The organism is Aeromonas dhakensis, from assembly GCF_002285935.1.
In the GTDB taxonomy this organism is placed as follows: Bacteria; Pseudomonadota; Gammaproteobacteria; order Enterobacterales; family Aeromonadaceae; genus Aeromonas; species Aeromonas dhakensis.
Genome location: NZ_CP023141.1, coordinates 107411 through 334370, shown reverse-complemented (window position 1 = coordinate 334370; position 226960 = coordinate 107411). Strand labels below are relative to the sequence as shown.

General features: G+C 62.1%; 217 protein-coding genes, 16 tRNA genes, 1 other RNA gene and 1 riboswitch (2 of these 235 cut by a window edge). Of the genes, 119 read left to right on the top strand and 115 right to left on the bottom strand.

Annotated elements, in window-relative coordinates:
* The 11 genes from dagF to CK627_RS01780 form a co-directional block, all read right to left on the bottom strand.
* Positions 1-337: the 5' portion of a 2-dehydro-3-deoxy-phosphogluconate aldolase gene (dagF, locus tag CK627_RS01835; protein ID WP_095591557.1), read on the bottom strand. 404 nt of this gene lie to the left of the window's left edge; only the first 337 of its 741 coding nucleotides appear in the window; it begins with the start codon at positions 335-337; its stop codon lies off the left edge, out of view.
* Positions 337-1452 (bottom strand): DgaE family pyridoxal phosphate-dependent ammonia lyase, encoded by a 1116-nt coding sequence (locus CK627_RS01830; protein WP_095591556.1) that lies wholly within the window; start codon positions 1450-1452, stop codon positions 337-339. Before CK627_RS01830 ends, dagF begins: the two co-directional genes overlap by 1 nt.
* Positions 1436-2575, bottom strand: a complete 1140-nt coding sequence (locus CK627_RS01825) for an amidohydrolase/deacetylase family metallohydrolase (protein WP_095591555.1) — start codon at positions 2573-2575, stop codon at positions 1436-1438. Before CK627_RS01825 ends, CK627_RS01830 begins: the two co-directional genes overlap by 17 nt.
* 42 nt (positions 2576-2617) lie before the next feature.
* Complete coding sequence (locus tag CK627_RS01820; RefSeq protein ID WP_005305926.1) at positions 2618-3268, bottom strand: DUF4310 family protein; 651 nt, start codon at positions 3266-3268, stop codon at positions 2618-2620.
* Between the two features lie 11 nt (positions 3269-3279).
* A complete protein-coding gene (locus tag CK627_RS01815; protein WP_005305923.1) occupies positions 3280-4056 on the bottom strand; it encodes a DUF4311 domain-containing protein in 777 nt (258 codons plus the stop codon).
* 40 nt (positions 4057-4096) lie between these two features.
* A complete protein-coding gene (locus CK627_RS01810) occupies positions 4097-4393 on the bottom strand; it encodes a DUF4312 family protein (RefSeq protein ID WP_005305919.1) in 297 nt (98 codons plus the stop codon).
* Complete coding sequence (locus CK627_RS01805) at positions 4393-4758, bottom strand: SFCGS family glycine-rich protein (RefSeq protein WP_017779756.1); 366 nt, start codon at positions 4756-4758, stop codon at positions 4393-4395. The genes CK627_RS01810 and CK627_RS01805 overlap by 1 nt, the downstream gene beginning before the upstream one ends.
* Positions 4759-5121, bottom strand: coding sequence for a PRD domain-containing protein (locus tag CK627_RS01800; RefSeq protein ID WP_005305914.1), 363 nt, complete (start codon positions 5119-5121; stop codon positions 4759-4761).
* A 298-nt stretch (positions 5122-5419) separates the two neighbouring features.
* On the bottom strand, positions 5420-6541 hold the full coding sequence (degS, locus tag CK627_RS01790; protein WP_005305911.1) for an outer membrane-stress sensor serine endopeptidase DegS: 1122 nt from the start codon (positions 6539-6541) through the stop codon (positions 5420-5422).
* A gap of 89 nt (positions 6542-6630) precedes the next feature.
* Positions 6631-7992 (bottom strand): Do family serine endopeptidase, encoded by a 1362-nt coding sequence (locus CK627_RS01785; RefSeq protein ID WP_005305907.1) that lies wholly within the window; start codon positions 7990-7992, stop codon positions 6631-6633.
* Positions 7993-8073: 81 nt separating this feature from the next.
* Complete coding sequence (locus CK627_RS01780; protein WP_005305902.1) at positions 8074-8454, bottom strand: Z-ring associated ZapG family protein; 381 nt, start codon at positions 8452-8454, stop codon at positions 8074-8076.
* A 140-nt stretch (positions 8455-8594) separates the two neighbouring features.
* On the opposite strand from CK627_RS01780, the gene zapE reads away from it, so the two are divergent.
* The 8 genes from zapE to CK627_RS01740 all read left to right on the top strand — a co-directional run bounded on the left by zapE (position 8595) and on the right by CK627_RS01740 (position 14768).
* On the top strand, positions 8595-9689 hold the full coding sequence (gene zapE, locus CK627_RS01775; RefSeq protein WP_095591553.1) for a cell division protein ZapE: 1095 nt from the start codon (positions 8595-8597) through the stop codon (positions 9687-9689).
* 266 nt (positions 9690-9955) lie between these two features.
* Positions 9956-10384, top strand: coding sequence for a 50S ribosomal protein L13 (rplM, locus tag CK627_RS01770; RefSeq protein WP_005305895.1), 429 nt, complete (start codon positions 9956-9958; stop codon positions 10382-10384).
* Between the two features lie 15 nt (positions 10385-10399).
* Positions 10400-10792 (top strand): 30S ribosomal protein S9, encoded by a 393-nt coding sequence (gene rpsI, locus CK627_RS01765; protein WP_005305893.1) that lies wholly within the window; start codon positions 10400-10402, stop codon positions 10790-10792.
* A gap of 295 nt (positions 10793-11087) precedes the next feature.
* Positions 11088-11678 carry a ubiquinol-cytochrome c reductase iron-sulfur subunit gene (petA, locus tag CK627_RS01760; RefSeq protein ID WP_005305890.1) on the top strand — a complete coding sequence of 197 codons (591 nt, stop codon included), beginning with the start codon at positions 11088-11090 and terminating at the stop codon, positions 11676-11678.
* A 2-nt stretch (positions 11679-11680) separates the two neighbouring features.
* Positions 11681-12898, top strand: coding sequence for a cytochrome b (locus tag CK627_RS01755; RefSeq protein WP_005305888.1), 1218 nt, complete (start codon positions 11681-11683; stop codon positions 12896-12898).
* Positions 12895-13629, top strand: coding sequence for a cytochrome c1 (locus CK627_RS01750; protein WP_010635938.1), 735 nt, complete (start codon positions 12895-12897; stop codon positions 13627-13629). Before CK627_RS01755 ends, CK627_RS01750 begins: the two co-directional genes overlap by 4 nt.
* Before the next feature lie 87 nt (positions 13630-13716).
* Positions 13717-14346: a stringent starvation protein SspA gene (gene sspA / locus CK627_RS01745; RefSeq protein WP_005305881.1), complete on the top strand. Its 630-nt coding sequence runs from the start codon at positions 13717-13719 to the stop codon at positions 14344-14346.
* A complete protein-coding gene (locus CK627_RS01740) occupies positions 14343-14768 on the top strand; it encodes a ClpXP protease specificity-enhancing factor (protein ID WP_005305878.1) in 426 nt (141 codons plus the stop codon). The genes sspA and CK627_RS01740 overlap by 4 nt, the downstream gene beginning before the upstream one ends.
* Before the next feature lie 44 nt (positions 14769-14812).
* On the opposite strand, the gene dolP is transcribed toward CK627_RS01740, so the two are convergent.
* Genes dolP through CK627_RS01720 form a run of 4 tightly spaced genes read right to left on the bottom strand, consistent with a single transcriptional unit; the run spans position 14813 to position 18216 of the window.
* Positions 14813-15391 (bottom strand): division/outer membrane stress-associated lipid-binding lipoprotein, encoded by a 579-nt coding sequence (gene dolP, locus CK627_RS01735; RefSeq protein WP_005305875.1) that lies wholly within the window; start codon positions 15389-15391, stop codon positions 14813-14815.
* 4 nt (positions 15392-15395) lie between these two features.
* Positions 15396-15986, bottom strand: a complete 591-nt coding sequence (locus CK627_RS01730) for a D-sedoheptulose-7-phosphate isomerase (RefSeq protein WP_005305871.1) — start codon at positions 15984-15986, stop codon at positions 15396-15398.
* Positions 15987-15995: 9 nt separating this feature from the next.
* Entirely contained in the window at positions 15996-16367 is a 372-nt protein-coding gene (locus CK627_RS01725; protein ID WP_026139282.1) for a YraN family protein, read from the bottom strand.
* Positions 16309-18216: a penicillin-binding protein activator gene (locus tag CK627_RS01720; RefSeq protein WP_095591552.1), complete on the bottom strand. Its 1908-nt coding sequence runs from the start codon at positions 18214-18216 to the stop codon at positions 16309-16311. The genes CK627_RS01725 and CK627_RS01720 overlap by 59 nt, the downstream gene beginning before the upstream one ends.
* A 79-nt stretch (positions 18217-18295) precedes the next feature.
* Here CK627_RS01720 and rsmI point away from each other — a divergent pair, with 79 nt between their 5' ends.
* The 21 genes from rsmI to mutT all read left to right on the top strand — a co-directional run bounded on the left by rsmI (position 18296) and on the right by mutT (position 42186).
* Positions 18296-19129, top strand: coding sequence for a 16S rRNA (cytidine(1402)-2'-O)-methyltransferase (gene rsmI / locus CK627_RS01715; protein WP_005305861.1), 834 nt, complete (start codon positions 18296-18298; stop codon positions 19127-19129).
* A 62-nt stretch (positions 19130-19191) separates the two neighbouring features.
* Positions 19192-19578: RNase P RNA component class A (rnpB, locus tag CK627_RS01710), an RNA gene on the top strand.
* 447 nt (positions 19579-20025) lie between these two features.
* Positions 20026-20484 carry a division/cell wall cluster transcriptional repressor MraZ gene (mraZ, locus tag CK627_RS01705; protein ID WP_005305730.1) on the top strand — a complete coding sequence of 153 codons (459 nt, stop codon included), beginning with the start codon at positions 20026-20028 and terminating at the stop codon, positions 20482-20484.
* Entirely contained in the window at positions 20485-21423 is a 939-nt protein-coding gene (rsmH, locus tag CK627_RS01700; RefSeq protein WP_019839161.1) for a 16S rRNA (cytosine(1402)-N(4))-methyltransferase RsmH, read from the top strand. It begins immediately after the preceding gene.
* A 3-nt stretch (positions 21424-21426) separates the two neighbouring features.
* Positions 21427-21741, top strand: coding sequence for a cell division protein FtsL (gene ftsL / locus CK627_RS01695; protein WP_005305726.1), 315 nt, complete (start codon positions 21427-21429; stop codon positions 21739-21741).
* Positions 21738-23492, top strand: coding sequence for a peptidoglycan glycosyltransferase FtsI (locus CK627_RS01690; protein ID WP_005305719.1), 1755 nt, complete (start codon positions 21738-21740; stop codon positions 23490-23492). Before ftsL ends, CK627_RS01690 begins: the two co-directional genes overlap by 4 nt.
* Positions 23473-24957, top strand: a complete 1485-nt coding sequence (gene murE, locus CK627_RS01685) for a UDP-N-acetylmuramoyl-L-alanyl-D-glutamate--2,6-diaminopimelate ligase (protein ID WP_095591551.1) — start codon at positions 23473-23475, stop codon at positions 24955-24957. The genes CK627_RS01690 and murE overlap by 20 nt, the downstream gene beginning before the upstream one ends.
* Positions 24954-26309, top strand: coding sequence for a UDP-N-acetylmuramoyl-tripeptide--D-alanyl-D-alanine ligase (gene murF / locus CK627_RS01680; RefSeq protein WP_095591550.1), 1356 nt, complete (start codon positions 24954-24956; stop codon positions 26307-26309). The genes murE and murF overlap by 4 nt, the downstream gene beginning before the upstream one ends.
* Positions 26303-27385, top strand: coding sequence for a phospho-N-acetylmuramoyl-pentapeptide-transferase (gene mraY, locus CK627_RS01675; RefSeq protein ID WP_005305710.1), 1083 nt, complete (start codon positions 26303-26305; stop codon positions 27383-27385). Before murF ends, mraY begins: the two co-directional genes overlap by 7 nt.
* 3 nt (positions 27386-27388) lie before the next feature.
* Positions 27389-28672: a UDP-N-acetylmuramoyl-L-alanine--D-glutamate ligase gene (gene murD, locus CK627_RS01670; RefSeq protein WP_005305707.1), complete on the top strand. Its 1284-nt coding sequence runs from the start codon at positions 27389-27391 to the stop codon at positions 28670-28672.
* Entirely contained in the window at positions 28669-29850 is a 1182-nt protein-coding gene (ftsW, locus tag CK627_RS01665; RefSeq protein WP_065017274.1) for a cell division protein FtsW, read from the top strand. The genes murD and ftsW overlap by 4 nt, the downstream gene beginning before the upstream one ends.
* Positions 29850-30929, top strand: coding sequence for an undecaprenyldiphospho-muramoylpentapeptide beta-N-acetylglucosaminyltransferase (murG, locus tag CK627_RS01660; RefSeq protein ID WP_095591549.1), 1080 nt, complete (start codon positions 29850-29852; stop codon positions 30927-30929). The genes ftsW and murG overlap by 1 nt, the downstream gene beginning before the upstream one ends.
* 2 nt (positions 30930-30931) lie before the next feature.
* Positions 30932-32386 (top strand): UDP-N-acetylmuramate--L-alanine ligase, encoded by a 1455-nt coding sequence (gene murC, locus CK627_RS01655; RefSeq protein ID WP_010635950.1) that lies wholly within the window; start codon positions 30932-30934, stop codon positions 32384-32386.
* Between the two features lie 97 nt (positions 32387-32483).
* Positions 32484-33236 carry a cell division protein FtsQ/DivIB gene (locus tag CK627_RS01650; protein ID WP_005305694.1) on the top strand — a complete coding sequence of 251 codons (753 nt, stop codon included), beginning with the start codon at positions 32484-32486 and terminating at the stop codon, positions 33234-33236.
* Complete coding sequence (ftsA, locus tag CK627_RS01645; RefSeq protein ID WP_005305690.1) at positions 33217-34476, top strand: cell division protein FtsA; 1260 nt, start codon at positions 33217-33219, stop codon at positions 34474-34476. Before CK627_RS01650 ends, ftsA begins: the two co-directional genes overlap by 20 nt.
* A 40-nt stretch (positions 34477-34516) precedes the next feature.
* Positions 34517-35668 (top strand): cell division protein FtsZ, encoded by a 1152-nt coding sequence (ftsZ, locus tag CK627_RS01640; protein WP_005305686.1) that lies wholly within the window; start codon positions 34517-34519, stop codon positions 35666-35668.
* A gap of 101 nt (positions 35669-35769) precedes the next feature.
* Positions 35770-36693 (top strand): UDP-3-O-acyl-N-acetylglucosamine deacetylase, encoded by a 924-nt coding sequence (gene lpxC / locus CK627_RS01635; RefSeq protein ID WP_011707578.1) that lies wholly within the window; start codon positions 35770-35772, stop codon positions 36691-36693.
* A gap of 140 nt (positions 36694-36833) precedes the next feature.
* Positions 36834-37739: a M23 family metallopeptidase gene (locus CK627_RS01630; protein WP_005305673.1), complete on the top strand. Its 906-nt coding sequence runs from the start codon at positions 36834-36836 to the stop codon at positions 37737-37739.
* A gap of 59 nt (positions 37740-37798) precedes the next feature.
* The gene (secA, locus tag CK627_RS01625; RefSeq protein WP_024943105.1) at positions 37799-40516 is read left to right on the top strand and encodes a preprotein translocase subunit SecA; all 2718 of its coding nucleotides are present in this window, start codon (positions 37799-37801) and stop codon (positions 40514-40516) included.
* Between the two features lie 69 nt (positions 40517-40585).
* Positions 40586-41764, top strand: coding sequence for a tetratricopeptide repeat protein (locus CK627_RS01620; RefSeq protein WP_095591548.1), 1179 nt, complete (start codon positions 40586-40588; stop codon positions 41762-41764).
* Between the two features lie 8 nt (positions 41765-41772).
* The gene (mutT, locus tag CK627_RS01615; protein ID WP_026141640.1) at positions 41773-42186 is read left to right on the top strand and encodes an 8-oxo-dGTP diphosphatase MutT; all 414 of its coding nucleotides are present in this window, start codon (positions 41773-41775) and stop codon (positions 42184-42186) included.
* 60 nt (positions 42187-42246) lie between these two features.
* On the opposite strand, the gene yacG is transcribed toward mutT, so the two are convergent.
* From yacG to CK627_RS01565, 9 genes are all read right to left on the bottom strand, one after another.
* Positions 42247-42441, bottom strand: a complete 195-nt coding sequence (gene yacG / locus CK627_RS01610; protein ID WP_017782442.1) for a DNA gyrase inhibitor YacG — start codon at positions 42439-42441, stop codon at positions 42247-42249.
* Positions 42442-42450: 9 nt separating this feature from the next.
* Positions 42451-43173, bottom strand: coding sequence for a cell division protein ZapD (zapD, locus tag CK627_RS01605; protein WP_026141277.1), 723 nt, complete (start codon positions 43171-43173; stop codon positions 42451-42453).
* 37 nt (positions 43174-43210) lie between these two features.
* Positions 43211-43825 carry a dephospho-CoA kinase gene (gene coaE / locus CK627_RS01600; protein ID WP_005305656.1) on the bottom strand — a complete coding sequence of 205 codons (615 nt, stop codon included), beginning with the start codon at positions 43823-43825 and terminating at the stop codon, positions 43211-43213.
* 19 nt (positions 43826-43844) lie between these two features.
* Positions 43845-44717: a prepilin peptidase gene (locus CK627_RS01595; protein WP_095591547.1), complete on the bottom strand. Its 873-nt coding sequence runs from the start codon at positions 44715-44717 to the stop codon at positions 43845-43847.
* Positions 44718-44739: 22 nt separating this feature from the next.
* Positions 44740-45981, bottom strand: a complete 1242-nt coding sequence (locus CK627_RS01590; protein WP_005305649.1) for a type II secretion system F family protein — start codon at positions 45979-45981, stop codon at positions 44740-44742.
* A 115-nt stretch (positions 45982-46096) separates the two neighbouring features.
* Positions 46097-47803: a PilB family type IVa pilus assembly ATPase TapB gene (gene tapB, locus CK627_RS01585; RefSeq protein WP_024943110.1), complete on the bottom strand. Its 1707-nt coding sequence runs from the start codon at positions 47801-47803 to the stop codon at positions 46097-46099.
* 6 nt (positions 47804-47809) lie between these two features.
* Entirely contained in the window at positions 47810-48238 is a 429-nt protein-coding gene (tapA, locus tag CK627_RS01580) for a type IVa pilus major pilin TapA (protein WP_041204773.1), read from the bottom strand.
* A gap of 321 nt (positions 48239-48559) precedes the next feature.
* Entirely contained in the window at positions 48560-49417 is an 858-nt protein-coding gene (gene nadC / locus CK627_RS01570; RefSeq protein ID WP_095591546.1) for a carboxylating nicotinate-nucleotide diphosphorylase, read from the bottom strand.
* Between the two features lie 4 nt (positions 49418-49421).
* On the bottom strand, positions 49422-49892 hold the full coding sequence (locus CK627_RS01565; protein ID WP_095591545.1) for a retropepsin-like aspartic protease family protein: 471 nt from the start codon (positions 49890-49892) through the stop codon (positions 49422-49424).
* Positions 49893-50015: 123 nt separating this feature from the next.
* Between CK627_RS01565 and ampD the strand changes: the two genes are divergently transcribed.
* The 5 genes from ampD (at position 50016) to lpdA (ending at position 57945) form a co-directional block, all read left to right on the top strand.
* Positions 50016-50588 carry a 1,6-anhydro-N-acetylmuramyl-L-alanine amidase AmpD gene (ampD, locus tag CK627_RS01560; protein ID WP_095591544.1) on the top strand — a complete coding sequence of 191 codons (573 nt, stop codon included), beginning with the start codon at positions 50016-50018 and terminating at the stop codon, positions 50586-50588.
* Positions 50589-50863: 275 nt separating this feature from the next.
* Entirely contained in the window at positions 50864-51628 is a 765-nt protein-coding gene (gene pdhR, locus CK627_RS01555) for a pyruvate dehydrogenase complex transcriptional repressor PdhR (RefSeq protein WP_005305630.1), read from the top strand.
* A gap of 79 nt (positions 51629-51707) precedes the next feature.
* Positions 51708-54368 (top strand): pyruvate dehydrogenase (acetyl-transferring), homodimeric type, encoded by a 2661-nt coding sequence (gene aceE, locus CK627_RS01550; protein ID WP_010635965.1) that lies wholly within the window; start codon positions 51708-51710, stop codon positions 54366-54368.
* Between the two features lie 113 nt (positions 54369-54481).
* The gene (gene aceF, locus CK627_RS01545) at positions 54482-56368 is read left to right on the top strand and encodes a pyruvate dehydrogenase complex dihydrolipoyllysine-residue acetyltransferase (protein ID WP_005305624.1); all 1887 of its coding nucleotides are present in this window, start codon (positions 54482-54484) and stop codon (positions 56366-56368) included.
* Between the two features lie 149 nt (positions 56369-56517).
* Entirely contained in the window at positions 56518-57945 is a 1428-nt protein-coding gene (gene lpdA / locus CK627_RS01540) for a dihydrolipoyl dehydrogenase (protein WP_005305622.1), read from the top strand.
* A gap of 72 nt (positions 57946-58017) precedes the next feature.
* Here lpdA and CK627_RS01535 read toward each other — a convergent pair whose 3' ends face one another.
* From CK627_RS01535 to CK627_RS01525, 3 genes are all read right to left on the bottom strand, one after another.
* Positions 58018-58200, bottom strand: coding sequence for a hypothetical protein (locus CK627_RS01535; RefSeq protein ID WP_017779057.1), 183 nt, complete (start codon positions 58198-58200; stop codon positions 58018-58020).
* Between the two features lie 144 nt (positions 58201-58344).
* On the bottom strand, positions 58345-59991 hold the full coding sequence (locus CK627_RS01530) for a methyl-accepting chemotaxis protein (protein WP_010635966.1): 1647 nt from the start codon (positions 59989-59991) through the stop codon (positions 58345-58347).
* Positions 59992-60123: 132 nt separating this feature from the next.
* Positions 60124-62031, bottom strand: a complete 1908-nt coding sequence (locus CK627_RS01525) for a methyl-accepting chemotaxis protein (RefSeq protein ID WP_167385238.1) — start codon at positions 62029-62031, stop codon at positions 60124-60126.
* A gap of 247 nt (positions 62032-62278) precedes the next feature.
* On the opposite strand from CK627_RS01525, the gene CK627_RS01520 reads away from it, so the two are divergent.
* The gene (locus CK627_RS01520) at positions 62279-64537 is read left to right on the top strand and encodes a patatin-like phospholipase family protein (protein ID WP_095591542.1); all 2259 of its coding nucleotides are present in this window, start codon (positions 62279-62281) and stop codon (positions 64535-64537) included.
* Positions 64538-64765: 228 nt separating this feature from the next.
* Positions 64766-67363 carry a bifunctional aconitate hydratase 2/2-methylisocitrate dehydratase gene (acnB, locus tag CK627_RS01515; protein ID WP_095591541.1) on the top strand — a complete coding sequence of 866 codons (2598 nt, stop codon included), beginning with the start codon at positions 64766-64768 and terminating at the stop codon, positions 67361-67363.
* A 106-nt stretch (positions 67364-67469) separates the two neighbouring features.
* Here acnB and CK627_RS01510 read toward each other — a convergent pair whose 3' ends face one another.
* Positions 67470-68381 carry a LysR family transcriptional regulator gene (locus CK627_RS01510; protein WP_095591540.1) on the bottom strand — a complete coding sequence of 304 codons (912 nt, stop codon included), beginning with the start codon at positions 68379-68381 and terminating at the stop codon, positions 67470-67472.
* Positions 68382-68457: 76 nt separating this feature from the next.
* Between CK627_RS01510 and CK627_RS01505 the strand changes: the two genes are divergently transcribed.
* The 4 genes from CK627_RS01505 (at position 68458) to mdtD (ending at position 73180) form a co-directional block, all read left to right on the top strand.
* Positions 68458-69075: a LysE family translocator gene (locus CK627_RS01505; RefSeq protein ID WP_042049828.1), complete on the top strand. Its 618-nt coding sequence runs from the start codon at positions 68458-68460 to the stop codon at positions 69073-69075.
* Between the two features lie 123 nt (positions 69076-69198).
* Positions 69199-70593, top strand: a complete 1395-nt coding sequence (locus CK627_RS01500) for a D-arabinono-1,4-lactone oxidase (protein ID WP_095591539.1) — start codon at positions 69199-69201, stop codon at positions 70591-70593.
* A gap of 9 nt (positions 70594-70602) precedes the next feature.
* Positions 70603-71730: a CobW family GTP-binding protein gene (locus CK627_RS01495; protein WP_167385237.1), complete on the top strand. Its 1128-nt coding sequence runs from the start codon at positions 70603-70605 to the stop codon at positions 71728-71730.
* A 61-nt stretch (positions 71731-71791) separates the two neighbouring features.
* A complete protein-coding gene (mdtD, locus tag CK627_RS01490) occupies positions 71792-73180 on the top strand; it encodes a multidrug transporter subunit MdtD (RefSeq protein ID WP_005305583.1) in 1389 nt (462 codons plus the stop codon).
* 9 nt (positions 73181-73189) lie between these two features.
* Here the strand turns inward: mdtD and CK627_RS01485 are convergent, their stop codons facing one another.
* From CK627_RS01485 to folB, 3 genes are all read right to left on the bottom strand, one after another.
* The gene (locus CK627_RS01485; protein ID WP_017788220.1) at positions 73190-73672 is read right to left on the bottom strand and encodes a YbaK/EbsC family protein; all 483 of its coding nucleotides are present in this window, start codon (positions 73670-73672) and stop codon (positions 73190-73192) included.
* Between the two features lie 121 nt (positions 73673-73793).
* Positions 73794-74303, bottom strand: a complete 510-nt coding sequence (gene folK / locus CK627_RS01480; protein WP_095591538.1) for a 2-amino-4-hydroxy-6-hydroxymethyldihydropteridine diphosphokinase — start codon at positions 74301-74303, stop codon at positions 73794-73796.
* Between the two features lie 52 nt (positions 74304-74355).
* A complete protein-coding gene (folB, locus tag CK627_RS01475; RefSeq protein WP_095591537.1) occupies positions 74356-74727 on the bottom strand; it encodes a dihydroneopterin aldolase in 372 nt (123 codons plus the stop codon).
* Positions 74728-74903: 176 nt separating this feature from the next.
* On the opposite strand from folB, the gene plsY reads away from it, so the two are divergent.
* From plsY to CK627_RS01445, 6 genes are all read left to right on the top strand, one after another.
* Complete coding sequence (gene plsY / locus CK627_RS01470) at positions 74904-75566, top strand: glycerol-3-phosphate 1-O-acyltransferase PlsY (protein ID WP_026139285.1); 663 nt, start codon at positions 74904-74906, stop codon at positions 75564-75566.
* 47 nt (positions 75567-75613) lie between these two features.
* A tRNA-Phe gene (locus tag CK627_RS01465) sits at positions 75614-75689 on the top strand.
* 52 nt (positions 75690-75741) lie between these two features.
* Positions 75742-75817, top strand: a tRNA-Thr gene (locus tag CK627_RS01460).
* Positions 75818-75820: 3 nt separating this feature from the next.
* A tRNA-Phe gene (locus tag CK627_RS01455) sits at positions 75821-75896 on the top strand.
* Between the two features lie 8 nt (positions 75897-75904).
* Positions 75905-75980, top strand: a tRNA-Asn gene (locus CK627_RS01450).
* A gap of 255 nt (positions 75981-76235) precedes the next feature.
* A complete protein-coding gene (locus tag CK627_RS01445) occupies positions 76236-77579 on the top strand; it encodes a potassium channel family protein (RefSeq protein WP_065017255.1) in 1344 nt (447 codons plus the stop codon).
* 27 nt (positions 77580-77606) lie between these two features.
* Here the strand turns inward: CK627_RS01445 and CK627_RS01440 are convergent, their stop codons facing one another.
* Positions 77607-77951: a hypothetical protein gene (locus CK627_RS01440; protein WP_095591536.1), complete on the bottom strand. Its 345-nt coding sequence runs from the start codon at positions 77949-77951 to the stop codon at positions 77607-77609.
* Positions 77952-78332: 381 nt separating this feature from the next.
* Between CK627_RS01440 and CK627_RS01435 the strand changes: the two genes are divergently transcribed.
* Positions 78333-79505, top strand: coding sequence for a CD0519/CD1768 family membrane protein (locus tag CK627_RS01435; RefSeq protein ID WP_005305561.1), 1173 nt, complete (start codon positions 78333-78335; stop codon positions 79503-79505).
* Positions 79506-79565: 60 nt separating this feature from the next.
* On the opposite strand, the gene CK627_RS01430 is transcribed toward CK627_RS01435, so the two are convergent.
* The gene (locus CK627_RS01430; protein ID WP_005305558.1) at positions 79566-80579 is read right to left on the bottom strand and encodes a chemotaxis protein CheV; all 1014 of its coding nucleotides are present in this window, start codon (positions 80577-80579) and stop codon (positions 79566-79568) included.
* Between the two features lie 205 nt (positions 80580-80784).
* Between CK627_RS01430 and CK627_RS01425 the strand changes: the two genes are divergently transcribed.
* On the top strand, positions 80785-81504 hold the full coding sequence (locus CK627_RS01425; protein ID WP_095591535.1) for an SDR family NAD(P)-dependent oxidoreductase: 720 nt from the start codon (positions 80785-80787) through the stop codon (positions 81502-81504).
* Here the strand turns inward: CK627_RS01425 and CK627_RS01420 are convergent.
* Both CK627_RS01420 and CK627_RS01415 read right to left on the bottom strand, forming a co-directional pair.
* On the bottom strand, positions 81491-83557 hold the full coding sequence (locus CK627_RS01420; RefSeq protein ID WP_095591534.1) for a tRNA(Met) cytidine acetyltransferase TmcA: 2067 nt from the start codon (positions 83555-83557) through the stop codon (positions 81491-81493). The two genes, CK627_RS01425 and CK627_RS01420, sit on opposite strands and share 14 nt — an antisense overlap.
* Positions 83554-83865, bottom strand: a complete 312-nt coding sequence (locus CK627_RS01415; RefSeq protein WP_017782465.1) for an HlyU family transcriptional regulator — start codon at positions 83863-83865, stop codon at positions 83554-83556. The genes CK627_RS01420 and CK627_RS01415 overlap by 4 nt, the downstream gene beginning before the upstream one ends.
* A gap of 137 nt (positions 83866-84002) precedes the next feature.
* On the opposite strand from CK627_RS01415, the gene CK627_RS01410 reads away from it, so the two are divergent.
* The 4 genes from CK627_RS01410 to CK627_RS01395 all read left to right on the top strand — a co-directional run bounded on the left by CK627_RS01410 (position 84003) and on the right by CK627_RS01395 (position 87686).
* Positions 84003-84209: a bacterioferritin-associated ferredoxin gene (locus CK627_RS01410; RefSeq protein ID WP_010635984.1), complete on the top strand. Its 207-nt coding sequence runs from the start codon at positions 84003-84005 to the stop codon at positions 84207-84209.
* Between the two features lie 142 nt (positions 84210-84351).
* A complete protein-coding gene (gene bfr / locus CK627_RS01405; RefSeq protein ID WP_005314068.1) occupies positions 84352-84831 on the top strand; it encodes a bacterioferritin in 480 nt (159 codons plus the stop codon).
* A gap of 202 nt (positions 84832-85033) precedes the next feature.
* Positions 85034-87139, top strand: a complete 2106-nt coding sequence (locus CK627_RS01400; protein WP_095591533.1) for a DUF885 domain-containing protein — start codon at positions 85034-85036, stop codon at positions 87137-87139.
* An 88-nt stretch (positions 87140-87227) separates the two neighbouring features.
* Positions 87228-87686: a methylglyoxal synthase gene (locus CK627_RS01395; protein ID WP_005305534.1), complete on the top strand. Its 459-nt coding sequence runs from the start codon at positions 87228-87230 to the stop codon at positions 87684-87686.
* A 60-nt stretch (positions 87687-87746) separates the two neighbouring features.
* Here CK627_RS01395 and CK627_RS01390 read toward each other — a convergent pair whose 3' ends face one another.
* Complete coding sequence (locus CK627_RS01390) at positions 87747-88334, bottom strand: superinfection exclusion B family protein (protein ID WP_005305531.1); 588 nt, start codon at positions 88332-88334, stop codon at positions 87747-87749.
* Between the two features lie 194 nt (positions 88335-88528).
* Positions 88529-88636: riboswitch (yybP-ykoY riboswitch) on the top strand.
* Positions 88637-88724: 88 nt separating this feature from the next.
* Between CK627_RS01390 and CK627_RS01385 the strand changes: the two genes are divergently transcribed.
* On the top strand, positions 88725-89711 hold the full coding sequence (locus CK627_RS01385) for a sodium:calcium antiporter (protein ID WP_162512974.1): 987 nt from the start codon (positions 88725-88727) through the stop codon (positions 89709-89711).
* 77 nt (positions 89712-89788) lie between these two features.
* Here the strand turns inward: CK627_RS01385 and ansB are convergent, their stop codons facing one another.
* The 3 genes from ansB to CK627_RS01370 all read right to left on the bottom strand — a co-directional run bounded on the left by ansB (position 89789) and on the right by CK627_RS01370 (position 92224).
* Positions 89789-90847, bottom strand: a complete 1059-nt coding sequence (gene ansB, locus CK627_RS01380) for an L-asparaginase 2 (protein WP_005305526.1) — start codon at positions 90845-90847, stop codon at positions 89789-89791.
* 131 nt (positions 90848-90978) lie between these two features.
* Positions 90979-91173 carry a heavy-metal-associated domain-containing protein gene (locus tag CK627_RS01375; RefSeq protein ID WP_005305523.1) on the bottom strand — a complete coding sequence of 65 codons (195 nt, stop codon included), beginning with the start codon at positions 91171-91173 and terminating at the stop codon, positions 90979-90981.
* Positions 91174-91273: 100 nt separating this feature from the next.
* Positions 91274-92224: an AEC family transporter gene (locus CK627_RS01370; protein ID WP_095591531.1), complete on the bottom strand. Its 951-nt coding sequence runs from the start codon at positions 92222-92224 to the stop codon at positions 91274-91276.
* Between the two features lie 210 nt (positions 92225-92434).
* Between CK627_RS01370 and treR the strand changes: the two genes are divergently transcribed.
* From treR to CK627_RS01340, 6 genes are all read left to right on the top strand, one after another.
* Positions 92435-93382, top strand: a complete 948-nt coding sequence (treR, locus tag CK627_RS01365; protein ID WP_026142034.1) for a trehalose operon repressor TreR — start codon at positions 92435-92437, stop codon at positions 93380-93382.
* Positions 93383-93573: 191 nt separating this feature from the next.
* On the top strand, positions 93574-95004 hold the full coding sequence (gene treB / locus CK627_RS01360) for a PTS trehalose transporter subunit IIBC (RefSeq protein ID WP_019840679.1): 1431 nt from the start codon (positions 93574-93576) through the stop codon (positions 95002-95004).
* A 68-nt stretch (positions 95005-95072) separates the two neighbouring features.
* The gene (gene treC / locus CK627_RS01355; RefSeq protein WP_095591530.1) at positions 95073-96734 is read left to right on the top strand and encodes an alpha,alpha-phosphotrehalase; all 1662 of its coding nucleotides are present in this window, start codon (positions 95073-95075) and stop codon (positions 96732-96734) included.
* Entirely contained in the window at positions 96735-97364 is a 630-nt protein-coding gene (locus CK627_RS01350) for a sugar O-acetyltransferase (protein ID WP_017788206.1), read from the top strand.
* Positions 97365-97706: 342 nt separating this feature from the next.
* Positions 97707-98039 (top strand): hypothetical protein, encoded by a 333-nt coding sequence (locus tag CK627_RS01345; RefSeq protein ID WP_095591529.1) that lies wholly within the window; start codon positions 97707-97709, stop codon positions 98037-98039.
* Between the two features lie 427 nt (positions 98040-98466).
* Positions 98467-99564, top strand: coding sequence for an ABC transporter substrate-binding protein (locus CK627_RS01340; protein ID WP_025201092.1), 1098 nt, complete (start codon positions 98467-98469; stop codon positions 99562-99564).
* Between the two features lie 8 nt (positions 99565-99572).
* Here the strand turns inward: CK627_RS01340 and CK627_RS01335 are convergent, their stop codons facing one another.
* From CK627_RS01335 to nhaC, 9 genes are all read right to left on the bottom strand, one after another.
* The gene (locus CK627_RS01335) at positions 99573-100337 is read right to left on the bottom strand and encodes a hypothetical protein (RefSeq protein WP_095591528.1); all 765 of its coding nucleotides are present in this window, start codon (positions 100335-100337) and stop codon (positions 99573-99575) included.
* Positions 100338-100387: 50 nt separating this feature from the next.
* On the bottom strand, positions 100388-100636 hold the full coding sequence (locus CK627_RS22995; RefSeq protein ID WP_254425340.1) for a hypothetical protein: 249 nt from the start codon (positions 100634-100636) through the stop codon (positions 100388-100390).
* Positions 100637-100887: 251 nt separating this feature from the next.
* Positions 100888-102318 (bottom strand): gamma-aminobutyraldehyde dehydrogenase, encoded by a 1431-nt coding sequence (locus CK627_RS01325; protein ID WP_095591527.1) that lies wholly within the window; start codon positions 102316-102318, stop codon positions 100888-100890.
* 29 nt (positions 102319-102347) lie between these two features.
* On the bottom strand, positions 102348-103166 hold the full coding sequence (locus tag CK627_RS01320; RefSeq protein WP_017779087.1) for an ABC transporter permease: 819 nt from the start codon (positions 103164-103166) through the stop codon (positions 102348-102350).
* Complete coding sequence (locus tag CK627_RS01315) at positions 103156-104124, bottom strand: ABC transporter permease (RefSeq protein WP_095591526.1); 969 nt, start codon at positions 104122-104124, stop codon at positions 103156-103158. Before CK627_RS01315 ends, CK627_RS01320 begins: the two co-directional genes overlap by 11 nt.
* Entirely contained in the window at positions 104121-105134 is a 1014-nt protein-coding gene (locus CK627_RS01310; RefSeq protein ID WP_095591525.1) for an ABC transporter ATP-binding protein, read from the bottom strand. The genes CK627_RS01315 and CK627_RS01310 overlap by 4 nt, the downstream gene beginning before the upstream one ends.
* Positions 105135-105197: 63 nt before the next feature.
* Complete coding sequence (locus CK627_RS01305; RefSeq protein WP_095591524.1) at positions 105198-106343, bottom strand: ABC transporter substrate-binding protein; 1146 nt, start codon at positions 106341-106343, stop codon at positions 105198-105200.
* A 188-nt stretch (positions 106344-106531) separates the two neighbouring features.
* The gene (locus CK627_RS01300; protein ID WP_017779091.1) at positions 106532-107455 is read right to left on the bottom strand and encodes a LysR family transcriptional regulator; all 924 of its coding nucleotides are present in this window, start codon (positions 107453-107455) and stop codon (positions 106532-106534) included.
* A gap of 105 nt (positions 107456-107560) precedes the next feature.
* Entirely contained in the window at positions 107561-108970 is a 1410-nt protein-coding gene (gene nhaC, locus CK627_RS01295; RefSeq protein WP_005305478.1) for a Na+/H+ antiporter NhaC, read from the bottom strand.
* Positions 108971-109269: 299 nt separating this feature from the next.
* Between nhaC and CK627_RS01290 the strand changes: the two genes are divergently transcribed.
* Entirely contained in the window at positions 109270-109479 is a 210-nt protein-coding gene (locus tag CK627_RS01290; RefSeq protein WP_017766456.1) for a hypothetical protein, read from the top strand.
* Here the strand turns inward: CK627_RS01290 and CK627_RS01285 are convergent.
* From CK627_RS01285 to rsmC, 9 genes are all read right to left on the bottom strand, one after another.
* The gene (locus CK627_RS01285; RefSeq protein WP_005305474.1) at positions 109474-109746 is read right to left on the bottom strand and encodes a late competence development ComFB family protein; all 273 of its coding nucleotides are present in this window, start codon (positions 109744-109746) and stop codon (positions 109474-109476) included. The genes CK627_RS01290 and CK627_RS01285 overlap by 6 nt on opposite strands.
* 109 nt (positions 109747-109855) lie before the next feature.
* A tRNA-Leu gene (locus CK627_RS01280) sits at positions 109856-109941 on the bottom strand.
* Positions 109942-110012: 71 nt separating this feature from the next.
* A tRNA-Leu gene (locus tag CK627_RS01275) sits at positions 110013-110098 on the bottom strand.
* A 45-nt stretch (positions 110099-110143) separates the two neighbouring features.
* Positions 110144-110229, bottom strand: a tRNA-Leu gene (locus CK627_RS01270).
* A 45-nt stretch (positions 110230-110274) separates the two neighbouring features.
* Positions 110275-110360, bottom strand: a tRNA-Leu gene (locus CK627_RS01265).
* A gap of 55 nt (positions 110361-110415) precedes the next feature.
* Positions 110416-110501 (bottom strand) — tRNA-Leu (locus CK627_RS01260).
* 116 nt (positions 110502-110617) lie between these two features.
* Positions 110618-112078 carry a glycogen synthase GlgA gene (gene glgA / locus CK627_RS01255; protein ID WP_054543546.1) on the bottom strand — a complete coding sequence of 487 codons (1461 nt, stop codon included), beginning with the start codon at positions 112076-112078 and terminating at the stop codon, positions 110618-110620.
* The gene (gene glgC / locus CK627_RS01250) at positions 112068-113285 is read right to left on the bottom strand and encodes a glucose-1-phosphate adenylyltransferase (RefSeq protein WP_005305468.1); all 1218 of its coding nucleotides are present in this window, start codon (positions 113283-113285) and stop codon (positions 112068-112070) included. The genes glgA and glgC overlap by 11 nt, the downstream gene beginning before the upstream one ends.
* A gap of 149 nt (positions 113286-113434) precedes the next feature.
* Entirely contained in the window at positions 113435-114463 is a 1029-nt protein-coding gene (rsmC, locus tag CK627_RS01245; protein ID WP_095591523.1) for a 16S rRNA (guanine(1207)-N(2))-methyltransferase RsmC, read from the bottom strand.
* A 280-nt stretch (positions 114464-114743) separates the two neighbouring features.
* On the opposite strand from rsmC, the gene dapA reads away from it, so the two are divergent.
* From dapA to CK627_RS01225, 4 genes are all read left to right on the top strand, one after another.
* Positions 114744-115616: a 4-hydroxy-tetrahydrodipicolinate synthase gene (gene dapA / locus CK627_RS01240; protein WP_095591522.1), complete on the top strand. Its 873-nt coding sequence runs from the start codon at positions 114744-114746 to the stop codon at positions 115614-115616.
* 94 nt (positions 115617-115710) lie between these two features.
* Positions 115711-117351, top strand: coding sequence for a GGDEF domain-containing protein (locus CK627_RS01235; protein WP_095591521.1), 1641 nt, complete (start codon positions 115711-115713; stop codon positions 117349-117351).
* 4 nt (positions 117352-117355) lie between these two features.
* Complete coding sequence (locus CK627_RS01230; protein WP_010636011.1) at positions 117356-118459, top strand: EAL and HDOD domain-containing protein; 1104 nt, start codon at positions 117356-117358, stop codon at positions 118457-118459.
* 65 nt (positions 118460-118524) lie between these two features.
* A complete protein-coding gene (locus CK627_RS01225) occupies positions 118525-119115 on the top strand; it encodes an HAD family hydrolase (protein WP_024943147.1) in 591 nt (196 codons plus the stop codon).
* A 146-nt stretch (positions 119116-119261) separates the two neighbouring features.
* On the opposite strand, the gene hfq is transcribed toward CK627_RS01225, so the two are convergent.
* A complete protein-coding gene (gene hfq / locus CK627_RS01220; RefSeq protein ID WP_005305447.1) occupies positions 119262-119621 on the bottom strand; it encodes an RNA chaperone Hfq in 360 nt (119 codons plus the stop codon).
* Positions 119622-119798: 177 nt separating this feature from the next.
* Here hfq and CK627_RS01215 point away from each other — a divergent pair, with 177 nt between their 5' ends.
* The 3 genes from CK627_RS01215 to CK627_RS01205 are packed head-to-tail and all read left to right on the top strand — an operon-like array spanning position 119799 to position 123287.
* Entirely contained in the window at positions 119799-121079 is a 1281-nt protein-coding gene (locus CK627_RS01215; protein WP_095593438.1) for a paraquat-inducible protein A, read from the top strand.
* Positions 121072-122718 carry an intermembrane transport protein PqiB gene (pqiB, locus tag CK627_RS01210; protein ID WP_005305443.1) on the top strand — a complete coding sequence of 549 codons (1647 nt, stop codon included), beginning with the start codon at positions 121072-121074 and terminating at the stop codon, positions 122716-122718. Before CK627_RS01215 ends, pqiB begins: the two co-directional genes overlap by 8 nt.
* A complete protein-coding gene (locus tag CK627_RS01205; RefSeq protein ID WP_017778389.1) occupies positions 122718-123287 on the top strand; it encodes a PqiC family protein in 570 nt (189 codons plus the stop codon). The genes pqiB and CK627_RS01205 overlap by 1 nt, the downstream gene beginning before the upstream one ends.
* 87 nt (positions 123288-123374) lie before the next feature.
* Here CK627_RS01205 and ompA read toward each other — a convergent pair whose 3' ends face one another.
* Positions 123375-124433, bottom strand: a complete 1059-nt coding sequence (gene ompA, locus CK627_RS01200; RefSeq protein WP_026139171.1) for a porin OmpA — start codon at positions 124431-124433, stop codon at positions 123375-123377.
* A gap of 232 nt (positions 124434-124665) precedes the next feature.
* On the opposite strand from ompA, the gene CK627_RS01195 reads away from it, so the two are divergent.
* Positions 124666-125400 (top strand): substrate-binding periplasmic protein, encoded by a 735-nt coding sequence (locus tag CK627_RS01195; RefSeq protein WP_095591519.1) that lies wholly within the window; start codon positions 124666-124668, stop codon positions 125398-125400.
* Positions 125401-125461: 61 nt separating this feature from the next.
* On the opposite strand, the gene CK627_RS01190 is transcribed toward CK627_RS01195, so the two are convergent.
* Positions 125462-126478, bottom strand: a complete 1017-nt coding sequence (locus CK627_RS01190; RefSeq protein ID WP_005305430.1) for an SGNH/GDSL hydrolase family protein — start codon at positions 126476-126478, stop codon at positions 125462-125464.
* Between the two features lie 237 nt (positions 126479-126715).
* On the opposite strand from CK627_RS01190, the gene CK627_RS01185 reads away from it, so the two are divergent.
* Positions 126716-127096: a YgiW/YdeI family stress tolerance OB fold protein gene (locus CK627_RS01185; protein WP_095591518.1), complete on the top strand. Its 381-nt coding sequence runs from the start codon at positions 126716-126718 to the stop codon at positions 127094-127096.
* 72 nt (positions 127097-127168) lie between these two features.
* On the opposite strand, the gene mltC is transcribed toward CK627_RS01185, so the two are convergent.
* From mltC to exeA, 5 genes are all read right to left on the bottom strand, one after another.
* Entirely contained in the window at positions 127169-128269 is a 1101-nt protein-coding gene (gene mltC, locus CK627_RS01180) for a membrane-bound lytic murein transglycosylase MltC (protein ID WP_095591517.1), read from the bottom strand.
* A gap of 93 nt (positions 128270-128362) precedes the next feature.
* Entirely contained in the window at positions 128363-128635 is a 273-nt protein-coding gene (locus CK627_RS01175; protein WP_005305420.1) for an oxidative damage protection protein, read from the bottom strand.
* Positions 128636-128643: 8 nt separating this feature from the next.
* On the bottom strand, positions 128644-129705 hold the full coding sequence (gene mutY, locus CK627_RS01170) for an A/G-specific adenine glycosylase (RefSeq protein WP_095591516.1): 1062 nt from the start codon (positions 129703-129705) through the stop codon (positions 128644-128646).
* 197 nt (positions 129706-129902) lie between these two features.
* On the bottom strand, positions 129903-130586 hold the full coding sequence (gene exeB, locus CK627_RS01165; RefSeq protein WP_095591515.1) for a GspB family T2SS assembly factor variant ExeB: 684 nt from the start codon (positions 130584-130586) through the stop codon (positions 129903-129905).
* A complete protein-coding gene (gene exeA, locus CK627_RS01160; protein ID WP_167385235.1) occupies positions 130586-132229 on the bottom strand; it encodes a type II secretion system protein ExeA in 1644 nt (547 codons plus the stop codon). The genes exeB and exeA overlap by 1 nt, the downstream gene beginning before the upstream one ends.
* 271 nt (positions 132230-132500) lie before the next feature.
* Between exeA and CK627_RS01155 the strand changes: the two genes are divergently transcribed.
* Positions 132501-133739, top strand: coding sequence for a multifunctional CCA addition/repair protein (locus tag CK627_RS01155; protein ID WP_019839014.1), 1239 nt, complete (start codon positions 132501-132503; stop codon positions 133737-133739).
* 87 nt (positions 133740-133826) lie between these two features.
* Here CK627_RS01155 and CK627_RS01150 read toward each other — a convergent pair whose 3' ends face one another.
* From CK627_RS01150 to CK627_RS01135, 4 genes are all read right to left on the bottom strand, one after another.
* Positions 133827-134705: a transporter substrate-binding domain-containing protein gene (locus CK627_RS01150; protein ID WP_095591514.1), complete on the bottom strand. Its 879-nt coding sequence runs from the start codon at positions 134703-134705 to the stop codon at positions 133827-133829.
* A gap of 73 nt (positions 134706-134778) precedes the next feature.
* Positions 134779-135693, bottom strand: coding sequence for a transporter substrate-binding domain-containing protein (locus CK627_RS01145; protein ID WP_095591513.1), 915 nt, complete (start codon positions 135691-135693; stop codon positions 134779-134781).
* Positions 135694-135793: 100 nt separating this feature from the next.
* Positions 135794-136483, bottom strand: coding sequence for an LrgB family protein (locus tag CK627_RS01140; protein WP_095591512.1), 690 nt, complete (start codon positions 136481-136483; stop codon positions 135794-135796).
* Complete coding sequence (locus tag CK627_RS01135; protein WP_005305385.1) at positions 136476-136877, bottom strand: CidA/LrgA family protein; 402 nt, start codon at positions 136875-136877, stop codon at positions 136476-136478. The genes CK627_RS01140 and CK627_RS01135 overlap by 8 nt, the downstream gene beginning before the upstream one ends.
* A 127-nt stretch (positions 136878-137004) precedes the next feature.
* On the opposite strand from CK627_RS01135, the gene CK627_RS01130 reads away from it, so the two are divergent.
* A complete protein-coding gene (locus CK627_RS01130; protein WP_095591511.1) occupies positions 137005-137880 on the top strand; it encodes a LysR family transcriptional regulator in 876 nt (291 codons plus the stop codon).
* Between the two features lie 6 nt (positions 137881-137886).
* Here the strand turns inward: CK627_RS01130 and CK627_RS01125 are convergent, their stop codons facing one another.
* On the bottom strand, positions 137887-138765 hold the full coding sequence (locus tag CK627_RS01125; protein WP_005305379.1) for a transporter substrate-binding domain-containing protein: 879 nt from the start codon (positions 138763-138765) through the stop codon (positions 137887-137889).
* Positions 138766-138819: 54 nt separating this feature from the next.
* On the bottom strand, positions 138820-140256 hold the full coding sequence (gene pdxR / locus CK627_RS01120) for a MocR-like pyridoxine biosynthesis transcription factor PdxR (protein WP_095591510.1): 1437 nt from the start codon (positions 140254-140256) through the stop codon (positions 138820-138822).
* A 131-nt stretch (positions 140257-140387) separates the two neighbouring features.
* Between pdxR and CK627_RS01115 the strand changes: the two genes are divergently transcribed.
* From CK627_RS01115 to CK627_RS01105, 3 genes are read left to right on the top strand one after another with little or no spacing between them, the layout of a single operon-like run.
* The gene (locus tag CK627_RS01115) at positions 140388-140855 is read left to right on the top strand and encodes an OsmC family protein (RefSeq protein WP_095591509.1); all 468 of its coding nucleotides are present in this window, start codon (positions 140388-140390) and stop codon (positions 140853-140855) included.
* Between the two features lie 17 nt (positions 140856-140872).
* Complete coding sequence (locus CK627_RS01110) at positions 140873-141310, top strand: rhodanese-like domain-containing protein (protein ID WP_095591508.1); 438 nt, start codon at positions 140873-140875, stop codon at positions 141308-141310.
* Complete coding sequence (locus tag CK627_RS01105) at positions 141300-142034, top strand: GNAT family N-acetyltransferase (RefSeq protein ID WP_095591507.1); 735 nt, start codon at positions 141300-141302, stop codon at positions 142032-142034. The genes CK627_RS01110 and CK627_RS01105 overlap by 11 nt, the downstream gene beginning before the upstream one ends.
* A gap of 46 nt (positions 142035-142080) precedes the next feature.
* Here CK627_RS01105 and ybaK read toward each other — a convergent pair whose 3' ends face one another.
* From ybaK to CK627_RS01090, 3 genes are all read right to left on the bottom strand, one after another.
* Positions 142081-142551, bottom strand: coding sequence for a Cys-tRNA(Pro) deacylase (ybaK, locus tag CK627_RS01100; protein WP_005305363.1), 471 nt, complete (start codon positions 142549-142551; stop codon positions 142081-142083).
* 145 nt (positions 142552-142696) lie between these two features.
* Positions 142697-143962: an inorganic phosphate transporter gene (locus CK627_RS01095; protein WP_005305360.1), complete on the bottom strand. Its 1266-nt coding sequence runs from the start codon at positions 143960-143962 to the stop codon at positions 142697-142699.
* Between the two features lie 24 nt (positions 143963-143986).
* The gene (locus CK627_RS01090) at positions 143987-144667 is read right to left on the bottom strand and encodes a TIGR00153 family protein (protein ID WP_005305357.1); all 681 of its coding nucleotides are present in this window, start codon (positions 144665-144667) and stop codon (positions 143987-143989) included.
* A gap of 169 nt (positions 144668-144836) precedes the next feature.
* On the opposite strand from CK627_RS01090, the gene CK627_RS01085 reads away from it, so the two are divergent.
* Positions 144837-145796 carry a CYTH domain-containing protein gene (locus tag CK627_RS01085; protein ID WP_095591506.1) on the top strand — a complete coding sequence of 320 codons (960 nt, stop codon included), beginning with the start codon at positions 144837-144839 and terminating at the stop codon, positions 145794-145796.
* 103 nt (positions 145797-145899) lie between these two features.
* Here CK627_RS01085 and CK627_RS01080 read toward each other — a convergent pair whose 3' ends face one another.
* Positions 145900-146367 carry an energy transducer TonB gene (locus CK627_RS01080; RefSeq protein WP_095591505.1) on the bottom strand — a complete coding sequence of 156 codons (468 nt, stop codon included), beginning with the start codon at positions 146365-146367 and terminating at the stop codon, positions 145900-145902.
* A 150-nt stretch (positions 146368-146517) separates the two neighbouring features.
* The gene (lpxL, locus tag CK627_RS01075) at positions 146518-147441 is read right to left on the bottom strand and encodes an LpxL/LpxP family Kdo(2)-lipid IV(A) lauroyl/palmitoleoyl acyltransferase (RefSeq protein WP_095591504.1); all 924 of its coding nucleotides are present in this window, start codon (positions 147439-147441) and stop codon (positions 146518-146520) included.
* A gap of 263 nt (positions 147442-147704) precedes the next feature.
* Here lpxL and hldE point away from each other — a divergent pair, with 263 nt between their 5' ends.
* Complete coding sequence (gene hldE / locus CK627_RS01070) at positions 147705-149132, top strand: bifunctional D-glycero-beta-D-manno-heptose-7-phosphate kinase/D-glycero-beta-D-manno-heptose 1-phosphate adenylyltransferase HldE (protein ID WP_010636035.1); 1428 nt, start codon at positions 147705-147707, stop codon at positions 149130-149132.
* 134 nt (positions 149133-149266) lie between these two features.
* Here hldE and tolC read toward each other — a convergent pair whose 3' ends face one another.
* A complete protein-coding gene (tolC, locus tag CK627_RS01065) occupies positions 149267-150592 on the bottom strand; it encodes an outer membrane channel protein TolC (RefSeq protein ID WP_026139169.1) in 1326 nt (441 codons plus the stop codon).
* A gap of 305 nt (positions 150593-150897) precedes the next feature.
* On the opposite strand from tolC, the gene nudF reads away from it, so the two are divergent.
* From nudF to CK627_RS01005, 12 genes are all read left to right on the top strand, one after another.
* Positions 150898-151539 carry an ADP-ribose diphosphatase gene (gene nudF, locus CK627_RS01060; RefSeq protein ID WP_026139168.1) on the top strand — a complete coding sequence of 214 codons (642 nt, stop codon included), beginning with the start codon at positions 150898-150900 and terminating at the stop codon, positions 151537-151539.
* Between the two features lie 46 nt (positions 151540-151585).
* Positions 151586-151987, top strand: a complete 402-nt coding sequence (locus CK627_RS01055; protein WP_198426826.1) for a DUF1249 domain-containing protein — start codon at positions 151586-151588, stop codon at positions 151985-151987.
* A gap of 26 nt (positions 151988-152013) precedes the next feature.
* Complete coding sequence (cpdA, locus tag CK627_RS01050; RefSeq protein ID WP_011707475.1) at positions 152014-152832, top strand: 3',5'-cyclic-AMP phosphodiesterase; 819 nt, start codon at positions 152014-152016, stop codon at positions 152830-152832.
* A 9-nt stretch (positions 152833-152841) separates the two neighbouring features.
* The gene (locus CK627_RS01045; RefSeq protein ID WP_095591503.1) at positions 152842-153429 is read left to right on the top strand and encodes a YqiA/YcfP family alpha/beta fold hydrolase; all 588 of its coding nucleotides are present in this window, start codon (positions 152842-152844) and stop codon (positions 153427-153429) included.
* A gap of 2 nt (positions 153430-153431) precedes the next feature.
* Positions 153432-154055, top strand: a complete 624-nt coding sequence (locus CK627_RS01040) for an NUDIX hydrolase (RefSeq protein WP_095591502.1) — start codon at positions 153432-153434, stop codon at positions 154053-154055.
* 37 nt (positions 154056-154092) lie between these two features.
* On the top strand, positions 154093-154494 hold the full coding sequence (locus CK627_RS01035) for a GFA family protein (protein WP_010636042.1): 402 nt from the start codon (positions 154093-154095) through the stop codon (positions 154492-154494).
* A 117-nt stretch (positions 154495-154611) separates the two neighbouring features.
* Entirely contained in the window at positions 154612-154830 is a 219-nt protein-coding gene (locus CK627_RS01030) for a DUF1656 domain-containing protein (RefSeq protein WP_005305321.1), read from the top strand.
* Positions 154823-155689 (top strand): efflux RND transporter periplasmic adaptor subunit, encoded by an 867-nt coding sequence (locus CK627_RS01025; protein ID WP_042050207.1) that lies wholly within the window; start codon positions 154823-154825, stop codon positions 155687-155689. The genes CK627_RS01030 and CK627_RS01025 overlap by 8 nt, the downstream gene beginning before the upstream one ends.
* Position 155690: 1 nt before the next feature.
* A complete protein-coding gene (locus CK627_RS01020; protein WP_095591501.1) occupies positions 155691-157700 on the top strand; it encodes an FUSC family protein in 2010 nt (669 codons plus the stop codon).
* Positions 157701-157814: 114 nt separating this feature from the next.
* Positions 157815-159713: a DNA topoisomerase IV subunit B gene (gene parE, locus CK627_RS01015; RefSeq protein WP_010636044.1), complete on the top strand. Its 1899-nt coding sequence runs from the start codon at positions 157815-157817 to the stop codon at positions 159711-159713.
* Positions 159714-159822: 109 nt separating this feature from the next.
* Positions 159823-162117 (top strand): DNA topoisomerase IV subunit A, encoded by a 2295-nt coding sequence (parC, locus tag CK627_RS01010; protein WP_095591500.1) that lies wholly within the window; start codon positions 159823-159825, stop codon positions 162115-162117.
* A 122-nt stretch (positions 162118-162239) separates the two neighbouring features.
* Positions 162240-163256, top strand: coding sequence for an alpha/beta hydrolase family protein (locus tag CK627_RS01005; RefSeq protein WP_167385234.1), 1017 nt, complete (start codon positions 162240-162242; stop codon positions 163254-163256).
* A gap of 403 nt (positions 163257-163659) precedes the next feature.
* Here the strand turns inward: CK627_RS01005 and CK627_RS01000 are convergent, their stop codons facing one another.
* Positions 163660-164568, bottom strand: a complete 909-nt coding sequence (locus tag CK627_RS01000) for a LysR family transcriptional regulator (RefSeq protein WP_095591498.1) — start codon at positions 164566-164568, stop codon at positions 163660-163662.
* A gap of 87 nt (positions 164569-164655) precedes the next feature.
* On the opposite strand from CK627_RS01000, the gene CK627_RS00995 reads away from it, so the two are divergent.
* On the top strand, positions 164656-165900 hold the full coding sequence (locus tag CK627_RS00995; RefSeq protein ID WP_095591497.1) for an MFS transporter: 1245 nt from the start codon (positions 164656-164658) through the stop codon (positions 165898-165900).
* A 156-nt stretch (positions 165901-166056) separates the two neighbouring features.
* Here CK627_RS00995 and CK627_RS00990 read toward each other — a convergent pair whose 3' ends face one another.
* Positions 166057-166632 carry a disulfide bond formation protein B gene (locus tag CK627_RS00990; RefSeq protein WP_095591496.1) on the bottom strand — a complete coding sequence of 192 codons (576 nt, stop codon included), beginning with the start codon at positions 166630-166632 and terminating at the stop codon, positions 166057-166059.
* Positions 166633-166641: 9 nt separating this feature from the next.
* Positions 166642-166800, bottom strand: a complete 159-nt coding sequence (locus CK627_RS22780) for a DUF5993 family protein (RefSeq protein WP_005305296.1) — start codon at positions 166798-166800, stop codon at positions 166642-166644.
* A 132-nt stretch (positions 166801-166932) separates the two neighbouring features.
* On the opposite strand from CK627_RS22780, the gene CK627_RS00980 reads away from it, so the two are divergent.
* Positions 166933-167145, top strand: a complete 213-nt coding sequence (locus CK627_RS00980; protein ID WP_017765356.1) for a hypothetical protein — start codon at positions 166933-166935, stop codon at positions 167143-167145.
* Positions 167146-167273: 128 nt separating this feature from the next.
* Here the strand turns inward: CK627_RS00980 and CK627_RS00975 are convergent, their stop codons facing one another.
* The 6 genes from CK627_RS00975 to atcJ form a co-directional block, all read right to left on the bottom strand.
* Entirely contained in the window at positions 167274-167648 is a 375-nt protein-coding gene (locus CK627_RS00975) for a hypothetical protein (RefSeq protein WP_095591495.1), read from the bottom strand.
* A gap of 58 nt (positions 167649-167706) precedes the next feature.
* Complete coding sequence (locus CK627_RS00970; RefSeq protein WP_167385233.1) at positions 167707-167958, bottom strand: hypothetical protein; 252 nt, start codon at positions 167956-167958, stop codon at positions 167707-167709.
* Between the two features lie 224 nt (positions 167959-168182).
* Positions 168183-169085, bottom strand: coding sequence for a cold adaptation protein AtcC (gene atcC, locus CK627_RS00965; RefSeq protein ID WP_095591494.1), 903 nt, complete (start codon positions 169083-169085; stop codon positions 168183-168185).
* An 11-nt stretch (positions 169086-169096) separates the two neighbouring features.
* On the bottom strand, positions 169097-169864 hold the full coding sequence (atcB, locus tag CK627_RS00960; RefSeq protein WP_005343119.1) for a cold adaptation protein AtcB: 768 nt from the start codon (positions 169862-169864) through the stop codon (positions 169097-169099).
* A 12-nt stretch (positions 169865-169876) separates the two neighbouring features.
* Complete coding sequence (gene atcA, locus CK627_RS00955; protein WP_095591493.1) at positions 169877-170419, bottom strand: cold adaptation protein AtcA; 543 nt, start codon at positions 170417-170419, stop codon at positions 169877-169879.
* A 23-nt stretch (positions 170420-170442) separates the two neighbouring features.
* On the bottom strand, positions 170443-170727 hold the full coding sequence (gene atcJ / locus CK627_RS00950; protein WP_167385232.1) for a cold adaptation protein ActJcold adaptation protein ActJ: 285 nt from the start codon (positions 170725-170727) through the stop codon (positions 170443-170445).
* Positions 170728-171015: 288 nt separating this feature from the next.
* Between atcJ and CK627_RS00945 the strand changes: the two genes are divergently transcribed.
* Positions 171016-171444 carry an EF-hand domain-containing protein gene (locus CK627_RS00945; RefSeq protein WP_095591491.1) on the top strand — a complete coding sequence of 143 codons (429 nt, stop codon included), beginning with the start codon at positions 171016-171018 and terminating at the stop codon, positions 171442-171444.
* A gap of 75 nt (positions 171445-171519) precedes the next feature.
* Here CK627_RS00945 and CK627_RS00940 read toward each other — a convergent pair whose 3' ends face one another.
* The 4 genes from CK627_RS00940 to CK627_RS00925 are packed head-to-tail and all read right to left on the bottom strand — an operon-like array spanning position 171520 to position 175303.
* The gene (locus CK627_RS00940) at positions 171520-172044 is read right to left on the bottom strand and encodes a redoxin domain-containing protein (RefSeq protein ID WP_095591490.1); all 525 of its coding nucleotides are present in this window, start codon (positions 172042-172044) and stop codon (positions 171520-171522) included.
* Between the two features lie 3 nt (positions 172045-172047).
* Positions 172048-172803 carry a DsbA family protein gene (locus tag CK627_RS00935; RefSeq protein ID WP_095591489.1) on the bottom strand — a complete coding sequence of 252 codons (756 nt, stop codon included), beginning with the start codon at positions 172801-172803 and terminating at the stop codon, positions 172048-172050.
* A 10-nt stretch (positions 172804-172813) separates the two neighbouring features.
* Entirely contained in the window at positions 172814-174868 is a 2055-nt protein-coding gene (locus CK627_RS00930) for a protein-disulfide reductase DsbD family protein (protein WP_095591488.1), read from the bottom strand.
* Positions 174869-174922: 54 nt separating this feature from the next.
* The gene (locus CK627_RS00925; RefSeq protein ID WP_095593435.1) at positions 174923-175303 is read right to left on the bottom strand and encodes a hypothetical protein; all 381 of its coding nucleotides are present in this window, start codon (positions 175301-175303) and stop codon (positions 174923-174925) included.
* 177 nt (positions 175304-175480) lie between these two features.
* Here CK627_RS00925 and CK627_RS00920 point away from each other — a divergent pair, with 177 nt between their 5' ends.
* From CK627_RS00920 to pspG, 4 genes are all read left to right on the top strand, one after another.
* A complete protein-coding gene (locus tag CK627_RS00920) occupies positions 175481-176209 on the top strand; it encodes a 1-acylglycerol-3-phosphate O-acyltransferase (protein ID WP_005305253.1) in 729 nt (242 codons plus the stop codon).
* A gap of 206 nt (positions 176210-176415) precedes the next feature.
* Entirely contained in the window at positions 176416-177078 is a 663-nt protein-coding gene (gene pspA, locus CK627_RS00915; RefSeq protein WP_095591487.1) for a phage shock protein PspA, read from the top strand.
* A 2-nt stretch (positions 177079-177080) separates the two neighbouring features.
* The gene (locus tag CK627_RS00910) at positions 177081-177287 is read left to right on the top strand and encodes a PspC domain-containing protein (RefSeq protein WP_095591486.1); all 207 of its coding nucleotides are present in this window, start codon (positions 177081-177083) and stop codon (positions 177285-177287) included.
* A 42-nt stretch (positions 177288-177329) separates the two neighbouring features.
* Positions 177330-177548: an envelope stress response protein PspG gene (gene pspG / locus CK627_RS00905; protein WP_010636066.1), complete on the top strand. Its 219-nt coding sequence runs from the start codon at positions 177330-177332 to the stop codon at positions 177546-177548.
* 95 nt (positions 177549-177643) lie between these two features.
* Here pspG and CK627_RS00900 read toward each other — a convergent pair whose 3' ends face one another.
* Positions 177644-178045 (bottom strand): GIY-YIG nuclease family protein, encoded by a 402-nt coding sequence (locus tag CK627_RS00900; protein WP_095591485.1) that lies wholly within the window; start codon positions 178043-178045, stop codon positions 177644-177646.
* Positions 178046-178089: 44 nt separating this feature from the next.
* On the opposite strand from CK627_RS00900, the gene CK627_RS00895 reads away from it, so the two are divergent.
* On the top strand, positions 178090-178824 hold the full coding sequence (locus tag CK627_RS00895; RefSeq protein ID WP_005305238.1) for a substrate-binding periplasmic protein: 735 nt from the start codon (positions 178090-178092) through the stop codon (positions 178822-178824).
* Here the strand turns inward: CK627_RS00895 and rarD are convergent.
* Positions 178806-179714: an EamA family transporter RarD gene (gene rarD, locus CK627_RS00890; RefSeq protein WP_017778344.1), complete on the bottom strand. Its 909-nt coding sequence runs from the start codon at positions 179712-179714 to the stop codon at positions 178806-178808. The two genes, CK627_RS00895 and rarD, sit on opposite strands and share 19 nt — an antisense overlap.
* Before the next feature lie 102 nt (positions 179715-179816).
* Here rarD and CK627_RS00885 point away from each other — a divergent pair, with 102 nt between their 5' ends.
* A complete protein-coding gene (locus tag CK627_RS00885) occupies positions 179817-180398 on the top strand; it encodes a uracil-DNA glycosylase family protein (RefSeq protein ID WP_095591484.1) in 582 nt (193 codons plus the stop codon).
* A 10-nt stretch (positions 180399-180408) separates the two neighbouring features.
* Here the strand turns inward: CK627_RS00885 and CK627_RS00880 are convergent, their stop codons facing one another.
* On the bottom strand, positions 180409-181266 hold the full coding sequence (locus CK627_RS00880) for a DMT family transporter (protein ID WP_005305226.1): 858 nt from the start codon (positions 181264-181266) through the stop codon (positions 180409-180411).
* A gap of 91 nt (positions 181267-181357) precedes the next feature.
* Here CK627_RS00880 and CK627_RS00875 point away from each other — a divergent pair, with 91 nt between their 5' ends.
* A complete protein-coding gene (locus tag CK627_RS00875) occupies positions 181358-182248 on the top strand; it encodes a LysR substrate-binding domain-containing protein (RefSeq protein WP_095591483.1) in 891 nt (296 codons plus the stop codon).
* Positions 182249-182250: 2 nt separating this feature from the next.
* On the opposite strand, the gene znuB is transcribed toward CK627_RS00875, so the two are convergent.
* Both znuB and znuC read right to left on the bottom strand, forming a co-directional pair.
* The gene (gene znuB, locus CK627_RS00870) at positions 182251-183030 is read right to left on the bottom strand and encodes a zinc ABC transporter permease subunit ZnuB (protein ID WP_010636072.1); all 780 of its coding nucleotides are present in this window, start codon (positions 183028-183030) and stop codon (positions 182251-182253) included.
* Between the two features lie 21 nt (positions 183031-183051).
* Positions 183052-183816: a zinc ABC transporter ATP-binding protein ZnuC gene (gene znuC / locus CK627_RS00865; protein WP_019838979.1), complete on the bottom strand. Its 765-nt coding sequence runs from the start codon at positions 183814-183816 to the stop codon at positions 183052-183054.
* Between the two features lie 94 nt (positions 183817-183910).
* On the opposite strand from znuC, the gene znuA reads away from it, so the two are divergent.
* The gene (gene znuA / locus CK627_RS00860) at positions 183911-184825 is read left to right on the top strand and encodes a zinc ABC transporter substrate-binding protein ZnuA (RefSeq protein WP_019838978.1); all 915 of its coding nucleotides are present in this window, start codon (positions 183911-183913) and stop codon (positions 184823-184825) included.
* A gap of 85 nt (positions 184826-184910) precedes the next feature.
* Positions 184911-185585, top strand: a complete 675-nt coding sequence (locus CK627_RS00855; RefSeq protein WP_095591482.1) for a transglutaminase-like cysteine peptidase — start codon at positions 184911-184913, stop codon at positions 185583-185585.
* Here the strand turns inward: CK627_RS00855 and CK627_RS00850 are convergent.
* Complete coding sequence (locus CK627_RS00850) at positions 185580-186521, bottom strand: TAXI family TRAP transporter solute-binding subunit (RefSeq protein WP_005305209.1); 942 nt, start codon at positions 186519-186521, stop codon at positions 185580-185582. The two genes, CK627_RS00855 and CK627_RS00850, sit on opposite strands and share 6 nt — an antisense overlap.
* Complete coding sequence (locus tag CK627_RS00845; RefSeq protein WP_095591481.1) at positions 186521-187813, bottom strand: LapD/MoxY N-terminal periplasmic domain-containing protein; 1293 nt, start codon at positions 187811-187813, stop codon at positions 186521-186523. Before CK627_RS00845 ends, CK627_RS00850 begins: the two co-directional genes overlap by 1 nt.
* Positions 187814-188072: 259 nt before the next feature.
* Here CK627_RS00845 and mepM point away from each other — a divergent pair, with 259 nt between their 5' ends.
* A complete protein-coding gene (gene mepM / locus CK627_RS00840) occupies positions 188073-189410 on the top strand; it encodes a murein DD-endopeptidase MepM (protein WP_095591480.1) in 1338 nt (445 codons plus the stop codon).
* 66 nt (positions 189411-189476) lie between these two features.
* Here mepM and CK627_RS00835 read toward each other — a convergent pair whose 3' ends face one another.
* On the bottom strand, positions 189477-190421 hold the full coding sequence (locus CK627_RS00835) for a D-2-hydroxyacid dehydrogenase (protein WP_095591479.1): 945 nt from the start codon (positions 190419-190421) through the stop codon (positions 189477-189479).
* A 162-nt stretch (positions 190422-190583) separates the two neighbouring features.
* Here CK627_RS00835 and CK627_RS00830 point away from each other — a divergent pair, with 162 nt between their 5' ends.
* Positions 190584-191165 (top strand): YjaG family protein, encoded by a 582-nt coding sequence (locus tag CK627_RS00830; protein ID WP_005305197.1) that lies wholly within the window; start codon positions 190584-190586, stop codon positions 191163-191165.
* A gap of 48 nt (positions 191166-191213) precedes the next feature.
* Here CK627_RS00830 and CK627_RS00825 read toward each other — a convergent pair whose 3' ends face one another.
* Positions 191214-191693, bottom strand: a complete 480-nt coding sequence (locus CK627_RS00825; protein WP_005305194.1) for a MarR family winged helix-turn-helix transcriptional regulator — start codon at positions 191691-191693, stop codon at positions 191214-191216.
* Positions 191694-191857: 164 nt separating this feature from the next.
* On the opposite strand from CK627_RS00825, the gene CK627_RS00820 reads away from it, so the two are divergent.
* Together CK627_RS00820 and CK627_RS00815 are read left to right on the top strand one after the other, a co-directional pair.
* Complete coding sequence (locus tag CK627_RS00820) at positions 191858-192385, top strand: hypothetical protein (RefSeq protein WP_005305191.1); 528 nt, start codon at positions 191858-191860, stop codon at positions 192383-192385.
* A gap of 9 nt (positions 192386-192394) precedes the next feature.
* Positions 192395-193993, top strand: a complete 1599-nt coding sequence (locus CK627_RS00815) for a BCCT family transporter (protein WP_010636079.1) — start codon at positions 192395-192397, stop codon at positions 193991-193993.
* A gap of 72 nt (positions 193994-194065) precedes the next feature.
* Here CK627_RS00815 and mutS read toward each other — a convergent pair whose 3' ends face one another.
* Positions 194066-196648 (bottom strand): DNA mismatch repair protein MutS, encoded by a 2583-nt coding sequence (gene mutS, locus CK627_RS00810; protein ID WP_095591478.1) that lies wholly within the window; start codon positions 196646-196648, stop codon positions 194066-194068.
* Positions 196649-196885: 237 nt separating this feature from the next.
* On the opposite strand from mutS, the gene pncC reads away from it, so the two are divergent.
* From pncC to CK627_RS00750, 12 genes are all read left to right on the top strand, one after another.
* Positions 196886-197377, top strand: a complete 492-nt coding sequence (pncC, locus tag CK627_RS00805) for a nicotinamide-nucleotide amidase (protein ID WP_010636081.1) — start codon at positions 196886-196888, stop codon at positions 197375-197377.
* Positions 197378-197456: 79 nt separating this feature from the next.
* Positions 197457-198521: a recombinase RecA gene (gene recA / locus CK627_RS00800; RefSeq protein ID WP_005305178.1), complete on the top strand. Its 1065-nt coding sequence runs from the start codon at positions 197457-197459 to the stop codon at positions 198519-198521.
* Positions 198522-198562: 41 nt separating this feature from the next.
* Positions 198563-199072, top strand: coding sequence for a regulatory protein RecX (locus CK627_RS00795; protein WP_095591477.1), 510 nt, complete (start codon positions 198563-198565; stop codon positions 199070-199072).
* 396 nt (positions 199073-199468) lie between these two features.
* Positions 199469-202093, top strand: coding sequence for an alanine--tRNA ligase (gene alaS / locus CK627_RS00790; RefSeq protein WP_019838968.1), 2625 nt, complete (start codon positions 199469-199471; stop codon positions 202091-202093).
* Between the two features lie 16 nt (positions 202094-202109).
* Positions 202110-203357, top strand: a complete 1248-nt coding sequence (locus CK627_RS00785; RefSeq protein ID WP_095591476.1) for an aspartate kinase — start codon at positions 202110-202112, stop codon at positions 203355-203357.
* A 93-nt stretch (positions 203358-203450) separates the two neighbouring features.
* Positions 203451-203639 carry a carbon storage regulator CsrA gene (csrA, locus tag CK627_RS00780; RefSeq protein ID WP_005305164.1) on the top strand — a complete coding sequence of 63 codons (189 nt, stop codon included), beginning with the start codon at positions 203451-203453 and terminating at the stop codon, positions 203637-203639.
* A gap of 214 nt (positions 203640-203853) precedes the next feature.
* Positions 203854-203946, top strand: a tRNA-Ser gene (locus CK627_RS00775).
* Positions 203947-203949: 3 nt separating this feature from the next.
* A tRNA-Arg gene (locus CK627_RS00770) sits at positions 203950-204026 on the top strand.
* Positions 204027-204125: 99 nt separating this feature from the next.
* Positions 204126-204202 (top strand) — tRNA-Arg (locus CK627_RS00765).
* Positions 204203-204228: 26 nt separating this feature from the next.
* A tRNA-Arg gene (locus CK627_RS00760) sits at positions 204229-204305 on the top strand.
* A gap of 29 nt (positions 204306-204334) precedes the next feature.
* A tRNA-Arg gene (locus CK627_RS00755) sits at positions 204335-204411 on the top strand.
* A gap of 28 nt (positions 204412-204439) precedes the next feature.
* Positions 204440-204516, top strand: a tRNA-Arg gene (locus CK627_RS00750).
* 440 nt (positions 204517-204956) lie between these two features.
* Here CK627_RS00750 and pbpG read toward each other — a convergent pair.
* The 6 genes from pbpG to pepA form a co-directional block, all read right to left on the bottom strand.
* Positions 204957-205784 carry a D-alanyl-D-alanine endopeptidase gene (gene pbpG, locus CK627_RS00745; protein WP_094698346.1) on the bottom strand — a complete coding sequence of 276 codons (828 nt, stop codon included), beginning with the start codon at positions 205782-205784 and terminating at the stop codon, positions 204957-204959.
* Positions 205785-205922: 138 nt separating this feature from the next.
* Positions 205923-206588: a DedA family protein gene (locus CK627_RS00740; RefSeq protein WP_005305157.1), complete on the bottom strand. Its 666-nt coding sequence runs from the start codon at positions 206586-206588 to the stop codon at positions 205923-205925.
* An 18-nt stretch (positions 206589-206606) separates the two neighbouring features.
* Positions 206607-207899, bottom strand: coding sequence for a hemolysin family protein (locus CK627_RS00735; RefSeq protein WP_025201157.1), 1293 nt, complete (start codon positions 207897-207899; stop codon positions 206607-206609).
* Positions 207900-208085: 186 nt separating this feature from the next.
* Positions 208086-210938 (bottom strand): valine--tRNA ligase, encoded by a 2853-nt coding sequence (locus CK627_RS00730; RefSeq protein ID WP_095591475.1) that lies wholly within the window; start codon positions 210936-210938, stop codon positions 208086-208088.
* A 65-nt stretch (positions 210939-211003) separates the two neighbouring features.
* The gene (locus CK627_RS00725; protein WP_095591474.1) at positions 211004-211459 is read right to left on the bottom strand and encodes a DNA polymerase III subunit chi; all 456 of its coding nucleotides are present in this window, start codon (positions 211457-211459) and stop codon (positions 211004-211006) included.
* A 162-nt stretch (positions 211460-211621) separates the two neighbouring features.
* Positions 211622-213130, bottom strand: a complete 1509-nt coding sequence (gene pepA, locus CK627_RS00720) for a leucyl aminopeptidase (protein WP_005305141.1) — start codon at positions 213128-213130, stop codon at positions 211622-211624.
* Between the two features lie 172 nt (positions 213131-213302).
* Between pepA and lptF the strand changes: the two genes are divergently transcribed.
* Entirely contained in the window at positions 213303-214415 is a 1113-nt protein-coding gene (lptF, locus tag CK627_RS00715) for an LPS export ABC transporter permease LptF (protein WP_017765325.1), read from the top strand.
* 141 nt (positions 214416-214556) lie between these two features.
* A complete protein-coding gene (gene lptG, locus CK627_RS00710) occupies positions 214557-215627 on the top strand; it encodes an LPS export ABC transporter permease LptG (RefSeq protein WP_010636091.1) in 1071 nt (356 codons plus the stop codon).
* A gap of 169 nt (positions 215628-215796) precedes the next feature.
* Here lptG and CK627_RS00705 read toward each other — a convergent pair whose 3' ends face one another.
* Complete coding sequence (locus CK627_RS00705) at positions 215797-216318, bottom strand: RDD family protein (protein WP_005305129.1); 522 nt, start codon at positions 216316-216318, stop codon at positions 215797-215799.
* 143 nt (positions 216319-216461) lie between these two features.
* Here CK627_RS00705 and CK627_RS00700 point away from each other — a divergent pair.
* Positions 216462-216546, top strand: a tRNA-Leu gene (locus CK627_RS00700).
* Positions 216547-217299: 753 nt separating this feature from the next.
* On the opposite strand, the gene CK627_RS00695 is transcribed toward CK627_RS00700, so the two are convergent.
* The 8 genes in view from CK627_RS00695 to CK627_RS00660 are tightly spaced (at most 38 nt apart) and all read right to left on the bottom strand, a layout consistent with a single transcriptional unit that may run on beyond the window.
* Positions 217300-218910, bottom strand: a complete 1611-nt coding sequence (locus CK627_RS00695; RefSeq protein ID WP_095591473.1) for a hypothetical protein — start codon at positions 218908-218910, stop codon at positions 217300-217302.
* Positions 218907-219467, bottom strand: coding sequence for a baseplate complex protein (locus CK627_RS00690; RefSeq protein WP_095591472.1), 561 nt, complete (start codon positions 219465-219467; stop codon positions 218907-218909). The genes CK627_RS00695 and CK627_RS00690 overlap by 4 nt, the downstream gene beginning before the upstream one ends.
* Positions 219464-220141, bottom strand: coding sequence for a hypothetical protein (locus tag CK627_RS00685; RefSeq protein WP_254425339.1), 678 nt, complete (start codon positions 220139-220141; stop codon positions 219464-219466). Before CK627_RS00685 ends, CK627_RS00690 begins: the two co-directional genes overlap by 4 nt.
* A gap of 38 nt (positions 220142-220179) precedes the next feature.
* Positions 220180-223182: a phage tail-collar fiber domain-containing protein gene (locus CK627_RS00680; RefSeq protein WP_095591471.1), complete on the bottom strand. Its 3003-nt coding sequence runs from the start codon at positions 223180-223182 to the stop codon at positions 220180-220182.
* On the bottom strand, positions 223182-223862 hold the full coding sequence (locus CK627_RS00675; RefSeq protein ID WP_095591470.1) for a phage tail protein: 681 nt from the start codon (positions 223860-223862) through the stop codon (positions 223182-223184). The genes CK627_RS00680 and CK627_RS00675 overlap by 1 nt, the downstream gene beginning before the upstream one ends.
* Positions 223855-225042 carry a baseplate J/gp47 family protein gene (locus tag CK627_RS00670; protein ID WP_095591469.1) on the bottom strand — a complete coding sequence of 396 codons (1188 nt, stop codon included), beginning with the start codon at positions 225040-225042 and terminating at the stop codon, positions 223855-223857. The genes CK627_RS00675 and CK627_RS00670 overlap by 8 nt, the downstream gene beginning before the upstream one ends.
* Positions 225039-225362, bottom strand: coding sequence for a DUF2590 family protein (locus tag CK627_RS00665; RefSeq protein WP_095591468.1), 324 nt, complete (start codon positions 225360-225362; stop codon positions 225039-225041). Before CK627_RS00665 ends, CK627_RS00670 begins: the two co-directional genes overlap by 4 nt.
* A protein-coding gene (locus CK627_RS00660) for a phage tail tape measure protein (RefSeq protein WP_254425338.1) crosses the window boundary here: on the bottom strand, positions 225362-226960 show its 3' portion. The gene runs 162 nt beyond the window's last position; only the last 1599 of its 1761 coding nucleotides appear in the window; its start codon lies off the right edge, out of view; it ends in the stop codon at positions 225362-225364. The genes CK627_RS00665 and CK627_RS00660 overlap by 1 nt, the downstream gene beginning before the upstream one ends.

Genomic DNA, 226960 nt, shown 5'->3' with positions numbered 1-226960 from the left:
CGAGGGTGTCAGACTGGCCGAGCAGCGCCCGGCTGGCGCCGACCCCGGTGAACACCTGGTTGACGTGCTGGGGCTGCAGCTGGCTCGCCAGCTCGGCCACCATGGCGGACTGGCGCGGATCGCCGGCCCCCAGCCCGATGGAGAGGGCGTTGTCGATAAGCTTGGCGTAGGCCTGCATGTCAGCGACGGCGGAGGGCACATCCGGGTAGTTCTTGGAGAGCACACCGACCAGCACGTGGCCCTCGGCGGCCTCATAAATGTCGACGGCATTCTGTCGGGAGCCGGCCAGCACGTTGAGGCAGACCCGATCGCGGTAGTAATTGGGAGTAAGAGACATCAGTTGTTCTCCTGAACGAGGTGGGCAATGGCGGCATGGATCTGGTCGAGCTGGGGCAGGGTGACGCTGCGCACGTCGATCTCGATATGCCCCTCGTTGGCCTTGTAGCCGCGGCAGTAGATGGCAGGCGTGCCCTGTTGCAGACGGGCGACGACCTGCACTGTGGTCATGCCGATCTGCTGGTGGTCGAAGGCGATATCGGTGCGGGCGATGTCGCGCCCCGCGCTGTCCCACACCACCTTGGCGCTGACGCCGGGCAGCTGGTTGAGGCGCTCGATGAAGGGGGTCATCTTGGCGACCATGGCGGCGCCGCTCTCCTTCTCTTTGATCAGGTAGCGCTCGATGGCGTGGGTGAGGCCGAGGATCCCCTCTTTGCCCACCTTCATGGCACGGCCGATGCCGTTGGCCTGCTGCTTGACCCACTCCACGTACTGACGCTTGCCGAGTACCAGCCCGCTGGTGGGCCCTTCGATGGCCTTGGCGCCGCTGTAGATGACCAGGTCGGCCCCCAGGTTGTAGTAGAGACGCAGATCCTCCTCGGCCGCCGCATCGACGATGAGCGGGAGCCCGTGGGCCTTGGCCACCTCGGCTGCCTCGGCCACCGACAGGATGCTCTTCTGCACGCAGTGGTGAGACTTGATGTAGAGGATGGCTGCGGTATTGGCATTGATGGCGGCGGCCAGCTGGGCGGCAGAGCACTCGTTGGCGTAGCCGGCCTCCACCACCTTGCCGCCACCCAGGTTGACCATGGTGCCGACCGGGGCGCCGAAGTTGACGTTGTGTCCCTTGGGCAGCACGATTTCGCTCGGCACATTGTGGGCATGGGCGTGCAACTGCTCGAGGCGGTAGGGGTCGCCGCGCACGATCACGGCGGCCACCGACTGGGCGATGCCGGCGCTGGCACAAGAGACTACCACCGCATCTTCCACATCCAGCAAGCCGGCCAGGTAGGCGCCGGTCTTGTTGACCAGATCCTTCACCTCGAAGTAGTGGCCAAGGCCGAAGTTGACCGCGTCGACCACCTCCTGTTCGGGGGTGGAGACGCCGAGAATGGTCATGCGCCCGGAGGCGTTGATCACCGGTTTGAGCTGATATTTCTCATACACAGAAGACATGGTGTGATTTCCCATAGTGAGTCAGAACCAGTTCACCACCGACCAGGGCGGCGAGGGGCAGCAACTGCCGATCGCCATTGCGGGCGCCGGCTTCGGTATCGGTAAAGAGGGTAGGGCCGCTCATCACCTCGAACAGGGTCAGATCGGCAGCGGCGCCCACCTCGAGTCGCCCCTTGCCGGACAGGCGCAGGGCATCGGCAGCATGGTGGGTGACGCAGGCCAGCACCTGCTCCAGGGTCATGCCGATGGCGAGAAACTTCGACATCACGTGGGCCAGGCTGTAGACCGGCCCCTTGATGCGGTTCTTGCAGTAGATATCGGAGCTGATGGTGCGGGGCAGGATCCCCTGAGCAATGGCCAATTCCGCCACCTCGAAGCTGAAGCTGGCGCCGCCGTGGCCGATGTCGAGCAAGAGGCCCCGCCGCATCGCCTCACGCACCGCCTGGCGCAGTTTGCCGGCCGGGGTCAGGATGCGGTTGGGCTTGCCGTTGAAGCAGTGGGTCAGCAGATCGCCATCCCCCAGCAGGGCGACGATCTCGTCCAGATCCGGCGGCGTGTTGCCCACGTGTACCATCAGCGGCAGCTGGCCGTGGGCCTGTTGCAGTGCCTTGGCCATGCGCAGCGGCTGCAGGCCGTTCTCACCCACCACGCTGCCGCTCATCCGCGCCTTGATGCCGACGATGAAGCCGGGATGGCGGGCAATGGCCGCCGAGGCGAGATCCATATCGAGGTCCCGGCTGTCGGCCAGCTCGTTCTGGCGCAGCAGGCCGATGCGGGAGATGTTGAGCAGGGCGTGTACCCGGGTCTTGCAGCCGGCGGCGAGACGCTGGAAGTCATCCACGTCGTCGGCCCCGGTGCTGCCGGCATCGATGACGGTGGTGACGCCGGACTCCACGCCCACCTTGTCCGGCTCATCGTGATAGAGGGGGGAAGCGGGGTAGCAGTGGGTGTGGCCGTCGATCCAGCCGGCGCTCACATGCACCCGGCCGCCGAGATCCAGGGTCTGCTGCGCCATGGCCGTCTCCGGCAGGGTGCCAAGCGCGGCGATTTTGCCTTGCTGGATGGCGATATCGACGAGCCGGCCATCTCCCTGGCGCCCCGCTCTGATGATGATGTCGTACATGCTGATGGCCTCTAGCGTGCCGCCCCGCAGGGCGGCTGATGGTTATGCAAGCGCAACCGGGAAGAAGGTACCCAGCAGCATGGCCCCCAGGATGGCGCCACCGGTGATGGGCTTTCCCCATACGTAGAACAGCAGCGCACCCAGCAGGGAGCCGATGCCGATGGGGATGGAGGCACCCATGGCGGAGAGGATGATGAGGGGGCCGAGGAAGCGGCCCGAGCTGTTGCCAGCCCCCATCATCACATCCGCCCCGTAGGTGGAGTTGCTCTGGTTGATGGTGAACTTGCGCGCCAGGATGATCACATAGCCGATGGCCAGACCAATCACCATGCCGGTCACCAGCGAGGCGGGGAAGTTCTCCACCGGATAGACGATGCCGGCCCCCAGCAGCAGGGCGGGCACGCCGAGGCCCACCCCGGTCTGGATGGCACCGCCGATGTCCAGGATCCCCACCAGAGAGCCCTCGATGATGCGGGCAAACAGGAAGCTGGCGCCGAAAGCCGCCACCGCACCGTAGGCTCCCGTGTCCATTCCGGCTTTCAACATGGCGACGAAGGCTACCTCGTTGAAGGCGCCGACCCCGTACAGATAGAACATGTGGGTACCGGCAAAGACCCCGGCCGAGAGCAGGCCGACGAAGATGGGGAAGGACCAGTCGGCATACCAGAAGTTGTTTTTCAGTTTCTCATCCATGGCGTGACCCCTTATTTGCCGCTCAGCAGGTTATGGACGTTTTCCAGCCACAGGGGAATGCCCAGATGGAAGGACTCGATGAGTTTCATGTCGAAGCCGCGGAAGAAGCCGCTCAGCACGAACAGCAGGACGATGGCCGCCATCATCACCTTGGTGACGTGGTTCCAGCCACTCTCTTCCACCCCCTTGCCGATCAGGATGCCGAGCACCAGACCCGGTACCGCGTTGCCCATGATGAGCTGGGCCAGACCGCCGAAGATAGTGGCCCAGAAGCCGGACTTCTTGCCCGCCTCGATGGCGGCCAGCCAGAAGATCACCGGCATGACGGTGTTGACCAGCAGGTTGGCGGCCGGCACCAGTACCTTGACCGCGGTGACCTGCAGGGCGGCCGGCACGGCGGCGGCGGTACTGTTGAGGAAGGCGACCACGATGGCACCTATGATGCCGCAAGCGATGGCCATCTTCTTCGGGTCATGCAGGGTGGTGGCGAGATCCCGGTTCTTGATCATCAGGGCTGCCGCGCCCCAGTTCGGCAAGATGCGGTGATCCACGTCCTGGGTGAAGGCGCCGGCTGCGACCGTGGAGGCCCAGGCGTTGAAGAAGAAGCCCAGACCAAACGAGAAATGGGAGGCGGGATCCCCTTCGCAGGAGTTGAGCTCGCCCAAGGTACGGAAGGCGCCCATCCCTTGCACGGTCGGGGCGTGGAACATCCGTGCCGCGCCGGCCCCCACACCGACGCCAACCAGGCCGCCAATGATGAGTGACTTGATAAATATGATTAGAAACATCCCATGTATCCTTCTTGTGGCGGTGTTGCCGCGGGTGGCGTCACACCCGGGTAAAGGTCACCTTGTCGGTGTCCAGGCTGGTGACCCTGACCGTGATGGCGAGCCGAACCCGGTATTCGTGGCGCTGGCGCGGCAGGAAGAAGAACAGGAACTTCTCCACCCGGACCGACTCCTCGGCCTCGATCACCTCGACCTCGACCGGTTCGATGCGCAGCAGCACCCGCGGGTTGTCCTTGAGCAGCGTGGATTGCACCTGGCTGAGGGCGGCGGCGAACGCCTGCTGACGGGTCGCGCCCTTGCCGTTGACGGTGACCCGGGTGGTGAAGTCCTCTTTCATCATGCGCGTCCGTGTTTCTTGGCAAACGCCTCGATCAGCTTCTGGCCCAGTTCTTCCTTGTCCATGAAGCCGAAGCCGAGCACCACGCACCCCTCGTTGATGGCGGTGACGCCCTCCTCGATGGATCGCATGCCGTAGCGGCACTTGTAGCCGTACTTGGTCTGGGCCGTGATGGCGCCGGCACCGCCGCTGCCGCAGAAGGAGATGCCGAGATCCGCCTGCTCCTTGTTCATCACGTCGCCGAGCTTCATGTCGGCGGCCATGCCGGGGATGACGGTCACGCTGGCACCGGCGGCTTCCGCGCCTGCACCGACTTTCTGGCCCTTGCCGAGGCGATCACCGATCACGAGTTTGATGGCTGTCATTTAGCATTCTCCTTTGACTGAACTGAGTTCGTTTTCTTTGGCTACTTCGAAATGGACGGACAAGAGGTGCGCCTCTTCATAGGCGAGCCGCTCCAGCCAGCTGACGACCTGCTCGGCCAGACGCAGGGAGAGGGGGGAGATCTCCTCGAACAGGCTGAGGTCGACCTCCGGCAGCGGCTCGCCACTGTGGGAGCGCCACACCATGGCTTTGACGTGAGAGGCCAGCATCTGCTGCTGTACCTCGTTGGGGCGGATGCCCTGTTCGGCCAGCAGGATATGGATGCGCGCCAGGATCTGGTCGGTTTGGCGCAACAGGGCAGGGCTGTCCGGGGTCAGGGGCTGGTCATGGGTCTCTGTGTGCAATGTCTGCTCTCCAAGGCTGGCAGAAGGGATAGCGTTACCCTAAGCCGGTCATGTTCGGGAGAGGAGGCACCGTTTTTCCGATTCGAAGCGGAAATTCGCGCGTCAATTGGCCAATTGAAGCCGCTTTTGCGGCATCAAGCGGAAAAGAGTGCTCATTGGCGCCCGTTTTGTGTGATCAGGGGCGCACTTGGCGTTGGATGAAGGGCTGGTGACCCTTGGCTGAAACTGTGAGTCGCCTCACGGCCGGGAGGGGAAAAGGGAGGAGAAGGGGCGACTCGTCGCCCCGACCATGGGGATGTCAGCTGGCGGTGGCCGCGCTCGCGCTGGCCCGGTTCTGGTAGCGCAGATCCTCTTCGATGGTGACCTCCACCTCCAGCGGTTTGCCGTCGCGGATCACCGAGATGGTGAGTTTGGTGCCGGGCCGGCTCTCGACGATCTTGTCCATGGCGGCCCGCACGCCGCTGATGGCCTCGCCGTTGATCTTGAGCAGCACGTCGCCCCGCTTCAGCCCGCCCTTGGTGGCCGGCCCGTTGGGATCCAGGCTCTCCACCACCAGACCGCGCAGGTCACCCAGATTCATCATGCGGGCGACGATGGGATTGATCTCGACGCTGGAGATGCCGAGGTAGCCGCGGATCACCCGGCCGTTGGCGATCAGCTCGTCCATGATGCGCTTGGCCAGCTTGTAGGGGATGGCGAAGCTGATGCCGTAGCTCTCCTGATTGCCGTTGAGGTGGTAGGCGGCGGTGTTGATGCCCACCAGATCGCCGCGGGCATTGACCAGGGCGCCCCCCGAGTTGCCCTCGTTGATGGCGGCGTCGGTCTGCAGCAGATCCTGCCGGCCGTTGCTGTCCGGCCCCATGCTGGAGAGGCCGATGCGGCCGGTGGCGCTGATGATGCCCTGGGTGATGGTCTGGCCGACGTTGTAGGGGTTGCCGATGGCGAGCACCACGTCGCCCACGTCGGGCAACCGCTCCGGATCCTGCGGGATCACCGGCAGGTTGTCCGATTCTATGTAGAGCACTGCCAGGTCGGTGAGCTGGTCGGTGCCGACCAGTTCGGCGCTGAACACCCGTCCGTCCTGCAGCGCGACTATGATCTGGTCCGCATCGGCGATGACGTGGTAGTTGGTCAGCACGTGGCCGCGCTGGTTCATGATGACGCCAGAGCCCAGCCCCTGGGGCCTGAGTTCGGTCTGGTTGCCCTGATTGCGGGCGAAGCTGCGTGTATAGATGTTGACGACGGCAGGGCCGGCGCGGTGCGCCGCGTAGGAGAAGCTCAGTTCACGGGCATTGGTGATGAGGCCGGGCAGTTGGGCCCCGCCCCGAAAATTGGGAAACAGCAGCAACAGTAGCGCCGCCACGGTGAGACCGAAGCCGACAGACTTGCCCAAGTAACTGACTATAGGGGGGATTTTCATGTCATTCTCATCCGTACATAGAGCGGGCAGAGAATAACACTATCGGTGGATAAAAATCACCCGCGGCAGGCACCGCGGGTGAGAGGAGATTAACGAATTACCAGGTAGAGCGAAGAGTCGCCGCGCTGGATGTTGAGGGCCAGCACATCCGGCTTGTTCTTCAGTGCCTTGCTCAGCTCTTCCAGCGAGTTGATGCGCAGGCGGTTGACGCCGATGATGACGTCGCCCTTCTGCAGACCGGAGGCGGCGGCAGGGGAGCGCGGATCGATCTCGGAGACGGCCACGCCGCTCACCGGCTCGCTGGTGGTGCTCAGCTTGGCCCCTTCCAGTGCCGGGTGCAGCGCACTGGCCAGGATTTCGCTGTCATCCGCCTTCTTCAGGGTGACCTTGACGGTCTGCTCCTTGCCATCGCGGATCAGGCCCAGTGCCACCTGCTTGTCGGCCCCCATGGTGGCAATCTTGGCCCGCAGCTCGCCGAAGGAGCGGATGGCCTTGCCGTCGATGCTGACGATGATGTCGCCCGGCTTGATGCCGGCTTTGGCGGCCGCGGAGTCAGGCATGACCTGGTTGACGAAGGCGCCGTCCTTCTTGTTGTAGCCGAAAGTCTTGGCCACTTCGGAGGTGAGCTCGGTTCCTATGATGCCCAGCTGGCCGCGACGGACTTCACCGTATTTCACGATCTGTTCGGACAGGTCGCGCACCATGTTGGACGGAATGGCAAAGCCAATGCCGATGTTGCCGCCGTTGGGGCCCAGGATGGCGGTGTTGATGCCGATCAGCTCGCCGCGCAGGTTGAGCAGGGCGCCACCCGAGTTGCCCGAGTTGATGGCCGCATCGGTCTGGATGAAGTTTTCCAGGTTCTCGATGTTGAGGCCGCTGCGACCGAGCGCACTGACGATGCCGGAGGTGACGGTCTGGCCGAGACCGAACGGGTTGCCGATGGCCAGCGCATAGTCACCGACCCGTAGCTCGTCAGAGTCGGCGAATTTGATTTGAACCAGATCCTCGGCCTTGATTTGCAGCAGAGCGATGTCGGACTGCTTGTCTTCGCCGATCTTCTTGGCGGCGTATTCACGGCCATCCTTCAGGTTGACCTTGATCTCGTCCGCCTCGTGCACCACGTGGGCGTTGGTGATCACGTAGCCCTTCTTGGCGTCGATGATGACGCCGGAACCGAGCGCCTGGAAGGGCTGCTCGCTTACCTGTTCGTCAGGCATGTTGGGGCCGAAGAAGAAGCGGAACTGTTCCGGCAGACGCTGGCGGGTGATCTTCTTGCCGGAGACGGAGATGTTGACCACGGCAGGGGTGACTTGTTCGAGCACCGGCGCCAGGCTCGGCATCTCCTGATTGTTCGCCAAAAGGGAGGGCAGTGCAGCCTGCACGGGGGCCGCAGACATGGCGATACCGACACTGAGGGCTAACACACTGAGCACAGAAAGAGGTTTACGCATATGAAAAACAGCTCCCAGAAAAAGTTGCAATGCAATCGTGAAGGTCTGACCACGATACAGCGCAATTAGTTCCGCGGGGAACTAACTGGACTGCTTGAGCAGACCGGAGGCCCCTGCATAGTCACGGGGCGGTACACCCGGTTCTTCATTGGCCGGGACATCGCTGCTCTCGTCGAGCAGAGTTTCACGGAACAGCGGCTCCTGGGCCTTGGCCAGGAATTTGCTCTGCTCCGCCATATGGCGATAAAGGGTCTGGTACTGCTCGGCCAACTGCTCCATCAGGGCGGCACTGTCGGCGAAGTGGGTATTGATCTGACCCTGGTAGCTTTCCAGTTCCTTGTGAGCCTTCTTCAGTTCTTGTTCCAGACGGCCGGCATCCCGGCTGCGCACTGTGAAGCGACCGATGATGATACCGATAATCAAGGCGGCGACAGCCAGCAGGATCCCGTTTAACAGACTCATAGATGCTCCTTGTTACAGCTAAACCAATGTATGTTAATGCGGCCTGAACGGCCGCTACGCCTTGATGGCACTATACCGTGCACCCCGAGGGCGTGATACCATTTCGTCCTTCATTCAGGGACTTGAAGGCAATTGACAGGATGACCCCGCAGCAAAAATACCAGCAGGATTTGCAGCGCCCCGGCTTCGTGGCCGACCCCGCTCAGGCGATGGCCGTGGCCCGTCTGGAGCGACTCTATCAGGATTTGTGCCAAACCCCGACTCCGACCAGATCCCGCGGTCTGTTGGGCTGGCTGCAAAAGCCGAAGCCCCGTACGCCTATCCTGGGGTTATATATGTGGGGTGGAGTGGGCAGAGGCAAGACCTGGTTGATGGATACTTTTTTCGACAGCCTGCCTGGGGAGCGCAAACTGCGTATCCACTTCCACCGTTTCATGCACCGGGTGCACGATGAGCTCAAGGGACTGACCGGTCAGGCCGATCCGCTCAAACTGATCGCCCGCAAGCTGGCCGACGAGACCGATGTCATCTGCTTCGACGAATTTTTCGTCTCCGACATTACCGATGCCATGCTGCTGGGGACCCTGTTCCAGGAGCTGTTCGGCCATGGGGTCGTGCTGGTGGCGACCTCGAACATACCGCCGCAGGATTTGTATCGAAATGGTTTGCAACGTGCCCGTTTTCTACCGGCCATTGCCCTCATAGAGCGTCATTGCGAGATACTTAACGTGGATGGCGGTACCGATTATCGCCTGCGCACGCTGGAGCAGGCGGAGATTTATCACTTCCCGTTGGACCGGCAGGCAAAATCCAATCTCGAGCTCTATTTTCAACAATTAACCGGGCTTCAGCAGGCCCTGGCGGGCCAGGTCGAGATCAATCACCGTCAGCTGGCGTCGCTGGGGATGGGGGAGGGTGTGCTCTATATGGAGTTCGAGCAACTTTGCTGCACACCCCGTTCCCAGGGCGACTATATCGAGCTGGCACGGCTGTTTCACACCGTCCTGCTGGCCAATGTGCAGCCCATGGGGGCAGGCACGGATGACGCGGCGCGCCGCTTCATCGCCATGGTGGACGAGTTCTATGAGCGGCACGTCAAGCTCATCATGTCGGCGGCGGTGCCCATGCAGGAACTCTACGGTCACGGGCTGCTGGATTTCGAATTCCAACGTTGTCTTTCACGGCTTCAGGAAATGCAATCGCACGAATACCTTGCCAGAGTGCACCTTCCTTAGTCACAATACCGCGCCTGCCAGTCGGATGGGCATCTGCGGCAGGTAGGGCCGGGCGACATTTGCTAGCTTCATGGCAGTGAAATTAGCAGGTGATATTTAAGGCAACTTCACTTATAATCGCCCGGCCCACGTTACAGCTGTCGATAAGACAGCAACACTTTAAGCTTTACTTGTATTCGAAGGGGTACAGGTAGGCCATCGTTTGTTGTTTGTGGGAGAGCCCCCATAAGCAATTGGGTCTGTAACAGGTAATTGGGTTTAACTTAATGAAAACTTTCGTTGCCAAGCCAGAAACCGTAAAACGTGACTGGTACATTGTGGACGCAGAAGGTAAAACTCTGGGTCGTATCGCAACCGAGATCGCTGCTCGTCTGCGTGGTAAGCACAAAGCCGAGTACACTCCGCACGTTGACACCGGTGATTACATCATCGTTGTAAACGCCGAGAAGGTACACGTAACCGGTAAGAAATCTACCGACAAAATGTACCACGCTCACTCCGGTTTCCCGGGTGGTATCAAGTCCATCAGCTTCGACAAGCTGATTCAGCGTAAACCGGAAATGGTAATCGAAGCTGCTGTCAAAGGCATGCTGCCGAAGGGTCCGCTGGGCCGTGCCATGTTCCGTAAACTGAAAGTTTACGCAGGCGCCGAGCATGCTCATGCTGCTCAGCAACCTCAAGTACTGGATATCTAATCGGGAACTGGCAACATGGCAGAAAATCAATACTACGGTACTGGCCGTCGCAAAAGCTCCACTGCTCGCGTATTCATCAAAGCGGGTAGCGGTAAAATCGTAATCAACCAGCGCTCTCTGGAGCAGTACTTCGGCCGTCCGACTGCCCGCATGGTAGTTCGTCAGCCGCTGGAACTGGTTGAGATGACCGAGAAACTGGATCTGTTCATCACCGTTAACGGTGGCGGCATCTCCGGTCAAGCTGGTGCGATCCGTCACGGTATCACTCGTGCTCTGATGCAGTACGATGAAACCCTGCGTTCCGAACTGCGTAAAGCTGGCTTTGTTACTCGTGATGCCCGTAAGGTTGAGCGTAAGAAAGTCGGTCTGCACAAAGCTCGTAAGCGTCCGCAGTACTCCAAGCGTTAATTCGCTTTTTGTACGCACTCTCGCGAGTGTCAAAAAAGCCTGGCCATGTGCCAGGCTTTTTTTATTGGTAATATTACGAACGGTATTGCTAACACCACGTCACAAAAGACAAAAAATTGTGTATTTATTGTTTTTGACCTTCGCTTCTCTTTCTTGTCAAGTTGTTATCTTTTCTTTAAAATTCCCTCGGTTTTTCTGTGACAATTGTAACTCCGCTTCCGCCGCTGTTGTCACGGAAGAAAGGGGAACAGGGACACAATAAGAATGTGCGGAGTCCACATGGGAGAGTTTTTGGATGAGCAATGCGCCAGTTGATACCGGTCGCCGCAGATTTCTTACCTGGTCAACGGTCGCCGTTGGTGGGGTAGGAGCTGCTTTTACCGCAGTGCCGTTTATTAAGTCATGGAACCCGAGTGCCAAAGCCAAAGCGGCGGGTGCTCCGGTTGAAGTGGATATCAGTAAGTTGGAACCAGGCCAGCTCATCCGTGTTGAGTGGCGAGGCAAGCCGGTCTGGGTGGTGAAACGCACCAAACAGACGCTGGATGCCCTGGCCGCGCATGACGACAAGCTGCGCGACCCGGCTTCTGACGAGCCCCAACAACCCGACTATGCCCACAATGGCTACAGATCCATCAAGCCGGAGATCTTCGTGGCCGTCGGTATCTGTACCCACCTGGGCTGCTCTCCCTCCTACCTGCCGGACAACTTCGGCGAACAGGTGCAGGGGGTGACTTCCGGTTTCTTCTGCCCGTGCCATGGCTCCAAGTTCGACATGGCTGGTCGAGTGTTCCAGGGGGTGCCTGCGCCCTTGAACCTGGTCATTCCGCCGTACCAATATCTTAGCGACACCACCATCCTGGTCGGTGCCGATGGCAAGGAGGCCTGACCATGTTTGCCAAACTGATGGGCTGGATTGACTATCGCTTTCCGCTCACCGCCATGTACAACGACCACATGGCCAAGTATCCGGCGCCCAAGAACCTGAACTTCTGGTACTTCTTCGGCTCGCTCGCCATGCTGGTGCTGGTCAACCAGATCATCACGGGCATCTGGCTGACCATGAACTACAACCCCTCCGCCGAAGGTGCCTTCGCCTCCGTGGAGTACATCATGCGGGATGTGGATTACGGCTGGCTGCTGCGCTACATGCACTCCACCGGCGCGTCCGCCTTCTTCATCGTGGTCTACCTGCACATGTTCCGCGGCATGATCTACGGCTCCTACCAGAAGCCGCGCGAGCTGCTGTGGATCTTCGGCATGCTGATCTTCCTCTGCCTGATGGCGGAAGCCTTCATGGGCTACCTGCTGCCGTGGGGCCAGATGTCCTTCTGGGGCGCGCAAGTCATCATCTCGCTGTTCGGTGCCATTCCGGTCATCGGCGACGATCTGACCCTGTGGATCCGCGGTGACTACGTCATCTCTGGCGCTACCCTCAACCGCTTCTTCGCGCTGCACGTCATCGCCCTGCCGCTGGTGCTGGTGATGCTGGTTGCCATGCACATCCTGGCGCTGCACGAAGTGGGTTCGAACAACCCGGACGGCATCGACATCAAGAAGCACAAGGATGAGAACGGCTGGCCGCTGGATGCGGTGGCATTCCACCCCTACTTCACCGTCAAGGACATGATTGGCGTAGCCGGTTTCCTGTTCTTCTTCTGCGCCATCATCTTCTTCAAGCCGGACATGTGGGGTTACTTCCTCGAGAAGCCGAACTTTGAAGTGGCCAACGGCCTGAAGACCCCGGCACACATCGCGCCTGTATGGTACTTCACCCCCTTCTACGCCATTTTGCGGGCGGTACCGGACAAGCTGCTGGGCGTCATCATGATGGGCCTCTCCATCGTGGTGCTGTTCCTGCTGCCCTGGCTGGATCGCTGCAAGGTGCGTTCGGTGCGCTATCGTAGCACCCTGCACAAGCTGAACATCGCCCAGTTCGTGGTCTGCTTCATCATTCTCGGGGTACTCGGCGTGCTGCCATCGACCCCGACCCTGACGCTGATCGCCCAGATCTGTACCCTGGGTTATTTCGGGTTCTTCGTCCTGTTGTTCTTCTACAGCAAGAATGAAAGCACCAAGCCGCTGCCGGAAAGGGTGACATTCAAATGAAAAAAATAATATTTGCAGTGCTGACCCTGCTGCCGTCACTGGTGTTTGCCAACACCGGGGCCGTGCATCTGGACAAGGCTCACTATGATCTGAACGACAAGGCGTCCCTGCAGCGTGGTGCCGCCACCTTCATGAACTACTGCTTTGGCTGTCACAGCACCCAGTACCAGCGTTACAACCGGGTGGCGGCAGACATCGGTATCCCGGAAGACCTGATGGCGGCCAACCTGATCGTCAATGGCGCCAAGATCGGTGATCTGATGGAAAACTCGGTGCCGGACAAGGATGCGGCCAAGTGGTTCGGTGCACCGCCCCCCGATCTGACGCTGGTCGCCCGGGTGCGTGGTGCGGACTGGATCTACACCTACCTGCGTTCCTTCTACGTGGACGAGACCCGTCCATTCGGGGTGAACAACGCCGTGTTCCCGTCCGTGGGCATGCCTCACGTGCTGGAGCCGCTGCAGGGGACTCCCCGCGCCGAGTTTGCGACCCACCAGGTCGATGGTGTCGACGTTCAGCAGGTTGTCAGCATCAAATCTGACGGCAACGGTGAAATGAATAACGAAGAGTATGATCAGACGGTGCTGGATCTGGTAAACTTCTTGGTCTACTCGGCTGAACCGGTACAACAGGAGCGCGAACGCATGGGCTTCTGGGTGCTGGGTTTCATCGTGATCTTCTTCATCTTCACTGTGCTGTTGAAGAAGGAATTCTGGCGCGACGTTCACTAAGCGACCAGATCCGGGTAATATAATGCACGGCAATGAAGTCCAAGATGCTTCATTGCCGTTTCTGCTTTTTAATGACGGGAGGGTTCAATGGCTGTAGCTGCCAATAAGCGTTCGGTAATGACGCTGTTTTCCGGTGCCAACGACATGTTCAGCCATCAGGTGCGCATTGTCCTGGCGGAGAAGGGTGTTAGCGTAGATATTTGCCAGGTAGACCCTGCCAATCTGCCGGATGAGCTGGCCGAGCTGAACCCGTACAACACTGTACCGACCCTGGTTGATCGGGAGCTGGCGCTCTATACCTCGCGCATCATCATGGAATATCTGGACGAGCGTTTCCCGCACCCGCCCCTGATGCCGGTATACCCGGTGGCGCGCGGCAACAGCCGTCTGATGATGCATCGCATCGAGCTGGACTGGTACTCCCTGGCCGACAAGATCATGGCGGGTAACGACGTGGATGCGGCGCGTGCCGAGCTGCGGGACAACCTGCTGGCCATCGCCCCCATCTTCGGTGAGATGCCCTATTTCATGAGTGAAGAGTTCGGTCTGGTCGACTGCTACATGGCCCCGCTGCTGTGGCGTCTGCCGAGTCTGGGCATCGACTTCACCGGTCGTGGCGCCAAAGAGCTGAAGGCCTATATGGTTCGTCTGTTCGAACGTGAATCCTTCCAGGCTTCCCTGACCGAAGCCGAGCGCGAGATCCGCGCTGGCGTATGAGCATGGAACCGACGATGACGCCCAGTCGCCCGTATCTGTTGCGGGCGTTCTTTGACTGGTTGCTGGACAATGACCTGACCCCTCACCTGGTGGTCAACGTCAACATCCCCCATGTGATGGTGCCGATGCAGTTCGTCCAGGATGGACAGATAGTGCTGAACATCGCACCTCGTGCGGTTGGGCAGTTCCACATGGACAATGATGCCATCAGCTTCAGCGCCCGCTTTGGTGGAGTTTCCCAGCAGGTCTACATCCCGATGGCGGCCGTGTTGGCCATTCATGCCCGGGAAAATGGCGTGGGCACCATGTTCCCACCCGAGCCTGGGTATGATCTCTGGCTGGAGCAGGCCGAAGCGCCGGTGGAGCCCGAGCCGGAACCGCCGCGCCCGAGCGGCCGTCCGACCCTGAAGGTCATCAAATAAAAACGCAGCCAATTGGCTGCGTTTTTTTATGGCGATCAACAGGGTCAGTTCTGGGCAAACTCGAAGGCCTTGATCACGCGCTTCACGCCGCTGACGTGGCGGGCGATCTCGACGGCCTGATCTCCCTCCTGGCGGGTCACCAGGCCGATCAGGAACACCTCGCCATTCTCGGTGACCACCTTGACCTTGGCGCTGTCGAAGTTCTTGGCGCCCAGCATGTCAGCCCGCACCTTGGAGGTGATCCAGGTGTCGTTGCTGCGTACCCCTATGCTGACCGGCTGGCCGAGGCGCAGCTCGTTGTAGACGTGGCGCACACCCTCGATACGGGCCACTATCTTGCCAGCCTCGAGCTTGTAAGCGTCAGAAGGTGTCTGACCGACCAGCAGTACCCGGCCGTTGTTGCTGTAGACGCTGATCTTGCTGGCCGCGCTTAGCGGCTTGTTGTCGGCCAGCAGATTGGCCGCCTTCAGTTCGATGGCCTGATCGTCCCATTGGGCGCCCAGGGTGCGGCGATCGCCGGAAGCCTTGGCGGTACCGGCGGCACCACCGACCACCACGGCCGCACAACCTTGCAGCAGCAGGGTGCCGGCCAGCAGGCCGAGCAGGAGCGTTTGCTTCTTCATGGTTTCAATCTTCCTGTTGCGGGAAAAGAGTCTGGTCGATGAGATCACACAGGCAGTGCAGGGTCAACAGGTTCACTTCCAGAATGCGGGGGCGGCGGGCAGACGGCACCCGGATCTCCACATCGTTGGGACCGAGCAGACCGGCGATCTCGCCGCCATCACCGCCACCCAGCACCACTATGGTCATGTCGCGGGAGAGGGCGGCCTCGGCGGCTTTGATCAGGCTGCGGCTGTTACCCGTGGTGGTGATGACCACCAGGATGTCGCCGGGCTGACCGAGTGCACGGATCTGCTTGGCATACACCTCTTCAAAGCCGTGATCGGTGGCGATGGCACTGATGGTCGCCATGTCCGGGGTCAGCGCCATGCCGGGCAGGGAGGGGCGCTCGGTTTCGTAGCAGTTGACCAGTTCAGAGATGAACAGCTGGGCCAGTGCTGCGGAGGGACCATTGCCGCATGCCATCACCTTGTGGCCATTGAGCAGACAGATGGTCAGCATCTGGGCTGCAGTATGGATGGCATCCGGCAGCGCCTCGGCGGCGGCTATCTTGGTCTGGATGCTCTCGGTGTAGTTTTCTTTGATGCGGTCAGTCATGGGGTCCTCTTAAAATGCGTTCTGGATCCAGTCCGGCTGGTCGCCTTCGAACGCGATCACATCGAATCGGCAGGCCTGGTTGGCCTCGTTGATGGCATGTTGCTTGAAATAGTGGCGTGCCGCCAGCACGATCTTGTGCTGTTTGCGTCGGGTGACGGAGCTGGCGGCGCCGCCGTGGCTAGCCTGGGCGCGATAACGGACTTCAACAAACACCAGGGTCTCCCCCTGGCGCATGATGAGATCGATCTCGCCGCCCCGGCAGCGATAGTTGCGGGTCACGGGTTGCAGGCCGCGGGCCTGCAACCAGCGCTCCGCTACCTGCTCAAAGTGCTGTCCCTTGCTCGTTGGTGACGGGAACAGGTTCTGTAACTGCCGGCGCATCCGTGCCAGAAGTACCTTCATGGGGGACTCCCTCGAGCTGGGGCATGGCGCTGTCACTGACCAGCTTGCCATTCTGGTAGGTGGCCCAGTCCAGTACCCGTACTATGTTGCCGCCGGCATCCACGCTCAGCTGACCGCTCATGCCGGGCTGCTGCATGGCGTTGACCTTGCGCATCTGCTGCAGGTTCTCTGCCAGGCTGACGGCGTCATAGCCCAGCGCAAACAGGCGCAACAGGTCGCCCTGGGTCTGCGGCCAGAGCAGGGCAATCTGCTCGCGCTGCTTCTCGTAACCGCCAAGCAGCAGCGGCATGTCGGAGATGTGCATGCCGTTGAGCTCGGAGGCAACCTCGGTGGTGGCGCTGTCGTAGCTGCGCGAGCTGCTGTAGATCGGCAGGCTGCCCATCGGATTGACCGAGATGTCGACGTAGGGCTTGATCATCCGGGTCTCCAGGCTGTTGGCGACCACATAGACCACGTCGATGCTGCGCGGGGCGGCAGCGGAGAGCTGAACCACTTCGCCAGCCCGTGCGGTGGAGCGGCCGCTCAACGCATTCTTGACCATACCCTGGACTTCGTTGCGGGCACCGAAGGTAGCCACGACTGGCTTGTCCTGGCTCACGGTCGCCCAGGCCTGTTCAAACGCCTTGATGCTGCTGTAGCCGATCCGCCCCTGGGCGGCGATGAGCAGGGGTTTGCGATAACCCTGGCCATAGAGGTATTGGGCGGCCTGCGTTGCATCGGCGGCGGCTGAGAGGGAGAAGTAATAGGTGGTGTCGTTGACGATCGGCTTGTCCAGCTCGTTGAGCGCCAGTACCGGTACGGTCGGATTGGCCTTGAGCAGCTCCTCGACCCGGTCTTTGAGCAGCGGGCCGATGATCATGTTGGCCCCTTCCTGAATGGCCTGCTTGTAGAGATCCGCCGTCGACTTGGTCTGGGTATCGTAGAAGTTCAGGGTGAACTGGCTCTGATTTTCCTTGTAAGACATCAGCATGCCGTTGCGGATTGCCGCACCCTGCGGTTCCAGGTTGCCGGACAGCGGCAGGAAGACGGCGATCTGCTGCAGGGCGCTGATGTTGCTGGTGGCTAGGTCACCGAGTCCGGCCGGCATGTCTTTCTGGGCCGGGTGGTTCGGGAAGGCCTGTTTCCAGCCGGCCAGCTGGCGAGCCAGCTGATTGGGCTGGGCACCGAATTCATTCACCAGCGCCGCCAGCCGCAGCCAGCCGGTGGTGACATCGGGAGCCGGTGCCTCTTCCAGCGCCTGCAGGGTAGAAGGGGTCATGCTCTTGAGCAGTGACCAGATCTGCTGGTGGTTGGTGGAAAGCTCATTCTGGGCCAGGTAGGGCTCCAGCAGGATCAGCGACTTGGCGGCACCAAACTTGTTGTTTATGTCGAGCTGCAGCACCACGCGCTGGCGGTACCAGTCCTTCTGGGTATCAGCATCCAGCGCCACATCGGGCTTGCCTTCCAGCAGGATCAGCGCCTGGTTGGCGTTGCCCTGGGCGAGCAGCAGGTGAGCCTGCAGCAGTTGCAGCTGGGCCTTCTGCTCGGCGCTCTGGGCCTGCTTCTGCAATTGCTGGAACAGGGCCGCGGCCGGCTTGGCCTGACCGAGCGCCAGATAGCTGCGCGCCGCCATCACCTGCCAGGTGAAGGCTTCGGCTGGTTTAGCCGGGTCCACCTGGGCCAGATACCACTGGGCATTCTTGGTGAGATCCGAGAAGGCCGACGGCATGCCGGACTGGCCAGCGGGTTGATTGGGCTCCGACGCACAGGCGGCGAGCAGGACTGCCGCGAGTAGGATGCCGAAGAGTCGTGATACACTTAGCTGCTTTATAACCCGGTTCAAGTTCATTCCCCGACCAGTGTTGAAATTCTCCATAGTGTAAACGGGCCAATATGGCGACACAATTGTCGGGACACTCGGAGCTCCCATGAGTGACATCCCAACCCTGTATATAGTCCCCACTCCGATCGGCAATCTGGCCGACATCACCCAGCGAGCACTGGATGTGCTGCGCAGCGTCGATCTGGTGGCCGCCGAGGATACCCGCCATACTGGCATCCTGCTCAGCCACTACCAGATCTCGGTACCGACCTTTGCGCTGCATGATCACAATGAACAGCAGAAAGCCGACGTGCTGATCGGCCGTATCAAGGAGGGCAAGAGCGTGGCTCTGGTCTCCGACGCGGGCACGCCGCTCATCAGCGACCCCGGTTATCACCTGGTCACCCGTTGTCGCGAAGCCGGGGTCAAGGTAGTGCCGCTGCCCGGCCCCTGCGCCGCCATCACGGCGCTCTCCGCCGCCGGGTTGCCCACCGACCGGTTTGCCTTCGAGGGTTTTCTGCCGGCCAAAGCCAAGGGGCGCGACGATCGTCTGCAGGCCGTGATTGAGGACACCCGCTCGCTGGTGTTCTATGAATCGCCGCGCCGAGTGCAGGAGACGGTGGAAGCGATCGCCCGCATTCTGGGTGAGCGCCAGGTGGTGGTCTGCCGCGAGCTGACCAAGACCTTCGAGTCGATCCACGGTCTGCCAGCCTCCGAGATGCTGACCTGGCTCGGCGAAGATGAAAATCGCTGCCGCGGCGAGATTGTGCTGGTGGTGGCGGGGGCGAGCAAGGACGAAGAGGCCTTGCCGGCTGAGGCGATCCGCACCCTGGGGCTGCTGGTGGCCGAGCTGCCGCTGAAAAAAGCGGCGGCGCTGACCGCCGAGATCCACGGCGTGAAGAAGAATGCCCTCTACAAGTACGGCCTCGAGCACTATTAATTGCCGTAAACGGGAATTGCCGGTTTACCCCGCCGGCATCACGAGGCTATAATCCGCGCCTCGGAGTTGGCTGGGCAATCGCTGCTTCGTCGTTGTGTCCCTCGGGACAGACGGGCGGAGGGGAGGAAAGTCCGGGCTTCACAGGGCAGGGTGCCAGGTAACGCCTGGGGGGCGCGAGCCTACGACCAGTGCAACAGAGAGCAGACCGCCGATGGCCCGCAAGGGATCAGGTAAGGGTGAAAGGGTGCGGTAAGAGCGCACCGCGCGACTGGCAACAGTTCGTGGCACGGTAAACTCCACCCGAAGCAAGACCAAATAGGCCCCTATTGGCGCGGCCCGCGTTGGGGGCGGGTAGGTTGCTTGAGCCAGCGAGCGATTGCTGGCCTAGAGGAATGATTGCTACCCGGGGCAACCCGGTACAGAACCCGGCTTACAGGCCGACTCCGACCTCTTTCCTGAAGAGCCTTGCGATTTATCGCAAGGCTCTTTTTATTAACCGAAAATACTGTCTCGGTTGACTCGGAATATTTACTACCGGGCTGGCCATGTTTAACAAATGTGCTTTATATCAGTATGTTATGTGGTTTTTGTCAATGATGTCAGTATTGTGATGGCGCTGGAGAAACGTGACCTTCATGGCTGATGTTTATTCGCGCAACTCGTCAGTTTTTTAATTGCCGAAAATTAATCGAATTGCGGCTAACACAAATAACTTGTGGAAAATCAACTCATTTAATCCTAGCTGCGAAAATGCTGCGTCAATATGTTCCCCATGCCCGAGATCCTCGCTTGAAAAGCCCTCAGCACGTCCTTAAACTTCAAGGTGGGGAAAAGTGGATCAAAGTGGTTTTTATCGGGCGGTTTGCCCCCTTTAACTCATTTTCAGGGACTGCAATTTGTTGCGTGGTGCGCATGCCATCAGCCTGGACAGCAAGGGGCGATTGGCGATTCCGACCAAGTACCGTGATTGGCTGCGCGACGAGAGCGAGGGCCAGCTGGTCTGCACCATCGATATTGCCCACCCCTGTCTGCTGCTTTACCCCCTGAACGAATGGGAAGAGATCGAGCGCAAGCTCAAGACCCTCTCCAGCATGAATCCCCTTGAGCGCCGCCTGCAGCGGTTGTTGCTCGGGCATGCGACCGAATGCGAGCTGGACGGCAATGGCCGTCTGCTGCTCAGCCAGCCACTGCGCAGCCACGCGGGGCTGGACAAGAAAATCATGCTGGTGGGCCAGCTCAACAAATTTGAGCTGTGGGATGAAGCCCGCTGGCAACAACAGGTCAATGACGACATTCAGGGCCTGCCCGAGGATGACTGGGCAAGCTCGCCACGACTACAGGATTTCTCTTTATAAATGACCCAAGCCGCTGAACACATCACAGTGCTGCTGCACGAAGCCGTCGAAGGGCTGGCCATCAAGCCGGACGGCATCTACGTCGACGGTACGTTTGGCCGGGGCGGTCACTCGCGCCTTATCCTGCAGCAGCTGGGCCCCAATGGCCGTCTGATTGCCATCGATCGGGATCCCCAGGCCATCGCCGAAGCGGCCAAGATCCAGGATCCGCGCTTCGAGATCGTGCACGGCCCGTTTTCCGGCATCACCACCTACCTGAGTGAGCGCGGCCTGCTGGGCAAGGTCGACGGTTTCCTGCTGGATCTGGGTGTATCTTCCCCCCAGCTGGACGATGCCGAGCGCGGTTTCAGCTTCATGAAGGACGGTCCGCTCGACATGCGGATGGATCCCACTTCCGGTCAGAGCGCCGCCGAATGGCTGGCCAGGGCCGATGTGGACGACATCGCCTGGGTACTGAAGACCTTCGGTGAGGAGCGCTTTGCCAAGAAGATTGCCCGCGCCATCGTGCATGACCGGGTCACCGAGCCCTATGTTCGCACCCGCCAGCTGGCGGAGATGATCGCCCGGGTCAATCCGAGCAAGGAAAAGGGCAAGCACGCTGCCACCCGCAGCTTCCAGGCCATCCGCATCTACATCAACAGCGAACTGGACGAGATCGAGACCGCACTCAACGGGGCCCTGGAAGTGCTGGCCCCCCACGGCCGCCTCTCCGTCATCAGCTTCCACTCGCTGGAAGATCGGCTGGTGAAGCATTTCATCCGCAAGCACGAGAAAGGCCCGGAAGTGCCGCACGGCATTCCGCTGACCGAGGCCCAGCTGGCCGGTGGTCGCAAACTGAAATCGGTCGGCAAGGCGCTCAAGCCTTCCGAGCATGAAGTCAACGAAAACAGCCGGTCACGCAGCTCGGTGCTGCGGGTGGCCCAGCGGCTGGCGGAGTAAGCCATGAGCGAGGTGCGTGTTCATCTGGCCAGGGAGATCCTCGGCGATCTCTGGCGGCACAAGCTGCAGGTGGTGCTGGCCATCGCCGTGCTGATCACCGCCTTTGCCGTGATCCTGGTGACCAACATGACCCGCGGCCTGACCGCCAAGCAGAATGACCTGATGGCGGAGGAGGATCGCCTCAACATCGAGTGGCGCCACCTGCTGCTGGAGCAGGGCACGCTGGCAGAGCACTCCCGGGTCGCGAGTCTGGCCATGGACAAGTTGCAGATGGCTCGCCCGCTGGTGACCACCGAGAAGGTAATTACACAACCATGAAACGCAAGGCATCCGCCAAGGCCCAACCCAAGGTCAAAGCTCCGTCACTCTATCCGTGGCGCTTTCGCACGCTGGTGTTTTTCATCGGCATTGCGTTTGCCGGCTTGATCCTGCGGCTGGCCTGGATCCAGGTGATCGACCCGGACAGGCTGCGTCAGGAGGGGGACATGCGCTCGCTGCGCACCACCTCCACCCAGGCGGTGCGTGGCATGATCACCGATCGCAACGGCGAACAGCTGGCGGTGTCGGTACCGGTCGAAGCGGTGTGGGCCGATCCCAAGACGGTGCATGAATCCGGTGCCATCCACAACGAACGGGCCTGGATGGCGCTCTCCGCCGTGCTCAAGCTCGACATCAATACCCTCAAGCACCGCATATCCAACCCGAGCAAGCGCTTCGTCTACCTGCAGCGGCAGGTGACGCCGGCGGTGTCCGAGTACATCAAGGGGCTCAAGCTGGGCGGCATCTACCTACGTCCGGAGTCGCGCCGTTTCTATCCGACCGGCGAGATCAGCGCCCATCTGGTGGGGGTGACCAACATCGATGGGCATGGCATCGAGGGAATCGAGCGCAGCTATGACGAATGGCTGACCGCGACCCCGGGCGAGATGCGGGTGCGCAAGGACCGGCAGGGTCGGGTCATCGAGCGGCTCGGGCTGGTGAAAGAGGGCAAGAACGCCAACGATCTGCAGCTGAGCATCGATCAGCGGGTACAGGCGCTGGCCTACCGGGCACTCAAGCGGGCCACCGACGAGAACAAGGCGACCTCCGGCTCCATGGTGATGCTGGACGTGAAGACCGGCGAGGTGCTCGCCATGGTCAATACCCCCTCCTACAACCCCAACAACCGCGGTCAGTACCAGAGTTTCCGGGTGCGCAACCGGGTGGTGACCGACACCTATGAACCGGGCTCCACCGTCAAACCCCTGATCCTGCTGAGTGCCCTGCAGGCCGGCGTCACCAGCTGGAAGGACACCATCCAGGGCGGCCCCCTGTTCATCGGGGCCAAGCAGATCCGCGACGTGAGTATTCACAAAGCGACCAACCTGTACGACATCCTGCGCTACTCCTCCAACATCGGCATGTCGCGCATCGCACTGCGGATGCCGGCCCAGGAGATGATCAACACCCTCAGCATGGTGGGCTTCGGGATGGATACCGGCAGCGGCCTGATGGGCGAGAGCAGCGGCATGCTGCCCCAGCGCCGGCGCTGGTCCGATATCGAACGGGCCACTCTGTCGTTCGGCTATGGCCTGCGGGTGACCCCGCTGCAGCTGGCCTCCGCCTATGCCACCCTGGCCAACAAGGGCAAGCGGGTGCCCATCTCCATCGTCAAGGTGAGCGAGCCGCCCAAGGGTGAGCAAGTCATCGACCACAACAACGCCACCGCCATGCTGCAGGCGCTGGAGTATGTGGTCGACAATGCCATTCCGAAAGCCAAGATCCCGGGCTACCGGGTCGGCGGCAAGAGTGGTACCGCCAAGGTCGCCGTGGCCGGCGGCTACGGCAAGGATTACATGGCCTGGTTCGCCGGCTTCGCCCCGGCCAGCAACCCGCGCTTCGTCATGGTGGTGGTGATCAACGAGCCCAAGGGCGATGCCTACTACGGTGGCGCCGTGGCGACCCCGCCGTTTGCCGAAGCCATGGGCGGGGTGCTGCAACTCTTCAATATTCGTCCCGACGCGGTGCCGCCAGCGGTACCCACCAAACTTGCCCGTACGGAGGCTTCCAATGTTGTCCCGCGCACTTGATCAGCTGATGCGCCCTTTTGGCATTACTGCCCCGGCGCTCGCACTCACCGACATCCAGCTGGACAGTCGGCGCGTCGGGCCCGGTTGTCTCTTCGTGGCGATTCGCGGGCATCAGGTGGATGGCAGACGGTTTATCGAACAGGCGGTGGCTCAGGGAGCGACCGCCGTACTGTTTGAAGAGGACGGGGAATTCGTGGCACCAACGCTGGCCGTGCCCTGCATCGGCGTGCCCAATCTACCGGCCCGCCTCTCCGAGCTGGCCGGCTATTTCTACGACCAGCCGGCCAGCAAGCTGGCGCTGGTGGGTATCACAGGCACCAACGGCAAGAGCACCACGGCACTGCTGGTCGCCAACTGGCGAACCCTGCTGGGAGGCAAGGCCGGGGTGATGGGCACGATCGGCAACGGCCTGTTCGGCGATCTTATCGAAGCGGAGAACACCACCGGCAGCGCGCTGCAGGTGCAGGCCAATCTGGCCGCCCTGCAGGCGCAGGGGGCGGATCTGGTGGCGATGGAGGTTTCCAGCCACGGTCTGGTGCAGCATCGCGTGGCAGCCCTGCCGTTTGCCGCTGCCGTGTTCACCAACCTGAGCCGGGATCATCTGGACTATCACGGCACCATGGAGGCCTATGGCGCCGCCAAGGAAGAGCTGCTGAAACTGGTGGCCGAACCTTGCGCCGTGCTCAATGCCGATGACCGCCTGGGTCGCCAGTGGCTGGCCGCTTATCCGGCCGCGGTGGCGTTCAGCGTGCACGGCCCGGTGGCCAATCACCCGGGGCGACAGCTGACGGCGCAAGATCCCCATTTCCACCAGCAAGGTTTTCGCACGCAGATTAACTCCAGTTGGGGGAATGGTGTATTATCCGCCCCCTTGCTCGGGCGCTTCAACGTCAGCAATGTGCTGGCCGCGATGGGCGCCATGCTGGTGCTCGGCTATGACTTCGACGAGTTGCTGGCCACCGCGCCGCAACTGCAGCCGGTGACCGGTCGCATGGAGTGTTTCGGTGGCGGCAAGGCGCCGCTCGCCGTGGTCGACTATGCCCACACGCCGGATGCGCTGGAGAAGGCGCTGCAGGCCCTACGGGTGCACTGTGAAGGACGGCTCTGGTGCCTGGTGGGATGTGGTGGCGACAGGGATCGCGGCAAGCGCCCCATGATGGCCGCCATGGCCGAGCTGCATGCGGATCGCGTGATCCTGACCGACGACAACCCCCGTACCGAGGAGCCGGCCCGGATCATGGCCGACATGGTGGCGGGTCTTCGCGATCCTGGCGCCGTGCAGATCGAGCACGACAGGGTCAAGGCGATCCAGCTGGCGCTGAGTCAGGCGAGCAAACAGGACATCATCCTGGTGGCAGGTAAAGGCCACGAGGATTATCAGATCATTGGAACCGACAAGCGGCACTACAGCGACCGGGAAACCGTCGCGGCCGCCTTGCACACATTATTGGAGTCATTCGCATGATGACCCTCAGGCTTGCCGAGCTGGCACAGGTACTCGATGCCCGTCTGATTGGTGAAGACGAAGCGATCACGGCTGTCAGCACCGACACCCGAACCCTGGGCGCCGGCGCGCTGTTCGTGGCGCTGCGCGGCGAGCGTTTCGATGCCCACGATTTCTGCGACCAGGCTGTGGCCGCCGGTGCCTCCGCCCTGCTGGTGGAGCGTGAATTGCCGCTGGCGATCCCCCAGCTGGTGGTGGCCGATACCCTCAAGGGGCTGGGTCGCCTCGGTCGGCTGGTGCGCGAGCGCATCAACCCGAAAGTGCTGGCCATCACCGGCAGCTGCGGCAAGACCACGGTGAAGGAGATGGCGACTGCCATTCTGCGCCAGGAAGGGGAAGTGCTGGCCACCGCCGGCAACTTCAACAACGAGGTGGGGGTGCCGCTCACCCTGCTGCGCCTCGAGCCGCAACACCGGTTCGCGGTGATGGAGCTGGGGGCTAACCACCCGGGCGAGATCGCCTGGACCACCTCGCTGGCCAGACCCGATGCCGCCATCATCAACAATGTGGCGGCCGCCCATCTGGAGGGCTTCGGCTCGCTGGAAGGGGTGTTCCACGCCAAGAGCGAGATTTTTGAAGGCCTGTGCGAAGGTGGCACCGCCATCGTCAACGCCGACAACGAGTTCTGGCCCAAATGGCAGGCCCGCGGCATTCACTGCGCCTTCTCCATCGAAGATCAGCGTCAGCCGTTCCATGCCAGAAATGTGGTGATCAATCAGCAGGGCTGTGCCGAGTTCGTCATGGTGACCCCGCAGGGTGAGGTGAGCCTGACCCTGGCCATTCCGGGCCGCCACAACGTGGCAAACGCGCTGGCCGCTGCCGCTGGCACGCTGGCGCTCGGCGCTTCGCTCGCCTCGGTCAAGGCCGGGCTCGAGCAGATGGCGCCGGTCAAGGGCCGCTTCTGCGTCCAGCGTTGGGGTGGTCTCACCCTGGTGGACGACACCTACAACGCCAGCGTGGAGTCCGTGCTGGCGGGCATCGATACCTTGACTGCCATGAACGGCTACAAGGTGCTGGTGTTCGGTGACATGAAGGAGCTGGGTGAGGAGTCCGCCGAGCAGCACGCCCGAGTCGGTCGCCACGCCCGTGAGCGCGGTCTGGATGCCGTGCTGACCGTAGGAGAACAGAGTCGCCACACCGCAGATGCCGCGGCTGGCCGACATTTCGATAACAAGGCGTCGTTGTTTGAAGTGCTTGCGCAAATGATAAAAACACATCAAGAAATTTCGATTCTGGTCAAAGGTGCCCGCGGCTCCCGCATGGAAGATATCGTCGAGATGGTCAAAGACCATCAGGAGTCGGCCACATGCTAGTCTGGCTGGCGGAACTGCTCACCCCGCACTTCACCTTCTTCAACGTCTTCTCCTACCTGACGTTTCGGGCCATCTTGTCGATCATCACCGGTCTGGTGGTGGCGCTCTGGATGGGGCCGCGCCTCATCCGCCGCCTGCAGATCCTCAAATTCGGCCAGGTGATCCGCAATGACGGCCCCGAGTCACACCTGAGCAAGAAAGGCACCCCGACCATGGGCGGCCTGATGATCATCGCCGCCATCTTCATCTCTGTGCTGCTCTGGTGCCGTCTCGACAACCCCTATGTGTGGCTGGTGCTGTTCGTGCTGGGTGCCTACGGTGCCATCGGCTTCGCCGATGACTACCTCAAGGTGGTGCGCAAGAACACCGACGGCCTGATCGCCCGCTGGAAGTACTTCTGGCAATCCGCCGTTGCGCTGGGGGTGGCTGTGTTCCTCTACGCCACCGCCACTCACGACGGTCAGACCCAGCTGGTAGTGCCCTTCCTCAAGGACGTGATGCCGCAGCTCGGCCTGATGTTCATCGTACTGACCTATTTCGTCATCGTCGGCACCTCCAACGCGGTCAATCTCACGGATGGTCTGGATGGTCTGGCCATCATGCCGACCGTGATGGTGGCGGGGGGCTTCGCCTTCATCGCCTGGGCGACCGGCAACGTCAACTTCGCCAGCTACCTGCACATTCCCTATGTGCCCTATACCTCCGAGCTGGTGATCGTCTGTACCGCCATCGTCGGCGCTGGTCTGGGGTTCCTCTGGTTCAACACCTATCCGGCCCAGGTGTTCATGGGGGACGTGGGTTCCCTGGCGCTGGGCGGCGCGCTCGGCACCATCGCCGTGCTGGTACGCCAGGAGTTCCTGCTGGTGATCATGGGCGGGGTCTTCGTGATGGAGACCGTCTCGGTGATTCTGCAGGTGGGGTCCTACAAGCTGCGCGGCGTGCGCATCTTCCGCATGGCGCCGATCCATCACCACTATGAGAAGAAGGGCTGGCCTGAGCCGCGCGTCATCGTGCGCTTCTGGATCATCACCCTCATGCTGGTGCTGCTCGGCCTTGCCACCCTGAAGGTGAGGTAAGCCATGGTCATCATCATCGGACTCGGCAAAACCGGACTCTCCTGCGTCGACTACTTCCTCGGCCGTGGCGTCACGCCGCTGGTGATGGACACCCGCGCCAACCCGCCCGGCAAGGATCAGCTGCCGCCCGAGGTGGAGCTCATTCACGGGCTGGACGGCGAGCGCCTCAAGCAGGCGCACATGATAGTGGCGAGCCCGGGCATCGCGCTGGCCACCCCCGAGCTGAAAGCCGCCGCCGAGTGCGGGGTGCAGATCGTCGGTGACATCGAGCTGTTCGTGCGCGATACCGAAGTGCCGGTCATCGCCATCACCGGCTCCAACGGCAAGAGCACTGTGACTACCCTGGTGGGCGAGATGATCGCCGAAGCCGGCCTCAAGGTCGGGGTGGGTGGCAACATAGGCACGCCGGCGTTGGAGCTGCTCAAGCAGCCGATGGATCTCTGCGTGCTGGAGCTCTCCAGCTTCCAGCTGGAGACCACCCACAGCCTGCGCGCCGCCGCTTCCGTGGTATTGAACCTCAGTGAAGATCATATGGATCGCTATCAGGGCATGGCCGACTACCGCGCCGCCAAGATGGAGATCCATCAGCACTCCCAGCACATTCTGGTCAATCGTGACGATGCCCAGACCCTGCCCGATGTGGGTCAGGTGTGGCAGAGCTTCGGCCTTGACTGCAACGGTTACGGCCGCTGTGAATTGGAGGGTCGCCAGTGGCTGACCCTGCACGGTGAGCCGCTCTTGGCGGTGGACGAGATGAAGATCGTCGGTGCCCACAACCAGGCCAACGCCCTGGCCGCCATGGCTCTGTGCGATGCGGTGGGCATTCCGCGCGAGCCCCAGCTCGCCGTGCTGCGCCGCTTCGAGGGGTTGCCGCACCGCGCCCGCTTCGTGCGCGAGGTGAACGGGGTGCGCTGGATCAACGACTCCAAGGCCACCAACGTGGGGGCTACCCTGGCCGCCGTGGCCGGGGTGCGTGAATCGGTGAAAGGCCGTCTGCTGCTGCTGGCCGGCGGTCAGGGCAAGGGGCAGGATTTCGGCCCGGTGCAGGCCCTGCTCGGCAGCCAGATCGATCACATGTACTGTTTCGGCCAGGATGCCGAGGTGCTGCTGGCACTGGGTGAGCAAACCGAGCGGGTTGCCGATCTCGACGCCGCGGTCGCCAAGGCGGCTGCCGATGCCAGGCCCGGCGACTGGGTGCTGCTGGCACCCGCCTGCGCCAGCCTGGACCAGTTCAAGTCTTTCGAAGCGCGCGGTGATCGTTTCACCGAGCTGGTGATGGCCTTATGAACGCCCTGCGCACAGTAGCGGGCTTCCTGCAGCGCTGGCTGTTGCCGGCACGCCCTGGCGGTCTCTATGACCGGCAGCTGGTGGTGCTGGCGTTGGCGCTGATGGCGGTGGGTCTGGTGATAGTTGCGTCCGCCTCCATTCCGGAGGGGATCGCCATCAACAACGATCCCTTCATGTTCGTGAAGCGCCATGGCCTGTTCTTGCTGATGGCGCTCGGCGTCTCCTGGTTCGTACTGCAGGTGCCCATGGCCCGCTGGCAACACTACAACGGCCCCATGCTGCTGCTGGCCATCGTCATGCTGGTGCTGGTGCTGCTGGTGGGGCGCAGCGTCAACGGCTCGGTGCGCTGGTTGCCACTCGGTCCCTTCAACTTGCAGCCTGCCGAGTTTGGCAAGCTGGCATTGTTTGTCTATCTGGCCGGCTACCTGGTGCGCCGCCAGAGCGAGGTACGCGAGCGCTTCATCGGCTTCATGAAGCCGATGGCGGTGCTGTTTGTGGTAGCCATCCTGCTGCTGGCACAGCCTGACCTGGGTTCTGTGGTGGTGATGTTCGTGACGTCGCTGGGCATGCTGTTCCTGGCCGGCGCCCGCCTGGTGCAGTTCATCGGCCTCATCCTGGTGGGGGTGAGCGCGGTAGTGACCCTGATCATCGCCGAGCCCTACCGGATGCGGCGGGTCACCTCCTTCCTCGACCCCTGGGCCGATCCGTTCGGCAGCGGCTACCAGCTGACCCAGTCGCTGATGGCCTTCGGTCGTGGCAGCTGGTTTGGCGAGGGGCTCGGCAACTCCATCCAGAAGATGGAGTACCTGCCGGAGGCGCACACCGACTTCGTGTTTGCGATCCTGGGTGAAGAGCTGGGGTATGTGGGCGTGCTGGGCGCGCTCTTCCTCATCTTCGCGCTCTCGGTCAAGGCGCTCAAGCTGGGCCACCAGGCGCTGGTGGCGGAGCGACTGTATGAAGGCTATCTGGCCATCGGCATCGGCATCTGGTTCAGTTTCCAGACCTTCGTCAACGTCGGCGCCGCCAGTGGCATGATGCCGACCAAGGGTCTGACCCTGCCGCTGGTCAGTTATGGTGGTTCGAGCCTCATCATCATGATGGTGGCGGTGAGCATGTTGATTCGTATCGATTTCGAGTTGCGTCAGGCCAGTGCCCAGGCGCGCGTGCGGGAGGTTTAGTGAGCAAGACGCTGTTGGTGATGGCAGGCGGTACCGGGGGCCATGTGTTCCCCGGTCTGGCCGTGGCCGATCGCCTCAAGGCCCAGGGCTGGACCATTCACTGGCTCGGCACCGCCGACCGGATGGAGGCGGAGCTGGTGCCTGCCCATGGTTATCCCATCTCCTTCATCGATATCCAGGGGGTGCGTGGCAATGGCATCAAGCGGCTGCTGGCGGCCCCCTATCGCATCGTCAAATCCGTGCTGCAGGCGCGCCGGGTGCTCAAGGCCATTCGCCCCGACGTGGTGCTCGGCATGGGCGGCTTTGCCTCCGGTCCGGGTGGCGTGGCCGCCTGGCTGTCCGGCATCCCGTTGCTGCTGCATGAGCAGAATGCCGCGGCCGGCATGACCAACAAGCTGCTGGCTCGCCTCGCCAAGCGGGTGCTGATGGCCTTCCCGGGCGCCTTTGCGCCGAGCCGTCGCACCGCCGTGGTGGGCAACCCGGTGCGTCCCGAGGTGGTGGCTCTGCCGGATCCGCAACTGCGCAGCAGTGCAGAGCCGCTGCGGCTGCTGATCGTCGGTGGCAGCCTGGGGGCCCGGGTGCTCAACGAGCAGGTGCCGCCGGCGGTGGCGGCGGCCGGGGTGCCCATCGAGGTGCGTCACCAGTGCGGCAAGGGCAATCGCGATGCCGTGGCCGAGGCCTACGCCAAGCAGGGCGTTGCGGCCGAGGTGAGTGAATTTATCAAGGACATGGCCGGTGCCTATGCCTGGGCAGACCTGGTGGTGTGCCGGGCCGGGGCGCTGACCGTCTCCGAAGTCGCCGCCGCCGGGGTTGCCGCCATTTTTGTGCCGCTGCCCCACGCGGTGGATGATCACCAGACCCGCAACGCCCTGACTCTGGTCGACGGCGGTGCGGCTGAATTCCTGCCCCAATCCGAGCTGACCACGGCCTCGCTGGCCGCGCGTCTCTCCTGGCTTGCCGGGCGCAGGGAAACCCTATTGAACATGGCCCAGGCCGCCCGTCGCGTCGCCATCATCGATGCCGCCGAGCGGGTCGCCGATGAGTGCAAACGCCTGGCGACCGGGCAGAGCGAGAGATGATTATGACCAAGGTTGAACTGGCAAAACTGCGTACCGTTATCCCTGAAATGCGCCGGGTGCGTCGCATTCACTTCATCGGCATCGGTGGGGCCGGGATGGGCGGTATCGCTGAAGTCCTTGCCAACGAAGGGTATCAGGTGACCGGCTCGGATCTGGCCCGCAATGCGGTGACCGAACGGCTCGAGTCCCTCGGTGCTCACATCTTCGTGGGCCACAGTGCCGAGCACGTGAACGAGGCGAGCGTGGTGGTGGTCTCTACCGCCATCAAACAGGACAACCCCGAGCTGCTGGCTGCCCGCGAGCTGCGCATTCCTGTGGTGCGCCGTGCCGAGATGCTGGCCGAGCTGATGCGTTTCCGCCACGGCATCGCCATCGCCGGCACCCACGGCAAGACCACCACCACCAGTCTGGTGGCGAGCATTTATGCCGAAGCGGACCGGGATCCGACCTTCGTCATCGGTGGCCTGCTCAACAGCGCCGGCACCAATGCCCGCCTGGGCAGCAGCCGCTATCTGATTGCCGAAGCGGACGAGAGCGACGCCTCCTTCCTGCATCTGCAGCCGATGGTTTCCATCGTGACCAACATCGAAGCGGATCACATGGACACCTATGGTGGCGACTTCTCCAAGCTGAAGGCCACCTTCATCGACTTCCTGCACAACCTGCCGTTCTACGGGCTGGCCGTGGTGTGCGTGGATGACCCGGTGATCCGCGGCATGCTGCCGGAGATCGCCCGTCCCACCATCACCTATGGCCTGAGTGATGATGCCGACGTACAGGTGCTGGACTTCGTGCAGACCAGCAACCGCAGCCGTTTCCGGGTCCGTCGCAAGGATGCCGGCGAGCTGGAGGTGACCCTCAATCTGCCGGGCATCCACAACGCCCTCAATGCCGCCGCGGCGATTGCGGTCGCCACCGAGGACGGGATCGGCGATGATGCCATCATCCGGGCGCTGGCCAAGTTTGAAGGGGTGGGTCGCCGCTTCCAGCAATATGGCGAGTTCGAGACCGGCCGCGGCAAGGCCATGCTGGTGGACGACTACGGTCACCATCCGAGCGAGGTCAAGGTCACCATCAACGCCGCCCGCGCCGGCTGGCCCGAGAAGCGACTGGTGATGGTGTTCCAGCCGCACCGCTACACCCGTACCCGCGATCTCTATGAAGATTTCGCTGACGTGCTCTCCAAGGTGGACGTGCTGGTGATGCTGGAGGTCTATGCCGCCGGTGAGGAGCCTATTCCGGGCGCCGATGGTCGCGCCCTGTGCCGCTCCATCCGCTCCCGCGGCAGTCTGGAACCCATCTTTGTCGCGACGCCGGACGATGTGCCGGCGGTACTGGCCGGCCTGGTCGGCGAGGGCGATCTAGTGCTGACCCAGGGGGCAGGGAACGTCGGGGCGCTGGCACGGCGTCTCGGCGAGATGAAATTGAGCATCGAGAGCATGAAATCCGGCGCCTGAGGGCCCAATGAGTATTTTGACCGCCAAGCCGGGGCCTATATAATGGCGAACCGGCCTGCAAAGGGCCGGCATGGCGCGTTAAACGGGGATCGATCGGGTGGAGGCAAGGGCACAAGGGCGCACCAAGGGAGGCTTCATCGCCGGGGTGGGATTTTTCCTCCTGGTCATGTGGGGCCTCTACCAGACCGCGCTGGATGTTAAAGATTGGCTGACGGATGCCAATCGGTTGCCCATGAGCGAGCTGTTGCTGCAGGGGCAACACCAGTATTTGCAAACCGATGAACTGCGCAGCGCCGTGCTGGATGGCGCCGAACTGCGCAACTTCTTCGAGTTGGACGTGAACGAATTGCAGGCGCGGTTGAACGCCTTGCCTTGGGTGGCCCAGGTCTCGGTACGCAAGAAGTGGCCCAACAAGATCAAGGTCTACCTCACCGAACAGGCGGTAGCGGCACGCTGGAACGGCAACCGCTTCGTCAACACCAAGGGTGAGGTGTTCAGTGCGCCGGACAGGGTGAAGACCCCCCTGATGCAGCTGTCCGGGCCGGAAGATCAGGCCGTCAAGGTGCTGGAGGCCAGCCGTCAGTACGAGGCGCAGCTGGCGGCCAGAGGATACAAGCTGCTGGGGGTGAATCTGACCCCTCGCCATGCCTGGGAACTGACCCTGGATGGCAACATTCAGCTGTTTTTGGGGCGCTCGGATATCGCGCTTCGACTGCAGCGGTTTATCGATGCCTTTCCGGTCATCGAACCCCGTGAGCGGGTTGCTTACGTGGATCTTCGATACGACACCGGGATGGCAGTTGGCTGGAAGAAGAACGAAGAGAAAGTGAATGACCAAAACCGCAGATAGAAATCTGATTGTCGGACTGGATATCGGCACAACCAAGGTGGCGGTTCTGGTTGGCGAAGTGCTGCCAGACGGTGAGCTCAATGTCATCGGCATGGGCAGTCACGCCTCTCGTGGCATGGACAAGGGCGGGGTCAACGATCTCGATTCCGTGGTCAAGTCCCTGCGCCGTGCGGTGGAAGAGGCCGAGATGATGGCCGACTGCCAGATCAGCTCCGTCTATCTGGGGCTTTCTGGCAAGCATATCGACTGTCGCAACGAAACCGGCATGGTGCCCATCTCCGATGAAGAGGTGACCCAGGAAGACGTGGACAACGTCATCCACACCGCCAAGTCGGTTCGGTTGTCCGATGAGCTGCGGGTGTTGCACGTGCTGCCCCAGGAGTTCGCCATCGACTACCAGGAAGGGATCAAGAACCCGGTCGGTCTGTCCGGCGTGCGGATGGCCGCCAAGGTGCACCTGATCACCTGCCACAACGACATGGCTCGCAACATCGAGAAGTGCGTTGAGAAGGTGGGTCTGCGGGTGGATCAGCTGATCTTCTCCGCCCTGGCGTCCAGCTACGCCGTGCTGACCGAAGACGAGAAAGAGCTGGGTGTCTGCGTGGTGGACATCGGTGGTGGCACCATGGACATGTCGCTGTTTACTGGCGGCGCCCTGCGTCACACCAAGGTGATCCCGTACGCCGGCAGCACGGTGACCAGCGACATTGCCTACGCCTTCGGCACTCCGCCGCTGGATGCGGAGGCGATCAAGGTGCGCTACGGCTGCGCCCTGGGCCGGCTGGTCAGCAAGGAAGACAATATTGAAGTACCCAGTGTCGGCGGTCGTCCGGCGCGCAGCCTGCAACGGCAGACACTGGCCGAAGTGATCGAGCCCCGTTACACCGAGTTGCTCTCCATGGTGAATGATGAGTTGGTGCGGGTACAAAGCGAATTGAAAGCGCAGGGGGTCAAGCATCAGCTTGCAGCCGGTGTGGTCTTGACCGGCGGCGCTGCCCAGATCGAAGGCATTGTGGAGTGCGCAGAGCAGATCTTCCAGAGCCAGGTCCGGGTAGGGGAGCCCATGAATATCCGGGGATTGAGTGATTACGTGCAGGCGCCTGTGTACTCGACTGCGGTCGGGTTGCTGCAGTATGGCCGCACCCATCAATCCACCGGCAGTAGCAAGGAATATGCCGCCAAGGCAAGCGTAGGTGGGCTGGTCAAACGGGTCAGCAACTGGTTGCGTGGCGAGTTCTAAAAGATTTTGCTGAGTCAGGCAAATAAAGCGGAGAGACAACATGTTTGAATTTATGGATAGCCACACTGACGAAGCCGTCATCAAAGTGATTGGTGTGGGTGGCGGCGGCGGCAACGCGGTCGAACACATGGTTCGTCAAAACATCGAAGGTGTCGAGTTCATTACCGTCAACACCGACGCCCAGGCGCTGCGCAACTCCAGTGCCAACACAACCCTGCAGATCGGCGGTGGTATCACCAAGGGTCTGGGTGCCGGGGCCAACCCGGAAGTGGGTCGTGACGCGGCCATGGAAGATCGGGAAGCGCTGCGCGAGCTGCTGACCGGCTCCGACATGGTGTTCATCGCCGCCGGCATGGGCGGTGGTACCGGTACCGGTGCTGCCCCGATCGTGGCCGAAGTGGCCCGCGAGATGGGTATCCTGACAGTTGCTGTCGTAACCAAGCCGTTCTCCTTCGAGGGGAAAAAACGGATGGGCTTTGCCGCCCACGGTATCGAAGAGCTGTCCAAGAACGTCGACTCCCTGATCACCATCCCCAACGACAAGTTGCTGAAGGTGCTGGGTCGTGGCATCTCCCTGCTGGACGCCTTCAAGGCGGCCAACGATGTGCTGCTGGGTGCGGTACAGGGCATTGCCGAGCTGATCACCCGTCCGGGTCTGATCAACGTCGACTTCGCGGACGTGCGTACCGTGATGCGCGAGATGGGTACCGCCATGATGGGTACCGGTTCCGCCTCCGGTGATGACCGTGCCGAAGAAGCGGCCGAGAAGGCTATCTCCAGCCCGCTGCTGGAAGACGTGGATCTGGCCGGTGCCCGCGGCATCCTGGTCAACATCACTGCCGGCATGGACATGACCATCGAAGAGTTCGAAACCGTCGGTAACGCGGTCAAGGCCTTCGCTTCCGAGAACGCCACCGTGGTGGTGGGTACCGTAATCGACCCGGAAATGCACGACGAACTGCGCGTGACCGTGGTTGCCACCGGTATCGGTGCCGAGCGCAAGCCCGACATCACCCTGGTGAAGAACAACATGGTCCAGGAACGTCCGGCTCGTCAGCCCCTGATCAGCGAAGCCCTGCAGTCTCGCGTGATGGAAGAGGCGCCGGCCAAGGTGGTGAACGCCGAGCCGCAAGCTCGTCGCGAACCGGATTATCTCGATATTCCTGCGTTCCTGCGCAAGCAAGCTGACTAAGCCTCTAATGACGCTGGTTTGTTTGTTGCTTAAGGAATGTGCTAAGATGGCCTGCCCACGACCATCTGGTCAGGAATTTGAGCTGTTAAGCGGATACGCCCATGATTAGACAAAGAACCTTGAAAACGAGTGTCCAGGCCACCGGTGTCGGCCTGCATTCGGGCCGGAAAGTCACAATGACGTTCCGTCCGGCGCCTGTTAACACAGGGATCGTTTACTTGCGTACCGATCTGAATCCTGTGGTAGAGCTGCCAGCCAATGCCGATCAGGTGCGTGATACCGTGCTTTGTACCGCTCTGGTGAACGAAGCCGGTGTCCGTGTCTCTACCATTGAGCACCTCTCTGCCGCGCTGGCCGGGATGGGCATCGACAACCTCTATGTCGAGGTCGATGCGCCCGAGATCCCGGTAATGGACGGCAGTGCGCACCCCTTTATCTACCTGCTGCAAGAAGTCGGTATCCGTGAACAGAATGCCCCCAAGCAGTTTGTGCGGATCAAGCAGAGCATTCGGGTTGAAGACGGTGACAAGTGGGCGGAATTCCACCCCTATCGCAACGGCTTCAAGATGGATCTCGAGATCGACTTCCAGCATCCGGTATTTGAAGGACGCAATCAGCGTTGCGTGCTGGATTTCTCCGGTGCCTCTTTCGTAAAAGAGATCAGCCGTGCCCGTACCTTCGGCTTCATGCGTGACATCGAGTATCTGCGTTCCCAGAACCTGGCGCTGGGCGGCAGCCTGGAAAACGCCGTGGTGCTGGATGACTACCGGGTACTGAACGAAGATGGTCTGCGCTACGAAGACGAATTCGTCAAACACAAGATGCTGGATGCGATTGGCGATCTGTACATGTGCAATCGCAGCATCATTGGCGAATTCCGTGCCTACAAGACCGGCCATGCCCTGAACAACAAACTGCTGCGTGCCTTGCTGGCCAAGCAGGAGGCCTGGGAACTGGTGACCTTCGAGGGTGAGGGCGACAAAGCGCCTATCGCTTACTACGATAACGGTCTGGTTCTGGCCTGATAGCCGTGCAACGGAACGTCGGTCCTCTCTCCGCACCGACGTTCCGTCATTTGTTTACTCCATTCTGTAATACCGATTATCTCCCGGTTTTATTTTCCGTGTCGGCCCATGGCCACACTTGACCGAGCAGACTGATTTCTATGAGCATTACCCTGATCCTCCACGGTAAGCAGCGACGCAGGTTGCACTTGCCCAAACAACGTCTGGCCTGGGTCGGCGGTATCCTCTTCACTGTATTGGCCCTGGGGGGCGGCTGGCTCTGGCAGAGCTGGCAGCAAAAGATGGACGCGCTGGAAGTGGCGCTGGCCATGGCCGAACAGCAAAAATCCACGCAAGGGGCTGACGAAGCCCGCGAACAGCTTGCCATGCTGGCTGCCCAGGTGGGCACCATGCAGGGGCAGCTGGGTCGACTCAATGCACTCGGAGAGCGGCTGACCGAAAAAGCCGACCTCGACCCCGAGGAGTTCAATTTCAAGGAGCTGCCCCCCATGGGCGGTCCCTCCTATGATGCGGATCTGGAAGTCAGCCTCAACGAGCTGCAGGACTCCATGAAGCATCTCAGCCAACAGCTCAGCAGTCGTGAAGAGCAGCTGTCGGTACTTGAATCTTTCATCATGAATCACCATATAACCGATGCCGGTTTCATCTCCGGGACACCGGTCAAGCAGGAGCGAGTTTGGGTCTCCTCTGGCTTCGGTGGCCGGGTCGATCCGTTCAATGGTCGTGCCAAGATGCACAAAGGGGTGGATTTCCGTGGCAAGCCCGGCACCCCCATCCTGGCAACGGGCCCAGGCGTTGTAAGCTGGGCGGGCCGTCATCCGGAATTTGGCAACATGGTGGAGATCAACCACGGCAATGGTCTGGTGACCCGTTATGCCCACAACTCCAAGTTGCTGGTCGAAGTGGGCACCCTGGTCGATGAGGGCCAGAAAATTGCCTTGATGGGACGCACCGGTCGCGCGACCGGGGTCCATTTGCATTACGAAGTATTGAAAGATGGTCGTCAGGTGGACCCCGCGCGTTTTCTCAATGCCAGACGGGGTTAGGTTTTTTTCTCCAGGTTCCAGTGACGGAACGCTTATATAACCAGAAATAGTTGGTACCCATGATTAGCACACTGCTTACCAAGATTATCGGCAGCCGGAACGACAGAACGCTCAAGGCTTTGCGTAAAATTGTAAAACAGATCAACGCGATGGAGCCACAGTTCGAAGCTCTGTCCGATGCACAGCTGCAGGCCAAGACGGCCGAGTATCGTCAGCGTCTGGAGCAGGGTGAGACGCTGGAGCAGCTGCTGCCGGAGGCCTTTGCCACCGTGCGTGAAGCCTCCCGTCGGGTGTTCGGCATGCGTCATTTCGACGTGCAGCTGATCGGCGGCATGGTGCTGAACTCCAACCGCATCGCCGAAATGAAGACGGGTGAAGGTAAAACCCTCACCGCCACCCTGCCGGCCTACCTGAATGCCCTGAGCGGCCGCGGCGTGCACGTGGTGACGGTGAACGACTATCTGGCCAAGCGTGACGCCGAGGCGAACCGCCCGCTGTTCGCATTCCTCGGCATGACCGTCGACTGCAACGTGCCCGGCATGGATGCGTCCCAGAAGCGCGACGCCTACGCCGCCGACATCACCTACGGTACCAACAACGAATTCGGTTTCGACTACCTGCGCGACAACATGGCGTTCTCGCCCGAGCAGCGCGTGCAGCGTCCGCTCAACTACGCGCTGGTGGATGAGGTGGACTCGGTGCTCATCGATGAAGCCCGGACCCCGCTCATCATCTCCGGCCCGGCCGAAGACAGTTCCGAGCTCTACATCCGCGTCAACAAGCTGATCCCGCTGCTGGTCAAGCAGGACAAGGAAGATTCCGAAGAGTACACCGGCGACGGCCACTACACGGTGGACGAGAAGAACCGCCAGGCGCTGCTGACCGAGAACGGCCAGATCTTCGTCGAAGAGCTGCTCAAGAAAGAGGGGCTGCTGGCCGAGGACGACTCCCTGTTCTCCGCCACCAACATCAGCCTGCTGCACCACGTCAACGCCGGCCTGCGTGCCCACACCCTGTTTGAGCGCAACGTGGACTACATAGTCCAGAAGGACGAGATCGTCATCGTCGACGAGCACACCGGCCGTACCATGCCGGGTCGTCGCTGGTCCGACGGTCTGCACCAGGCGGTCGAGGCGAAGGAAGGGGTCAAGATCCAGAACGAGAACCAGACACTGGCCTCCATCACCTTCCAGAACTACTTCCGTCTGTACGACAAGCTGGCGGGCATGACGGGTACTGCCGATACTGAAGCCTTTGAATTCCAGCAGATTTATGGCCTGGATACCGTGGTTATCCCGACCAACAAGCCGATGGTGCGCAAGGACATGGGCGATCTGGTCTACCTGACCGCCAACGAGAAGTATGCCGCCATCATCGAAGACATTCGCGGTTGCGTCGAACGCGGCCAGCCGGTGCTGGTCGGTACCGTCTCCATCGAGAACTCCGAGCTGCTCTCCGGCATCCTGACCAAGGAGAAGATCCCGCACAAGGTGCTGAACGCCAAGTTCCACGCCATGGAAGCTGAGATCGTCGCCCAGGCCGGTCAGACCGGCGCCGTCACCATCGCCACCAACATGGCCGGTCGTGGTACCGACATAGTGCTGGGTGGCAACTGGCAAGCGGAAATCGCCCAGCTGGAGAACCCGACCGAAGAGCAGATCGCCGAGCTGAAGGCCGCCTGGCAGGTGCGTCACGATGCGGTGCTGGCCGCCGGTGGTCTGCACATTATCGGTACCGAGCGTCACGAGTCCCGTCGTATCGACAACCAGCTGCGCGGCCGTTCCGGTCGTCAGGGTGACCCGGGCTCCTCCCGCTTCTACCTCTCCATGGAAGATACCCTGATGCGGATCTTCGCCTCCGATCGCGTGACCGGCATGATGAAGAAGCTGGGCATGGAAGAGGGTGAAGCCATCGAGCACCCCTGGGTGACCAAGGCCATCGAGAACGCCCAGCGCAAGGTGGAAGGTCGCAACTTCGACATCCGCAAGAGCCTGCTGGAGTTTGACGACGTGGCCAACGACCAGCGCAAGGTGGTCTATGAGCAGCGCAACGAGCTGCTGGACACCAGCGACATCTCCGAGACCATCCACGTCATCCGTGACGACGTCTACGGCGCCATCATCGACGAGTACATTCCGCCCCAGTCTCTGGAAGAGATGTGGGACGTGCCGGGTCTGGAAGCCCGCCTGAAGTCCGACTTCGCCCTCGATCTGCCGCTGCAGCAGTGGCTGGCGGAAGACGACAAGCTGTATGAAGAGAAGCTGCGCGAGCGCATTCTGGATGAAGCCACCAAGCTCTATGCCCACAAGGAAGAGCTGGTCGGTAAAGAGGTGCTGCGCAACTTCGAGAAGGCGGTCATGCTGCAGACCCTGGACGGCCTGTGGAAAGAGCATCTGGCGGCCATGGATCACCTGCGTCAGGGCATCCATCTGCGCGGTTACGCCCAGAAGAACCCCAAGCAGGAGTACAAGCGCGAATCCTTCGATCTGTTCACCCAGATGCTGGAGACCCTCAAACGCGACGTGGTCAGCATCCTGAGCCGGGTACAGGTACAGGAGCGCGACGTGGAGGCGATGGAAGAGCAGCAGCGCCAGCAGGCCGAGGCCGCTCCCCGTACCTACACCCACGCGACGGCCGACAACCAGCTGGCCGATGAAGAGCAGGCCGAAGCGGGCCCGGTCACCTTCGTGCGGGACGAGCAGAAGGTGGGGCGCAACGATCCCTGCCCCTGCGGCTCCGGCAAGAAATACAAGCACTGCCACGGTCAGTTGACCTGATAGCGCCATGACCATGAATGCACCGCCTCCGGGCGGTGCATTCATTTCTGGCAAGGGAGGAGAAGCGTCATGAGCAAGATGCCGACGGGCTGGGATGCCGCGGCCCACACCAGCTGGCTGGCCGGCCAGCGTCAGGTTGCCATCCAGCAACTGCTGGCGAGGCTCAATGCCAGCGCGGTCAAGCCGGTGGCTCTGCAGCTGCAGTTTGCCTATTACCTCTTTTTGTGCGGTGACCCGGCGTCGGCGGCCCAGGTACTGGAGATGGCTCACAAGGCCGAACCTGGCAACGACGAGGTGCTGCGCAACCTCTGCTCTTGTCTGTCACGGTCCGGTCAATATGAACAGGCGGTGGCGCGGCTGCAGACCCTGTTGCAGCGTCTCCCCGACGACTTCCATGCGCTGGATGCCCTCTGCGCCTCGCTGGCCAAGTTGGAGCGCCACGCCGAGGCTGCCCTGGCGGGAACCCGCTCGCTGGAGCTAAAGGCACGGGTGAGCGACAAGGCGCCGTCAGACTGGACTCTGCCGGCAGTCGCACCGTCGGCCTGGCTGTCGGCAGACAAACAGGATGTCATCGCCTTCTCGCTGTGGGGTAGTGCCCCTCGCTACCTGCGGGGCGCCATCGACAATGTGCTGGCGGCCGCCTATCTCTATCCGGGTTGGCGGGTGCGTTTCTACGTGGATGAGAGCGTGCCTGCCGAGCTGCTCGCTGCGCTGCGCGAACTGGGGGCCGAGCTGTTGCTGCAACCCGCCGGTCAATCTTTGCGTCGGCGCCTCTGCTGGCGCTTTCAGGTAGCCAACGATCCGCGGGTGGGACGCTTTCTGGTGCGGGATGTGGATTCGGTACCGGGTGTACGCGAGCGGCTGGCGGTACAGGAGTGGCTTGCATCGACGCGCTGGTTTCATATCATGCGCGACTGGTGGAGTCATACCGATCTGGTGCTGGCGGGTATGTGGGGTGGGGTGGCTGGTGTGTTGCCGCCACTGGCGCCCCTGCTCGAAGCCTATCAGCCGGACGTCATGGAGACGCCGAATATCGACCAGTGGTTTTTGCGCGACCGACTCTGGGGTTATCTCTCGCAGAGCTGTCTGGTGCATGACCGCTGCTTCACGCCGTCTGGCGCCGCCCCCTGGCCGCAGCCTGTCCCTGACGGGAGCGAGCATGTGGGGCAGGATATCTTTACGGCACAAGGGGAGTTGCAGGCCCGCCGGCTGGCACCCTGGATTGCCCGTTTGCCATGTTTACGCTGAGGACAATGATGGAACAGAAGAAACGGATCTGGGTGGCGGTTGGCGTCATCGAGAACGAACGGGGCGACATCTTCATCGCCAGACGCTCCGCCGATCGTCATCAGGGGGATCGCTGGGAATTCCCCGGCGGCAAGGTGGAGGCCGGAGAGGATCTGCTCACCGCGTTGGACAGGGAGCTGTGGGAAGAGATCGGGATCCGGGTACAGGATTGTGCTCCCTTCATGGAGCTGCATCACGACTACCCGGACAAGCAGGTACTGCTGGATATCTGGAGGGTGACCCGCTTCAGCGGCGAGCCGTTTGGCAAGGAGGGGCAGGAGTGTCGCTGGGTGCCGCTGGCCTCGCTGCATGAGTATCACTTCCCCGACGCCAATGGCCCGATCGTGACGCGCCTGCAGGCATCGCTGGCCGCACAGGGCTGATGTGAGCCGCAGTGCATACCAAAATAAAAAGGGCCGTATCGGCCCTTTTTGCTTGTTGGCTTACTGCCACTGCTCCCCTTCTTCGGGATAGGGCAGCAGCTCGGGATCCACTTCACCCGGGATGCACTTCTGCTCGTCGGCCCACTCGCCGAGATCGATCAGCTGGCAGCGCTTGCTGCAAAACGGGCGAAACGGGCTCTGCGGGCCCCACTCCAGCTCGGTCTGGCAGGTCGGACACTTTACCTTGGTCACCATGGATGCTCCTTAGCAGCAGGCCAGCTGGAAGGGCACGTCACCGATTTGCTGCTCTGCGGTCGGCAAAAAGCGCAGGGCAAACCGGTTCTTGTGGCCGCTCAGGGTCGGGTAGCACTGTTGGGTGCCGCTCAGGCGAATGCGGATCAGCTCGGCACTCTCGGCGGTATCCTGGAAGAAGCCGTTGACGGCCACCTGTTCGCTGAAGTTGCCGGATTCACGCCACAGGCGCAGCAGCAGGGAGATGGCGTTCATCAACAGGTTGATGTCGCTCAGCCACAGCTGCATCTGCTGATGGCGCGTGATGGCCGGGGTGGCGAGCCAGTGGTGTAGTTGCGGCACGTCGAAGGCACAGAGCCCACCCGGGATGGAGAAGCGCTGGCGGATGGAGCCAAGCAGCCGGTCTTCTTTCAGGCGGGCACCGGGACGCGGTGCACTCAGCAAGTTGCGGGAGAGCTGGGTGCTCTCCTGCTGCATCAGGTTGATCTGCTCCAGGTCGACGTCTGGCAGGCTGGCCCAGTGGCTCAGGCGCTGGCTGAGGCGCTCCAGGTCTTTAATCAGGTCGGCACGCAGGTCACCGCGTTCCAGCAACTCCTGCAGGTCGAACAGGCCCTTGAAAAAGGCGATGTGTGCCCAGGGCTGGTCGCTCTCCAGATTGTCGCGGATCTGGGAAAACAGGGACTCCAGACGAAGATAGGTCCGGCTTTTTTCATTGAGGGGAAAATCGTAAATCATGCCTAATCCTGGCCAGCCATAAACCGGCCTAGTGTACTCACAGTTGGCGGGCTTGTTGAGAGGCAAATGCCAGATATGTCTCGTGCAGCGCGAAAATTCGGCTCTTTATTGCCTCGGGCGTGCCGTTCTGGTTGTCCAGCACATCGTCGGCTGCCGCCAGCCGCTCGGTCCGGCTCGCCTGGGCGGCCAGGATGGCCTCAGCCTGCTCCCTGCTCACGCCGTCCCGGCGACAGGTGCGCTCAATCTGGGTCGCTTCGTCCACGTCGATCACCAGTACCCGGTTGGCCAGTGCGGTGAGCCGGTTTTCCACCAGCAGGGGCACCACCAGCAGGCAATAGGGGGAGCGCGCGGCCGCGCACTGGCGCTGCATCTCGCTGCGAATGAGGGGATGGAGCAGGGCGTTGAGCCAGCCCTTGGCCTGCGGGTCAGTGAAGACCCGCTCACGCAGCTGGCGGCGATCGAGCCGGCCATCCGAGGCGATGACGTCTGCGCCAAAATGGGCGGCAATGGCCGCCAGGGCCGGGGAACCGGGCTCCACTACCTCGCGGGCAATGATGTCCGCATCCACTACTTCGATGCCCAGCTCGGCAAACTGATTGGCAACCGTGGTCTTGCCGCTGCCAATCCCGCCGGTAATTGCGACTACATACATGGGTCAGTGCTGCCTTTGATCAGAGAAACGTCGTGAGGTACCAGCGGGTGATGGTATCGCCCCACAGCAGCGCGATCCAGCCGGCGATCGCCAGGTAGGGCCCGAAGGGGATGGGTTTGCCCTGATGATGGTTGCGCAGCAGGATGAGACTTATCCCTATGATGGCGCCGACCAGGGAGGAAAGCAGCAGCACGATGGGCAGGGCCTGCCAGCCCAGCCAGGCCCCCAGCGCCGCCAGCAGCTTGAAGTCGCCGTAGCCCATCCCTTCCTTGCCGGTCAGCAGCTTGAAGGCCCAGTAGAGGCTCCAGAGCACCAGATAGCCCGCCATGGCACCGATCACCGCATCGGCCAGCGGAACGAATCCCCCTGCCAGATTGAACAGCAGGCCGCCCCACAGCAATGGCAGGGTCAGCTGATCCGGCAGCAGCATCTTGTCCAGATCGATGAAAGTGAGCGCCACCAGCCCCCAGGTGAGCAGCAGGGCGGCCAGCAAAGCCCAGCCCGGTGGGAATGTTGCGGCGACGACCAGCGAGAGCAGGGCTGTCAGCAGCTCCACCAGCGGATAACGGGCCGAGATGGGGGCCTGACATTCACGGCAGCGACCCTTGAGCCAGAGCCAGCTGAGTAGGGGGATATTCTCCATGGCCGTGATGGCGTGGCCGCAATGGGGGCAGGCAGAACGCGGCACCATCAGGTTGTAGCGTTCTTCCTGCTGCAGTTGTGTCTCTGGGTTGAAATAGCTGAGGTATTCGGCCTGCCACTCCCGTTCCAGCATGATGGGCAGGCGATGGATCACCACGTTGAGAAAACTGCCGATCATCAGGGAGAAGAGGAATACCAGCGAAAAATAGAGCCAGGGCAGGCTGTGAAAAACGTCAGTGATCAGCAACATCGGGTTCCGGATTGGTTGGGGGTCAGTGGATGACCGACCCCAGTTTGAAGATGGGCAGGTACATGGCGACCACCATGCCGCCGACCAGTACCCCCAGCACCACCATGATGAGAGGTTCCAGCAGGCTGGTGAGGCCGTCGACCAGATCGTCCACCTCCTGTTCGAAGATGGTGGCGACCTTGGAGAGCATATCATCGATGGCGCCTGACTCCTCGCCAATCATCACCATCTGAATCACCATGTCGGGGAAGAGATCGACGGTGCGCATGGCCACGTTGATCTGCATGCCAGCCACCACCTCGTTACGAATGGCCATGACGGCGGTGCGATAGACATAGTTGCCGGAGGCACCAGCGGCGGAGATCAGGGCATCCACCAGCGGGATACCGGCAGAAAAGGTGGTGGAGAGGGTGCGGGCGAAGCGGGCCATGGCGGCCTTGTGCAATATCATGCCGACCACCGGGATGGTCAGAATGAACTTGTCGGTGTTGTCTCTGACTTTCTGCGAGGCACGCCAGGCTCGCACGTAGAGGAAGATGGCGAGTGCAACCCCGCCAAAGATCATATACCACCAGTTCTGCATGAAGCGGGAGATGCCGATGACGAACTGGGTAAAGGCGGGCAGTTCGGCGCCGAAGCTCTTGAAGATGTCCTCAAACTGCGGAATGACGAACAGCAGCAGAATGGAGGTGACGACAATGGCGACCAAGATGACCATGGTGGGGTAGAACATGGCCTTCTTGATCTTGGATTTGAGCGCTTCGGACTTTTCGCGATAAGTCGCGATGCGGTCGTAGATGGTCTCCAGGGCGCCGGACTGCTCGCCCGCCTCGACCAGGTCGCAATAGAGATCATCGAAGTGGCGGGGATGGCGGCGCAGCGCCTCGGACATGGGGGTACCGGTCTCCACATCGGCGGCTATCTGACCCATCAGCTCGCGCATGGCCGCTTTCTCGTGGCTGCGAGCGATGATCTGCAGGCTCTGGACCAGAGGTACGCCGGCTGACAGCATGGTGGTGATCTGGCGGGAGACGACGGCAATGTCCATCGGCTTGATCTTGGCGCCGCCCTTGGAGAAGAGTCCCTGGCTCTTCTTGCTCACCTTGGTGACGTTGACGCCCTGCTTGCGCAGCTCGGCCTTGACCGTATTGATGCTGTCGGCCTGCAGCTCGCCTGAGACCTTCTGGCCCTTGCGGTTCACCCCGCTCCAGCGAAAGGCGAAGACTTTCTTGGGGGCATTCTGTTTCTGGGTTAGCGTTGCCATCACTGCGTCCTGCAATGGGGCCCGGTTTGCTCGTCGCTAAGAGAAGCAACCTCGGCCTGATGGAAATCGCCAGGGCCGGCGGCACCTGGATGAATCGGCTGAGCGATAGACTCTGTCAGTTGGTTGTTACCCGGTTTATCTCGGCCAGGCTGGTCACCCCCAGTCGGGCCTTCTCAAGACCGGAGGTGCGCAAGGTCCGCATGCCCTCCTTCTGGGCAATGGCCGCAATCTGCATGGAATTGGCTCCCTGCATGATCAATTTTGCAATATTTTCTGACATCAACAGGATCTCGTAGATGCCGACCCGTCCCTTGTAGCCGCCAGAACACTCCTTGCAGCCAACCGGCTTGAACAGCCGCAAGCCTGCTGCCAGTTGCTGTTGGGTGAACCCCAACTCCAGCAGTTCAGCCTCCGGCACCACCTCGGGGGCCTTGCAGTGGTCGCACAGCTTGCGTGCCAGTCGCTGGGCCATGATCAGGGTAACCGAGGAGGCGATGTTGAAGGCGGGTACTCCCATGTTCATCATCCGGGTCAGCGTCTCGGCCGCCGAGTTGGTGTGCAATGTGGAGAGCACCAGGTGGCCGGTTTGCGCCGCCTTGATGGCGATCTCGGCGGTTTCAAGATCCCGTATTTCCCCGACCATCACCACATCGGGATCCTGGCGCAGAAAGGAGCGCAGGGCACTGGCGAAGGTCAGCCCAGCCTTGGGGTTGACCTGCACCTGATTGACCCCAGGCAGGTTGATTTCCACCGGGTCTTCGGCGGTCGAAATATTCACTTCTGTGGTGTTGAGAATGTTCAGGCCGGTGTAGAGCGACACCGTCTTGCCCGAGCCGGTCGGGCCGGTCACCAGGATCATGCCCTGAGGCTTCGAGAGCGCACGCAGATATTGCGCCTTCTGCCGATCGTCGAAGCCGAGCTGCTCGATATTGAGGCGCGCAGCGGAAGAGTCGAGCAGACGGATAACGATCTTCTCGCCCCACATGGTGGGCAGAGTGTTGACCCGCATATCCATCGACTTGTTGCGCGACATCTTCAATTTGATGCGGCCATCCTGGGGCAGCCGTCGTTCGGCGATGTCCAGGCGCGCCATCACCTTGAGGCGGGCCGAGAAGCGGTTGGCCAGATTGACCGGCGGCGTCGCTACCTCATGCAGGATCCCGTCTATCCGAAAGCGAATACGGTACTTGGTCTCATAGGGCTCGAAGTGGAGGTCGGATGCACCGCGCTTGATGGCATCCATCATGATCTTGTTGATGTATTTGACGATGGGGGCGTCATCGTCCGCCGTGTTGACGCTCTCGTCGAGTCGTGACCCCTCGTCAGACACCTCCAGCTCGGAGATCTCGGATTCGTCGATGTCCTCCATGCCGAGGGCGTCCTGATCGCTCTCCATCAGCTTGCTGATGGCGGCGGTCAGCTTGTTCTCTTCGACCAGCAGGGCCTCGGTGTGCAGCCCGAAGCTGAAACCAAAATCCTCCAGTGCCGACACATTGGTCGGGTCGGACATGGCGATATAGAGGGTGTGGCCCTGGGTGTAGATGGGCAGTACATGGTGTTTCTCAATCAGCTTCTGATTGAGGTACTTCTGCGGGATCTCGGCCAGGTCGAAGGCGGCAAGATCCAGCAGAGGTACCCCATATTCCAGCTCGCAGAAGTCGGCCAGCGCCTTGCTGTCGAGGATTTCGTTCTCGATCAGAAAGGTCACAAAGGGCTTGCGCTGCGCCTTGGCCTGGCTCAGATAGCGCTGTGAGTCGGACTCACTGAGCAGGGAAGAAGCGGCCAGGCTTAACGCCAGGCCGCTATGGGGGCTAGAGGTCATACCGATTTAGCAAATACCGTCAGCAACACAGGTGCCAGTTTTCGCCCACGTTAGCTTGCCCGATGCTTGTAAAGTGGGAGTAAGGATATACGTATATGCAGCAGGTGTAGCTTGGTTATCTAGAATACCATTAGCTGTTGCAGTGATTGCTGCTGTTGTTGCATCTAAAGCAATACTACCAACGAAACCTTCGTTGGCAGCTGGTAATGCTGGAATACCATTGGTACTAGCAGTACCACACTGTGCAATCGTATTACCATTTTGTACGCAGAGTTCAATGGCGGTTTTGTATGGCCCTGTAGCCGCAACAACCTCTGAGAATCTGGCTTTTTTGGTATAAGTCTGATACGCCGGCAGCGCAATGGCGGCCAAGATGGCGACGATCGCGACCACGATCATCAATTCGATAAGGGTAAAGCCTGATTGTTTCTTCATTTCAAATATCCTTTTTGTCCTTGGTTCCTGGGAAGTGCCGGTGGAAAACTATCCACACGTCAGTATCTTATCCGAGCTGTCCGACTTGGCAACAGAGGTCGGGGTCTTTGTTAACAATCTTTCTGTCATTTGCGAAAAATTTGATATAAATCATGGATGAAGAGCCCCTATCGACTCTTTTTAGCTGGCGGGGATGGGTCCATCTCACACTCCTTTGCCGAGGGATCCTGCCTTAAAGAAAAGGCGCCCATGGCGCCTTTTGCAAGTCCTTCATCTTGTTATATGTCACCGGCCCGACGGGGCATGGTGAACGCCCTTCGGTTAGATAAAACGCATCGAGAGGTCCAGGGCTCGCACATGTTTGGTCAGGGCACCGACCGAGATGAAGTCGACACCGGTAGCCGCATATTCGGCCAGGGTGTCCAGCGTGACGTTGCCGGAGACCTCCAGCTTGGCCCGCTCCTGATTAAGAGCAACGGCCTCGCGCATCATGGGTACGTCGAAGTTGTCCAGCATTACTATGTCTGCCTGGGCTGCCAGTGCCTGTTCCAGTTCTACCAGCGATTCGACCTCGACTTCCACCGGTTTGCCAGGATTGAGCCGGCGAGCCTCGGCAATAGCCTGCGCTATGCCACCACAGGCGAGAATATGGTTCTCCTTGATGAGATAGGCGTCATAGAGGCCGATGCGGTGATTCTTGCCACCGCCGCAGGTGACCGCATACTTCTGGGCGCTGCGAAGGCCGGGCAGGGTCTTGCGGGTGTCGAGCAGGCGGCAATCTGTGCCTGCCAGCTCGGCCACGTAGCGGGCGGTGAGGGTGGCGACGCCGGAGAGGGTCTGCACGAAGTTCAGCGCATTGCGCTCGCCGGTCAGCAGGGTGCGAGCCGGGCCGTGCAGACGGAACAGCTCCTGATTGGGGGTGAGCACTTCACCATCCTGCACCAGCCACTCCACCTGCACATCGCCACCAAGCTGGGTGAATACCTCGTCTACCCAGGGTTGGCCGCAGAAGACGCCGGCTTCGCGGGTGATGACTCGGGCCGTCGAGATGCGATCCGCCGGGATCAGCTGGGCCGTGATATCGGCGCTGGCATCCGGTTGGTCCAGCGCGGTGAGGGCGTCGCCCAAGTCTTCGAGTAATGCGGCGCGCACGGCGCGACGGATGTCCTGTTGTAGCATGCCTTTATTCCTGCAAAGGTCTGAGCAGCAACTGCCGCTCCTTTTGAACCAGCTCCAGCCGGCCGAGGGCATTCATGCCTACCAGCACCTCGTCGCCAGCCGCCGCCGGGTTGATAAAGATGGCCAGATCGTACAAGGTCAATGGTCCCATCGCCAGCGTTTCGATGGTGCCGTTGCCGACCCGGATAAACCCGGCTGCCGTATTCACCTGGCTGCTGCCGTGGGCGGTCAGGCCGAGCCGCTCGGCGACCCGTTGTGGCACTGTGATGCGCGTTGCGCCGGTATCGAGCAGCAGTTGCACCGGCTGGCCGTTGATGGCACCCTCCAGTCGATAGTGGCCGCTCTGGTCGGCCCTCAGCAGGAGTTCGCCGCTGGCGGTGACGCTCTGTTGGGTGCGGGAGTGGAAGTAGAGGGTCAGCAGGCCCATCAAAGAGAGCCAGGCCAGTAGCCAGAACCAGCGCGCCGTTTGCTGCATACCTCATCCATATCGAGCCAAAGATGACCCAGCCTAACACACAATTTTCCACTGATTCAGCGGCTTGGTGACAAGATGCCGGCCCGGATCGCGCTTTTCCCCTCAACTCGTATCGAGTAGCCGATGACCCATCCTGACCCCATGTTTTCCATCGACGCCGCCGGCTGGTGCCGGGAGGCTCGCCGGGTGCCCTCTCCCCACCACAACGAGCGGGCCAGCCCGAGCGACATCTCTCTGCTGGTGGTGCATGGCATCAGCCTGCCGCCAGGAGAGTTCGGCGGCCCCTTCATCGACGATCTCTTTATGGGCAGGTTGGATCCCGCGGCGCACCCCTACTTTGTCGACATTCATCAACTGCGGGTCTCGGCGCACTGTCTGATCCGGCGCGATGGTGAACTGGTGCAGTATGTGCCGTTTGGTGCCAGAGCCTGGCATGCCGGGGTCTCGAGCTGGCAGGGGAGGGAGGCGTGCAACGACTTCTCCATCGGCATCGAGCTGGAAGGGACCGACGAACTGCCCTACACGGACGCACAGTATGAGGTATTGGTTGGGCTCAGCCGAACCTTGTCGAGTCATTATCCCGCCATCACGGCGGATCGTATCGTCGGCCATTGCGACATAGCGCCGGGGCGCAAGACGGATCCGGGTGAGAGTTTCGAATGGCAGCGATATCGCCAGGCACTCAACTTTAAGTAAATATTCTAAAAATAAGTTTGTGTTTTTAAAACAATGGCTTGCCTCTATGGCAGGCCATTTTTATTCGCTGTTGATCAAATGTTGCCTGTGAGCCATGTCAAAAATATTGGTCTGACCAATTTCTATGAGCCAAATCATAAATCCCTCTATTTACCCCTTAAGTGGCAAGGTTGATTCTTGATTCAGATCATCTTTTGGGTGGACTTTTCCCATGCCCTCTGCTAATTTTCGCCCCATTCATGAAATTGGTAATACCAATTTAACAAAGCAGCCTCATGCCCTATCTCAAGATTACTCAACCCAAGTTGGCAGACGCCATTGTCGCCGAGCTGGAACAGATGATTCTGGAAGGCAGTTTGCAGCCGGGCCAGAAGTTGCCGCCCGAGCGGGAACTGGCCATCCAGTTTCAGGTTTCGCGCCCTTCGCTGCGCGAAGCCATCCAGCGTCTCGAGGCAAGAGGACTCTTGTATCGTCGTCAGGGCGGCGGCACTTACGTACAGAATGCCTTGAGCAAAGGGATCGCCGATCCCCTGTTCGAGCTGCTCAGCACCCACCCGGAAGCCCAGTACGACCTGCTGGAGTTTCGCCATGCGCTGGAAGGCATCTGTGCCTACTATGCTGCATTGCGGGGAACGGAAGCCGATTTCGAGCGGATCCGTCAGGTGCAGTCCGCCATCGAGGAGGCTGGCCAGCAAGGCTCGCTGGTAGCCGAATCTGCTGCCGTCACCCAGTTCTATCTGGCGGTGGCCGAAGCGTCCCACAACGTGGTGCTGCTGCATCTGCTGCGGGCCATGGGCCCCATGCTTGAGCAGAACATTTTACGCAATAACGAAATTCTGAATCGCCGTCCGGGAGTGGTCGCCAAGATCCGTCGCCATCGCGCGCATCTGATCGAGGCTATCCTGTCGGGGGCTCCGGAGCGGGCCAGGGCAGCTTGTCATGAGCACCTGGCCTTTATCGAGGACACCTTGTTGGATATGCAGAGGGAAGACAGCCGGATCCAGCGATCCATGCGTCGGATCCGTCAGCAGGAAAACTAATCCCACAAGGCTTTATTGTCGAATGCTTGCGCCCTTCGCCGTGCAATGCCGTGCAATCACAACATAATAGGAACCAGCCATGTCTGATATCCTGAAGAACGATGTGGACCCGATAGAAACGCTGGAGTGGCTTGCCTCTCTGGAATCCCTGCTGCGTGAAGAGGGTCCGCAACGCGCTCAGTTCATCCTTGAACAGTTGGCCGAGAAAGCCCGCGCAAGCGGTGTGGACGTGGCTGCCAAGGCAAATCGCGACTACATCAACACCATCCCGTCCAGCGACGAGCCGGCTTACCCGGGCGACCTGGAGATGGAGCGTCGCATTCGCGCCATCATCCGCTGGAACGCCATGATGATCGTGCTGCGCGCCTCCAAGAAAGACCTGGACCTGGGCGGTCACATGTCTTCCTTCGCCTCTTCCGCGACCATCTACGAAGTCTGCTACAACCACTTCTTCCGTGCCCGCAACGAGAAGGACGGTGGCGACCTGGTTTACTTCCAGGGTCACATCTCCCCGGGCATCTACGCCCGTGCATTTGCCGAAGGTCGTCTGACCGAAGAGCAGCTGGACAACTTCCGTCAGGAAGTGGATGGCAAGGGTATCCCTTCCTACCCGCACCCGAAACTGATGCCGGACTTCTGGCAGTTCCCGACCGTCTCCATGGGTCTGGGCCCCATCGCCGCCATCTATCAGGCCCGCTTCCTGAAGTACCTGACCGACCGTGGCATCAAGGATTGCTCCGAGCAGACCGTTTACGCCTTCCTGGGTGACGGCGAGATGGACGAGCCGGAAGCCAAGGGCGCCCTGACCGTTGCCGTGCGTGAAAAGCTCGACAACCTGGTGTTCGTGGTCAACTGCAACCTGCAGCGTCTGGATGGCCCGGTTGTCGGCAACGGCAAGGTCATCAACGAGCTGGAAGGCCTGTTCGCTGGCGCCGGCTGGGACGTCACCAAGGTTATCTGGGGTCGCAAGTGGGATGAGCTGCTGAAGAAAGACACTTCCGGAAAGCTGATCCAGCTGATGAACGAGACCGTGGATGGTGACTACCAGACCATGAAGTCCCGCGATGGCGGCTACGTGCGCGAGCACTTCTTCAACCGTTACCCGGAAACCGCCGCGCTGGTCAAAGACATGACTGACGAGGAGATCTTCGCCCTGAACCGCGGTGGTCACGATCCTCGCAAACTGTTTGCCGCTTTCTCCAAAGCCGCACAGACCAAGGGCAAGCCGACCGTGATCCTGGCCAAGACCATCAAGGGCTATGGCATGGGCGAAGCGGCCGAAGGCAAGAATATCGCTCACCAGGTCAAGAAGATGGATCTGGGCTCAGTGCGTCACCTGCGCGATCGTTTCAACCTGCCGGTCACCGACGAGCAGCTGGAAAACCTGCCGTACCTGAAGATCGAAGAGGGTACCGAAGAGCACAAGTACCTGCACGCCCGTCGTGCCGCGCTGAAGGGTTATGTACCGACCCGTCTGCGCGAGAGCACCACCAAGCTGGAAATTCCGGCACTGGATGCCTTTGGTCCGCTGCTGGGTGAACAGGCGCGTGAAATCTCCACCACCATGGCGTTCGTGCGCTCCCTGAACGTGATGCTGAAAGACAAGTCCATCGGCAAGCGCATCGTGCCGATCCTGGCTGACGAAGCCCGTACCTTCGGTATGGAAGGCCTGTTCCGCCAGATCGGTATCTACAGCCCGCACGGTCAGCAGTACACCCCGCAAGACCGCGACATCGTCTCCTACTACAAGGAAGACAAGCAGGGTCAGGTTCTGCAAGACGGTATCAACGAGCTGGGTGCCATGTCCTCCTGGCTGGCTGCTGCGACCTCTTACAGCACCAACGATTGCCCGATGATCCCGTTCTACATCTACTACTCCATGTTCGGCTTCCAGCGGATCGGCGACATGGCGTGGGCAGCCGGTGACCAGCAAGCCCGTGGCTTCCTGCTGGGTGCGACCTCCGGTCGTACTACCCTGAACGGCGAAGGTCTGCAGCACGAAGATGGTCACAGCCACATCCTGGCCAACACCATCCCGAACTGCGTCTCCTACGACCCGTCCTACGCCTACGAAGTGGCGGTGATCGTACAGGACGGTCTGCGCCGTATGTACGGTGAGAACCCGGAGAACGTGTTCTACTACATCACCACTCTGAACGAGAACTACGCCATGCCGGCCATGCCGGAAGGCGCCGAGGAAGGCATCCGCAAGGGTATCTACAAGCTGGAAACCGTGGCAGGCACCAAGGCCAAGGTACAGCTGCTGGGTTGTGGCTCCATCCTGGGTCACGTGCGCACCGCCGCGCAGATCCTGGCCAGCGAATACGGCATCGGTTCCGACGTGTTCAGCGTCACCTCCTTCAACGAGCTGGCTCGTGACGGTCAGGACGCGGATCGCTGGAACATGCTGCACCCGACTGCCGAGGCTCGTGTTCCCTACATCGCTCAGGTACTGGGCAGCGAAGCCACCATCGCCGCGACCGACTACATGAAGTCCTTCGCCGATCAGGTGCGTGCCTTCGTGCCGACCGAAAACTACCGCGTGCTGGGTACCGACGGTTACGGCCGTTCCGACAGCCGTGCCAACCTGCGTCGTCACTTCGAAGTGAACGAGTTCTACGTAGTGGTTGCTGCCCTGACCGAACTGGCCAAGCGCGGCGAGGTAGACAAGCAGGTTGTGGCCGAGGCCATCGCCAAGTACGGCATCGATGCCGACAAGGTCAACCCGCTGTACGCGTAAGAGGATCAAGTGTCGTGCCGGGACTCGCTGCCCGGCACGACCTTGCAAAGGTTAACGCGAGAGACGCGTGACAGCAGTCGGTCACGCGGATGCACGCAAGAGGATAAAGCACAATGTCCAAACAGATTATGGTGCCGGATATCGGCGCCGATGAAGTTGAAGTCACCGAGATCATGGTGGCCGTGGGTGACAAGGTCGAACTCGATCAGTCCATCATCGCGGTAGAAGGCGACAAGGCCTCCATGGAAGTCCCGGCCCCGTCCGCCGGTATCGTCAAAGAGATCCTGATCAAGGTGGGCGACAAGGTTGCCACCGGTTCCCAGATCATGATCTTCGAAGCCGAGGGTGCTGCCGCACCGGCGCCGGCCCAGGCCGCTGCACCGGTTGCAGCCGCACCGGCCGCCGCTCCTGCTGCTGCCGCTCGCAAAGACGTGCACGTGCCGGACATCGGTGACGACGAAGTGGACGTGACCGAGATCATGGTTGCCGTGGGCGACATGGTTGAAGCCGACCAGTCCATCATCGCCGTGGAAGGTGACAAGGCCTCCATGGAAGTGCCGGCACCGTTCGCGGGCCGCGTGGTCGAGATCAAGGTTGCCGCTGGCGCCAAGGTCTCTACCGGTTCTCTGGTGATGGTGTTCGAAGTGGCTGGCGCCGCTCCTGCCGTTGCTGCTGCACCGGCCCAGGCTGCCGCTCCCGTGGCTGCTGCCCCGGTTGCCGCTGCTGCCAAAGAGGTCAATGTACCAGATATCGGTGGCGACGAAGTCGAAGTCACCGAGATCATGGTCGCCGTGGGTGACAAGGTTGAAGCCGACCAGTCCCTGATCGCCGTGGAAGGTGACAAGGCCTCCATGGAAGTGCCTGCGCCGTTCGCCGGTGTGGTCAAGGAGATCAAGGTGAAGGCGGGTGACAAGGTCTCCACCGGTTCCCTGATCATGGTATTCGAAGTGGCTGGTGCCGCTCCGGCTGCCGTGGCGGCTCCGGCTCCTGCCGCTGCACCTGTTGCTGCCGCTGCTCCTGCTCCGGTTGCCCAGGCTGCTGCCGCCTCCGACTTCGTTGCCAACGATGCCTACGTACACGCCTCTCCGGCGGTACGCCGTCTGGCTCGCGAGTTTGGTGTCAACCTGGCCAAGGTGAAAGCCTCCGGTCGCAAGGGTCGCATCGTCAAAGAAGACGTGCAGGCCTACGTGAAGGATGCGGTCAAGCGCGCCGAGTCCGCTCCGGCTGCAGGTCAAGGCACTGGTAACGGCAACGGCATGAGTGTGCTGGCGTGGCCGAAGGTCGATTTCAGCAAGTTCGGTGATGTGGAAGAGGTCGATCTGACCCGCATCCAGAAGATCTCCGGTCCGAACCTGCACCGCAACTGGGTCATGATCCCCCATGTCACCCAGTTCGACGAAGCCGATACCACCGAGCTGGAAGCGTTCCGCAAAGAGCAGAACGCGATGCTCGAGAAGCAGAAGGCAGACGTGAAGATCACCCCGCTGGTGTTCATCCTGAAAGCCGCCGCCAAGGCGCTGGAAGCCCATCCGCGCTTCTGCAGCTCCCTGTCCGAAGATGGCAGCAAGCTGATCATGAAGAAGTACATCCACATCGGTGTGGCGGTGGATACCCCCAACGGTCTGGTTGTGCCCGTGGTGCGCGACGTCAACAAGAAGGGCATCATGGAGCTGTCTCGCGATCTGGCCGAGATCTCCAAGAAGGCCCGTGCCGGCAAGCTGACCGCTGCCGACATGCAGGGCGGTTGCTTCACCATCTCCAGCCTGGGTGGCATCGGTGGTACCAGCTTTACCCCGATCGTCAACGCACCGGAAGTGGCCATCTTGGGCGTCTCCAAGTCCGAGATGAAGCCGAAGTGGAACGGCAAAGAGTTCGCGCCACGCCTGATGCTGCCGCTGGCCCTGAGCTACGACCACCGCGTCATCGATGGTGCCGATGGAGCCCGCTTCATCACCACCATGAACGGCGTGCTGTCCGACATCCGTCGACTGGTCCTGTAAGTGAGAGGGCGGGCCCAGAGCCTGCCCTTTTTACTTCTCATTTCGTTAACAGGATTGTAAACTTGCCCCGTTTTTTTCACGGCTGCAGCCGCCTTGTCCTGGCTTAAGACTGCGCTGTCCGGGGATATAAGAACGACAAAGAGGTCATGATGAGTAAAGAAATCAAAACCCAGGTCGTAGTACTGGGTGCTGGCCCTGCCGGTTATTCCGCTGCTTTCCGTGCGGCTGACTTGGGTCTGGATACCATTATCGTCGAGCGTTACTCCACCCTGGGGGGCGTCTGCCTGAACGTGGGCTGCATCCCGTCCAAGGCGCTGCTGCACGTCGCCAAAGTCATTGAAGAAGCCAAGGCGCTGGCCGAGCACGGCATCGTCTTCGGTGCCCCGCAGACCGACATCGACAAGGTGCGTCTGTGGAAAGAGAAAGTCATCAACCAGCTGACCGGCGGTCTGGCCGGCATGGCCAAGATGCGTAAAGTCCAGGTTGTGAACGGCTTCGGCAAGTTCACCGGCCCGAACACCCTGGAAGTGGAAGGCGCCGACGGCAAGACCACCGTCACCTTCGACAACGCCATCATCGCCGCCGGTTCCCGTCCGGTTAAGCTGCCGTTCATCCCCCATGACGACCCCCGTGTATGGGACTCTACCGATGCTCTGGAACTGACTACCGTTCCGGGCAAGCTGCTGGTCATCGGTGGCGGCATCATCGGTCTGGAGATGGGTACCGTGTACTCCTCCCTGGGCTCCGAGATCGACGTGGTGGAATTCGCCGACCAGCTGGTACCGGCTGCCGACAAAGACATCGTCAAGATCTACACCAAGCGCGTCGCCAAGAAATTCAACATCATGCTGGAGACCAAGGTCACCGCAGTTGAAGCCCGTGAAGACGGCCTGTACGTCTCCTACGAAGGCAAGCACGCCCCGGCCGAGCCGGTTCGTTACGACAACGTGCTGGTTGCCGTAGGTCGTGTGCCGAACGGCAAGATGCTGGATGCCGAGAAGGCCGGCGTTGCCGTGACCGAGCGCGGTTTCATCGAGGTGGACAAGCAGCTGCGTACCAACGTGGCGCACATCCACGCCATCGGCGACATCGTCGGTCAGCCGATGCTGGCTCACAAGGGTGTACACGAAGGCCACGTGGCGGCCGAAGTCATCGCCGGCAAGAAGCACTACTTCGACCCGAAAGTGATCCCGTCTATCGCCTACACCGAGCCGGAGATGGCCTGGGTGGGTCTGACCGAGAAGGAAGCCAAGCAACAGGGCCTGAACTTCGAAGTCGCCACCTTCCCGTGGGCTGCTTCCGGTCGCGCCATCGCGTCCGACTGCTCCGACGGCATGACCAAGCTGATCTTCGACAAGGAGAGCGGCCGCGTCATCGGTGGTGCCATCGTGGGTACCAACGGTGGTGAACTGCTGGGTGAAATCGGTCTGGCCATCGAGATGGGTGCCGACGCCGAAGACATCGCGCTGACCATCCACGCTCACCCGACTCTGCACGAGTCCGTGGGTTTGGCTGCCGAAGTGTTCGAAGGCTCCATCACCGACCTGCCGAACGCCAAGGCCAAGAAGAAGAAGTAATTCTCTTCCCGCCTCATGAAAAAGCCGCTCAATCGAGCGGCTTTTTGTTTTTCAGCGGCAGGAGGCAGGTTGTCAGCAGCGCCCCTTCTTCGCCTGGCCGGGCGGGCAGAAGGTGCCGTAGCCCCCCCGATCCCCGTCGCTGACCCGGATCCGGGTATCGTCCACGCTCACGTCGGCACCGTGCACCCGTACCGGTCCGCTGCTACAGGCGCTGAGCAGCCCCCCCAGCACTATCATCACTACCAGCTTGCCCATAACTCCTCCTCTCATTTTCCTGATTATGGGGCATTTTCAGAAGCCGGTGGAGGCGGCGCAAAAGCGCCTGCGTCACGGCTTGCCGTGGTGGCGACAGAGGGCGCCGCAGCACCCTCTGTCGGGTGATGAAGTGAGCGCCAAAAGTTACAGACGGAAGTTGCCGACCAGCTTGTCCAGCTCGCCGGAGAGGTGCTGCAGGCTGCGGCTCGACTCGGTGAGCTGGTGGGCGATGTCGGCGGTCTCCATGGTGAGCTGGTTGATGTCTTCCACGTTGCGGTTGATCTCGCCCACCACGCTGGACTGCTCCTCGGTGGCGGTGGCGACCTGGATGTTCATGTCGCTGATCTGGGTGATGTGGGCGGTGATCTGGCCGAGGGCGCCGTTGGCGGCATCGGCCTGGGTGACCACTTCCAGGCTCTGGTTGCGGCCCTGGGTCATGGCGTTGACCGCGCGGGCGCTCTGCTCCTGCAGCCGGTTGATCATGCCCTGGATCTCGGCGGTGGAGGCGGCGGAGCGGCTGGCGAGGTTGCGCACCTCGTCGGCCACCACCGCGAAGCCGCGGCCCTGCTCGCCGGCGCGGGCGGCCTCGATGGCGGCGTTGAGCGCCAGCAGGTTGGTCTGCTCCGAGATGCTGCGGATGGTGTCGAGGATGCTGCCGATGGAGTCGGTCTGGCTGGCCAGCGACTCGATGACCCCGGCCACCCCTTCAATCTCGCCGGAGAGGCCGACGATGCCGTGGCGGGCCTGAGCAACCACGCCGGCCCCCGCATCCGCCTGCTCATTGGCCTGTCTCGCCACCTCTGCGGCGAGGGAGGCATTGCCGGCGATTTCGCTTACAGTGGCCCCCATCTCATGGATGGCGGTGGCCACCTGCACGGTGCGATCCCGCTGGGCGGTGCAGTTGTGCTGGGTGAGCTGGGCCTTGGCGGCCACCTCGTCGGCGGTGGCGGCCAGTTGATGGGAGTTGCGGGCTACCTGCTCGATGGCGCTGTGGATCTTGCTGACGAAGTGATTGAAGCTCACCGTGATCTCCGCCAGCTCGTCATTGCCCTTCAGCTGGGCACGGGAATCCAGCGCCAGGTGTTCGGCGGCATAGCCAATGTACTGCTGCAGGAAGCTGACGCGATTGCGCAGGCCACGCAGTACCAGAAAGGAGACCAGCAGGCAGATGACGAGTGCGCCTCCTATGATGGCGAGCATCTGGCTTTCGCCCCGTGCGAAGCTCTGCTGACTGATGGCGTGACGCTGCTGGGCCAGCTTCATCAGTTCGTCGAGCTGGGTATTGGCACTCTTGCGCATGGTGCCGTAGGTCACCGCGTAGCGCTCCTTGTAGATGCGCCGTGCACTCTCCATGTCACCCTGCTCCATGGCGGCCAGCATGGGCTGCAACTCACTCTTTTCCATCGCCTCGAATTGTTCGAACAGCTGCTGGGCATTTTGCCGCGCGGCAGGATCGACCTGGGCGTTGACCGCTAGCTGCATGGCCTGGCGCATCTCGGGGATGTCCTCTTCCCGTGTCTCCTTGACCCGGGTCAACACCCCTTTTTCATCCTTGAGCGAGGTTTCTTGCAGCAGCATCATGTCGAGCCCCACCCGCATGCGGGGGATGCGCGACACTACCTCTGCCATGGCCCGCATCGGGGTGGCGGTGTTCTCGTAGAGCTCGGTGGCCTGTCGTTCGATAGCGCCCATGCTGCGAAGGCTGGCGGCGCCCACCAGCAGCAGCGCCAGACAGGGCACGGCGACAGCCAGTATCAACTGGCTCTTGATTGTCAGTTTACCCTCTAGCATGGGCTCTCCTCGCTGATCATGACGATGTGAATTATCACAGTATAAATCGACGGATCTGGCGCCAACTTGAGCCTTTGTTAACAAACGGCCAACAAAAAGGGGCGCCATGCGCCCCTTGTGATGTCAAAAGCCTCAAAGTCGGAAGTTGCCGACCAGCTTGTCCAGCTCGCCGGAGAGGTGCTGCAGGCTGCGGCTCGACTCGGTCAGCTGGTGGGCGATGTCGGCGGTCTCCATGGTGAGCTGGTTGATGTCCTCTACGTTGCGATTGATCTCGCCCACCACGCTGGACTGCTCCTCGGTGGCGGTGGCGACCTGGATGTTCATGTCGCTGATCTGGGTGATGTGGGCGGTGATCTGGCCGAGGGCGCCGTTGGCGGCATCGGCCTGGGTGACCACTTCCAGGCTCTGGTTGCGGCCCTGGGCCATGGCGCTGACGGCACGGGCGCTCTGCTCCTGCAGCCGGTTGATCATGCCCTGGATCTCGGCGGTGGAGGCGGCGGAGCGGCTGGCGAGGTTGCGCACCTCGTCGGCCACCACCGCGAAGCCGCGGCCCTGCTCGCCGGCACGGGCCGCCTCGATGGCGGCGTTGAGCGCCAGCAGGTTGGTCTGCTCCGAGATGCTGCGGATGGTGTCGAGGATGCTGCCGATGGAGTCGGTCTGGCTGGCCAGCGACTCGATGACCCCGGCCACCCCTTCAATCTCGCCGGAGAGGCCGACGATGCCGTGACGGGCCTGGGCTACCACCACGGCGCCGGCATCGGCCTGCTCGTTGGCCTGCTTGGCCACGTCAGCCGCCAGCGAGGCATTGCCGGCGATTTCACTCACGGTGGCCCCCATCTCGTGGATGGCGGTGGCCACCTGCACGGTGCGATCCCGCTGGGCGGTGCAGTTGTGCTGGGTGAGCTGGGCCTTGGCGGCCACCTCGTTGGCGGTGACGGCGAGCTGGCGGGAGTTGTCGGCCACCTGCTCGATGGAGCCGTGGATCTTGGCGACGAAGTTGTTGAAACCGGTAGCCACCTGGGCCAGTTCATCCCGCCCTTCCACCTTGAGGCGCTGGGTCAGGTCGCCGTCGCCGCTGCCGAGTTCGCGGAACAGGCGGGCCAGCTGGTTGAGCGGGCGGCTCACCGAGCCGGCCAGCAGCATGCCGAGCAGGCCCATGCCGGCGGCGATGGCCAGGCTCACCAGCAGGATGTGCAGGCGGGCGCGGTCCAGTTCGGCATAGATCTCCGCTTCCGGTACCTGGGCCACCAGGTACCAGTCGAGCAGGGGGATGTAGCTGCTGGCCAGCACCACCGGCTGACCATCCACCTCGGCGTGGGTGGCGGCAAAGGGTTGCTTGGCCAGCAGGTTGCCGCTGCCGCTTGCCAGCTGGGTCAGGCTGTCCCGGTCGATGCGGCTGGCGTCGGGGTGCAGCTTCACCTTGCCGCTGCCATCGGTCATGAAGACGAAGCCGCTGTCACCGATGCGGAAGTTGGCGAGCATGCTGACCATGCTGTCGAGGGACTTGGCGAGACCGGCGAGGCCGCGGCCATTGAGTTGCTGGAAGTTGACGAACAGCTTAACCTCGCCGTTGCTCTCACGAAAGATGCTGAGCATCAGGTCTTGCTGGCTCTTGGTGTAGCCGTAGAACCAGGCGTCCTGCTCCGGGGTGAGGTTGCGCAGGAAGCCATCCTGGTTGTAGTAGGCGGCGCTCTGGCGATCGGCGAAGGAGGCGGTGACCAGACCATACTGGCTCGTCATATCCTTGAGCTGGTTGATGAGGATGGACTCCTGCTCCTTGGGCATGCCGCGCTCGACCCAGTCCAGCACGAAGCGATCGTTGGCCAGCTGTCTGGCGGCGCCGGCGACCGAGGTGAGATCCTTCTCGATCTCCTTGCCGATGCGCTGGGTCAGGTTGGGCAGCTCCTGCTCGAACATGCGGGTTTCGATCAGTTGCTGGGCCGAACGCTGGCTGAAGTAGCCTACCAGCAGGCAGGAGAGCACCACGGCGAGGGTGACCGTGGCCAGGATTTTCTGTTTGAGTGTCAGGCTTGCAAGCATAAGAGTGACTCGGATGGATGAACGCGGGATTGAGCACATATTAGCGGCAGCCCGGTGCCACCCTTGATAGGCCGGCCCACTTTATTGATGGATTACGTTTGCGCTCACATCGCCACCAGACCGGGCCGTACCCGCTTGCGTCGGAATGCGCGTCGATAACCCGTGCCAACTGTTGCGGTTCGCTTTACGCACCTTATAGTAGGCTTCACTGCCTAACTGGCTCGCCCTGGATTCAATGGAAAATCATATGCGCATCTTTCGTCGAGGATGGAACCCCCTGTTCCTGATGTTGCTGGCCTGTCTGCCGCTGATGGCGGCGGCCCAGTCCGAGCGGCCCAAAATTGCCCTGGTACTCAGCGGCGGCGGCGCCAAGGGGTCGGCCCACATCGGCATCCTCAAGGTGCTGGAAGAGAAGCGCATCCCGGTCGACATCATAGTGGGCACCAGCATGGGCTCCTACGTGGCGGGCATGTACGCCATGGGGCTGAGCGCCGAAGAGGTGGAGCGCACCACCCTGGCCATCGACTGGAACAAGGGCTATCAGGACAAGGTAGGGCGCGACGAACTCTCCCTGCGCAAGAAGCAGCAGAGCGAGCAGTACCAGCTGCGCACCGACATCGGCATCAACGGCGACTCGGTCCAGTTCCCCGACGGCTTCTTCCAGGGCCAGTCCATGGCCAGCCTGCTGCGCCACGCCACCTCCAACCTGCCGGTACAGAAGAGCTTCAACGATCTGCCCATTCCCTACCGCGCCATGGCCACCGACATGGAGACGGTGACCCCCTTCGTGCTGGACCACGGCAGCCTGGCCAAGGCGATGCAGGCCTCCATGTCCATTCCCGGCGCCCTCAAGCCGGTGGAGTGGGAGGGGCACATCCTGGCCGATGGCGGCACCGTCAACAACATGCCGGTGGACGTGGCCAAGGCGATGGGGGCTGACGTGGTGATCGCGGTGGACATCAGCGCCAGGCTGCGTACCCGCGAGTCCCTGAAGTCGGGGCTCGCCATGATCGATCAGCTCACCACCTACATGACCCAGGTCGGCACCGAGAAACAGAAGGCGCTGATGGGGCCAGACGACATTCTGCTGACGCCCGAGTTCGGCAACATGGGCATCGCCGACTTCGCCCTGATGCCGGAGGGGATCAAGCTCGGGGAGGAGGTGGCCAACCGCGCCTCGGCCAGACTCGACAAGCTCTCCCTCTCGCCGGCCGCCTATGCCGCCTATCGCAACCAGAAGCTGAGCCGGCGTGCCGAGCGCAGCGGCCAGCCCGCCTACTACATCGACAAGGTGGAGATCATCAACAAGTCCCGTCTCTCCGACGAGACGGTGCGCGCCATGCTGAAGGTGCGTCCCGACAAGATCCAGACCAACGAGAGCCTAGAGGCGGGCATTCGCCGGCTCTATGCACTGGAGTCGTTCGATCGCATCACCTACGAGGTGGTGGAGCGGGGTGGCGAGAACGTGCTGGTGGTCGACGCCAGCGAGAAGAACTGGGGGCCGGGCTACCTCAACTTCCAGTTCGGCTTCTCCGATGATTTCGAGAGCAGCTCCAACTACAACGTGGGCATGTCCTACACCCTCACCAACGTCAACGACTGGGGGGGCGAGTGGCTGACCGAGGCATCGCTCGGTACCGCCAAGCACTTCAAGACCGACTTCTATACCCCGCTGGAGCCCTCCCAGACCTTCTTCGGCGAGGCGAGTCTGGCCTATGACAAGACCCAGCGCCGCATCTTCATGCCCGAGGAGACGCGGGCGGCCGATGGGGTGAGCTATGTCGATTCCGAATACAGCTTCACCAGCGTCGATCTGGCGGTGGGCTGGAATCGTCAGCCCTGGAGCCGTCTCTCGCTCGGGCTGGAGGGAAAAATGGGGGACATCGACATTCGCAACGTGGCGGATGCCAAGGTGGATGCCTCCTCCTGGGGCCCCTATGTCCGCTTCGAGCACGACACACTCGACAGCCGCTACTTCCCCTATCAGGGCGCCTACTGGGACATCAAGGGGGGTTACTCCGCCGTCCGGCTGGATGACAGCAGTGACATCAATGATCGCTACGAGGGGGTCAACTACCACCTGGCGATGATCAAGCCCTGGTCCTGGGACAGACACAGCCTCAACCTGCTGCTGGAAGGAGGGGGCTCCACCTCCCAGGAGGAGTACCCGCTGTTCGTGCAGGATCTTGGCGGACTGTTCCGCATGTCCGGCTTCCAGCGCTACCAGCTGAGCGGCCGCTACAGCCTGTTTGGCGGGCTGCGTTACATCTATCGGGTGGCTGACAACGACTTCGGCGCGCTGCGGGCCCCGCTCTATCTGGGGGGCTCCATCGAGCAGGGTGGGGTGTGGAACAGCGGCAGGGATATCAGCGTGGAGAGCTCCTTCACCGCCGGCTCCGTCTACGTCGGGGTGGAGAGCTTCCTCGGCCCCATCTTCCTCGGCTACGGCATGGCGGAGGGGGGCAACGACATGTTCTATCTGCAATTGGGCAGCACGTTCGAATAACGGGAAAATGATGCCTTTTTGTTAACTTATTTCTGGTGTGCCATTTATCCGCTTGTAAAACATCAGCAAGTTTAGATGGTTATGTTGTTTTGATGAATATCTGTACAGGCTTTGGATTTTAATTAGTCGTTAAAACTTATATAGTGGGGGGCACCCTACGGGTGTCCCGCAAGGACGATCGCCGCGAGCGTGGGCGAACCCCAAAAAAAGACCAAAGAGGAATTAGTCGTGCTTGAAACATACCGTAAACACGTCGCAGAACGTGCCGCCGAAGGCGTGGTTGCCAAACCTTTGGACGCAGAGCAGGTCGCCGCCCTGGTTGAACTGCTCAAGAACCCGCCCGCCGGTGAACAAGACTTTCTGAAAGAGCTGTTGTCCTCCCGTATTCCCCCAGGCGTTGATGAAGCGGCCTATGTCAAAGCCGGTTTCCTCACCGCCGTTGCCAAGGGCGAAGCCCACTCTCCCATCCTCACCGCTGCCGAAGCCGTCGAGCTGCTCGGTACCATGCAGGGTGGTTACAACATTCAGCCGCTGATCGACCTGCTGGACGACGCGACCCTGGCTCCTCTTGCCGCCAAGGGCCTCTGCCACACCCTGCTGATGTTCGACTCCTTCCACGACGTGGAAGAGAAGGCCAAGGCCGGCAATGCCCACGCCAAGCAGGTGATGCAATCCTGGGCCGACGCCGAGTGGTTCCTCTCCCGCCCCGAATTGGCCGAGAAGATCACCGTCACCGTGTTCAAGGTGACCGGCGAAACCAACACCGACGATCTGTCACCGGCGCCGGACGCATGGTCCCGCCCGGACATTCCGCTGCACGCGCTGGCCATGCTGAAGAACGCCCGTCCCGGCATCACCCCGGACAAGGATGGCGTCATCGGCCCCATCAAGACCATCGATGCCCTGAAAGAGAAAGGTTTCCCGCTGGCTTACGTGGGTGACGTGGTCGGTACCGGCTCTTCCCGTAAATCCGCCACCAACTCTGTGCTCTGGTTCATGGGCGACGACATTCCGTTCGTGCCGAACAAGCGCGCCGGCGGCGTTTGCCTGGGCGGCAAGATTGCCCCCATCTTCTTCAACACCATGGAAGATGCCGGCGCCCTGCCCATCGAAGTGGACGTCTCCAAGCTGGAAATGGGCGATGTGATCGACATCTACCCGTACCAGGGCAAGATCTGCAAGCACGGCACCGACCAGGTGCTGGCCCAGTTTGAACTGAAAACCGACGTGCTGATCGACGAAGTGCGCGCCGGTGGCCGGATTCCGCTGATCATCGGCCGTGGCCTGACCGACAAGGCCCGCGAGGCGCTGGGTCTGCCGTTTTCCACCGTGTTCCGTCGTCCGCAGCCTGTCGCCGACACCGGCAAGGGCTTCACCCTGGCCCAGAAGATGGTGGGCAAGGCGTGCGGCGTGAAGGGCATCCGTCCGGGCACCTACTGCGAACCCAAGATGACCACGGTCGGTTCCCAGGACACCACGGGCCCCATGACCCGCGACGAGCTCAAAGACCTGGCCTGCCTCGGCTTCTCCGCCGATCTGACCATGCAGTCCTTCTGCCACACCGCGGCTTATCCCAAGCCCATCGACGTGCAGACCCACCACACCCTGCCGGACTTCATCATGAACCGCGGCGGTGTCTCTCTGCGTCCGGGTGACGGCGTCATCCACTCCTGGCTGAACCGCATGCTGCTGCCGGATACCGTGGGTACCGGTGGTGACTCCCACACCCGTTTCCCCATCGGCATCTCCTTCCCGGCGGGCTCCGGTCTGGTGGCCTTCGCCGCCGCCACCGGCGTGATGCCGCTGGACATGCCGGAATCCGTGCTGGTGCGCTTCAAGGGCGAACTGCAGCCGGGCATCACCTTGCGTGACCTGGTCCATGCCATCCCCTACGCCGCCATCCAGAAAGGGCTGCTGACCGTCGAGAAAGCGGGCAAGAAGAACATCTTCTCCGGCCGCATCCTCGAGATCGAAGGTCTGCCGACCCTGAAGGTGGAGCAGGCGTTCGAGCTGGCGGACGCCAGCGCCGAGCGCTCCGCCGCCGGTTGCACCATCAAGCTGGATAAAGAGCCGATCATCGAGTATCTGAAGTCCAACATCGTAATGCTGAAGTGGATGCTCTCAGAAGGTTACGGCGACGTGCGCACCATCACCCGCCGCATCAAGGGGATGGAAGAGTGGCTGGCCAACCCGGTGCTGATGGAAGCGGACAAGGACGCCGAGTACGCCGAGATCATCGAGATCGATCTGGCCACCATCAAGGAGCCGATCCTGTGTGCGCCGAACGATCCGGACGATGCCCGCCTGCTGAGCAGCGTGGCCGGCGACCAGATCGACGAGGTGTTCATCGGTTCCTGCATGACCAACATCGGCCACTTCCGTGCCGCCGGCAAACTGCTCGAGAAGTACCAGGGCGAGCTGCCGACCCGCATGTGGATCGCCCCGCCCACCAAGATGGACAAGGATCAGCTGACCGAAGAGGGCTACTACGGCATCTTCGGCCGGGTCGGTGCCCGCATCGAGATCCCGGGCTGCTCCCTCTGCATGGGCAACCAGGCTCGGGTAGCGGAAGGAGCCTCCGTGGTTTCCACCTCCACCCGCAACTTCCCGAACCGTCTGGGCAAGGGTGCCAACGTCTATCTGGCTTCTGCCGAACTGGCTGCGGTTGCCGCCATCCTCGGCAAGATCCCGACCGTGGCCGAGTACCTGCAGTATGCCAAGTCGCTGGATGCCACTGCCGCCGACACCTATCGCTACCTCAACTTCAACGAGATCGCCTCCTACACCAAGAAGGCCGATGCGGTGATCCTGCAGCAAGCGGTATAAGGGCCGGCGCCATCATGGCGCAGACAGTCCAATAAAAAGCCCCGGCTCATGCCGGGGCTTTTGTTTGGCCGAGCGTCGCGTCAGCTTCTATCTCGCCTGCCAAGGTTCAGGCATGGAGGGCGTGCAGCCACTCCGCCAACCTGGCGTGGGCACTGCCGGGGGCGGGAGGCGCGGGGGCGAGCAGGTGATAGCCGGTGCCATCCGCAATGAAGCCGAGCGGCGCCACCAGCAGGCCGGCTTCAATGTCGTCGCACACCTGCCGGTAGGGGCCGATGGCGACTCCCAGCCCGGCAACCGCCGCCTGCAGGCTGAAGTAGAAGTGCTCGAAGGTCTGCCCCGGTGCCTCCTCGCCGGCGGGTTGGCCGGCGTGCTGCAACCACTCCTGCCAGGCCCCCGGCCGGGTCTTGGTGTGCAGGCGAGGGGCGCCAGGGCGCAGGGCCGGGCCGTTTGCCCCCGTCTCGAAGAACTGCGCCACCTTGCCCGGCTGGCAGACCGGCCCGGTCAGCTCTTCGAACAGCGGCTGGCTGTAGAGCTCGGCGGGCCACTGGAAGTCGTTGCGCCGGATGGCGAGATCGATGCCGCTGCCGAAGTTGAGGGCGCCGCCACCGGCCATCAGGTGTACGTCCAACTCGGGGTGCAGGGCCTGGAAGGCGGGCCAGCGCGGGATCAGCCAGCGCATCAGCAGGGTCGGTTCGCAGGAGATGACCAGCGACGTCGGCCGTCCCTGCTGGCGCAGTGCCTGCGCCGTCTGGCGGATGCCGCCCAGCCCCTCCCTGACCGCCTGATAGAGCCGTTCGCCCGCCTCGGTCAGAAAGACCCGGCGCTGGCGCCGCTCGAACAGCATGACCCCCAGATCCTCCTCCAGCAGCCGCACCGCCCGGCTGACGGCGCCGTGGGTGAGGTGCAGCTCGTCGGCGGCGCGGCTGAAGTGTTCGGTGCGGGCCGCCACCTCGAAACAGCGCAGCGCGGTCAGGGCGGGCAGCGACAGGCTTTTATGTGAATTATTCTCACCGTTCATGTCAGAAGTTATCGTTCGTTATTGGTATCATGGCCAAATAAAATAGCCGATATTCCATCTAATCAGGACTATTTTCATGACCGAACTGTTAGCCGTAGTAGCCATTACCTTCTTTGCCGTCATCAGCCCCGGGCCCGACTTCGCCATGGTGTCGCGCAACAGCCTGCTGCTCTCGCGCCGCAGCGGTGTGCTGACGGCGCTCGGCATAGGTGCCGGGGTCTGCGTGCACGTCACCTACACCCTGCTCGGGGTAGGGCTGCTGATCCAGCAGTCGCTCTGGCTGTTCAACCTCATCAAGCTGGCGGGGGCCGCCTACCTCATCTTCCTCGGCATCAAGATGCTGCGGGCCAAACCGGCAACCGACGAGATGTTGGCCGAGCAGCCCGCCCTCTCCAGCCTGGGGGCGCTGCGCACCGGTTTCCTGACCAATGTGCTCAACCCCAAGACCACCATCTTCATCGTCAGCCTGTTCATGCAGGTGGTGCAGCCGCAGACACCGCTGGCGGTCCAGCTCGGTTACGGCGCCTTCATCGTGCTGGCCCACGCCGTCTGGTTCAGCGCGGTGGCGATCTTCTTCTCCACCGACTCGGTACGGGGTCGGCTGCTGGCGGTGCGCCACTGGATTGATCGGGTGTTTGGCGCTCTGCTGGTGGGATTTGGCATGCTGCTGGCACTGACCCAGCAGACGCGCTGAGGCGGGGGGAGAGGCTATCTCCCCTATCCACCCCCGACTGTAGGGGCTTGTTTTTCATGCCTTGTGGTCCGCTTTTCGGTAGAATTGGCGCTCATTTTGACGTCAATAAAGATGAGGGGCGGTATGACGGTCAGGTTCCAGGCATTTCACAGCATCAAGGCGATAGGTCAGCGGGAGGTGCTGTTCAACTGGTCCAGGACCAATCCCCTCGGCGCACTGGAGCAGGTGTGGCGTCCGAAGAATCGCGACGAACTGCAGCAACTGCTGCGGGAAAACCCCGAGCGCAAGCTGCGCCTCATCGGCTCCGGCCTCTCCTTCGAACCCATCCACAGCGTCTATGCCGAGGGCAGCCAGGCGCTGCTGGTGGACTTGCACCACCTGCGCGGTCAGCTAGGGCAGACCGCCGACACCGTCACCTATCAGGCGGGCACCCCGCTCGACACCGTCTACGCCGATCTCATCGCCATGGAGCGTATGCTGCCGGCTTCCCCCGGCGTCATCGGCATCCAGACCTTGGGCGGTGCGCTCAGCACCGGCACCCACGGCCAGGGGCTGCACCAGTCCGCCCTCTGTGATGCGGTGGCGGCCCTGACCGTGATGCTGGCCAGTGGCGACATCATCCGGGTGGATCGCACCGACCCCCGCTTCGGTGCCTTCGTGATGGGGATGGGCATGCTCGGCATCCTGCTCGACGTCACCCTGCAGACCGTGCCCAACCGCATCATGCGCTGCACCAAGTTCACCACCGACTACCCCTTCCTGCTGGAACACAACGAGCGGCTCAACCGCGAGCACGCCTTCGTGAAAAGCTGGTGGTTCGCCTGGACCGGCGAGAGCCACATCTGGCTGGTGGATCCCGCCTCCGATGAGGAGGTGGCCCGCTACCGCGCCGGTGGCAGCGAGCCGCTGCTGCTGGAGGGCGACATCGACGCCCGCATGAATGCCACCATAGATGCGACTCTGCAGAAGATGGCCAAGGACACCAAGGATGAGGCGCTGGCCGGAGAGCACTTCGAGACGGTGCGCCGCTTCAAGGATGCCTCCGATCTGGTGGGCAACGTCTACCAGATCCTCTGCAAGGGGATCCCGGCGCCCCAGATCAACTGCGAGGTAGCGGTGCCGCTTAATCGCATGAACGAGGCGCTGGAGACCCTGCAGGCGTGGCAGCAGGCCAACCCCGGCGTGCTGCACTACCCCTTTATCCTGCGCTGCACCGGCCCCTCCAAGGCCTGGCTCAGCGCCGCCTATGATCAGTCGGTGTGCTGGATCGGGTTCCTGGTCTATCTGGCGGCGGACGGTACCTTCGTCAACGGCTCCATGGAGCAGATGCGCGAGCTGCAGCAACTGCTGGTGCCGCTCGGCGGCATCCCGCACTTTGGCAAGCACCTGGCGATGGATCTCTACGACTTCCCGGCCCTGCTGCCGCGCTGGCACGACTTCCTGGCCCTCAAGGGCGAGCTCGACCCCCACGGCCGCTTCGAAAACCGCTGGCTCGCCGACCTGTTTGCCAACCGGTAAGGATTTGACATGACCGATATGCAAGATACCCGCATCCCCGTGACCCTGCTGACCGGCTTTCTCGGCAGCGGCAAGACCACCTTGCTCAACCACTGGGTCAAGCAGCCCGAGCTTGGCGAATGCGCTGTGCTGATCAACGAGTTCGGCTCGGTGGGGCTGGATCACCACCTGGTGCAGCAGGTGGACGAGCAGGTGGTGCTGCTCGATTCCGGCTGCATCTGCTGCTCGGTGCAGGGCTCCCTGGTGGAGGCGCTGCAGGGGCTGTTTATGAAGGCCATTCAGCGCAAGATCAAACCGTTCAAGCGACTCATCATCGAGACCACTGGCCTCGCCGATCCGGCCCCCGTGCTGTTCACGCTGAGGGAGGAGGGCTTTATCGCCCAGCGTTACCGCTTCGACGGCACCGTCACAGTGGTGGATGCCGGTCATATCGAGCAGCAGCTGGCGGCTCAGTATGAAGCGGTGAAACAGGTGGCGTTGGCGGATCTGCTGGTGGTGAGCAAGGGCGACCTGGTGGATGAGGAGACGCTGGCACGGGTCGAAGCCCAGCTGGCGACCCTCAACCCGGCGGCCCCCATCGAGCGGGTCAGCAACGGGGTGCTCTCGCCCGCCGTGCTGGAGAAGCTGGGGGCCTACAACGAGGCGGCCGGACGCGACGTGCGCCAGCTGCTGGCCTGGCTGCGCACCGAATCCCCCAGGCAGGGGCTGGCCTCGCCGATGCAGCCGAAGATGAAGCCGTTCGCCGCCAAGGTGGGCACGGCCGCGCCGACCCACTTCGAGCACGGCAATATCGAGAGTTTCTCCCTGCGCATCGGCGAGCCGCTCAAGCCCTCCCGCCTGCTGGCCGCCATCGACGCGGTTCAGGCGCAATACGGCGATGCGCTGCTGCGGCTCAAGGGCATCTTGCAGCTGGAAGGGGAGAGCCAGCCGGTGGTGATCCACGGCGTCCACGGTCAGCTCTATCCGCTGCAGGCGCTGGGGGAGTGGCCGGAGGGCAAGGCCCAGTCCCGACTGGTGTTCATCGTGAAGAGTCAGGACAAGGCGGGCATAGAGCGGTTGTTCCTGGATACCCTCAAGGCGCCCGAGCCCAGCCTGGAAGAGCAGCTCAGAGCCATGCTCGGCCAGCCTGATGCCTGATGTAATGAGATGACCCGCGCTTGTGCGGGTCTTTTTTTGTCTGAAGAGGAGGTGGCTGCAGATGCCCGATAGCACACACATGGTGACCCCTGCCCAGCGCAAATGGCTGCCGCCGCTCACGGCGGTCGGTTTCTTCATGCAGACGCTGGATGGCACCATCCTCAACACCGCCCTGCCGAGCATGGCCGAGACCCTGGGCGAGAGCCCGCTGCAGATGCAGTCGGTGATCATCGCCTACATGCTGACGGTGGCGCTGCTTATTCCCGCCTCCGGCTGGCTGGCGGACAGATTCGGCACCCGGCGCATCTATCTGGCCGCCATCCTGCTGTTTACCCTGGGCTCTCTGGCCTGCGCGGCCGCCAACTCCCTGCCGGTGCTGGTGGCCGCCCGGGTACTGCAGGGGATCGGTGGTGCCCTGCTGATGCCGGTCGGCAGGCTGGCGGTACTGCGGGTCTACAGCAAGCACGAGCTGCTGCGGGTGATGTCGTTCGTCACCATCCCCGGCCTGGTGGGGCCGCTGATCGGCCCGGCACTGGGTGGCTGGCTGGTGGAAGTGGCGAGCTGGCACTGGGTGTTTCTCATCAACCTGCCGGTGGGGTTGCTCGGCTTCATCGCCAGCTGGTACTTCATGCCGGACTTGCGCCAGAGCACGGCCAAGTTCGACTGGCAGGGATTCGTGATGTTCAGCGCCGGCATGGTGCTGGTGTCGGTGGGCCTGCAGGGGCTGGGGGAGCACAGCATCTCCACCGGCTGGGCGCTGTTTGCCCTGCTGTTCGGGCTGGCCGCCATGGCGAGCTACTGGCTCTACGCCGCCAATGCCGAGGAGCCGCTGTTCGGGCTGGGGCTGTTCAAGACCAGCACCTTCGCCATCGGCATCTGGGGCAACCTGTTCGCCCGCCTCGGCAGCGGCGCCATGCCGTTTCTCACCCCGCTGTTTCTGCAACTGGGGCTTGGTTTCTCGCCGAGCAAGGCGGGGATGACCATGATCCCCACCGTGCTGGGGGCCATGCTGACCAAGACGCTGGTGAACAAGCTCATTCCGCGCATCGGCTATCGCCGCATCCTGATCGGCAACACCCTGGCGCTCGGGGTGATGATCGCCAGCTTCTCCCTCATCGACAACCAGCTCCCCTACGGGGTGCTGCTGGGCTGGCTGATGGTGTTCGGCGCCATCAACTCGCTGCAGTTCTCCGCCATGAACACCCTGACCCTGCAGGATCTCAGCCCGGAGTTCGCCAGCAGCGGCAACGGCCTGCTGTCGGTGGTGATGCAGCTCTCCATGAGCCTGGGGGTGGCCATCGCCGCCAGCCTGCTGGGGCTCTTCTCTGCCGGCTCGTCGGCGGCGGATGGCCAGTGGCTGGGAGGCTTTCACCTCACCTACCTCTGCATCGGCCTGATGTCGATGCTGGCGGCGCTGATCTTCGCCCAGCTGGCGCGGGACAAGCGCTGAGTCGCGGGCTCAGGGGGCCGGCAGGTAGCTTACCTGGCAGGGCAGCTGGGCCAGCAGTCCGGCCAGGTGGGCGGTTTCCAGCAGGAAGGTCTGCTCGGGGTGGCCCGGCGTCCAGGTAAAGGCGTGGTGGGTCATGAGCACAGGATCCACCAGCAGCGGGATGTCGGCGCGGGGCAGGAAGGGGCAGACCGCGCCCGGCAGGCAGCCGATTTCGGCCTGCATCTCGTCGGCGGTGCAGATGGAGGGCTTGGCGCCGAGCGCCGCCTTGACCGCCTTGTTGTCGAGCCGGCCGTCCCTGTGGGTCAGCAGCAGCGCAAAGCGGCCATCCTTGAACTTGAGAAACAGGGTCTTGCTGAACTCGGCCTGCCAGCCGAGGCGGGCTCTCACCTTTTCATCGGTGGCGTAGTCGAGGATGGGCTCGTGCTCGAAACGCTGATGGGGCAGTTCGGCCAGCAGCCGGCAGTTGAAGTCGTGAATGGTATCGAGTGGCATGGGGTCCTCCTGTGATGGCTGCCATCCTGCCACTTGCCGTGGCACAGGCCCAATCACGGTTTCTTATCCGTTATCAGCTCTGTCCATCAACAACAAGGGCACCCGTGGGTGCCCTTGTCGTTCAGTGGTGCTGCAATGCGCCCGCTTCCCAGTGAAAGGGGATGGGGCAGAGCCGTTGGGAGGCCTTGTCGTAGCACGCCCACAGCTCGCCGATGGTGCGGCCATCGATGGGGTGGCAGAACTTGGGCGCCAGCTCTGCCAGTGGCCAGAGCACGAAGGCGTTGGTGAGGATCTCGCCGCGCGGCAGCACCAGCGGCGTCTCGCAGACCAGCTCGCCGTAGAGCAGCAGATCGAGATCCAGGGTGCGCGGGGCGAACTTCTTGGCGTCCGGCTCGCGGCCGTGGGCGAACTCCATGGCGCGCAGCCGTTGGCACAGGGTCGCCAGCGGCAGCTCGGTGTCGGCACCCACCACCAGGTTGTAGAAGGGGCGGCCGTTGAAGCCCACCGCCTCGCTCTCGAACACCCGGGAGACCTGCAGTTCGCCAAACTCGGCCTGCAGGGCATCGAGGCCGGCGCGAATATGGCGTTCCCGCTCGATGTTGGATCCCAGGCTGATATAGACACGAGTCATGCGGTGCTCCCTGTCATCTGGCTGGAACCCAGGCTGATATAGATGCGGGTCATCAGTTGGCGCTCGCGGCCGGGGTGCGGTGACGCAGGATCTCGACGCCGACACCGGCGGCATTGGGGACGGCACCCGGCTTGATCAGAGTGACCTTGACCCACTGCACCCGTTCGTCGGCCAGCACCAGCATGGCGACCTGTTCGGCCATGGTTTCGACCAGCTCCACCACCTTGCTGGCGACGTGATCACAGATCTTGCGAGAGAGGGTGGCGTAATCCAGTGCCAGATTGATATCGTCGGTTGCGGCGGCGGGGCGGTTGTCGAACCCCATCTCGAGGTCGAAACAGAGCTTCTGGCGAATGCCTTTCTCCCACTCGTATACACCGATAGTGGTCAAAACCTCGAGTCCGCGAATAAACACCTTGTCCATGACAGTACTTCTTCTTTACTCTTGATGGGCTGTGATGACAGCGCAGGGATGCAGGCCTGGCCAGCGGATGAGTGCCGGCGGCCGGTTTGGGCGACACGCGGTGGGCAACCCCACGCAGGCGCCAGAGAATGTGGCCCGCATCATACCCCATTCATATCGTGGTAAAAACGACCAAGATGACGGCCCTGACGATTTTGATGATTATTCTGGCCTACCTGGGCGGCTCGCTGTCCAGTGCTGTGCTGGTTTCCCGCATCACGGGTCTGCCGGATCCCCGTGATCACGGCTCCCACAACCCGGGGGCCACCAATGTGCTGCGCCTCGGCGGTCGGCTGGCGGCCGTGGTGGTGCTGCTGCTCGATGTGCTCAAGGGCACTGCTCCCGTCTATCTCGCCTGGTATCTGCAAATCAAACCCGTCTACCTCGGCTTTATCGGGGTGGCAGCCTGTCTCGGCCACATGTACCCCATCTTCTTCCACTTTCGTGGTGGCAAGGGGGTAGCCACGGCGCTCGGCACCATGATGCCCATCGGCTTCACCATGGGGGGCGCGGTGATCGGCACCTGGCTGCTGGTGCTGCTGGTGAGCGGCTATTCGTCGCTGGCCTCCATCATTACCGTGTTGCTGACCCCGCTCTTTACCTACCTGCTCAAGCCGGAATACACGCTGCCGGTTTCGCTGCTCTCCTGCCTCATTCTGATCCGCCATCACGAGAACATCGCCCGCCTGCTGAAAGGGGAGGAGCCCAGAGTCTGGGGCCGCCAGAACCGCAGTGAGCAGGAAGAAGTGCTGGAAATGGATGATCCTGAGCAAAAAAGAGACGAACGAGACAAAAAGTGAAATTTCCCGTTGACCACCTGCCTTAAAATCCGTTTAATAGCGCCCACGCCCAGATAGCTCAGTCGGTAGAGCAGGGGATTGAAAATCCCCGTGTCGGCGGTTCGATTCCGTCTCTGGGCACCAAATTTTGGTGTCGTGAAAGAAAAACTTGTTCATGCACAATGGTTTAAAGTGTGCCGGCTTAGCTCAGTAGGTAGAGCAACTGACTTGTAATCAGTAGGTCACCAGTTCGATTCCGGTAGCCGGCACCATTTGCCCAGATAGCTCAGTCGGTAGAGCAGGGGATTGAAAATCCCCGTGTCGGCGGTTCGATTCCGTCTCTGGGCACCACTTATAATTCCTCCTTAGCTCAGTCGGTAGAGCGACGGACTGTTAATCCGCAGGTCGCTGGTTCGAGCCCAGCAGGAGGAGCCAATTCAAAAGCCCAGCAGCAATGCTGGGCTTTTTCTTTGTCCGTTTTCCGGCATCCGGTGTCCCATAGAGCAAGATCTCTCCATCTTGGCGGCAAGTTGTCGCAGCACCCCTGCCGTACCGCTCCCGCCAGTGACTTCCCCAGCCCGCCTAGTATGATGGCGTGATGAGTCCCTATTCTGCCCATCTTGCCCTGGCGGCCTCTGTCGCATCGGTGGGCGCAGGAGAACGGGACCGCTTTCTTGAGTGAGGTCATCCATGAATGCAACAGAGCTTTGGCAGCTTTCCCCCGAACAGTTCAACGAGTGGCGCCGGGCCAACGACTACCCCCTGATCTGGGATCTGCTGGTGGCGTCGCTGCCCCATTTTGACGACTGGATGACGGAGCAGAAGATCGACAAGCAGGTGATCTTCCAGATCGGCATCGCCCGCTTCATCAGCTCCCGCTGCGTGCTGAGCCTGTGCCTCTACATGAGCGACGACAAGATCAGACTCTATGAGACCGCCTCGAGCGCGCTGGAGTCCCTGCGCAAGAGCGGGCTGATCCGCGCCGAGACGCGCTTTGAACCCTATTGCATGTGGCTGGCCGGCAAACACGGCAAGGACGAGGTGAAGCGGGTACAGAGCCTGCTCTCGGTCTCCGAGAACAACAAGGGGGAGGCCCAGGTGCTGGGCAGGCACCGGTTGCTCAACATCGGCGGTGTCGAGCTCAAAAGCCCCATCATCTCCGGCCGGCTGCTCGACTTCACCTGCCTGGACGAGCTCTCGCTGGATGGCGCCGTCAACAACTCCAAGGTCTATCTGTGGCACTGCTCGGCCAAGGGGGTGAGGGTCAACGGCGGGGTGATCGGGCTCGATCTGTTCGACTCCCTGCTGTGGGACCACAGGGCCTGGGCCAAGAAGCGGGAGCTGGCGCTGGAGGACGGGGTGTTTCAGGACTTCACCATAGAGTGCGAGGAGATCCGCTTTCACTCCTCCCGGGCGGTGCTGAAAAACTTCAACGTGCGGGCCAAGAACTTCGACGCCACCATGGAGCACACCAACCTGGACAAGGTGCAGGTGGCCTACAACGAGAATGGCCGGGTCGATCACAGCGAGGCCAGCAAGCTCTATCGCAACGCCAAGCGGCTCTTCTCCAGCGTGGGCGATACCGTCGATGCCGGCGAGTGCTACTACAAGGAGAAGCTGCACGAGATGAAGTCGCTGGCGAGCCCCAGGGAGCTGTTCAAGGAGTGCTGGCTGCGCAGCGGCTGGCTCAAGAAAGGCTGGCTCACCCTGCTGTGCTACCTGAAATGCGCCGCCAAGTTCATCAGCTTCATCACCTGGGGCTTCGGGGAGCGGCCGATCCGCAGCCTGCTGCTGTCGATGGGGGTTATCCTGCTGGCGACCCTGACCTATTATCTGGCGCCGGGATCGGTCACCCATGACCATCTTGGGCGCTCGCTCTATTTCAGCATCGTCACTTTCGTGACCCTGGGCTATGGCGACATCTCCCAGACCTCCTCCCCGCTCCAGCTGCTGTCGGCCATCGAGGCCTTCTGCGGCATGTTTCTGACCGGTCTGTTCCTGGCGGGGTTTGCCGCCAAGACCAAGCAGTATTGACGGCGCGCCGGCCACTGGTCGAGCGGGTCAGCCGGCCGGCGTGATCTCCTGCATCTTGAGCCAGAAGGCCTCCTGGCAGGGGTTGTGGAACAGCTTGCGCACAGGGGTGATGGGGATGGGGCTGGCGACCACCCGGTAGCTGATCCAGCACTCCGGGCAGACTTGTGGGGAGGGCTCTTCGTCCAGCTCCAGCTGGTGGCAGATGACCACGCCGTTGGCAAACCAATAATGGGTCTGCCGGTGGTGGGTCAGGGTGCCGCTCTCGTCCTGCTCGCTGTGTTGTTCGCTCTGCTGGCGGACGAGTATCGCCGGTCCTGCCTGGCGATGGATGGCCCTGATATAGGTCGCGAGGTCGTTCATGGTGCTGCCCATGTTGCTGCCGGATGGTGAATGACGGAGTCGATTGCCGATGGGGAAGCTTACCCGTGCAGGCGCTGGGCGGCAATCCGCTCCGGTTGTCCCCTTGTTTCGCCGACCGGCCCCAGTTGCTATACTGCCGCCCCGTTTCGTCGCCGGGCAGGCCGTGGTGCCGGTGCGCTGGCGCGAGACGGGCAGACTGGACAGGATCGTCCGGCTACCCGTTTTCTCCTCCCCGGTTCAGTCGCCAGCGTGGTGGACAGTCAGTCCGCATGGCACAGTTCGAGTCCGGCAGAAGAATCAATGCAAGGAGCCCTTGTTGCAAGACAAGGGCTCCTGCTTTATGGGTGCCATAACAACAATACTCACCACACAGCGACAGATTTCAGGATTGGTATGGAAAATCAAGCAGTTAAGGATTCTCACCAGGGTGCGGCCTCCCTTCGCCGCTGGCTGGAGCCGGTATTGGTGCTGGCCATCCTCGGCAGCCTGTTTGGCTACCTCGGCAGCCAGATGGGCCTCTCCGCCCTGGTCAACACCCTGTTCAACACCGCCCACCAGCTGCTGCTCAATACCGTGCTCTTCATCATGGGCATTACCGTGCTGTCTGGCGCGCTCAGCCAGCTGCTCAGCGAATTCGGGGTGATCCGCCTGCTGGAGGTGTTGCTGGCGCCGCTGATGAAGCCGGTGTTCCGGCTGCCGGGTCGCACCGCACTGGCGGCCCTGATGACCTTCTTCTCCGACAACCCGGCGGTGATCAGCCTCGCCAGGGACAGCCGCTTTCGCAAGGGTTTCACCCCCTGGCAGCTGGTCTCGCTCACCAACTTTGGCACCGCCTTCGGTATGGGGTTGATCGTGGTGACCTTCATGGCCACCCTGCAGCTGCCGGGAGGCGAGTCCACCGCCAGCGCGGCGCTGATCGGCCTGCTCGGCGCCCTCATTGGCTCCGTGGTGTCGACCCGCTTGATGCAGCGGATGATCCGCCCGCTGGTGGGGGAGACCCCGATCGCCGACGAGGTGGCGAGCGTGGGGGCCAAACCCGGCCTGAGCCGGGAGGCGGCGCCTACCTGGCTGCGGGTGCTCAATGCCCTGCTGGACGGCGGCAAATCCGGGGTGGAGCTGGGGATGGCGGTGATCCCCGGGGTGCTCATCATCAGCACCTTCGTGATGCTGCTGACCTTCGGCCCGGGTGAGAAGGGGTATACCGGCGAAGCCTTCCAGGGGGTGGCGCTGCTGCCGGTGCTGGCGGCCAAGGTGGGCTGGCTGTTCGAGCTGCTGTTCGGCTTCACCCACGCCGAGCTGGTGGCCTTCCCGGTCACCTCGCTGGGGGCGGTCGGGGCCGCCATGTCGCTGGTGCCCCCTTTCATCGGCAAGGGCTGGATCACCGGCAACGAGGTGGCGGTGTTCACCGCCATGGGCATGTGCTGGAGCGGTTTCTTGAGCACCCACACCGCCATGCTGGATGCGCTCGGCTATCGTCATCTCACCTCCCGCGCCATCGTGGCCCACACCGTCGGTGGCCTGTGCGCCGGGGTGGCGGCTCACCAGCTCTACCTCTGGCTGGGCTGATCCATCACGCAGCAAAAGGGCGCCGAGGCGCCCTTTTGCTTGCGTGGCCGACCGGCGGCCTCACAGGTTGCCCGGTTTGGGAATGGGGATACCGAGCAGGAAGTTGTCCATCATGCCGACCATGCGGCCCAGCTCCGGTTTGGTGATGGTGTCGTTGGCCCCCAGCTGCAGCGCCTTCTGGCGGTTGTCATCGCTCATCAGCGACGAGAACATGACGATGGGGATGGTCTTGAAGGCGGGGGTGTCGCGCAGCCGCTTGAGCAGGTGCATGCCGTCCATGCGGGGCATCTCCACGTCGGTGATGATGCCGCTGACGAACTCGGCCACCGGGATCTTCTCCTCCTGCGACAGGCGATCGAACTCCATCAGCATCTCCAGCCCGTCGCCCCCGTCCTTGGCGGTCACCACGTTGTAGCCCGCGGTGCGCAGAGTGGTCTCGATCATCTTGCGGATGAAGGCGGAGTCGTCCACCACCAGGATGGTTTTGGCCTGGCGCATGGCCATCATGCGATCGTCGATGATGACCTTGCGATCCTGGGTCACATCGTACTTCTCCATGCTGAGCTCTGGGTTGATGTCGGCGATGATCTTCTCGAAGTCGAGGATCATGATGAGGTTGCCGTCGCGCCTGACCACCGCCACCACGCAGTCATTCTCGCCCGCCTCCAGGAACTGGCTGGGGGACTCCACATCCTCCCAGGAGACCCGGTGGATCCTGCTGACGCTGTCGATGAGGAAGCCGTTCGCCATCTTGTTGAAATCGGTGACGATGACCACCTTGTTGCTGTTGTCCGGGTTGGTTTTGATACCAAGCCAGCCGGCCAGATCCACCAGCGGGATCAGCCGCTCGCGCAGGGAGAAAACCCCCACCATGTGACGCTGGGCGTTGGGGTAGTCGGTGGTTTCCGGCACCCGGATCACCTCGCGCACCTTGGCGACGTTGATGCCGTAGTAGGCTATTTTCTCGCGGCCATCGGGCAGCTGCTTCTTGAGGTGGAATTCGATGATCTCGAGCTCGTTGGTGCCGCTCTCGGTCAGAATGGATTTACGCTCTTCCCCGTCTTTGGCCATCATGGTCACTCTCGTGCTTCTGGTTGCGCTGGCAGCAGCCGCTGCGGTTTTCCCTCAGTATAGGAATGGATCCGCCGCTGACGGCGGGATCCACACAAGATCGCCTCCATAACCGCTTGATCCCGCAGGCTGGAAGGCGCGTATCAGCCTATCAGGAAAAGCGCGGGGCGATGGAGAAGGCCATCACACTCGCCGCAAGGGGGGAGTCATGGAAGAGAGCGTCGTGGTGATCGGCGCCGGCGGTGGGCTGGGAAGCGCCCTGGTGGCGCACTGGCTGGCGGTGGACACTGCGCCTGTCATCGCCGTCAGTCGCCAGCCGCAACCGGCGGGGCTCGACAGCAGCAAGCTGCACTGGCTGCGCTGCGATTACAGTGATGAACAGCTGGCAGAGGCGGTGGCCCGCATCGGTGAGCTGGCGCCGAGGCCGCGCTGGCTGGTGATCTGCAACGGCTTGCTGCAGCAGGGAAGCATCCGGCCGGAGAAACGGCTCGAGGCGCTCAACCTCGAGGCCATGACCCAGCTCTATCAGACCAACGCCCTGCTGCCGCTGCGTTGGATCAGCCAGCTGCTGCCCCTGCTGGGGTCGAGCCCCTGTACCCTGGCGGTGCTCAGTGCCCGGGTCGGCAGCATTGGCGACAACCGCACCGGGGGCTGGTATGGCTATCGCGCCGCCAAGGCAGCCCTCAACATGCTGCTCAAGTGCGCCGCCATCGAGCTCGCCAGACGGGCGCCCGGCGTCAAGCTGCTGGCGTTTCATCCGGGCACGGTGGACACCCCGCTCTCGCGGCCGTTTCACGGCAACCTGGCCGCCGGCAGCCTGCACAGCCCGCAGCAGGCTGCCGCGGATCTGGTGACGCTGATGGCGCGGCTGACGCCGGATGGCGAGCTGAGCTACCTCGACTGGCGAGGCGAGCCTATCGAGTGGTAGCGGGCGGCAGCAGCCGGGCCAGCAAGCTGCGCAGCGCCTTGATGACCGCCGGCTTGCCTGCCAGTTGCAGCCTGGCCGCCAGCGCTCCCCAGTCGGCATATTGCCAGATGGTGGTGATCAGCAGTTGCCGCTCGGCGGGGTCAAGCTTTGCCAGTTTCGTCAGGTTGCCCGCCAGCCAGCGCTGCAGGCTGGGCTGGCACAGCTCGAACGGCTTGTGGTGGTGGGCAAAGCAGGCCAGCTCATCCTGATCAAAGCCATCGAGCGTGCTCGAGCTGGCCTCCGCATCCTGCAGGCACTGCCACACCAGTTCGGATTCAAGGGTTTTCAGCTCGCCTGCCAGCAGGGTGGGCAGCTGGCGCACGAAGCGTTGGTGCCACTCGGCCAGCTCGGCGGCGCGGGCCGGTTGCAGCGCCTTGAGCAGCAGGGCGGCGTGGCTGCCGCTGGCGGCATCCCGCTGCAGGCCGATGCGCAGCACCCTGAGCCCGGCCTTGCGCCAGAAAGGCAGCAGCTCGGCGCTGGCCGAGAAGGCCGAGCCCAGATAGTCGAACCCTGCCGCCTGATAATGCTGTTCGAGGTGGACCAGCAGGAGCGACCCCAGCCCGCTGCGATGCAGCGCCGGATGGATGGCGATGCGCATCACCCTGGCGTAGCTGCGCGCACCTGCGGTCTTGAAGCCGGCGTGCGCCAGCAGCGACTGGGGCAGCAGATGACCGCGCGGACGCCGGCGCCCGGCCCAGATCGCCTCGGCCAGCTCAGGATCTATCTCTCCTTCCCGGGCGACCAGCGCCACCCCGAGCAGATGCGAGCCCTGTTCCAGCAGGTGGATGTCGAGGGCGGGACTCTCCAGCAGGTAGCGCAGATCGCTCGGCGTGGTCTGGTAGTGGGCCAGCACCAGCAGGCCGAACACCCGATGGAGCAGCCCTTCATTGGCAGCCAATGCATCCTGCTCGAGCCGGCGCCAGCCAGGCTGGGTGGGCGCTGGCGGCGTCTCGACCTCGGCGTTGAGGCCGAGCAGCCGGAACACCAGCGGCTCCAGCGGATCCCGGCTGCTCCAGCGGATCGGCTCGGCCAGGTGGATCTCCTGCCAGCCGGGCGTCTCGCGATCGAGCACCCGCTTGAAGCGCAGGTGAAAACCGCGACCCGTGCCCTCGTAGCCATGTTCTGTGGTGGCGAAGACGATGCGGCCGTGCCGGGCCAGCATGGCCTCCAGCAGTGGGGTCGGAATGGCGGCCGCTTCGTCCACCAGCAACAAGTCGGGCTGCAGCGGTTCGTGCACCAGCCGATCCGGCGAGCAGTAGCTGAGCCCTGTCAGCAGTTGCGGCGCGTCTTCAAGGGCAAGGGCTGCGTGGGCAAACAGGGTGGCGACCGTGGCTTGGGAGGGCGCCGTCACCACGATCTGAAGATCGGGTTGTTGGCGCAGCAGCTCGGCGGCGGCCAGCCCCAGCAGGCTGCTCTTGCCGCGGCCCCGATCCGCACTCAACACCAGCGGGCGGCGGCGGTGACCGTGCAACACCTTGTGGATGGCGGGCAGGGCGCGCGCCTGATCGCAGCTCAATGGCCGCGCCGGCCCAACCGGCTGCCACTGGGTTGCCGTTGCAGGAGGGGCTAGTTCGAGGGCAGGGTCGCCCGCAAGCTGCCGCACCAGCCGGGCGAGAAAGCCGTGGCCCGCCAGCGCCATATCTTCCGGTTGTGCCACCAGCCGCACCCGGTCCGGATCCGGCCAGGCAGGCCATTGGGCTCGCGGCGGGGTCAGCAGCAACAGCAGGCCGCCCGCCCGCAAGGTGCCCGCCAGCGCCCCGAACGCATCGGGGTGAAAACCGCTGAACGCATTGAATACAAGCGTGTCGCACTCCTGACCGAGTCGCTGCAGCGCCTTGGCCGCCGGCTGCGGGTGGTGCTCGCTCGGGCCATCTCCCAGCCAGTAGCTGACGCCGCTTAGCAGCGCCTCGGCCCGGGCGATGCAATCGGCTTCATCACCTTCCAGCCAGATCAGCCGCCGTTCGCCGGCGCGGGCCAGTGCCTGGCGCAGCTCGTCGAGTGGAGCCGGCATCATGAGGCTGCGTTGTCGGCCGGTTTGCGGGGCTCGAACATGCGATCCCCCATCTGGTCGATGAAGGTGTGTGCCTTCTGCACCATGAAGCGCTCCGCATCGGCGGGGTTGGCAAACAGATCGGAGCGGATGAAGCGGTGGGTCTGCAGCACGCCGTCCAGCTCCTTGGTGATGCGGCCCGCCAGCCGATACTGACCCCCTTCGGCCATGGGCTCGGGATAGATGAGGTAGCCGGCATATTCGGTGGGGGTGACTTCGGCGATCGGAGCGGGCTGGCCGCCAAACAGGGCAGTGAACAGTTTCTTGAGCATGATGTTTCCCTCAGTGACAGGGCATTGTCACCAAGGGGTTGATGGCTGGCAAGCGGGGGATCTTATTACCAATCGTTATTTGCACTACGAACCATTCTCATTTAGATTTCATGGCAATCCAGCATGAGGTAAACACTATGTACGTCTGTTTGTGCCGCGGCATCACAGATTCCCAGATCCGCAAGGCGGTACAGGCAGGCAAGACCGAGTTTCGCCAGCTCAAGCAGTCGCTCGACGTCGGCGCCCAGTGTGGCAAATGCGTGCGCATGACCATGGAGATCATCGCCGCCGAACTCGACAAGGCCGAGCTGGAGCAGGCGCCGCTCTACTACGAGGTGGCCTGAGCAGAGCCCGTCGCCGGCAAAACCGACCCGTCTTTTCAATCCCTTCCCGCTGGCGAGCAAGCTCGCCGGACCTCTTGTTGTAATCTTTCTGGACTAAGCTCTAAGGATCTAAGCCTCAGGCACGAACCAAGGAGCACTGTCGATGAAAGGAGATCCCAAGATCATTGCCCACCTCAACAAGGTGCTGGCCAATGAGCTGATAGCCATCAACCAATATTTTCTGCATGCCCGCATCTATGATGACTGGGGTCTCAAGGCGCTCGGTCACAAGGAGTATCACGAGTCCATCGATGAGATGAAACACGCCGACGAGCTGGTCAAGCGGGTGCTGTTTCTGGAAGGGCTGCCCAACTTGCAGGATCTGGGCAAGCTGCGCATCGGTGAGACGGTGGAGGAGATGCTGCGCTGCGACTTGTCGCTGGAGATGGATGCCATCCCGGATCTGAAGGTGGCCATCGCCTATGCCGAGTCGGTGCAGGACTACATCAGCCGCGACCTGTTCCAGGATATCCTGGAAGACGAGGAGGAGCACGTGGACTGGCTGGAGACCCAGCTCGATCTCATCGATCGCATCGGGCTGGAGAACTATCAGCAGTCCCAGCTGCATCACGGCTCGTCCTGAATAGTTATGGCATGAAAAAACGATTAAAAAACCCGCTAAGGCGGGTTTTTTAATGTCCGTCTGCATAGCTTTTCACGGGTCTTATCATCATGAAAAGTAAGCTTATTTTTGTTAATCATGTCGCAAAAAAGCGAGCAAGGGAGGTGCACTATTGGAACCCCTTTTCGGGGGCAAACAATAACAACGGTTAAAGGACTACACCATGCACTTCTTGCCCAACAAACTGGCGCTGGCTTGTGCCATCGCACTCTCGCTTACTGCCTGCAATGACAACAGCTCCAACGCGCCGGCGGATCCCGCCGCCACCAAGACCTCCCTGATGCAGACCATGGACGAGGCCCTGCGCGAGAGCCAGGCGCTCGACCCCTACGGTTTTGCCATCGATGCCGCCAGCATCGCCAAGCTCAAGGCCCTCGACAGCGCCCTGCTCAAGCGGCTGGATGCCCTGGACGCGAGCGTGCTGAGCGAACGGGACCGGTTGTTCTACGACATGATCCGCTGGGATCTGCAGATCAACCTGACCGGTTACGATCTGCCCCAGTCCCAGATCCCGATCCACCACTTCAGCAACCGGGTGGTGGATCTGGCTGATGAGGTGGGGGCCTCCCCGGCCAGCGGCAAAGCTGCCCGCACCGTCGAGCCCGGCTTCGACTACTTCGAGCAGAGCTCGGCCGATCGGGTCGCGCCGGGGGATGCCACCTGGCGGCGCGACATCGATCGCCCGGCAGCGGCACCGGTTGTGGCCAGCAAGGCGAGGGTCGCCACCGCACCACTGGCCTGGTATCAGGAGCACCTCAGCTGGCTCAAGGCCTATGGCGGCTACCTTGCCGAGGTGAAGCACCAGTTCGAACTGGGCAGCGCCCAGGGCAATACCCTGCCAGACGAGCTGGTGGACCGGCTGCTGGCCCAGCTCGACAGCAAGCTGGAGGGCGAGGCGATCGCCGGTTCTTACCTCGGCTGGCAGCAGCTGCCGGGAGAGGCGGACGAGGCGCTGCGCAGCGAGTACAAGGGGGTGCTGGACAGCATCAACGGCCGCTATCTGGCGCTGCGCGACTACCTGGATTACCAGCACGGCGGTGCCTATGCGGTGCGCCTTGGCAGCGGCGAGTGTGACGACGGCTTCTGCGGCATGACCAACGGACGTGACTGGTATCGCTGGCTGCTGAAGAAGCACACCACCACCGACATGACGCCGGAGCAGGTGCATGAGCTGGGGCTGAGCGAGGTGGCGCGGATCTTCGGCGCCATGGTCAAGGTGTGCCATACCGTCGGCAAGTGCGACAGCGACGACGTGGCCCAGAGCAAGCAGAGCGGTCAGATCTACGCCTTCTTCCGCTACCTGAACGAACCGGCCTTCTTCTATCAGAACCCGCTGGCGGTCTGGTCGGCCGGCCTCAACCCCGGCAACGCCGCCGGTGCGACCCTGAGCGGGCCGCAGCAGCAGGCGCTGGCCGAGCACGAGCGGGCGCTGCAGGAGTACAACGCCTTCAAGAGCAAGGCCGCGCTGGTGCTGCCGGACTTCTTCGATGCCGAGCGCACCATTCCCAAGCTGGATTACGAGGTGGTGCCCGTCTCCTACAAGGACGCGCCATACGGCGGGGTGGCCTGGTATCAGGACGGCAACCCGCAGACCGGCCGCAAGGGGCGCTTCTTCCTCAACACCTACTACCCCTATGGCCTGCAGAGCTGGAACATCAGCACCCTGCTGGCCCACGAGGCAGCGCCGGGCCACCACTTCCAGATCACCATCGCCCAGGAGCTGGCCGCCAAGGATCCCGACTTCCCGCAGTACGTGGCGAACGCCTCCTACACCGCCTATGCGGAGGGCTGGGCGCTCTACACCGAATACCTGGCGGATCACGACATGGGGCTCTATCAGGGGCGCGGTCTCTACGATCCGGCGGTGGGGGACGTGAAGGTCGAGGGATCGTCTGCCTTCAACAACCAGCTACAGTACTTCGGTCGCCTCAACGAGGAGATGCTGAGGGCGATGCGGCTGGTGGTGGATACCGGCATCCACTGGTATGGCTGGAACCACGACCAGGCCGCCAACTACATGAAGGAGAACTCGGCGCTGGGGGACGGGGACATCAGCTCCGAGGTGCCCCGCTACATGGCCTACACCGGCCAGGCGACCTCCTACAAGGCGGGCCAGCTGGCGCTGATCCGGATGCGGGAGTCGGCCGAGCAGGCGCTGGGCGGAGGTTTTGACCTCAAGGCGTTCCACCACCATGTACTGGAATACGGCATGCTGCCCATCTCGGTGCTGGAGCAGAAGAACAGGCAGTGGATTGAACAGTCGAAGTGATCACAGTTACGGCGCCCGGCAAGGCAACGGGCGCCGCTTTCGATTAGGATACGGCTCTATTCAAACAACACTGCTACGGATGATGTCCATGGAACAGATCGCCCGTGAGATGGCGCCCCACAAGCGAGTGGCGCTGGTGGCTCACGACAACATGAAGACCCCTCTGCTGAACTGGGTGATGCGGCGCAAGGAGGAGCTCAAGCTCCACCACCTCTACGCCACCGGCACCACAGGCACCATGCTCGGCAAGCAGGCACAGCTGCCCATCACCTGTCTCTTCTCCGGCCCCATGGGGGGCGACCAGCAGCTTGGCGCCCTGATCGCCGAGGGCAAGATCGACGTGCTGATCTTCTTCTGGGATCCCCTCAATGCGGTGCCCCACGATCCGGACGTGAAGGCCTTGCTGCGCCTCGCGGCAGTCTGGAACATCCCGGTCGCCACCAACGAGGCGACTGCCGATTTCATCATGGACAGCCCCCACATGCGCCAGGCGTTCAGCGTGCAGATCCCCGACTACGCCGGGTATCTCAAGGCCAGAACCCAGTAACGGGGCAGAAACGACAGAGCCGGCCACAGGGCCGGCTCTTTTTATTGGCGGGAACGACGATCAGCGCTGGAAGCTTTTCTGCGCGAACTTGGGTCTGGCGTTCATGATCTGCTCCACCTGTTCGTCACTCATCTTGCCGCGCGACAGCCCCAGCACCTTGTAGGTGAGCAGCGGTCGGGCGGGCAGGGCGATCATCAGGGCGCGGATCTGGTTCTCGTCCTCTTTCTCCCGGGCCGGCTTGCCGTAGGCGTAGGTGAGCACGCCGGCATCCATCAGGTTTTTGACGGCGGGCTCGGTGATCGGCAAGTTTATGACGCTTTTACGTTGCAGCACGAACTCCCGCAGCACCGCCTTCTCGTTGAAGTCGAGAAAGGAGATCATCTGGGCCAGCTGATCCTGCTGACGGCGCGACTGCCACTCGTCACAGGCCCACTCCCAGGCGATCAGGAAGCCCTGACTGCAGAAGTAGGAGATGGCGATCAGCATGCCGACCCCGAGCCAGGCGGCGTGTGTGGCGGCCCACTGGCTGACGGCCCCCTGCATCAAACCGGCCGGAAACAGCAGAATGATGCTGCAGCAGAGCAGCAGCCAGACCATCAGCCAGTTGAGGCGGTTCAGTTGATAGAAATGTTGGATCCACCGTTTCATCGTTCACCCTTCCCAAATCAGTGTGGACAGTAGTCATCTCATAGCAAACGGTGTGCCAAGGCGAGGAACTCACCGGCATTGGAGTGGATCCGGATGGCAAAGCCGATGGGTGGACGGTTACATTCCCTTACAACTTGTTGAGTCAATGATCATTAGTTTGCCTTGTGGGGTGGCGGTCAACTTGGTAAAAAGCCCGCACTGTCATAGGGGAGTAGCAACCCGCCCGTGATCCGGGCAGGGCTCATGTCAACATTCTTGGATCCTCAGATCCATGGCATGGGCGGCGATGGCATCCATCGCTCTGCAAGACCTTTGGCCTCGATATGCAAGCCAGCCGGGCGAGCCATATCGGGTCCATTGGTTGTTCTGCTCGCCTGGCGGTTACTCATCATGCTGATCACCCTGCTGTTATTTCTGCTCTCTGCCGTCACCATCTATCTGGCCTGCGAATATTTCGTCAATGGCATCGAATGGACCGGCCACCACTTCAAGTTATCCCAGAGTGCCACCGGCTCCCTGCTGGCGGCCCTCGGCACGGCCCTGCCCGAATGCATCGTCACCCTGACCGCCTTGCTGATGGGGGATGCCCCCGCTCAGCAGCAGATAGGCATAGGTGCCGCCCTCGGCGGCCCGCTGGTGTTGGCCACCATAGGTTATGCCGCCGTCGGCGTGACCCTGCTGTTGTGCATGAGCCGGGAGCACAGGGCCATCGATGGCGAGGTGCAGCGCGAGATAGGCCGTGATCAGGCCTGGTTCGTCGGCATCTTCCTGGTGGCGGTGGCCCTCGGGATGGTGGCCTTTACCGGCAAGGCCTGGCTGGCCCCGTTGTTCGTACTGGTTTATCTGGTCTATGTGCGGCGCGAGCTGAAACAGACCGACAGCCACGAGGTCGAGCTGCCAGAGCCCCTCAAGCTGGATCCGGGCGCCGAGATCCCGGCGCTCGGCAAGGTGTTGCTGCAAACCCTGGTGGCGCTGGTGGTGGTGGCGCTGGCGGCCCAGTTGTTCGTTCACCAGCTGGAGAGCATGGGCGAGCTGTTCGGTCTCTCGCCGGTGCTGGCAGCCCTGTTGCTGAGCCCGGTGGCGACCGAGATGCCCGAGCTGATGAACGTGCTGATCTGGGTGCGACAGGGCAAGCACCGGCTGGCGCTGGCCAATATCTCAGGGGCCATGATGATCCAGGGCACCATTCCCAAGGCGTTCTGCCTGTTGTTCACCCCCTGGCTGCTGGACAGCACCATGATGGTTTCCTCGCTGGTGACCCTGCTGGCGGTGGCGCTGCTGTGGTGGGGGTTCAGTCGGGAGCGGATGACGGCGGGCAGGCTCGCCTGGGTGGGGTTGATCTATCTTGGCTTCTGCGGCTGGCTGGTCATGGGCTGATGTGCCACGAACAAGGGCGGGATAGTATCCCGCCCTTTTTTATTCATTCCCTCTGCCGGCGGAGGCCGGCAGGGAGATCAGAACTGCTGGAACCAGCGCTGGATCTGGGCCGGATCCTTGCTCTGGGTCAGGGCAAGCATCAGCAGCACCCGCGCCTTCTGCGGGTTGAGGGTCTCGGCGGCGACGAAGCCGTACTTGGCGTCATCGATCTCGGCATCCAGAGTGGTGGAGCCGGTCGGCACGCGGGCGGAGCGCACTACGCGGATGCCGTCCTTGCTCGCCTTGGCCAGGGTGTCGAACAGGGTGTGGTAGAGGTTGCCGTTGCCCACCCCGGCGCTGACGATGCCGTCGAACTTGGCATCCACCAGGGCCTTGGCCGGCAGATCCGAGGCGTTGGCGTAGCTGTAGACGATGCCGACCTGGGGCAGCTTGTCGAGCTTGCTCACGTCAAACGGGGTCTTGCTGGTGTGCTGGCGGGCCGGGCTGCGTTGATAGTCGATCTTGCCGTTGTGGATGTAGCCGAGCGGGCCGAAGTTGGGGGAGGCGAAGGTCTGTACCCCTGTGGTGTTGGTCTTGGTGACGTCGCGGGCATCGAGCACGGTATCGTTCATCGCCACCATGACGCCACGCCCCTTGGAGGCGGGGTCGGAGGCGGTCACCACGGCGTTGTAGAGGTTCATCGGGCCATCGGCGCTCATGGCGGTGGAGGGGCGCATGGCACCGACCAGCACCACCGGCTTGTCGCTCTTGACGGTCAGATTGAGGAAATAGGCGGTCTCTTCCATGGTGTCGGTGCCGTGGGTGATGACGATGCCATCCACGTCATCCCTGGCCAGCAGCTCGTTGACCCGCTTGGCAAGCTTGAGCCACACCTCGTCGTTCATGTCCTGGGAGCCGATCTTCACCACCTGCTCACCCTGCACGTCGGCCACGTTCTTCATCTCGGGCACGGCGGCGATCAGCGTCTCGATGGCCACCTTGCCGGCCTCATAGTTGGACTGGGTAGCGGACTGCCCCGCCCCGGCAATGGTGCCGCCGGTGGCCAGGATATGGACGTTGGGCAGGGCCATGGCCATCGGGGAGAGGGTCAGGCCGAGGACGGCTGCGAGCAGGGTCTTGCGGATCGGGAGAGTCATGCTGCAATTCCTTCTGGGTGATAAAAATTGCAGCAAGTTTGCGCTTTCTGTTGCAGGGGTTTGTGATGACTCTCACCAAAAAACAGCTGGGTACAGAATTTTAACCTGTTTTATACCTATATGGAGATAATTTAACTCGCCGAGAAGCCTTTGGTTTCGATCAGGGCGATCAGCTCGGCTTTGCTCAGTTCGCTCTCGATGATGGCCTTGCTGCTGGCAAAGTCGACACTGGCGCTGCTGACGGCAGGCTGGGCCAGCAGGGCTTTTTGCAGGCTGGCGGCGCAGCCACCGCAGGACATGCCGGAGACGGTGAGTTCGATGGTCATGGGATATCTCCTCTGTTGATTGAGAGTCAGCGTAAAGCTGCCGCCCGCGGCAAGGTCAAGGGGGTGATGAAGGGGTGAGGGCCTGCAGGTTTGCTGCTGGCTAGCCCATCAGCCCCAGGTAGTTCATCAAGGTGGCGCCCAGACTGGTGGTGACGAGCGAGCCAAGGGTGGTGGTGGCGATGATGTTGGCCGCCAGGGCGCTGTCGCCCCCCATGGCGCGGGTCATCACATAGCTGGCGGCGGCGGTGGGGGTGGAGCTGATGAGAAACAGGATGCCGAGGGCCTGCGGGCTGAAACCCAGCGCCCAGGCGCCCATCACCAGCAGCAGCGGGATGCACAGCAGCCGGTTGGCGGTGGCCCAGCCGGTCAGCAGGGCGCCGCCGCGCAGGGCCTTGAGGTTGAGGCTGGCGCCGGTGCAGAGCAGCGCCAGCGGCAGGGTCATGTTGGCGAAGTAGTTGCCCGTGGTGATCACCAGCTGGGGCAGCTCGATGCCGAGCAGGCCGAACGGCAGGGCCGCCAGGATGGCGATGATCAACGGGTTTTTGGCGATCCCCCTGAGGATCGGCTTGATCCCCTTGCTGCCCCCCAGGCTGCGGGTCAGGGTGATCACCGCAAGCACGTTGTAGAGCACGGTGACCGAGCCCACCAGCAGGGCGGCGGCGCCGATCCCCTCGGCGCCGTAGGCATTCTGCACATAGGCCAGTCCCATGATCCCCATGTTGCCGCGAAAGCTCCCTTGCACGAAGATGCCGCGCTGGCGCCGCTCGGGGATGAAGCGGGCCGCCAGCAGCTCCAGCACCAGAAAACCGGTGAGGGTGCCGAGCAGGCCGTAGACGATGAGCCAGGGGCTCGGCATGGTGGAGAAATCGGTGCGCACCATGCTGAGAAACAGGAGTGCCGGCAGGGTGACCTGAAACACCAGACGGGAGGCGGACTCGACGAAGCTGTCCGGCAGCAGGCCCAGCTGCTTGAGCCAGATGCCGAGCAGCAGCACCACGCAGATGGGGCCCGTGATGGAGAGGGAGAAGTGCAGACTGGCCAACAGAGTCATGATGGATCTCCTGTGCGATAGGCGGGGCCCGTGACGGAGAGAGATTGAAGCAGACTGGCGAATAGACCCATGATGCGCGTCCTGTGCGATGGCGGGTGGCACGGCATGCGCCGGCGCCAAAAGGGCATTCTAACGCCATGGGCTTGTATTCACAGGGGTTAATCACAACAATGTGGGCAATTCCACCGCCGAGCCCCTGTGAGCCACTTCATGGACAAAAAACTGACCATCCTCGATATCGCCCGACTCAGTGGTGTCGGCAAGTCGACCGTCTCCCGGGTGCTCAACCAGGATCCCAAGGTGAAGCAGGCGACCCGCGAGCGGGTGGAGCAGATCATCGCCGAGCACGGCTTCGTGCCGAGCAAGTCGGCGCGGGCCATGCGCAGCCAGAGCCAGCAGGTGGTGGGGATCATCGTCTCGCGGCTCGACTCCAGCTCGGAAAATCAGGCGGTGCGCGGCATGCTGGAGACCCTCTATCGGCGCGGCTACGACGCCGTGCTGATGGAGAGCAAGTTCTCCCCCGCCAAGGTGCAGGAGCATCTGGCGGTGCTGGAGCGGCGCGGGGTGGATGGCATCATTCTGTTCGCCTTCAACGATCTGGACTATGCCGCCATGGCGCCGCTCAGGGAGAAGCTGGTGCTGGTGGCCCGCGACCATCCCGGCTTCTCCTCGGTCTGTTTCGACGATGCCGGTGCGGTGCGCACCATGCTGGACCAGCTCGCTAACCGCGGCATTCGCGAAATTGCTTACCTGGGGGTGGACACCGCCGATCTCACCACCGGCCAGCGCCGACTCGATGCCTACCTCGGCTACTGCGCCGAACAGGGGCTGACGGCGCGCAGCGCCCTCGGCGATCTCAGTCTGCAGAGCGGCTACCGGCTGGCTGCTGAGCTGCTCACCCCGACCACGGGCGCCCTGGTCTGCGCCAGCGACACCCTGGCCATAGGTGCCGCCAAGTACCTGCAGGAGCAGGGGCGCAGCGAGGTGCTGGTGACCGGCCTTGGCAACAACCCCATGCTCACCTTTCTCTTCCCCAACGCCCTCAGCCTGGATCTCGGCTACAAGGGGGCGGGGGAGCAGGCCGCGCGCCAGCTGCTCGGCCAGATCGAGCAGGATCAGCGCCCGCTGGCGACCATAGCTCCCTGCCACTCTTTGTGAACGCCATCACCTAGCACCGCACAAAAAATGCGCTTTTTGTGACCTCGGCCACGAATTGGGAACGTTCCCATTTTGATCGGGACCAATTGGCGGCATGCTAAATGGGAACGATACCAAAAACGCTCGGGCCCACAGACTGGCCCAAAAGGGCGACGCAGACCAATATCAATGGAGTCACAGAGGGAAGGCTCATGTCCAAGATCAACGCACAACATCTGGCCACGCTCATCGACAAGATCGGTGGCAAGGAGAACATCGCAACCGTCAGCCACTGCCTGACCCGGCTGCGCTTCGTCCTCAACGATCCGGCCAAGGCCGACAGCAAGGCCATCGAAACCATACCGGCGGTGAAGGGAAGCTTCACTCAGGGCGGCCAGTTCCAGGTGGTCATCGGCAACGAGGTGGAGCAGTGGTACAAGGCGCTGACCGAAGAGATCGGCGTCAGCGGCGGCAGCAAGGAGGCCGCCAAGCAGGCGGCGCGCCAGAACATGAACCCGCTGGAGCGGGGCATCTCCCACCTGGCGGAGATCTTCGTGCCCCTGCTGCCGGCCATCATCACCGGCGGTCTGATCCTGGGCTTTCGCAACGTCATCGGCGACATCAAGATGTTCGACGATGGCACCCACACCCTCACCGAGATCAGCCAGTTCTGGGCTCAGGTGCACGCCTTCCTCTGGCTGCTGGGCGAGGCGATCTTCCACTTCTTGCCGGTGGGCGTCTGCTGGTCGGCGGTGAAGAAGATGGGCGGCTCCGAGATCCTGGGTATCGTGCTCGGTATCACCCTGGTGTCGCCCCAGCTGATGAACGCCTACGGCATCGGCCAGCAGACTCCCGAGGTGTGGGACTTCGGTCTGTTCGTGATCCAGAAGGTGGGTTATCAGGCGCAGGTCATCCCGGCCCTGCTGGCTGGTGTCTTCCTCGCCTGGGTGGAGACCAATCTGAAGCGGATCATCCCGGCCTACCTCTACCTGGTCATAGTTCCCTTCATCTCCCTGTTGCTGGCGGTGATCGTGGCCCACGCCTTTATCGGCCCGTTCGGTCGCTGGCTGGGTGACGGCGTCGGTTTCGCTGCCAAGGCGGCCATGACAGGTTCGTTTGCCCCCATTGGTGCCGCCCTGTTCGGCTTCCTCTACGCGCCCCTGGTCATCACCGGTATCCACCACACCACCAACGCGGTGGATCTGCAACTGATGCAGAGCATGGGTGGCACCCCGATCTGGCCGCTGATCGCCCTCTCCAACATCGCCCAGGCCTCTGCGGTGGTCGGCATCATTCTGATCAGCCGCAAGGAGAACGAGCGGGAGATCTCGGTGCCTGCCGCCATCTCCGCCTATCTGGGGGTGACCGAGCCGGCCATGTACGGCATCAACCTCAAGTACAAGTTCCCCATGCTGTGCGCCATGGTGGGCTCGAGCCTTGCGGCCCTCATCTGCGGCTTCGCCGGGGTGATGGCCAACGGCATCGGGGTAGGGGGCCTGCCGGGCATCCTCTCCATCCAGCCGCAATACTGGGCCGTCTATGCCATCGCCATGCTGGTGGCCATCGTTGTGCCTATCGTGCTGACTCTGCTGGTTTACCAGCGCCAGCAGGCAGCCGGCAAGCTGGCTCAGGCCAGCGCCTGATCCCACGCATCAGGGCGACCCGCAGGGGTCGCCCTCTCCCTTTTTCATTCGAGACAAGAGCAAGACCCATGAGCCAAACACCCTGGTGGCAGAGCGCCGTGATTTACCAGATCTACCCCAAGAGCTTTCAGGACAGTGGCGCGCGCGGCACTGGCGATCTCAAGGGGATCATGGCCCGCCTCGACTATCTCAAGACCCTCGGCGTCGACGCCCTCTGGCTGACTCCGGTGTACGTCTCGCCGCAGGTGGACAACGGCTACGACATCGCCGACTACCTGAATATTGATCCCGCCTACGGCACCATGGCCGACTTCGAGGCGCTCTTGGCCGCCGCCCACGCGCGCGACATTCGGATCGTGATGGACATCGTGGTCAACCACACCTCCACCGAGCACGCCTGGTTCAAGTCGGCGCTGGGGGACAAGAACAGCCCCTACCGCGACTACTACATCTGGAAAGACCCGGTGGAGGGTGGTGTGCCGAACAACTGGCAATCCAAGTTTGGCGGCAGCGCCTGGGAGCTGGATAAGGCCACCGGCCAGTACTACCTGCATCTCTTTGCCCGCGAGCAGGCGGATCTCAACTGGGAGAACCCGGCCGTGCGCGCCGAGGTGAAGAAGATCATCCACTTCTGGGCCAAGAAGGGAGTGGACGGTTTCCGCCTCGACGTCATCAACCTCATCTCCAAGGATCAGCGCTTCCCGAGCGACGACAGTGGCGATGGCCGCCGCTTCTACACCGACGGGCCGCGCATCCACGAATTTTTGCAGGACGTGAGTCGTGACGTGTTCGCCCCGGTGGGCGCCATGACGGTGGGGGAGATGTCCTCCACCAGCCTGGAGCACTGCCAGCGCTATGGCGCGCTGGACTGCTCCGAGCTCTCCATGGTGTTCAACTTCCACCACCTCAAGGTGGATTATCCCAATGGCGACAAGTGGACCAAGGCGCCGTTCGATTTCCTCGAACTCAAGCGCATCTTCAACCACTGGCAGAGCGGCATGCACGGCAAGGGGTGGTCGGCCCTGTTCTGGTGCAACCACGATCAGCCGCGCATCGTCTCCCGCTTCGGTGACGAGGGCGAGCATAGGGTGGTTGCCGCCAAGATGCTGGCCAGCACACTGCACGGCCTGCAGGGTACCCCCTACATCTATCAGGGGGAGGAGATCGGCATGACCAACCCCGGCTATCAGTGCATCGATGACTATCAGGATGTGGAGAGCCGCAACATCTTCGCCATCAAGCAGGCCGAGGGGATGGGTGAGGCCGAGATCCTGGCCATTCTCGGCGCCAAGTCCCGTGACAACTCGCGTACCCCGATGCAGTGGAGCGCTGCGGCCAATGCCGGCTTCACCAGTGGTACCCCCTGGCTCAAGCCCGCCGCCAACTATCCCGAGATCAATGCCGAGGCGGCGCTGGCCGACACCGACTCGGTGTTCTGGCACTACCGGGATCTAATCCGCCTGCGCAAGGCCCATCCTATCTTCACTCACGGGGATTATCAGGAGCTGCTGGCGGGGCATCCGCAGATCTGGGCCTATGCCCGCCGCGCCGACGGTCAGACCCTGCTGGTGGTGAGCAACTTCTACGGCGAGCCGATCAGCTTCGCACTGCCGGAGGAGCTGGCCACCGGCAAGGGGCGTCTGCTGCTTGGCAACTACCCGGATAGCCCGGCCCGGCCGCAATCCTGTATGCTGCGCCCTTATGAATCCCTGATCTGGTTGGTGGAATAGATGACTGACGCAACGACAACGACCCAGCCGGGCTTCCCGGCGCCGCAGCTGGTGCGCGGCCCCGAGTGGCAGAAGATGGTGGCGGGGGAGCCCTATGATGCGGGCGACCCCGAGCTCAAGGCGGCGCGCGAGCGCTGCCGCAGGCTCTATCACACCTTCAACACCAGCTGGCAGGAGAAACCGGCGCGCGATGCCCTGCTCCATGAACTGCTGGGCAGCCGCGGCAAGGAGTGCGCCATCAACCCGCCCTTCTTTTGCGACTACGGGGCCAACATCTTCGTGGGCGAGAACTTCTACGCCAACGTTAACTGCACCATCCTCGACGTGTGCGAGGTGCACATCGGCGACAACGTGCTGCTGGCGCCCGGTGTGCAGATCTACACGGCCGCTCACCCGGTGGCGGTGGCGCCGCGCATCAAGGGGGTGGAGTTCGGCAAGCCGGTGCGGATCGGCCACAACGTCTGGATCGGTGGCAGCGTCGTCATCTGCCCCGGCGTCACCATAGGGGACAACAGCGTGATCGGCGCGGGCTCCGTGGTGACCAAGGATGTGCCGGCGGGCGTGGTGGCGGCCGGCAATCCCTGCAAGGTGCTGCGACCCATGACGGCAGCAGAGCTGGCTGGTGGCTAGTGGTACCGGCCTGCGCGCACTTTCCAACACCAAGGGCAGGTTATCCTGCCCTTTTTCTTGCCCGTCATTGGCTGAACCTGGGATGTACAGCCACTTCAGATTTTTTGAACATCTAGGCCAGTTTATCTCGCTAACAATGGCAAGTCTGGATGTTTAATATTCACTCAACGCTTAGGCAGGAACGCCAAGCGGCCAAATAACTGGTCGTTCAAGGCTGTGAGACCTTCAAATAGGAGGTCTGATGTTGGTGAAAGAACTACACACTATTTGAATAACCTCTTGCATGGATGCATTGATTCGGGGCCGACGGCCCAGGCAATGACATAGAAACCAAGAGAGTGAATGAACATGAAAAACGTAATCAAGATGCTGACCGTTGCAAGCCTTATGACCGCAGGTTTTGCCCAGGCTTCCGTTCCGGCTGACTTCAACGCCGCCCCGGGTGTGCTGTTTGTGAACTGGCACGCCACCGCTGCCGTCGAAGGCAAGGCCAACCCCATGCTGGAAGTGCGTGACGAGTCTGGTGATGTGGTTGCCTCCGTGCACGCCAACCTGATGGGCAGCCAGCAGGTGCAGATCCCGAGCCGCACCCAGGGCAACCTGACCGTGAGCCTGGGTGAGCAGAGCAGCGACTACCGCATTCCGTTCGGTATCGGCAGCGGGCGTCAGCGCTAAGGGATCCCCGGGCAACCGGACACCCATGCGAGACAGACAGGGAGGCCGAGGCCTCCCTGTCGTCGTTGGCAAGAATATGCCCCAGCTCTGGCTACCGAGCTCAAAGGTGCAAGCCAGCCGTCGATCGCCATACGGCAGATCCTCGGCGCGGCCAGCTCGCTCCGCACTCTCGCGCCGCGAAGCGCGACAGGTCCTCTCTTCCGATAGACCGCCTTTCATTTCCCTGCCCGACCATGTCGTCGGTGCCGTGCTGCTTGCACACATTCTGCCTGTTCAACGCATTGCGCGGGTCTGCTTGGCGACATCCGTCCGCTGGCAGCATCCTGCCGCCTGCCGTTTTCTCGTTCCACAGAAGCCTATACTCCCTGAAGAACCAGTTGTGGGAGTAGTGATCATGCGTAGTCTCGTCTTGTTGGCCTGCTGTTGTATGGGGTCGGCCCTGGCTGCCCCGGTGCAGCTCAGGCTGCTGGAGTGGGGGTATCTGCCCGCCGGATATGAACAGCAATTTGCCGAGTACGCCAAGCGCGAGGGAGTGGAGGCGACGGTGACCCGGATCGAGCCGCTGCTCACCGACTTTGACAGCGTCTATCGTGCTCTGCGTACCCGCAGTGCCGACGTGGTGATGCCGACCAGCTACTTCTACAAGGCGCATCATCAACCCCTCTTCAAGCTGCTGCTGCCCATCGACTTTGGCCGTTTGCGCCATTACCAGGAGGTGAGGCCGGCGCTCAAGAATACCGAGTATGACAAGTTGGGGGAGCGCAACTATTCCGTGCCCTTCTCCTATGCCATGTTCAGTCTGGCTTACGACAGCAAGCAGGAGAACACCCCGCCCACCAGCTGGCAGGCGTTGGCCGAGCCGACGCGGCAGGGGCAATTTGCGGTTTTCTGCGATCAGTTTGAGCCCTTGCTCTTCTCCGTGCTGCTCTCCCTTGGCAAGTCACCCGCCCTCTTTGCCAGCGGTGAAATGCTGGCCGATAGCCCGTTGCAGAACGAGGTTGAAGGGCAACTGACCCGGCGGCTAAAGGCGAGCCGGGGCTTCTGGTTCAATCAGGCCAATCGGTGCGAGGATCTGCGCCATCAGCGCCTGGCCACCACCTGGGGGCTGGAGCTGGTGGAGTGCAATCGGCAAAACGGTCAGCAGTGGCGCATCGCCATGGTAAGGGAAGGGGCCATCTATGCCCTTGATGCCCTCTCGATTGCGCGGGATGTCGGGGATGATCCGGCCAGGCTCAAGGCGGCCTACCTGCTGATCGACTTTCTGTTGAGCGAACCCCTGCAGAGCCGCATGTTGATGGGCACACCGACGGTTTCCGGCAGCAATGGATCGGCCCGCCCCCCGCTGACCCCGGAGGAGCAGGCCGTGTTGCCGCCGCAGGCCCTGCCTGAATTTGACGAACGCCTGCTGGTGCCGGCCCTGCCTGCGCACATCAAGAATCGCTACAAGCGGATGGTGCAGCAGGCGCTGGCCAGCAGTGGCAAGGAGGGGCTGGCCAAGGTGTGTCCCTGGGATCTGGCGAACTGATGCCGGCGCTAGCGAGGTGTAAGGACGGGGCGATCGGAGAGGAGCTCCTGCACCAGCTGCACGGCCAGCGGGATGTTTGTATCCATGGTATCGCCATCTTGTGCTTCGGCTTTCCAGCTGTCGGGGGCTTCCGGATGGGGCCCGGAGACGGCCACTTTTCCTTTACCATAGGCGCCGATTAAGGCGGCGAGCCGGCCATCGTCGAAGTAGGCAAGCTCACGCACCGGTTCGGTACCTGGCTGCAGGGCGAAGGTAGGGCCGGCCTGGTAGTACATGCGGCGTACCTCGCCGAGCCAGCGAATCTCATGGATCTTGGGAGAGAAGTCACCGTCGTAGTCGTCAGACTCTGCCGGCACCAAACCGAGCGCCTTCACATAATTGCCCTCGTCGGCCCAACCCAGAGAAGCGACAAAGGCACCGCCGCAGATCCCCAGATAGCGCCCGCCTTGACTCAGATAGCGTTTGAGTGACCCGGTGATGGCAGGGGTGAACCGATGAACCAGGGGCTCTACGTCATCTTCGGTGCCGCCGATGATAAACAGACGGGCGCCCGCCAGCTTGGCCGGGAGCTCGCTCAGGTTGTCGAGATAAACCACGGGGAGCCCGGCCTGTTTGACCACGGCGGCGATCGCCTCGTTGCTGTCCGGGTCTGAGATGGGGCCGGTATAGAGCAGGGCGTAGCCTGTCGGATTGGTGTCTATCTGTGGCTGGCTCTGGGCCTCGCCTGCGAGGCAGCAGAGCATCACAAGGCTGGACCACAGCAGCCAGCGCACTGGTCGGCTCGCTGATGACCTCAACGCGTGAAAGTCAAAGTGTCGGTTGCTCAACATATCATCTTCCTGTGTGGGTCATCACTGTGGGTGTCAGGCCAGCTTATCGCCCTGACCGTAATGGATATGGGATGAGCGGCTCGCAGCCTGAGTTGCGGACGCCTTGTCACCATGATGAAGAGACCATCCTCCTCGCTATAGAAGTGCTGATAGTGTTCGTCTTGGGTGGTGGCCACGAAGGCCGCCTCGTTGTCGAGGCGCATATCGCGCAGCCTCAGGCGTTCGGTCTCAAGGATAAACATGCAGGCCTCCTCCAATGAGCGGCCATTATGGGGCCTGGGATAAGGGAAGGGACAATCCCCAACCGGGGGGCGTCTCGGTGGTTGGTCGCACACCTCGCCTCGGCGAGGGTCAGGGGAGTCAATAGCGTGCCCCCATTACAGCCGCATCTTCCTTACCCGGTGTATTTCCAAGACGAATGAGCCCTCCCGGCCAGGGAGGGCTCATGCTTGCCACAGGCCAGGCGCTCGGTCGAGCGCCTCCTGATACGCCTCTACAACTTCACCATGATATGCCGCGGCACCGTGTAGTCCTCCAGGGCGTAGAGGGAGAGATCCTTGCCGTAGCCGGACATCTTCATGCCGCCGTGGGGCATCTCGGAGGTGAGCATGAAGTGGGTGTTGATCCAGGTGCAGCCGTACTGCAGGTGGCTGGCCACCTTGCTGGCAAGGCCGAGATCCCGGGTCCAGACCGAGCTGGCGAGGCCGTAGTCCGAGTCGTTGGCCCACTGCACCACCTGCTCGGCGTCGCTGAAGCGGGTCACCGACACCACCGGGCCGAACACCTCCCGGCGCACGATTTCATCCTCCTGACGGGCGTGGGCGATCAGGGTCGGCTCGAAGAAGAAGCCGTTGCCGGGGCGGATCTTGCCCCCCGCCGTCACCTCCACGTGACCGCTGCTCTGGGCTCGCTCCACGAAGCTGGCGACCCGGTTGCGTTGCCTGTCCGAGATGAGCGGCCCCATCTCCACCCCTTCCTCGCGCGGACCGCCGACCTTGATGGAGGCCACCGCATCCGTCATGGCGGCGACAAACTTGTCGTAGATCTTGCCCTGGGCATAGATGCGGCAGGCGGCGGTGCAATCCTGGCCGGCGTTGTAGAAGCCGAAGGTGCGAATGCCCGCCACCACGGCCTCCAGATCCGCGTCGTCGAAGATGATGACCGGGGCCTTACCCCCCAGCTCAAGGTGGGTGCGCTTCATGGTGCGGGCGGCGCTCTGCAGGATCTTCTGGCCGGTGGCTATGTCACCGGTCAGCGACACCATGCGCACCAGGGGGTGCTCCACCAGCGGTGCCCCCACGCTCTCGCCCCGGCCGCAGACGATGTTGATGACGCCGCGGGGGAAGAACTCGCTGGCGAGCTCCGCCAGGCGCAGGGCGGTGAGGGGGGTCTGCTCGGAGGGTTTGAGCACCACCGTATTGCCGGCGGCGAGCACCGGGGCCATCTTCCAGGCCGCCATCATCAGCGGATAGTTCCAGGGGGCGATACTGCCCACCACGCCGATGGGGTCGCGGCGGATCATGCTGGTGTGCCCCTCGATGTACTCCCCGGCGAGCGGCCCCTGCAGGCAGCGGGCGGCGCCGGCGAAGAAGCGGAAGCAGTCCACCACCGCGGGCAGCTCGTCATTGAGCACCGCCAGATAGGGCTTGCCGCAGTTGAGGGATTCCAGCGCCGCAAACTCCTCGGCGTGGCGCTCGATGGCATCGGCCAGGCGCAGCAGCAGGGTACTGCGCTGGGCTGGAGTGGTGCGGCTCCACTGGGCGAAGGCGCGCTGGGCGCCGTTCACCGCCCGGTTCACCTGCTCGAACGAGGCTTCGGGCACCGAGGCGAGAAGCTCACCGGTGGCCGGGTTGAGGATGGGCTCGGCCTGGCCGTCACCGGTGACGAACTGGCCGTCGATCAAGAGTTGGGTAGAGAGTTTCATGGTTGCATCCTTGCGCACGCGTTGAGTCGTTATTTGCCACTGCCGGCGACGTCCTGGCCGTCGCGGGTGAGGTAGTAGGCAAGCAGAATGGGAATGGTGGTGAAGGCCACTATGATGAGCGCCACCACGTTGGTGACCGGCCTGTCCCGTGGCCGGATCAGCTCCTGATACATCCAGATCGGCAGCGTGGTCTGCTGGCCGGCGGTGAAGGTGGTGACGATCACCTCGTCAAAGCTCAGCGCGAACGCCAGCATGCCCCCCGCCAGCAGGGCGGTGGCGAGGTTGGGCAGGATCACGTAGCGCAGAGTCTGGAAGCCGTCGGCACCGAGATCCATCGACGCCTCGATAAGGCTCTGGTTGGTGCGGCGAAAGCGCGCCAGAGCATTGTTGTAGACCACCACCACGCAGAAGGTGGCGTGACCGATGACGATGGTCCAGAAGCTGAAGGGGATCTCCATCACTCCATAGGCGGAGCGCAGCGCGATGCCGGTGACGATGCCGGGCAGGGCGATGGGCAACACTAGCAGCAGTGACACTACCTCCTGGCCGAAGAAGCGGCTGCGGGCAATGGCACCAGCCGCCAGGGTGCCGAGCACCATGGCCACCAAGGTGGCGAGCCCGGCCACCTCCAGCGACAGCTGGATGGCGCGCCACACGTCGGGGCGGTTGAGGGTCACCTCGAACCACTTGAGGGTGAGCCCGGGGGGCGGGAACTGGTAGCTCTTGCTCTCGCTGGTGAAGGCGTAGAGGAAGATGAACAGGATCGGGAAGTGCAGGAACAGCAAGCCGCCGATAGCCGCGTACTTGAGCAGGCCGGAGGGCTGGTTCGTAGAAGGATTAGAGCGCATCGAAGGCCCCCAGGCGTTTCGCGATGGTGAGGTAGATGGCGATGATGAGGATCGGCACCAGCGAGAAGGCGGCGGCGAAGGGCAGGTTGCCCGCTGTGCCCTGCTGCATGTAGACCACCTGACCTATGTACATGGTCGAGTTACCTATGATGCCTGGGATGATGTAGTCCCCCAGCGTCAGGGAGAAGGTGAAGATGGATCCCGCCACCACACCGGGCAGGGCCAGCGGCAGGATCAGGGTGCGAAAGGTCTGGGCCGGGGTGGCGCCGAGATCGCCGCTCGCCTCAAGCAAAGAGCGCGGGATCCGCTCCACCGCCGCCTGGATGGGCAGGATCATGAAGGGCAGCCAGACGTAGACGAACACGATGAAGGTGCCGATGCGCGAGAACGACAGCGACGGCCCGCCGATCACCGGTAGCGAGAGGATGGCGTCGAGCAGCCAGTCCAGTCCCAGGGTGTCCGCCAGCCAGCTGACGACCCCCTCCTTGGCCAGGATCAGCTTCCAGGCGTAGACCCGCACCAGATAGCTGGACCAGAGCGGCAGCATGATGCCGACGTAGAACAGGGCCCGGGTCTTGCCGCTGGTGTAGCGCGCCATGTAGTAGGCGACGGGGAAACCGAGCAGGGCGCAGGCCAGAGTCACCAGCAGGGACATGCCGACGGTGCGCAGGATCACGTCCAGGTTTTCTGCTCGCAGCAGGGCGACGAAGTTCTGCAGCCCCAGCTCGTGGCGGATCTGGCCGCTGAACTCGTCCAGCCCGAAGAAGGCGTTGGAAAGCAGCATCAGCAGGGAGCCGACGTAGATGATGCCGAGCCAGAGCAGGGGCGGCCCCAGCAGGATGGCCAGCAGCAGGCCGGAGCGACCGTAGAGCAGGGTGGAGAGGCGCCGCAGCGGCCTGACGCGAACGGAGTCGGTAGCGTGGCTCATGGCAAGGCTCGCACTGTGGGGGGCGCTCATGGTTGAGCTCCCTGGTGGGCGGTGTGCAAGCGATGGATCGCCTGCTCCGGCCAGCTGAGGCTGACCCGGGTGCCACGGGGCAGGCGGGCCTGGCCCTCGTTGGGGTGGTTGACGATGAGCTCGAGTTGTTCGCCGAGATCGACCCGGTAGCGCACGAAGGGGCCGAGATACTCCACCTCGCGCACCTCCCCGGACCAGCCGGGCGTACCGGCCTCGGCGAGGTGGATCCGCTCCGGGCGCACCATCATCTGGCGCGCATCGCCGCACAGGCGGCGGGCCTGCTCCCCCTCGAACAGGTTGACGGTGCCGACGAAGCGGGCGACGAAGGGGGTGGCGGGGGCGTCGTAGATGGTGTCCGGCGCGGCGATCTGCTCGATCTTGCCCTGATTGAAGATGCAGATGCGGTCGCTCATGGAGAGCGCCTCCTGCTGGTCGTGGGTGACGAAGATGAAGGTGATGCCGAGCTGGCGCTGCAAGGCCTTGAGCTCGAGCTGCATCTGCTCGCGCAGCTTGAGGTCGAGCGCCCCCAGCGGCTCGTCCAGCAAGAGGATGCGCGGCTGGTTGATCAGCGCGCGGGCGATGGCGATGCGCTGGCGCTGGCCGCCGGAGAGCTGACCGGGCTTTCGGTTGCCGACGCCGGGCAGGCACACCAGCTCCAGCATCTCGTCTACCTTGCGGTAACGCTCCGCCTTGGCCACGCCCTTGAGCATCAGGCCGTAGCCTATGTTGTCGCGCACATCCATGTTGGGAAACAGGGCATAGTCCTGAAACACGGTATTGAGGTTGCGATCGTAGGGGGGGGCGGTAGAACAGGGTTCGCCGAACAGCCGGATCTCCCCCTCGCTCGGGTATTCGAAGCCCGCGATCATCCGCAGGCAGGTGGTCTTGCCGGAACCGCTCGGCCCCAGCAGGGTGAAAAACTCGCCGGCCGGGATCTGGAAGGAGATGTCGTCGACCGCCTTCACCTCGCCATAGTGGCGGCTGACCCGGTCAAATTGTACGGCGTTCATGGGACGTCCTTGTCTGTGTGGGAAGCGGGCCGGACTCCTGTCCGGCCCTGTGGTTAGCCGGCCTTAGCGACCACCCAGGATGGCGATATAGTCCGAGACCCAGCGGTAGTAAGGAACGCAGGTTCCCTGGCTCTTGCACTGGGAGACGGGAGTACGCCAGAAGCGCACCCGATCGAAGTTGTCGATGCCGTTGGTCTTGCACCCCTCTTTCCCGAGCAGGGCATTGCCCTCGCAGGCGGCCGGCACCACGGGCACGGAGCCGAACCAGGAGGCGAGATCCCCCTGCAACTTGTTGTTGAGGGAGTGCTCCAGCCACTTATAGGCACAGGTGAGGTTCTTCGCCTCGCTGTGCACCATGCTGGTGTCGGCCCAGCCGGTGACCCCTTCCTTGGGCACGGTAGTGGCGATGGGCTGTTTGTCGGCGATCAGGGTATTGGCCTGGAACGGCCAGGAGCCTGAGGCCACCACCCCCTCGTTCTTGAAGTCGTCGATCTGGACGAAGGCGTCGTGCCAGTAGCGCCCCACCAGCTGACGCTGCTGGCGCAACAGGTCGAGGGCGGCCTTGTACTGATCTTCGTTCAGCTCGTAAGGATCCTTGATGCCGAGCGCCGGCTGGTGGCTCATCAGATAGAGGGCGGCATCGGCGATGTGGATGGGGCCGTCGAACGCCTGCACCCGTCCCTTGTTGGACTTGCCGTCCGGCAGGGTCTGCACCTCGAACACCACGCTCCAGGAGTCAGGTGCCTTGGGGAACACCTTGGTGTTGTACATCAAGATGTTGCCGCCCCACTGGTAGGGCACGCCGTAGTGCTTGCCATCCACCGTGTGCCAGGGAGCATTCTGCAGGCGGGGGTCTATCTTGCCGTAGCTCGGGATGAGCGCCAGATTGAGTGCCTGCACCTTGCCACCGGCGATGAGGCGCAGGCTGGCGTCACCGGAGGCGGTCACCAGATCGAAGCCCCCCTCGTTCATCAGGGCCACCATCTCGTCCGAAGTGGCGGCCGTCTTGACGTTGACCTTGCAGCCGGTCTCTTTCTCGAAGCCGGTCACCCAGTCGTAGTTCTTGTCGGTCTCGCCGCGCTCCACGTAGCCGGCCCAGGCCACTATGTTGAGCTGGCCTTCACCCTTGCCGAGGGTGGTGGGGGCTGCCTGGGTCTGGCCTGCCAGCAGGGCGGGGATCAGGGCCAGGGTGAGGGGGGTCAGTTTCATCTTGCTCTCCTTGCTGGGGCGGGCACTGTGGTGATGCCACGTTGACAATTAACATCCTGTTAACCAGTCATGAGCGTAGGAGAAGCGCTGAGCAATGAGAATTTCAATTTTTAACGCCAGAGGTATCTGCTAAATCGATATCGAGTGCAGATGAATCTGAATTTTAGTGGTCGCTCCGCAAGAGATGGTTAGCGAGGCAGCGCTTGACGGGCCCGTAGCCGGCTCTGATCCCGCACTATGTCGATGAACTCGCGGGCTGTCCACTCCAGCCGTGAACCGCGCCGCCACACCAGGCCTATGTCGATGGCGGGGATGGGCTCCTTGATGGCGCGGGCCTCGACCCGCTCCTGCTCCAGCGACCAGGGGCGATAGGCAAAGTCCGGCAGCAGGGCGAGCCCGAGCTGGCTGGCCACCAGGCTGCGCACCGCTTCCACCGAGGCGGTCCGCAGCACGATGCGCGGCGCTATGCCGTAACGGCGCAGGCCGCCGCCAATGATCTGATCCAGCTGGTCGGCGGTCAGCGAGATCATGGGCTCTTCGCCGAGCGCCTTGAGAGAGAGGGTCGACTCGGCGCAGAGCGGGTGGTTGGCGGCGAGCCAGAGCCGCAACGGCGAGCGGGTCAGCAGCTCGGTATCGAACGCCTCCTGGCGGATGGTGCGGTTGGTCATCAGGATCCCCACGTCCACCTCGCCGTTGACGATCTGGTGCTCGAGATAGGGCTGCTCGTCCTCCTTCACCTCGATCTGTACCGCCGGGAAGGCGCGGCGAAAGCGGCCGAGCGCCTCCGACAGGTAGTAACCGGCCACCAGGGTCGTCACACCGATAGTGAGCCGCCCCTGATCCTGCTGGGCTACCGCCTTGAGGGAGTGGCTCGCCTCGGTCATGGCGCCGAGGATGCGACGGGCATGGAGCAGAAACTGGTGGCCCTGGGTGGTGAGGCTGACCCCGCGCGGGTTGCGATCGAACAGGGGGGCGCCGAGCTCGCTCTCCAGCTCGCGGATGGCGCTGGTGACTGCCGACTGGGAGATGTGCAGCTCGGCAGCGGCGCGGCTGACCGAGAAGCTGTCGGCCACCGCTACGAAATAGCGGATCTGGCGAAAGGTGAAGTTCATCTGGGCGTCCTGCCGCGTGCGATCAAGGTGAGTGCCAGCTTAACCTCGAATCGCGCCCAGACAAAAGGCGCCGTGCTGGCGCCTTTGTCATGGTTTTTCCGGCGGTTAGCGGGAGCTGGCCGCCTCGATCACCGGGATCCGGTTCACCGCCTTGCCCAGATAGGCGAGGGTGATGGTCACAATGATGCAGGTGAAGCTGAGCCACATGTAGGGCAGGTAGTCGAGGGTGGCCACCCCGAGGACCCCGGCCATGAAGATGCCGTTGTCGCTCCAGGGCACCATGCCGCAGGTGAGGGTGCCGCCAAACTCGGCGTTGCGGGAGAGGTTCTTGCGCGCCAGTCCCAGCCGGTCGTAGTTCTTGGCCATGATCTTGGGGGTCAGGATCAGCGACACATACATGGCCGAGCCGAACACGTTGGCCAGGAAGGCGGTGCCTATGGTGTGGGTAGTCAGGCTGCCGGCACCCTTGATACGCTTCTCGAAGGCGCTGGCAATCACTTCCAGGATGCCGACCTTCTCCAGCAGGCCGCCAAAGCCCAGACCGAAGATGATGACCGCCACCGAGCCCAGCATGGACTCCATGCCACCGCGGCCCAGGATGTTGTCGATGAAGTCGACGCCGGAGGTGATGGCAAACGGGCTGTAGGCGGAGTGCATCGCCTTCACCGGATCCATGTCCTGGAACAGGATGGCCCAGACAAGGCCCAGCAGGGCGCCGAAGCTGATCACGGGGAAGGCGGGCTTGCGGTTGGCCAACAGGCCCAGCACCAGCACCACGGGCACTATGGCCAGCGGGGTGATGTTGAACTGCTTGTCGAGCGCCTCCATCACCAGGTTGACCTGCTCCAGGCTGACGTTGCCGGAGTACTGCATGCCGACCACGGTGAACAGGGCGGCGGTGATGACGTAGGAGAACAGGCTGATGGGCAGCATCCCCTTGATGTGCTCCATCACGTCGACGTTGGACATGGTCGAGGCCAGCACCACGGAGTCGGAGAGCGGAGAGAGCTTGTCACCGAAGTAGACACCGGAGAGCACGGCACCGGCTACCAGCGGCGCTGGCACCCCCAGGCTGTGGCCTATGCCCATCATGGCGATGCCGGCGGTGGCGGCCGAGCCCCAGGAGGTACCGGTGGCCAGCGAGGTGAGGGAGCAGATGATCAGGGTCGCCAGCAGGAAGATGGACGGGTGAATCACCTTGAGGCCGAAGTAGATGATGCTGGGGACTATGCCGCCGGCAATCCAGGTGCCGACCAGGGCACCGACGGAGACCAGGATCAGGATGGCCCCCATCCCCTTGGCGACACCGTCGACGGCCGCCTGCTCCAGGGATTTGTAATCATGGCCGAGCTTGATGCCGAGCCCCATGATGACAAACCAGGCGATGAACAGTGCCAACTGGATTGGCAGGTCGAGCACGCTGGTGAAGGAGAAGGCCAGGGCCAGGAAAATGGCCAGACAGGCAAACACCTGCGACATGCCCGGCAATCGGATGTGGTTGTGTTGGTTTTGCATAGATACTTCCTAAACTCTTGCTCGCCAAGGTCGGTCCCTCTCGTCCTGTGGATATACGTATCCCGAGGGGCCCACCCAAAAAGAGGCCGCAATCTACCACAAACCAGGGGGGACAAATCCCAACTGATTTGGCAAAAATGCAATTTTGATTGAAAAACTTACAATTTAGTTGATCTCATAACCCGTTTTTGAGTGCTCTGTCTGCCCCGATGGGACATTCGACTCCGATAGGAAAATCCGATTGCACACTCCAAAAATACAAATGATAATTGTTATCAGTTGTTGAAAGGGAGTGTGTCATGAGATGGATAGTGAGGGCCATGCTGTTGATCGGGCTGCTGGCCATCCTGATCTGGGGTCAGGAGAGGGAGTACGGGGTATGGAGTCTGGGCTTCTTGCTGGCCGCCTGGGTCATGTTCGAACCCAGGCTGAGACCAGCGCTGATCCTGCTGCCGGTGGCCGGCATGACCGGTGTGGCGGCCCTTGTCTGGCAGCAGCCCTGGTTATGACGAGGTGGCCGGTGCGCTCTGCACCTTTTCCAGCGCCTGTTTGAGGGAGGTGATGACGTTCTTTTCCATCTCGTTGCGCTTGGCATCGGTCAGGAAGTAGATCATGTCGACGTCGTGGCGAATATAGTGGGAGGGGAGCTGGTTCAGGGTCAGGCAGCAGAGATCGGCCATCTGGTTGGCGCTCAGCGTCTGGCTGAGCCCCTGCTTCTCAATCTCCTTGAGCACCAGATGCTCGTAGAAGTTGTGAATGTCGGTATCCAGTATCATATGCATTCCTTGGCATGACGATGGGCGGTGAGTCGTCAAAAGCATAGTCATAACAAGGGGTAAAAACAAAAGGCCCGTCACTTTCGTGATGGGCCTTTTGCATGATGAATGGTGCGAAGAGAGGGACTCGAACCCTCACATCCGTGGGACACTAACACCTGAAGCTAGCGCGTCTACCAATTCCGCCACCTTCGCACACTGATTTTCTCCAGCTGGTTTTTAAATGCGGTTGGAGCGCATTTTCTGCGTTTTACATGCCAGAAGCATGGTGCGAAGAGAGGGACTCGAACCCTCACACCCGGGGGGCACTAACACCTGAAGCTAGCGCGTCTACCAATTCCGCCACCTTCGCACATCGGGTTATCAGTCTGGATTTACATGCTGTCTGATAAAAGCATGGTGCGAAGAGAGGGACTCGAACCCTCACACCCGGGGGGCACTAACACCTGAAGCTAGCGCGTCTACCAATTCCGCCACCTTCGCACATCGGGTTATCAGTCTGGATTTACATGCTGTCTGATAAAAGCATGGTGCGAAGAGAGGGACTCGAACCCTCACACCCGGGGGGCACTAACACCTGAAGCTAGCGCGTCTACCAATTCCGCCACCTTCGCACATCGGGTTATCAGTCTGAATTTACATGCCGTCTGATAAGAGCATGTTGCAGTATGGTGCGAAGAGAGGGACTCGAACCCTCACATCCGTGGGACACTAACACCTGAAGCTAGCGCGTCTACCAATTCCGCCACCTTCGCATCACTGCGGTGGGGGATTCTATAGAGTTTTGGGGGGGCGTCAACAGCCAGAAGGTACTTTTTTCGCTGTTGACGCCCAAAGCAGCATCAAGGGGACAAAACTTCAGCAATTAGCGTCACTGGCGAGCCAGGGCGTCCCGATACATCTGTTCGTACTGGATGACCGAATCGGGCCAGTTGAAACGGGTGTTCATGGCATTGCGCTGAACCCGGGCAAACTGCTCGGGGTCCTGCAGGTAATAGAGCAGGCTGCGGCGCATGGCATCGAGCAGTATGTTGGCGGTCGGATCGTTGAAGCAGAAGCCGGTCGCATGTGCCGGATCGGCATCCCAGTCCACCACCGTATCCTTCAGGCCGCCGACCGCCCGTACCAGCGGCAGGGTACCGTAGGCCAGGCTGTACATCTGGTTGAGACCGCACGGCTCGAACAGGGAGGGCATCAGGAAGAAGTCGGCACCGGCCTCCACCAGGTGGGCGAGCCGATCGTCATAGGTATTGATGAAGGCGAGCCTGTCCGGGAATTGCTGGGCCAGGGTGTGCAGCTGGGTGGCGAGGGAGGGATCTCCCGAGCCGACGATCACCACCTGCACCTTGTGATGGAGAAACTTGTCCAGCACCGGCAGCAGCAGATGCACGCCTTTTTGTTCGGTCAGCCGGCACACCATGCCGTAGATGGGCAGGTCCACCACCGGCAGGCCCAGCTCCTGCTGCAGGCTCTGCTTGCAGACGCCCTTGCCGGCCAGGTTGTCGACGTCATAGGTGGCCGGCAGAAAGTCGTCGAAGGCCGGATCCCAGTCCTGATAGTCGCAGCCGTTGAGGATGCCACGCAGATCCGCCGCCCGCTGCTGGAAGACGCTGGCCATGCCGTGGGCCCCCAGGTGGGTCAGCAATTCGCTGGCATAGTTGGGGCTGACCGCGTTGATCTTGTCGGCATAGAGCACCCCGCACTTGAGCAGGTTGACGTGGCCGTAGTCATAGCTGATGCGCTGTTCGTAGTCGGCAATCTCGGGCACGGCCCAGAACTGCTGGCGCTCGAACACCCCCTGGAACGCCGCGTTGTGAATGCTGATCACGCTGCGAGTGTGCTGGAAAAAGGGGTTGTGGGAGTGTCGGGTTTTCAGCAGCAGCGGCAGCAGGCCGGTGTGCCAGTCGTTGCAGTGCACTATGTCGGGGGCAAAGGCGAGCTGCTCGCAGGCGTGCAGCGCGGCGGCGGCCAGGAAGGCGAAACGCTCGCCGTTGTCCGGATAGGCCTGGTTGTTTTCGGCATAGAGCTGGGGGCGATCGAAGTACTGCGGGCAATCGAGCAGGTAGACACAGACCCCTTCGAGATCCATTTGATAGATGCGATAGCCGATATCCGGCAGGCCCGGGTGGGTTGGCAACCAGCGCGAGACCAGCAGTTTGGCCTCATCCCGTCGCTTTATCGTCTTGTAGAAGGGGAGCATGATCCTGACATCATGTCCCTTCTGGGCCAGGTACAGCGGCAGGGCTCTGGCCACGTCCGCCAGGCCTCCGGTCTTCACAAGCCCCTCAACTTCCGAGGCAACGAACAGGATTTTCAGTGGGTTAATAGCCAACTCTTGCTCCCTTAGGTACCACGACGATACCGCCTTCGGACACGGTAAATCGCTCTCTGTCATGGTCCAGATTTTCACCGATCACGGTGCCGGGCGCAATTTCAACGTTCTTGTCGATGATGGCGCGGCGGATGGAGCAGCCCTCGCCAATCTTCACGTCACCGAGCAGAACCGATTCGCTGATGTGGCTGCAAGGGCCTATGTTGCAGCGAAAACCCAGGATGGATCGCTGGATCTGGCTGCCCTGGATGAAGCAGCCACCGGAGATCAAGGAGTTGGCGATCTTCACCTTGCAGTCGTCGGTGTCGACGAAGGTGGCGGGCGGCAGCGGCGGATAGTGGGTATGCAGCGGCCACTTGCGGTTGTAGAGGGAGAAGGGGGCATCGTCGGCCACCAGGTCCATGTGCGCCTGCCAGTAGGAGTCCAGCGTCCCCACGTCGCGCCAGTAGACGTTGGGCTTCTCGCCCGGGATCACGTTGGTGCTGTAGTCGTAGACATAGACGGGGGCACGCGGGAACAGGCTGGGAATGATGTCCTTGCCGAAGTCGTGGCTGGAGTTCTCCTCGGCGGCGTCGCGCTTGAGTTCGCGATAGAGCGACTCGGTCTCGAAGATGTAGTTGCCCATGGAGACCAGTGCCTGGGTGGGATCGCCGGGGATGTGCTTGGGTCGTTTGGGTTTTTCCTCGAAGCCGATCATCCGGCCCTCCTGATCCACCTCGATCACCCCGAAGGCGCTCGCCTCCTCGATGGGCATGCGCAGGGCGGCGACGGTCAGAGCGGCGGCCTTCTGCTTGTGGAAGCTTACCATCTGGCTCACGTCCATCTTGTAGATGTGGTCGGAGCCGAAGATGCAGACGTGCTCGGGGTCGGAGATCTCGATGAAGCGCAGGTTCTGGTAGATGGCGTCGGCGGTGCCGTCATACCAGCGTTTGCCCATCCGCATCTGGGCCGGAATCGGGTCGATGAAGCGATCCGTGATGCCGACGATGTTCCAGCCCTTCTTCATGTGCAGATAGAGGGACTGGGACTTGAACTGGGTGAGCACGTAGATGCGCAGGAAGTCGGCGTTGACGAAGTTGTTGAGCACGAAGTCGATCAGTCGGTAGCTGCCACCAAAGGGAACCGAGGGCTTGCTGCGGGTGGTGGTGAGTGGCTGGAGGCGAGTACCTTCGCCGCCCGCCAGGATCATGGTGAGTATGCCTGCCATCGTATTTCTCTCCCTGAATTCATACTATGAAAAGGTTTTCAGCTTGCTGCAAAAAAACACCCCTAAAGGGGTGGTTTGAGGTGTGTCAATTACCTTATCAGATCCCGTATGGGGCTCTCTACCTGTTTCCGGTGACTGCTTACACTTATTTACACTTTGCTCAGATAGACCTTGAATTTGGCATCGCTGCTGATCACTTCCGTTCGTTTGAAGTGCGTCTCCAGTATAGGCTGATATCGCAGAAAGGCGTTGGCAACTATGGTGAGGGTGCCTTGCGGCGACAGATGCTCCGGTGCCTTGGCCAGGAAGGTCTCGGTGGCCGCGTAGAAGGTCTTGAGACCGGCGTGGAACGGCGGGTTGGAGACGATGCGGTCAAATTTTTCCTGGATGTCGGAATAGACGTCGGACGCCCGCACCGCGCCCTGCAGACCGTTGATGGCCAGGGTACGGCGGCTGGATTCCAGCGCCAGCGCATTGATGTCCACCATGGTGACCCTGAGTTCAGGATTGCGCTTGGCCAGCACCGAGCCGATCACCCCGGCGCCGCAACCGAAATCGAGCAGCGATCCCTGCATGGCCGGCAGGCTGGCCAGCAGCATCTGGCTGCCCAGATCCAGCTCGGATGCACTGAACACGCCGGGCAGGGCCAGCACGGTCAGCTCGGTATCGCCAGCCTGGCACTGGTAGCGGCCAAACCAGGCGTCCAGCTCGAACGGGGCCACTGGTTTGCTCAGTTCGCCGTGATAGAGGGAGCAGCGACGGGCCGAGTCACGTTTGACCGGCTTCTCGCCATAGGGAGCCAGCAGCTTGTCGGCCCCGTTGATGCCGCCGCGGTTCTCGCCGGCGAGGAACAGCTCGGCACCTGCTTCCAGCAGCGGGGTCATCATGGCCAGCAGGTATTGGGCCTCGGCCTTGGCCTTGGGCATCAGCAGTAGCAGGGCATCGAAGCGGGAGGAGCCACCCAGCTGGTGATCGAACAGGATGGCGTCGCCCAGCGCGGCCTGCTGGCTGCGGTAATAGCAGTAATCCGTGGTAAACACGGTGAGGGAGTGGGTCAGGGTTGCCAGCTGGCGCGGATAGTCATCCTCCAGGGCGCCGCACACCAGCAGCCGCTTGCCGACAAAGAGGGCTTGGTTTCGTTCCAGCATCTGGCTGACGGCACTGATCGGGCTGCTCATCGGGTCTCTCCACGCAATTTTGGGCGGCCATTATACATAGCCGCTTTCGCCTTGACATTTATGCCGTGTTCCCGAAATATGCCCAGACACCATTTTTTGAGCAGAGATGACGCAATGCGGTTCAACGGGTTGAAACGAAAGCATAAAAAAAGCCTGACATTCGGGCCTGCCGACGTTCGCGCGTAACCTCTCATCCCTGAGCAGATTCAAACCCCGGTTGCGCACATCGTACCGGGGTTTTTTATTGCCACATTCATGAGTCAACGGAGAAGGAAATTCCATGTTCAAAGGTTCAATCGTCGCCCTGATCACCCCCTTTCGACAGGGCAAGCTGGATGAAGAGGCGTTGGCGCGTCTGGTGGAGTGGCATATCGAACAGGGTACCCACGGCATAGTGCCGGTGGGCACTACGGGGGAGAGTCCGACCCTGACCCACGACGAGCATTGCCGGGTGGTGGAGCTGGTGGTCAAACTGGTGGCGGGCCGCATCCCGGTGATCGCCGGGGCCGGTTCCAACAACCCGGTTGAAGCCATCGAATACACCCGCTATGCCGAGCAGATGGGGGCCGATGCCACCCTGCACGTGGCCGGTTACTACAACCGCCCCAATCAGGAGGGGCTCTATCACCACTTCAAGGCGGTGCACGACGCCACCAGCAAGCCCATCATCGTCTACAATATCCCGCCGCGCGCCATCGTCGACGTGCAGCCGGCGACCCTGGCCCGCCTGGCCGAGCTGCCGCGCATCGCCGGGGTGAAGGATGCGACCGGCGATCTGGCCCGCCCCTGGGTCGAGCGTCAGCTGATCAAGAAGCCGTTCGCCTGGCTCTCCGGCGAAGATGCCACCGCCGTGGCCTACAACATCGGCGGCGGTCAGGGTTGTATCTCGGTGACGGCCAACGTGGCCCCTAGGCTGGTGGCCGAGGTGCAGAGCCTGGCGCTGGCCGGCCAGTGGCAAGCTGCGCGTGAACTGCAAGACAAACTCATTCCGCTGCATCAGGCGATGTTTGCCGAGCCGAGCCCGGCCGGTGCCAAATATGCCGTCTCCCTGCTGGGCTTTTGCAGCGAGGAGTGCCGCCTGCCGGTGATGCCGCTCTCCGAGGCAACGCGTACCCGCATCCGCGAGGCGATGCACGCCTTGAATTTGTTATAAAAAATGGGCTCTGGATCGCGCTTTTGACTGGCCAGTCAATTAAAGTGCAGGCTTTGCCGATATACTCGCTTGGATACAACCAAGGATGGCAGGCATGCAGGAATGGGATCCAGAGCACTTCACCAGCTTTGAACACCTCTGTGAAGTGACACTGGCGGCAATCAGGGAAAAAACCGAAGCCGAACAGATCTATTTGTGGCTGCGCGCCCCCGAGTCGCAGCTCTACAGCTTCCAGCTCGATCAGGGACTGGTCAGCCTGACGGCCGATGCCGTCGCCCCCCTCAAGTTGCCGATCCTCTTCATCGAACACGCCCTCGACAAGGGACAACTGATGGTGGAGCCGCTCGCCCAGCACAACGAGCTCTGGGAAACGGTCGAACCACAGACGGTGCGCCTGCGCGCCTGTTTCCCGCTCAAGCGCCACAAGGGGTTGGAGGCCGTGGTCTACCTGGAGACCCGCCGCCGTATCGATCGCCTGCCCCGGCGCCAGCAACAGGGCATCCAGCTGTTGATGCACTATCTTGCCGCCGAGCTCGAGAGCCGGCTGCTGGCCAGCCAGGTCGATCTGGAGCGGGATCAGCGGTTGCATACCCAGGCCGACCTCATCCGCAGCCAGGCGCTGCAAGGCTCCTTCCTCAGCATGCTGCAGGCGCTGCACCAGGTGGGAGTCAAGCTGGCGCGTTGTGACAGTGAACACCAGCTGCTGCACGATGCGGTGGCGCTGGCTCGTCAGGAGCTGCAGTTCGACCGCATCGCCATCTTCCTGGTGGATGCCGAGTTCAAGACCATGCACGGCACCTGGGGCACCAACGAGGTGGGCGAGCTGATCGACGAGCACCACTTCATCAGCCCGATCCCTGATCACCCCACGGTGCTGGAGGCGCTGCGCCGCAAGGATTATGTGCTGGTGCTGGAGGATGCGCCGCTCTACTACGAAAAGCAGGAGGTGGGGCGTGGCTGGAATGCCATGGTCTCGCTGTGGGACGGGGCCACCCCCATCGGCTGGATCGCCGCCGACAACCTGCTGTGGCGCCGGCCGCTCAAGGCTTATCAGAGCGAGATCTTCAAACAGTATGCCGCCATGCTCTCCCAGTTGCTGATCCGCCAGCGTACCCAGGCGGCGCTTGAACGTTTCAACCGCGAGCTGGAGCAGAGGGTCAGCGAGCGCACCATGCAGCTGGCGGAGAGCAATCGGGCGCTGGCGGAAGCCAACAAACGGCTCTCCATGCTGTCGCTGGAAGATCCCCTCACCGGCATCGCCAACCGCCGTCAGTGGGATCTCACCATGCAGCGGGAGTGGGAGTGGGCACGCCGGCACCAGAGTCTGCTGGCGGTGCTGATGATCGACGTGGACGAATTCAAGTCCTACAACGACCACTTCGGCCATGCCAAGGGGGATCAGTGTCTGCAGCAGGTGGCCGCCCTGCTGCAGGATGCGGAACGGCGGCGTACCAACCTGGTGGCGCGTTACGGCGGCGAAGAGTTCGTGATCCTGCTGTGCGGTCCGCAACCCGGTGAGGCGGAGCGGCTGGCGGAACAGATTCACCAGGGGCTCAGTGAATTAAAAATCCCGCATCCGGCCTCCCGAGTTGCTGATTTCATTACGGTTAGCATAGGCTTTAGCTATCTGGTTCCCTCGCTGGATGGAACATGGCAGAGCCTGACCGAACAGGCCGATCAGGCGCTCTATCATGCCAAATCGCAGGGGAGGGCGTGTACGCTAGCCTATCGGTGAGCCCATGTTGTTACGTCGTTATCCCATCTTCAACCGTCGTCTCGCTCTCGTGGCCTATGGCATTGACTATCAGCTTGCCGACCCTGCCGAATGGCCCCTGCTGGCCGCCCAGTGCCGGTTGCTGGCTCAGGGGCGCCAATATCTGTTGCCCTTCACCCACGAACAGCTCGATGAGCTGCGCCCCCTGCTGTTCGATCAGGACACCATTCCGCTGGTAGAGGCTTCGGCCGAACGGTTGCCCACCTCTTTTCCCGTATTGGAGCAGTGGCGCGACTATCGGCGCCGGCTGGCGGTGCACGGTGCCCAGCGCGAGCAGCGCTGGCTCAGCGCCTCCCGTCTGCTGGTGTTCTGGATGGGGGAGGAGGGGATCCGTCAGCCGACCGAACACAAGCGGATGGCCCTCGGCATCGAGAGCTGGGGGGATTTTCTGCCGCTCAAGGAGGCAGGGGTCGATTTCTTCGCCGGCGGCTTCCTGGCGCGCCCCGAGCTGGTGAACCAGCGCGCCGCCCAGCCGGACATGAAGCTGGTGCAGGAGATACTGCAGCTCATCTGTCACGAGGAGTTCTCCTTCGCCCGGGTGGCGACCCTGCTGCAGCAGGATGCCTGGCTGCCGGGGCAGCTGTTGAGCTACGTCAACGCCCCCGGTTTCGATCACGCCAGCCCCATCGTTTCGGTTAATCGGGCGCTCTCCTATCTGGGAGAGCAGGAGATCCGCAAGTTCGTGCTCATCTACGGGTTGGCCAGGGTCAGCCAGCACATTCCGGAGGCCTGCACCCGCATGGCCATCGCCCGCGGCCGCTTCTGCGAGCTGATCGCCCTGAGCGCGCTTGGCAAGTCTGCCGCCAGCTGGGCCTTCCTGGTGGGGCTGGTGCTGGACGGCTCGCTGCTCTCCGAACAGCTCAAGGCCCATCTGCCCAAGGACGTGAAGCGAGCGCTGGAGTCTCGCGAGGGGCCGCTGTTTCATCTGTTTCAGCTGGTGAAGTGCTATGAACAGGGTGACTGGCCACTGCTGGCCCAGCTGGCGCCTACTTATCAGCTGGATCCCGCCAAACTGACTCCCATCTATTTTCAGGCACAAATGTGGGGGCAAGCGTTTCTCGCCACCTAGGCCGTGGCGAGGGAGAGGGGCTCTGGCTAGAATGGGGGCCCTTTTTCAGACACGGATCCCGCACCATGACCCTCTCCGGCTTTCAAGGCCTGGTATTCGACCTCGACGGCACCCTGGTGGACTCCATGCCGCTGCACCTCGCCGCCTGGGCGCACACGGCCCGGGAGTTTGGCTTTCACTTCGACCCCGACTGGTTCTATGAGCTGGGTGGCATGCCGAGCCGCAAGATAGCCCTGCTGGTGGCCGAGCAGCAGCAGATCGCGCTGGATCCGCTCATCGTGACCCGTTGCAAGACCGAGCACTACGTGGCCAACCTGCACAAGGCAACCGTCTTCCCGGCCATGCAGACACTGGTCGAGCGTTACCATGGTCGCATCCCCATGGGGATAGGCACCGGTTCACCGCGGGTCAATGCCGCCGCCGTGTTGCGCAATACCGGGCTGGATCGCTACTTCTCCGTGGTGGTGACGGCCGATGATGTCGAGCTGCACAAACCCCACCCGGACACCTTCCTGCTGGTGGCCAGCAAGCTGGGGGTCGATCCGGCGGGTTGTCTGGTGTTCGAGGACACGGGGATTGGCGTACAGGCCGGTCAGGCTGCGGGGATGCAGACCTGCATGGTCAGGGAGGGCAGACCGGTCGGCTTGCAGTATTGAAGCTGCCGCATTGAATCCGGGCAGAGATCGTCATCATGGGCGCTGAGGTAGAAAGTCCATTCCCATACGGGACTGTCATGACAAATGGGAATGGACTCGGTCACCCTCTGACGCAGCGATGGTCGCGGGGTGACATGGGCATGGCCTTACTGGTCGCTGTTGCCGCCCTGGTTGTCGTCGTAACGACCGGGTGCGCCGTGGGGGCGCGGCGCCATGGAGACGCGAGGCTTGCGAGCACGCTGGATGTTGACCTGCGGCCGGCCGGAGTGCATGGCGATGGTGGAAATCTTGGCCTTGTAGACCAGCTGCTGGTTGCCATGGGCATCGGTCAGCAGCACGCTGTACTGGTCGAAACCGCTGATGGTCCCCTCCAGCTTGATGCCGCTCACCAGGAAGATGGCGACCTGACTGCGGTTCTTGCGCAACCAGTTGAGGGCAGAATCTTGCCCGTTCCCGAGGGAGAAGGCTTGCTCGATCGTGGAGTAGCTTGGGGATTCAGTTGTCATAAATTATTGTCCCGCGGAAAAAAAGTGGCGTTTGATTGTGCTAAATGGTCACTTGCTTGTCAAAGTCATTCTCACGCCCGGTCGGGGTGGTGCAATGAGAGGGCTGGTCGGCACGGGCCGCTGCTGTAATAATTGGCGGTTCTGGCCCCGTGGCGGGCCTCACGCTGGGGTCTCAATTTGCATCCGGTTTCACACCAACATCAACCCACCTATACCCATGACGCCACCGCGTGCGAAGAGTGCGACTTGCTGGTGCCGGCCACCACGCTGGCCGTGGGGGAGGCGAGCAGCTGTCCGCGCTGCGGCCATACCCTGAGCCGCCATCTGCCGGAGCAGGAGCGCAGGCCCATCGCCTACGGCTTTGCGGCCATCATCATGTTCGTGCTCTCCAACGCCTTTACCTTCATGTCCTTCTCCGCCAAGGGGGTGGGGCAGGAGATGACCTTCCTGCAATGCATCACCACCTTGGTGGATCAGGGCTACCTGTTCCTCGGGGCCGTGCTGAGCCTGACCCTGATCGGCCTGCCGCTGGTCTATATCGGTTCCATCATGCTGGTGCTGTGGCGGGTCGACAAGGATCTGCACAGCAACGCCCTGCGCTCCCTCGGCCGGCTGCTGTGTCGGATCAAGCCCTGGCTAATGGTGGATGTGTTCCTCATCGGGGTGCTCATCTCGCTGGTCAAGCTGATGGGGATGGCCGACATCAAGATGGGTCTGTCGTTCTGGGCGTTCGTCGGCTACACGGTGCTGCTGATCAAGATGATCTCGTCACTGGACCGGATGTGGCTGTGGCAACGATTGTTCGGGCCGAGCGAGCTGCACGGGCTGACGGTGGAGGATGACGAGGCCAGCGCCATGAGCGCCGGCCTGGTGGGTTGCCACATCTGCGGCGCCCTGAGCGAAGCCGGTGCCGACAGCTGCAAACGCTGCGGCGAGCATCTGCACAGCCGCAAGCCGGGCGGACTGAACAGGACCTGGGCCCTGCTCTTTACCTCCATCATCCTCTACGTGCCGGCCAACCTTTATCCCATCATGGATACCGTCTTCCTCGGGGATGACAGCCCCTCCACCATTCTGGGCGGGGTGCTGGTGCTGTGGGCCATGGGCTCCTATCCCATCGCGGCGGTGATCTTCTTCGCCAGCGTGGTGGTGCCGCTGGTGAAGATCCTTGCGCTGTTGTGGCTCTGCTACATGGTGCAGCGCGGGCAGGGCACCTCGCCGCTCGGCAAGCTCAAGCTCTATCGCATGACTGAATTTGTGGGGCGCTGGTCGATGATCGACGTCTTCGTGGTGGCCATCCTGGCGGGTCTGATCCGGCTTGACAACCTGATGACCATCTATCCGGGCCCTGCGGCCGTCGCTTTTGCGGGTGTGGTGCTGGTGACCATGGTGGCTGCCATGAGTTTCGATTCCCGCCTGATCTGGGATTTACAACAAGGAGAACGCGAACGTGAGTGAGCGTAAGAAGAGGTGGAAACCCGGCTCGGACTTTCTGAGCTCGGCCGCCGCAATCTGGATGGTGCCGCTGCTGGCGCTGTTCATCGGGATCTGGATGCTGTTCCAGCACTGGTATTCGCAAGGTCCCAGCTTCACCCTGACGGTGGCAACGGCCGAAGGCATAGTGGCGGGCAAGACAATGATCCGCTCCCGCGAGGTGGAGGTGGGTCGCATCGAGGCGGTGGAGCTCAGCGATGACTACAGCCACGCGGTGCTGAAGGCCCGCCTGACCAATGCCGCCGCCGGCATGCTCAAGAAGGACAGCCAGTTCTGGGTGGTCAAGCCGCGGGTGGGACGCGAAGGGGTGTCGGGCCTAGGCACCCTGCTCTCCGGCGCCTATATCGAGCTGGCCCCCGGCAAGAAGGGCAAGGCGCGCGATGAGTACGCCATGCTGGACAAACCGCCGCTGGCCTCGCAGGACGCCAAGGGGTTGCGGTTATCGCTGAGCAGCCGGGATACCCGGGCGCTCGGGGTGGGTTCGCCCATCAACTACCAGGGCTTCACCATAGGCCAGGTGGAAGAGGCGAAGTTCCTGCCCGAGAAGAGCGAGATGCAGTACCAGATCTTCATCAACGCCCCCTATGACGTGCTGGTGAGCAGCAACTCCCGCTTCTGGATGACCCCGGGCTTCGAAGTTTCCATGAGCAGCGAGGGGATGAAGGTGAAGATGGATTCGCTGGAGAGCCTGCTGGACGGCGGCATCACCATGGGGCTGCCCCCTGGTTGGGCACCCGGTGAGCCGGTCAAGCAGATGGACGACTTCACCCTGTTCCAGGATCAGGCCAGCGTGTTGGCCGGTAGCCTGGACCAGTTCATCGACTACGTGTTCCTGTTCGAGGACAGCGTCGGTGGCCTGCACCCGGGCGCGGCGGTGGAGTATCGCGGCATCCGGGTCGGTACCGTCATCTCGGCGCCCTATCTCATCGACGAGAAAGGGGTGCAGATGTTCCAGAGCCGGCAGATCCCGGTGCTGGCGCGGATCGAGGTGCAGCGTCTCTCCCACCGCTATGCCAACGCGGAGAAGGAGCAGTGGCGCGCCCTGTTCGGCAAGCAGTTCAAGGAGGGGTTGCGGGCGACGCTTAAGACCTCCAGCCTGCTGACCGGGGGCAAGGTGGTGGATCTGAACTTCTACCCCGATGCGCCCAAGTTCCAGCCCACCAAGCTGGCGGGCTATCAGGTATTCCCGACCGTGCAGGCCGGATTGGATCAGATCGAACGCAAGGTGAACCAGATCCTCGACAAGTTCGTCGACATGGACACCGCCCAGACCCTGAACCAGGTCAACCACACCCTGGCGACCCTGGATCAGACCCTGAAGAACGTCAGTGCGCTGAGTGCCAACCTGAACAAGTTCACCGGTCAGAGCGCGACCCAGCAGTTGCCGGCGTCCCTCAACGACAGCCTGAAACAGCTGCAGAGCACGCTGCAGGAGTATGATGCCAACTCCCAGACCAACCAGGATCTGCGGCAGTCGGTGCAGTCGCTCAACCAGCTGATGCGCGAGTTGCAGCCGTTGGTACATTCGCTCAACGAGCAGCCGAGCTCGTTGATTTTCGATCGGGCTCGTCCCCGTGATCCCGAGCCCAAGCGAGGTCAATGATGAAGAAACGGATGATGACGCTGGCCTTGCTGGGCCTGCTGGCGGGTTGCAGCGCGGCACCGACGCAGCTGCACTACTACTCCCTCGACGCCGAGGCGCAGCAACCGGCTGCCGTGGTGGCGCAGCCGCAGCATCAGCTGGTGCTCAAACCTGTCTCTCTGTCCGGCCAGCTGGATCGGATGAGCCTGGTCTATCAGCTGGAGGGCAAGGAGCTGCACTTCGCCGAATACCATCGCTGGGCGGGGTCGCTGGATGCCCAGCTCGATCAGCTGACCCTGAACGGCCTCTCCAGCCGCTTGCCGGGCTGGGTGGTGCGGCAGGATGGAGCCCGCAAGGGGCCGGTGCTGACCATCTCGGTGGAGCGCTTCCAGGGCCGCCACGACGGTCGCGCCGTGCTGAGCGGCCGCTGGCGCCTGCTGACCGAAGAGGGCTCTGTCCTGCGTGACGTCCCCTTCCAGCAGGTGCGGGTGCTGCCTGCCGATGGCTACGGCACTCTGGTGAGCGAGCTGGGGGCTGGCTGGCAGCAACTGCTCGACCAGATTGCGGCCGAGGTGCGCAAGGGCGCCTGACGACATGTCGATGCACCGACTCAAAATGAAACGGGAGGCCTTGGCCTCCCGTTTTTTTGTATTGGGGTGGTTACCCACCGGCGAGGATCACTGCTGCACTTCGGAGATCCCTTCGACCTTGACCTCGACCCGGCGATCCGGGGCCAGGCAGACGATCAGCTCGCGCTTGGACTTGCTGGTGCAACTGTCGCCGGTGACCGGATTGCCCTTGCCGCGCCCTTCCACGTTGACCTTGTCTGCCGGCAGACCCTTGCCGACCAGGTAGTCGGCGACGGTCCTGGCACGCTGCTCGGAGAGCTTCTGGTTGTAGGCATCGGAACCGATGCGGTCGGTGTAGCCGATCACGGTGGCGACACCATCCTTGGGTCTGGCCTGCTCGATCTGGCTGTAGAGGTTATCCAGCGCCTGACCACCGGCCGGCTTGAGGGTCGCCTTGTTGAAGTCGAACAGCACGTCCGAGCTCAGGGTGAACTGCTTGTCGACCATCACGGGTTCGGGGGCCGGAGCCGGCATCGGCGCCGCCACCACGGGGGCGACCTGGCCGAAGCGATAGACCACGGCGACCGCCAGCAGGCCGTTGTCGAGTTCGGCCCCGGTCTTGTCGAGCGAGTTGTCGCCGAGCGGGGTGGTGTATTGGTACTCGAGGCGGGCGGCCCAGTCACGGTTGAAGGCGTATTCCGCCCCCAACGCCCCGACAAAGGCGGCGCCGTTGTCATTGTCGAACTGCTTGCTGTCGGTCCAGGCGTAAGCGCCACCGAGGCGGGTATAGAGATCCAGGCTGTCGCTGACCGGCATGCCGATCTTCATGGTGAGCTGGGCCAGCTGGGCTTTTATCTCGTCCCGGCCGATGTCGGTGGGATCCAGCTTGTCGGTCGCCGTGTATTTGTACTTGCCGAGCCAGTCGTAACCCAGTTCGAAGCCCAGGTTCTGGTTGACCTGATAGCCGAGGAAGGCGCCGGCGCCGACATCGTTCTTGTCCTCTTCGCTGATGGCGTAGTTGTCCTTGATATCCTGGTTGTGATCGACGCCATAGAAGTTGGACCAACCCAGCTTGGCACCGCCATACCAGGTGTTGTCCTGTCCGGCTGCCTGGGCGTTGGCCGCAAGCAAGCCTGAAACCAGCAAGGTAATCAGTGTTTTATTCATGTTGAGCCTCTGCAATTTCATATTGTTGAGGGGAGGTTGACGGGGTCGCCTCTCCTTATGGGTCGGGCTTATAGCACAGCCACAACAGAGTAAGGGTAGTCGTTTTCTCCGGGTTCTCAAGCAACTGATATAAAACATAATGTGATTTTCATCGCCGCAATTTGCCGCCGTGATTTGCGCTCTGCCGAGGGGACGCAATAGTTAATCGAGGCGGGTCTGCAGCGAGGTGAGCATGAACATCAGGTGGATATGGCTGTGCTGGGCGTTATGGCTGGTGCCGGGCTGGGCGGCCGAGACCCTGCAGGTGGTGACCGAAGACTATGCCCCCTACAACTATCTGGAAGAGGCCGAGGTCAAGGGGCTGGGCACCGAGGTGGTGGAGGCCATGCTGGAAGAGGCCGGCTTCGAATACAGTCTGGACATCTACCCCTGGGCGCGGGCCATCTCGCTGGCGCGCAGCCGCCCCAACGTGCTCATCTACAGCATCAGCCGCTTCCCCGAGCGCGAGGCGCAGTTCCAGTGGATCGGGGTGATAGCGCGTATCGACTTTCATGTGTTCGCCCTGGCCAAGCGCGACGATATCAAGCCCTTTAGCCAGCTGTCGCAGGCGCGAGCCTGGTCCATCGGCACGGTGCGCAACGACGCGCTGGAGCAGTACCTCATCAGCCGCAATTTTTCCAACCTGCAGCGCAACAACAACCATGAAGCCAATCTGCTCAAACTGTTGATGGGGCGCATCGATCTCTGGCCGGTGTCGCAGGAGACGGCCTACTACTATGCGCGCCAGGCGGGCTATGGGCCGTCCACCCTCAAGATAGTGCACGACATCGAGGATTTTACCGGGGGGGATCTCTACGTGGCGGCGAGTCTGAAAACCTCGACCGAGGTGGTCAAGCGGTTGCAGGAGGCGCTGGCCACCATCAAGCAGAACGGCATCTACGACGGCATCGTGAAGCGCTACCGCTGAGCCGTGCCAGCCTGTGAGGGCTGCGCAACAAAAAGGGCCGACTGTCGTCGGCCCTTTGTCATCAGTGAGCGAGGAACTCGTACTGAGCCTCGATGAAGGCTCCGGCCCGCTCGCTCAGGGCGGCGTGCACGACGGTGGTGGGGTGAACCTGATCCCAGAACATCTTGCCTTCGCAGTCGAGGGTGCTGGCGCTGCGCCGCACCATGGGGCTGGCCACGGCCTGTGCCAGCAGCGGGTTGCCGGCGATGGCGAGGCGTTCCTGCGGGTTGAAGGCGGAGAGGCTGCTGTCGCTGGCGACACTGGTGGCACTGCGGGAGGCAAACGGCTTCCACACATAGCCACCGCCATAGCAGGCGTTCTCGGTGTCGCTCAGGCCGAAGTTCTGCGGCTCGCGCAGCATCTCGGCGAACTGCTTGTCGATCTCGAACAGCTTGACGATGCCGGTGGGGGCAAGCTGGCGTGCCAGGTTCAGCAGCAGCTGGTTGTGGTAGGCGGAGACATGGCTGGCCGCCTCGACCACCTTCTGGCTGCGGGCCGAGGGGTTCTGACCCAGATCCGGCAGGTTGAACAGCAGAATCTGCTTGGCGCCGTTCAATACCATGCGGTTGGCCGCATCGCTGATGGCGTCGCGCACCCGCTTGGCATCCTGCTCGGTGTTCCAGCCATAGGCCAGGTAGTCGTTGGCGCCGACCCAGAGGATCACCAGATCATCGGGTTTGAAGCTGTCCTTTTGCAGGAACTGGGTTACCTCGTAATCCAGGTTGTTGATGACCTGATACTTGGGATTCCAGGAGATCTTGTTGTAGGCCACCGCGGTGGCGCCCCCCTCCGCCTCGTTGGCGATGGTCAGCCCCGGGAACTGCCGGGTCAGCTGCTCCAGCCAGACCGGCCCGTTGGAGAAGCGGCCCTGATAGTAGGGAGGGCTGGAAGGGAGATAACCGCGCATCTTGCTGTACATCTTGCCGGTGTCGGAGAGGCTGTCGCCAAACATCACGATCCGGGAGAAGGCGGGGCGACTGTCGGCTGCCTGAACTGTCAGCGCGAAGAGTCCCAATAAACACACAAACCATTTCTTCATCTTGTTGTTCTCATTGATTGGAAGCAGGTGGTGCCTGCAGGCTGTTCCTCGATAGGCAAAGGTGCTGGGAAGCTGTTTTGCCATCTTGCAGGGTATAAGGCCGAATTTTATTTCGCAGCAGTGCGGGCTGATTAAATCGATTACGGTCACATCCCCTTCCCCCAGATGGGGAGGCTTCACGTTTGTTTCACGCCCCGGCAGGCAGACTGCCCCCGTACCCAATGACAGGAGCATGAAATGAACAAGGCAAGCGTAATCGGTCTGTTGACCCTGATGTCCATCTCTTCTTTCGCCATGGCGGCCTATACCGGCCCGCAGGAGCAGAACAAGGTGTCCGTCGCACAGTTGAAGGATCTGGCCGATGACAGCTGGGCCACCCTGGAAGGGAAGCTGATCAAGCACCTGGGCGGCGAGAACTATCTGTTCCGCGACGCCAGTGGCGAGGTGGAGGTGGAAGTGGATCAGGACGTGTGGCGTGGCACCGAAGTGGGCCCGGACGATCTGATCCGCATCCGTGGCGAGGTGGACCACAGCTGGAACAAGACCGAAGTGGAGGTGGAGAAGCTTGAGAAGGTGGGCGCTGCCCCGCAGAGCAAGGGTGGTTTCATCGCCAAATAAGGGCTGACTCCGCACGCCAGACGTAACAAGGGCGCCTCCATGAGGCGCCCTTTTGCATATCGTATCCCGGCGTCAGCCGGTGCGGGCCAGTGTGCGCTTGAACCCCTTCTCGGCCTGATTGACCTTGTAGAGATAGCGGCGGGCTTCCGCCTTGGGGTGCTGTTCGGTCAGGATCTGGTAGACCGCCTCGGGCGAGAGCTGGTTGATCATGCCGGGCGCCGCCTTGCGGTCGCTGGAGAAGGTATTGAGCACCCCGCCGGCGCCGCCGTTGTAGGCCGAGATGACGGCATAGCGACGCGAGCGCGGATCCTGGATATCCACCAGATAGACGGTCTGCAGCAGGTGCAGGTAGGCGGTGCCCACGTCTATGTTGTAGGCCGGGTTGAACAGGTCCTCCCGGGTCGGCTGGCCGCTCTTGCCCTTGACCCGCACGTAGACGTCCCGCCCGGCGGTGGCCGGGATCACCTGCATCAGGCCGTAGGCGTTGGCATGGCTGACCGCATAGGGGTTGAAGCTGCTCTCGGTCTTGATCACCGCGTAGATCAGGCTTTCCGCCACCCCGTACTTGCGGGAGGCTTCCCGGATCAGGCTGGCGTACTTGTAGCCCCGCCGGTCCTCGTGGTTGGCCACCATGGGGATGTCGACGAAGAAGATGGTACGGATGCCGAGGGTGCGCTTCTTCATCGCCGTGTTGAGCAGGTAGTCGGCATAGCGCTCGGCACGCCAGTCGAAGCGGATCGGCTGGCCCTGGTTGTCCAGTACCTGACCGTAGAGGAAGGGCTCGCCGCCGGGCAGGATCTCGGCGTCGGAGTAGAGATCCACTTCCGCCGGATCGTCCGGGGTGAGCAGGGTCTCGATGATGGCGCGGCGCAGGTGGGAGCGCGGATCGATGCCGGAGACGGTCTCGACCATGATGTGGCCGCTGGAGAAGTCGATGTGGGCCCGGCTCTTGTATTGATCCGTGTATTTGACGTAGTCAAACTTGCCCGCAAACAGCGCCTCACGCCCCCAAATCTCGTTCACGTTGTGGGAGAGCGCACTGATCATGTGTTCAAAGCCGCGGATGTCCTTGCCGTTGACGAGATCGTCATCCTCGTTGCCATTGGGCTTGGGGGAGGATGAGCAGGCAGAGAGAAACAGCAGGGTGCACAGCAGCCATAAAATTCGGCCCATAGAGTCCTCAAACTGGGCGGCGGGCCGCCCGTCACTTCCGTCGTTGCCGTGAGTCGACGGGGCCGGCCTGCGCAGGCCGGTCCCGTTCACGGGTTATTTGCTGGGCGGGGTATAACCGTCGATGGCCACTTCGCCCGCTTCGAACAGGTAGTTCACCATCTCTTTCTCCAGCAGCTGGCGATGCTCGAGGTTCATCATGTTCAACTTCTTCTCGTTGATCAGCATCACCTGCTTCTTCTGCCACTCAGTCCAGGCTTCCTTGCTGATGTTGTCAAAAATGCGCTTGCCGAGTTCACCGGGGTAGAGCTGGAAATCGAGACCCGGGCCCTCTTTTTTCAGGCGCTGGCAAAATACGGTACGGCTCATGTTGACCTCTATGGTTGTAAGTCCGGATAGGCGAGCAGACGGGCCGTGGCGGCCGCCAGACCCACCTCTGCAGGATGGCGTAAGTTATACCAGAGTCGGTTATCCGCTTCCATGAGCAGGGGGGCCGGCGGCGCGTCGGTTTCGATCAGCATGGGCCGGATGTCGAGGTGAAAGTGGCTGAAAGTGTGGCGAAAACCGGCCAGTTCGCGGGGTTCGCTGCCGGTCAGGCCGAGCCGCTGCAACAGCCCAGCCACCTCGGCGTCCGACTCCACCTGGGGGAAGCAGTAGAGCCCGCCCCAGATCCCCTGCGGCGGCCGCTTCTCCAGCAGCAGCTGATCGCCGTGGCGGATGAGCAGCATGATGCCGGTACGGGCCGGGATGCTCTTCTTGGGCTTGCTGTTGGGGTAGGCGGTGGGGTTGCCCTGCGACAGCCCCTGGCAATCCTCCCGCACCGGGCAGCGCTCGCAAGCGGGCTTGCTGCGGGTGCAGACGGTGGCCCCCATGTCCATCATGGCCTGGTTGTAGTGGGCCACCCCGAGCTTGGGGGTGAGGCGGATGGCCAGCTCCCACAGATCGTTCTCCACCTGTTTCTGACCGGGCCAGCCGGGCAGGGCCAGCCAGCGGGTGAGTACCCGCTTCACGTTGCCATCCAGGATGGCGTGGGGCTGGCCAAGGGAGAGGGAGAGCACGGCACCCGCGGTGGAGCGGCCGATCCCCGGCAGCGCCATCACCTCCTCCAGCCGCTCCGGGAAGAGGCCGCCATGGAGGTCGCGGATCTGCTGGGCCGCCTTGTGCAGGTTGCGGGCGCGGGCGTAATAGCCGAGCCCGGTCCAGTGGTGCAACACCTCGTCGATGGGGGCGTCGGCCAGCGCCAGCACGTCGGGAAAGCGGGCCATGAAGCGCTGATAGTAGGGAATGACCGTAGCGACCTGGGTCTGCTGCAGCATGATTTCCGAGACCCAGACCCGGTAGGGGGTCTTCTCCTGTTGCCAGGGCAGGGTCTTGCGACCGTGGAGCTGATACCAGTCCAGGATCCTGGTGGCGAAGGTCACGTTATCTGAGTTGTTCACATTATGCTCATGTTATTGATTTAAAACTAAATTGACTAACGTGCAGCGGTCTTGGCGCTGATACCAGTGCAACGCCCGGTTGGCGAAGGTGGTGTTGCTCGGATTGCTCACGTTGTTCTCATGTTATTGATTAAAAAGGGGAGCTCTCAGGCTCCCTCTTGAAATGGTGGCCAGACTCGGGCTGGCAGGGGCGCGTTTCAGCCGCGCCAGTCCTGCAGCGCCTTGAGGCTGGCATTCTTCCCACCCACCTGCAGGATGATGTAATCCTGGGCGATGGCGAGCAGGGTGACGCCGGGGGCGACTTCGCTCCCTTCCCGGTAGGTGCGCCCGTTCAACCTCACGGCCCGGTTGGCCGGGTTGGAGGAGAAGACGTGGGCGCCGTAGGCCAGCGGCGGTACCTGCTGGCGGAGCGCCTGCGGCAGGGCGCTGAGCGGCGTGGCCTGCAGCTCGGCCGGCACCTGCGGCGGCGCGCCCTGATCCCGCAGCGGAGTATTGTTGAGGGCATTGAGGATGCGCTCGGCCAGCCCCTGGCTGCTGTCGGCGGGCGCCGGTGCGGGCTGGGCATCGGCCTTGGGGGTGACCACGGGCTCGGGCGGCGGTGGTGGCAGCGGCCGGGTGATCATCGGTTTGGGCTCGACCCGCACGAAGGGTGGGGTCACCACCTCCTTCACCTCCACCGTCTTCTCGATGGGGCGGTTGTTGAGCAGGTGCCAGCCATAGTTGGCGGCGGCCCCCATCACCAGCGCCAGCGGGGCCAGCAGCCACCAGATCCAGCGCCTGGGTTGTTCCTCATCCTGGCTGACCGGCAGCCCCATCGCCGGAATGTGCGGGGTGAACTGGGGCTGATCGGCCCGCCGCAGCGCCTTGAGCAGGGTGGACATCAGGAAGCCTCCTCCGACAGTGTGTTGATGGCATCATCCTCTGCCGGATCCAGCTTGGCCGGCTTGCTGGCCCGCTGGGCGTCATCCTCCAGCTTCGGCATGGGTTCGCCGGCCATCACGTTGAGGCGCAGCAGGGTGTTGCTGCCGGCGATGCCGTCCGGCGTCAGTCCCTGCTCGCGCTGGAACTGCTGCAGCTTGGTCTTGAGCTCGGCATCGAAGCGACGGACCTTGCGATCCGGCTGCTGTAGGGCCCGGCTGAGGGCGTTGTCGAGCCACTGCACCTGAGTGGGGCCGGCGTTGTTGCCGATCAGGGTGACGCCGCCCTTGGGCATGCGCCACAGCAGGGTGTAGCTGCCGCCCCAATAATCGCTCAGCCACTGCCGGTCTACCTGCCAGCTCTGGTTGCCGATGAGCAGGTTGGCCTTGTCGGGGCCGAGGTTGACCAGGGTGGCGTAATAGGTGCCTCCGGTCTCGTCGGTCAGGCTGACGAGGGCGGGATACTGCAGGGCCTGCAGATCGGCCAGGGAGGCCTCGCCCTCCTGGCAACGCAGGCCGGCGCGCGGCGCGTTGTCGCAGGTGGCCTCTTCCAGCTCGGTCTGGTAGCCCCACACCTTGTAGAGATTCTGCATGGCGCTGTCCGGCTCCAGCGCCTGATTGATGGCGCGGGTCAGCTGCTCCTGCTGCTCCGGGGTGTCGTCCACCTTGACCGGCACCTCCACCGTGACCACCGGACGGGTCGGGAAGACCCCGAAGAACTGCCAGCCCCACCAGCCGGTGGCCACCAGCAAGGCGCCGACCAGCGCCACCATCAGGCCGGACTGCCAGGTGCCCTCGTCACGGATGCCGCTCACCTCGAAGGCCGCCAGGCTGATGTCGCCGTGCACTATCTTGTGGCTGCCGCGGGCGAAGGCGGCGATCAGGGCGCGGTCGCAGATGAGGTTGATGAGGCGCGGAATGCCGCCGGAGAGGCGGTGCAGGGTCTGGATCGCCTTGGGGGTAAAGATGGGCTGCACGCAGCCGGCCACCTGCAGACGAAAGCGGACATAGGCATCCACGTCCTGGCAGGAGAGCGGCAGCAGGTGGTAGCGGGCGGTGATGCGTTGGGCCAGCTGGCGCAGCAGGGGCTGGCGCAGCATCTGCTGCAGCTCGGGCTGGCCGATGAGCACCACCTGCAGCAGCTTCTTCTCGTCGGTCTCCAGGTTGGTGAGCAGGCGCAGCTGTTCCAGCACGCCGGGCAGCAGGTGCTGGGCTTCGTCCACCAGCACCACGCTGCGCTTGCCAGCCGCCAGATTGGCCAGCAGGTGATCGCGGATAAGGTCGAACAGCTGCTTGAGGCCGGCATCCTGGCCATAGCCAAGCTGGAACTCGTCGCAGATGGCCGCCAGCAGATCCCGTTCGGTCAGGGATGGATTGAGGATGTAGGCGATCTCGGTCTCGGCCGGCAACTGCTGCAACAGGCAGCGGGAGACGGTGGTCTTGCCGGTGCCCACTTCCCCGGTCAGCAGCACGAAGCCGCCCCCATCCTGCAACCCGTAGTTGAGGTGGGCGAGGGCTTCCCCGTGCCGTTCACTCATGTAGAGGTATTTGGGATTGGGCGAGATGGAGAACGGGTGCTCCGACAGACCGAAGAACTGTGTGTACATAAGGATCCATTCCGTTGTTATGGGCGGCAGGTTAAAGCCTCCCCCAAGGGATGTCAAAGACCCGGATGCCATAAGGGGGGCCAGCGCGCACCCTGATATACCGGTGGGGAAATCAGGGTTGCGGCCATGGCGGCTGGCGGTGGGAAAAAGGGCCTGTGAGTATCGAGGGCGGCCCGCCAACCGGGCTCGCATGGCATCGATGTCGGGCCGGGAATAGTCTCCATCGGTCAAACCGGTATAATCGGGACAGGTTTATCAAGGGAGACAGAGCTTGCAGACTTATCTGGTTGGGGGCGCGGTGCGGGATCGCCTGCTGGGATTGCCGCAGGGGGACAGGGATCACCTGGTGGTCGGGGCGACCGTGGAACAGATGCTGGCGCTGGGTTTTACCCAGGTAGGCCGCGACTTTCCCGTGTTTCTGCACCCCAAGACCCAGCAGGAGTACGCGCTGGCCCGCACCGAGCGCAAGCAGGGGCAGGGTTACACCGGCTTCGTCTGCCACGCCTCGCCGGAGGTGACGCTGGAGCAGGATCTGCTGCGCCGGGATCTCACCGTCAACGCCATCGCCGAAGATGACGCGGGGCAACTGCACGATCCCTATGGCGGCATCGAGGATCTGAAACAACGGGTGCTGCGCCACGTCTCCCCCGCCTTTGCCGAAGATCCGCTGCGCATCCTGCGGGTGGCCCGCTTCGCCGCCCGCTTCCACGCCCAGGGTTTCGTGGTGGCTCCCGAGACGCTGGCGCTGATGCGCGAGATGACCGAGGCCGGTGAGCTGGCCCACCTGACCCCGGAGCGGGTCTGGAAGGAGCTGGAGAAGGTGCTGCTGGGGCCGACCCCGCAGGTGTTCTTCGAGGTGCTGCGCGAGTGCGGCGCCCTGGCCGCCCTGTTCCCCGAGCTGGACGCCCTGTTCGGGGTGCCGGCCCCCGCCAAGTGGCACCCGGAGATCGATACCGGCATCCACACCATGATGGTGCTGGCGCAGGCCTGTCGCCTCTCCCCCGAGCTGGCGGTGCGCTTCGCGGCGCTGTGCCACGACTTTGGCAAGGGGCTGACCCCGCCGGAGTTCTGGCCTAGCCACCACGGTCACGGCCAGAAGGGGCTGCCGCTCATCCGCGACTTCTGCGAGCGCTTCCGGGTACCGAACGAGTGTCGTGACCTGGCCCTGCTGGTGAGCGACCTGCACACCCATATCCACATCGCCTTCGAGCTCAAGCCGGCGACCCTGCTCAAGGTATTCGACAAGGCCGACGCCTGGCGCAGGCCCGAGCGCTTCGCCCAGCTGCTGGACGCCTGCCGGGCCGACTTTCACGGCCGTACCGGCTTCGAGGAGCGGGTCTATGCCGAACCCGACTATGTGGCGCAGGCGCTGGCGGCAGCCCAGGCGGTGCCGGTGAAAGAGATAGTGGCGGCCGGCTTCAAGGGGGAGGCTATTCGCGAGCAGCTGGCCAAGCGCCGGCTCGACGCCATCAGCCGGGTGCGCGACGAGTGGACCTTCCTCGAGGATTGACGAGGCATGGAGACGAGGCATGGACAAAAAAGCCCGGGTCAGTGACCCGGGCTTTTTCATGGTCGCGCCGGCATGGCGGGTGGCCGCCTAGTCACCAGGGCCGAATCGCTCATGCACCGGGTCGTAGAAGTAGGCCTGGTAGTTGAAGTCGATCCCCTTGATGTAGGGATTCTCCAGCCGGAACAGCCGGCGGGTATTGAGGTGGGCGAAGCTGAGGGAGGGCTTGAATGCCTTCAGCCAGAGCGCCTGCAGGGAGCCGTCGCGCCAGGCGGCCTTGAGCCCCAGCTGCACCCGGTCGATGGCCTGCCGGTTGCCGTTGTGGGTGAAGAAGACCCGGGGCAGGGGATAGTAGAGGGCTAGGCTCTCATCCATCATCAGCCCTTCCACCTCTTTGTGGTTCAGCTTTTCCTGAGGCAACTCGTTGATCCCGCGGCAGAAAAGATCGAAACGGCCGCGCGCCACCATCTTGAAAAGCTGCTCGTAGCCCTCCACCTCCAGCACCTTGAAGCCGGCCCGGCGCAGGATCTCTACGTCGAGCCAGCCCTTGCCCTGGCCGATGTCGAAGCGCTTCAGCTCATCCAGGCTGGTGGCCTTGGCAACCTCATCCTTGCGGGTGGGGCTGACGAAGCAGATGCGGTAGCTGACGATGCCGATATGGATGGGGAAGCGCACGTAGTCGATGCCGCTCATGTCCCGATCGGCGCGGTAGCTGTCCATGGCGAACAGGTTGGGGTAGTGGTTGAAGCGCAGGCTGACCCACATCCGGGCCAGGGTCATGGGGGGGGCGGCCTGCATCCGGTAGTCGCCATGGCTGGCGCGGGTCTTCTCCAGCGCCAGGCGCAGGACCTCGCGATCATAGGTGCTTCTGGGGTCGTGCTCGCTCTCCGGACTCATATAGGTGAACAGGGTCGGGCCGGCCAGCACGGGCATGGCCGTCAGCAGGGCGAGCAGCGGGGTCCAGTGCATCATGTGCTCCTGTGAAAAGCAGAGACTCTTCTGAGTGTAGTGACTCTCCCGGCCGTGGGCGGCAGAGGCGGGGTCAGGGTTTGCCGGCGGCGGGCTCGCCCGGTCCGAAGCGCTGGGTGAGGGGATCGTAAAGATAGGGGTGGTAATCGAAGTCGAGCCCCTGCAGCAGGGGGTTGTCCAGTCTGAACAGTTGCCTCTGGTCTAGCCTGGCAAACGCCAGCGCCGGCTGGTAGGTCTTGAGCCAGAGCGCCTGCAGTGAGCCATCCTGCCAGGCCAGCTGCAGGCCGGCCCGGATCCGGCGCAGGGCACGCTGGTTCTCCTTGTGGCTGTAGAAGAGGTGGACGAAGGGGTAGTAGAGCGCCAGGTGCTGGTCGACCGTCAGGGGCCCCAGATCCTTGTGGGTATCCAGCTCGCTCAGCAGCTCGTTGGCACCCCGGCAGAAGAGGTCAACCCGGCCGCGCACCACCAGTTTGAACAGCCGCTCGTAGCCCTCGACCTCCTGTACCTTGAAGCCGGCGGCGCGCAGTATGTCGGCGTCCTGCCAGCCGCGGCCCTGGCCATGGGTGAACTGCTGCAGATCGCTGAGGGTACGCACCCGGGCCACGGCCTGCTGCTGCTTGGGGCTGACGAAGCAGATGCGATAGCCGAGGATGCCGAGATCCACCGGGAAGCGGACATAGTCGAGGTCGTGGCTCCCCTCCGGGCGCGGGAAGCTGTCGATGGCCAGCAGGTTGGGGTAGAGGTTGTATTGCAGCACCTGACGCAGCCGGGTCCGGCTCATGGACGGGGCCGGGCGCAGTTCGTAGTCGCCGAAGCTGTCGCGGGTCTTCTCCAGCGCCAGCTGCAGCAGCTGCTGGCCGTAGAGGGAACGCAAATCCCGGTCACTCTCCGGGCTGACATAGGTCACTATGTCCGCGGCCGGCAGCAGGGGGGAAAAGAGCAGACTGCCGACCAGCAGCCCCAGGATCATCGTTCTGTGGTTCATCATACCGCTCACAACTGTCACATTGAGTTGAGTGTAGCGGTTGATGGCGTCGGGACGGGCTCTCCGGCGCCGGAACCTGCGCCCTTGACCTGCCGCGCGATCGCTACCAGAACAGCTGACCCAGCAGAGGCGCCAGCAGCACTGTCACCATGCCGGCTATCATCATCACCATGCTGGAGACCACCCCCTCCTCGTTGCCCATCTGATAGGCCTTGGCGGTGCCGGCGCCGTGGGCCGAGGCGCCAAAGCCCGCCCCCTTGCCGAGCCGGCTGCGAATGGCCAGCACGGTGAGCACGCTCTCCCCCACCGCCATGCCGATGACGCCGGTCAGCACCACGAACAGCGCGGTGAGATCGCTCTGACCGCCGATGGCGCGGGTCGCCTCCACCGCGAAGGGGGTGGTGATGGAGCGCATCGCCAGACTGCGCTGCAGCATGTCGGAGAGATCCAGCCAGCGGGCCAGCAGCACGGTACTGCCCACCGCCATGATGACGGAGGCGACCACCCCCACCGACAACGACAGCCAGTGGCGGCGAATGAGCCGGCGGTTCTCGTAGACCGGCACCGCGAAGGCCACGGTGGCTGGCCCCAGCAGCCAGAGCAGCCAGTGGGATTCGGCCATGTAGTCCTGATAGGGGATATGGAACAGCATGACGACCGCCACCAGCAGGGTCGGCGCCAGCAGCAGCGGCATCAGCGGCAGGATGCGCTTCTTGCCGTAGAGCCATTTGCTGGCGTAGTAGAACAGCAGGGTCAGGGCGAAGCAGAGCAGGCCGAGCAGGGTATCAGACATGACGACGACTCCGGCGGGCCAGTTTCAACTCGAGGCGGTAGACCCTGTCCACCACCAGTGCCGTGGTGCCGAGCACCAGGGTAGTGCTCACCAGCAGCACCACCATGATGCGCCACCCCTCCTGCAACAGCAGCTCCTGATAGTTGACCACCGCCACCACGGCGGGGACGAAGAACAGCAGCATCTCCGCCAGCAGCCAGCGGGCGCCGGCTTCAAACCACTGGGCCTTGACCACCCCGAGCAGGATGCAGGCCAGCAGCAACAGCATGCCGGTGAGGTTGGCAGGCAGCGGCAGGTGGAGGGTGCGCACCGCGGTATCGGCCAGCAGCCAGATGGCCGCCAGCAACAGGATCTGGAAGGGGGTTTGTAACCAGCGAAGGGAGAGGGCTTTCATGATATGGGTCTTTCTGTGAACTTGCTCACAGTATAGAGATGGGTTAAACCTGCAAAAAATGAATTTAAATTATCAAAATTATGCCAAAGAGGCATGATTTGGTTTTGCCATCCGCCAGGAGATCGCCATGGACATCCGCGCCCTGCGTTACTTTGTCGAACTGGTGCGAGAACAGAGCTTCACCCGTGCCTCCGAGAAGCTGTTCGTCACCCAGCCCACCATCAGCAAGATGATCCGCAACATGGAAGAGGAGCTGGGCCAGCCCCTGCTGAGCCGCGCGGGACGCCGCTTCACCCTGACCGACAGCGGCCGGGTGCTGTTCAACCGGGCCCAGACCATCCTGGCCGAAATGCAGCAGCTGGAGGCGGAACTCGCCGATCTGCAGAGCCTGCAATTTGGCCGGCTGGCCCTCGGCATTCCACCCATGGTGGGTCACGTCTATGCGGACCTGATCCGCGCCTATCGCAGCCGCTACCCCAAGGTCGAACTCTCCATCGTCGAGTACGGTGGCCGGCGCATCGAGCAGGCGGTGCTGGAAGGGGAGCTGGATCTCGCCATCACCATGTTGCCGACCAGGGAGGAGGGGGCTTTGAGCGTCCTGGAGCTGGACCAGTATCCCATTCAGGTGGTGCTGCCCGACCTGCCGCGTTGGCGGGAGTGCCGCGAGATCCGGCTGGCGGCGCTGCGGGACGAGCCCTTTCTGCTCTACACCCAGGCCTTCACCCTGAGCGAGCGGCTGGAACAGGCGTGTCGGGCGGCCGGTTTCGAGCCTCAGGTGGCGGCGCGCAGCAGCCAGTGGGACTTTCTCACCGCCATGGTGCGCAGCGGCATGGGGGTCGCCTTTTTGCCCGAGCCCATCTGCCGCCGGCTGACGCCGGACGGCCTGGTGCTGAGGCCGCTGGTGCCGGAGCTGAGCTGGCGGCTCGGGGTGATCTGGCCGAGCGAGCGCTATCTCTCCCGCACCGCCGAGGCCTGGCTGGCGCTCTGCTGCGAGCAGGGCTGAGTCTCATCAGGGTTTGCCGAAGCGATCCGTCACCGGGTTGTAGAAGTAGTGCTGGTAATCGAAGTTGATGCCCTTGAGGAAGGGGTTCTCCAGCTTCAGCATGCGCCTCTGCTTGAGCCCGGCGAAGGCGATGGCAGGGCCGAAACTGCGGCGCCACAAGGCTTGCAGCGAACCATCCTGCCAGGCTTGCTGCAGCCCCGTCTCCACCCGCCTCATGGCCTCGCCGTTGGCGGCATTGGTATAGAAGACCCTGGGTAGCGGATAGTAGATCAGCAGGGCGTTGTCCATCTTCAACCCCTTGATCTCCTTGTGGGTCAGCAGTTCGCTGCGCAGCTCGCTCGCCCCGCGGCACAGGAGATCGAAGCGGCCGCGAGCCACCATCTTGAACAGCATCTCGTAGCCGTCGACCTCCACCACCTTGAGGCCTGCATGGCGCAGTATCTCCACGTCCAGCCAGCCCTTGCCCTGACCGAAGCTGAAGCGACGCAACCCCTCGAGGTCGTGCACCTGTGCCATGGCCGCCTGTTGGCCTGGGCTGACGAAACAGATGCGGTAACTGACGATGCCGAGATGGACAGGAAAACGGACATAGGCCAGCCCTTTCTCGTCCCGCGCGCTGCTGTAGCTGTCCATGGCGAACAGGTTGGTAAAGCTGTTGAGCTCCAGACTGAGCCGGACCCGAGCCTTGGTCATGGGCGGCGCTGGTTGCAGCTCATAATCGCCAAAGGTGTCGCGGGTCTTGTCGAGGGCGAGGCGGAGCAGCTCCCTGTCATAGGTCATGCGCGGGTCCTTCTCGCTCTCCGGGCTGATATAGGTAAAGCGGGTCGCCGCCAGCGACGTGGAGGAGAGGAAGAGGGAGAGAAGCAGGAACAGGAGTCTATACATCCAGGCTAGGCTCTATGATTTTGTTTCATCCATTATAGTTCGGCCCCCAGCCGTTCAGGCGTGCCGGTCGCTTGCCAGCAGGCTGCCCAGCCGGCGGCAGAGGCGGCGCAGGGTCTGGTTGTCGAGGGAGGCAAAGCCGAGCAGCCACCCCTCCTGCGTCGGCGGGCCCAGGTAGAACTGGCCGAGGGGACGCAGCCCCAGTCCCTCGGTGTTGGCGGCCTCTGTCCAGCGCGCCTCGCCGCCGGGGGGCAGCCGCACGGCGCACTGCAGGCCGGCCCCGCCGTGGATGGGGGTGAGGGCGGGGCAGTGGCTGGCCAGCTCGGCCAGCAGCAGATCGCGGCGGCTCTGATAGACCAGCCGGCTCTGGCGCAGGTGGGTGGCGAAGTGGCCGGCGCGGATGAAGTCGGCGGTGACCGCCTGCAGCAGCTGGTTGCTGTGGCCGTCGACCGCGGCCCGGGCCCGGCAGAAGGAGTCCATCAGCGGCCTTGGCAGCACCAGGTAGGCGAGGCGCAGGGAACCGAACAGCACCTTGCTGAAGGTGCCCACATAGAGCACCCGCCCCTGGCCATCCAACCCCTGCAGGGCGGGGAGCGGCCGCTGATCGTACTGGTACTCGCCGTCGTAGTCGTCCTCCAGGATCCAGGCGCCGTGCCGCTCGGCCTCGGCCAGCAGCGCCATCCGCCGCGGCAGGCTCATGGGCACACCGAGCGGATACTGGTGAGCCGGCGTGGTGTAGATGAGCCGCGGCGCCGGGTGATCCCCCAGCGGGTTGAGCCCCTCCTCATCCACCGGCACCGGGTGCACCCGGGCGCCGGCACTCTCCATGGCGGTGCGGGCCCCGGGGTAGCCGGGGTCCTCCACCCAGACGGTATCGCCGGCATCGATCAGCAGCTGGGTCGCCAGCAGGATCCCCTGCTGGGAGCTGGTGAGGATCAGGATCTGGTCCGGCTCGCACACCACGCCGCGCGACTGCACCAGATAGCTGCTGATGGCGCCGCGCAGCGCCTCCAGCCCCTGCGGATCCCCGTAGTTCATCCAGTCGCCGGCGTGCCGGCGCCATTGCTGCTGCATCAGCCTGCCCCAAAGAGCCTGGGGAAAGAGGCGGGGATCCGGCTGGCTGGAGGCAAAGGAGCGGCCCACCTCGGGCATGTCGTGGCAGGCGCCGCTGTTGGCCATCTCCTGACCACGGCGCGACAGGCCGGCCGCCGACTGGGGCGGGCGCGGAGTCGGGGAGACCGCGGCCAGCGCCACGAAGCTGCCGGCCCCCACCTTGCGTACCAGATAGCCCTCCGCCTCCAGCCGGCCATAGGCCAGCTCCACCGTGCTGCGAGAAACCCCCAGATCCGCGGCCAGCATGCGGCTGGCGGGCAGCCGGCTGTGCTGGGGCAGGTGGCCGGCCAGCATGGCCGAACGCAGGGTGCGCACCAGCTGTTCGTGCAGCGGCAGATCGCTGGCTTGCTGGGTGGCAAACAGGGTGGGCAGGGCAGGCATGGGGAGCTCCCGGGCGCTAATTGGTCTGCTCATATTGGCAAAATTGGTCGGCGTGGCAAGGCCATTATGTCGCTACATTGAGGCGCAAGGTTCGGGATCCACAACGATTGGCAATTGAGAAAGGAGTCTGCATGTCGGAATACAGCGCCACCATCAGCTGGCAGCGCGGGGCTAGCGAGCCCTTCGTCGATCAACGCTACAGCCGGGCCCACTGGTGGGAGTTCGACGGCGGCGTCAGGGTGCCCGCCTCCTCGTCCCCCCATGTGGTGCCGCTGCCCTGGTCGGTGGCCGAGCACGTCGATCCGGAAGAGGCCTTCGTCGCGGCGATCTCCAGCTGTCACATGCTCACCTTCCTCTGGCTGGCGGCCAGGGCGGGCTATCGGGTGGAGAGCTATCGGGACGAGGCGGTGGGCATCATGGAGGCCAATGTACGCGGTCGTCAGGCCATCACCCGGGTCACCTTGCAGCCGCTGGTGCAGTTCGGCGGAGAACGCCAGCCGGATCTGGTCGCGCTTGAGCAGTTGCACCACCAGGCCCACGAGGAGTGTTTCATCGCCAACTCGGTCACCACAGTCATCACCACCCGGATCCGGGTGTGAGTACAAGGAGCGTCACTATGAGTCATGTATTGAGCAGCGGGCTGGCCAGTGCCGAACAGGCCCACCTCTTCTTCGAGGCCCAGCTGGCCTTTCGCACCGATCCGGTGGATCTGGCCGCCGATCTGCTGGCCGGCGAAGAGCGGATCGTGGTCATCGACACCCGCTCTGCCGGTCACTACGCCGAGGGACACATCCCCGGTGCCATCAGCTTCCCCCACGCCACCATGAACCCGGCCAGCACGGCAGTACTGGCGCGGGACAAGGTCTATGTCTGCTATTGCGACGGCATCGGCTGCAACGGTTCGACCCGAGGCGCCTACAAGCTGGCGGCGCTCGGCTTTCAGGTCAAGGAGCTGATCGGCGGGCTGCACTGGTGGCGGCAGGACGGTTTTGCCGTCGCTACTGGTAGCGAACCTGGCGTGCTGCAAACGGGAGGGATTGCCTGTGGCTGCTGATATCCATCTGAACGAGTTCGACCAGCCGGTCGGAGCGCCGCTGCCCGACTGGCGGGGCGCTGAGTTTCCGCCCCGCCGCACGCTCAACGGCTGGGGCTGTCGGCTGGAGCCGCTGGATCCCGAGCGTCACGGCCCCGGCCTGTGGCAGGCTTTCAGTGCCGACAGCGGGGCCATGTGGACCTATCTGACCACAGGCCCCTATGCAACAGAGGCGGATATGCTGGTCTGGCTGAGAGAGTGCGCCGCCAAGACAGACCCCCAGTTCTACACCATCTTCGACGAGCATGGCGAACAGCCGCTGGGGCTGGCCAGCTACCTGCGTATCGATCCCCAGGCGGGCAGCATAGAGGTGGGCTGGCTGCACTTTTCCCCCGCCCTGCAGCGCTCAAGGCTGGCGACGGCGGCCATGGCGCTGATGATGGCCAATGCCTTCGCCCTCGGCTATCGGCGTTACGAATGGAAGTGCAATGCCTTGAACAAGCCCTCCTGGCAGGCGGCGCTGCGGCTCGGTTTCAGTTACGAGGGGACCTTTCGCCAGAACCGGGTGGACAAGGGGCGCACGCGCGATACTGCCTGGTTCTCGGTGATCGACAGTGAGTGGCCGGCGCTGCAGGATTGCTTTGCGCGCTGGCTGGCGCCCGACAACTTCGATGAGCGCGGCAGGCAGCGGTTGCGGTTGTCCGAACTGACCACCGCTTGTCGTGCCGATGGCCAGTTGCAGTGACAAGACATACGAGGCCCCGCTCGCGGGGCCTCTGTCATTTCAGGCGTTACTCATGGTGCTCGCCGATGGGGGCGGCAATCCACTTCATCAGGCGCAGCATGTCGGCGGGGGCTACCCCGACCGAGAGGCCGCGCTTGCCGCCGCTCACCAGGATCTCGTCAAACTGCATGGCCGAGTCGTCGAGCACGGTGGGCAGCAGCTTCTTCTGGGCCAGCGGGCTGATGCCGCCCACCTTGTAGCCGGTCAGCTTCTCGGCCTCTGCCGGTTTCATCATCTCCACTTTCTTGAGACCGGTGGCCTTGGCCAGCTGCTTGAGGCTGCACAGGCCGGATGAGGGGACGATGGCCACCACCGCCTGTTTGTCGTGATGGGCGATCAGGGTCTTGAACACCTGGGCTTCCGGCAGGCCGAGCTGGGTCGCAGCATGCTTGCCGAAGTCGTCGTGGGCTTCGCACTCGTAGGGGTAGAGCTTGTGGGGGATCTTGAGCTTTTTCAGCAGGTTGATGGCTGGTGTCATGATGAGAGCCTTGAGTCGAAACAAGGCCAAACAGTCTGCGCCTGCCGGGCGGGTGATGCAAGCAGCCTGCATTGACAGGGAGGGATAAGGGGAGAGAGACAAAAAAACCCGGGTCAATGACCCGGGCTCTTCACTGCGGTGCGCCTCAGGAGAAGCAGATCTGCAGCACGTAGAAGATGGCGATGGCCAGGATGGCACCCGCAGGCAATGTGATGACCCAGGAGACCACTATGTTGCGCAGCACGCCCAGGTTCAGGGCCGCGATACCGCGCGCCAGACCCACGCCCATGACAGCACCGACCAGAGTCTGGGTGGTGGAGATGGGCAGACCGGTACCGGAGGCGATCACCACGGTGGCGGCGGTGGCCAGCTGGGCGGCGAAGCCACGGCTCGGGGTCAGGTGGGTGATGCCGGTGCCGACGGTCGCCATCACCTTCTCGCCCATGGTGGCCAGACCGATCACGATGCCGATGCCGCCGAGCGGCAGGATCCACCAGGCGATGTGGGAGCTGCCGCCGATCTCGCCGCCGGCCGCCACGATGGAGGCGACCGCGGAGAGCGGACCGATGGCGTTGGCCACGTCGTTGGAGCCGTGGGCAAAGGCCATGGCACAGGCGGTGATGATCATCAGGATGCCGAACACCTTCTCCACGTTGGCGAAGTGCATCTTGCTGTCATCCTGCGGGTTGTACTGCTGGCCGCGAATGTAGATCCAACCGGCAAAGGCCACCGCGATGGAGATTGCGACGGAGAGCAGGATACCCTCGCCATCGCTCAGGTGCAGACCGACGTGGGTCAGCCCCTTCTTGATGGTGACCAGGCAGATCACCAGCGCGGTCAGGAACATGTAGAAGGGGACGTAGCGCTTGGCGTTGTTGAGGGGATCATCGGTGTTGAAGATGAGCTTCTGCACGCTGATGAACATGAAGTAGGCGATGACGCCGGAGATGGCCGGAGTGACCACCCAGGAGCCGACGATGCCGCCGAACTTGCTCCACTGCACTGCTTCTGGGCCCACGCTCACCACGGCGAAGCCGACGATGGCGCCGATGATGGAGTGGGTGGTGGAGACAGGCCAGCCGAAGTAGGAGGCCAGGATCAACCAAGCGCCGGCGGCCAGCAGGGAGGCGATCATGCCGAGCACCAGCAGATCCGGAGTGGCGGCAAAGGCGTTGCTGTCGATGATGCCGTTGCGGATGGTAGCGGTCACTTCGCCACCGGCCAGATAGGCACCGGCAAATTCAAAGATCATGGCGATGATGATCGCCTGACGGATGGTCAGGGATTTGGTGCCGACCGACGTGCCCATGGCGTTGGCCACGTCATTCGCGCCAATGCCCCAGGCCATCAAAAAGCCGAACAAGGCCGCCACGAGCACCAGAGTGGTGCCGTAATTCGCGATAATGTCCATTCAGTGTTTTACCCAGTCAGTCGATTACGAACGAGCCAGCATCAGTTCCAGACGGGCGCCTACACGCTCGGCCTGATCTGCCAGGTCACCTACCCATTCGAGGATCTTGTAGAGGAACATAACGTCGATCGGATTGTATTTCTGCTCAACGGCTTGCAGCTGTTGGCGCAGCCCGATCTGCATGGTGTCAGTATCGTCCTCGATAAGATCCAGCTGGTGGATCATCTCGGCAACCATTTCAACTTCACGTCCTTTAAAGCCGGTTTCGAGCAGCTCATCGAGTTCTCCGATGGCTTTCTCGGCTTGGGCGGTCGCATCGATACAGCGTTTGAGATAGGCCATGAAATCGGCCCGCATCTCGGAGGGGAATTCCATTTTGCGGCCAAGCATGCGGCCGGAAATATCCTTGGCACGGTTGGCGATCTTGTCCTGCTGGGTCAGCAGTTCGAGCAGGTCGGTACGGGCGACCGGCAGGAACAGACCACGGGGCAGCTTCAGACGGATTTCACGCTTGAGGATGTCCGCTTCTTTCTCCAGCTGGGCAATCTGCTGCCGGATCTTCTCGGCATCTTCCCAACGGTCTTCGGCAACGGCATCAAAGAAGGGAACCAACTGCTGGGAGCACTGGTGAACCTTGACGATATGCTTCTGCAGCGGCTTGATGGGGGACTTGGCAAAAAGCCCCAAAATAGTATTTACTGGCATGGCCAAACCTGTGTCGGTGAAAAAACACTCGATACGATTTTATGAGGGGCGCATGGTAACCGAACTGCGCCATCAATAAAACCGTGAATTAATCCTGATGTATCGCAGGCATTATATCCTCGCGCTTAGCATCACGCCCCCCAAAGTTGCCTGCCAGCCCGGAATGACTATGCAAACTGAGATCGAGATAAAGTTTTTTGTCTCCCGAGATATTCGACAGCCTTTTTTCAACCTTCTGAATTCACTGGAAATTATATCCAGCTCCCAAGCCGAGCTCGGCAATGTCTATTTTGATACGCCCTCGCTGGATTTACGCCGACTGGAAATGGGATTGCGAATTCGTCGCAGCGATGATTTTGCCGAACAGACGATTAAATGTCGGGGTCAGGTGGTGGGCGGATTGCATGCCAGACCCGAATACAATGTCCCCGTCGAGGGCGATCTGCCTGCCTTGGCCGCCTTCCCCGATGCCATCTGGCCAAGCCTGGCGGTGCGCGACGGGATCCAGGGCGAACTGGTGGCCCAGTTTCGCACCGACTTTCTGCGCCGCCACTGGCTGATCGCCTTCGAGGGGGCCGAAATCGAGCTGGCCTGGGATCAGGGGGAGATCGTCGGCGTGCTCGGCAAGAGCCCCATCGACGAGCTGGAGCTGGAGCTCAAATCTGGCGAGGCGAGCGCCCTGTTCGGCTTGGCAGAGCAGTTGGCCGGGCTTGGCGGTCTGCGCCTCGGGGCTCAGTCCAAGGCCCAGCGCGGTTATCGGCTGGCGGGGCTCGGCAAGCCGCTGGCCCTGCAATCCCTGCCCGCGGTCACCGAGCTGAGTGCTGTAGCGCGCATCACCCTGGGTCTGCAGCACTGGCAGCACCATGAACAGTTCTGGCTGGAGCAGACGGACGCCGCGCAGCAGACGCTGGCGTTGCAGCAGCTGCGCCTGGGGATGGATCTGGTTGCCGAGGCGGCCGACCTGTTGCCGAGCCCGGCCTGGCTCGACACCCTGACCCGGCTCGGGCAGCGGCTGGCCTTGGTCGCCGGGCAGGCCGACTGGCAGCAGGCGTTGCCGGCGCTGTTTCTGCAGGCCGATTACGTGGTCCTGCAGCTGGCCATCGCCGCCTGGCTGCACCGGCAAAGGTGATCAGCCGAGCGGTGTCGCGCCTGCAATGCAAAAAAGGTGAGCCTGGCTCACCTTTTTCTTTGGTTGGCGATGGGCGCGTCGCCGGCAGGCAATCGAGGCCGGATCAGACCTGGGTGTAGACCAGCCCGGTGCTGCGCACCACGTCTTCCCCCTGACAGCGCTGTTCCAGTGCACTGGTGTCGCAGGGCTGGCCGTTGTGTTCGATGCAGAATTCGAAGCGGGTGCGGGATTTGACCGGACTGTGCTGCGGGTTGGCGGCGGTGGCCTGCCATTGCCACTGCTGCAGCACGGCGATGGCGGCATCGCTGAACTGTGGGTCGCTGCTCTCCAGCACCCGGATCTGCTCGGCCCGCCCTGCCGGGCTGATCACGTACTCGAGGGAGCTGCAGCCGGTCTGCTCCGCCAGTATGGCCTCTCTGGGGTAGCGGGACTCCATGCGGGTGAGCTGGCTCCACTGGGCGTTCACTTCCTTGAGATCGCTTAAGGGGAGGGAGGTCAGGTGGACTGTGTGGCTCTGCTGGCTGCAGCCGGTCAATGCGCACAGGGCGCCCAGCAAAAGAGTGGCTTTCATGTTCGCTTCCCTTCGTTATTGGTATTGCAGGCGGGCCGGGGCCCACCGCTCGGCAGGGCCATTAATAAAATATTCAGCCACGAATGAAAACCCTTTACCGGCAACAGGCCAGAAAAAACCGCCTTTCGGCGGCTTTCTGCTCTGATTGGCTCAGTAGTAACCCGCATCCTCCGGGTTGGGCCTGGTCTTGAAGCGGCGGTGCAGCCACATGTACTGCTCCGGCGCCTTGCGCACGGCGGCCTCGATCTCGCGGTTGGCTCGGGCCGCATCGGCCAGGTCGTCGCCGCTCGGATAGTCGGCGAGCGGCGCCCCGATATGCAGGGTGTAACCCTCGCTGGTGCGGATGTTGTAGCAGGGCAGGGTGACGGTGTTTTTCACCCGCGCCAGGGTGGCGGTGCCTGTGATGGTGGCGGCCTGTTCTACCGCGAAGTAGGGCACGAACACGCTGGCATGGCTGCCGTAGTCGTGATCCGGCGCGTACCAGAGCGCATCGCCGTTGCGCAGCGCCTTGATCATCCCCTTTACGTCCATCCGGTCCACCAGGTATTTGTTGGAGGCGCAGCGGCCGTGATACTGGGCATACTCCAGCACCGGATTGGTGTTGGGACGGTAGACGCCGACCCCGGGTCGCACCAGGCCGAAACAGCGGGCGTTGAGCTCCAGCGTCAGGAAGTGGCAGGAGAGCAGCAGCATGCCCTGACCCTTCTCCATGGCGGCGATGACGTGCTCTTCCCCTTCCACCTTCATCAGGTTGCGCATCCGCCAGTCAGGCCAGAACCAGGCCATGCCCACCTCGAAGATGGCGCAGCCCACGCTCTCGAAGTTCTGCTTGAGCAGCGTCTCGCGCTGATCCCGACTCAACTCGGGAATCGCCAGCTCCAGATTGCGGCGGGCAACCTTGACGCGGGATTTCAAAACCTTGCGGGCCAGGTTGCCGAGCTGGCGACCCAGCCACATCTGGCTGCGCCAGGGCAGCAGCACCAGCAGCCAGAGCAGGCTGAGGCCGAACCAGCTGGCCCAGTAACGGGGATGAAACAGGCGGGGTTCTAGACGGGGAGCATTGTCGTGGGCCATGAAAAGTCTCTTGTTCGCAATCGCCATAGGCAGGGAAGACCCGGCCGGATAAGGGGAGGCGATAAAGGCACGTGGATATCCAGAGCGGATCGTTTTACTCGCAATCGGGGGATTCTAGCCGAAAAGCGGGTCCGGGTGCGAATGGCCTCTGCCCTGGTCAGAGCTGAAAAGCACCAAGCGGCGCCTTTGCGCTTTTTTCACACCCAATAAAAGAGTGTGATAAAATCGGCGGCTGATTTTTCAGGTTTTGAGAGTCGATACAGATGAAGATCACCCTGCCCGAGTTTGAAAAAGCCCGCATTCTGGTCGTTGGCGATGTCATGTTGGACCGTTATTGGCATGGCCCCACCGGCCGGATCTCGCCCGAGGCACCGGTGCCCGTGGTCAAGGTCGAACACATTGAGGAGCGCCCGGGTGGCGCCGCCAACGTGGCGCTCAACTCCGCCGCCCTGGGGGCTCACGCCGTGCTGCTGGGCCTGACCGGTCAGGATGAGGCTGCCGATGCCCTTGCTGGCCAGATGGCCGGCGTCAAGGTCGCCTGTGATTTCGTTCGTCTGGCCGACTATCCGACCATCACCAAGCTGCGGGTGCTGTCGCGCAACCAACAGCTGCTGCGCCTCGATTTTGAAGAGGCCTTCCACGATGTGGATGCCACTCTGCTGATGGGCAAGGTCGAGCAGGCGCTGCCGAACAGCGACGTGATGATCCTCTCCGACTACGGCAAGGGCGCCCTCAACGACGTGCCCGGCATGATCCAGCGTGCCCGCGCCGCCGGCATCCCTGTGCTGGTCGATCCCAAGGGAACCGATTTCGAGAAGTACCGCGGCGCCACCCTGCTGACCCCCAACATGTCCGAGTTCGAGGCTGTGGTGGGCAAGGTGAAGAGCGAAGAGGAGCTGGTTGCCAAGGGGCTGGAGCTGGTCAAGCGCTTCGAGCTGGAGGCCCTGCTGGTCACCCGTTCTGAAAACGGCATGACCCTGATCCGCGAAGGTCAGCCCGAGCTGCACCTGCCGGCCCAGGCCCACGAGGTGTATGACGTGACCGGTGCCGGTGATACCGTCATCTCCACCCTGGCCACCTCGCTGGCCGCCGGCAAGAGCCTGGACGAGGCCTGTGCCCTGGCCAACACCGCCGCCGGCATCGTGGTCGGCAAGCTGGGGACCTCCACCGTCAGCCCGGTGGAGCTGGCCAATGCGCTCTATACCGAGCAGGAGACTGGTTTTGGCGTCATGTCCGAAGCCCAGCTCAAGATTGCCGTGCAGGCCGCCCGCCTGCGTGGCGAGAAGGTGGTGATGACCAACGGCTGTTTCGACATTCTGCACGCCGGTCACGTCTCCTACCTGGCCAATGCCGGCAAGCTGGGGGATCGCCTGATCGTGGCGGTCAACACCGACGAGTCGGTGCGCCGCCTCAAGGGGCCGGGTCGTCCGGTCAATCCGACCGAGCGCCGGATGGCCGTGCTGGCCGCGCTGGGCGCCGTGGACTGGGTGGTGCCCTTCTCCGAGGAGACCCCGCAGCGGCTGATCGCCGAGGTGCTGCCGGACCTGCTGGTCAAGGGCGGCGACTACAAGCCGGAAGAGATTGCCGGCTATGCCGAGGTGACCGCCAACGGCGGCGAGGTGCGGGTTCTCAACTTCGAGGATGGCTGCTCCACCACCGACATCATCAAGACCATCCGCGAACGCGGATAAGCGAAAACCCGGCCAAGGCCGGGTTTTTTATGCTCTGTGGCGGGAGCTCGACGGCGATTCGAACTTTCCACTCCCTGCAGGCCAGAGATGAAAAAGGCGACCCTGGGGTCGCCTTTTTGCTGCCATCAATCGGCTCAGGATTTGCTTTTGGCCTGGCTGGCGGGCATCAGCCCCTGGTTCACGTCTTCCAGATCCTTCTGCTCCAGCGTGCCGGCGGCCTGCTTGAGGGAGAGGATGCTCAGGATGTAGTTGTAGCGGGCCTCGGAGAGCTTCTGCTTGGCCTGGTACAGCTTGCGGGTGGAGTCCAGCACGTCGACGATGGTGCGGGTGCCGACCTCGTAGCCCGCTTCGGTCGCCTTCAGGGCGCTGTCGGCGGAGATGACGGACTGGCCGTAGGCACGGACCGAGCCGATGCTGGCGTTCACGTTGTTGTAGGAGGAGCGCACCGTGCTCTGCACGTTGCGGAAGCTGCGCTCCAGCTGCTCGCTGGCGGCCACGTAGTTGAACTGGGACTGCTTGACCTGGGAGGTGGTCGCCCCGCCGGTGTAGAGCGGCAGCTTGAAGTTCAGACCTATGTTGGCCTGATTGGCGTTGCTCTCCGGGTTGCGGATCTCGTCCTTGTAGTCGCTGTAGGTGCTGGAGAGGCCGGCGCCCAGATCCAGGGTCGGCTCATGACCGGTCTTGGCCAGATCGATCTGCTCCTTGGCGATATCCTTGCCGATGCGGGCGCTGTGCAGTTGCAGGTTCTTGTCCAGCGCCAGCTCCAGCCACTTGTCGGAGTTGAACGGGGTCTTCTGCGGGCTGAAGCGATCGGTGTTGAGCACGTCCAGCTGACGGTGGTCGATGCCGGTCAGCTCGCGCAGGCTCTCGTAGCTGTTGTCCAGGGTGTTCTCGGCGTTGATCTCGTCCGCCAGCGCCTGGTCGCGCTCGGCCTCGGCTTCGTGCACGTCGGTGATGGCGGTCAGGCCCACTTCGAAGCGCTGCTGGGTCTGTTCCAGCTGGCGTTCCACCGCGGCCTTGTTGGCGCGCACGAACTCCAGGGTATCCATCGCCTTGAGCACGTTGAAATAGGCCTGGGCGGTACGCAGCATCAGGTTCTGGATTTCGAGGTTGTAGGCCACGTCGGACTGGGTGGCGCTCTTCTCGGTCAGGCTCAGGTTGACCCAGTTGCTGCGGCGATAGATGGATTGATCCAGCGACAGGGAACCGGTGGCGTTGCTGTTGGTCTGGGTGTCACCCTTGTTCTGCAGGTAGTTCAGCCCGGCACCCAGGTTGATCTGCGGCAAGAGGGCGGCGCGGGACTCGTTGATCTTCTCGAAGGCCTGGTCGCGCTTGGCTTTGGATTCCAGCAGCTGGGTATCCTTGATCTGGGCCTGTTGGTAGATATCGAGCAGGTTTTCGGCATGGGCGCCGGCGCTGACGCCCAACAACACCATGGCTGACAAGAGTGTTCTTTTCATAGATCGTTTTAACCTTATGTATTAACCCAAAGCTGTCGCTGGATGAAGGAGGGTATTGTCATTGAGCAAGCTTGATTTCAGCTTAATCACTCTACTATAAGCAAAATTTTATGCTAACTGTCTCTTTTCCAGCGACAGGAACGTCAAGGACGAGGGTGAGTTTTCTCCCCCTCGCGCCTAGCCAAATGCCCTGTGGCTGCTAAAATCCATCCCTCTTCTCCGACGGGAGCGAGTGAATGAATGTTCATTCATGTTCCCGGATTTTATGGTCTAACCGAGCCAAGTCAAGCTGGTGGGAGTCTCGTATGTCGCAGCAAGCCTTGCCCCAAACCCGTCACTACTCTGCCGATGACGTAAAAATCATCGATAAATCATCGGGATATAACGGCTTCTTCAAGGTGAACATCTATCGCCTGCAGCACAAGTTGTTTGCGGGAGGCTGGAACGAGCCCATCGTCCGCGAGCTGTTCGAGCGTGGCCATGCCGCCGCCCTGTTGCCCTACGACCCGGTACGCGATCAGATCGTGCTGGTGGAGCAGTTTCGCATCGGCGCCATCGAGACCAGTGCCACCCCCTGGCTGCTGGAACTGGTGGCCGGCATCATAGATGAAGGGGAGACCGCTGAGGCCGTGGTGCGGCGCGAAGCGGTGGAAGAGGCGGGCATCGAGGTCGGTCGCTGCGAGCACGCCATCAGCTATCTGGTGAGCCCGGGCGGCAGCACCGAACGGATCGAGGTCTACGTGGGCGAAGTGGATGCCAGCCAGGCCGAGGGGATCCACGGTCTGGCGGAAGAGGGGGAAGACATCCGGGTGCACGTGGTGAGCCGCGAGCAGGCCTATGCCTGGCTCAAAGAGGGGCGCATCGACAACGCCGCCTCGGTCATCGCCCTGCAGTGGCTGGCTCTCAATCACGGCGAGCTGCGTGCCCGCTGGCTGGCGGAGCGCTGAGGTGGCGCTCGTTCATACCCAGGCCAAGCGTTATGTGCCTGATTTGATGTCCTTGCAGCGTACCTGCGAGGTGAACTACATGACCCTGATGAAGCTGCTGCCCCCAGGCGGCAGTGTGGGGGCGGAACGTCGTTATCAGGTGGGCAACGGCCTGCAGTTCCAGCTCACGGTGAGCGAGGAGAGTCGCTTCACCAGCCAGGTGATCCTGGCCCAGCACAACCCGGAATTGCCGAGTTATTTACAGGCCCGGATAGAGATTCGTTTGTACCATGACGTGCGGATGGCGGAAGTGTGTGCGGCGCAACAGATTTCAAGGTTGCAACCACGTTATGATTATCCCAATAAAAATATGCACCAGCGGGATGAAAAGGAGCAGGTAAACCTGTTTCTGGCCGATTGGCTAAAATTTTGTCTCAGACATGGTACCAGCCTGATAAACATCCTCTAGTTGAACTCATAAAAAGAAGCGTGATTTTGGAAACAGAGCTACCCCAGGCGCAGGACGGCAGTGTGCGCCTGTTGCAAATTACCGACACCCACCTCTTCGCGAGTGCCGAGGGGCGGCTATTGGCCGTGCGCACTGCCGAGAGCCTGGCTGCCGTGCTGGAACGGGTGCAGGCCAACGACCACCCGTTCGATCTGATCCTCGCTACCGGGGATCTCTCCCAGGATCACAGTCCGGAGTCCTACCAGCGTTTCGCCTCCATGATGGCGCCGCTGGCGCGTCCCATCTACTGGCTGCCCGGCAACCACGACGACGGTCCTTTGATGACCGAATACCTGCACGCGGCCGGCATCAGCGAGGCCAAGCAGCTGGTAGGTGAGCACTGGCAGGTGATCCTGCTGGATACCCAGGTGCGCGGCAAACCCCACGGGGTGCTGGGGGATCACCAGCTGGCGGCGCTGGATCAGGCGCTGCGCCAGCATCCCGAGCGCCATGCCCTGATCGCCCTGCATCATCAGGCGGTGCCGGTGGGTTGCGCCTGGCTGGATCAGCACAATCTCAAGAATGCCGACGACCTGTTTGCCGTGCTGGCTCGCCACCCGCAGCAGAAGACAATCCTGTTTGGCCACGTCCACCAGGAGTTTGACGAGGTGCACCGCGGGGTGCGGCTGATCGCCAGCCCCTCCACCTGCATCCAGTTCAAACCGCTCTCCGATGGCTTCGCGCTGGACGAGTCCGGCCCGGGCTGGCGCTACCTCACCCTCTACCCGGATGGCCGCATCGCCAGTCAGGTGTGGCGTCTGCCGGTGGGGCAGTTCGTGCCCGACCCCAATGCCACCGGTTATTGAGGAGCTGTGATGAAGTCCGTTCTCCTCTACCTGCACGGTTTCAACTCCTCGCCCGGCTCCGCCAAGGCGCAGCAGATGGCGGCCTGGGTGGCCGAGCACAGGCCCGATATCGAGGTGGTGATCCCGGCCCAGCCCAACACCCCGGCGGCAGCCTGGGCGGCCATCGAGCAGACCATTGCCGATCTACAGAGCCGTTATGGCAACGCATTCAAGCTTGGCGCCGTGGGCAGCTCCCTCGGCGGCTTTATGGCGACCCGGGTCAGCGAGCGCTACGGCTGCCACGCCGCCCTGATCAACCCGGCGGTGCGCCCGCACGAGCTGCTCTGCGACTACCTCGGCCCCCAGACCAATCCCTACACGGGGGAGCAGTATCTACTGCTGCCTGAACACATGGATGAGCTGCGGGCGCTGGCGGTAGCGGTGAGGACCCCCGAGCGGCTCTGGGTACTGCAACAGCAGGAAGACGAGGTGCTCGACTACCGCAAGGCGCTGGACGAATACCGTTTTGCCCGCCTCTCGCTGGAGTGCGGTGGCGACCACGCCTTCGTGGCGTTCGAGCGCTACCCCGCCCAGATCGTCCGTTTCCTCGGGCTTTAATAATGCAACCACCGTTGGCCGCCTTTCTGGAACAGGTGCTGGCCACGGCGCAGGCCGGTCTCACCTACTCCAAGGATCCCTTCGATATCGGCCGCTTCGCGGCGCTGCGCGCCGCCACTGTGGCGCTCATCACCAGCCAGAGCGAGCTGGCACCGGAAGCCATCGGCGACTGGATCGCCCTCGACAGCGGCTATCCCACCCCCAAGCTGGATGTGCGGGCCTTCATTCAGAACGATGCGGGCCATATCCTGCTGGTGCAGGAGCGCAGCGATGGCTGCTGGACGCTGCCGGGGGGCTGGTGCGACATCGGTGACTCGCCGGCGGGGGCCGTGGTGCGCGAAGTGGTGGAGGAGACCGGCCTCGAATGCCGGGCCGTGCAGCTGCTGGCGTTGTTCGACAAGCTCAAGCACCCCCATCCACCTCAGCTGCCCCACGCCCACAAGGCTTTCTTCCTGTGCGAGGTGACCGGTGGCCAGCTGCTGGGCGAAACCGATGAAACCAAAGGGGCGGGGTACTTCTCCATCGACGACTTGCCCCCGCTCTCCCGCCATCGGGTTGTGGCGTCCCAGCTGCGCACCCTTTATGACCATCTGCTGCAGGGGCGGCGAGATACCCTGTTTGATTGATTGGCTCGGAACCTGAACCCGTCTGCAAGGAGACAGCATGATCAAGCGCATCGGCAATACCCCCATCCAGGAGCGACACAAGGCCAGCTGCCACTGCGGCGCCGTGGTGCTGGAGTTGACCCTGCCGGACGGCGTGGTGGATCCGCGCCGCTGCGACTGTTCGCTCTGCCGGCGGCGGGGCGCCATCGTCGCTTCGGTGCCGCTCTCCGGCATCCGCATCCTGCAGGGGGAGGAGGTGCTGCGCTGCTACCAGTTCAATACCCGCACTGCCAAACACTACTTCTGCAGCATCTGCGGTATCTATACCCACCATCAGCGTCGCTCCAATCCGGCCCAGTATGGTTACAACCTCGCCTGCCTCGAAGGGGTCAATCCATTCGAGCTGGGCGAGGTGCCGCTGCTCGATGGCATCAACCATCCGGCGGATCGGCTGGTCTGACCTGCAGGGTCTCATCTGCTTCTGTAGCGTCCTGCGGGGCTGTGATAGTCTTGCCAGACCCGCCGCAGGGCGGGCCTTGAGTCCGCATTATCTCGCTTGCCAACAGGGAGCCCGCTTGTGACAACTTCAGCCCTGCCGGATCTGATCCTGGGCGCCTCTCTCTACTTTCCGCCCCTGTTCAAGGCGGTCCTGCTCGGTCTGCTGGGCTGGCTGCCGGTGCACCACCTGCTGCGTGACTGGCTCTACGGCGGGGATGTCTGGCATCCCCTGCTGATGGATCTCTCCCTGTTTATCCTCGCCGTCAGCGGCGCCCTATGGATATTGCTACATGGCTAAATCACCCCTCGCGACCCTCAAATACTTCTCCACCCTGCTGGTCTGCGCGCTGGCGCTGGCGGCGGGCTGGTGGCTGTGGAACTACTACATGCAGGGGCCCTGGACCCGGGATGGCAAGGTGCGGGCCGAGCTGGTCAGCATCACCCCCGAGGTGTCGGGCAAGATCGTCAGGATAGCGGTGAAAGACAACCAGCTGGTCAAGGCGGGGGAGGAGATCTTTACCCTGGATCCCGAGCCCTACCGGATTGCGCTGGACAACGCCCAGGCGGCGCTGGCCAAGGCCAAATCGGATCTCGACAAGGCGGAGCACGAGGCGAGCCGGCGCAGCGGCCTGTCGCGCAGCGTCATCTCCGCCGAGGCGGTGGACGAGGCCCGCCTCAATGCCCAGGCGATGAGGGCGGCCTACCAGGTGGCTCAGGCCAATCTGGAGCAGGCCAGATGGTCGCTGGCCAAGACCCGGGTGCATGCCGCGAGCGACGGTTACATCACCAACTTGCAGACCCGGGTCGGCAACTATGCCAGCGCCGGCGTGCCGCTGGTGGCGCTGGTGGACATCCACTCCTTCTACGTGCAGGGCTACTTCGAGGAGACCAAGCTCAGGCACATAGCGCCGGGCAAACCGGCCGAGGTGGTGCTCTACAGCGGGGAGCAGCGGCTGCGCGGCGAGGTGGAGAGCATAGGGCGCGCCATCCACGATCAGAGCGTGGAGGGGGTCGACAACCTGCTGCTGGACGTCAAACCCAATGTGCCCTGGGTACGGCTGGCCCAGCGGGTACCGGTGCGGATCAAGCTGCTGGAGGTGCCGCCCGAACTGACGCTGATTGCAGGCACCACCTGCACCATCACCATAGGGGAGTAAGGTGGTCGCCTCGCTCTGGCGCCAGACCCCCTGGGGCAAGGCCAATGGCGGCCAGTGGCGCTACGCCCTGCGCAACAGCCTGGCCATGTGCCTGTCGCTCTGGCTGGCCTTCGTGCTGGAGCTGGACTCCCCCTACTGGGCGATGACCTCAGCCGCGGTGGTGAGCTTTCCCACCGTGGGCGGGGTCATCAGCAAGAGTCTGGGGCGAGTGGTGGGCAGCCTCATCGGTGCAATGGCGGCGGTGGTGATCACCGGCCTTGGCATCAGCGATCCCTGGCTGTTCAGCTTCCTCATCGCGCTCTGGTTGGCGCTGTGCACCTACATCTCCAACCACCATCAGAACAACGTCTCCTACGCCTTTGCGCTGGCGGGCTACACCGCCGCCATCATCGCCTTCTCCTGCGTCAACGTGACCGACCCGCAGCACATCTTCGACATCGCCCAGGCGCGGGTGAGCGAGGTGATCGTCGGCATCCTCTGCGGCGGCCTGCTGATGATGATCTTGCCTAGCACCTCCGATGGCGAGACCCTGCTGCAGTCGCTGCACAAGACCCAGGCCCGTCTGCTGGAGCATGCCCAGCTGCTCTGGCTGGGGGAGGCGACCCCGGAGGTGCGCACCGCCCACGAGGGGCTGATCGGCCAGATCCTCACCATGAACGTGCTGCGCATCCAGGCGGTCTGGAGCCACCACCGGCTGCGCCGCCACAACAAGCTGCTCAACTTCCTGCTGCACCGCCAGCTGCGGCTCATCAGCCTCATCTCCAGCCAGCGCCGCATGTTGCACAACTGGCCGACGCAACCGGAAGGGCTGCAGGCGTTGCTGGAGCGGCTGCTGGCCGAGCTGGGCCAGCCCGGCTGCGACAAGTACCGCATCGCCCGGCTGCTGGCCCCGCTGGTGCCGACGGCGGCCAGCGACTACCGGCTGTACACCTTCTGGCGGCGGCTGCACCACTTCTGCTGGAGCTATCTGGAGTGTCAGCGCTGGCTGGATCGGCTGGCCCGCTACGATGATCAGGAGTGGCCGGCGCCGCCGCGCCACTCTTCGCTCACCAGCCACACCGACACGCTGGAGGCGGCCTACAACGGCGGGCGCACCTTCCTCTGCGTGCTGCTCGGCTGCGCCTTCTGGATCCACAGCCAGTGGGATGCGGGCAGCTCGGCGCTGACCCTGCTCTCCATCTGCTGCGTGCTCTACTCGGCCACCCCGGCACCTGCCAAGGGGGCCAACACCATGCTCAAGGCGATCCTGCTGCTGAGCCTCATCTGTTTTGTGGTCAAGTTCGGCCTGATGATCCGCCTCGACGACTTCTGGCTCTTCTGCGCCCTGCTGTTCCCCGTGCTCATCACCATGCAGCTGTTCAAGCAGCAACAGCCCAGGCAGGCGGTGCTGTGGGGCCAGCTCATCGTGCTGCTCGGCTCCTTTCTCGCCATCACCAATCCACCGAGCTACGACTACCTGCAGTACATCAACGGCAGCCTGGGGCAGGCGCTGGGGGTGATGAGTGCCGGACTGGCATTCCAGCTGCTGCGACCGAGCTCGGATCGGCGCAAGGGCCGCCGCCTCATCCGCACCCTGCGCCGCCACTTCATGGATCAGCTGGCGCCGGCCCCGCGCCAGAGCGAGAGCCAGTTCGAATCGCTCATCTACCACTGCATCAGCCAGCTCAGCCAGAGTCAGGATCAGACCGCCCGCCTCTGGGTGCTGCGCTGGGGCGTGGTGCTGCTCAACTGCAGCCACATCGTCTGGCAGCTGCGGCAGTGGCGCGGCGAGGATCAGCCCCTCTATCTGGTGTGCGACAACTGCATCCGCTCTCTGCAGGGGATCCTCACCGAGCAGGGGGTGCAGCACGCCTCCCTGGATCGCACCCTGGCCGAGCTGCAGCGGATCAGCGCGGCCCTGGCCAACCACAGGGAGCCGACGGCGCGGGAGCTGGCCGGTATGGTGTGGCGGCTGCACAGCTCGCTCTCCCAGTTGCAGCAGGCGCTGCCGGTGGCTGCCGAGGCGCGCTGAACGGGCCGGCGGGGCGACTTACCCCCTTCGGATCAAGCTTTGCCGCCGCCGGGTTTGTCCAATACCCTCCCAACGAGTAAGATTCTCCCCAAACGTCAATTCGCAAGGCCCTCCATGTCTACTCAATACAATGCGGATGCCATTGAGGTCCTCAATGGCCTTGAACCGGTGCGTCGCCGCCCCGGCATGTATACCGACACCACCCGGCCCAACCACCTCGGCCAGGAGGTCATCGACAACAGCGTCGACGAGGCGCTGGCGGGTCACGCCCGTACCCTGGAGGTGACCCTGTATGAAGATCAGTCCCTCGAGGTGATCGACGACGGTCGCGGCATGCCGGTCGACATCCACCCGGAAGAAGGGGTGTGCGGGGTGGAGCTGATCCTCTGCAAGCTGCACGCGGGCGGCAAGTTCTCCAACAAGAACTACCAGTTCTCCGGCGGTCTGCACGGGGTGGGCATCTCGGTAGTAAACGCCCTCTCCGAGCGGGTCGAGGTGACGGTGCGCCGCGACGGCCAGGTTTACGACATCGCCTTCGAGAAGGGCGAGAAGGTGCAGGAGCTGACCATCACCGGCACCTGCGGGCGCCGCAACACCGGCACCCGGGTACGCTTCTGGCCGGAAGCCCACTACTTCGATTCGCCCCGTTTCTCGGTCTCCAAGCTGGAGCACCTGCTCAAGGCCAAGGCGGTGCTCTGCCCGGGTCTGACCATCAAGTTCCTCGACAAGAACACCGGCATCAAGCTGGAGTGGTGCTATGAAGACGGCCTCAAGGATTACCTGGTCGACGCGGTCAAGCAGTTCACCTGCCTGCCGGAGCAGCCCTTCGTCGGCGCCTTCAGCACCGAGCAGTCGGCGGTGGACTGGGCCCTGTGCTGGCTGCCGGAAGGGGGCGAATGCCTCGCCGAATCCTATGTGAACCTGATCCCCACCGCCCAGGGCGGTACCCACGTCAACGGTCTGCGCCAGGGCCTGCTCGACGCCATGCGCGAGTTCTGCGAGTTCCGCAACCTGCTGCCGCGCGGGGTCAAGCTGACCCCGGAAGATATCTGGGATCGCTGCGCCTACATCCTCTCCATCAAGATGCAGGATCCGCAGTTTGCCGGTCAGACCAAGGAGCGGCTCTCCTCGCGCCAGAGTTCGGCGTTTGTCTCCGGCGTGGTGAAGGATGCCTTCAGCCTCTATCTGAACAGCAACACCGAGCTGGCCGAACAGCTGGCCGAGCTCTGCATCTCCAGCGCCCAGCGCCGGATGCGCGCCGCCAAGACGGTGGTGCGCAAGAAGATAACCCAAGGCCCGGCGTTGCCCGGCAAGCTCACCGACTGCGGCTGCGCCGACCCCATGCAGGGGGAGCTGTTCCTGGTGGAGGGTGACTCTGCGGGCGGCAGTGCCAAGCAGGCACGGGATCGGGAGTTTCAGGCCATCATGCCGCTGCGCGGCAAGATCCTGAACACCTGGGAGGTGGAGGCCGGTCAGGTGCTCGCCTCGCAAGAAGTGCACGACATCTCGGTGGCCATCGGGCTCGACCCGGACTCCGACGATCTCTCCGGCCTGCGCTACGGCAAGGTGTGCATCCTCGCGGATGCGGACTCGGACGGTCTGCACATCGCCACCCTGCTCTGCGCCCTGTTTGTGAAGCACTTCCGCGCCTTGGTGGAGAAGGGCCACGTCTATGTCGCCATGCCGCCCCTCTACCGGATCGACATCGGCAAGGAGGTCTACTACGCCCTCGACGAGGACGAGAAGAACGGCGTGCTGCAGCGGGTCGAAGCCGAGAAGAAGAAGGGCAAGGTGATGGTGACCCGATTCAAGGGCCTGGGTGAGATGAACCCGAAACAGCTGCGGGAAACCACCATGGATCCCAACACCCGCCGCCTGGTGCAACTCACCATGGGCGCGGAAGGGGACGAGGGGGATGAGACCCTGCAGCTGATGGACATGTTGCTGGCCAAGAAGCGCGCGAGCGATCGCCGCGAGTGGCTGGAAGAGAAGGGCAACCTGGCGATCATCTAGGTCAGCCCGCTCTCATCATCATCTAAGCCATCGGCTGGCCCGGACAGGGCCAGCAAGCATTTAGCCGGAGTCGCCCTGTGGCGGCTCCCGAACCGAAAGAGATAATCACATGAGTGATGCTATCGAGCTCAGTCTGGACGGGGTAGAGCGCCAGCCAATGCGCACCTTTACCGAACAGGCTTACTTGAACTACTCCATGTACGTCATCATGGATCGGGCCTTGCCGCACATCGGCGACGGCCTCAAGCCCGTGCAGCGGCGCATCATCTACGCCATGAGCGAGCTGGGTCTGTCGGCGCTGTCCAAGCACAAGAAGTCCGCCCGTACCGTGGGTGACGTGCTGGGTAAGTACCACCCCCACGGCGACAGCGCCTGTTACGAAGCCATGGTGCTGATGGCCCAGCCTTTCTCCTACCGCTACCCGCTGGTGGACGGTCAGGGCAACTGGGGGGCGCCGGACGATCCCAAATCCTTCGCCGCCATGCGTTATACCGAGGCGCGGCTGTCGCGCTTCTCCGAGCTGCTGCTCTCCGAGCTCGGCCAGGGCACGGTGGAGTGGACGCCGAACTTCGACGGCACCATGAAAGAGCCTGTGGTGCTGCCCGCCCGCCTGCCGCACATCCTGCTCAACGGGGTGACCGGTATCGCGGTGGGGATGGCGACCGATATCCCGCCCCACAACGCGCGGGAAGTGGCCCACGCCTGTGTGGAACTGCTGGACAACCCCAATGCCGGCCTGGATGCCCTGATGGCCCATGTGCAGGGGCCGGACTACCCGACCAACGCCGAGATCATCACGCCGCGCGATGACATCCGCAAAATCTACGAGACCGGCAAGGGCTCCATCAAGCAGCGGGCGGTGTGGAGCGAAGAGGATGGCGACATCGTCATCACGGCGCTGCCCCATCAGGCCTCAGGCGCCAAGATCATGGAGCAGATTGCCGCCCAGATGGTGGCCAAGAAGCTGCCCATGGTCACCGATCTGCGCGATGAGTCGGACCACGAGAACCCGACCCGTCTGGTCATAGTGCCGCGCTCCAACCGGGTGGACGTGGAGGGGCTGATGGCCCACCTGTTCGCCACCACGGATCTGGAGAAGAACTACCGGGTCAACCTCAACATCCTGGGTCTGGACAATCGGCCCCAGGTGAAAGACCTCAAGACCATCCTCACCGAGTGGCTGAGCTTTCGCCGCGAGACGGTGCGTCGCCGCCTGCAATATCGCCTCGACAAGGTGCTGGCCCGCCTGCACATCCTCGAAGGTTTGCTCATTGCCTATCTCAACATCGACGAGGTGATCGAGATCATCCGCACCGAGGAAGAGCCGGGCCGGGTGATGATGGAGCGCTTCAACATCAGCGAGACCCAGGCCGAGGCGATCCTCGAGCTGAAACTGCGCCACCTGGCCAAGCTCGAAGAGTTCAAGCTGCGCGCCGAACAGAACGAACTGGAGGAAGAGCGCGACAAGCTGGAACTGATCCTGGGTTCGGAGCGCCGTCTCAGCACCCTGCTCAAGAAAGAGATCCTGGCGGACGCCGAGAAGTACGGCGACGATCGCCGCACCCCGCTGGTGGAGCGCGCCACCGCCGTGGCGCTGACCGAGAAGGAGCTCACCCCGAGCGAGCCGGTCACCGTGATCCTTTCCGACAAGGGGTGGGTGCGCGCCGCCAAGGGGCACGATGTGGATGTGGAGGGCCTCTCCTACAAGGCGGGGGACAACTACCTCGCCCACGCCCATGGTCGCAGCAACCAGCAGGCGGTGTTCCTCTCCACCCTGGGGAGAACCTACTCGCTGGAGGCCCACACCCTGCCCTCCGCCCGCAGTCAGGGCGAGCCGCTCACCGGCCGCTTTGCGTTGGGTGCCGGCGAAGAGGTACGCCATCTGGTGATGGGCAATGAGGGCGAACCCTATCTTATCTGTTCAGATGCTGGCTATGGCTTCGTCTGCAAATATGATGACCTGATCGGTAAGAACAAGAACGGTAAGGCGCTGCTCACCGTGCCGGAAGGGGGCCTGGTCATGGCGCCCCAGAAGATAGGCGCGCCGGACACCGATCTCTGCATGGCCATCTCCAACGAGGGGCGCATGCTGCTGTTCCCGCTCAATACCCTGCCGGTGCTCGGCAAGGGCAAGGGCAACAAGCTGATCAGCATCCCCTCGGCACGGGTGAAGGCGAGGGAGGAGTTTGTGGTGATGGCTGCCGTCATCCCGCAGAGCCAGTCGGTGACCCTGTTTGCCGGCAAGCGCAAGCTCACCCTCAAGCCATCCGACCTCGACTACTACCGCGGCGAGCGCGGCCGCCGCGGCGCCAAGCTGCCCCGCGGTTTGCAGCGGGTCGATCGCATCGAGATTGAAACTGTCGCCGGCGCCGAACCGGCTGCCGGGGATAATCAGGAAGGGTAGTCAACGGTTCTATACAAGATGGGAGCGAATTATTCGCTCCCATTTTTTTGTGAAAAATGACTCCTCATGGGGATAGTGGTAGCGTGTCGTCCCAGTGTCGATTGGATCAGAAAGGGTGTCTGATGATGCTTCTTTTTCGTTATTTTTTACTTTGCGCAATATGTACGTGCAGTGCCTTGCCATCCTTCGTCGCATCGGCTGAATATACAGGGTTTAAGCGTCTCCTGGTGACCGACCCTGTAAGCGGAAAAGCGATGGATGCCGTATATTTCTATCCCGGTGTGGCCGCAGAAAAGACACCAAGTACGATAGGCCCTTATAAAATAGCGGCACAGAAGGCGCTGAATATAGTTCCAGGACGCTATCCAGTCATAGTGATATCACATGGCAACGCTGGTAGTTTATGGAGTCATCATGACCTTGCCACGACTCTGGCTCGGCAGGGAAATATTGTTATTACCCTCACGCACCCTGGTGATAACTACAAGGATCAGACAGGAGCAGGGGCCATTAGTTCGTGGTATGGTCGTCCATTACAAATATCTGCCGTCATTACTGCTGCGACCAATGATGTTGAGCTAGCCAAATATATCGATGAAGATAAAATGGCATTTATTGGCTTCTCTGCCGGTGGAGCAACAGGACTGTTGTTGAGAGGAGGTGAAGTCGATGTAGGACGCTATGAAAATTATTGTCGTAAACATGAGATGAAAGCCATATGTTCAAACAAAGGGGTGATAATAAATGATCATCCCGGTCTAGTTGTGCACCTCGATTCTAGGATAAAGGCATGGGTTTTCATGGCTCCGGTGAGTATGGCATTCTCTCCCGGTTCACTCAGAAGAGTGATTGCCCCTACCCTTATTTTTACTGGTGATAAGGATGAAGAGCTTTCTTGGGAAGAAAATGCCAGGGAGCTAGCCAACACGTTGGCGGCAGAAAAAGAATTTCAGGTAATACACAATGCCGGTCATTTTGTTTTCCTCTCTCCATGCTCTGCTCAATTAAATAAAATGGCGCCAGCTATTTGTAATGATGCACCAGGTATAAATAGAGAGAATATACATGCGGTAATTAACAGTAAAATATCTGAATTTCTCAGCAGAGCGTGGCTTAAAGTGAAAGAGCCGCGGGTCTGATGGCGAAGATTAATCAGACGATCGCGAAAACAGGTTGCCGTTATTTTGTTGATGCTCCAGCTGATCTCTTCTCTATGTCCATCGCCACCGAGATTGCGGTGCGGACGATTACGCTTCGCTAATCGACCCTACTTCTCTCTGTTTTCTTTAACGTTCTGCTGCTTGTCGATGGTTTGCTCCCCTCATCCCCGACCCTTCTCCCGCAAGGGGAGAAGGGAGCCCAGATCGCAGCAATTTTGGAATGCGTGACATCTATGGCTACAGGTTGGCAGGCGCTGGTTCCCTCTCCCTTTGGGAGAGGGTCAGGGTGAGGGGCGCAGGTTTGATTAGTGAAGCATGCTCGAGCGATAAAATCTGGTTGGCTCACCATTTTGGTATCTTAGTGAGACGTTACCGATTTTAGCTACTGATAACTCATGATGTTTTGCCGTATAAAATCAATAAATACGCGCGTCTTAGCCGGTAGATATTGACGGTTTGCATAAACAGCAAACAACTGCAATGGGGCGGCGGGTAACTCAAGTTCAATTTCGACCAAGCTGCCATTATCAATAAACGCTTGGCAAGAGACCTTGGCCAGAATGGCAAACCCGACTCCGGCGAGCGCGGCTTTTAGCGCCAGCTCACCACTATTGACCCGATAGTGTTCGTTGACCTGAACGGTGGAAAATTCAGCGCAGGGACGAGCGAACTGCCAAGGCATTCCCTTGAGAGCGCTTACCGTGGTGATGCAGGGGAGATCCTTTAGCTGGGCCGTGTGGTTGGGCAGCCCGCACCGCTGAATAAGAGCAGGGGAGCCAACTACGGTACAGGGAATGGTGGTGAGGTGGCTGGCGATATAATCGCTGTCATCCAGCTTTCCTCTGTGAATGATGACGGCTATATCCAGATCTTCCCTTAATGTCTCAAATCCTGACAGGTTGGTAATGCAGCTGATCTTTATTTCGGGATGCTGGCAGGCAAAGTCCGCTATCGCAGTACCAAGCAGTCTGGGGCCTGCTTCATTGGGAATGCACAGGCGCAGTGGCCCTTTCAGCTGGATATGCTGTGATGTCAATTCAGCCTCGGTTTGCTCCAGTGATTCCAGCAAGGGTTTTATTCGGGAATAGAGCAGCTGGCCCGCCTGGGTGAGTTTCATGTGCCGAGTACTGCGTTCAATAAGCTGGAGTGACAGTCTCTCTTCCAGCTGAGCAATACTCCTGCTGATGTTTGAGGTAGGTAATTCAAGGGTCTTGGATGCGCCGACAAAACTGCCCTGTTCAACCACGGTAATAAATATCCTTGATGAGGTAAAGTCCAGGCCGGTGCGCATCCATTGTCCCTGATATGATAACAGTCTGTGCCATTCTAAAGGATAAAAATAGAGGATGGTAGTGGGTATGCTGTCTGCCTCCAAATATTGAGCGCGAACACTATGACGTCAGAAAAAAACAAATCAGGTAATAAACCTTATTCTAACGGTGCAGTGATGGATATGGGGTGCGTCTGGCTGGCCGCCTTTATCCAATTGGTGAGTGCGTTGGACTTTATGATGATTATGCCGCTTGGGCCTGATTTATCTCGTGTGCTAGATATCAGCCCAACCTATATAGGATATTTGGGGGGAGGGTATGCACTGGCCGCCGCATTATCATCCTTATTATGTGCCAGATATATTGATCGATTTGATAGAAAACAGGTGGCATTGCTCTCATTGCTGGGGGTCACCCTGTCCACCTGGGCATGCGCGCTGGCGTGGAATATGGAAAGCCTGTTCTTTACCCGTTTGCTGGCCGGCATATTTGCCGGTCCGGCAACGTCGATAGCGATGGCGATCGTCGTGGATGCGACGCCAGTACCACAACGTGGTCGAGCGATGGCGATAGTGATGGGGGCTTTCTCGTTGTCGGCCATTGCCGGTGTGCCTTTGGGATTGGAGCTGGCCATATTGAAAGGGTGGAGCGCCCCCTTTTATGCCGTTGGCGGATTGGGCTTGTGCGTCAGCGTGCTGGTATCTATGCGGCTGCCGAATATGACTGCTCACCTGGGGCGAGAGCAGAAGGTCTTTTCAATCACGGGGATGTTGAAACGCGCCGTGGTGTGGCATGCATTCATGGCAATCGGGTTGGCCATTTTCAGTACCTTCCTGATTGTTCCGAACATGGCCACCTATTTTCAGTTCAACCTCGGTGTGCCTCGCGGCGATATGAGTCAGTACTATGTCATGGGCGGCGTGGTCAGCGTGCTTGCGATGCAGTTGGGGGGCTATTGGATGGACCGGGTTGGCCCAATGCACGTCACCATATGGCTGGGAGGATTGATTATCGCCGTTGTCTGGGATGGTTTTCTGGGTTCCCCCTTGTTGCCGACGATGATCATTTTTACCTTGTTCATGGTGGTGACGTCGACACGGACGATTACCGCTGCGGCAGTGACTAGCCAGGTTGCAGAGCCTGGGGAACGAGCAGGGTTCATGTCATTGCAGAATGTGTTCCAGCATATATTCAGCGGTTCGGCCGCCGTCGTCTCCTCGATGCTGTTGATGGATGTCGATGGTCACCTGGGCAATATGACTACCCTGGCCTGGCTGGTGATAGCGCTGACGCTGGTGCAGCCCATATTTCTCTATCGACTGCTGAAACGGGTATGTGTGGTGACCGATTAGCGTCATGTTTTATTCATGACGAGGCAGCAGGGCCGCAGGTTTGATTGGCGAGGTATGAAGATTGCCAGTGAGTGCAATGCGCCGCGCTTGTTGCGCCTTTCGGCAATATAAGACGGCCATAAAAGGTGGCGGACTGGCCGCCACCTTTGAGGGTTGTTAACGCTGGCTCAGCAGCTCATAGACGACCGGATTATCGGCGCACTGCCCTGCGCCGCACTCCAGTACGGTAGAGATCAGGTTTGCCGCAATCAGCAAGACAAACAGCAGGGAGGCCATGCGTCCCCAGCGTGCCAGAGCCAGTTTTGGCAGGGGAATAGCGAGCCCGTCCCGCACCATCAATATCAGGGCGACGGCCAATATGATCAGCAGGGCGCTGATCAGCGACCAGCTATAAAAGTGCAGCCCGAGAAAGGTGGAACCATAGCCGGGATCGCCGGGCAGAATATGCAGCAGCACCTGCCGGGCGCCGATCATGGCGGTGGTCAGCGCGCCGACAATCACTATGCCGTAGTGGGCCCCTTTTGCGCCAAATTGCAGGTTGAACATAAAGCCGAAACCGGCGACCACAAGGCCGACCCGCTGCAATAAACACAAGGGACAGGGCAGCTCGGCCAGATAGAGCTGGTAATAGAAGGCGACGATCAGGGTCAGGCTGATGCCGGCCAGCCCCAGCGTATCGAGCAACTGTGGCAGGTCACTCTTCGCGGCTGTTGAGGAGGTCGAAAGACTCATGGCGGGCTCCTAGAACGAAAGGGTGAGCGGGTCGGTCACATGGTGCATAAAGGAGAGCAGGGTCACTACCAGTAACAGGGCCCAGAGCAGATAGGAGGCACCGCGCTTGTTCATCAAGATGCTGATCCCCGTTACTAGTGCCAGCAAGAAGGGCAAAAACATATACATGTCATATCTCCTTATCGTGGTGAGTCGGGCTCACAAGGCCTTGAGTATATAGCGAGCGGACGGTTTCCAGATAGCGCCCACCTCCCTGTTCGCTAGACTTGAAGGGAGCAGCACAATGCCGGGAGGCAAATCATGGAAACAGAGAAAGCCATCGGACTGATCGAGGCCCACGGAGTCTTTCACGGGGATCACTACAGCTTCAACAGCGGCGAGTTCGTGCAGTGGTGCCAGGAAGATGCCCACCAGACCCTCAGCCTGGAGCAGGCCAATCACGAGTTGGCGCCCTTCTGCATCCGGGTCGGTTTCGCCGAGCCGGTCCGGTCGTGGCGTTACTACCTCACCTGAACTACCTCACCTGAGATGTGACGCAGAGGGCGGGACGAGCCGCGCGATGCGGGGAGTCAGTGAAAAAGGAGCCGGTAAGGCTCCTTTCTTGTGATGGGCTGGGAGCCGGGCGAAGGCGGAGAGTGGCCCTAGTTGTCGAAGTTCCACGCAATGGGCAGCTCAAGATCGAAGATCAGCTGATCCTCGTCGAGGGTAAAAGCCACGCTGGTCTGGTGCTGGTCGTATTCGTCGATAAGGCGGCAGCTCTCGGCGAAGTTGGACTCGTAGTTGAGGCGCGCACTGCCGCCTGTGTGAGCCTCGTTGAGTTCCACCCCCAGTACCCGCAGCGGATCTTTCTGGCTGAGCTTGACCCGGCTGTCACCCACATCCACCAGCCGCTCCAGCAGGGGGAAGAAGTCCTGCTTGTAGGCCTCGATGGTCCGGGCAATAGCCTGCTCCAGCGCGGCGCGGCTGGCAAGGGGGCCACTTAACGTGTAGCGGGTCTGTATCCTTTCCTGGGTCATAAACTGTTCCTCTCTGGGGCTGCCGGCGGGAGCTTCTTCCTTGGCTGCGATGGGACGCTCAGGCGGGGATGCGACCATTGCGCACCAGGGCCCGGTGGATGTTCTTGCACATCTTGCCGAGGCGCTGGATCTCGTCGAAGGAGGGCGGGATGCCGCGATCGATCTGATATTGCCAGTAGCAGAGGTCCGTATCCACCAGCTCCATCAGCTTCTTGGAGCAGCCGATGCAGGTGTTGTCCGGCCCGCACTTGAAGGTATCCGGTTGGTAGAGCGAAAACTCCGCCTTCACGGCGTCGATGATCTGCTGCATTGCGGTGATCCTGTCGGGCTTTCTGCTCACGGCCTTGTTCCCCTGCGGCTTGTATGGGGGAGTCATTATATCCCTGTCAAAAATGGGGCCAATGACGCTTACGGGGTAGTTTTCTGCCGAGGGCGGCTGCCATGGCCATGGTTTATGCTGCAAGCCACAACGCCCGGCAAGCCGGGCGTTGTGGGAGGAGAGGCAAGAGCCGTCCTGCAAGGGGGCATGGCCCCTTAGAAGTCGTGATAAAGCGGCCAGCCGAGCAATGGGTGCTTGAGTCCGGCTCGCATCTCCATGTTGTCGAGCTTCTCCGGGGAGGCGTCCTCTTTTTGCAGCTGCTGGTACTGGCGCACGAAGCCGAGGGTATGGAGCAGGTTGGGTACAAAGCCCGGGCTCAGCTCCTGGCGCAGGGCGGCGGCCATGTCGGCGGGCAGCGCGCTCAGCATCAGGGTGAGCTGGGTCGCCAGATAGTCGGTGTCGTACCAGACCTCGTCGAGCTCAATCTCCCGCGCCAGTTTGCGCTTGAGATCCTGCTTCACCTTGAGCGGGGCGGCGCCACTGCCCCTGCCGCAGAGGATGCGGTAGAGCAGCGCTTCGGCCAGCTTGTCCTCCATGGTGGGGTGGTCGCTCTCGCAGGCGAAGAAGTGCTGGTCGATGAGCCCCATCAGGCGGCTCTTGTTGTGCTCGGTCAGTGCCTTCTCGTACTCCTGCCACCCTTGCCACTCCTCCACATCGGGCGGGCTCGAGATCTTGTCCAGCAGGCGGGCGTCTACATCACCGTAGAGGCTGTTGCCAGCCTGCTTGGGGCTGACGGTGATGAGCATTGACCAGCCCTTCTGGAACGGCTTGATGGGGCCTTCCGGCGCCTGCAGCAGCGCCAGCGCCTTGGCCGGATCCCGCGCCGAGAGCTCCTGCAGGCCGAGGCTTACCACGCCGATGACGTCGTGGGCGGCCTGCTCCAGCAGGTGCATCTTGTACTTGTTGTAGTACTTGTCGGCGAATTTGAGGCTCATCAGCACCGCCTTGCCCTTGATGGCGGCCAGCTGTTGCTCGCTCAGGCGTTCATTGTCGCGGCCAAAGCGCAGCACCTGGGTGAGATAGGGGCCCTGGTTGGCATCGCGAATGACTAACTGCATGAATGGGCTCCTTAATCCAGAAAGCTGAACATGTCGTCGACGTCGCCGTACTCGTCTTCCTCGACCTTGTTCTTCTCCTTGGCCTGCATCACCAGCTCGGCGGCAAACTTGTTGATGATGCCGTCCCAGCTGGAGTGCTCGTTGCGCAGCAGCGCCTTGATGGCTTTCTCCACCTCGGGGGCCAGCTCGCGAATGAGCATCAAGAGGCTGCGCGGGTCATCCAGCGCGTAGTCGTGGACATCCTCGCTCTGCTGGCGCTCGCTGTAGCGCAGGGACTCTTCAAGATCTTCCTCTTCGGCGTGCAGCACGTCGCGATAGCCTTCGTCCTCTTCATAGCGATCGCCGCGATAGAACTCGATAAAGGGGATGGCGAGGTAGAAGAGACCGGCCGGATCCTCGGCCACGCACTCGAGGATCTCGCGCTGCTTGGCTTCGCTATCCTGGGTGCGGATCAGGTAGTTGAGGAAGTCGAAGGTGTGCTGCTGCAGCTCGTCGGCGTTGTTCTTGATCGCCTCTTCCCAGTAGAGCGGCTGCTGGCAGACGATGTCGCGGATCCGCTCCGGGGTCATCAGCTCGGAGATGATGGAGGGGAAGGAGATGTCGTGCTGGCCGTTAATCTGGGTCAGGGTAACGATATCAATGTTTTCAATCACTTCTGCCAACTGGTCGTCAGACATGGTCTTGGCGATCAGCTCGAACTTCTCGCTGGCCTGCTTCGGCTCGATGACGGCCAGCTCTTTGATCTCGATGGCGGTAATTTCTATCAGACTGTTGCTCATGCCTTGCCCCAATTAGAAACGGACTTCGTCGTACATATCCTGCTCGCCCTGGTCGTCGCCATAGCGGTCGCTGCCGCCGTGGTAGTCGGCGTCGGCATCTTCCCCGTCTTCCTCTTCTTCATCGCGCAGCTCATAGTCGTCATCGGCACTGTGGCTGCCGCGCGGCAGCGGGTTGTCGAGCAGGAACAGCACGGCGCAGGCTTCCATCAGCTGACCTTCGCTCTGGGCCCGCACCGCCTTGACCAGCGGCAGGACGGCGTTGTTGAAGCCGACGCTCACCTTGAACTCGTCCCAGCTCGGCTGCTCGCCGCTGGTGAGCCACTTGTTCCATTGCCCCTTGGCCTTGGCCGGGAACTGCACCCGGCCATAGAGGGCGAGCGGCAGGTACTCGGGCATGAATTCCAGCATGCTCATGTCGGCCAGCAGCAGGTTTTTCATCTGGTCGGTGAACTGCTCGAGCCCCTTGGGGTCGTCCTGATCCCGGTAGGATTCGATGTTTTCACTGGCATCGCTTTGCAGGGCCTTGAGCCGTGCCTGGTCCCATTTTTTTTGCATAGTCGCTCTTCTTGCCTGGTGGCTCAGGGGTAGAACTGGTCCCACATCTCCTGCATGGCAGCAGCGGGATCGGTCACGATGACGTTGTTGAAATCCTTGATAAAGGCGGCCCGCTGTTTCGGATCGGACAGCACGTCATAAGCCTGCTTTACCTGGTGCAGCTTGAGGGCTGCCAGCTCTTTCTCTTCTTCGCTCGCCCCGTGCAGTTTGTCGGGGTGGTACTGGTTCGACAGCCGACGATAGGCTTTTTTGATGTCGTTTTCACTGGCGTTGGACTTGACGCCCAACACCCGGAAGTAGTTGTTCATGACGGATCCTGCCTCACTGGCATCGTGGAATTGACCCTGCGCTGGCCTGGCGGCGGGGATCTTGGCAAACCAGGCTCGGCAAAAACCCGACATTTTAACGCAAACAGGCGGCCATCGCCATGAATAGGAAGAAAAGTAACCAGGGGGAGGTGCGGTCGGTGCACCTTGCGATCTGCCTCCCGGTAGGGGGTGGTACCGGGGCTACACTACAGGAGGCGCCGGGCGTTGCCCTGGCGATCTTCAGCAGGCCTCGGCCGGGCCGAGACCCTTACTAAGGAATGGACAGCCATGCTCAAATTTTATCTTCTGCCTATGGCCCTGCTGGGCGGCCTTGCCATCGCCGCCGATGAGAGCATCGACGAGCCCTTGATGTTCATCAAGGGGGACATCACCAAGGCCCAGTTCATGGAAAGAGCCGAGCAGCGTTTCGCCCGGCAGGACACCGACAAGGATGGCACCCTGTCGCTGGCCGAGAGAGAGGCCGCCATGGCCAAGATGCACGAGGCGATGCAGCAGTCCGGCCAGGCCATGCCGGGCAAGATGGGAAACATGGGCAACATGAGGGCTATGCAGGACACGACCAAGGCGCAGTTCATGGCACGCCATGAGGCCCTCTTCACCCGGATGGACAAGAACGGGGACGGGGTACTCGACGAGGCCGAGCGGGCCAGCGCCAGGGGGCGGCTCGGCCAGGGCGCCATGGCACCCACGAAATAGGTTTGTCAGCCTTCAGATGAAAAAGAGCCCGGTCGTGATACCGGGCTCTTTGCATACATTGCTGGGCGGACGGGATTACCAGCCAGCCCACAGCAGGCGGGCCTTGAGCCCGAGCCACGAGCTCCAGCCGGTGGTGGTGCTCACCAGCGTCCCATCCTTGATGACGAGGAAGGTGGGGGTGACCCCCACCTGCCAGCGAGCGGCCAGCGCCCCCCGCTCATCGTTGTGGGTGGGAAAGGCGAGCCCCTTCTTCGCCATCCCGGCGCGCAACTGGTCATCGCTGCCGGAGCGCAGCGCCACCGTCAGCACGTTTTCACCCTGCTGCCAGAGCTGCTCCACCGTGGGGGTGGTGAAGCGGCAGACGCCACACCAGCTGGCCCAGTAGTAGACCAGCAGCGGCTTGCCGCGGCTCTGCTCGGCCAGGCTGGTGATGGTGCCATCCTGCAGGGTGAAGGGAGCCGTCATGGCCCCCACCGGCAGGGTGGGGCCGCGCCACAGATCCAGCAGGGTGGAGATGACCAGCGCCATCAGCAGCAGCCAGAGCGCCTCCTTGCCCCAACGGCGCCAGCGGGGTGCCTTTACGACTGCATCCTCCGCCATGGCTTAGATCCGCTTGGCCAGCTCGGCCTTCACCAGCTGCTCCAGCTCGTCATAGAGGAGGGCGCCCGGCACCAGCTGGTTGCCGATGAGCGTCGCCGGGGTGCCCTGCACGCCAAGAAGAGTGCCGATACGAAGGCTGTTGCGCAGCTCCTCGGTGGCCTTGGCATCGGGCTTGAGGGCCGTGTTGCCGGTGGCCGCCAACGCCTTGTTGATGTCCGCCTCGGTCAGCATCCCCTGCTTGCTCATCAGCTTGTCGTGCAGGGCGAGGAAGCGGGCCGGATCCTGTTGCCAGAGGGTGAGGCTGTACTGGGCCGCCTTGGCCGAGCTCTGCCCCTTGAACGGCAGCAGCTTGACCACCAGCCCCAGATCGTCGGGATAGGCCTCGAGCAGCTTAGTCAGGCGGGGATCGAACTGCTTGCAGTAGGGGCAGTTGTAGTCGGTGAACAGCACCAGGGTCAGCTTGGGATTCTTGGCGCCGAGCCGCGGGCTGGTGGCACTGTTGAACAGCACATCCTGATTGCCCTTGATGAAGTTGCCGAGCTGGGCCTCCTGGGCCGCGGCGTTCTGTTTCTCCCAGGATTCGGCCGCCTCGTCGAGGATCTTGGGGTTGGCGACCAGGGTCTCGCGAATGAGCTCTTTGATACGCTCCTCCTGCTCCGGGGTGAAGGGGGCCGCCTGCAACAAGGGGGCACTCAGGGTGCCGGCAAGCAGGGCGGTGCAGAGGGTCAGGGTGCGCAGTCTCAGGGTACGCAGGGTCATGGGATTCTCCTTAAAAATGGGTGACATCGGCCCGGACGAGGCCGGCCTGGTGCAACACGTCGAGCAAGTCGGCCTTGTCCAGCAGAGGGGAGAGGATCTCTCCCTCTGGCAGGCCGGGCCCGTAGATCTGGTTGAAGGGCACGGCGGCTGCGCCGCGCTGGCGCAGGAAGGCGGAGATGGCGTCGCTTGGCCGGCTCCAGTCGCCACGCAGGGCCACTACGTCCGTAGCCGTCAGGGCGCTCTGCACCTCGTCACGCAGCAGCACGTTGTACTTGTTGGCCTTGCAGGTGACGCACCAGTCGGCGGTGACGTCGACGAAGACCCGCTTGCGCTGGGCCAGCGCATCGACGATGGCCTGCTCGGTAAGCGGCTGCCAGGCGATGCGATCGACGCTGCCCGACCCCTGCGCCGTGAGGGCTCCACCCAGCAACAGGGCGCCGCCGATGAGTGCCGAGAGAGAGAGGGCCAGCGTGAAACCGCGCATGCCATAACGCCAGAGGATGCCAATCAGCAGCGCCAGCAGCATGGCGGCCATCAGCCAGCCGGTGGCGGTGCTGCCCAAATGGTTGCCAAGCAGGCTCGCCAGCCAGAGGCTGGAGCCCAGCATCATCAGCCCGAGCAGGATGCGCAGTCGCCCCATCCAGCGGCCCGGTTTGGGCAGCCAGAGGGCGAGGCGCGGCAGGGCCGCCACCAGCAGCCAGGGCAGGCTCATGCCAAGGCCGAGCGCGGTGAAGATGAGCCAGAGCTGGCCGAGCGGCGCCGCCAGCGCAAAGGCCACCGCAGTGCCGAGGAAGGGGGCCGAGCAGGGGGTCGCCAGCAGGGTGGCGAAGCTCCCCTGCAGGAAGTGGCCACCGAGCCCCTTGCCGCCGCTGGTGGCGAGGCGAGTGCTGAGATTGCTGGGCAACCTTATCTCGAACAAGCCCAGCAGGTTGGCGCAAAACAGCAGGGTCACCGCCACCATGAAGCCGATGAAACCGGCGCTCTGGAACTGGATCCCCCAGCCGACCGCGCCACTCATTCCAAAACTGGGGGCGCGCAGCAGGCTGCTCATGGCCGCCAGCACCCAGAAGGAGGTGATGATGCCGGCGCTGGCGGCAAGGAACTGCTTGCGCACCTGTCGCTGTTCGCTCTCCTGCTGCTGCAGCACGGTACCCAGTTTCAGGGCCAGCACCGGCAGTACGCAGGGCATCAGGTTGAGGATGAGGCCGCCAAGCAGCGCCGCCCCCAACAGCCAGATGAGAGGCTGGCCTGGGGCCGGCAGGGCGAGAGGTCCGGCGATGGTGGCGCGGGTCTGCCAGGCTTCATCGCCGCTGCCGAGCAACAGGCTGAGGGATTGGCCACGCAAGTCAGGGGCATCCCCCTGCCAGCCGTCGCTGACCGGCACCCGGGCGATCAGGGTGTTGCCGCTCACCTCGAGCGCGGGCTTGCCGAACTCGGCCCCCTCCAGCGCATCGATGAAGAGCGCAGGTGCCTGCCAGCCTTCTGCCCGCTCGGCGCGCAGCTGCAGCTGGTTGTACTGGTAGCCGAGCTCGACCCGGGTGCCGGCAGGCAGCGTCTGCGGCAAGGTACTCATGGCCTGGGCCCAGCCGAAGTCGAAACCGGCCGGCGCCTGCCCATCCACCGCCAGGGTGAAGGGGTAGTCGGTCAGGATGCAGACGTTGCTGCAGGTGGAGAGGCGCAAGGTGCCCTTGAGCGGCTGCCCGGCGGGGTAGTTCAGGCTCAGGGGGAAGCGCACCTGTTGCTGATAGCCCTGGGTGCTCAGTCCGGCCACCTCGAAGGGGCGCGGCGTGGGCCAATGCCACTGGAAGTTGCCGACCGGCTGCTCCCACAGGATCTGGGGCGCTATGCCCCCTTCACCCGGGCTGCGCCAGTAGGTTTTCCAGCCGGATTCGAGGGCCACCTCGAGCAGGATGCGGGTCTGGTCAGGGACGCTGCGGTCGGCTTGCAGCCTGACCTTGGCGTGATCGTTCTGGGGGCTGGTGAGCCAGCCCGTATCGCTGGCCAATCCAGTGGATTGCCACAGCAGGCAGCCCAGCAGCAGGCTCGCCTTGAAGAGAGTTGACATAGATGTTGTCTCGCAAAAAATGAATGACAGCAGGCTGAAAAAGCTCGGCTGAACTCATTCCCGCCAGACACAGAGGGTGAGGTGAAGTCGTCGTTCGGGGGGAGACACGGCCCGTGGTGGCGGCAGTGGCGGCGTGTAGCGCCAGAGCGGGGCCAGCAGCGCGATGAGCAGGGCCACCGCAAAGAACAGCTGCTCAAGGCAGAGCAGGGTGGTGGCACTCAGCCACTTGCCGTTGAGCTGGCAGCTGTTGGGCTGCGGGCTGGCGGGCGTGTCCTTGTCGGCCTGGTCGTCGGCTGCGGCGAACTGGGGCAGAGCCTGACAGCTGATGGCGTGATCGAGCAGGGCCAGCCGGGCCAGCGGCTGGGCAGCGCAATTGAGCACCAGCAGGCAGACCAGCAGCAGGAGTCGTTTCGCCACGCGTTGTTGGTGAATCATGCTCGCCCCGTTCATCAAGATGGCCACATCCTAACGGCCAATGCCGGGTGGGGCAAGCCGCCATCCGTTTTATGGCTTAGGGGCGAGTGGCGAAGGGTGGTCGGTTCTGTCTGGCGAACGCTTGTTCGCTAAAAGGGGGACCAGTATACTGCGCCGAGTCAAAATCCGAGGTGTTCGATGCTCAAAATTGCCCGTGTGCTGCTGCTTGGTCTGCTGCTCATTTTCTGGTTCCTGTTCGGTCTGCTGCTGTGCCTGGTGCGTCCGCGCCATCCCAACAACGTCTATGTCTTTGCCCGCATGTATCACGCTGTCTGTCCGCTCATCGGCCTCAAGGTCCGGGTGACGGTGGCCGACGAGGTGAAGTCGGTGGGGCCGGCCGTCTACGTCTGCAACCACCAGAGCAACTACGACATCTTCACCGTGACCGGCGCGGTGCAGCCCGGCGTGGTGGCGGTGGGCAAGAAGAGCCTGCTGTGGCTGCCCTTCTTCGGCCTCATCTTCTGGCTCTCCGGCAACGTGCTGATCGACCGCTCCAACCGCTCCCGTGCCATCGGCACCATAGGCCAGGTGGTGGATCGCATCAAGGCGCGTGGCACCTCCATCTGGATGTTCCCGGAGGGAACCCGTTCCAAGGGGCGCGGCCTGCTGCCATTCAAGGCGGGTGCCTTCCATACCGCGGTGCAGGCTGAGGTGCCGGTGGTACCCATCGTTTGCTCCAGCTACTTCGGCCAGATCGATCTCAACCGCTGGGACAACGGCGAGGTGCTGTTGGAAGTGATGGCCCCTGTCTGCAGCAAGGAGCACGGCGCCGCCGGCATCCGCGAGCTGTCCGAAATCTGCCGCAGCCGGATGGAGGCCAAACTGGTCGAACTGGACAGCAAACTCGGTCATACCCGCGCCGCCTGAGCCTGTCACTGATTGCATGAGGGAGCCGTTGGCTCCCTTTTTTATTGGTGAAAATCACCACTAGATCGGTATTTTTCGCCACTAAGACGGTGTTGAAAATACCTGACAAAACCTCATCTATATGTAAGTAAAGGAAAAATTATCTTGGCACGGCTCTTGTAATGTTATGGGAAGAGATTGTCATCCCATCAACAAGGAGCCAGACCATGAGCGTATTTAGCCGCCTGACCGACGTGATCAATGCCAACCTGCACAGCCTGCTCGACAAGAGCGAAGAGCCGGAGAAGATGCTGCGGCTGATGATTGAGGAGATGGAGCAGGTCCAGGTCGAGATGAGAACCCAGGCCGCCCGCGTCATCGCCGAACAGAAGCAGCTGGAGCGCCATCAGCAGGCGTTGCAACACCAGATCCTGGAGTGGTCGGCCAAGGCCGAGCTCGCCATCCAGAAGGGACGCGAGGATCTGGCCCGGGCCGCGCTGACCGAGAAGCTGGCCGAGGTCAAAAAATGCGAACAGCTGGAGCAGGACAAGGCGCGGGTCGCCGAGGTGCTGGTCCAGCTCACCGCCGACAGCGAGCGGCTGGCCGCCAAGCTGACCGAGGCGCGTGAGAAGCAGAAGATGCTGACCCTGCGCGAGCAGACCGCCCACAGCCGGCTGCGAGCCCGTGCCCAGGTGGACAACCAGCGCATGCACGAGCTGATGGCCCGTTTTGACGGCTTTCAGGGCAGAGTCGATCAGCTGGAAGCTCAGCTGGAGGCGGCAACTCTGGGGCAGAACCCCTCGCTGGAGGCCCAGTTCCGCGAGCTGGAGCTGAACGATGAGATTGAACGGGAGCTGGCCCGCCTCAAGGGTCAAAAGGTGGAGGCATAACCATGACGCCCTGGCCGAAGGATCTTGCCCATCGCAAGCTGACCGGAGTCTGTGCCGGCATCGCCAATGGACTGGGGCTCTCCAGGGTGACGGTGCGGGTCGCGGCCCTGATGGCGCTGATCCTGATGCCGCCCCTGGCCCTGGCCATTTATCTGCTGGCGGTGCTGATCATGCCGCCCCATCGTGAATTGAAGCGTTGGCTGGATTGACCCCGGGTCATCTGGCCGCATCAACCCAGTGAGGAGCACAACATGCTGGAATTTATCGTCTTGATGCTGGTACTGGTCGGCATGGCACTGGCCGGGTTCACCGTGCTGGCCATGCTGCTGGTGAGCGGCGTCTTCGTGCTGTTTGGCGCGTTGGCCGGCATGTTTGCCCTCATCATCAAGCTGGCGCCCTGGTTGCTGGTGCTGCTGGTGGTGTGCTGGTTCATCAGCAGTCGGCGCAAGCAAGCCAATACCTACCGTTGACACTCCCTGTTATCGGATCCTTCCTTGGTCGCTGCATGCAGCGGCCTTTTTTGCGTTTGCTGGCTCATTAGCAGTCGGCGCAAGCAGGTTAATGCCTACCGTTGACACTCCCTGTTATCGGATCCTTCCCTGGTCGCTGCATGCAGCGGCCTTTTCTGTGGCCGGGCGGCGGCCAGCCATGATTCGCTGCAGGCGAGCCAGCGCTCCGGCTGGCTGATAAGCTGCTCCTTGAAGGCCTTGCTCTGCTGCTTGAGTCGGTATTCGAGGCGCAGCGCCGTGCCTTTCTCACCGACGGCCTGCTGCCACGCCAGGGTCAGTGGCCCCTTGCCGCGCAGGGCGCGGGCTCCCTTGCCACTCTGGTGCTGGTGCAGGCGGCGAGCCGGATCCGTGCTGATCCCGGTATAGAGCAGGCCGCTGGCGGTGCGCACCATGTAGATGAACCAGTGGCTGGTGGGCGGGCAGGCAGCCGGTTCGGCGCCGCTAGGGGGTTTTCTCATTCGATCTCTCTGTGCCACACTCAAGAGCAGCCCAAGGAGGTGCGATGCGAGCATGGTGGTGGTTGTGGTGTCTGCTGTCGATATCGGCTCATGGCGAGACGCTGCGTCTCTACGACTATCATCAGCACCCCCCCTTCATGACCGGGGAGCAGAGCGGTCTGAGCCGGGATCTGGTCAAGTATCTCAATGAAAAGCTTGGCGGAGAACCCAAGCTGGAACTTTGGCTGGTGAATCGGGCCAGACTGGCGCTGGAGATGTCGGATCCCGGCTTTGATGGTCTGGTGGCCTGGGTCAATCCCGCCTGGGTGGGGGATCCCCAGCGCGAGCGCTACCTCTGGACCTTTCCCATCATGCGCGATACCAACGAGCTTATCTCGAGTGCCGACAGACCGGTCACCTATCGCGGGCCCGATTCGCTCAAGGGGATGACCTTCGGCGGCATCGAGGGGTACCACTATCAGGGGATCGACGAGGCGTCGGCCAGAGGCGATCTGGTGCGGGTGGATGCCAAGAAGGTCAAGACCAACTTCAGCCTGCTGGTGCGCGGCCGCATCGACGTGACCCTGGTGCCGGGCTCGGCGCTCACCTTCTTTACTCACGACCCCGCCTTTGAGGGCAAGCTGTTCGTCTCGCCCTTCGCCCAGTCCAGCTATACCCGCCACATACTGTTGCCCAAATCCCGCAGCGATCTGCATGACAGGCTGAACGACATCGCCGAGCAGATGGACCGGGATCCCAAGTGGCACGCCATCCTGGAGTCCTACCGCGGCAGACCCTGAGCGTCGGCGTTGCGGCGCAGATGGCGCCCGAGCCTGTGTAGCGGCAGCAGGCTCACCAGCAGGCCGGCCCAGACGAAGGCAAACCCCACCGATTTCACCGGATCCGGCGTCTCGCCAAACCAGAAGATGGCGAGCAGGAAGGCGAGGCTGGGCTCGATATATTGCAGCAGACCCACCGTGCTCATGCGGGTGCGCATCATGCCGTAGCAGAACAGCCCCACCGGCAGCAGGGTGGCGGGGGCACTGCCCATCAGCAGCAGTCGCTCGGTCCAGTCACCGGCCATAAATTGGCTGGCGCCGCTCACCGCCAGAGCGCCGATGATCAGCAGGGCGACGGGCAGCTGTACCAGCGCCTCGAGGTAGAGGCTGACGCCGGCGTCATAGTGCACCTTCTTCTTGAGCAGGCCATAGAGGGCGAAGTTGGCCCCCATGACCAGGGAGAACCAGGGCAGCTGGCCGTAAGAAAAGAGCATGTAGGCCAACCCCGCCAGGGCTAGCGCCACCGCCAGGTGTTTTTGCGGGGTGAGCTTCTCTTTGAGGAACAACACGGCGAAGACGATGTTGAACAGCGGCGTCATGAAGAAGGCGAGGCTGGTGGCCAGCACCTGGCCGGTGGTGAGGCACCAGGTGAACATGCACCAGCTGATGGACATGACGGGGCCGGCCAGCAGGATGAGGCCGAGCTGGTGCGGTTCGCTGCGCAGCCGCGCCCAGGGCACCCGGTAGCCGACGACGAGGAACAGGATCCCCAGCAGCACCGCCGACCAGAGTACCCGGTGGGAGAGCAGCTCCCACATGTTGACCGCGGGCATGAACTGGTAATAGAGGGGCAGCATGCCCCACAGCACGAATGAGAGGGCCGCGCTGCCGGTGCCCATCCAGTTCTTCATTTCGCTCCGTTTATTAAATTAAACAAATGTGGCTGCATAATAAGTATCTGCTGAATCTTTCACAAGCAGGATCCGGGGGAAAACTCTGTTACTATCGGGCCCATGAACCGACTCGACAGTTTGTTTGCACAGATCCGTGCCTGCCGCCTGTGCGAGGCACACTTGCCGCTCGGGCCCAAACCGGTGATCCGTGGCAGCGAGCACGCTCGCCTGCTGATCATCGGCCAGGCGCCAGGCACCCGGGTGCATGCCAGCGGCATCCCCTGGGACGATCCTTCCGGCGATCGCCTGCGCCAGTGGCTCGGAGTGGACAAGGCCACCTTCTACGATGAATCCCGCATCGCCATCATGCCGATGGGGCTCTGTTACCCCGGCAAGGGCAAGTCGGGGGATCTGCCGCCGCGCCCCGAATGTGCCTCCACCTGGCACGACAAGGTATTGATGCTGCTGCCCAACATCGAGCTGACCCTGCTCATCGGCCAGTATGCGCAAGGCCACTACCTGCGGGATGCGGCGAAAGGGTCGCTGACCGAGACGGTGCGCAGCTGGGCGGACTACGGTCCGGCCTGGTTGCCGCTGCCGCACCCGTCACCGCGCAACACCTTCTGGCTCAAGAAGAACCCCTGGTTCGAGCAGGATGTGGTCCCCCATCTGCAACAAAGGGTCGCCCCGCTGCTGGGGTGACCCTCGTTGGCTAGAGCGCCGGTTCGGCCTGTGGTTTGGGCTTGCTGCGGGCCATGGCTATGAGCGGCAGTATGATGCACAGGCACCCCAGCAGCAGCGGCAGGCCCGGCTGCTCATCGAACAGCCATACCCCGATGGCGACCGCCATCAGCAGGCCGGTGTACTCGGCGGAGGCGATCTTGCTCGCCTCCGCCTTGCGATAGGCCACCACGCACAACCCCGCATAGACCATGATCAGCGCCGAAGAGCCGAAGGCGGGCCACCACATCTGCCACTGCCAGTCGCCCCCTTCCCACCAGGCCAGCGCCAGGATGAAGGGCATGCTCAGCACGTTGGTAAAGAACAGGGTCTGGGCGATGGGCTGCTGGAGCGGGATCCGCTTGATCAGCAGATTGTTGAGCGCCATGGAGAGCGCTACCCCGAGTGCCGCCAGCGCCGCCCAGTTCACCTCGGTGGGGCGCAGCACGATCAGCACCCCGACAAAGCCGATGAAGGCGGTCAGCACCTTCTGGCGCGAGATCGCTTCCCCCGCCAGCCACACCGCCAGCGGCACCATCATCAGCGGCGCCGCATAGAAGAGGGCGTTGGCGGTGGCCAGCGGCAGCCGGGTGAGGGCGATCACCATCAGGCAGACGCCGATGGCCCAGATATGGGCGCGCAGCAGGTGCCACTTGAGCGCCACCGGCGGGTTGCGACGCCATGACCAGAGCAGCCAGGGAGTCAGCAGGATGGCGGCGGAGAGCTGGCGGAAGAAGACAAACTGAAATACCGGCTGATCCGGCTCCAGCACCTTGACCAGCGCGTCGGAAAAGACCGCCACCATATTGCCCAGCACCAGATAAAGGATGCCGATCCCCACTGCGTTCATGCTACCTCCTGTGTCAGATGAGGGAAGGGTAGCCCGCGCTTCGTTATCCAGTAAAATGATAAAAAGTCACCATGCATGAGAATTTTGGATAATGAGGCTGCCTCCCCTGCGCGCCGTTCAATACTTCGAAGTGGTTGCCCGCCTGCTCAGCTTTTCCCGCGCGGCCCTTGAGCTGAACGTCAGCCAGAGCGCGGTCAGCCATCAGATCCGCCTGCTGGAGGATTTTCTGGGGGAACGGCTGCTGCTGCGTCAGGGGCGGCTGCTGTCGCTGACGGCGCAGGGCGAGGTCTATTTCGAGGGGATCTCCGCCGGGCTCGGCCAGATTGCCCAGAGCAGCGAGCAACTGCGTGGCGGCGGCGAGATGCGGCTGCGGCTCGCGGTCTACAGCTCGTTTGCGGTGAAGTGGCTGATCCCGCGCCTGGCTGGGCTGCGCCAGCTCTATCCCGAGCTGGATCTCAGCCTGGAGATGGTAGCGGAGGATCCCGAACTCTCCGATCGAGTGGCGGACTGCTTCATCACCGTCTCGCCCCACGGTCGGGGCTATTGTCACGATCTCATCTACCGGGAGCGGCTCTTCCCGGTCTGCAGTCGCCGCTTGCTGCAACAGGTGGAGGGGGAGTGGCCGGACGTCATCTGGCAACTGCCGCTGCTGTCGGTGCAGTCCATCTACAAGGCGCGGGGAGAGGATTGGCAGCGTTGGGCCAAGGCCGGGGGATTGGTGATCCCGGCGGAGGCACGGATGCACCACTTCAGCCATGTGTTGCTGGCGATGGAGGCTGCGGCCTGGGATCAGGGGGTGGCATTCGTGAACGACTACATGCTGCGACCGGATGATCCCCAGCTGGTGGCCTTGCCGGTACACCAGCTGGAGACGGGGGATGCTTTCTACTTCACCTGCAAGCGCTCGCGGGCCCATGAGCCCGCCATCAGCCGGCTGCGCCAATGGCTGATGATGGAGACACGCCAGAGCATGCCTCTCTAGGCTCAGGCTTTCTTGAACTGGCTCAGCACAAACAGGCTGGTGGCGCAGACCACGACAGACGGGCCTGCCGGCGTGTCCTGATACCAGGAGAGCAACAGCCCGCCGAGTACGGCAAGGCAGCCGATGAGGGCGGCGAAGCCGGCCATCTGCTCCGGTGTCCGGCTGAAGCGGCGGGCGGTTGCCGCAGGGATGATCAACAAGGAGGTGATGATCAGCGCCCCGACGAACTTCATCGCCACCGCGATCACCAATCCGATCAGCAGCATCAGCACGCAGCGCAGCACATCGACCCTCACCCCTTCCACCCGGGCCAGCTCCTCCGAGATGGTCATGGAGAGCAGGGGATCCCACAGCCGCCACAGGGTGAGCAGCACCAGGGCGCCGCCGCCGTAGATCCAGATCAAGTCCATCGGCTGCACCGAGAGCAGGTCACCGAACAGGTAGGCCATCAGATCCACCCGCACGTTGTCCATGAAGCTCAAGGTGACCAGACCGAGCGACAGGGCGCTGTGGGCCAGGATGCCGAGCAGGGTATCGGTGGCCACCTGCTGGTTGCGGCTCATGATCACCAGCAGCATGGCCATGGCGAGGCAGCAGACCACCACCGCCAGGGTGAGATCCACCTGCAGCAGGATGCCGAGCGCGATGCCGAACAGGCAGGCGTGGGAGAGGGTGTCGCCAAAATAGGCCATCTTGCGCCACACCACGAAACTGCCGAGGGGGCCGGCCAGCAGGGCGATGCCGAGGCCGGCCGCGAGGGCGTATAACAGAAAGCTGTCCACTTGATGATCCTGTCGGGTACGTTATTGATTGCGGGAGGGCAGGCGAATGACGGGGGCCTGCGGTTCATGATGATGGTGTTCGCCGTCGCAGTGGTGATGGTGGGTGTAGACCGCCAGCACCTCCTGCTCCGGTCGGCCGAACAGACGGGCAAACTCGGGGTGGCGGGCCACGCTCTCCGGTTCGCCGTGACAGCAGACGTGGCGATTGAGACAGATCACCTCGTGGGTGCTGGCCATCACCAGATGCAGATCGTGGGAGACCATCAGCACGGCGCAGTTGAACTCGGCGGCCAGCTGGCTGATGAGGGCGTAGAGCTCGATCTGGCCGTTGATGTCCACCCCTTGCACCGGTTCGTCCAGCACCAGCAGCTCGGGTTTGACCAGCAGGGCGCGGGCCAGCAGGACCCGCTGCATTTCGCCGCCGGAGAGCTTCTGCATCCGGTTGTCCAAGAGATCTTCCGCACCGACCCGGTTTAGTGCCTCCTCGATGGAGAGGCGGCCATTCTTGCCAAGCTGCAGGAAGCGACGCACCGTCAGCGGCAGGGTGGGATCCAGATAGAGGCGCTGGGGCACATAGCCGACCCGCAGGTCGCGGCTGCGGGTGATTTGGCCCGAATCCGGCGTGAGCAGGCCCAGTACCAGCTTGCTCAGGGTACTCTTGCCTGCCCCGTTGGGGCCGACCAGGGTAGTGATTTTGCCTTTGTTCAGGGTAAAGGAGACCTTGTCGAGCACGAGTCGTCCATCAAATGAAAGACAGACCTCTTTCAGCTCCACCAGTTGGGTCATGACAGCTCCGGGGTTTACAGCCTGTGAGAGTTATAATATAACAATAACGTTGGTTTGTTATATTATCACACACACACTTCCTGACGAGATCTCTATGCGAATTCTTGCCCTGATCACTGCCCTGCTGGCGGTGAGTCTGCCTGTCCGCGCCCTCGAGGTGCTGACCACCATCAAGCCGCTGGGTTTCATCGCCGCCGCCATCACCGACGGCGTGAGCGAGCCCAAGGTGTTGCTGCCGACCGGCGCTTCGCCCCACGATTTCTCCCTGCGCCCCTCTGATATTCGCAGCATCAACGAGGCCGATCTGGTGGTGTGGGTCGGCCCCGAGCTGGAAGGTTTCATGGCCAAGCCGCTGGCCAAACATCTCCATGTGTTGACCCTGACCCGGGTCGAAGGGATGCCGTTGTTTGACTACAGCAAGCAGGTCGGTCATGAAGAGCACGCCGACGAAGCGCATGAAGGCCATGACCACGACGGTCATGAGGGGCACCACCACGAGGGCGTCGACCCCCACATCTGGCTGGGTCCGACCCAGGCGCTGGTCATCGCCAATGCCCTGAGCGAAACCCTGAGCGCTCAGGATCCTGCCAACGCCGAGCGTTATCGCGCCAATCTGCTCGCCTTCAAGACCAAGGTGGAGGCCAAGGACAAGGTGATCGCCGAGCAGATGAAGGCGGTGAACCAGAAGGGCTATTTCGTGTTTCATGAAGCCTATGGCTACTGGGAGCGCCACTATGGCATGAGCTCCAAGGGCCACTTCACCGTGAGCCCGGAACGACGCCCCGGTGCCAAGACTCTGGTGGAGATCCGCAAGGCGCTGGAAGAGAAGAAAGCGAGCTGCATCTATGCCGAGCCGCAGTTCTCGCCGGCGGTGATCGAGTCGGTCGCCCGGAATACTGGCGCCAAGGTGCTGCTGCTGGACGAAGTCGGTGAACAGGTGCCGCTCGGCCCGGATGGCTATCCCCGCTTCATGCAGCAGCTGGCCGACGCCTTCGCCGAGTGCCGTTGACCGCGTCGAAGCACCCGCGTGCCCGCCACTGGGGCAGCCAGGGGCAACTATACTGACCTCCAGCATCTGACAGGGAGTGTCTGGTATGAAATTGCTGCTCGTTCCCACCTGCACGTTGGCGCTCTGCTGTGCCAGCGTGCAGGCTTCCCGCCTCTCCGAATACATGGCCAGCCCTGCACTGCAGGCAAAATTGCAGGAGGTCTATGGCGGTCGAGCCCTCCAGCGGGCGGAGGCCTTTTCGCGTCTGCTGACGCCAAGGGCCGGCACCACGGATCAGCAGAAGATCGAGCTGGTCAACAACTACTTCAACAACCTGACCTACAGCGAGGATCCCAAGTTATGGGGGATGGAGGATTATTGGGCCAACCCGCTGGAGTTTATCGGTGCCCGTGGCGGTGACTGCGAGGATTACAGCATCTCCAAGTACTATACCCTGATGGAGCTTGGGGTGGACGAGAAGAAGCTGCGGCTGGCTTACGTCAAAGCGGTGCGCTACAACCAGTTTCATATGGTGACGCTCTACTTCGCGACCCCCAAGTCGGATCCGCTGGTGCTCGACAACATCAACAACCGGATCCTGCCCGGCAGCAAGCGGACCGATCTCATCCCCGTCTACAGTTTTGATGCCAAGAGCATCTGGATCATGAAGTCCCGCCGGGAAGGGACCCTGGCAGGCAGTGCCGACAGGCTGGCGCAGTGGACCTCGATGAAGACCCGCTTCTCCAGCGAGCAGTTGCGCTCCCCCCGCCGTCAGCTATAGCTTGCCCGCCGCTTTCAACTCCTCGAAATATTTTGCCGCGCCCGGATGCTGTTCGATGCTCAGCACCGGGCCGGTTTTATTGCGCGCCTGGTGAAACAGGTTGGCGTAACCGTAGGTTTGCTCATTGAACTTGGTTTGCTGGGCCAGCATGGCCCGGGTCAGGCGGTAAACGTCGGCCTGTGGCGTGCTGGCGGTGGTTACCAGGGTGGCGGCGATGGCAAAGGTCGGCGTCGCCTTGAGGTTGCCCGGATAGATACGCGCAGGGATCTGGCTGCGTTGGTAATACTTGACCCCCTTGAGCAGCTGATCCCGGGTTGCCCCCTCGATCGGCAGGAAACGCACGGGGCAGCGTTTGGCTGTATCCAGCACGATGCGGTTGGGGTGACCCATCACCAGGCCATAGGCGTCGATCTGTTTGCTGCACAGGGACTCGGCCAGATTGGCCACGCTCTTGAGATCGAGATCCTGCTCCTTGGCGCCCAGCACGTTGAACAGGGCGAGCGCCGTCTGGCGGGTACCGGAACTCTTGAGCCCCATGTCGATGGGGGCCAGCTTGAGTTGCTCCAGGCTGGTGATGTCGCCGTCGGCCCTCACCACTATGGTAAAGGGTTCGGCGTGAGTGGCGAAGATGGCCCTGAGCTCTGGCTGCGGCTGACTGGCATATGGACCCAGGCCGTTACTGGCCTGGTAGAGCCAGTCCGACTGCACCAGCGCATAGCTTGTCTCGCCGCTTTTCAGTTGGCGCAGATTTTCGATGGAGCCCGAGGTCGCCTGTGGCTTGCACTGCAGTCCGGCATCGCTCTTGTTGGCGAGCCGGCAGAACTCTTTGGCGATCTGGTGATAGATCCCCTGTTCACCGCCGGTGGCTATGGTGGTGGGGTTGGCCAGCAGCGGCAGTGGCCACAGCAGGGCGAGCAACAATCCGGTCCTGTTCATCATGCCTCCTTGCCGGCGTAGCCATCGATGCCCCAGTTGCGCAGGGTGTCGATATCCTGAATGTCGCCGGCCTCCGCCAGCAGGGTGTAGCCCGCACTGTGCAGGCACTGGGCTACCAGGTTCCAATAGAGCGGAGCCTGGGTCGGTTGGCAGCTGATGAAGACAGGATTGATGGGGTCGAGCTGATTGAAGGTCTCGTTGGTCATCGGGATGGCGCTGAAGGCCATCTCCACCCCTTGTTCCTGCAAGGCGGCCAGCCGCTCCTGGGCAAGGGGTGGCACATGCTCCTGATCCCAGCGCCAGTCGAGGGTTTTGCCTCTGCCCTTGGCCAGCAGAGGTGCAAATTGTGCCCAGTCGGGGTGGTCGAGCAGGCTGAGCGGCAGCTGCAATCCCTCGACTGCATGGTGCAGCCAGAGATCGAGCAGGTGCCGGATCTCGTCCGGTGAACTGTTCAGTGACGGGGTGACTTCCGGAATGAGGCGGCTGTAGAGACGAATGCTGCCCTGGGTCGAGAAGAAGTGTTGTTGCAACAGCCCCTCTCCTGCGCAGGTCAGGGTCTGCAGCGGCTCATTGACCATGGGGAGCTGTTTGCCGAGCTGGCTTATCTTGAGCCGTTGCTGCAGCAGATCCCGCTTGCGTTCCGACACCAGCTGGTTGACCGAACCGGCCAGCTCCTTGAGATCCTGCAGCCAGGGAGCGTCCAGGGTGCCACTGAACTGGCGCTTGCGGATCTTCACCAGTTGCAGATTGATCTGCTCGAGCGGGCGCAGCAGTCGTTTGCAGACCCAGGAGATCACCAGGGTGAAGATCAGCAGACCTGCCAGTAGCGCCGTGCCGGTACGGCTGATCGCATTCCACAGATGCTGGTAGGCATAGCCCGTATGCCCTTCCAGGGTGAGGGTGCCCAGCATGCGCCAGCCATCGGTCAGCTCCTGCTCAATTTTTACCGGCGGCATGTCGATAACAGAGGGGAGCCAGGTCGGCACGTTCTGTTGCACGGTGTGGAAGACCTTCTGAAACAGCACCTGACCATCCGGATCCAGCAGGGTGACCGCGCTGACGAAGCCCCCGTCGAACATGGCGTTGACTATGGTCTCGGCCAGTACCTTGTCATCGTTGAGCAGGGTGCCTTGCAGCACCAGCCCGAGGGCGGTGATGGCGGTTTCCAGGTTGGCGGACATCTGATCGAGGATGGATTGCCGCACCGTGGTGACTTCCAGCATGAACAGCAGGACGGCGCCAATCAGGAACAAAATCAGGATGATTCGATTTAACAGTTTCGCTAACGACATGTCCACTCCATGGAAAAGTTATCGCAACATGTTGAAACCTGAGGTCGGAGGTGAGCTGACCCGGCTCTTAAAAATAGGAAAAAATGGTTAAAAAAGACGATCATTTCTGCCCATGAAAGAATGTTATGCATAAAATGTGAGGTTCATGCAGATTGCTATGAACTAATTGTGAGTATTTAGGTCAAACAATCAGTTTTATACGGTTTCATAACAAACAGACTGACCACTAACACCCTTGGATCTAATGACAGGATAGCGGATGAAACGTCTCCGTCCCTTGGTAGCGCAGGCCGCCAATTGGGAACCCCCGGTTCCCCGCAAACACTTTTACGCCATGCTACTGCTGACGGCCATGACGCTGTCGGCGGTAGCAATATTGCCAGCCCCGGGTGACATCCTGGAGCGGCCGCTGCGACTGGAGTTGCCGATCGCCACCAATGGCACAGCAACCAACGAAGACAATACGGACTTCAACGACATCCCGGATCACGAGCTGGTAGAAGCCGCGACGCCGGAAGATGACATCCCGGCCGACGCCACCCCCCAGTGGCAGGATTACCGGGTTCGCAATGGCGAGAATCTGACCACCATCTTCAACAACCTGGGTCTCTCCACCACCACCCTTTACAAGGTGCTGGATGCCGACACCAAGAACAATCTTGCACGGCTCAAGCCGGGCCAGACCATCGAGCTGCTGATCGATCAGGACAACATACTGCAGCAGATGAAGATCCGTCTGAACATCAAGCAGACTCTGGTGCTGGAGCGTACCGACGACACCTACAGCGCCAGCATGCTCAATGAAGAGGTGGAGTGGCAGAAGAAGAGCTATGACGGCGTCATCAATGGCAGCTTCTACGTGAGTGCCCGCAATGCGGGGATCCCGGCCAACCATATCCAGAAGATTGCCAACCTGTTCCAGTGGCGGCTCAACTTCGCCAAGGATCTGAAAAAGGGTGACAAGTTCAAGGTGTTGGTGCGCCAGGAGACGGTCGAAGGCAAGAGCACAGGCAACACCCAGCTGCTCGGGGTGGAAGTGTTCAGTCAGGGCCAGAACGTCTCCGCCTGGCTGTCCGAAGATGGCAACTACTACGATGGGCAGGGCAACAGCCTGGAGCGCGGTTTCCGCCGTTACCCGACCCACAGCCGCTACCGGGTCAGCTCCAGCTTCAACCCGAATCGCCGTCACCCGATCACCGGCCAGGTGCGGCCTCACGAGGGCACCGACTTTGCCCTGCCGGTCGGCACCCCCGTGATGGCGACCGGTGACGGTGTGGTCCTGAAGGCGACCAGCCACCCGCTGGCCGGCACCTATGTGGTGATCAAGCACGGTCGTACCCTGATGACCCGTTACCTGCACCTGAGCAAGCTGCTGGTCAAGCCGGGCCAGAAGGTGAAAATGGGCGACAAGATTGCCCTCTCCGGCAACACGGGTCGCTCCACCGGTGCTCACCTGCACTACGAGGTGCGGATCAACAACCGCCCGGTGGATGCCATGAAGGTCAAGCTGCCGATGGCGGAACCGCTCTCCGGCAAGGAGAAGCGCCAGTTCCTCGCCAAGGTGAAGAGCTATCGCAAGGAGATGGAGGCCGGTTGATGCCTCTCTCGCCGAAACAAAAAGGCCCCGCCACGCTGGCGGGGCCTTTTTATTGGCTGACGGCCATCAATAGCCCTTGTCGAAGTCGATCTTGCCGTCCAGCGGCTGGCCGTCGATGAAGCGGATGTAGTTGCGCACGAAGATCTGGGCCACGTCTTCGGGGAAGCTGTAGGCGCTGTTGTGCGGCGTGACGATGAGGTTGGGCTGGCCCCAGAGCGGGCTGTCGGCGGGCAGCGGCTCCTGCGCGAATACGTCCAGCACCGCCATCCCCAGCTTGCCGGTGCGCAGTGCCGTGAGCAGATCCCCCTCGTGGATGGCGTTGCCGCGTCCCACGTTGAACAGGATGGCCCCCGGCTTGCAGTGCTCGAAACGGGCGGCAGTGAAGAGGTGATGGGTCTCGCGGGTGGCGGGCAGCACGCTGACGATGACGTCCGCCTGCGCCAGCATCTTGTTGAGGGCGGGCAGCTGATATACCTGGTCGAAACCGGCCCGTTCGCGGCCACTGCGGCTGACGCCGAGCACCTTCATGCCGAAGTGCTTGCCGGTGTGGGCGATGTGCTGGCCTATGCTGCCGGTGCCCAGGATCAGCAGGGTGCGTCCCTTGAGACCGTGATAGGGGTGGCTCTGCCACAGCCGCTGCTTCTGCTGTTCCCGGTAGAGGGGGATCTGGCGCATCAGGCTGAGCAGATGACCGAACACGTACTCGCTCATCAGCGGGCCGAAGATGCCGCGCACATTGGTGAGCTGGTAGTCACGGCGGCAGCTGGCATCCAGCAGCACGTCGACCCCGGCGTAGGTGGATTGCAGCCAGCTGAGTTTGCCGGCCTTGGCCAGCAGCGGTTTGGCGCGCGCCGGTTCGGCCATCAGGATGTGGGCCTCGCCGATCACTTTCTCGGCGTCGCTCTGGTTGTCGGCTCTCAGAATGCGCAGATGAGGGAGGTGGGCCGCCTTGAGCAGGCGCTCGTAGTGAGCATTGTCCTGGCTGAGCAAAAGAAGGGTACGTTGACTCATACTCTTGTTCCTTATCAGATTTGCGGCGCGGGAGAGAGGCCGCTCTGCCTTCATCTTACCCGAGTTGACCGGCCAACATAGCCGACCAGGCCGCTTTTTCGTTTTCGCGCGGCCCCTCGTGGGCTACAATCTGCCCCACATTTTGCAAAGGATCCGACTCCAGTGTTTGGTGACAAGTTTTATAAGCGACTGGCCGAGCTACAGCCTTGGCAACAGACGGTCTACACCCTGGCGCTGGCAGAGCGCATGTACCCCAACTATGCGCTGTTTTCCCAGGCCTCCGGTTTCGGGGATGCGAAGGCATTTCGTCACGCCCTGGATCAGATGTGGAACTACCTGACGGTGAAAGGATCCCGGGTCAATCTGGGGGCGATTCTGGAAGCGTTCGAAGTCTACATTCCGGAACCCAGCAAGTTCGAATCCTACGGTGCCTATCCGGCGCTGGATGCCTGTGTCGCCTTGGGCTGCGCCTACAACTCGGTGATCTGCCGGGTGGGGGAAGAGGCCAACGACGCCAGCCATGCGTCGGTCGGTACGGTCGCCGGTTTCATCGAGATGCTGGAAGAGCGCGACCTCACCGACGAGGAGCTCTACGAGCACGAATACATGGAGGCCGAGCTGGAGTTCCAGGTCGAGCTGCTCAAGCGGGTGGCCCACGAGCGTGACAGCGACCGCATCCTGGCCGTTCGTGCCTTCGCCGCCCAGGACGGCGTCTCCAATATCGGCATCAGCCTGGAAGAGTGATCCCGCTCGCCTCGGCCCATAAAAAAAGCTCCCGTTCGGGAGCTTTTTTTATGCCCGCTCTTCGGTGAGGGGCCGGACGCTCAGCACCGGGGCCGCGTCTATCTCGTCGGCATTCATCATGGTGGAGATACGCTGCAAAGAGGAGAGCAGCAGGGTTTGCTCCCAAGTCTCAAGTGCTTGAAAACGCTGAATGAAGCGCTCCTGCAGTGGGGTCGGCGCCTGGGCCAGCAGTGCTCGGCCTGCGTCAGTCAGTGTCGCATGCACCTTGCGCTTGTCGGTTTCGCTGCGGATGCGTTGCACCAGCTGGCGGCTCTCGAGGCGGTCCATGATGGTGGTGGCGGTGGCCTGGCTCATGTTGGTGTGATCCGCCAGCTGACGCATGGAGATCTGGCCCAGCTCGTCGATCCCCTTGAGCAGCAAGAGCTGGGGCGAAGTCAGGCCTGCCTCCTTGATCAAGCGCTTGGAGTGCATGTCGATGGCACGAATGATCTGGCGCAGGGCGACCAGCACTTCATCATGTTTTTCCATGGGGTATGAAATCGTCGAGGGGTGATTGGGAGGCGCAAAATTCTCCGCCTAATTCGTCACAAGGTCAATATGGTTTTTACTGTAATCTTTTCTGCTCTAATTATTTTGTGTTAGGGTAATGAGCTTTCCCCCTATTTTTCCCTGCTGTTTTGAGGAGCAAGATGATGAGTGACGAACTGGACATCAAAGCGCTGGTGGCCGACCTTCGAGTGGTCAGAGTCCGCTATGAGCTGCCTGATACCTCGGCTTTCGTGCGTTACCAGCCCGCCTATGACGAAGATCCCAACAACCTCAAGGTGCATCACTACGACGGTGAGTTGCCGCTCTCCTGCAGTGAGACTGGTTCTTTCAACCTAAAGGAGTTGGTGAACGAATTGCGCTATGCCTATGTGCTGGTGCACCTCTTTCCGGACGAGAGCGCCATGAACTTCTATCTGACCGGGCTTGATACCGGTCTGGCCCAGCTGGAGTTCATCGGCGGCTCCTACGACTTCAACCGGCTCTGGATCACCAGTGGCATCTCCAACCTGGGCGTGCCCATGGCCATCTTCCTCGGCAAGCGCCACGCGGTGAACGGTCAGCCGTCCGTCAGCCTGGTGGATCATCGGGTGCAGACGGCCGGCAAGCTGGTCTACCGCGCCATCGGCGGTGCCGGTGATCACGTGGGTGAAGACTTTTTCAACAACGACTAAGGAGGCCAGATGAGAGCAAACAAAGGGCTGTTCAAAGGCCTCAACCCGACCATGGCCATGACGGCGCTCACCGTCATCACCCTGTTCCTGCTGTTCGGGATGTTCGTCCCCGAAACCGCCGCCACCTGGTTCGTGGGGGCCAAGGACAAGATCATCGCCGGGTTCAAGTGGTACTACATCCTGGTGGTCGCCCTGTTCCTGTTCTTCGCCATCTATCTGATGTTCAGCCGCTTCGGCAGCATCCGGCTGGGTGACGACGACCAGGTACCGGAGTTTGGCTACTTCGCCTGGTTCGCCATGCTGTTCAGCGCCGGTATGGGGATAGGACTGGTGTTCTGGAGCATCGCCGAGCCCATGTACCACCTGCAGGGTAACCCCTTCGTCACCGAAGGGATGACCCCGGAGGCGGCCCAGATCGCCATGCGTCTCACCTTCTTCCACTGGGGCCTGCACCCCTGGGCCATCTACGTGATCGTCGGCCTGTCGCTCGCCTTCTTCAGCTACCGGCGCAAGCTGCCGCTGGCCATCCGCTCCGTGCTCTATCCGCTGCTCGGCGATCGCATCTACGGCTTCTGGGGTCACGCCGCCGACGTGCTGGCGGTGTTTGGTACCGTGTTCGGGGTGGCGACCTCCCTTGGCCTGGGGGTCTCCCAGATGAATACCGGCCTCAACCAGATGTTCGGCATGGAAGTATCGCAGGCGAACCAGCTCTGGCTCATCGGCGGCATCAGCCTGATCGCCACCCTGTCGGCGGTCTCCGGCGTCGGACGCGGGGTGAAGATCCTCTCCGAGCTCAATATCTGGTTGAGCGTGTTCGTGCTGGGCCTCTTCCTGGTGCTGGGGCCGACCACCTACATCCTCAACGCCTATGTGCAGAACATAGGTGACTACCTGCAGAACATCGTCAAGCTGAGCTTCTGGACCAACACCGAGGCCAACGGCACCTCGGCCTGGCAGTCGAGCTGGACAGCTTTCTACTGGGGCTGGTGGATTGCGTGGGCGCCCTTTGTCGGCATGTTCATCGCCCGCATCTCCAAGGGGCGCACCATCCGCGAGTTCGTGCTCGGCGTCTTGCTGGTGCCCTCCCTGCTCGGCATGTTCTGGCTCACCGTGTTCGGCGGCACCGCCATGAATCTGGAGCTGTTCGGCAGTGGTGGCGTGGTGGCCGCGGTCAATCAGGATGTCACCCTGGCGCTCTACAAGACGGTGGAGCTGCTGCACTGGGAGACCTTCGGCTGGATCGCCAAGGGGGTGCTGACCCTGCTCATCTGCACCTACTTCATCACCTCCAGCGACTCGGGCACCCTGGTCATTACGACTCTGCTCTCCATCGGGGATCAGGATCCCCCCGTGCTGCACCGCGCCGTCTGGGGGCTGGGTCAGGGGCTGGTAGCCGCCATTCTGCTGGTCTCCGGCGGACTGGCCGCCCTGCAAGCAGCCAGCATCATAGCGGCGCTGCCCTTCTCGGTGATCATGCTGGCCATGTGCTACTCCCTGATGCTGGGCCTCAAGCAGGAGAGTCAGCACCAGTTCGAGTATCGCCAGAAGCTCAAGCGCCACGACGGCTCAACCCACATGAGCCTGATGGACAGGATAGGGCCGGCCTGACGGCAGGCCGAATCATGAAAACGAAAAGGGGAACCTCACGGTTCCCCTTTTTATTGCTGTGTTGGTGACGATTTACAGCATCTGCTTGAGGCGATAGAGCAGATCCAGCGCCTGGCGCGGGGTCAGCTCGTCCGGGCGCACCGCTTCCAGCTCATCAACTACAGGATGGTTCTGGGGCGGCAGGGCGACCGGGGCCGGGCGTACTTCGCCGGCGGCCACCGGGGTGGCGCTCTCCAGCTCGTGCAGCTTGTGACGGGCCTGCTGGATCACCGATTTGGGTACCCCCGCCAGCGCCGCTACCTGCAGGCCGTAGGAGCGACTGGCCGCCCCCTCCTGCACCGCGTGCATGAAGGCGATGGTGTCACTGTGCTCCACTGCATCGAGGTGGACGTTGGCCAGCCCGCTCATCAGCTCCGGCAAGCGGGTCAGCTCGAAGTAGTGGGTGGCAAACAGGGTGTAGGCGCCAATCTTGCTCGCCAGCTGTTCGGCGCAGGCCCATGCCAGGGAGAGGCCGTCGTAGGTGCTGGTGCCGCGGCCAATCTCGTCCATCAGCACCAGGCTGCGGGCGGTGGCGTTGTTGAGGATGTTGGCGGTCTCGGTCATCTCCACCATAAAGGTGGAGCGGCCGGAGGCGAGATCGTCCGATGCCCCGATGCGGGTGAAGATACGGTCGATGGGGCCGATGCGGGCGCTGTCGGCCGGCACGAAGGCGCCGATATGGGCCAGCAGCACGATGAGCGCAGTCTGGCGCATGTAGGTGGATTTACCGCCCATGTTGGGGCCGGTGATGATCAGCATCCGCCGCTCCCGCTCCAGCCGGATGGGGTTGGCGATAAAGGGGTCGGTCATCACCTGCTCCACCACCGGATGGCGGCCCGCTTCGATCAGGATCTGATCCTCCTCGATGAGGGTAGGGCAACGGTAGTCGAGGGTCTCGGCCCGCTCGGCCAGGTTGGCCAGCACGTCCAGCTCCGCCAGCGCGGCAGCGGACTCCTGCAGATCGCCAAGGTGCGGCAGCAGGGCATCGAGCAGCTCCTCGTAGAGGCGTTTTTCCAGCGCCAGCGCCTGGGCCTGGGCGGTGAGTACCTTGTCCTCGTACTTCTTCAGCTCATCGATGATGTAGCGTTCGTTGTTTTTCAGCGTCTGGCGACGGATGTAGTGGGCCGGCACCAGATGGCTGTTGGCCCGGCTCACCTCGATATAAAAGCCGTGCACCTTGTTGTAACCCACCTTGAGGGTATTGATGCCGGTCAGCAGCCGCTCGCGCTCCTCGATGCGGGCCAGGCTCGCGGTGGCGCCGTTGGCCAGATCCCGCAGCTCGTCCAGCTCGGTGTTGAACCCTTCGCGGATGACGCCGCCATCGCGGATAAGCACCGGCGGCACCTCCATCACGGCGCGCTCTAGCAGCTCGAACAGCTCGGGGAAGGTGCTGGCCCGCTCGCGCAGCTGCTGCACCGCCTCGTGCTCGCTGCTGGCAAGCAGGCGCTGCAGTTCCGGCAGCTGGGCGAAGGCCTGGCGCAATCGGGTCAGATCCCGCGGACGGGCAGAGCGCAGGGCCAGGCGCGCCAGCACCCGCTCCACGTCGCCGACCTGGCGCAGCAATCCACCCAGCTCGTCGTAAAGGTTTTGCTCGATGAGCTCCTTGATGGTGCTCTGGCGGCCTTTGAGGATCACCCGGTCGCGGATCGGCTGGTGGATCCAGCGCTTAAGCAAGCGGCTCCCCATGGGGGTAGCGGTGCAGTCCAGCACGGCGGAAAGGGTGTTGTCGTGGCCGCCGGCCAGATTCTGGGTCAGCTCCAGATTGCGGCGGGTGGCGGCATCCATGATGACCGCATGATCGGGCTGCTCGAGGCGCACACTGCGGATATGGGGCAGGGCGGTGCGCTGGGTGTCTTTCACGTACTGCATCAGGCAGCCGGCGGCGCACAGGGCGGTCTCGCTCTGCTCGACCCCGAAGCCTACCAGATCCTGGGTACCGAACTGCTGGCATAAGAGCTTGCGGGCGGTACCGAGCTCGAATTCCCACTCCGGGCGGCGGCGCAGACCGCGGCGACCCTCGACGTGGTGCAGGAAGGCGAACGATTCGGGGTAGAGCAGCTCGGCCGGATTGGTGCGCTGCAGCTCCGCCAGCAGGGTCTCTTCCTTCTCGAACTGGTTGATGAAGAAACGGCCCGAGCCTATGTCCATGGTGCCATAGCCGAAGCGGCGACCATCGTGGTAGACGGCGGCGATCAGGTTGTCCTGCCGCTCGCTGAGCAGCGCCTCGTCAGAGACGGTGCCAGGGGTGATGATGCGAATGACCTTGCGCTCCACCGGCCCCTTGCTGGTGGCGGGATCCCCCACCTGTTCACAGATGGCGGCCGATTCGCCCAGCTGCACCAGCTTGGCGAGATACCCTTCGATGGCGTGATAGGGCACGCCTGCCATCGGAATGGGGCTGCCGGCCGACTGGCCACGCTTGGTCAGGGAGATGTCGAGCAGCTGGGAGGCCTTGCGGGCATCGTCATAGAACAGCTCGTAGAAGTCGCCCATCCGGTAGAACAGCAGGATCTCCGGGTTCTCGGCCTTGAGGGTCAGATACTGCTGCATCATGGGCGTGTGGGCGCTGAGATTGGCGCCAGGCGCGGTGCCGGTAGCTTGGTGTTGTGCGGTCATGTGCGATTCCAGAAGGGGCCTCTGCGGGCCAGTGTCTGCGGTGATGAGCCTTGAACTTGATGGCGCCATTCTACACATAAGCAGCGCGACGGGGGAGGTCGGGTTCCGGGGTTGTCTCTGGCTGAGCGGGTCTGGGTGCTGCACATCGATGTCGGTGGGGGTCTGCCCGGCGGTTGCGGGCGGCAGTGGCGGGATCGCATAATGTGCCTCTTGCACGCATCATCAGAGGGAGTCGCGATGAAACTGGACGCAGAGATAGAGCACCTCGCCATCGAGCTGGGGCGGGCCCTTGGCCAGCGAGGCTGGCTGGCGGCCACCGCCGAATCCTGTACCGGCGGCGGGGTGGCAACGGCCATCACCGACATCGCGGGCAGCTCAGGCTGGTTCGATCGCGGCTTTGTCACCTACACCAACGAGGCCAAGCAGCAGATGCTGGGGGTGAGCGACGAAAGCCTGGAGCAGCACGGCGCGGTGAGCGAGGCGGTGGTGCTGGAGATGGCCCGCGGCGCGCTGGCTCACTCGTCGGCTTCCATCAGTGTCGCCATCAGCGGCATCGCCGGCCCCGGCGGCGCCACCGAGGGCAAACCGGTCGGCACCGTCTGGTTTGCCTGGGCCGACTGCAACGGCCGCCACCACTCCCTGCTGGCCCGTTTCGACGGGGATCGCCGGCAGGTGCGTCAGCAGGCGGTGAGACAGGCCTTGTCGGGTCTGTTGGCCCTGCTCAGATAAATTGGGCTTGATACTGTATGAATAGACAGTATACTTAGCCCAACTTCATTTTTACTCACGATTTCCAGCGGAGATTGGCATGGATCAGAACAAACAGAAGGCACTGGCGGCTGCGCTGGGTCAGATTGAAAAGCAGTTCGGCAAAGGTTCCATCATGCGTCTGGGCGACAGCAAGACCATGGATATCGAAGCCATCTCCACCGGCTCCCTCTCTCTGGACGTTGCGCTGGGGATCGGTGGTCTGCCGTGCGGTCGTATCGTCGAGATCTACGGCCCGGAATCTTCCGGTAAAACCACGCTGACCCTGCAGGTGATCGCCGAAGCCCAGAAGAAGGGCAAGACCTGTGCCTTCGTCGATGCGGAACACGCACTGGATCCCATCTATGCCGCCAAGCTGGGCGTCAACGTCGACGACCTGCTGATCTCCCAGCCGGACACCGGTGAACAGGCGCTGGAGATCTGCGACATGCTGGTGCGCTCCAATGCAGTTGACGTCATCATCGTCGACTCCGTGGCGGCTCTGACCCCGAAAGCGGAAATCGAAGGCGAAATGGGTGACTCCCACGTCGGCCTGCAGGCTCGTCTGATGTCCCAGGCGCTGCGCAAGCTGACCGCCAACATCAAGAACGCCAACTGCCTGTGCATCTTCATCAACCAGATCCGGATGAAAATTGGCGTCATGTTCGGCAGCCCGGAGACCACTACCGGTGGTAACGCGCTCAAGTTCTACGCTTCCGTGCGTCTGGATATCCGCCGTACCGGCGCCATCAAGGAAGGTGACGAAGTGGTCGGTAACGAGACCCGCGTCAAGGTAGTGAAGAACAAGGTAGCCCCTCCCTTCAAGCAGGCCGAATTCCAGATCTTCTACGGTGCCGGCATCTCCAAAGAGGGCGAGCTGGTGGATCTGGGTGTCAAGCACAAGCTGATCGACAAGGCCGGTGCCTGGTACAGCTACAACGGCGAGAAGATCGGTCAGGGCAAGGCCAACGTCATGAAGCTGTTCGCCGAGAACAAGGCGCTGGCTGGCGAAGTGGAAGCCAAACTGCGCGAGTTGCTGCTCTCCGGTGCCGCGCCGGTGGAGGAGAAGCCCTCCGCTGCCGAGTACGACGAGTTTGAAGCCGAAAACGAACAAGAGTTCGAATAAGAGCGAAAGGAAGGCCGGGTTGATACCCGGCCTTGTCATTTATGGTCGATGAATCTGTTACCGAACCGGTTGAGCCCGCCGAGCCGACCTTTGCAGAGCAGCTGGCGGCCGCCCGTGCCTACGCCATGCGCAGCCTGGCCCGTCGCGAAAGTGCCGGGTCGGAGCTGGCCAGACGACTGCGCCAGCAGGGCTATCAGGAAGAGGTGATCGAGGCGGTAGTCGACTACTGCCGCGGTTACAACTGGGTCAATGACGAGCGCTATGGTGCCATGGCGGTACGGGCGGGCGCCGCCAAGGGGCATGGCCCGCTCAAGATCCGTTTCGACCTGCGCCGCAAGGGGCTGGACGATGGCCAGATCGATGCCGCCTTCGAGCAACCCGAGCTGGACTGGTTCGAACTCGCCTTCGAGCTGTTGCAACGACGGGCCAACATAGCAGATCTGGCCGACTTCAAGCTGCGGATGAAGTGGCTCAAGTATCTGCTGGGGCGCGGCTTTAGCCAGGAGCAGGCCCGTTACGCCATCTCTGCCCTGCAGGAGCGGGGGGAGTAGAACGGCGATGTTTGTGCTGGGATCTTGAGATGATTCGAGAGACGAGGCCCCATCGCCGCACACTCGTTCTCTTCATTTCCGGTTTGCCGGCGCCTGGTCGCCGGTTTCCATCTGCCGACCAGGCCATTATGACTCCTGTGCAAGATTTTCCCTGCCTGTTCATAGGCTTGTCAGCTCAGATTGACGAAAGCCGGGTTCTCCCGGTCTTGACCCTCTTTTCATGCCGCTTTTTCTCCTGTTGATGGTGAAAAAAGCCGCGGTTGGCAGCGGGGCGCTTTTCCGGCCCGTTTATGTGCGCTTTTTCGCCCGTGGCGGCCCTGTCCGTTTTACTTTACCCCGCAGAAAACTTACATTAATGCGGTTAAAAGTCCGTATTCGAATCAAGCAGGATTTTCCATGTATATGTCCACGTCTGAGATACGCGCTGCGTTTCTCGAGTATTTCCGTTCCCAGGGGCACCAGGTTGTCTCCTCCAGCTCGCTGGTACCGCATAACGACCCGACCCTGTTGTTTACCAACGCGGGTATGAACCAGTTCAAGGACGTGTTCCTTGGCGCAGACAAGCGTGCCTACAACCGCGCGACGACCTCCCAGCGTTGCGTGCGTGCCGGTGGTAAGCACAACGATCTGGAAAACGTCGGCTATACCGCTCGTCACCACACCTTCTTCGAGATGCTGGGCAACTTCAGCTTCGGCGACTACTTCAAGCAGGATGCCATCAAGTTTGCCTGGGGCTTCCTGACCGAGGTGCTGCAACTGCCGAAAGAGCGCCTGCTGGTGACCGTCTACGCGACTGACGATGAAGCCTTCGACATCTGGGAAAAAGAGGTCGGTGTACCGGCCGATCGCATCGTGCGCATCGGTGACAACAAGGGCGCCCCGTACGCCTCCGACAACTTCTGGGCGATGGGCGATACCGGTCCGTGCGGTCCCTGCACCGAGATCTTCTACGATCACGGCGATCACATCTGGGGCGGCCGTCCCGGCTCACCGGAAGAGGATGGCGACCGTTTCATCGAGATCTGGAACGTGGTGTTCATGCAGTTCAACCGTCAGGCTGACGGCACCATGGAGCCGCTGCCGCGCCCGTCCGTGGATACCGGCATGGGTCTGGAGCGAATCTCCGCCATCATGCAGGGGGTTCACTCCAACTACGAAATCGACATCTTCCAGGCGCTGATCAAGAAAGCGGCCGAGATTGTCGGCACCACCGATCTGAGCAACCAGTCCCTGCGCGTCATCGCGGACCACATCCGCTCCTGCGCCTTCCTGGTGGCTGACGGCGTCATGCCCTCCAACGAAGGTCGCGGCTACGTGCTGCGCCGCATCATCCGCCGCGCCGTGCGTCACGGTCGCAAGCTGGGCGCCACCGATGTCTTCTTCTACAAGCTGGCCGCCGAACTGGCAGCCCAGATGAAGGATGTCGCTGCCGAGCTGATCGCCCAGCTGCCGCTGGTCGAGCGCGTGCTGCGCATCGAAGAGGAGCAGTTCGTCCGCACCCTGGACCGCGGTCTGCTGCTGCTGGAAGACGCTCTGGCCAACCTGGGCGATGCCAAGGTCATTCCGGGCGAAGTGGTGTTCAAGCTGTATGACACCTATGGCTTCCCGGCCGACCTGACTGCCGACGTGGTGCGCGAGCGCGAGATCGGCATCGACGAAGAGGGCTTCAAGGCCGAGATGGAGAAGCAGCGTGCTCGTGCCAAGGAAGCATCCAGCTTCGGCGTGAACTACAACGAGATGCTCAAGCTCGACTTCGAGACCCCCTTCACCGGTTACAAGACCCTGACCGAGCGCACCCGTGTGGTCGGCATCTACAAGGGCGTGGACGAGGTGAGCGGTCTCATCGCCGGTGACGAAGCTGTCATCGTGCTGGAGCAGACCCCCTTCTACGCCGAGTCCGGCGGCCAGATCGGCGACAGCGGCACCCTGAAAGTGGACGACGGCATCTTTGCCGTGACCGATACCGTCAAAGCGGGCAAGGCGATCATCCACAAGGGCTACATGGAGCTGGGCACCCTGGAGAAAGGGGCCGAGGTCGAGGCTGTGGTCGATGGCGACCGTCGTCAGGCCATCGCCCTGAACCACTCGGTGACTCACCTGCTGCACGCGGCCCTGCGTCAGGCGCTGGGCGAGCACGTGACCCAGAAAGGCTCTCTGGTGGGGGCCGAGCGCATGCGCTTTGACTTCTCCCACTTCGAGGGGATGACCATGGCGACCATTCGCCGGGTCGAGGAGCTGGTCAACAACCAGATCCGCGCCAACCACGAAATCATCACCCAGCTGATGGGCCTGGAAGAGGCCAAGTCGGCCGGCGCCATGGCGCTGTTCGGCGAAAAATACGAAGACGACGTGCGCGTGGTGCGCATGGGCGATTACTCCACCGAGCTGTGCGGCGGTACCCACGCCAAGCGCACCGGTGACATCGGCTTCTTCAAGATCATCGCCGAGAGCGGCATCGCCGCCGGCGTGCGCCGTATCGAAGCGGTGACCGGCAAGGCCGCCATCGACTTCATGCATCAGGTCGGCGAGCAGATCGAAGAGGCTGCTGCGCTGGTGAAGGGCGATCAGTTCAGCATCGCTGACAAGGTTCGCCAGGTGCTGGACAAGGCCAAGATGATGGAACGCGAGCTGGAGCAGCTCAAGGCCAAGCTGGCCGCCCAGGCCGGTAACGACCTGCTGGGTCAGGTCATCGAGATCAAGGGTCAGAAGGTGCTGGTTGCAGCGCTGGAAGGGGCCGATCCGAAATCCCTGCGCGGCATGCTGGACGAACTGAAGAACCAGATGAAGTCCGGTGTGGTGCTGCTGGCAACCAGCGGCGAGGGCAAGGTCAACCTGATTGCGGGCGTCACCAACGACCTGACCGGCAAGGTCAAGGCCGGTGAGCTGGTCAATCTGGTGGCCCAGCAGGTGGGTGGCAAGGGCGGTGGTCGTCCCGACATGGCCCAGGCGGGGGGTACCCAGCCTGAGGCAGTGCCGGCGGCCCTGCAATCCGTACACTCCTGGCTGGAAGAGCGCCTGTAATCGGGCGAGGTGATCTGTGGCACTCTATGTACAGAAGTACGGCGGCACCTCGGTCGGCACGCTGGAGCGAATCGAGGCGGTAGCTGAGCGGGTCGAACAGACCCGCGCCCAGGGACATGACGTGGTGGTGGTGGTCTCCGCCATGTCGGGCGAAACCAACCGGTTGCTGGGCATGGCCCAGCAGCTGGATCCTGATGCCAACCGGCGCGAGATGGATGTACTGGTCTCCACCGGTGAACAGGTCACCATAGCGCTGCTGGCCATCGCGTTGAACAAACGCGGTTGCCCCGCGGTCTCGATGACCGGTGATCAGGTTCGCATTCACACCGATTCCGCCTATGGCAAGGCGCGCATCACCCACATCGACACCGACCGGGTTCAGGCTGAACTGGGCGCGGGCAAGGTGGTGGTGATCGCGGGCTTCCAGGGTCGTGACGAGCACAATGCCATCACCACCCTGGGGCGCGGTGGCTCCGACACCACGGCGGTCGCCGTGGCGGCGGCCATCAAGGCCGATGAGTGCCAGATCTTTACCGACGTGGATGGGGTATACACCACGGATCCGCGCATCGAGCCCAAGGCCCGTCGTCTCGATACCATCACCTTCGAGGAGATGCTGGAGATGGCAAGCCTGGGCGCCAAGGTGTTGCAGATCCGTTCGGTGGAGTTTGCGGGCAAATACCGCGTCCCGCTGCGGGTGCTGTCGAGCTTTATCGATGGAGAGGGAACCTTAATCACATATGGAGGTGAGAGGATGGAAGCTCCCCTGGTATCCGGGATCGCTTTTAACCGCAATGAGGCCAGCCTGACCATTCTGGGTGTGCCGGACCGGCCCACCGTGGCAGCGCAGATCCTGAATCCGATCAGCGACGCCAACATTGATGTCGACATGATAGTGCAGAACACGCTGGGCGATGGTACCGCCGATTTCACCTTCACGGTGAATCGCGATGACTATCGCCGGGCGCGCGCCCTGTTGGAGGAGACCGCCAGCGAGCTGGGGGCCGCCTGCGTGCAGGGCAACGGTGAGATCGCCAAGGTTTCCATCGTCGGAGTCGGGATGTGGAACCATCCTGGCGTCGCCCGCACCATGTTCAAGGTATTGGGCGAGGAGGGGATCAACATGCAGTTGATCTCGACCTCTGAAATCAAGATATCCGTGGTGATTGACGAGAAGTACCTGGAGCTGGCAGTGCGTGCCTTGCACTCCGCTTTTGGGCTGGATCAGGAGCCTCATGAGCAGCCCTTGGGAAACAATCCCTGATTGATTTAGTTTCAACCATTTACCATATCGGTATCTTTGTAAGATAATGTCGCATATCGATATAAATACAAAACAGGATACAGGAGCAAGCGAATGCTTATTTTGACTCGTCGTGTAGGGGAAACCCTGATGATTGGTGACGAAGTGACTGTCACCGTGCTGGGCGTGAAAGGCAACCAGGTTCGTATCGGCGTGAACGCACCGAAAGAAGTTTCCGTGCACCGCGAAGAGATCTATCAGCGCATCCAGGCCGAGAAAGTACCGGGTCAATCCGGCTTCTAAGCGGCATCAATGGCTGTGACAAGGCGACACCTCATGTGTCGCCTTTTGTTTTTTCGGAGCGCCGAAAATGGCGCCGCAGGGGGCGAAAGAGCGGGATAAGTGCCGATATTGCTTGAATATTCCACGCTTTGGCCAAATACCGAGCGAACGCACTTTTTTCTCCAAAAAAGTGTTTGACTAAAAATCCCTGTGAAGTATTATCAGCCCCGCAAACGGAGAGGTGGCCGAGAGGCTGAAGGCGCTCCCCTGCTAAGGGAGTATGCGGCTTATACCCGCATCGGGGGTTCGAATCCCCCCTTCTCCGCCATTTGCGCCCGTAGCTCAGCTGGATAGAGTACCTGGCTACGAACCAGGTGGTCAGAGGTTCGAATCCTCTCGGGCGCACCATATTAGACTCACGATGAGTCATGTACTGGCAATCAGCAAGCCGGTACAACTGAAAAAGGCTTACTGTTGAGTAAGCTTTTTTTATCGCTTTAAATCAGGGCGCCCGTAGCTCAGCTGGATAGAGTACCTGGCTACGAACCAGGTGGTCAGAGGTTCGAATCCTCTCGGGCGCACCATTTAAAGCAAAATAAAAAGTTTATGAGCGCCCGTAGCTCAGCTGGATAGAGTACCTGGCTACGAACCAGGTGGTCAGAGGTTCGAATCCTCTCGGGCGCACCATTTTGAAAGCAGTACACAAAAGTTTGTGAGCGCCCGTAGCTCAGCTGGATAGAGTACCTGGCTACGAACCAGGTGGTCAGAGGTTCGAATCCTCTCGGGCGCACCATTTTGAAAGCAGTACCAAAAGTTGATGAGCGCCCGTAGCTCAGCTGGATAGAGTACCTGGCTACGAACCAGGTGGTCAGAGGTTCGAATCCTCTCGGGCGCACCATACAGACAGCCTCGACTTCGGTCGGGGCTGTTTTTTTATATGGCCGCTCCGGGTATGGGATACGACCCGGGTGGTTTGATACTCGTCTCTTCGTCTCTTCGTCTCTTCACCTCTTCACCTCTTCACCTCTTCACCTCTTCGCTTCTTTGCTTCAACTCTGTGGTTTCGCTGCTGAGATCGCGCTTCACCCATTCTGGTGGCAACCCGCAGCCCCGTGACAAGGGCTTCCACCCCTGCATGACGGGCGCTTGGCGCCTCTCCCTGCCTCCTGCGGCCCACTGCGCCGACTTTCACGCTATCGCGCCCTATGCGCATTCCTTGGTTCTCGGTCAACCCACGCCCCTTTCCGCTGATAAACCCGCTCAGAGGCGGGCAGAGGCGGTTTGCAGGCAATAAAAAAGGATGCCGCAGCATCCTTTTTCATCCCCGCAGTCCGGGTGTCAGCTTTTCAGCCATTTGCGAATGCGGTTGGCATCGCCGATGGGGGTGCGTTTGCCCACCGAGTTGAGCAGCACGATGGCCAGCTCCTGATTGTCCGGCTTGGCCCGCATCAGCAGACAGCGGCCCGCTTCGTCGGTATAACCGGTCTTGGAGAGGCGCACGTCCCAATCCGGGTTCTTCACCAGCGGGTTGGTGTTGTTGAACATCAGGCTGTAGGCCGGCGTGCGAAAGCGCATGTCCTTGCTGGTGTCCTGGGTGAACTCGCGGATCAGCGGTTGGCGGTAGGCCGCCGCGATGAGCTTGGCCAGATCCTGGGCGGTGGAGACGTTGCGGGTCGACAGGCCGGTGGAGTCGTAGAAGCGGCTGCTGCGCATGCCCAGCTGTTTGGCCTTGTTGTTCATGGCACGGATGAAGGCGGGACGGCCACCTGGGTAGTGGCGGGCCAGGGCCGAGGCCATGCGGTTTTCAGAGGACATCAACGCCAGATGCAGGGCATCGCGGCGGGTCACCTGGGTGCCCATCCTGACCCGCGAATAGGTGTGCTTGATGGCGTCTCTGTCGTTCTGGTCGATGGTCAGGGTCTGGCCGAGATCCTGGCGGGCATCCAGTACCACCAGTGCCGTCATCAGCTTGGTGAGGGAGGCGATGGGACGCACCTGGGTGGGATTCTTCTGGTAGAGGGTCTTGCCCGTTCTGACATCCATCACCAGTGCGCTGCTCGATTGCAGCTGCAGTTTGGCCGGGTTGGGGGCAGCCAATGCTGCTGGCAGTCCCAGCAGTCCAACCAATGCATAAACCAGCGCCATAGCGCTAACCCGACACCGCATACTACCGACTCCGTTCACATGGAAAAAAAGGCGCTAGATTCACTCATTTTTACCCTCGCTTGACAAGAGTGCCAGCGGGGAAATCACCATTATTTCGCTAAAAAAAGGGCCATCTCGCGATGACCCTCTCTCTTTGCCTCAATCCCGTGGCGCACTGGCTTTGCGTTTGCTCAGCCAGCGCCAGATCAGCGCAATCAAACCGCCGACCAGCAGCACGATCGGCAGGCAGAGAATGATGCTGAGGAACTGGGACTGGTACTCTGCAGCCAGCTTGGTGTGACTGAGGAAGTAGCCGAAACCCACCAGCGGGCAGATCCACATGATGGAGCTGACCAGATTGACGATGAGAAAACGCCCCTGGGGAAGTTCGGTAGCACCGACGATGTAGGGGTAGGCTGTACGCACGAAGGCGATATAGCGGGCGGTGATCAGGGTCACGATGCCGTATTTGTCCAGCAGGTAGTAGACCTTCTGCTGGTGCTTCTCTTCCACATGGGACAGCAGCCGGTGGTAGAGCTGGGTATGGCCCAAAAAACGTCCCTGCATGTAGCCGAGCCAGGTGCCGACGAAGGTGGCCAGGATCAGCAGCGGGATCACCCCGAGGGAGAGCACGTCCTGATAGATGAGCACGCCGGTCAGGATCAGCAGGCTGTCGCCGGGCAGAAAGGCGGTGGGAATGAAGCCGTTCTCCAGCACCAGAAAGGTCAATAACACACCGCAGACCATGAAGGCCATCTTGGGATCGGATAGCGTCACCAGATCCTGATGCATAAAGGCGTGGGCCAGTTGGTAAAACTGTTCCATAGTTGCAAACTCCGCAGGTTAGCTGGGTTGATCAAGCAAGGGCATGGCAAGCACCTTGTCGATGCGCAAACCATCCATGTCAACGATTTCCAGTTGCCACTGTTCCAGGGTGACCAGGTCTCCCGTCTGGGGAACACGACCAAGGAGCAGCATGATAAGCCCTCCGAGGGTGTGATAGTGATGTTTTTCTTCCTCCGGTAGCCGAACCAGTCCCAGACAGTCCTTCAATTCCGGCAGCGGAATGAGGCCGTCGAGCAGCCAGCTGCCGTCGGTACGCTGAAAAGCCCAGTTGTCGTCGCCATCTTCCTGCTGGAAGTCGCCGGCCAGGGTCTCCAGCAGATCCTGCTGGGTGACCAGTCCCTGCAACTCGCCATATTCGTCCACCACCAGCACCATGTGTTCGGAGTGGGTGCGGAAATGGTTGAGCAGCTCGAGGCCGTTGAGGGTTTCAGGCAACAGGCTGCCATCCTGGGTCAATGCCGCCAGATCGATGGGCTCACCCTTGATATAGGCGTGCAGCACCTTGCTGACGTTGATGATGCCCACCAGTTCCGACAGGTTGCCATCGCAGACCGGGAAGAAGCTGTGGCGATACTCCACCAGCCGCTGCAGGTTGACCTCCAGCGGCAGGGCGAGGTCGAGATAGCGGATGTCGCTGCGCGGCACCATCAGCGAGGAGAGGCTGCGTTCGTCGAGCCGGAACACGTTGCGCAGCATGGTGTGCTCATGATCCTCGATGATCCCGGCTTCCGAACCCTCCACCAGCATGGCGTGGATCTCCTCCTGGGTCACGTTGGCGCTGGCATCCTGGCTGACTCTCAGCAGTCGCAGGCTGGCCTTGGTGGAGGCCGACAGCAGCCAGACGAAGGGACGGGTAAGGGCGGCCAGCCACAACATGGGGCGGGCCACCAGGCAGGCGATGCGCTCGGCACTGATCTGGCCGAGCCGCTTGGGCACCAGTTCGCCGATGACGATGGAGAGATAGGTGACCACCACTATGACCAGCACGGTGGCGATGAGGCCGCTGCTCTTGGGGGTCATGCCCCACTCCTGCAGCCAGAGCGCCAGCGGCTGGGCCAGCAGGGATTCGCCGTAGATACCGTTGAGCAGACCAATACTGGTGATGCCGATCTGCACCGCGGAGAGAAAATGAGTGGGATCTTCGCTCAGCTTGAGCGCGATGGCGGCGGAGCGGCTCCCTTCGCTGACCATCTTGCTGAGGCGTGCCTTGCGTGCGGTGACGATGGCGATTTCCGACATGGCGAAAACGCCATTGAGCAAAATCAATCCAAACAGGATCAATATTTCCATACTGCGGCAGCACTCCTAGTAGAAAGATCGCTGGCAGTGTAATGAATTTGGGGGCGCTGCGCTTGTGAAAGCGGGTGATTTGGCTCGCTAATTTTGCATGACAACGCGCGAAATGAGGGGGAATGGTGGTGGGCGGGCAACAAAAAGCCCCCTGCAGGAGGGGGCTTTTGCGAGGCGGATGCCGGCTTACAGCGCGGCGATCTCGGCCTGCTGGGCTTCCAGCTTGGTCAGCTGGAGGCGGTAATCTTCCAGTTTCTCGCGCTCCTTGGCGATGACCGCTTCCGGCGCCTTGGCGACGAAGGCCTCGTTGCCAAGCTTGCCTTCGATGCGGCCACACTCGCCCACCAGACGGGCTACCTCTTTGGCCAGACGGGCCAGTTCGGCATCCTTGTCGATGAGACCGGCCATCGGGATCAGCAGCTCGGTGGCACCGATCAGCTTCTTCACCGACAGCGGCGCGGCTTCACCTTCGCCAAGCACGCGGATGGATTCCAGACGGGCCAGCGACTTGAGGAAGGCCTCGTTGTCGGCTGCACGCTCGGCATCCTTGGCATCGCACTGGAGCAGCACGTTGAGCGGGACGCTCGGTGCCACGTTCATCTCGGCGCGGATGTTGCGGATGCTGACGATGAACTCCTTCACCCACTCCTGATCCGCCATCGCGGCTTCGTCCACCTTGGCGGCGTCGAACTCCGGGAAGGCCTGAATCATGATGGTGTCGGCGTGTACGCCGGCCAGCGGGGCGACCGATTTCCAGATGGTCTCGGTGATGAACGGGATGATCGGGTGTGCCAGACGCAGCAGGGTTTCCAGCACGGTCACCAAGGTATGGCGGGCAGCGCGCTGCTCGGCCTCGGAACCCTTGGTCAGTACCGGCTTGGTCAGCTCCAGATACCAGTCACAGAACTGGTTCCAGATAAATTCGTACAACACGCCTGCCGCGATGTCGAAGCGGTAGGTATCGAGGGCGGTGCGGAAGTCGCGGATGGCCACTTGCAGCTGGGACTGGATCCAGCGATCCGCCAGGCTGAACTGCATCTCGCCACCGTTGAAGCCACAATCCTGATCTTCGGTGTTCATCAGCACGTAGCGGGAGGCGTTCCACAGCTTGTTGCAGAAGTTGTTGTAGCCATCCAGGCGCTTCATGTCCCAGTTGATGTCACGACCGGTAGAGGCCAGCGCCGCCAGGGTGAAGCGCAGGGCGTCGGTACCGTGGGCTTCGATCCCTTCCGGGAACTGCTTGGCGGTACGCTTGCCGATCTTCTCGGCCATCTGCGGCTGCATCATGTTGCCGGTGCGCTTCTCCAGCAGATCTTCCAGCGAGATGCCGTCGATCATGTCGAGCGGATCCAGCACGTTGCCCTTGGACTTGGACATCTTCTGGCCTTCTTCATCACGGATGAGGCCTGTGATGTAGACGGTCTTGAACGGCACTTGCGGCTGGCCGTTTTCGTCCTTGATGAAGTGCATGGTCATCATGATCATCCGGGCGATCCAGAAGAAAATTATGTCGAAGCCGCTCATCAGCACGTCGGTCGGGTGGAAGGTCTTGAGCGCCTCTGTGTTGTTCGGCCAGCCCAGGGTGGAGAAGGTCCACAGGGCGGAGCTGAACCAGGTGTCGAGCACGTCTTCGTCCTGACGCAGCACGGTCACGGACGGGATGCTGTGCTTGGCGCGCACTTCATCCTCGTTGCGACCCACGTAGACGTTGCCGGCGTCGTCATACCAGGCCGGGATGCGGTGACCCCACCACAGCTGACGGGAGACGCACCAGTCCTGAATGTCGCGCATCCAGGAGAAGTACATGTTTTCGTACTGTTTCGGCACGAACTGGATACGGCCATCTTCCACCGCCTCAATGGCGGTCTTGGCCATGGGCGCCACGCGCACGTACCACTGGTCGGTCAGCATCGGCTCGATGGGCACGCCGCCTCGATCGCCGTAGGGCTGCTGCAGCACGTGATCCTTGATCTCGGCCAGGAGGCCCAGCTCGTCCAGCTTGGCGACGATGGCCTTGCGGGCCGCGAAGCGCTCCATCCCGGCGAACTCGGTCGGCAGGGTGGCGTCATAGGCGGTGCTGGGGTTGCCGTTGGAGTCAACCACTTCGGCCTCGGCGCGCACGTGGGCGTCCAGGGTGAAGATGTTGATCATCGGCAGGTTGTGGCGCTTACCCACTTCGTTGTCGTTGAAGTCGTGGGCCGGGGTGATCTTCACGCAACCGGTGCCCTTCTCCATGTCGGCGTGTTCGTCGGCGACGATGGGGATCAGACGGTTCACCAGCGGCAGCAGGATGTGCTGGCCGATCAGCGCCTTGTAGCGCGGGTCTTCCGGGTTCACGGCCACGGCGGTATCGCCCAGCATAGTCTCCGGACGGGTGGTGGCGACGATCAGGTGATCCTTGCCTTCGGCGGTCTTGGCGCCGTTGGCCAGCGGATAGCGCAGGTGCCACATGTGGCCCTTGATCTCGCGGTTTTCCACTTCCAGATCGGAGATGGCGGTGTTGAGTTTCGGATCCCAGTTCACCAGACGCTTGCCGCGGTACATCAGGCCATCTTCGTAAAGACGGACAAAAACTTCCTGCACGGCAGTGGAGAGACCCTCATCCATGGTAAAGCGCTCGCGCTCCCAATCCACGGAGTCGCCCAGACGACGCATCTGGCGGGTGATGGTACCGCCGGACTCTTCCTTCCACTGCCAGATCTTGTCGATGAAGGCTTCCCGGCCGTAATCGTGGCGGGTCTTGCCCTCTTCTGCGGCGATCTTGCGCTCAACCACCATCTGGGTGGCGATACCGGCGTGGTCGGTACCCGCCTGCCACAGGGTGTTCTTGCCCTGCATGCGGTTGTAGCGGATCAGGGTATCCATCAGGGTTTGCTGGAAGGCGTGACCCATGTGCAGGCTGCCGGTGACGTTCGGCGGCGGGATCATGATGCAGAAGGAGTCTTTGCTGGTGTCGCCGTGGGGCTTGAAGTAGCCCTGAGCTTCCCAGTGCTGGTAGAGCGCCTGTTCGATGGCGTTGTGATTAAAAGTCTTTTCCATGGTCTCGCCGTAATCTGGATGGATGGATTCTGGTGTTGATTCGTGGTGGATCACAGGCGGCGCAGTCAGGGCTGCGCCGGATCCGGTGCGGCAAGGACGGGCTGATCCCTCATCTCGAGGGTGTGGCCTGCCTGGCGATAGTGCTTGTAGCGCTCGCGGGCTTGCTGCTTTTGCGTTTCGTCAGTGGGGACAAAATCTACCACTTGAGCGAAGTGTCCTGCAAACAAAGGTGTCTGTTTGGCCAGATTGATGAGGCGGGCGTAGCGCCGCCGTGGCGGCTGGTGACCGATCTCCACCGGTGCCTGGCCGCTCTCACCCTGCAACTGGTGCGGCACGAAGCGCTCCGGCGGCAGCTGCCACAACAGCTCGTCGAGGCGCAGGGCCTGCGCTTCGTCGTCGCAGAACAGATAGAGGTGGCACGCCCCCCACGACTCGGCCGCAAGGCTGCAGGCGAGTCGCTCGACGGCAGAGGCCTGCGCGTCATCCTGTTCGCTCATCAGGTAAAAGGTCACTTGGCTCATCAGGTTGATCCCGTTTGCGGTGACGGATAATTGACCGCCGGTAAGGACGGGCAGGGGGTATTCCTGCCAACCCTCAATGAAACAAGGAAGAGGCGGGCCTCTTCCTTGTGGTGCAGGGCAACTTCCGCTCGCCCGATGGCATCGCCGGGCGAGGTGCGGAAATTACTCCTTCTCTTCGATGTCCACCCCGGACCGGTTCAGCAGGAACTGGGTCAGCAAGGGCACCGGACGCCCGGTGGAGCCCTTCTCCTTGCCACTCTTCCAGGCAGTCCCGGCGATATCCAGGTGGGCCCAGTTGTACTTCTTGGTGAAGCGTGACAGGAAGGCGGCGGCGGTGATGGTACCGGCCGGACGACCACCTATGTTGGCCATGTCGGCAAACGGACTCTCCAGCTGTTCCTGATACTCGTCGAACAGCGGCAGACGCCAGGCGCGATCACCCGCCTGCTCGGAGGCGTTGAGCAGCTCGTGGGCCAGCGGGTTGTGGTTGGCCAAGAGGCCCGTGGTGTGGTGACCCAGGGCGATGATGCAGGCACCGGTCAGGGTGGCCACGTCGATCACGGTTTCCGGATCAAAGCGATCCACGTAGGTCAGCGCATCGCACAGCACCAGGCGGCCTTCCGCATCCGTGTTCAGCACTTCGATGGTCTGGCCGGACATGGAGGTGAGGATGTCGCCCGGACGATAGGCGTTGCCACCCGGCATGTTCTCGCAGCCTGCCAGCACGCCGATGACGTTGATAGGCAGCTGCAGCTGGGCCAGAGCGTGCATGGTACCGAGCACGGAGGCGGCGCCACCCATGTCGTACTTCATCTCGTCCATGCCGTCGGCCGGCTTGATGGAGATACCGCCGGAGTCGAAGGTCAGTCCCTTGCCGACCAGCACGATGGGCTTGGCATCCGGATGACCCTTGTACTCGATGATGGCCATCATGGCTTCGTTGTCGGAGCCGCGCGCCACCGCCAGATAGGAGTTCATGCCGAGCTCGGCCATCTCCTGCTCGCCGATCACCTTGGTGGTGATGTTGTCGAACGCATCGGCCAGACGACGGGCCTGGGAGGCGAGATAGGCCGGATTGCAGACATTGGGCGGCATGTTGGCCACGTCGCGACAGACGCGCACCCCTTTCGCCACGGCCAGGCCGTGGGCGATGGCTTTTTCACCAATGGTCAGTTCCCGACGCGTCGGCACGTTGAATACCAGCTTGCGCAGCGGACGGCGCGGCTCGGCCTTGTTGGTCTTGAACTGGTCGAAACTGTAGAGGCCCGCCTTGGTGGTTTCCACCGCCTGGCGCACCTTCCAATAGGTATCCCGTCCCTTGACGTGCAGCTCGGTCAGGAAGCAGACCGCTTCCATGGAGCCGGTTTCGTTGAGGGTGGTGATGGTCTTGTTGATGATCTGCTTGTACTGGCGTTCGTCGAGTTCCCGCTCCTTGCCGCAACCGACCAGCAGCACGCGCTCGCTGAGCACGCCCGGTACTTGATGCAGCAACAGCATCTGGCCTGGTTTCCCTTCCAGGTCGCCACGGCGCAGCAGCGAGCTGATGTAGCCATCGCTGATCTTGTCCAGCTGTTCGGCAACCGGAGAGAGGCGACGCGGCTCGAATACGCCGACCACGACGCAGGCACTGCGTTGCTTCTCAGGACTGCCACTCTTTACACTGAACTCCATGGAATCTCCTACATCCTAAAGACAAAAGGCACCTTTTATTGAATAATGCGGTGCTTGTTGGGGTATCAGAGGCGGAGCGAACAGGCACTGGCCCCGCAGTTCAAACTGGTAAAAATCCAATATACGGCCCTATTTTTCAGGCATTCGACTAAAAACACAAGTTTACTTGGGAATGACTGTGATCGTTTTCCGATATTTGTTCAGGGAAACCCTGAAAACCCAGCTGGCGGTATTATTCGTGCTGCTGCTCATCTTCGTCAGCCAGCAATTCATCCAGATCATTGGCGATGCCGCCGATGGTGAGGTGCCGACGCGCCTGGTCTCCACCCTGCTGCTGCTCAACCTGCCCAACATGGCCCTGCTGATGCTGCCCATCAGCCTGTTTTTGGCCATCTTGTTCGCTCACGGGCGCCTCTACGCCGAAAGCGAGATGACGGTGATGCATGCGGTGGGCTTCAGCCACCGTTTCGTGATGCGCAGCGCCATGGTACTGGCCCTGCTGACGGCGGCCGTCGCTGCCTTCAATACCGGCTGGATTGCCCCGCAGGCGAAGGAGCGCGAGTACCAGGTGATCGACGAGTTCAAGGCCGATCCGGGGATCTCCTTCCTGCAGGCCGGCCGCTTCATGGAGCTCGACAAGGGGCGCCTGGTGGCCTACATCCAGGATCTCAACGACAAGGGCTCCAAACTGCAGAAAATCTTCGTGTTGCAGCGCTCCCAGGATGGCAAGCCGCCGTCGGTGGTGGTGGCGACCGAAGGGGTGGTCACGGTCGACAGCAACGGCCTGCAGTGGCTGACCCTCAAGGATGGCTCCCGCTACGAGGGGCACTTCAATACCCGCCAGTTCCAGATCTCCGAATTCGACGAGTACAGCCTGGTGATCCGCCAGCAGGAGATGGAGCGCTCCAACCGCAAGGCGGCGGCCAAGCCGACCATGGAGCTGCTGGGCACCCAGGACAACCAGTTGATGGCCGAGCTGCAGTGGCGCCTGTCGCTGCCGCTCTCCATTCTGGTGCTGACCTTCCTGGTGGTGCCACTGGCGCGGGTCAACCCCCGTCAGGGCCGCTATGCCAAGCTGTTGCCGGCCATCCTGCTCTACCTCTCCTACTTCCTGCTGCTCAGTGCCGCCCGTTCAGCCATCGACAGCGGCCGGCTGCCGCACTGGCCCGGCATGTTCCTGGTGCCGCTGGTCTATCTGCTGCTGATCGGGTTGCCGCTCAACCTGCAGGGCACCAGCTGGTGGAACGGGGTCAAGACCCTCTATTTCAAGAGAAAATCGGCATGATGTTGCCATCTGGGAGTCTCTACTGATGTTTGGCATTCTCGATAGACATGGCGACCGGGTCATTTTGCTGTCGCCCCCGCTCCATACGTCTGTATTTGAGGGAAAAATCAGCATGATGCTGCAACCGGGGAGTTTCTGCTGATGTTTGGCATTCTCGATAGATATATCGGCCGGATCATTTTCATGTCGGTCCTGCTGTGTGAGATCACGCTGGTGGGCCTTGCGGCGCTGATCAAGTACGTGGAGCAGCTGAAGTCGGTAGGGGAAGGCAACTACGACATGCTCAGCGCCCTCTACTATGTGCTGCTCTCCATGCCGAAAGAGGCGGTGCTCTTCTTCCCGCTGGCGGCCCTGCTGGGCGGCCTCATCGGTCTGGGCCAGCTGGCGACCAGCTCGGAGCTGGTGGTGATGCAGGCGGCGGGCCGCTCCAAGATCAGTATCGTGATGGCGGCGCTCAAGACCGCCATCCCGCTGATGATCCTGGTGGGGCTGATGGGGGAGTACGTGGCGCCCATCGCCAAGCGGATGGCGGATGACATCAAGGCGGGGGCCCTGTCGGAAGGGCGGTTGACTGTGTCGGCTTACGGGGTGTGGGCGCGCGATGGCAATAACTTCGTCAACATCAACGGGGTGCGCAACGATGGTGCGCTGACCGGCATCACCCTTTACCGTTTCACCCCGGAGCGCAAGCTGATCGATATCCTGCAGGCGCAGGAAGGGGTGTTCGAGCAGCATCACTGGCTGCTCAAGCAGGTGCAGGTGACCCGTTTTGACGATCCCAAACAGATCCTGAGCGAGACCCAGCCCCAGATGGAGTGGAGCTCCGAGCTCACCCCCAAACAGCTCGGGGTGGTGAGCGTCGATCCCGAAAACCTGCCGGTGGCGGGACTGCTGGATTACATCGGCTATCTGGATGCCAACAAGCAGGATGCCGGGCGCTATAAGCTGGAGATGTGGCGCAAGCTGCTGTCACCGCTCTCGGTGGTGGCCATGATCCTGCTGGCCTCCTCCTTCATCTTCGGCCCGCTGCGCTCGGTCAGCATGGGCGCGCGGATGCTGATGGGGATCATGACCGGCTTTGCCGTCTACGTCAGCGATCGGGTGTTCGGCCCCATCAGCCTGGTGTACGCGGTGCCACCGATCCTGGCGGCCATCGCGCCCAGCCTGCTGTTTGGCGGCATCTCTTTCTATATCCTGAGCCGCAAGCAGTAGCGACCTGAAGGGCGGTGGCGCTGCTGACAAAGGCGGCCATCGCTCCTGCTGCATTGCTGCACTGCTGTTCGGCGGTATCTCCTTCTAGATTCTGAGCCGCAAGCAGCAAGCGCGTCGGCCAGTAAAAAGGGCACCCTGGGGTGCCCTTTCTCGTTGCCGCCTTTTGGGATCAGCGATTGAGCTGTTCCAGGTTTTCCTGTTTGCCCAGCACGATCACTTCGCACTCGGACCAGATGTCCTGAAATGCGCGGGGTGACTTGCGGTTGAACAGGCAGAGCAGGTTGCCGAGGCCAAAGGCCGCCGTTGCCAGCCGGATCAGCGCCTGGGTGATGCGGATGTTGCTGCCGTCGGCATTCTGGATTCGCAGACGCCAGGCCCGCATGCCGATGGTCTGGCCGGCGCGGGTCCAGAACCAGGTGTAGAAACCGCAGATGACGAGGGCGAGCCAGGCACTGTAGACGGGGCTGGTCAGCAGCCAGGAGGCGTCTTTGCCCTCGGGGACGCTTGCCATGCCGGTTGCCAGCAGCAGATGGGCCACCCCCATCCCGATAAAGCCGGCGATGATCAACAATGAGATGACCACCAGATAGTCATAGATCAGGGCGCCGAGCCGGCGCAGCAGACCGGCGGAGGGGTGACGCTGGGTGGGAGGAGGGGGAGTGGTCGGTTGGACGGGTTTACGCTTGGCCATCGTTCTTATTCCATTAATATGATGCGGGCATTCTATGTAACTGACCTTGCCTCGGCAAGGCGTTGAATAAATGAGCAAACGACTGTGGGCACAAGAAAAACACCTTGCATGCCCAAGCGCCATTCGTATAATCCCTCGCAGTTGCCCGGGTGGCGAAATCGGTAGACGCAGCGGATTCAAAATCCGCCGTTGCAAAACGTGTCGGTTCGAGTCCGACCCCGGGCACCATCAACAAATTCAATGACATAAGGCCACCCAAGCGGGTGGCCTTATGTTTTTCTGGTCCCTCAATCTGGCGATGTGTCCACATCGTGTCCACCTAGGTTTAGGTGATCGGGTTGTTGTCGTGTCCACTTCCACTACGGCAGGGCCAAGCGTGACCGGACACACTTCACAAAAAACCTATTTTCCGTGGAGCAGTCCAGCCAGCGCTCCCAGGCGGCAACGCCCTTTCAATATTTCAGTTATCAAGCCTGCCATCATTGGGGCTAACCTGCTGAAACAAAACGCCTTCTAGCGGCTCTCTCGCAGGAGTCCGGATCCTCCCCGATCATTCAAATCCTCACGGAAAGCGTGAGCTCCCCAATACATTCAGCCACTTACATTTTTACCTTTGTTATCCAGAGCCCTGCTGAACTGTAAAACCCTGCAATTTCCTTCGATCCTTTCAGATCCTCAACGGCCATTAGATCCTTTATCTGGCGCGGGCTGGCCCTATGGTTTTGCGGTAATCCACTTTTGCAAAAAATTTTCTTGATGAACCCCGCAGGCGGGAGCGGATGAGCGCGGATTCCGTGGCGCAGACGCCGCCGTGGGCCCCCGGCCGTGCGCTGGGAGGCTGTGAGCGAGCGTAGGCTTCACGTATGATGCTGCGCTTCCCGACTGCGCCCATTCATGCGGCGCCCTTCCCTGGCCATGCTCAGGCGCTGTCAGGCATATAGAAGAAGGCCCCACATTGTGGGGCCTTCTTCATTCGGTGGGTCACTCGATGATGGGGGAGAGGGTGTTCGCCAGTTGACCGGCCTGCTGGCTCTGGCCGGTGAAGGTATCTGCATTGGTTGGCGGTGGGCCGCCGTGGTTATGGCTGGCTGCGGTGGCGGCCAGTTGCTGCACCACGTCCATCAGCTGGTTGAGCAAGCGGAAGATGTTCACCTCATCGCTCCCCATCCACGACTTGGGTGACTCGAAGTGCTGCAGCTCGCCGGCAAGGGCCCGACGAACCAGGGCGATATCTTCATCCAGGTTGCCGCCTGCTGTCTGGCTCATGTTACCGGCGCTGCCCAGTATCATGCCTTCTGCGGTCAGCAGCTCGATATCCCCGAGTGCCTCGATGCGCTTCATGGCCCCGATCTCTTCCACGCTGTTGGCCAAAACGGTCAGCTGGTGCTTGCCGAACTCGCCCAGGTACTCGTCCGCCTCGCGGATCATTTGCATGGCCTTGTCGTGCTGGCGGCGGTCAGTATGGCGTGACTGGTTGCCCACGGTATCGGTACGGCTGAACACCTCTGCCCGTTGCTGTTGTAGCTGCTCGCCCGGTTCGATATCCGGCAGCGGCCAGCCAGTGCCCAGGATGGTGCGGACGAACGGCCGATCGGCACGACCAAAGGCAAATCCCAGCTCGACCATGGTCCCCTCGACCGGGAACTGCAGCAGCCCCTGCTCAGGCCCGCCGAACATGACCGGCAGTGGTACGGCTCGATAGAGCGGCGTCCCTTCATCTGGTTCACCATCCTCGCCCAGTAGCTGCACATCTACCGCATAGCGCGGGCGAAACGGATCATTGAGCTGACCGGCCGCGGCCTGGTCACTGATGGACTCAACCCGCCCGAACTTGGGCAGGTGCATCTTGTCGGCCAGCTCGGGGAACTCCCCCTCCATCTTGCGCCGCTCCGGCGACTTCACCGGTTTACCCGGTGTGGCTGTGGTCAGGGTCATTTCGTCACCCTTGAGCCGTACCCGCTCCACCCGCTTACCGTTGACGATGGCCCCCGGGCGCATGGCCGGGATCGGGGCCAGAGTGATGGTGTTGCCCGCTTGGCGGGCCGAGAAGGCCGAGTCCAGCTCCACCGCCTTATCTGCCCATCGGCTATGGGCATGACTGCCTACGAAGATGGCGCCATCTGGTTGTTGATGCCAGATGAAGTCAGGTACCGAGAAGGCACGGCCCGCATTATCGAGCAGCTGATAGCCGGTGCCGGCGCTGGTGAAGTTGGGGATCGGGGTGTCGGTGTAGTCTGTCCCGTCCGGCAGCAAGAAGGTGAGTTGGGTCTGGTCGGTCAGCCAGGCCAGCAGGCTGCGCAGGGTGGCATGCTGAATACTGACAGGGAACTTGCTGCCCAGGATCCCGGCCAGCTCACGACATAGCAGCTTGCTGGCACCGTTGGCGGCGGGTTGTACGTCATAGACATAACCGGTGAACCAGCGGCGTAGTTCACCGTTGTAGCCGGTATCCACGGTCAGGGTCTGCCCCTTGGTGGCCGTGCCCTCGATGGTCAGCGCAGCGCGGCCACCGGCGGAGAGATCGAGCACGATGTCATGGTCAACCAGGTGGACTGGCTGGCCACTCATGGTCAGGTTGGTCGAGAGCTTCACGCGAGAATATCCCCCAGCGCTGTATCCATACCCTTGAGCATCCGTTCCACATAACTCAGCTGCTCCTGCTCAGATGCCGCGGGGCTGCTACCGGTTTTCGCTGGTGTGGCATTGGCGGTGCCTTGCCCCACTGTGGCAGCAGCCTTGGGGAGGCGTTGCTCGCGCTTCTCCGGTACCGAGTTATGCTCGCGCAGGGTGAACTGCACCTGCCACGCCAGCAGGCCTTCTTGCTCGCTGGCGGTGATGCGGCCGGCGAACTTGGCCTGGCGCACCTTCACCGACTTGGCCAGCAGCGAGCCGACCCGGTAGATATGGCGCTTGCCGCCGTCGCCCTTGGCGTCAGCCAGCTCGAACAGGCGGCTCAGTGTTGTCTCATCTGTGAACGGAACCAGGCCGGAGACATCGAGCTCCTTGGCCTTCTCGCCCTGCTCGGCGCTGCTGGTTGAGCTGGTCTGGCCGCTCTGATCCTTGTCCTGGAATTGCATCGAGGCGCTGATTCGCATCGACTTCATCACGATGGGCTCACCGTCCAGGGTGAGCATGGCGGTTCGGCTCATGTGGTTAACTCCTGCCAGAAGGTGAGCGGGGAAAGGGAGAGCAGCAGGGCGCCGACGGTCATGCTGTGGCTGTGGTCTGGATGGGCACTCTCGAGCAGTTGGGCGGCCAGACTGGCCGGCTCGCCATAGCCATGCCAGCTCCACAGCAATCCTGCAAGGCTTGGCTTGTTGGTCAGTGCGTCGTCCAGCTCGGCAACCCTGGCGGCCCGCTTGGCGGCCAGTGCGGCCAGTTTGGCTTTGGTGGTCGCCGGTGACGGCGAGTTGTTCTCACTTTCCTGCAGAGCATCCCTAGCACCATTGAGCATCAGCTGGCGGCGCAGTGGATCCCAGATCAACGGGTCTTCGGCCTTCCAGCGCGGCGCCATGGCCGCAGTGGGCTGAGCCATGATGTCGTTGTTGGCGGTGAGGCGGCGTAGGGTCGCGCACCACTCAGGCAGCGGCAGGATTGCGCAGACTGGGGCCAGAGCAGCGGCGAGGGCTGCCTCACTGCTTCCTGTGACCATCCAGGCTACCGCGTGAAGTTGCCCAGCAGGCATCAGGTGGTCGGCGCCATCCTGCAGTTTGGCGGCCATGGCCTTGATGGCGTTGGGGGCGGCCAGGGTGTGCTGGCCGCCTTGCTGCTGACCGATGCCATGCTGAAAGGGGGTGAAGGTGAGGCAACGACCCTCCATCATTAGTGGACTCTGATCTTGTCTCATGGCGGATAGAGCCATTAAGGCAGCATCCTTTTGGCGACGACTAGCTGATTTGCTCCGGTAGGAGTGGTGTCAATACCAGTGTTTCTGGAGGCGCTGTTGACGATCAGCGTTACCGCCGTCTCGCCGCTGCCATCAACATACTTACTGATGCCTGTCGTGTTTCCGCCGTTGACGTTCATATGTAATGATCCCGCCCCGGCGGTCTGACAGATAGCCACGCCGGTTACCGTGGTCGAGTCACAAAGGATTGTTAATTGCCCCCCTAAGTGACGGATCGCAGCAGCACCGACAGCATTGATGGCCGGCTGCCTGAGTTGCACCATGCCGCAGTTGTACAGCTCGATGTAGGCTTCCGCTTGCGCTGTCAATGTGAACGCCCCCCATATAGCGAAAGGTTTATAGGCCCGGGTGATGGCGTCAATGGTGACATCGCTTTTCAGATTTATGTCCGTAATCGGCTGCGCAGGGCTAAGGCGGTTGATGGTGTTGAGGATCTTAATTGCCGTCGATATGGTTTTAACCGGCTTTGCAGAAGTCAGGCCCATGTTGGTATCGCTACCATTCACAGCATCGACATAAATGGACCGCGCTATGGACAGGTCAAACCGGCGTACCGCTGCCCAGTCGCCCATTTTTGCAAAATCGGTAACCGCACCACTGACATCCTCAATAATGAGAAATGCTCTGGTGTACGTCCCGCCGACTAGGCCAGCTACCGCGCCAAGCCGCATCGCCATGCCGCGAAGAATGACCGCCCTATCTGCCCCGTCTTGGCCCAAGGAATGGAACATCACGCCCGTGCCCGTGGCCAGCATGCCTGACCAGTTATCGATATCGATATAGGAGTTGAGTAGCACTACGTTGTGCTCAGCTACATCGCCTTCGATATGTGGGTCGCATATCGTCACATCGGCGCCTGTTGCAGAGATTGGGTATTTCCAGTTTTCTAGTATCGGAGTGTCGATGGTGAAATCGAGAGTCCCTAATATCGTGATTGCTGTAGACCCGTTTTTACCTGCTGACACCGCCTCTGGATAGGAATACGGCATTGCATCATTGAGTAGCGTCCCATCACGTTGACAATAGGGTTGTGTGACAACACCCCCGGCATTGGCGCCGGAGTAGACGATGGATTGCTGAGATGAGCGCAGCTTGGCTTTGTCGATGCTGTGCGACCACGATTTGCTGAGCAGCATAGCCACCTTTGGCACCGAGATGGCATCCCCCACTTGCTCAGCCACGCCCATCGAGGGCTTATCGCCAGTGATACCGGGGCAACAGGCGAAGTTGAAGCCAAGTTTCACGCCCGTCGTGGTCGTGGCGTCAAAACTCACGTCGCAGCCATCGGACAGGGTGATGTAGTCGGAGTCAGAGCCGACCGGGTTATCCGGGGTTCCCAGCAATACGCCGGTTTTTCGCACGAACACCCCACCAGAGAGCTCGAAGATGACCGGTTCGGTGGCGCAGGAGTTGAGATTGGCTGGGGCGTAATGCATACCCGATTGCATGGACCGATTAAAATATAGGCCAGCGCCCTGGCGCTGATATTTGACGTGGTGCATCAGCAGCAGTGGCACGGCACTAGTAACTTTGCGATTGAACACGACCGTGATCGGGCGCATGGAGTATTTGTACGCTTCCACTGCTGCTCTGGTTGGATAGGATGAGGCGAGACCACTGGTGATATACGCATTGAGCTTGGCTACTTCATTGGATTGGAAATCGCCGATAAACAGATCGCCAATCAACTCAGCAAACAACCCACCCTGCAAAGCAAGCGGAGTCGGCGTGGATACGATCTTCCAGCGAGTTCCACCGGTCGATACTACGTTGCCAACTGCAAGCCCGGTATCGCCCTGCATAGCTTCGATATTTGCGTACCCAGCCACAAGCTTTTCACCGCCTTCGGCAGACAATTGCACGCGCAGCAAAGCCGCATCTTCGGCCTTATAACCATTTCCTGCAGCAGTCGGGTCTGTTCCTTTATCAACAGTTTGAGGATATGGCCCGCTGCCTGAATACGCCTTTCCTCCCGCATGATGCAGCAACACATCCTTACCCGAGAGAAGTATGCCTCCAGCTTCAAAACTGCCATCCACAACATGGTATCCCGCCTCAGCCATCGAGCGCTTCCAGAGGGCGAAGGTGTCAGGAATGGAGCCTGTTCCACCACTGCCGGTATTACCCCGCCCATCCACAACGGTGTTGTCGGCTTGCACGGTGCCCAGCTTGGCCACGTAGTGCTGATAGCCGCTGCTATCTACATGGTCGGCTAGGTCTGCCACGCTGGTGATGATGGTGAAGTGGTTCTGGTGCTCGGAGAGCAGCGAACCTGCGCGGTAGACGTCCACCCAGACGCCGATCGGCTTGGACCCCGGATAGATTACCTCCGGCGCTTTCAGCTCGATGCGCAGGCCGCCGATGATGGCTACGCCCGGGGTGACTTGGTGGGCTCCATCCTGCTGCACCACCTTGAAGCCGTCACCGATGAAGGTGTGATGGCCATAGAGCTGGCTGGCCAGCTGGCGCAGGTCTTCATCCTGTCCGCGAAGGCGTGCGGCATAGTCGATTTGCCAGGTGCCAGCATCAACATGGGTGAGGGTTGCCTCGGCGGCTTGGTCGTAGCCCATCAGCATGGACTTGACCAGGGAGTTGCCGGTCTGGCCGGTGGTCTGGTCGGTCTTGAGCTTAGTCTCGCGCCCCTTGTAGACGATCATCCCGATCACGCCGTTGGCCTTGTTGCGCAGGTACATAGCATTGAACGAGAAGTCGCCGACCGTGGTATCCATCACGATGGAGTAGGCCACTGCATTGGTGTTGATACGCCCGCGTTGGTCCACGTTCTGACGGTGCACGATCTGGCTTTCCGGCGGCAGGCCGGCGTCAGGGTCGATGGGGGAGGTGATATCCAGATTAGGGATGTCAGCCAGGATGAACTCATCCAGTACGACCGGTTGTTCTGCGGCCAGGCTGGACTGCCAATATTGTTCGAATGCGTTGGTAATGACCTGGCTCATCAGGACTCCTTGCGGGGCAGGGTGGCCCCGTAAACGTGTTGAATGAAATGGATGTGACCGGCGCGCAAGTACCCCTTGCAGGCTGGTTTATTGATGGTGGCGGCAAATACCTGGTGACCCATGTCAATGCGACCTGCATGCAGGTAGCCCACGGCGGGATAGAGCACCTGGAATCGGTACCGGCGGCAGGTGCGGCCGTAGTGCTGGATCAGGGTTTCCATCAACTGCTGGTTTTCCGCCAGAGCGCTGTCGGCCACCTCGATGGTGATGACATCCCATGGGGTACCTTCCTGTCGCTCGCGCAGCTCACACCAACCGATGCCAAGGCGCTCGAATATGCGCTTGAACCCCGCCACCTCTCCCGAATCCTGGGCGTTGATGAAGGCGAACTTCACCCGCTTGCGGAACAGGGTGAGCGGCTCTCCCTTGAAGCGGGTGATATCTCGCTCCCAGGCGAGCAGGGCCAGCATGCTTTCAGAGCAGGTCATCGGGTCTTGCTGGGTCAGCGGCTGCAGCAGCCAGCCGCGCACGCGACGCCAGAACGACATGATGCCTTTGGCCAGGAAGGCTGGTTCTTGCACCCCCTCGGCGATGGTCTTGCCGTCTTCCCACCATGGGGCGGTGCTGTCTGGCAGCAGAGGAGCCTTGTCCTGGTGATTCAGTTCGGTGGTCTTAGTCATGGAGGAACACCTCCAAATCGCTCAGGCGCGGGATATCGAGACCCGAGACGATGTCCAGTTCGGTGAAGTGCAGGCTCTTGATCTCGGGGAATGCCTGGTGCAGCTCGCGGCCAAGCTGGCTCAGTGAGAATCGGGACTGGGGCCAGGTGCGGGTCACAGTGGGGTAATCGGCAGATTGACGGAATGCCGCCTTCACCAATAGTTCCACATCCCGTTTTAGTGCCAGCCGCTGCTCTGCGGTCAAGTTATCGATAGGCCACAGGTCCAGGTGAAGAGTGTGATCCGTCTCCGGCATGGCCATAACCTGCAGGTCATCGCCATGGCCATGGTTACCCTGGTTGCTCACGTAGTCGTTGAGCTTGTCTATCAAGCTGGCCGGCGTGGTGCCCACCTCCAGCAGGATGAAGGCATTGGCGGTACCCGGGCCCCGCGGTGCGTCGTGCTCGAAGAAGATGTGATCGGCGCGGATCCCCGCCACGCTGGCGAGCATGGAGCGGTAAATCGCGTCGATGTGGTAGCGCCCTACCGCAGAAAACTGGTTCTGAATGCGCAGCCCCAGAGCATCGTTGCTCTCGGCATCGGCCCCCTGTGTGGTGACCCAATCGCGGTCGGCGTTACGCGCTGACAGGATGCCGGTCACCGGTTTACTCAGCAGGTTGTAATAACCTGGGGCCAGATTCCAGGCGCTGCCAGCGAACTCAGCCTCGCAGACCACCTTGGCTACGGCCTCACCGGCAGGGCTCACCATCTCCTGTAGGGGGCGCAGGCGATAGATGGTGCCGTTGATGCGCTCGGTGGTGATCCAGACATCGGCCGGGATGGTGACGGCCTCTGCCGGATTGACCTTGGTGAAGTTGACCAGGCCCCGGGTTTTCTGGGCAGCTTTACGGGTGAGATCCACATCCCAAGCCTTGAGGTCGAGATAGGTATCATTGGCGGTCGCGGCAAAGCTGGCTGGCAGCACATGGCCCGCCAGCAGGGTACGGATCAGCCAGAGCGCCGGGGTGATGACCACGCCGCGCACCAGACGCCAGAACGGGGACACATCGCTGTCGTTGGTGATGAGTGAGCCGGCGGCCTCCACCTCTTTCTTGAGCTCGGCCTCCATGGCCGCCTCGGTTGTCGGCACCCCGCTTTTTGCCAGCAGGGCCATAAAATCCACGGTGGGGCGCAGGTTCACAGGGTTACCTCCAGATCGCCGAATTCATAGGTTCGGGCCGTGACCAGGATGCGCTCCGGCGACTCCTCACGGATCAGGATGGTGCCCGGGATCAGGCGTAAGTCGTTCTCGACCAGCAGTTCGATCTCGGTCATCACATCCGCCCGCAGGGTGGGGCTGCGTTCGCCGATGAGCTTGCGGGCCAGCCCTGACTCCATGATCCGGTGCTTGATGTCCTGGCCGATGCTGTGCCGATCCTGGGTGAGGCGCGGCTGGCCGCCGGCGTCGAGTTGCCAAGCGCCATCCACCACCAGGATGTCGATGTACTTGGGATCGCTCATCACGGAGTCTCCAGCCATGCGTTTTCAGCCATCTGCTCAGGGGTCATCTGGTTTTGGCTGGTCATGTGAACCTCACCGATGTGCAGCACTTTGGCTGGTTTCTGGTTGGCGGTGGTCGCTGCTGCGTTGGCCTGGATCAGTTGCTGGCCAATGCCACCGGATGGGATGTTGCTTTGACCACCCTGGCGATAGCGTGCCAGCGGTGCGTTGATGTTCTCGGGGTTGGGCAGGTTGAGGTCCGGCATGGCGCCCGCCTCAATGTTGACGCCCGGGATCATGTTGAGCTTGTCGATGAGCCAGTCGATAGACTTGCCGAGCAGTTGGAACACGCCCCAGTCAGAGAATGTTTTTTTCAGGTCATCCCAGTAGTAGATGACCGCTGCCACAGCGCCTATCAGCAGCACGATGCCCGCCACGATCAGCCCGATGGGGTTGGCATACATGGCGATGTTGACGGCCAGCAGGATGGCGCGGAATGTAACCAGTCCCGCCTTGAGCAGGTTGAGCGGGGCGATGATGGCGGCCCAGGCGATGCCCAGCCCCAAGGTCGCCAGCTTGGCCAGCCCTGCGACCAACATCCAGGTGCCGGTGATCATGCTCAGGCCTACAATGGCGAGCAGGGCATAACTCACTACCTTGGTGAGATTCGGGAATAGATGAGTCCAGCGCAGCACCACACCTGCACCATCGGCGAAGGTGCCCAGCACGGCATTGATTGCGGGCATAATGGCGCTGAACCCGGCAATCCGGATCGCCTCCCAGGACGCGTTCAGCCGCTCCCATGACTTGGCCATGGTCTTGGCCTTGGCATTCGCAGCATCCAGCCCTCTCACGCCGCGCAGGTTGCTCAGGGTCTTGTCCAGTGTGGTGGCATCGCCGATCAGTTGCTGCAGCAACAGGGCGCCATCCCCCAATCCGGCATCGTCAAGCAGAGCCCAGGCCTTGGCGCCCCCCATCTTGTCGATCAGCGGTTGGATGTTCTGCAGGATCTTCTGGATAGGCAGCAACCTTCCCTGGCTGTCCAGCATGGCGACCCCCAGCTTGCTCTGGGCATTGGTGGCTCCTTCGAGCAGGTTGGTGAACTGGGTGACGGCATCCCCATCGCTCATCCTGGTCTGCAACATGGCCAAGATGGCCAGCTGCTCCTCCATCGCCACCCCCATGGTGGAGGGGAGGGAGTGCATGCCTTCAACGGAGGCCATCAGCTTGTCCATGCCGACCCCGAACTGGCTGGTGACCATGCTGGTCATTCCGGCCACCTGTTGTGCCCACACATCCGGGCCCATGGCGTCTGCTGCCTGGCGCTGGTTGTTGTAGAGCATGCGGAAATACTGGCCGACCGTCTCTGCATCGGACTTGGTGGCGGCCCCCAGGATGGCGGAGGTCTTGGTCACGCTGTCCAGCATGGCTTCTGGCAGGGCCGGCATGGCGCGGCGCATTTCGGCGGTGTAACCCAGCACCTCGATGGCGGACTTGCCGTAATCCACGCTGAACTTGAGCGCGGTGTGGCTGAGTTGCTTGAGCGCAGCTTCTCCCACACCTGCGGCATGCAGATCTTGCAGCGCCTGATCCATCTGGATGGCAGGCCCCAGGGCAGC

Bases quoted from the DNA above. Each gene is read 5' to 3' on its own strand.
- CK627_RS00930 (WP_095591488.1), bottom strand. From the start codon at position 174,868: ATGTCAACTCTCTTCAAGGCGAGCCTGCTGCTGGGCTGCCTGCTGTGG.
- lpdA (WP_005305622.1), top strand. From the start codon at position 56,518: ATGAGTAAAGAAATCAAAACCCAGGTCGTAGTACTGGGTGCTGGCCCT.
- hfq (WP_005305447.1), bottom strand. From the start codon at position 119,621: ATGACAACTGAATCCCCAAGCTACTCCACGATCGAGCAAGCCTTCTCC.
- CK627_RS00740 (WP_005305157.1), bottom strand. From the start codon at position 206,588: ATGGAACAGTTTTACCAACTGGCCCACGCCTTTATGCATCAGGATCTG.
- CK627_RS01190 (WP_005305430.1), bottom strand. From the start codon at position 126,478: ATGAAGAAATGGTTTGTGTGTTTATTGGGACTCTTCGCGCTGACAGTT.
- CK627_RS00835 (WP_095591479.1), bottom strand. From the start codon at position 190,421: ATGAGTCAACGTACCCTTCTTTTGCTCAGCCAGGACAATGCTCACTAC.
- lpxL (WP_095591504.1), bottom strand. From the start codon at position 147,441: ATGGCCCACGACAATGCTCCCCGTCTAGAACCCCGCCTGTTTCATCCC.
- CK627_RS01755 (WP_005305888.1), top strand. From the start codon at position 11,681: ATGTTTGCCAAACTGATGGGCTGGATTGACTATCGCTTTCCGCTCACC.
- CK627_RS00900 (WP_095591485.1), bottom strand. From the start codon at position 178,045: ATGAGAAAACCCCCTAGCGGCGCCGAACCGGCTGCCTGCCCGCCCACC.
- CK627_RS01370 (WP_095591531.1), bottom strand. From the start codon at position 92,224: ATGACTCTGTTGGCCAGTCTGCACTTCTCCCTCTCCATCACGGGCCCC.
- coaE (WP_005305656.1), bottom strand. From the start codon at position 43,825: ATGTATGTAGTCGCAATTACCGGCGGGATTGGCAGCGGCAAGACCACG.
- CK627_RS01565 (WP_095591545.1), bottom strand. From the start codon at position 49,892: ATGCAGCAAACGGCGCGCTGGTTCTGGCTACTGGCCTGGCTCTCTTTG.
- parC (WP_095591500.1), top strand. From the start codon at position 159,823: ATGAGTGATGCTATCGAGCTCAGTCTGGACGGGGTAGAGCGCCAGCCA.
- CK627_RS01230 (WP_010636011.1), top strand. From the start codon at position 117,356: ATGTTGTTACGTCGTTATCCCATCTTCAACCGTCGTCTCGCTCTCGTG.
- lpxC (WP_011707578.1), top strand. From the start codon at position 35,770: ATGATTAGACAAAGAACCTTGAAAACGAGTGTCCAGGCCACCGGTGTC.
- CK627_RS01375 (WP_005305523.1), bottom strand. From the start codon at position 91,173: ATGACCATCGAACTCACCGTCTCCGGCATGTCCTGCGGTGGCTGCGCC.
- CK627_RS01025 (WP_042050207.1), top strand. From the start codon at position 154,823: ATGGCTAAATCACCCCTCGCGACCCTCAAATACTTCTCCACCCTGCTG.
- treC (WP_095591530.1), top strand. From the start codon at position 95,073: ATGAGCCAAACACCCTGGTGGCAGAGCGCCGTGATTTACCAGATCTAC.
- CK627_RS01445 (WP_065017255.1), top strand. From the start codon at position 76,236: ATGAATGCAACAGAGCTTTGGCAGCTTTCCCCCGAACAGTTCAACGAG.
- ftsA (WP_005305690.1), top strand. From the start codon at position 33,217: ATGACCAAAACCGCAGATAGAAATCTGATTGTCGGACTGGATATCGGC.
- CK627_RS00815 (WP_010636079.1), top strand. From the start codon at position 192,395: ATGAGAGCAAACAAAGGGCTGTTCAAAGGCCTCAACCCGACCATGGCC.
- CK627_RS01620 (WP_095591548.1), top strand. From the start codon at position 40,586: ATGAGCAAGATGCCGACGGGCTGGGATGCCGCGGCCCACACCAGCTGG.
- folK (WP_095591538.1), bottom strand. From the start codon at position 74,303: ATGACTCGTGTCTATATCAGCCTGGGATCCAACATCGAGCGGGAACGC.
- murC (WP_010635950.1), top strand. From the start codon at position 30,932: ATGACCAAGGTTGAACTGGCAAAACTGCGTACCGTTATCCCTGAAATG.
- folB (WP_095591537.1), bottom strand. From the start codon at position 74,727: ATGGACAAGGTGTTTATTCGCGGACTCGAGGTTTTGACCACTATCGGT.
- CK627_RS01535 (WP_017779057.1), bottom strand. From the start codon at position 58,200: ATGGGCAAGCTGGTAGTGATGATAGTGCTGGGGGGGCTGCTCAGCGCC.
- pdhR (WP_005305630.1), top strand. From the start codon at position 50,864: ATGCCCTATCTCAAGATTACTCAACCCAAGTTGGCAGACGCCATTGTC.
- CK627_RS00820 (WP_005305191.1), top strand. From the start codon at position 191,858: ATGAGTGACGAACTGGACATCAAAGCGCTGGTGGCCGACCTTCGAGTG.
- CK627_RS01505 (WP_042049828.1), top strand. From the start codon at position 68,458: ATGACCGAACTGTTAGCCGTAGTAGCCATTACCTTCTTTGCCGTCATC.
- znuA (WP_019838978.1), top strand. From the start codon at position 183,911: ATGCGAATTCTTGCCCTGATCACTGCCCTGCTGGCGGTGAGTCTGCCT.
- ftsL (WP_005305726.1), top strand. From the start codon at position 21,427: ATGAGCGAGGTGCGTGTTCATCTGGCCAGGGAGATCCTCGGCGATCTC.
- CK627_RS01095 (WP_005305360.1), bottom strand. From the start codon at position 143,962: ATGGACATTATCGCGAATTACGGCACCACTCTGGTGCTCGTGGCGGCC.
- CK627_RS00855 (WP_095591482.1), top strand. From the start codon at position 184,911: ATGAAATTGCTGCTCGTTCCCACCTGCACGTTGGCGCTCTGCTGTGCC.
- CK627_RS01485 (WP_017788220.1), bottom strand. From the start codon at position 73,672: ATGCCACTCGATACCATTCACGACTTCAACTGCCGGCTGCTGGCCGAA.
- exeB (WP_095591515.1), bottom strand. From the start codon at position 130,586: ATGTCCACCCTGCTCAAGGCGCTGCGGCGGGCCGATCAGCCCCAGTTC.
- parE (WP_010636044.1), top strand. From the start codon at position 157,815: ATGTCTACTCAATACAATGCGGATGCCATTGAGGTCCTCAATGGCCTT.
- CK627_RS01395 (WP_005305534.1), top strand. From the start codon at position 87,228: ATGGAACAGATCGCCCGTGAGATGGCGCCCCACAAGCGAGTGGCGCTG.
- CK627_RS01090 (WP_005305357.1), bottom strand. From the start codon at position 144,667: ATGCCAGTAAATACTATTTTGGGGCTTTTTGCCAAGTCCCCCATCAAG.
- CK627_RS00735 (WP_025201157.1), bottom strand. From the start codon at position 207,899: ATGGAAATATTGATCCTGTTTGGATTGATTTTGCTCAATGGCGTTTTC.
- yacG (WP_017782442.1), bottom strand. From the start codon at position 42,441: ATGGTGACCAAGGTAAAGTGTCCGACCTGCCAGACCGAGCTGGAGTGG.
- rpsI (WP_005305893.1), top strand. From the start codon at position 10,400: ATGGCAGAAAATCAATACTACGGTACTGGCCGTCGCAAAAGCTCCACT.
- tapA (WP_041204773.1), bottom strand. From the start codon at position 48,238: ATGAAGAAACAATCAGGCTTTACCCTTATCGAATTGATGATCGTGGTC.
- CK627_RS01820 (WP_005305926.1), bottom strand. From the start codon at position 3,268: ATGGATGAGAAACTGAAAAACAACTTCTGGTATGCCGACTGGTCCTTC.
- degS (WP_005305911.1), bottom strand. From the start codon at position 6,541: ATGAAAATCCCCCCTATAGTCAGTTACTTGGGCAAGTCTGTCGGCTTC.
- lptG (WP_010636091.1), top strand. From the start codon at position 214,557: ATGTTTGGCATTCTCGATAGATATATCGGCCGGATCATTTTCATGTCG.
- pspA (WP_095591487.1), top strand. From the start codon at position 176,416: ATGAGCGTATTTAGCCGCCTGACCGACGTGATCAATGCCAACCTGCAC.
- aceE (WP_010635965.1), top strand. From the start codon at position 51,708: ATGTCTGATATCCTGAAGAACGATGTGGACCCGATAGAAACGCTGGAG.
- CK627_RS01285 (WP_005305474.1), bottom strand. From the start codon at position 109,746: ATGATACTGGATACCGACATTCACAACTTCTACGAGCATCTGGTGCTC.
- atcJ (WP_167385232.1), bottom strand. From the start codon at position 170,727: ATGAACAACTACTTCCGGGTGTTGGGCGTCAAGTCCAACGCCAGTGAA.
- CK627_RS01525 (WP_167385238.1), bottom strand. From the start codon at position 62,031: ATGCTTGCAAGCCTGACACTCAAACAGAAAATCCTGGCCACGGTCACC.
- CK627_RS00925 (WP_095593435.1), bottom strand. From the start codon at position 175,303: ATGATTCACCAACAACGCGTGGCGAAACGACTCCTGCTGCTGGTCTGC.
- CK627_RS01045 (WP_095591503.1), top strand. From the start codon at position 152,842: ATGAAGTCCGTTCTCCTCTACCTGCACGGTTTCAACTCCTCGCCCGGC.
- zapD (WP_026141277.1), bottom strand. From the start codon at position 43,173: ATGATTTACGATTTTCCCCTCAATGAAAAAAGCCGGACCTATCTTCGT.
- CK627_RS00825 (WP_005305194.1), bottom strand. From the start codon at position 191,693: ATGGAAAAACATGATGAAGTGCTGGTCGCCCTGCGCCAGATCATTCGT.
- CK627_RS01340 (WP_025201092.1), top strand. From the start codon at position 98,467: ATGGGGTCGGCCCTGGCTGCCCCGGTGCAGCTCAGGCTGCTGGAGTGG.
- CK627_RS01390 (WP_005305531.1), bottom strand. From the start codon at position 88,334: ATGAAACGGTGGATCCAACATTTCTATCAACTGAACCGCCTCAACTGG.
- CK627_RS01435 (WP_005305561.1), top strand. From the start codon at position 78,333: ATGGAAAATCAAGCAGTTAAGGATTCTCACCAGGGTGCGGCCTCCCTT.
- CK627_RS01810 (WP_005305919.1), bottom strand. From the start codon at position 4,393: ATGAAAGAGGACTTCACCACCCGGGTCACCGTCAACGGCAAGGGCGCG.
- CK627_RS01310 (WP_095591525.1), bottom strand. From the start codon at position 105,134: ATGAACGCCGTACAATTTGACCGGGTCAGCCGCCACTATGGCGAGGTG.
- secA (WP_024943105.1), top strand. From the start codon at position 37,799: ATGATTAGCACACTGCTTACCAAGATTATCGGCAGCCGGAACGACAGA.
- CK627_RS01350 (WP_017788206.1), top strand. From the start codon at position 96,735: ATGACTGACGCAACGACAACGACCCAGCCGGGCTTCCCGGCGCCGCAG.
- CK627_RS01590 (WP_005305649.1), bottom strand. From the start codon at position 45,981: ATGGCAACGCTAACCCAGAAACAGAATGCCCCCAAGAAAGTCTTCGCC.
- CK627_RS00990 (WP_095591496.1), bottom strand. From the start codon at position 166,632: ATGAGTCTTTCGACCTCCTCAACAGCCGCGAAGAGTGACCTGCCACAG.
- CK627_RS01815 (WP_005305923.1), bottom strand. From the start codon at position 4,056: ATGTTTCTAATCATATTTATCAAGTCACTCATCATTGGCGGCCTGGTT.
- CK627_RS01305 (WP_095591524.1), bottom strand. From the start codon at position 106,343: ATGAAACTGACCCCCCTCACCCTGGCCCTGATCCCCGCCCTGCTGGCA.
- CK627_RS01300 (WP_017779091.1), bottom strand. From the start codon at position 107,455: ATGAACTTCACCTTTCGCCAGATCCGCTATTTCGTAGCGGTGGCCGAC.
- CK627_RS01500 (WP_095591539.1), top strand. From the start codon at position 69,199: ATGACGGTCAGGTTCCAGGCATTTCACAGCATCAAGGCGATAGGTCAG.
- CK627_RS00980 (WP_017765356.1), top strand. From the start codon at position 166,933: ATGGAAACAGAGAAAGCCATCGGACTGATCGAGGCCCACGGAGTCTTT.
- CK627_RS01135 (WP_005305385.1), bottom strand. From the start codon at position 136,877: ATGAAAGCCCTCTCCCTTCGCTGGTTACAAACCCCCTTCCAGATCCTG.
- CK627_RS00935 (WP_095591489.1), bottom strand. From the start codon at position 172,803: ATGACCCTGCGTACCCTGAGACTGCGCACCCTGACCCTCTGCACCGCC.
- CK627_RS01785 (WP_005305907.1), bottom strand. From the start codon at position 7,992: ATGCGTAAACCTCTTTCTGTGCTCAGTGTGTTAGCCCTCAGTGTCGGT.
- mraY (WP_005305710.1), top strand. From the start codon at position 26,303: ATGCTAGTCTGGCTGGCGGAACTGCTCACCCCGCACTTCACCTTCTTC.
- alaS (WP_019838968.1), top strand. From the start codon at position 199,469: ATGTATATGTCCACGTCTGAGATACGCGCTGCGTTTCTCGAGTATTTC.
- CK627_RS01440 (WP_095591536.1), bottom strand. From the start codon at position 77,951: ATGGGCAGCACCATGAACGACCTCGCGACCTATATCAGGGCCATCCAT.
- CK627_RS01325 (WP_095591527.1), bottom strand. From the start codon at position 102,318: ATGAAACTCTCTACCCAACTCTTGATCGACGGCCAGTTCGTCACCGGT.
- CK627_RS01040 (WP_095591502.1), top strand. From the start codon at position 153,432: ATGCAACCACCGTTGGCCGCCTTTCTGGAACAGGTGCTGGCCACGGCG.
- CK627_RS01290 (WP_017766456.1), top strand. From the start codon at position 109,270: ATGAGATGGATAGTGAGGGCCATGCTGTTGATCGGGCTGCTGGCCATC.
- CK627_RS01125 (WP_005305379.1), bottom strand. From the start codon at position 138,765: ATGTATAGACTCCTGTTCCTGCTTCTCTCCCTCTTCCTCTCCTCCACG.
- CK627_RS01400 (WP_095591533.1), top strand. From the start codon at position 85,034: ATGCACTTCTTGCCCAACAAACTGGCGCTGGCTTGTGCCATCGCACTC.
- CK627_RS01175 (WP_005305420.1), bottom strand. From the start codon at position 128,635: ATGAGCCGTACCGTATTTTGCCAGCGCCTGAAAAAAGAGGGCCCGGGT.
- CK627_RS01005 (WP_167385234.1), top strand. From the start codon at position 162,240: ATGATGCTTCTTTTTCGTTATTTTTTACTTTGCGCAATATGTACGTGC.
- CK627_RS01530 (WP_010635966.1), bottom strand. From the start codon at position 59,991: ATGCTAGAGGGTAAACTGACAATCAAGAGCCAGTTGATACTGGCTGTC.
- CK627_RS01510 (WP_095591540.1), bottom strand. From the start codon at position 68,381: ATGAACGGTGAGAATAATTCACATAAAAGCCTGTCGCTGCCCGCCCTG.
- sspA (WP_005305881.1), top strand. From the start codon at position 13,717: ATGGCTGTAGCTGCCAATAAGCGTTCGGTAATGACGCTGTTTTCCGGT.
- tolC (WP_026139169.1), bottom strand. From the start codon at position 150,592: ATGAAAAGAACACTCTTGTCAGCCATGGTGTTGTTGGGCGTCAGCGCC.
- csrA (WP_005305164.1), top strand. From the start codon at position 203,451: ATGCTTATTTTGACTCGTCGTGTAGGGGAAACCCTGATGATTGGTGAC.
- dapA (WP_095591522.1), top strand. From the start codon at position 114,744: ATGTTCAAAGGTTCAATCGTCGCCCTGATCACCCCCTTTCGACAGGGC.
- recA (WP_005305178.1), top strand. From the start codon at position 197,457: ATGGATCAGAACAAACAGAAGGCACTGGCGGCTGCGCTGGGTCAGATT.
- CK627_RS00795 (WP_095591477.1), top strand. From the start codon at position 198,563: ATGGTCGATGAATCTGTTACCGAACCGGTTGAGCCCGCCGAGCCGACC.
- glgC (WP_005305468.1), bottom strand. From the start codon at position 113,285: ATGGCAGGCATACTCACCATGATCCTGGCGGGCGGCGAAGGTACTCGC.
- aceF (WP_005305624.1), top strand. From the start codon at position 54,482: ATGTCCAAACAGATTATGGTGCCGGATATCGGCGCCGATGAAGTTGAA.
- nudF (WP_026139168.1), top strand. From the start codon at position 150,898: ATGTCGCAGCAAGCCTTGCCCCAAACCCGTCACTACTCTGCCGATGAC.
- murF (WP_095591550.1), top strand. From the start codon at position 24,954: ATGATGACCCTCAGGCTTGCCGAGCTGGCACAGGTACTCGATGCCCGT.
- murE (WP_095591551.1), top strand. From the start codon at position 23,473: ATGTTGTCCCGCGCACTTGATCAGCTGATGCGCCCTTTTGGCATTACT.
- hldE (WP_010636035.1), top strand. From the start codon at position 147,705: ATGAAGATCACCCTGCCCGAGTTTGAAAAAGCCCGCATTCTGGTCGTT.
- pepA (WP_005305141.1), bottom strand. From the start codon at position 213,130: ATGGAGTTCAGTGTAAAGAGTGGCAGTCCTGAGAAGCAACGCAGTGCC.
- CK627_RS00940 (WP_095591490.1), bottom strand. From the start codon at position 172,044: ATGGCGGAGGATGCAGTCGTAAAGGCACCCCGCTGGCGCCGTTGGGGC.
- CK627_RS01315 (WP_095591526.1), bottom strand. From the start codon at position 104,124: ATGAGCGCCCCCCACAGTGCGAGCCTTGCCATGAGCCACGCTACCGAC.
- rsmH (WP_019839161.1), top strand. From the start codon at position 20,485: ATGACCCAAGCCGCTGAACACATCACAGTGCTGCTGCACGAAGCCGTC.
- ftsW (WP_065017274.1), top strand. From the start codon at position 28,669: ATGAACGCCCTGCGCACAGTAGCGGGCTTCCTGCAGCGCTGGCTGTTG.
- mltC (WP_095591517.1), bottom strand. From the start codon at position 128,269: ATGGGCCGAATTTTATGGCTGCTGTGCACCCTGCTGTTTCTCTCTGCC.
- mepM (WP_095591480.1), top strand. From the start codon at position 188,073: ATGAAACGTCTCCGTCCCTTGGTAGCGCAGGCCGCCAATTGGGAACCC.
- CK627_RS01235 (WP_095591521.1), top strand. From the start codon at position 115,711: ATGCAGGAATGGGATCCAGAGCACTTCACCAGCTTTGAACACCTCTGT.
- nhaC (WP_005305478.1), bottom strand. From the start codon at position 108,970: ATGCAAAACCAACACAACCACATCCGATTGCCGGGCATGTCGCAGGTG.
- CK627_RS00975 (WP_095591495.1), bottom strand. From the start codon at position 167,648: ATGACCCAGGAAAGGATACAGACCCGCTACACGTTAAGTGGCCCCCTT.
- atcB (WP_005343119.1), bottom strand. From the start codon at position 169,864: ATGAGCAACAGTCTGATAGAAATTACCGCCATCGAGATCAAAGAGCTG.
- CK627_RS00685 (WP_254425339.1), bottom strand. From the start codon at position 220,141: ATGATGGAGGGTCGTTGCCTCACCTTCACCCCCTTTCAGCATGGCATC.
- CK627_RS01185 (WP_095591518.1), top strand. From the start codon at position 126,716: ATGAACAAGGCAAGCGTAATCGGTCTGTTGACCCTGATGTCCATCTCT.
- mutS (WP_095591478.1), bottom strand. From the start codon at position 196,648: ATGACCGCACAACACCAAGCTACCGGCACCGCGCCTGGCGCCAATCTC.
- CK627_RS01690 (WP_005305719.1), top strand. From the start codon at position 21,738: ATGAAACGCAAGGCATCCGCCAAGGCCCAACCCAAGGTCAAAGCTCCG.
- CK627_RS01825 (WP_095591555.1), bottom strand. From the start codon at position 2,575: ATGTACGACATCATCATCAGAGCGGGGCGCCAGGGAGATGGCCGGCTC.
- mutT (WP_026141640.1), top strand. From the start codon at position 41,773: ATGGAACAGAAGAAACGGATCTGGGTGGCGGTTGGCGTCATCGAGAAC.
- CK627_RS01205 (WP_017778389.1), top strand. From the start codon at position 122,718: ATGAAGAAACGGATGATGACGCTGGCCTTGCTGGGCCTGCTGGCGGGT.
- ompA (WP_026139171.1), bottom strand. From the start codon at position 124,433: ATGAATAAAACACTGATTACCTTGCTGGTTTCAGGCTTGCTTGCGGCC.
- CK627_RS00680 (WP_095591471.1), bottom strand. From the start codon at position 223,182: ATGAGCCAGGTCATTACCAACGCATTCGAACAATATTGGCAGTCCAGC.
- CK627_RS01035 (WP_010636042.1), top strand. From the start codon at position 154,093: ATGATCAAGCGCATCGGCAATACCCCCATCCAGGAGCGACACAAGGCC.
- CK627_RS00675 (WP_095591470.1), bottom strand. From the start codon at position 223,862: ATGACTAAGACCACCGAACTGAATCACCAGGACAAGGCTCCTCTGCTG.
- CK627_RS00690 (WP_095591472.1), bottom strand. From the start codon at position 219,467: ATGAGCCGAACCGCCATGCTCACCCTGGACGGTGAGCCCATCGTGATG.
- CK627_RS01115 (WP_095591509.1), top strand. From the start codon at position 140,388: ATGTCGGAATACAGCGCCACCATCAGCTGGCAGCGCGGGGCTAGCGAG.
- CK627_RS01425 (WP_095591535.1), top strand. From the start codon at position 80,785: ATGGAAGAGAGCGTCGTGGTGATCGGCGCCGGCGGTGGGCTGGGAAGC.
- CK627_RS01430 (WP_005305558.1), bottom strand. From the start codon at position 80,579: ATGATGGCCAAAGACGGGGAAGAGCGTAAATCCATTCTGACCGAGAGC.
- CK627_RS01145 (WP_095591513.1), bottom strand. From the start codon at position 135,693: ATGATGAACCACAGAACGATGATCCTGGGGCTGCTGGTCGGCAGTCTG.
- CK627_RS00895 (WP_005305238.1), top strand. From the start codon at position 178,090: ATGCGAGCATGGTGGTGGTTGTGGTGTCTGCTGTCGATATCGGCTCAT.
- CK627_RS00885 (WP_095591484.1), top strand. From the start codon at position 179,817: ATGAACCGACTCGACAGTTTGTTTGCACAGATCCGTGCCTGCCGCCTG.
- rsmI (WP_005305861.1), top strand. From the start codon at position 18,296: ATGAGTGACATCCCAACCCTGTATATAGTCCCCACTCCGATCGGCAAT.
- ampD (WP_095591544.1), top strand. From the start codon at position 50,016: ATGACCCATCCTGACCCCATGTTTTCCATCGACGCCGCCGGCTGGTGC.
- CK627_RS00845 (WP_095591481.1), bottom strand. From the start codon at position 187,813: ATGTCGTTAGCGAAACTGTTAAATCGAATCATCCTGATTTTGTTCCTG.
- rplM (WP_005305895.1), top strand. From the start codon at position 9,956: ATGAAAACTTTCGTTGCCAAGCCAGAAACCGTAAAACGTGACTGGTAC.
- dolP (WP_005305875.1), bottom strand. From the start codon at position 15,391: ATGAAGAAGCAAACGCTCCTGCTCGGCCTGCTGGCCGGCACCCTGCTG.
- ybaK (WP_005305363.1), bottom strand. From the start codon at position 142,551: ATGACACCAGCCATCAACCTGCTGAAAAAGCTCAAGATCCCCCACAAG.
- pspG (WP_010636066.1), top strand. From the start codon at position 177,330: ATGCTGGAATTTATCGTCTTGATGCTGGTACTGGTCGGCATGGCACTG.
- rarD (WP_017778344.1), bottom strand. From the start codon at position 179,714: ATGAAGAACTGGATGGGCACCGGCAGCGCGGCCCTCTCATTCGTGCTG.
- pdxR (WP_095591510.1), bottom strand. From the start codon at position 140,256: ATGCCTGCCCTGCCCACCCTGTTTGCCACCCAGCAAGCCAGCGATCTG.
- mdtD (WP_005305583.1), top strand. From the start codon at position 71,792: ATGCCCGATAGCACACACATGGTGACCCCTGCCCAGCGCAAATGGCTG.
- CK627_RS01110 (WP_095591508.1), top strand. From the start codon at position 140,873: ATGAGTCATGTATTGAGCAGCGGGCTGGCCAGTGCCGAACAGGCCCAC.
- CK627_RS01830 (WP_095591556.1), bottom strand. From the start codon at position 1,452: ATGTCTTCTGTGTATGAGAAATATCAGCTCAAACCGGTGATCAACGCC.
- rsmC (WP_095591523.1), bottom strand. From the start codon at position 114,463: ATGAGCAGCCCGATCAGTGCCGTCAGCCAGATGCTGGAACGAAACCAA.
- CK627_RS22995 (WP_254425340.1), bottom strand. From the start codon at position 100,636: ATGTTTATCCTTGAGACCGAACGCCTGAGGCTGCGCGATATGCGCCTC.
- CK627_RS01520 (WP_095591542.1), top strand. From the start codon at position 62,279: ATGCGCATCTTTCGTCGAGGATGGAACCCCCTGTTCCTGATGTTGCTG.
- pncC (WP_010636081.1), top strand. From the start codon at position 196,886: ATGAAACTGGACGCAGAGATAGAGCACCTCGCCATCGAGCTGGGGCGG.
- CK627_RS01630 (WP_005305673.1), top strand. From the start codon at position 36,834: ATGAGCATTACCCTGATCCTCCACGGTAAGCAGCGACGCAGGTTGCAC.
- CK627_RS00945 (WP_095591491.1), top strand. From the start codon at position 171,016: ATGCTCAAATTTTATCTTCTGCCTATGGCCCTGCTGGGCGGCCTTGCC.
- CK627_RS01495 (WP_167385237.1), top strand. From the start codon at position 70,603: ATGACCGATATGCAAGATACCCGCATCCCCGTGACCCTGCTGACCGGC.
- CK627_RS01150 (WP_095591514.1), bottom strand. From the start codon at position 134,705: ATGCACTGGACCCCGCTGCTCGCCCTGCTGACGGCCATGCCCGTGCTG.
- CK627_RS00910 (WP_095591486.1), top strand. From the start codon at position 177,081: ATGACGCCCTGGCCGAAGGATCTTGCCCATCGCAAGCTGACCGGAGTC.
- CK627_RS01730 (WP_005305871.1), bottom strand. From the start codon at position 15,986: ATGACTGACCGCATCAAAGAAAACTACACCGAGAGCATCCAGACCAAG.
- CK627_RS01780 (WP_005305902.1), bottom strand. From the start codon at position 8,454: ATGAGTCTGTTAAACGGGATCCTGCTGGCTGTCGCCGCCTTGATTATC.
- CK627_RS00725 (WP_095591474.1), bottom strand. From the start codon at position 211,459: ATGAGCCAAGTGACCTTTTACCTGATGAGCGAACAGGATGACGCGCAG.
- petA (WP_005305890.1), top strand. From the start codon at position 11,088: ATGAGCAATGCGCCAGTTGATACCGGTCGCCGCAGATTTCTTACCTGG.
- CK627_RS01740 (WP_005305878.1), top strand. From the start codon at position 14,343: ATGAGCATGGAACCGACGATGACGCCCAGTCGCCCGTATCTGTTGCGG.
- plsY (WP_026139285.1), top strand. From the start codon at position 74,904: ATGACGGCCCTGACGATTTTGATGATTATTCTGGCCTACCTGGGCGGC.
- CK627_RS01195 (WP_095591519.1), top strand. From the start codon at position 124,666: ATGAACATCAGGTGGATATGGCTGTGCTGGGCGTTATGGCTGGTGCCG.
- CK627_RS00875 (WP_095591483.1), top strand. From the start codon at position 181,358: ATGAGGCTGCCTCCCCTGCGCGCCGTTCAATACTTCGAAGTGGTTGCC.
- lptF (WP_017765325.1), top strand. From the start codon at position 213,303: ATGACTGTGATCGTTTTCCGATATTTGTTCAGGGAAACCCTGAAAACC.
- CK627_RS01750 (WP_010635938.1), top strand. From the start codon at position 12,895: ATGAAAAAAATAATATTTGCAGTGCTGACCCTGCTGCCGTCACTGGTG.
- CK627_RS01805 (WP_017779756.1), bottom strand. From the start codon at position 4,758: ATGACAGCCATCAAACTCGTGATCGGTGATCGCCTCGGCAAGGGCCAG.
- tapB (WP_024943110.1), bottom strand. From the start codon at position 47,803: ATGACCTCTAGCCCCCATAGCGGCCTGGCGTTAAGCCTGGCCGCTTCT.
- CK627_RS00665 (WP_095591468.1), bottom strand. From the start codon at position 225,362: ATGAGCGATCCCAAGTACATCGACATCCTGGTGGTGGATGGCGCTTGG.
- treB (WP_019840679.1), top strand. From the start codon at position 93,574: ATGTCCAAGATCAACGCACAACATCTGGCCACGCTCATCGACAAGATC.
- CK627_RS01410 (WP_010635984.1), top strand. From the start codon at position 84,003: ATGTACGTCTGTTTGTGCCGCGGCATCACAGATTCCCAGATCCGCAAG.
- atcA (WP_095591493.1), bottom strand. From the start codon at position 170,419: ATGCAAAAAAAATGGGACCAGGCACGGCTCAAGGCCCTGCAAAGCGAT.
- CK627_RS00880 (WP_005305226.1), bottom strand. From the start codon at position 181,266: ATGAACGCAGTGGGGATCGGCATCCTTTATCTGGTGCTGGGCAATATG.
- nadC (WP_095591546.1), bottom strand. From the start codon at position 49,417: ATGCTACAACAGGACATCCGTCGCGCCGTGCGCGCCGCATTACTCGAA.
- CK627_RS00970 (WP_167385233.1), bottom strand. From the start codon at position 167,958: ATGCAGCAGATCATCGACGCCGTGAAGGCGGAGTTTTCGCTCTACCAA.
- CK627_RS22780 (WP_005305296.1), bottom strand. From the start codon at position 166,800: ATGTATATGTTTTTGCCCTTCTTGCTGGCACTAGTAACGGGGATCAGC.
- murD (WP_005305707.1), top strand. From the start codon at position 27,389: ATGGTCATCATCATCGGACTCGGCAAAACCGGACTCTCCTGCGTCGAC.
- CK627_RS01415 (WP_017782465.1), bottom strand. From the start codon at position 83,865: ATGCTCAAGAAACTGTTCACTGCCCTGTTTGGCGGCCAGCCCGCTCCG.
- CK627_RS01345 (WP_095591529.1), top strand. From the start codon at position 97,707: ATGAACATGAAAAACGTAATCAAGATGCTGACCGTTGCAAGCCTTATG.
- CK627_RS01085 (WP_095591506.1), top strand. From the start codon at position 144,837: ATGCAAACTGAGATCGAGATAAAGTTTTTTGTCTCCCGAGATATTCGA.
- CK627_RS01080 (WP_095591505.1), bottom strand. From the start codon at position 146,367: ATGAAAGCCACTCTTTTGCTGGGCGCCCTGTGCGCATTGACCGGCTGC.
- CK627_RS01595 (WP_095591547.1), bottom strand. From the start codon at position 44,717: ATGTTGCTGATCACTGACGTTTTTCACAGCCTGCCCTGGCTCTATTTT.
- CK627_RS01720 (WP_095591552.1), bottom strand. From the start codon at position 18,216: ATGAACTTGAACCGGGTTATAAAGCAGCTAAGTGTATCACGACTCTTC.
- pbpG (WP_094698346.1), bottom strand. From the start codon at position 205,784: ATGCGGTGTCGGGTTAGCGCTATGGCGCTGGTTTATGCATTGGTTGGA.
- zapE (WP_095591553.1), top strand. From the start codon at position 8,595: ATGACCCCGCAGCAAAAATACCAGCAGGATTTGCAGCGCCCCGGCTTC.
- bfr (WP_005314068.1), top strand. From the start codon at position 84,352: ATGAAAGGAGATCCCAAGATCATTGCCCACCTCAACAAGGTGCTGGCC.
- CK627_RS01225 (WP_024943147.1), top strand. From the start codon at position 118,525: ATGACCCTCTCCGGCTTTCAAGGCCTGGTATTCGACCTCGACGGCACC.
- atcC (WP_095591494.1), bottom strand. From the start codon at position 169,085: ATGCAGTTAGTCATTCGCGATGCCAACCAGGGCCCCTATCTCACCCAG.
- CK627_RS01140 (WP_095591512.1), bottom strand. From the start codon at position 136,483: ATGTCTGATACCCTGCTCGGCCTGCTCTGCTTCGCCCTGACCCTGCTG.
- CK627_RS01130 (WP_095591511.1), top strand. From the start codon at position 137,005: ATGGACATCCGCGCCCTGCGTTACTTTGTCGAACTGGTGCGAGAACAG.
- CK627_RS01320 (WP_017779087.1), bottom strand. From the start codon at position 103,166: ATGCGCTCTAATCCTTCTACGAACCAGCCCTCCGGCCTGCTCAAGTAC.
- CK627_RS01385 (WP_162512974.1), top strand. From the start codon at position 88,725: ATGCTGATCACCCTGCTGTTATTTCTGCTCTCTGCCGTCACCATCTAT.
- CK627_RS01725 (WP_026139282.1), bottom strand. From the start codon at position 16,367: ATGCGCCGGCAGTTACAGAACCTGTTCCCGTCACCAACGAGCAAGGGA.
- CK627_RS01055 (WP_198426826.1), top strand. From the start codon at position 151,586: ATGTCCTTGCAGCGTACCTGCGAGGTGAACTACATGACCCTGATGAAG.
- treR (WP_026142034.1), top strand. From the start codon at position 92,435: ATGGACAAAAAACTGACCATCCTCGATATCGCCCGACTCAGTGGTGTC.
- CK627_RS00920 (WP_005305253.1), top strand. From the start codon at position 175,481: ATGCTCAAAATTGCCCGTGTGCTGCTGCTTGGTCTGCTGCTCATTTTC.
- znuC (WP_019838979.1), bottom strand. From the start codon at position 183,816: ATGACCCAACTGGTGGAGCTGAAAGAGGTCTGTCTTTCATTTGATGGA.
- exeA (WP_167385235.1), bottom strand. From the start codon at position 132,229: ATGTACACACAGTTCTTCGGTCTGTCGGAGCACCCGTTCTCCATCTCG.
- CK627_RS00705 (WP_005305129.1), bottom strand. From the start codon at position 216,318: ATGGCCAAGCGTAAACCCGTCCAACCGACCACTCCCCCTCCTCCCACC.
- CK627_RS00730 (WP_095591475.1), bottom strand. From the start codon at position 210,938: ATGGAAAAGACTTTTAATCACAACGCCATCGAACAGGCGCTCTACCAG.
- CK627_RS00850 (WP_005305209.1), bottom strand. From the start codon at position 186,521: ATGAACAGGACCGGATTGTTGCTCGCCCTGCTGTGGCCACTGCCGCTG.
- CK627_RS01000 (WP_095591498.1), bottom strand. From the start codon at position 164,568: ATGCGCACCGGCCTGGACTTTACCTCATCAAGGATATTTATTACCGTG.
- CK627_RS01420 (WP_095591534.1), bottom strand. From the start codon at position 83,557: ATGATGCCGGCTCCACTCGACGAGCTGCGCCAGGCACTGGCCCGCGCC.
- ansB (WP_005305526.1), bottom strand. From the start codon at position 90,847: ATGACTCTCCCGATCCGCAAGACCCTGCTCGCAGCCGTCCTCGGCCTG.
- ftsZ (WP_005305686.1), top strand. From the start codon at position 34,517: ATGTTTGAATTTATGGATAGCCACACTGACGAAGCCGTCATCAAAGTG.